This window comes from Agrobacterium sp. GW821-FHT02D03 (assembly GCF_059421725.1).
In genome coordinates, this window is sequence record NZ_JBWKVN010000001.1 from 1364943 (window position 1) to 1591636 (window position 226694).

Genomic DNA, 226694 nt, shown 5'->3' on the forward strand with positions numbered 1-226694 from the left:
TGCAAAGCGGAAGACGGGATCGATGCAGACTTCGAAGTCCGAGCTTTCTTTGAAGGTGGCGAAGATCCGGTGACCGGTAGCCTCAATGCTGGCCTTGCGCAGTGGCTGATCGGCGCTGGTGTGGCGCCTGATCGCTATATTGCCAGCCAAGGGACTGCTCTTGGTCGGGCAGGGCGCGTCAGCGTCGACAAGATCGGCGACGACATCTGGGTCGGCGGGCAGGTGACGACTTTGATCGAAGGAAAGGTCACGCTTTAACCGCGAATGTGACAGTCAAATCCTGTCTGTCACATACATGTTATGCAGGTGTGTTTTAGCGGTCCCAGCTTCAAACAGGGACCGCACTCATGAAAACGCTTCTTTCAGCCTTCACTGCCGTCGTGTCGCTCGGTCTTCTCATGGGCAGCGCAAATGCTGCCGATCTGGTACTCTACACCAGCCAGCCCAATGAGGATGCCCAGGCGACCGTAGATGGCTTCAAGGCCGCCAATCCCGGTATCGATGTCGAATGGGTGCGCGACGGAACGCCGAAGATCATGGCGAAGCTGATGGCCGAGATCGAGGCGGGCAATCCGGTTGCCGACGTTCTGCTGATCGCCGATACCGTGACGCTGGAACGCATGAAGCAGGCCGGCCAGTTGATGGCCTACAAGTCGCCGGAAGCGGCCCATTATGACGCCACGCTGTTCGACGCGGGTGGCTATTATTACTCCACCAAGCTCATCACCACCGGCATCATGTATAACACGCAGGCTGCGATGAAGCCGACGAGCTGGAAGGATCTTGAGAAGCCGGAAGCCAAGGGCCTCGTGACCATGCCGAGCCCGCTGACCTCCGGTGCGGCTCTGATCCATGCGCAGACGCTGGCGGCCGTGCCAGGCCTTGGCTGGGATTACTACAAGGCGCTGAAGGACAATGGCGCGATTGCTGCCGGTGGTAACGGCGCGGTTCTGAAATCCGTCGCTTCCGGCGAGAAGGCTTATGGCGTCGTTGTCGACTACATGCCGATCCGTGAAAAGGCCAAGGGCGCGCCGGTCGAGTTCGTGTTTCCGAGCGAAGGCGTGTCTGCCGTGACCGAGCCGGTTGGCATCCTTGCCCACACCAAGCATGCGGATGCGGCCAAGAAGTTCGTGGATTACGTGCTGTCGACCAAGGGACAGGAAGGCTTCGTCAAGCTGGGCTATATTCCTGCGCGCAACGATGTTGCCCTGCCAGCCGGCTTCCCCTCTCGCGACCAGATCAAGGTGCTGCCGCTGAACCCGGCAGAAGCGCTGAAGAATTCCGAAAAGGACCTCAAGACCTTCTCCGATATCTTCGGCGGCTCCAAGGGCTGATCCTTATCTATGCCAGCCTCTTCAACCCATGGAAGCAGCCAGCCACGCTGGCTGTTTCCTTTTGTCGTCACGGTCGTCTTTATGCTCAGCGCCTTGCCGCTGGGGCGACTGGCCTATACCGGCATCATCTCGTCACTCAAAGGTGACATGTGGCCGTTGCTGAGCGATCCGGCTTTGTGGCAAGCCGTTGTCAACACGCTCTCCACCTCGTTTTTTGGCATGCTGATCTCGCTTGCGATTGGCGGCGGTTTTGCGCTGGCGCTGACGCTTTGCAATATTCGCGGCAAGTCTCTGCTGAGCTTCCTCTTCATGCTGCCGATGATGATACCGCCGCAGGTGACGGCGCTGTCCTGGATCGGCATGACGGGACCTTCCAGCACGCTGTTGAAGGCAATCGGTCTTGCGCCGCCGCTCGGCTCTGCACAGCCGCTCTATTCGATCTTCGGCATTTCGCTGCTGCTCGGCGTCCAGCATGCGCCGCTCGTCTATCTCTCATTGCGGTCCGGGTTGCTGGCGTTGCCGCAGGATGGGATCGAGGCAGCGAAGCTCTCGGGTGCATCCTCCTGGCGGGTGCTCAAGGACATCATCCTGCCGCTCTCCATGCCGGGGCTGATCGCCGGTGCCGCAATCGCCTTTGTCTCCGGTGTCGGCAACTTCGGCATATCAGCCATTCTCGGCATACCGGCCTCCATCTTCACCCTGCCGACGCTGATCTACAGCCGCTTCTCCAGTTTCGGCAGCAGCACCTTTGGCGATATCGCCATGCTGTCCGGCATGATCGCGATCATCTCGGTTCTCGGCCTCGCCATCCAGGAACGGGCTATGAAAGGGCGCGATTATCGTGTCATAGGGCTTTCCGGCAAGGCGGCGACCTTCCAGCTTGGGACATGGCGTCTGGTCGTCGAGGCCCTTCTGTGGCTCTCCATACTCATCATCCTCGTCGCGCCTTTGACGGCGCTGGTCGCAAGTTCGCTCGCTCCGGCCTATGGTGTGCCGCTGACGCTGAAGACCGCGACGATCCATGCTTACGAGGAAATCCTGTTGCGGCAGGCCGTGACCCGCACGGCCTTCATCAATTCGCTGTTTCTGGCGACAGTCACCTCCTTGTGTCTCCTTCTGGTGACTGTGCTGACGGCCTATTTCCTTGTGCGGGGCAAAAGCCGTTTCATGTTCCTGCTGTCAGCGTTGGTGGATATTCCCTATGCGCTGCCCGGCGTGGTCATTTCCGTGTCCTACGTGCTGCTGTTCGCGGCCCCGATCCCGCTTGTCGGCATCACGCTTTACGGCACGCTGTGGATCATTCTGCTGGCCTATTTCTCCTCCTTCTTCGCCGTGAGCCTGAAGCCGATGGTCAGCGCTTTCACCCAGTTCGACCCGGTGCTGGAGGAGGCGGCGAGGCTTTCGGGGGCCGGTTTCTGGAGACGGATGAAGGATATCATCCTGCCGCTCGTCGGCCCCGCCGCTGGCGCCTCCGTCATTCTGGTCTTTCTGATTGCCTGCAACGAATTGACCGTCTCCGCGCTGCTCTGGTCGGCGGGAACGCAGACCCTTGGTGTGGTGATCTATAATCTCGACGATAGCGGCAGTTTCGATCTCGCCTCGGCACTCTCCGTGCTGGTGGTGGCGATGGTGATCGTGCTGATGCTGCTGCTCGAACTGCTCGGCCGCAAGCTGCCGAAGGGAGTTGTGCCTTGGCGAAACTGATCCTCAACCGCCTGTCGAAAAGCTTCGGCGGCGGCAAGCCTGCGGTCAATGATGTGTCGATGACGATCCGCGAAGGCGGCTTTCTGGCGCTGCTTGGTCCTTCCGGCTGTGGCAAGACGACGGTGCTGCGGATGATTGCAGGCTTCGAGCAGCCGAGCGACGGGGCGATCCTTCTGGGTGAGCGGGTGCTGGCGGATGCCGGCAGCATGGTGCCGCCGGAGCGGCGCAACATGGCGATGGTCTTTCAGTCCTACGCATTATGGCCGCATATGACGGTGGCGGAAAATACCGGCTATCCGCTGAAGGTGCGTGGCATTTCCGGTGAGCGTTACCGCCGCAAGGTGATGGATGCGCTGGCAACCGTGCGGCTCGATGCTTACGCCGAGCGTCGCCCATCGGAGCTTTCGGGCGGGCAGCGGCAGCGCGTCGCGCTTGCGCGCTGCCTTGTGACCGAGCCCGACGTCGTGCTTCTCGACGAGCCGCTTGCCAATCTCGACCGGCATCTTCGCCAGGAAATGGAAGAGACGTTTCGCGAGTTCCACGCCACCTCCGGCGCGACGATGGTCTATGTGACGCATGATCAGGCCGAAGCCATGGCGCTTGCGACAGATGTTGCAGTGATGTCGGAAGGCAGGCTGTTGCAGATGGCGCCTCCGGCAGAGCTCTATGCAAGACCTGAGGGACGGCTCGTCGGCTCGCTGGTGGGGCAGGGCGCCATTGTCTCGCTCAAGCTCCCGGAGGCTGCGCCGCGGGCGCTGGATTGGGAGATGCTGAAAACAGCCATGCAGGCTGAAAGGGGGGTATCTCCGACAAGTGACATTCTTGTCCGTCCCCAAGACGTGCTCCAAGACGCCGAGGGTATCGCCTGCCGGGTGAGCAGCATTCTATATGAGGGCGAGCGCTATGCGCTGCGCCTCACCTTGCCGGATGGGCAGGCACTGCGTGCCTATTCTCGGGAGCCCGCGGCACTCGGGGCGATCTATCCCGTCGCCATCCGCTCGGCCTGGCGATTATAACCTGGGTCACTTGGCTTCCAGTCAGAAGCGACTAAGTTGGGCATTCATTCGGGAATGATTCATGTCGCTGCGGCTTGCCACCTTCAATATCGAGAACCTGATGACCCGGTTCGATTTCACCGGGTTTCGCAACCAGACCCGTCGCGATCGCGCCATGCAGCTTTTCGATGTGCGCGACGAGGCGACGTATAATGCGCTGGAAAGTGCGAGGATGCTGGCTTCTACCGATGACACGCGCCAGCTTTCGGCGCTCGCCATTGCCGATGCCGACGCGGACATTCTTTGCCTGCAGGAAGTCGATAACATGGCGGCCTTGCAGGCCTTTGAATATGGCTATCTCTACCGCATGGTCGGCAATGGCTACCGCCACAAATATCTCGTGGAAGGCAATGACAGCCGCGGCATTGATGTGGCGGTGGTCATGCGTGACGAGACGCTGGATGGCGAGAAGATCGAGCTTGTCGATATTCGCAGCCATGCAGCACTCACCTATCGCAATCTCGACCTGTTCAACGAAGAACTGGCGCTGACCAATGCCATTGATGACAAGATCTTCAAGCGCGATTGCCTGGAGCTTGAGCTGAAGATCGGCGGCAAGCCTTTCTCTCTCTTCGTCACCCACCTGAAATCCATGAGCAATGCCCGCGAGTCCACCGATGCGCGGCTTGGCACCATGCCGATCCGCGAGGCGGAAGTGCGCGCGATCCGTCGCATCATCGAGAATCGCTTCGGTCTGGATCAGGTACGCCACAGCAATTTCGCCATCTGCGGCGACATGAACGATTATCAGGAGCGAGTCGTCATCGCCGGCAACCGCCGGACCGGCCACAGCTTCACGCCGGTGACGGAGGCGCGCAGCGCGCTCGATCTCCTGACCAGGGATGGCTTTGCCGTCAACCCCGTGCAGCGCCGCGACGTGATGGATCGCTGGACGTTGTATCATTCCAGAGGGCCGCAGGAGCAGCATCTTTGCCAGCTGGACTACATTTTACTGTCGCAAAGCCTTGCCGAGCGGAATGCGGCGCACGTGCCGGAAATCATTCGCGGCGGGCAGCCTTACCGCACCGTCTTCCCGCCAGGGCAGGAGGTGGAGCGCTATCCACGCACCGGCTGGGATCGGCCGAAGGCATCGGACCATTGCCCGGTGGTGATGACGCTGGATTTGGGGTGAGGCGATCCGCAGGCATTCGCCTTTGGATATTCAGCGATCGGTAAAAGCTCTAGTTGTCTGAAACACAATGGCCTCGGCCGAAGCCTAAGCGAGCCAATTTCTCGCGAAGCGCATCGTCCGTTGCCGTTTCAAGAGACAACAGCCCTGTATAGGGATCGCCGGATTGTTTCAGGGCCGACCAGAAAGCCGGCTCAGTCTTCATCCCCTGTTGTCGCAAAAGCTTGATCGCATCTTTGAAGCCCTGACCGCCGATGGCAAGAAGCCGCCTTTCGATCTCGAAGTGACGCCAGCCATTTTGGAGCGCAACCGGCTGAGGGCTTGCGAAGATCTCGAAGTCCCAGCCATGCGCATGAAAGGTTACGATGATTGGTCGGTCCTTGGATATCCACTGCCATATCCGCAGGTCGCTCATCGTGCCGTATGAGTTCTGAACATCCGTCAAAAACACGTTGGGGTCCGGCGCATGGCAGAGAATGTCGATATCGCTCTTCTCTGTCTCAACGCCAAGAGGCGGCGTCCCGGCGACCTTGGGGTCATAGGCTCTCAAGGCTTTCAGGACGCCAAGTTGCTGAACGGCGATTTCGAAATGAGGTCGCGTGATCTGCATCATCCCCGCAGCGAACATAACGGCTTTTGGATGTTCGGGCCAAACCCGATCATCGGGACGTCGAGGTTGCAGCCCGTGACGATCAAGCGTAAGGCGCTTTACACGCCTTCGAACTTCACCGTCACGCCGCGCTGGCGGAAATAGGCCTGCATCAACTTCCGCCCGGAGCGGTTGTTGTGCGAGAGCCTGGATGCGTCGAAGGTCGCTTCCTTCAAGCCCTCGTGCTTCAGCGCCGCCTTCAGGTTGGCGATGTGCAGATCGATATCGGCATTGTCTGCGCGCAGCGAGTCGTAAATGCGATCTGTCGCGTCCGCTACCGTCAATTCGCTCATCGTCATGCTCCTGTTCGTTCCGGCTGATGCTCAGCCTCAGTGCGGTTGTCAGAGCCACACTTTTTCCAGCAGCGCAAGCTTTTTGCCTGGCGAACCGATGGAAGCTCTTTTGGGTGAGAAGGTTGGTCTGGCCTCATCTATCAAACAGATCGCTTCCCTTTTTGGCCGGACGGACAAATTTCTTCTTTACATAGAGGGGGAATCTGATAATTCGGCGGCACTGGCTTGCCCTTGTAGCTCAGTTGGTAGAGCACCTGATTTGTAATCAGGGGGTCGCGGGTTCGAACCCTGCCGGGGGCACCAGTAAAATCAACGGCTTGGAGCCGTTTCCTCCCTAAAATATGTCGCATTGCGTTGCAAAGCTGTTCTCAACGTTTGCGGTGGACTGCCACATGCAACACGAAAATGGATCATCCTGCATTCATTTGCTGCCATTTTGCTGTCGTCCGCGCTCGGCATTAGGCACGCTGCAGAGCCACTATTACGGCACTGATAAGAGCAGCGCTTGCTTCGACACTTCGGCCTTCCTTATACCCATCGTCCCGGCGAGGGATCCTTTCATTGTCTCTTCGTATGCCCTATCGTCACTCATCTCATGAGGGCTGAGTGATGGGCGAATTTCTGGTTTTTCTTGCGGGTTTGCCAAGCATTGCATTGAGCGCAATTTTCGGCGCCCTCTTTGGACTGGTTGGTGGTCTGCTCGGTGTGATTCTGAAGCGATGGGGGTTTACGAATGCGTGGAGGTACGCGGCTGGGATTGCGGTTGCGGTTTCTGTCCCCGTGACCAGCAATCTGATCAAACCCGCGATTCAGGACGCCGCTTTAAACGATGGCCTGCCGCGAAAGCTTGATGATTTCACCATCCACGAGGCGACGAAAATCATACCCGGTGGTGTCGAGTACCGCTTCAGATTGGTGGGTGCCATCCCGCCCGACTTCAAAGTTTCCGCGGTGAAGCAAAAGAACCTGCAAGGGCTTTGCCAGATTTGGAAGCCGGATTTAGACGCGGGTCGAGCAACCAAGATTATATATTCTTACACATGGGATGGTGGCGCAGATGCCTATTCCGTTGTGCCAGGAGATTGCAAATAAGCGACAGAACCCGAGCCAGAAAGCCATATCCGGCTGACTCGGCATTTTCTCGCACGCCTCTGGCCGGATGTTTCAATCGCAGGCATAGAATAGGCCTCGCTGTCGTCGCCTGGAGGAAGAGAATGTTCGAAGCCGCTTTCGTGATCGTTTGGGGGCTGATTTACCTGGCCTGCTGGCTGCTGCCTTTTCAGCTGTCAAAGCGTATCGCGGTGCACCCCTATGCGGGATGGCTCCGTTTCCTCGTGATTCTCCTATGTTCCGTGCTGGCGATCGCCATCTGTTTTGTCAGCACCATCACCGTATTCGCCTACCATATTGCGCCCGCCGGGACCTTTATGGAAACGCTGTTCGTCGGGATCGGGCTTTCTATCTGGGCGACCATGCGAGGCAAAAAGCGCGTGCCTGTTGCTGTTTTCGAATGAGCGTCTGCAATTTGGTCCGTCAGACTTCATCTTTGCGTTGCCGTTCCCATTGCTCCTGATTTCTTTATTGCCGGGCTTTCCACAATTTTGTCCCTCCTTCGCCTATCATGGTCACGCGCCGGACAAATTTGCGGGTGATTGGCTTCGGCGCGCCGTTTCAGTTGCTGCGCGCTCTTCCGTGGTTTGGCGTTTTACGTTCAAAACCGCAGGCGAGGGGTGCCGTGGCTGGTGAAAATTGCGTATGATCCCGCCAGCCCTTGTGCGTGGTATCACCCGCAAAGGCGGATTTCGGTAATGCGAGTACAGGTGTTTCGGTGATCGATCCTTATGTTTTGCTGGGTGTTGAGCGCGAGGCCGATGAGGCTGCGATCAAGGCTGCCTATCGCAAGGCGGCGAAGAATGCCCATCCGGACAGCGGCGGGGATGCCGACCAGTTCGCCAAGCTGCAACTGGCCTATGATCTATTGAAGGACCCGGTGCGCCGCAAGGTGTTCGACGATACCGGCTATGATCCGCAACTGGCCGATCCGAAGGATCTGAAGGGTCTCTTGATGCTGGAAACGCTGGTCAACGAGTTCATTCTCGATGAGCGCGAGCCGGGCAGTTTCGATCCTGTTGCGGCCATGCGGCGCAAGCTGACCGACGATATTCTCAAGAGCCGCTTCCATATTCTCGAGCTTGAACGCCATCGCACCCGCGTGCGCAAGCATATGGACCGACTTGGCATGAAGCCGGAAACGGATGTGCTGGGCTCTATGCTGCGCGCGCGCAGCCAGTCACTTGCCGAAGCGATCCGCAATGCCGAGCATCAGATCGAGGTCATCGAACAGGCCTATACGATGCTGGAAGGCTATTCCTACGAGCTGGAACGGGCGATCTTGGCCGAGCCTGTGCTGAAAGGCGAGGCGGCGGAGTAACGTCGTTCGCCTAAGCGCAGTGGTGCCATGCCCGGCAATGTGGATGCCTGCGGTCTGCGATCCATGTTCAGATTTGAACCACGACCGGCCTCCGCCGGACGTTCCTCAGGGACCGTTGACCAGTGCGAGGATGAGCTGATGCACCGCACCGCCATTGGTGAGTTCGACCTTGTCGAAATCCCGCCCGCGCTGGCGCTGCTCGTCGGAAAGCTCCTTTAGCCGTTGCTGTAAGACGGCGCGCACCTTCTGGCATTTGGGATCGTCTTCCGCCCGCAGGCCGACGCTATAGGCTTCGATCTTTTTCACCATGTCGAGAATATGCTCGCCATGCACGCGTTCGTGCTTTTCCACGCCGGCAATGAAGCGCTGCCAGCTGGTGGCAACATCCGCTGGCAGTTTCGCCGGCGCCTTCGGCCATGTGTAGATGATCGTCAGGTTGGGTCGCGCGGTCGCCAGGATGCAGGCACCATCCGGCTGCGGGCGGTAATCGCGCCGCCACGTCAGCTTGAAGGTGGTGTGGGCAACGGCCTGGACACCGGCCTGTGGCCCACGCTCGCCGATGGATCGATAGAGCTCGATGCCGGAACTGCCGGATATGGCATAGGTCTTGATCTGTTCGGAGGGTTGCCAGTTCGCGGTTTGGGCTTGCGCCGCCATGGGTATCAGAGATGCCAGGAGGAAACACGCAAGGGCGGCGAGGGGGCGGGAACTGGGCAAGCGGAAAGTCCTGTTGATCATGCGGGGGACGATAAGCGAAGTGATGGTCAGCGGGCAAGCGGCTTGCGGATGCGGTTGATGCTAAAGCGCCGTGCGTCCTATTGGAGGCACAAAGAACGCGTTTCTTTTGCATCGACGCATCGTGTTTTCTGAAAATCGAGTCCGATTTTCGGGCCGATGCTGTACGTGGTTTGCCCGCGCACACCGCATGTGACTCTCGAGACGATCTCCCTCCACGGAAGCCCGAGACAACCGAGACGCGGCAATGACCGGGACGCGATCCTCGCTCAATACTCCAAGCCTCAAGCGCGCATGAAAAAGGCCCCTGCGCGTAGAGCGCAGGGGCCGTTGATCGATCGCCCGAGGGCGCGTGCGATCAATCAATCGTCGAGCTTGTCGTAGTCCAGCTTCGGCGCGTTCTGCAGCGCTTCCTTGGTGGTGTCGACGTGAGCCTTCCACGTGCCATTGTCGTTGTTAATGGCAACGGAGGTCGGGTCGAGAACGACATAGCTCTCATTGATGCCGAGGAAGCCGCCGACGCTGGCAACGATGCCGATGACAGCCTTGCCGTCGCCGATGACAACGTCTTCGATCTCGCCGATCTCTTCGTTCTGGGCATTGTAGATGTTCATGCCTTCGAGCTGATCAGCGGTCAGGTCGGTCTTCTGCACGTTGACAAACTTCAGCGGGCCGGCTGGCTTCGTGCCCATGGTAAAGCCTGGACCAGACATCATCGCATCAGCGCCTGCAGCGGCTGGTGCAGTTGCAGCCGGAGCGGCAGGTGCAGCAGTCTGGGCGAAAGCGACGGAGGAGGTCAGCGCTGCAACGGCAGCGAGTGCGAAAACCTTGTTTTTCATGGATGTTTCTTCCCTTTTGTATGCTGAACATTTTGTTCGGGGAAAGAACGGGCGGAGGTCGATTTGGTTCCGAAAAGATATGTAATGAGGCCTAATTAACAGATTTTCTCGACGTACGTCAGCTTGAAAACAACCTCGGATTTATTTACGTTTTGCTAAATATCTTGGGGGGAGATTCTGTGGTAATTACAACTACTGTGACAATTGCATCGTCGATGAATCAGTTCGGAAAAAGGGCAGGGGATACGGTGTATGACGCCTGTTCTGGAATTCTAAAAAAAGCGCTGAACTATACCAGGGTCGATATGCAGCTGGGGTTTGAATCTTATTTTGAGGTCAATAGATCTAAGTTTGGCAAGGTGAAGACTATCGTAAATAGGTTTCAGCCTGTTGAGCTTGTTGATATTTATGAAGACTCAGAATTCGAGATTGAGGAATCTTCGCAACGGGTAACTGAGAGCGAAATCTTCTATAGTGAAAAGTACGAAAAGACTATAATCACCGGAACCGCTGGATCCGGGAAGTCTTTCTTCATGAAGAGATCCTTTCTGCGCTTTTGTGAAGGCGAAGGAGAACGAATCCCTGTCTTCCTAGAGTTGAGAAAGATAAATAGCTCCGGTGAATCAATCTTTGAAAGTATTGTTGAACAGTTTACACCGCATATTTCTTTTTTCGATAGGGATTTTGTAAAAGAACTTTTTTCTCATGGCCGCGCGATAATTTTCTTAGATGGCTACGACGAGCTTTACGCAAACATGAAGCCTAAAGTATCAAAACAAATTGACGAACTAGCTTACAATTTTCCGAGGTTAAGGATCGTAGTTTCAGGTCGCCCGGACGAGCGGTTCGCTGCATGGAATGAATTCACTGAGCTGAATATTGCTCCCTTGAACAAAAAGCGTTGCTTGAGTCTGATCGCAAAATCTCAATTTCCGAATGATCTTCGTGACAGGTTTTATAAAAACGTTGAAGAAAGCATATATGAAAGTCATATATCGTATTTGCAAAACCCGCTTATGACTTACGTGATGTTGTTTACTTCTGATCAGTTCGTAGAATTCCCGAACGATATAGGGACATTCTACTATAAGGCGTTCGAGACTTTGTTTCGGGGTCACGACGTAATGAAGTCAGGCGAGTATCAACGTGAGGTGCTTTGTCCTATCAAGATGAAGGATCTAGAAGCTGTTGTCGGCTATTTCTGTGCGATATCGTTCTTGGAAGAGCGATATGACTACACTCCAGAGAAGGCAATTTTTTACTTAAAGAAAGCGATTAAACTTGCGGAGCTAAATGTATCTCCAGACGACTTATTGATCGACTTGGCAAAAAATTACTGCATGTTAGTTGTGGACGGCGGTAAATACAATTATATACATAGGACATTTCAGGAGTATTTTGCTGCTTCATGCCTTTCTTTGACGGAGATTATTGATTACTATGAATATAATGACTCAATTATCCAAAAAAATATCGATAGCGAACGGTATATAAAAATTCTTTCAGAAATAGGAGCGGAAAGGTTTTATAATAAATATTTAATTCCCAAGCTTAAGCAGTTCGTTGAAGAGTTCTATGTTATTCGTAATCGTAATCCCAAGAAACTGGTTACTTCGTTTGTGCAGGAATTCGGCGTAGACGAGCTTTATGAAGTTAGGATGATACGCGTTTCTGACGAAAGAAAATGGAGAAGGTTTGAATCTTCCGTATTAAATGTAGTGAACCGTGAAATGTTTCCATCGCTATTTGATATCAAGGAGGACCCTGATATTATAAACAATATCCCTCTGAAAAAATACCATGGTCTCACACTGCGTATAATGAGTTTTGAAAAGACTTCAGCTAGCCAGATAAGAAAAACTAAGATTTACGCTCACTACAAATCTTTGGTGGATTCTGCGAAGAAATATCTTGATTTCCTTACAAAACGTAATGCTAGGTTAAAAAGCATTGCTAATAAATGAAGAAATTTCCCTTAATATATATATTGGGGTAATGAATTCGGTTCACGATTAAGATACTAGATCATTATCAAGTTAAAACGATTACTGCTGGAGGCAACCCATTGGTATTCGTAAATCATAAGTTCTCTATACATAGTAGGAGGACGCGTTGTGCAATCGGAGGGAAACTACGTCGATTGCTCTATTTCACCTGTGATGCCGTCCTCCTAGCGATTACAAATTTTCGGACAAGTGCTAGTCACTCCCTCGACGCTGTATAGCCCCACTCCGCATCCACAAACTTTAACGCATCGACAATTGACACCTTCCACAACGACCAAACGTGATCGCCATCGGTAATGCGCAATTCCGATTTGCGGTTGTCGGCCTGTAGGGTTTCGTGCAGGGCGACTGCGCCGCGCCAGAGGTAGAAGCCGTCGTCGTCTCCGACGGTCAGGTAGGTGGCCGGGAGGTCCTGGGATCCGGCGATGTGCTGGGCGACGAGGGTAAAGACGTTTTTTTCGTTAAAGAGCCTTGCATCGAAGGGCGTGCCGAAGGCGCCGGAGAAGTGGTCGCCGGTGGAGGGCAGGACGATGCCGCTGGTGATGGTGGCGCGATCGACGCGATGGAAGAAGGCGCTGTCCTGGATGAGTTTCAATTCTGCCGGGGTCTTGTCGAGATCGGAGGCGGGGACGTTCTGCCAGATGGCGCCCGACAGGCTGGCGACGGCGGCGTAGAGATCTTCGTGCGCATAAGCCAGATGCAGCGCGCCGAAGCCGCCCATGGAGAGGCCTGCAATGGCGCGGCCTTGCCTGTCCTTACGGACCGGCTGTGTCTTTTCGACATGCACGCGCAGATCGCCGGTGATGGCGGTCTCGTAATCGCCCGGGCCATCGACGGCGGCGGAATTCACATACCAGCTGTTCTTCACGCCCGGCATGACGACGACCAGCGGGCGGATGGTGCCGGCGGCGATCATGCCGTCCAGCGTCTTTTCGATATTGCCGAGGTCGCGCCAGCTGTTTTGGTCGCCATCATGGCCGTGCAGCAGATAGAGCACCGGCCAGCCATTTTCCGGCGGTTCGCCATCCGGGCGATAGATGTTCACCGGGAGATCGGCGTTCAGCGCATTGCTGTGAAAGGTGGCGTCGGTCAGCGTGCCGGCGAAGGCAGGCGAGGCGAAGCAGGCGAGAGCCAGGGCCGAAAGAGCAAGGTGGTGCAGCCGCATGGCGCTTCTCCTTCCGTTTCATTGCGCGCAACGGGAATGAAGTCGCGCGCTTGAAAGTTCCCGCGTTCTGTCCGCGTGTGGACTATTGCCCCGGTCTGCCCGTCTTGCCCTTGGTGCGGCCCTTGCGCTTTTGTTCGCCGGGGTCTTCATAGGAGCCGACGCCGACCTTGCCGCGTTTGAGCGGGCGTGGATCGTCCTTGTCGCCGGTTGCGCGTTCCGGCTGACCTTCCAGAAGCGGCGAAAAGCGCTTGCCGGATTCGGTTGTCGGTTTTTCCGGCGTCGCGCCGCGGACGGGTTTTTCCGTGCGGCCGACGGTCATTTCATCCAGCGTGTTCTTGCGGAAGAGCGGCTTCACCATGTCTGTGCCAGGGCCCATGTCGTCCAGCGAGGGTTTGGCGAAGAGGGATTTTTCCGGCGTGCTCGGGCTGTCCTCACCTGTGCTGCCGGACATCTGCCCATCAACAGGGGAGATCGACCCGCGGCTGGCGCTCGATCCAGTTTTTCTGGACCTGCTTCCGCCCTCTTGTGATCGTGCCTCGTCTTTCGCAATGGGATCGTCCATGGCGGCGAGTTCGGCGGCTTTGAGGCGCTTGATTTCGTCGCGCAGGCGAGCGGCCTTCTCGAAGTCGAGATCGGCTGCAGCATCGCGCATCTGTTTTTCCATGGCGTTGAGATGCGCCTGGAGATTGTTGCCGACGAGATGGCCGCCATCGGCGAAGCCCTTGCCGGAAACGCCGGAAATATCGGCCCTTACGTGGTCGCGTTCATAAACTGAATCAAGAATATCGGAGATCTTCGCCTTGACCGATTCCGGCGTGATGCCGTGTTCTTCGTTATAGGCCATCTGCTTTTCACGGCGGCGGCTGGTTTCTTCCATCGCCCGCTTCATCGAACCGGTAATGTTGTCCGCATAGAGGATGACCTTACCATCGACGTTACGCGCGGCGCGACCGATCGTCTGGACGAGCGAGGTTTCGGACCGCAGGAAGCCTTCCTTGTCCGCATCCAGAATGGCAACGAAGGCGCATTCTGGAATGTCCAGACCTTCGCGCAGCAGGTTGATGCCGACCAGCACGTCGAAGGCGCCAAGACGCAGGTCGCGGATGATTTCGATGCGCTCGAGCGTGTCGATGTCGGAGTGCATGTAGCGCACACGCACGCCCTGTTCGTGCAGATATTCGGTCAGGTCTTCCGCCATGCGCTTGGTCAGCACGGTGCAGAGCGTGCGATAGCCCTTGGCGGCGGTCTCGCGGATTTCGCCGAGAACGTCGTCCACCTGTGTGCGGGCGGAGCGCACTTCCACCGGCGGATCGATAAGACCCGTCGGGCGGATGACCTGTTCGGCAAAGACGCCGCCGGATTGTTCCAGCTCCCAGCCGCCGGGCGTGGCGGATACGGAGACTGTCTGCGGGCGCATGGCGTCCCACTCCTCAAAGCGAAGCGGGCGGTTGTCCATGCAGGAGGGCAGGCGGAAACCGTATTCGGCCAGCGTCGCCTTGCGGCGGAAGTCGCCCCGATACATGCCGCCGATCTGCGGAATGGTGACGTGGGATTCGTCGATGAAGATCAGGGCATTGTCCGGAATATATTCAAACAGGGTCGGCGGCGGCTCGCCGGGGGTGCGGCCCGTCAGGTAGCGCGAATAGTTTTCGATGCCGTTGCAGGAGCCGGTGGCCTCCAGCATTTCGATATCGTAGCGGGTGCGCTGTTCCAGGCGCTGCGCTTCCAAAAGACGGCCCGCTTTTTCCAACTCGGCCAGGCGATGCTTCAGCTCTTCCTTGATCGACTTGATTGCGCCGTTCAGAGTCGGGCGCGGGGTCACATAGTGCGAGTTGGCGTAGATCTTCACCGATTGCAGATCGCCGGTCTTCTGGCCGGTCAGCGGATCGAATTCGGTGATGCTCTCGATCTCGTCTCCCCACATGGAAATGCGCCAGGCGGCATCTTCCAAGTGGGCAGGGAAAAGCTCGATCGTATCGCCGCGCACGCGGAAGGAGCCGCGCTGGAAATCCATGTCGCGCCGCTTGTATTGCTGTGCCACGAGGTCGGCCAGCAGCTGGCGCTGGTCCAGCTTGTCGCCCACCTGCATCTGGAAGGTCATGGCGGTGTAGGTTTCCACCGAGCCGATACCGTAAATGCAGGAGACGGAGGCAACGATGATGCAGTCGTCTCGCTCCAGAATCGCGCGGGTGGCGGCGTGGCGCATCCGGTCGATCTGTTCGTTGATCGAGGATTCCTTCTCGATATAGGTGTCCGAGCGCGGCACATAGGCTTCCGGTTGGTAGTAGTCGTAATAGGAGACGAAGTACTCGACCGCGTTGTTGGGGAAGAAGTTTTTGAACTCGGAATAGAGCTGGGCGGCCAGCGTCTTGTTGGGCGCCAGGATGACCGCCGGGCGCTGCGTCGCCTCGATGACCTTGGCCATGGTGAAGGTCTTGCCCGAGCCGGTGACGCCGAGCAGAACCTGCGAACGGTCGCCGGAATTGATGCCCTCCACCAGATCGGCGATCGCGGTGGGCTGGTCACCAGAGGGCTTGTACTCCGTGACCATTTCGATGGCGATGCCGCCTTCGGATTTCGGCGGGCGGACAGGACGGTGCGGCGTCCACAGCTTGCCATCCTTGAACAGGGGATTGCCGCTTTCGATCAACTTGGAGAGCGCATCCACCGTGGCCGTGACCGCACCGGGCGCCAGCGACTTGGCGTCTTCCAGAGAGACATCCATGCCGGCTACGGGGTTGAGGCCAGCGGCGGCGCGCGTTTTCGGATCGGATGAGCCACCGATGGAAACGCCGCGTGATGTCTTGGACGCCGTCGGCGTCTTGCTCGCCTTGGCGGCAGCCTTTTCCGCTTCCTTGCGCGCTTCGATTTCGATCTTCTTGCGATGCTTGCCTGCCTTGGAGGCGACTTCGCGCTGGGTCTCCACGGAGGTCGCTTCGGCTTCCGCTTCCAGCTGCTTCACCCAATCGGCAACAGAGCCGGAGAGGGGAGCGCCTTCGAAGGACGCCTGGGGCATCTCTTCAAAACCATTGGAGCGGGAGCTTTCGGAGGATTTTTTCGGTGATCTGGCCATGGGCAGAATATGGAGCGCTTAAACCCCAAAAGGAAGAGGTGCGCGTGAAAAAATGAGTACAAAAAGGCAACGATACCCTGTTGGAACAAGATGCTGGCTTCCGCGTTTTCTGCGGCTTTGAAGCACCTTTTTGAGGTGCGTCACATTTGTGTTCCGCTTTGTTCGAAGATGCACAAAGCAGACATATCAAATCGGAACAGGCGACCGCCACCAGGCAAGAAGGGTGGTACACCTTAAGAAAACCGCATTGGGACGTGTCGCCATCCGACTGCAAGCACCTCCCAATCCTGGCTTTTCCTTTTTCCTTTTACCAGCGCTTCATGCCATATGTCGGCTTGCGCACGAGCAATCCGTGCCTGCTCCGGCGGTCGTCCTCGGAACGCGCCCGCGCGCACAGGTCCATAAGCTTGCAGAAAAGAGGTAGTGCCATGATCACCCGTCCCGCAACGATAGATGATGCCGAGGGAATGGCGGCGGTGCAGAACGAGATTTTCGCGGCGGGGCTGCGCAAGACGCCGACGGATGTCGAGACTGTCGCGAACACCTATATTTCGGACCCCGACCGGATCGCCTGTACGGTCGCCGTCGATGAAGACGGGCGCATTCTTGGCTTCCAGTCGTTGAAGCTTACCACCGCTGCCGGCAATCCATACGGCGTGGCAGAAGGCTGGGGCATTATCGGCACGCATGTCAGCCCGTTCGCGGCGCGAAAGGGTGCGGGTAAGGCGCTGTTCAGGGCAACGCTCGAGGCTGCGGAGGCCTTCGGTCTGAAGGATATCGACGCCAGTATTGGCGCCGATAATGATATGGGGCAGGCCTATTACGAAGCCATCGGGTTTCGCACCTATCGCACGACGGACGATCGTGTCTGCAAGGCCTATAGACTCGGGTGACGCTTATCTCTCGTCACTCGAGCCAAGGATCGGTTCAGGATGTTGCGGCGGTCTTTCTTCGCTTTCCGAGCTTCTGCACCGCGAGATCCAGGAGAAGCATGACGATCAGGCTCGCACCGACCAGCGGAAAGATGATTCCGCCCACTGCGAGCATTGCGGCAAGCCCGTAAAGCGTGCCTTTGCTCTGCGGCATGGGTGGAACGCCGAGCGAGCCCTTGGGGCGGCGCTTCCACCACATGACGCCGCCGGACACGGCGAGCAGGATGATGGCGAGGCAGGCAAGCGCCAGCACGATCTGGTTCGCAAGGCCGAATTGCTGGCCCATATGCACGTTGATGCCCCATTCCAGCCCGCGACCGAGCGGACCGTAATCGGCGTAGCGCATGTCGATCAGTGGTTTGCCGGTATATTGATCCAGATGGATGACCCGCTGTTTGGAAAGGTCATCGGGGTAAACCGATCCGCTATAGACGCCTTCCGGCTTTGTCGGAAGCGCCACGGCATAACCGGCTGCGAGGCCGAGTTCATCGAAGCGCGCGACGGCCTTGTCGATGCCGATGGGGGCTAGCATCTGGTTGGCCTGATCGTGGTTCATGGCCGTGTGGTCCATGGGCATGGCGTTCGCGGGCTGCATGTGCTGACCATGGTCGTGACCTTCGGAGGTCGGTATCTTTGCCTGCTCCAGCGACCATGAGGTTTTCGACACATCGTTGAGCCTATTGCCCGACATCGGCACATCGACACGCACGCCTGCCGGATAACCGAAATTGTTGCCATTGGCCCATTCATTGACCTTCGCGCCCCAGACGCCGGACCACGGCATGCCGGTGACGGCAAGGAAGACGATGAAGGCGCCGACGAAGATGCCGGTAACGGCGTGCATATCCCGCCAGAAGACCCGCTTCTTCGGCGTGCCGCGAACCGACACCACGCCGCCGGTCTGGTTGCGCGGCCACCAGAGATAGATGCCGGTGGCCACCAGCAGGATCGACCAGCCTGCGGCGATCTCGATCAGATAGCGGGCATAGGTGCCGAAATATTTGAGGCTGTGGAGAGTGCGGATCGTCCACATGACGGTGCCGCGATCCGGCAGGGAGCCGAGGACTTCTCCCGTATAGCCATTCACATAAACGGCGCGCTTGCCCTCCGGCGTGCTGACGGTGACCTCTGTCGACGCACCGGGATCGGCGGGTTTGGTGAGTTTGACGGCGGTGCCGGGTACAGCCGCCACAGCGTTGGCAATGATCGTGGAGGGTAGGGCAGCGGTGGCGTTCTCCACCACGGTCACCCGCTTCAGGTTGGCATGGATGGCGTTATCCAACTCATCCTTGAAGAGGTAAAGCCCGCCGGTGACGGCGAGCGTGATCATGAATGGCAGGACGAAGAGACCGGCGTAAAAATGCCAGCGCCAGACGGCGCGATAAAGATTGAGCGATGAGGGCGCGCTCACGCGCTCACCCAAGGAGGTGCTGCTGATGGACATTCTTGGCTCCGCAAAACGGTGCAGGCAGTCGCATCTATCCTGTCGGCGACGTACCCGCTGGAGATTTCAACACAGAGGTCGGATCGCAAAAATCGCCGTGAGCATTTGAGGCAATTTCGGCACGATACGCCCGTGGCCAGCAAGGAGGCTGATTGTGCTCCGCGCCTTCCCTTGTTCGGGAAAAGCGCGCTGGATCATGCGTGAGACAAAGAGGGGGGGCCGCGTGGCTGCTGCTCGCGCGTTGGCGGCGCAGCGATCTTGTTTTCATTCCAGCGCCACAAGGTGACGTGAACATGCGGAACGATGCGCCCGGCAATCTCGGTCGGGCTTGCGAGCAGGGCGGTAAAAGATGTGGAGGCAAGGCGGCAGAGTGTGCCGCAGCAGCTATTGGCGAGCTTCTCCGCGGGCGATTGCTTCTGCGTCCCGGCATCCGGCATATGAGCGGCACAGATGATGTCATCGGCGGCAAGGACCGTGGCCGCCATGCTCCCATGGGCAACGCCATTCGCAAGGCCTTGCAGCAGAAAAAGCAGTAGGGCCAGCACTGCGACAGCGCCAGCCGAACCGCGATCCTGCATGATGCTGCGAATAAGCTTCATGGCGAATCCAGTGGCACAGTTTCGCCACGATGTCACTGCGACAAAGGCGGCGCAGGAAGACCTGCGCCACGATCGACGATCTAAACTTCACTGCTCATGCGGATGATCGGGAAGGGTAGACCCTCGTCATCCACAGAGTGGCGCGAGACGTCGTGAAAGCCGTGGTGATGATAGAAGCGGTGCGCGGCTTGATTATTGGCGTATACTGTCAAAGACAGGTTCCCCTTCAAGCCAAAGGCATGGGCGAGCAATGCTGCGCCGATACCCTTGCCCTGATAGGCCGTGGAGACGAAGAGCCCGCCAATGTAGTCATCGATCAGGCCGATGAAGCCGATGGGTGTGTCATCGACACAAGCTACCCATGTTTCTGCCTGGGGCAGGTAGGTGGCTTGGACGAGCGCTTGTTGTTGTGATAGCCGCTCTTCTCCGAGGAAGGCATGTGCCTGGACGGATGCCTCGTACCAGATTGACGAAAGCGGTGTGTTATCCGCAGGCCGGTAGCGGCGGATTTTGAATGGATCGTTTTTCATGATTGTTCCGTAGTGGATATACGCAGAGTCGAGCCGGCTCGCGATCGAACCAGCCATGAGACCGCCGGGGTGGTGCGGATTTAACCTCTGCGCATAAAACTCCTTCTACGTTTCGTTCGAGGGTAGGCCTCTGCATCGGCGAAGGCAAGCGTCCCGAGCGCGGATTACAAATTGTCCATGTCGGCAAAATGCCGCCGTTCTGCACGTTTTTTGCCGGAATTGACTGGGATTCTCCTGCTCTCGATAGTTGGCAGGAGTGGCAGGCATGGCTCCGTTTTCTCCAACGATGGCGGCGATCCGCTATGGTTACGGTCTTGCGCCGGACCAGATACTCAGCCGAAACACGGACGATCTGCTGGTGCAGCTCGTGGACGCGCCTTTGAAGGAAAGCTTCTTTCCCATTGGTGGTGCCTTCGATGCGCGGCAAAGGGCAGACGACCTCGCCAAGGGGTTCGAGGCGCTGAAGATCGCCAAGAAAGACAATGATGCCGAGACTGATCGCGCGGCGCGCCAGCAATTGCAGCGCAAGGCCGAGCAGAGCTTCCAGCGCGATAGTCTTGCCCGGGTGCTTCAGGCGGCCTTCTCACCCTATGGGTTTCACGAGCGGCTGGCCGCCTTCTGGTTCGACCATTTCTCCGTCAATGCGCACAAATCTTTCCCGATGCGAATGATCACGCCGCTCTATGAGGTCGAAGCCATTCGCCCGCATCTTGCGGGATCGTTTCGCGATCTGTTGCAGGCATCGGTTCTGCATCCGGCCATGCTGATTTATCTCGATCAGGCGCAATCGACTGGCCCGCAATCGGCAGCGGCGACAAATCGGAAGAAGGGCCTGAATGAAAATCTCGGTCGCGAGCTGATCGAGTTGCACACCATGGGTGCGGGCAGCGGTTATACGCAGACCGATGTGCGCTCCGCGGCGCTGGTGCTGACGGGCATGACCGTGGACGATCATTACGAGATGATGTTTCGCCCCCGCATGGCAGAACCGGGAGAGATCAAGGTGCTCGGCGTCAACTACGGTGGCGACCCCAGATCGGCGGATGACTGTCTCGTCATGCTGGACGATCTGGCAAGCCGACCGGAAACGGCGCAGCATATCTGCCGCAAACTCGTGGCCCACTTCATCGCCGACAATCCGCCGCCGGACGTGATTGCCGCGATGGTCGAAGAGTGGAAGGCGAGCGACGGCAATCTGGCGAAGGTCTATGCCGCCATGCTCAACCATCCGCGCGCCTGGCAGGAGCCCGGTGCCAAGATGAAGCTGCCTTTCGACTATGTCGTCTCCGGACTTCGCGCTTTCGGCATCACCAGGAAGAACTGGCGCGAGCGCATGTCTCCGGATGGTGATGATAGCTACACGCCCTTCGATACTCCGGTGGCGGCTGCAGCTCAGCAGGCATTGAAGAGCGCAAGCGATGACATGGCGCCCGCCATGCAAGGCGATGGCGCGCAGATGGCGATGGAGAAGCCGACTGCGGAAATGAAAACGGCGATGCCTTCCGATCCGGCGCAATTGCCAAAGCCGAAGGCAAGCCTTGCCCGGACGCTGACGGTGGCAGCCCTTCGCCGCATGGGCCAGCCGGTGTGGCAGCCCCCGAGCCCCGCGGGCTTCGAGGAGGGCGTTGCCTCGTGGCTTTCGCCCAGCCAGATGAGCGAGCGCATTCTGTGGGCGCGAAAGGCATCCGGCGCGCTCGGCAAGGATATGGAGCCGAAAAAGCTTCTTGAAGTGTCGTTGGCCGATCAGGCGCGCGACGACACGATCCGTGTGGTTGGGCAGGCGCCGAACAGGGTCAGCGGTTTGACGCTGGCGCTGTCTTCCCCCGAATTCAACAGGAGATAGGACATGGCCTTCTCTCAGGATATGATGTTGAGCCGCCGCGGCTTCTTGATGACCGCTTGCTGTGCGGCCGCCGTGCCCGCTTTCTCTCCGGTCAGCTTTGCCGCAATGCCGGGCGAAAACCGCTTCGTGACGATCGTTCTGCGTGGTGCGATGGACGGGCTCGATCTGGTGCAGCCCTATGGCGACCCCGCCTTTGCCCAATTTCGCCCGACATTGGCGCTGAAGCCCGATGACGGTCTGATCGATCTCGACGGGCATTTCGGCCTGAACCCTGCGGCAGAGGCGCTGATGCCGATGTGGCAGGCGAAGGAATTGGCCTTCGTCCATGCGGTGTCGACGCCCTATCGCGACCAGCGCAGCCATTTCGATGGGCAGGACATGCTCGAAAGCGGCGCGGAGGCGGTGCACGGCGAACGCACCGGATGGCTGAACCGGGCGCTGTCTGCCATCCCGCGATCCGAAGATCGCAAGGCAATCGATATCAACACATCGATGGAGCTCATTCTATCGGGGCCGAACGAGGCGGATGTCTGGGCCTCTAGCTCCAACATGACGATGGCGGCCGATGAAGTCGGTTTCTTCAAGCGGCTCTATGCCAATGACGCGGAGTTCAGCCGGGTGCTGGCCGAAGCGCTGCGCACCGATATGGCGGCCGAGCAATTGTTTCAGGATGAGAAGCGCGGGCAGGGCATTCGCGATATTGCCAAGCTTGCTGGCGGCATGCTGCGCGAGGACTATCGTATCGCCAGCTTTTCTGTTGATGGCTGGGACACGCATGCGGGGCAGAAGGCGCAGTTTGCGCGCACGGTGAAGGATCTGACCATTGCCTTGACGACGCTGAAAGATGCCCTTGGGCCCGATGTGTGGAAGAAGACTACGATCCTCGCAATGACGGAATTTGGCCGCACGGCGAGGGAGAACGGCACTGGTGGAACCGACCATGGCACGGGCGGCGTCGCCATTCTCGCAGGCGGCGGCATTCAGGGCGGTCGTGTTCTTGGCAAATGGCCGGGCCTCGGTGACGGCAAGTTGCTGGACGATCGCGACCTGATGCCGACCGGCGACGTGCGCGAAGTCGCTGCCGCCATGCTCTATCGTCAGTTCGATGTCGGTAGCGAAGCCCTGACCAATGGTATTTTTCCGGGACTGTCTTTCGACAGATCGTCGGCCTACCTCAAGATATGAGCGGCGTTCGATCGGATCGGGGGTCTCTACTCTTTTTCGAGAAAGCGTTGGAACGCCTTCAGCGTCTTTTCGCTGACATGGTGCTCAATTCCTTCGGCATCGGCCCGTGCCGTATCCGGATCGACGCCAAGACGGCATAGGAACGCTTCGACGATCTCGTGGCGCCGTCTCGTCTGCTCGGCCAATTGCTGGCCATCTTCGGTGAGGAAAATGCCGCGATAGCGCCGCTGCGTGATCAGTCCTTCTTCAGCGAGGCGCTTCAGCATCTTGGCGGCAGTTGGCTGCTTGACGCCGAGACGTTGCGCAATATCGATCTGACGTGCCTCACCGGAATGCTCGATCAGGTCAGCGATCAGCTCGACATAGTCTTCCATGAGTTCGCTGCGACGTGCCTCCCGGCTTTTCTGAAAAGCTTCGGCATGCGTTTCCACCTCGGTGGAAGACAGTCGGCTTTCATTGGGGATGGGCTGCTTCATCGGTCGAGACTCTTCACGCTTCCGTTCTTTGTTTTGTCGCGTGTCGTTATCGCAAAACCGGTGAGCACTTTTGCGCGACATGCTTTGAAGCGTGTCGCGATCCTTCAGATTCGCGCCTTACGCTTTCGTTCTTTGTTCTGTCGCATCTCGTCATCGCAAAACCGCTGCACACTTTTGCGCGAGATGCTTTATGATCATCTCATATAGCCTGTGAATTTCCAGAGTATTGATGAAATGCTCTCAGCCCAGGCCTGGGACCGGAACGCCGAAGGTCTGAAGCAGCAGCACCGCGTTGAGGCACAGGATGATGACGGTGCCTACGATCGCTGCGATGTCGAGCAACCGCTTGTTGGCGAAGCTGCCCATGATCGCGGGATTGCGGGTGAACATGACGAGCGCGATCATTGGAATCGGCAGGGCGAAGGACAGCACGACCTGGCTGTAGACCAGCGCATCGGTGGTGTTGACGCCCATCAGCACGACGACAAATGCCGGCAGCATGGTGACAAGGCGGCGCAGCCAGATCGGGATATGGAAACCGACGAAACCTTGCATGATCATCTGCCCCGCCATGGTGCCGACGGCGGAAGACGACATGCCCGAGGCCATCAGTGAAATGAGGAATACCATGGCCGCGGCGCCGCCCAGCAATGGCGTGAGCGTGTGATAGGCGGTTTCGATCTCGGCGACATCCGTATGGCCGGCATGGAAAGCCGCCGCCGCCATGATTACCATCGCCATGTTGACCATCCCTGCGACGGCAAGGGCGATGACGCATTCCCAGTTGGAAAAGCGCAGGAGTGTCTTTCGCTCGGCGTCGTTGCGGGCCGTGGCACGATGCTGTGTGAGGCCCGAATGGAGATAGAGCGCGTGGGGCATGACCGTCGCTCCGATAATGCCGACCGAGATCGTCAGCGCCGCCGCATCCGGCATGGAGGGTGTAATCACGCCGAGACCGGCTGCCGCCCAGTCAACCGGTGCGATGAACATCTCGATGACATAGCAAATGCCGATAACGGAGACCAAAGCCCCGATGATCAGCTCCATGGGGCGGAAACCGCGCCCATCGAAGAGAAGAATACCATAGGTGACGACGGCCGTGACCGCCATGCCGGCGAGCAGCGGCATGCCGAAGAGCAATGACAGACCGATCGCACCGCCAAGGAATTCTGCCAGATCGGTCGCCATGGCTGCGATTTCGCTGACAATCCACATGACGATTCTGACGGGTGTGGAGAACTGGTCGTGGCACATCTCCGCCAGATTGCGTCCGGTGACGATGCCGAGTTTGGCCGATAGAGCCTGGAACATCATGGCGATCAGATTCGCCATCAGCACGACCCATAGCAGCGAATAGCCATAGCCGGAGCCCGCTTGGATGTTGGTTGCGAAATTGCCAGGGTCCATATAGGCGATTGAGGCAACGACAGCCGGTCCAGCAAAGAGCAGCAGCGAGCCGACACCGCGTCGCTCTCCGGTCAGAACTTCTCGTATTTTTGCATCGGTTCGTTCCGACAGGGTCGGTCGCGTCACTGTGTCCGTCATCAGGCTCTCCACGTCGCTGCACTGCAACATAGCAAGGGCTAATTCTCTGTCAATGAGCTATGATTGGGAGATAAGGCAAAGTGAAAACATCGCCCCTTCGGACTCGATCGCGAGTCCGAAGGGGCGATGCTAGATCGGTAATGGACTGATGAGGCGTGCCGGGAAGCGAGATCAAGCTATCCCGTGGCTATCCCAACGTGGCCCGAGGGCGGCAGTGGGTCTCAGACCTCGATAGTTTCGACCGAATTCAGCGGCGGAAGCGGCGTTGGCGTACCGTTTTCATCCATGGCAACCATGATGAAGGTGCCAGCCGTGACCTTCTCCAGCTTGTCGTAGCGTGAGCGCTGCGCCCATGCCTCGACGCAAAGGGTGATCGAGGTGCGCCCGGTGCGGGTGATATCGGTATAGATGGACAGCGTGTCACCGATCTTGACGGGAAGCTCAAAGGCCATTTCCTTCACCGCCGCCGTCACCACGCGACAGCGCGCCCGTTCGGCAGCACGAATGCCGCTTGCCAAGTCCATCTGAGACATGACCCAGCCCCCAAAAATATCCCCTGCCGGGTTGGCATCGGCCGGCATGGCCAGCGTGCGAAGCGTCAGTTCACCGGTGGGCTTGGGGGCTTGGTTCATTGGGTTGTCTCTCCATGGCTGTTCGAAGTCGTGCGATTCTAAGGTCGAAGGAGCTTACAACATGTCGCGTGAAAAGGAGCACCGCTTTTGTTGTATCGATAACTGTGCATGGAAGGGAGCCAAGCTCTAAATCCAGACGTCGTTCTCTGCTGTTCTCTCATGCCTCTGCTCTCCGGTATTGAGGACGCCTCTGGGCTCGATCAGGAGTAGTTTGACTTCGTCCTCGGCGAAGGGCTTGTGCTCGACGCCCTTTTTCACCACGAACATCTCTCCGGCCTGCAGCGTGACCTCTCCGTCACGAAAATCAATGCGAAGTATGCCTTCCAGAACAATGAAGGTCTCGTCGGTGTCGGCGTGGTGATGCCATATGAAGTCGCCCTGCAGACGCGCGATCTTGAACTGGTAGTCGTTCATTTCCGCGACGACGCGGGGTTGCCAGCGTTCTGTCAACAGATCGAATTTTTCGGGGAAGCGAATGGGTGCGTAAGTCTTGGTCATGGTGGTCTTCCTTGTTGAAGGTCGACCCTAGCCACAGAGGCCCTGAACGTCTTGAACGATCTTGCAGCCCTACCGCGCCTCTCGTGTCAACGTGAGCCACCGTCCCGGCGATACGCCGAAGGCCTTTGAGAACTGGCGCGTCATATGGCTCTGGTCGGCAAAGCCCGCCGAAAACGCGGCATCCGCCAGGCCGGACCCGTCACGCAACAATGTCTTCACGGCACCCAGACGTCGCATCGTGAGGTAGCGATAGGGGCTCGTGCCGAAGAGAGCGCGAAAGTCGCGCGACAGGCTCCACCGGTCTTGACCACAGATGGTTTCAAGTTGTTCGAGCGTCACGGCCTCCGGTCTCTCGGCAAGGTATTGCCGGGCGATCTCTGCGGCGGCGTAGTTCACCAGCCTCCGCTGGCGGAGGGAGACCCGGTTGGCTGCAGCCTCAAGGGCGTTGGCAAGCTCGAAGAGAGCGTCTTCATATTCGAAGGGCTCGATCGGATCGTCTACGTCGCGCAGGATTCGGCTTGCCACTGAAAGCAGCCTGAGATCTGCCGATATGCCACCCTGGATGAAGGGAAGTGGACGCCCACCGAGCACGGCCTGGATCTCGGACGGTTCCACATAGGCGATGCGGTAATGAAATCCGTCATCCGTCCCCGCCTGCCCATCATGCGGCTCATCCGGGTGCAGTACGATCGTTCCGCCGGGAAGGCTGTTGCACACAGCGCCGCGATACCGAAAGCTCTGGACGCCGGACAGCGTACAGCCGATTGCATATGTGTCGTGACGATGCATGTCATAGCCGCGCCCGGCAAAGAAGGCCTCGATCCGTTCGGGACCAGCCGCGTCAGTGGCGCGGCTTATCCAACCTTGGCGATCGCGTATCCGGTGACGCAGCAGCGATCCATGCCCACCATCTTTGCTCGCTCCGCCGGGCAGTCTCTCACGCCTTCGTCAAAAACTGCCGCGTTGCATAAAGCGCGATGGCGGCCGCATTCGAGACGTTCAGCGACTTGATTTCACCGGGCATGTCGAGGCGCGCCAGATGCGTGACGGTTTCGCGCGTCTTCTGGCGCAGGCCTTTGCCTTCGGCACCGAGAACCAAGGCAATCTTGTCGCCGCTGAAGGTCTGCTCAATGGGGGCGGGGCCTTCGGAGTCGAGGCCGATGGAGGTGAAGCCGAGCTTGTGAAGTTCACCCAGCGCATCGGCGAGATTGGTGATCTGGATATAGGGGATCATTTCCAGCGCGCCGGAGGCGGATTTTGCCAGCACGCCGGATTCGGTCGGGCTGTGGCGCATTGTGGTGATCAGGGCACCGGCATTGAAGGCGACGGCCGAGCGCATGATGGCGCCGACATTGTGCGGATCGGTGACCTGATCGAGAACCAGGATCAGCGGGCTGTCCTTCAAGGCTGAAAGTTTGCGCACCGGCAGCGGCCGGGTTTCCAGCATCACGCCCTGGTGGATGGCGTCAGGGCCAAGAACCTTATCGATGTCCTGCGGTGCAACCATCTCGACCGGGAAGGGCTGGGCGGCGGCTTCGCCGATTTCCAGTCGTGCGAAAGCGTTTTGCGTCACGGACAGCTTGATGATCTGCCGTTCCTTATTGGCAAGGGCAGCGCGCACCGTGTGGAGGCCATAAAGATAGATCTGATCGGCGCCAAGCTGCGGCGGCTTCCAGTCATCTGCGCCCTTGTTGCGGCGCTTTTGCTGCGGCGGCGTGGGGATTTCTCCGCGCTCACGCTTACCGTCGCGCACCGCGCGTCGGAGGTTGGCATAGTGCGTGTCGCGGGTGGATTTGTCGTTGGGATCGTCTTTGCTCATGTCGCCTTATATCGCTGCCTGGTCATCCGCACCAGTCCCCACCGCATGAGCTGGCGCCATCCACAGGGCTTTGACACTGCTCGAATTTTTTCCTGAATTTTCGACACGCATCGTGTTGACAGAACGATGAAGGGCCGTCATATACGCGGCCACAGACGACGAACGGCGCAGCGCCGAACGGACATCTGGACTAAGCTTGGTCGCTTGATCCTCGCAGAATACTGGAGGGATGCCCGAGTGGTTAAAGGGGACGGACTGTAAATCCGTTGGCTCAGCCTACGTTGGTTCAAATCCAACTCCCTCCACCATTCTGCACGGATCGAAATCACCGCCGCGGGTATAGCTCAATGGTAGAGCAGCAGCCTTCCAAGCTGAATACGCGGGTTCGATTCCCGCTACCCGCTCCACACATGCATCCCATACATAGATTTTGTTCGATTGCAGATGACGTCGATGTTTTGCGCTGAGGCGTTCTGCGATTCGATTTTCAATCAGGAGACATTGTCTGCCTGATTCCCGCCGCAGCACTGAACGGATGATCTCAACCTTAGCAGCCTGTCGTCCATGTCTGACTTCGAAGAGGTCACGGTGGAGCGCCCCGAGTGGCGTCTATCCTCCTTGGAATTTCAGGTCTGAGGAAATGTGAGGAGAGTATGTGACTCGACGTCTCCCTACTACTTCGGCAGGTGTAGAGGCTTTGGGATTAGACGTGCTGTTCGGGTGCAGGAACTGCAGCACTGTCAGGATATAGAAGACTCTTTCGAGCGCTTGGACAAACGTACGTCTGGCTGGGATGGGCTGCGGTCTTGCCAAAGGCCGCAGCATTTTCTTCGGGGTTTAGCTCGCGGTGTAGTAGACGAACTGCGCAACCAACGCGGCCAACAGCATGAAGGTGAGTGCTGCGCCAATCTTTAACTGTCGAGAGCGCCGTGTACGGCCGCCGGACCAGTCATAGGCCATGGGTTCAGACATCCTTTTGGTTATTCGTTATGTCTAAAGTAGTGGTCTTCTATGCTTGCGTGAAGCTGACGGCAATCACCAGAAGGGACAGGCGAGTTCTTTGGCTTGTTTTAGAGCCGCTTTATGCGGCCGCGAAGAATCAATTTGGCGGATACAGTCCTGGTCTCCTTCGCTTTCGATGGAGATGAGAAGCCCGAGAGATTCGGTTTCGGGCTCCTTATTATTATTGAGAGAGCGGTCCTGCTCGGTTAGCTGAAGTAGGGCTGGACGTAAGGCCAGACTTCGACAGCGCCATGATAGAGCATGTTGAGCGCGACGTAGACGATGACGGCGAGGCCGACATAGGAAATCCAGCGATAGCGGTGGAGCAGCTTGGCAACGAAGTTTGCGGCAAGGCCCATCAGCGCGATCGACACGACGAGGCCGATGATGAGGACAGTCACGTGGTCCTGTGCGGCACCGGCAACGGCCAGAACATTGTCCAGCGACATGGAGACGTCGGCAATGACGATCTGGGTGGCGGCCTGGAAGAACGTCTTGTGACCCTTGGTCAGATCGGCTTCCGCATCGGTGACCGTGTCTCCTGCAGACGCGTTTTGTTCGCGAAGTTCGCTCCACATCTTCCAGCACACCCAGACGAGCAGGAGCCCGCCGAAAAGCTGGAGGCCGACGATTGCAAGCAACTGAACTGTGAGCGCCGCAAAGGCGATGCGCAGCACGGTTGCGGCGATGATGCCGACGAGGATCGCCTTGCGGCGCAGATGAGCAGGAAGGCCTGCGGCGGCCAGACCGATGACGATGGCGTTATCACCTGCGAGAACCAGGTCGATCGCGATCACCTGTAGAAAGGCGGTGAAGCCAGCTGCTGTAAAGATTTCCATTCTATATCCCGAAGCGTAGGCAAAGGGCCGCGCGAAAAGCGACGCCGAAGTGATGTGTGAAGAGCGCTAGAGCGTGTTTCAATCGCCGTTTCCCCCTGGCGATTTCGGCTGGCAATATGACAGGAATTGGATCGAGGTAAAGAGTAACGGACCTTCAGCCGCGTCACGGGCTCCTTAAAGTGGTTGATAACGCGGTGAAACATCCCCATATGCCGGCAATCGAGCTGCTTTTGGCTGCCGATTCCACGCGTCGACAATTAAGTCTTGCGCATTCGGTTACAAAGCCTTAAACGGCGACACCAAACCGGTTCGCCGGGAAAACTACTTCACGTTCACAGGAAGCAATTCACATGGCAAAGAGCAAGTTTGAGCGGAATAAGCCGCACGTCAACATCGGCACGATCGGTCACGTTGACCACGGCAAGACGTCTTTGACTGCCGCGATCACGAAGTACTTCGGCGAGTTCAAGGCGTACGACCAGATCGACGCGGCTCCTGAAGAGAAGGCTCGTGGTATCACGATTTCGACGGCACACGTTGAGTATGAGACGCCGAACCGTCACTACGCTCACGTTGACTGCCCCGGCCACGCCGACTACGTGAAGAACATGATCACCGGTGCTGCGCAGATGGACGGCGCGATCCTGGTTTGCTCTGCTGCTGACGGCCCGATGCCGCAGACGCGCGAGCACATTCTGCTTGCTCGCCAGGTTGGCGTTCCGGCGATCGTCGTGTTCCTCAACAAGGTCGACCAGGTTGACGACGCAGAACTTCTGGAGCTCGTCGAGCTTGAAGTTCGCGAACTTCTGTCGTCCTACGACTTCCCAGGCGACGACATTCCGATCGTCAAGGGTTCGGCACTTGCTGCTCTTGAAGATTCCGACAAGAAGATCGGCGAAGACGCCATCCGCGAGCTGATGGCTCAGGTTGACGCCTACATCCCGACGCCTGAGCGTCCGATCGACCAGCCGTTCCTGATGCCGATCGAAGACGTGTTCTCGATCTCTGGTCGTGGTACGGTTGTGACCGGCCGCGTTGAGCGTGGTATCGTCAAGGTTGGTGAAGAAGTCGAAATCGTCGGCATCCGTGCGACGTCGAAGACGACTGTTACCGGCGTTGAAATGTTCCGCAAGCTGCTCGATCAGGGCCAGGCTGGCGACAACATCGGTGCACTGGTTCGTGGCGTACAGCGCGATGGCGTTGAGCGTGGTCAGATCCTTTGCAAGCCAGGTTCGGTCAAGCCGCACAAGAAGTTCATGGCAGAAGCCTACATCCTGACGAAGGAAGAAGGCGGCCGTCATACGCCGTTCTTCACGAACTACCGTCCGCAGTTCTACTTCCGTACGACTGACGTAACCGGTATCGTTTCGCTTCCAGAAGGCACGGAAATGGTTATGCCTGGCGACAACGTCACGGTTGAAGTCGAGCTGATCGTTCCGATCGCGATGGAAGAAAAGCTGCGCTTCGCTATCCGCGAAGGCGGCCGTACCGTCGGCGCCGGCATCGTTGCCTCGATCATCGAGTAATTTTTTCCCGCAAGGGATTTGACAAAGCCCCGCTGGTGACAGCGGGGCTTTTGCTTTTTGGGGTACACGGGATCTTCTTATGTTCAAACGACAGATGACCAGATGCCGTATTCAGATCGTCGAAACAAAAACATCCGGTGAGCGACCCCACCGGATGTACTTTCAACGATCCATTCTTTCAGCACTGCCGATCCACTTCGTCGCGGACCGGCGTTGCTACTATCGTTTTCAGAACTCTTCCCACTGACCTGGAGCGGCAGCAACGGCTGTTCTTCCGCCAAACGCTTTGGTCAACCTGCCGCCCAGTGCGCGGGCGGGAGAAAGGACCGGCGTTGCATCGTGCGATGCGGCGCGCAGGGCAGGGGCCGTATCGTCCAGCTTGAAGCGGGTGATGAGGCGGGCGAGGTTGGATGCCTCATCGGCCAGACGATTGGAGGAGGCCGTCGACTCCTCCACCATGGCGGCATTCTGCTGCGTCATCTGGTCCATATGGTTGACGGCGGTGTTGACCTCGGACAGTCCAGTGGACTGCTCCCGAGCTGCGGTGGCGATCGAGTGGACGTGCTCGTTGATCTTGACCACATGGTTCTGGATCTGGCCGAGGGCTTCGCCCGTCGCCGTGACCAGCTTGACGCCAGACTGCACCTCATCGCCGGAGCGGGAGATCAGCGTCTTTATTTCCTTCGCAGCGTTGGCTGAGCGTTGCGCCAGCTCGCGGACCTCCTGGGCAACGACGGCAAAGCCCTTGCCGGCGTCCCCAGCGCGCGCTGCTTCGACGCCCGCGTTGAGCGCGAGCAGATTTGTCTGGAAGGCAATCTCATCGATTACGTTGATGATCTGGCCAATCTCACAAGACGCCTGTTCGATGCGGCCCATGGCGGAGACCGCATTCTGCACGACGGCGCTGGACTGTTCGGTCGAACGGCGTGCCTCGTCGACCATATGGCTGGCCTCGGTGGCGCGCTCGGTGGAGTTCTTCACCGCTGCGGTGATTTCTTCGAGCGCCGCAGAGGTCTCTTCGAGAGAGGCAGCCTGCTGCTCGGTGCGCTTGGACAACTCGCCGGACGCTGTGCGCATCTCGCCTGCGCCACCATTGATGGTTTCGATTGCGACGCGAACCTGGCCGAGCAGGTGACGAAGGTTTGCCATGGTGTGGTTGACGTTGTCTCGCAGTTCGGCAAAAGCACCCTGGAAGTCACCATGCATGCCAGCCGTCAGATCGCCGTCCGAAAGGGCGGAGATGACGCGGCGGGTTTCTGCAACACCGCGATCGACGGAGGCGACCAACTCGTTGACCTGAGCTGCGAACCGGTCGAGATCGACATTGTTGTAGTTCTTGGTAATGCGCTTGGTGAAGTCGCCGGCCACGGCTGCCGAGACCACCTCACCGATATTGGATTGCAGATCTGCGCTCTTTGCCTGCAGCGCTGCCTCCTGGGCGTTCATCTCGCGCACCTTGATGGCGTTTTGCTTGAAGACTTCGACAGCACGCGCCATCTCACCGAGTTCGTTCTTCAGTTCGGTGAAGGGGACATCCACGTCGAGATCGCCTTCGGCGAGCTTGCGCATAACAACCGTGGAGCTGCCAACGGGTTCGGCAATGCCCCGATAGAGAGCGAAGCCACCAAACAGAGCGAAACCCGTAAGGCCGATCAGACCGGCAAGGTTCACCCAGTCTGAATTGGTAACCGCCGCATCGCCCTCTGCGTTTCGTGTCGTCATCAGGGCTCGCTCAGTTTCCTGAATGGCCCCAATGGTGCTGCGGATATTGTCCATATAAGATTTGCCCGCACCTTGAGCCTCGAGCGCTCTTGCCTCCTCGGCGGTGGCCGCATTGCGCATAAGCGCAATCTCTTTCTCTGCAATGTTTGTGCGCCAAGCCCTGGCCTGGTCGTCAAGCGCAGCAAGTCTCTGCTGCTGGGCGGGGTTGTCCGCAGTCAATTCCTTTACCTTGGCTAGTCCAGCTTCGTAGTCCTTGATCCCGCCACGATAGGGATCGAGGAACTCGTCCTTGCCGGCGATGAGATAGCCGCGCAATCCCGTTTCCTGATTGACGATAGCAACGAGAATGCTGTTCGTCGCCCGGTAGACTTCATTGGTGTGTTGGATCCAGCCATTCGTCTTGTCGATGAAATGAATGCTGCGATAATTGAGAATGCTGACCGTTGCCGCGACAACGATGAGGATCGCGAAGGTGATCGTGATCTTGAGAGAGGTCTTCATATGTTGCAGTTGATTTATCATGTCTCTTAGCCGCAGATGAACGAGGAGCACTGATGCGACCGACCAGCATGACTGGACACCCGCACCGCCGGAAAGCGCGCGGGAAGCCATCATATCTTCCTGCAGCAGAATGAAGTCTGGAGCGCCGCTACAACTCATTCGAGCGGCGTTTGTCTCGCGGCCTGAAGACGGACGTAACAAGACGATGCCATAACGAGGCAATACTCGGTTTGGTTCACGCCGATATTCAAAAATTTCTATTTAAGCGCGTTTATATTTTGTAAATACTCTGTTAATATTTTAGTAAACCTAATTATACGCATGCGATAGCGTGTTTTCACACGTCTTCTTCCTGAGCCTGCCTGTGGATCGTGGGATCGAGGAAAAAAGCAAAAATACCCTTGCCAATCTTGGCGCATCGCCTTAAAGGAGGCGCACACCGCACGGGCGAGGCGTGAAGCTGAGTCTGGGCTGGTCTTAAAGGGGTATAGCTCAGTTGGTAGAGCGGCGGTCTCCAAAACCGCAGGTCGGGGGTTCGAGCCCCTCTGCCCCTGCCACTTCCTCACTCGCAAGCGCGCAACTTCGCTGCATGGCGGATGGGGTGCCGGTTATCCGGCGAATTCGCCGAATGTCGATTTCCTCTTGTTAAAATGGGAATCGGCGTTTATGTAGGGTCAAAACAGACACGCGGTGCGTGGGGCTGATTAGTATCGGCTTTACGCGCCGTAATTGCGTGGGCAGTCAATGGCATCCAAAACCAATCCGTTTACGTTTCTGCAGCAGGTGCGCGCCGAAGCGTCGAAGATCACATGGCCATCGCGCCGCGAGACCATGATTTCCACGGCAATGGTGCTGGTCATGGTCATTTTTGCGGCTCTGTTCTTCTTTGCGGCAGATCAGCTCATCGGCTGGTTGCTCAGCCTCGTGCTGAACGTCGGCCGCTAACGAATCGAACGGAGAACTATAATGGCAGCGCGTTGGTATATCGTTCAGGCCTACTCGAATTTCGAGAAGAAGGTTGCTGAATCGATCGAAGAAAAGGTTCGCCAGAAGGGTCTGGACCATTTGTTCGAGAGAATCCTCGTTCCGACTGAAAAGGTCGTCGAGGTGCGTCGCGGTCGCAAGGTCGATAGCGAGCGCAAGTTCTTTCCAGGTTACGTGCTCGTGCGCGCCAACCTGACGGATGAGGCTTATCACCTCATCAAGAATACGCCGAAAGTCACCGGCTTCCTCGGTTCCGACAACAAGCCGGTTCCGATCCCCGACTCCGAGGCCGACCGTATTCTCGGTCAGGTTCAGGAGGGCGTCGAGCGTCCGAAGTCTTCGGTCTCGTTCGAAATCGGCGAGCAGGTTCGCGTCTCCGACGGTCCGTTTGCATCGTTCAACGGTGTTGTTCAGGACGTCGATGAAGAGCGCTCGCGTCTTAAGGTCGAGGTCTCGATCTTCGGTCGCGCTACTCCGGTGGAGCTGGAGTACAATCAGGTCGAAAAGGTCTGATCAGGTTTCGAGGGGCTTTCGTGCCCTTCATCAAATACATCAGGATAGTCGAGCAAGTACTTGCTTTGAAAGCCTGATGGAATGCGGCCACGGTCGCAGAACGCGTGGAAGATCGTCTGGCTCTTAAGCCGGGGCAGGGGTCGAACCACGCAACCGCAGCCGCCGGATTTTCCGGCATATGGACCGGGCAACCGGTTCGATTTGAAAGGCAGAGAGAAATGGCTAAGAAAGTTGCAGGCCAGCTCAAGTTGCAGGTAAAGGCAGGATCGGCCAACCCGTCCCCGCCAATCGGACCTGCGCTTGGTCAGCGTGGCATTAACATCATGGAATTCTGCAAGGCGTTCAATGCCGCCACGCAGGAAATGGAAAAGGGTATGCCGATCCCGGTCGTCATCACCTATTACCAGGACAAGTCCTTCACCTTCGCAATGAAGCAGCCGCCGATGACCTATTGGCTGAAGAAGGAAGCTAAGATCACCTCCGGTTCCAAGACGCCTGGCAAGGGCGCCAAGGTCGGCTCCATCACCAAGGCTCAGGTCAAGACGATCGCAGAAGCCAAGATGAAGGATCTGAACGCAGCCGATATCGAAGGCGCAATGGCAATGGTTGAGGGCTCCGCCCGCGCCATGGGCCTGGAAGTGGTAGGTTGATCATGGCTAAGCTTGCAAAGCGCGTACAGAAGATCCGTGAAGGTGTTGACCCGAACAAGCTCTACGGCCTGACCGATGCCATTTCGATGGTTAAGGAACGGGCTGTCGCCAAGTTCGACGAGACCATCGAAGTTGCAATGAACCTCGGCGTTGACCCGCGTCACGCCGACCAGATGGTTCGTGGCGTTGTCAACCTGCCGAACGGCACAGGCCGCGACGTTCGCGTTGCTGTCTTTGCCCGTGGCGCCAAGGCTGACGAAGCCAAGGCTGCTGGTGCGGACATCGTTGGTGCCGAAGACCTGCTGGAAACGGTTCAGGGCGGCAAGATCGATTTCGACCGCGTTATCGCGACCCCTGACATGATGCCGCTCGTCGGTCGTCTCGGCAAGGTTCTCGGCCCGCGCGGCATGATGCCGAACCCGAAGGTCGGTACGGTTACGATGGATGTCGCTGGTGCCGTCAAGGCTTCCAAGGGCGGCGCTGTCGAATTCCGCGTCGAAAAGGCCGGTATCGTTCACGCTGGCGTTGGCAAGGCTTCGTTCGATGCCAAGGCGCTGGAAGAAAACATCAAGGCTTTTGCTGACGCCGTCATCAAGGCCAAGCCTACGGGTGCAAAGGGCAACTACGTCAAGCGCGTAGCCATCTCCTCCACCATGGGCCCGGGCTTCAAGATCGACCCTTCGTCGGTTACGGCCTAATCCATTCGCCGCGCTTCACATAAGGCGCGGCAACACAGATTTCCGGCTCGCAAGGGCCGGAAATTTCCGGGGCAACCCGGAATTCCTGTCCGAGATTGCAGGTGGTCGGTATCTCTCGGGATATTGGCCTTAATCATTCAACCTGCATGAGACGGGTAAGAGCCCGGATTTTCGCATCGAGACGATGCTAAATAATCCGGTTCGAACCTGATGTGCCTGTGCCTGAAGCCGTTTGCGGCGACAGAGCGGGGGACAGGATCCTCAAGCGTCGCTTGGGATTTCGGCAACGAAATTCCTTGAGGCAAAGGCAAACCCGATGGGTGCACATTCAATGTGTAGTCATCTACTGGAGACAGACAGTGGAAAGAGCGGAAAAACGCGAATTCGTCACGGAGCTGAACGAAGTCTTCAAGGCTTCCGGTTCAGTTGTCGTGGCCCACTATGCTGGTGTCACAGTTGCGCAGATGAACGATTTTCGTTCGAAAATGCGTGCTGCTGGCGGCACCGTCAAGGTCGCGAAGAACCGCCTGGCCAAGATCGCTCTTCAGGGTACGGAGTCGGAAGGGATGTCAGATCTCTTCAAGGGACAGACGCTGATTGCATACAGCACTGACCCTATGATTGCTCCGAAAGTCGTCATGGACTTCGCCAAGACCAACGACAAGGTCGTTGTACTGGGCGGCGCCATGGGCGCAACCACGCTGACAGCAGATGCAGTCAAGTCGCTTGCGACCCTGCCTTCGCTGGACGAGCTGCGTGCAAAGCTGCTGGGCCTTCTCAATGCCCCGGCAACGCGCATCGCAACGGTTGTGGCAGCACCGGCAAGCCAGCTTGCTCGTGTGTTCTCGGCTTACTCCAAGAAGGACGAAGCCGCTTAAGGCGGTTTTTCGCTGTAAATATTCAAACCGGTTCGAACCGAATTAAAGGAACTGAAAAATGGCTGATCTCGCAAAGATCGTAGAAGACCTCTCCTCGCTGACCGTTCTGGAAGCTGCTGAGCTTTCCAAGCTGCTCGAAGAGAAGTGGGGCGTTTCGGCTGCTGCTCCTGTAGCAGTTGCTGCTGCTGGCGGCGGTGCTGCTGCTGCTGCTCCTGAAGAAGAAAAGACCGAGTTCGACGTTATCCTGGTTGACGCTGGCGCCAACAAGATCAACGTCATCAAGGAAGTCCGCGCTATCACCGGCCTCGGCCTGAAGGAAGCTAAGGACCTCGTTGAAGGCGCTCCGAAGCCTGTCAAGGAAGCTGTTTCCAAGGCTGAAGCTGCTGACCTCAAGAAGAAGCTCGAAGACGCCGGCGCTAAGGTCGACGTTAAGTAATCTTGCGATTGCTGGCGGGAGAAGGAAAATCCTTCTCCCGTTGTCGCTCTGTTTGAAACCGATTACCCAAGAACCGCCTGAAAACGGTTCTTGGGTAATGGGTTCTTCAAGAGAATGGTTCCGAACCGGCTCATCAGGCAATCCGGCCTGATCGATCCGGGAAGTGGAACGAGATTGATTTTACCCATTATTCGACGGGGTCGACTGGCCATCGGTTCCCGTCCGTTGCAGGCCCGGATGCAATTTTAAAGGAGCGACGATGGCTCAGACCCTTTCGTTTAACGGTCGTAGGCGCGTACGCAAGTTTTTCGGCAGAATTCCAGAAGTAGCGGAAATGCCGAACCTCATCGAGGTTCAGAAGGCTTCGTATGACCAATTCCTCATGGTTGACGAGCCCAAGGGCGGACGTCCCGACGAGGGATTGAATGCCGTATTCAAATCCGTATTCCCGATCACCGACTTCTCCGGCGCGTCCATGCTGGAATTCGTATCTTACGAATTCGAGGCACCGAAGTTCGACGTCGAGGAATGCCGTCAGCGCGATCTGACCTACGCAGCGCCGCTCAAGGTGACGCTGCGCCTCATCGTGTTCGATATCGACGAGGATACAGGCGCGAAGTCCATCAAGGACATCAAGGAACAGTCCGTCTACATGGGCGACATGCCGCTCATGACCAATAACGGCACGTTCATCGTCAACGGTACCGAGCGCGTCATCGTGTCTCAGATGCACCGTTCGCCAGGCGTTTTCTTCGACCACGACAAGGGCAAGAGCCATTCTTCCGGCAAGTTGCTTTTTGCTGCGCGCGTCATCCCTTATCGCGGTTCCTGGCTCGATATCGAATTCGACGCCAAGGATGTCGTTTTCGCTCGTATCGACCGTCGCCGCAAGCTTCCCGTCACGTCGCTGCTCATGGCGCTTGGCATGGATGGCGAAGAAATCCTGTCGACGTTCTACACCAAGGCGACCTATACTCGCGAAGCTGACGGCTGGCGCATTCCTTTCCAGCCGGAGACGCTGAAGAACGCCAAGGTCATCACCGACATGATCGACGCCGATACCGGCGAAGTCGTTGTCGAAGGTGGCAAGAAGCTGACCCCGCGCCTGCTGCGTCAGCTGACGGACAAGGGCCTGAAGGCTCTCAAGGCCAGCGACGAAGACCTGTACGGCAACTTCCTTGCCGAAGACATCGTCAACTACGAGACGGGTGAAATCTATCTCGAAGCCGGCGACGAAATCGACGACAAGTCGCTGACCGTCATTCTCGGCCATGGCTTCGACGAGATCTCCGTCCTCAACATCGACCACGTCAATGTTGGCGCCTATATCCGCAACACGCTTGCTGCAGACAAGAACGAGAACCGTCAGGACGCTCTGTTCGACATCTACCGCGTCATGCGTCCAGGTGAACCGCCGACCATGGATTCTGCGGAAGCCATGTTCAACTCGCTGTTCTTCGACTCCGAGCGTTACGACCTTTCTGCCGTTGGTCGCGTCAAGATGAACATGCGTCTCGATCTCGACGTGGAAGACACCGTGCGCACGCTGCGCAAGGACGACATCCTGGCCGTGGTCAAGATGCTGGTCGAGCTGCGTGACGGCAAGGGCGAAATCGACGACATCGACAACCTCGGCAACCGCCGTGTTCGTTCCGTCGGTGAGTTGATGGAGAACCAGTATCGTCTGGGTCTTCTGCGCATGGAACGTGCGATCAAGGAACGTATGTCCTCGATCGAAATCGACACCGTGATGCCGCAGGATCTGATCAATGCGAAGCCGGCAGCTGCTGCCGTTCGTGAATTCTTCGGTTCCTCGCAGCTGTCGCAGTTCATGGACCAGGTGAACCCGCTTTCGGAAATCACCCACAAGCGCCGTCTTTCGGCTCTTGGACCGGGCGGTCTGACCCGCGAGCGCGCAGGCTTCGAAGTCCGCGACGTTCACCCGACCCACTACGGCCGTATTTGCCCGATCGAAACGCCGGAAGGCCCGAACATCGGTCTGATCAACAGCCTGGCGACCTTCGCCCGCGTCAACAAGTACGGCTTCATCGAAAGCCCGTACCGCAAGATCGTGGACGGCAAGGTCACCACCGACGTGATCTACCTCTCCGCTATGGAAGAGGCGAAGTATTACGTTGCGCAGGCCAATGCCGAGCTCGACGCTGAAGGCGCATTCACGGAAGAATTCGTGGTTTGCCGTCATGCGGGCGAAGTTATGCTGGCTCCGCGTGACAACATCAACCTGATGGACGTTTCGCCGAAGCAGCTGGTTTCGGTCGCCGCGGCTCTCATTCCGTTCCTGGAAAACGACGACGCCAACCGCGCTCTCATGGGCTCGAACATGCAGCGTCAGGCCGTTCCGCTCCTGCGTGCCGAGGCACCGTTCGTCGGTACTGGCATGGAGCCGATCGTTGCCCGTGACTCCGGCGCTGCTATTGCAGCCCGTCGTGGCGGCGTGGTCGACCAGGTGGATGCGACACGTATCGTTATCCGCGCAACGGAAGATCTCGATGCTGGCAAGTCCGGCGTTGATATCTACCGCCTGCAGAAGTTCCAGCGTTCCAACCAGAACACCTGCGTCAACCAGCGTCCGCTGGTTTCCGTCGGCGACGTTCTGAACAAGGGCGACATCATCGCGGACGGTCCTTCGACCGATCTCGGTGACCTGGCACTTGGCCGCAACGCGCTCGTCGCGTTCATGCCATGGAACGGCTACAACTACGAAGACTCGATCCTGATGTCCGAGCGCATCGTCTCCGACGACGTGTTCACCTCCATTCACATCGAAGAATTCGAAGTGATGGCCCGCGACACCAAGCTTGGTCCGGAAGAAATCACGCGCGACATTCCGAACGTTTCGGAAGAAGCGCTGAAGAACCTCGACGAAGCCGGTATCGTCTACATCGGTGCGGAAGTTCAGCCTGGCGATATCCTCGTCGGCAAGATCACGCCGAAGGGTGAAAGCCCGATGACGCCGGAAGAAAAGCTTCTGCGCGCCATCTTCGGTGAAAAGGCTTCCGACGTTCGCGACACCTCTATGCGCATGCCTCCAGGCACGTTCGGTACGGTCGTCGAAGTTCGCGTGTTCAACCGTCACGGCGTCGAAAAGGACGAGCGTGCGATGGCTATCGAGCGCGAGGAAATCGAGCGCCTGGCAAAGGACCGTGACGACGAACAGGCCATCCTGGACCGCAACGTCTATGGCCGTCTGGTCGACATGCTGCGCGGTCAGGTTTCGATTGCCGGTCCGAAGGGCTTCAAGAAGGGTGTTGAACTTTCCAACGCCGTCGTCTCCGAATATCCCCGCTCGCAGTGGTGGATGTTCGCGGTCGAGGATGAGAAGGTTCAGTCCGAGATCGAAGCTCTGCGTGGTCAGTACGACGAGTCCAAGTCGCGCCTTGAACAGCGCTTCATGGACAAGGTCGAGAAGGTCCAGCGCGGCGACGAAATGCCTCCGGGCGTCATGAAGATGGTCAAGGTCTTTGTTGCTGTGAAGCGCAAGATCCAGCCGGGTGACAAGATGGCCGGCCGTCACGGTAACAAGGGCGTTGTCTCGCGTATCGTGCCTGTCGAAGACATGCCGTTCCTGGAAGACGGTACGCATGTCGACATCTGCTTGAACCCGCTGGGCGTGCCTTCGCGCATGAACGTCGGTCAGATTCTCGAAACGCACCTCGCATGGGCTTGCGCCGGTATGGGCAAGAAGATCGGCGATCTGCTCGACGAGTATCGCAAGACGATGGACATCACCGACCTGAAGAAGGAACTGACGGAAGTCTACGCCTCCGAAGCGAAGGATGAAGTATCTTCCTTTGACGACGATGCGCTGCTGCGCCTGGCAGAACAGTCCCGCAAGGGCGTCTCCATCGCAACGCCCGTCTTCGACGGAGCGCATGAGCCTGACGTTGCTTCCATGCTGAAGCGCGCCGGTCTGAATGAGTCGGGTCAGTCGGTTCTCTATGACGGACGTACGGGTGAGGCTTTCGACCGCAAGGTGACCGTCGGCTACATGTACATGATCAAGCTGAACCACCTTGTCGACGACAAGATCCACGCTCGCTCGATCGGTCCTTACTCGCTCGTTACCCAGCAGCCACTGGGCGGCAAGGCGCAGTTCGGCGGTCAGCGCTTCGGGGAAATGGAAGTCTGGGCTCTGGAAGCTTACGGCGCCGCCTACACGCTGCAGGAAATGCTCACCGTCAAGTCGGACGACGTGGCGGGCCGCACCAAGGTTTACGAAGCGATCGTCCGTGGCGACGACACCTTCGAAGCCGGTATTCCGGAGAGCTTCAACGTTCTCGTCAAGGAAATGCGGTCTCTGGGTCTCTCCGTCGAGCTGGAAAACTCCAAGCTCGAAGAGCAGCAGGCTGCCGATCAGCTGCCTGACGCGGCGGAATAAGATCAGAAAAGGCAGGCGCTTCGAAATGAGCGCCTGCCAGCTTCGCTCACGGATGCGTGTTCGTGGGCGGACACTTTCGCCGCATTTTGCGGATAGATCCATGTTTGAAGCACTGGCCGGTCAGCCCGGGAAAGATCGCGCCAGATGCAAGCAAGGGGCTCCATCCCCTTAAGGAGACAAGGCATGAACCAAGAGGTCATGAATCTTTTCAACCCGCAGGTGCCCGCGCAGCATTTCGATTCCATCCGGATTTCGATCGCTTCGCCGGAGAAAATCCTGTCGTGGTCTTACGGCGAGATCAAGAAGCCGGAAACCATCAACTACCGTACGTTCAAGCCTGAGCGTGATGGCCTGTTCTGCGCGCGCATTTTCGGACCGATCAAGGACTATGAGTGCCTGTGCGGTAAGTACAAGCGCATGAAGTACAAGGGCATCATCTGCGAAAAGTGCGGCGTTGAAGTGACGCTGTCGCGCGTTCGTCGTGAGCGCATGGGCCATATCGAGCTTGCTGCTCCCGTTGCCCATATCTGGTTCCTTAAGTCGCTGCCTTCGCGTATCTCGACGTTGCTCGATATGACGCTGAAGGATGTAGAGCGCGTTCTCTACTTCGAAAACTACATCGTGACCGAGCCTGGCCTGACTTCGATGAAGCAGAACCAGCTTCTGTCCGAAGAAGAGTACATGATTGCCGTCGATGAATTCGGTGAAGACCAGTTCACCGCCATGATCGGTGCTGAAGCGATCTATGAAATGCTCGCCTCGATGAACCTCGAAAAGATCGCCGGCGATCTGCGTTCGGATCTTGCTGAGACCACCTCGGATCTCAAGCAGAAGAAGCTGATGAAGCGCCTGAAGATCGTCGAGAACTTCATGGAATCCGGCAACCGTCCGGAATGGATGATCATGAAGGTCGTTCCGGTGATCCCGCCGGACCTGCGTCCGCTGGTTCCGCTGGATGGCGGTCGCTTTGCGACGTCTGACCTCAACGATCTCTATCGTCGCGTCATCAACCGTAACAACCGTCTGAAGCGCCTGATCGAGCTTCGTGCACCGGGCATCATCATCCGCAACGAAAAGCGTATGTTGCAGGAATCCGTTGACGCGCTGTTCGACAACGGCCGTCGCGGCCGTGTCATCACGGGTGCCAACAAGCGTCCGCTGAAGTCGCTCTCCGACATGCTCAAGGGCAAGCAGGGCCGCTTCCGCCAGAACCTTCTCGGCAAGCGCGTCGACTATTCCGGCCGTTCGGTCATCGTGACCGGTCCGGAACTGAAGCTGCATCAGTGCGGCCTGCCGAAGAAGATGGCGCTCGAGCTGTTCAAGCCGTTCATCTATGCCCGCCTTGACGCCAAGGGTTACTCCTCCACCGTCAAGCAGGCCAAGAAGCTGGTTGAAAAGGAAAAGCCTGAAGTCTGGGATATCCTCGACGAGGTCATCCGCGAGCATCCGGTTCTTCTGAACCGCGCACCGACGCTGCACCGTCTGGGCATCCAGGCTTTCGAACCCACGCTGGTCGAAGGCAAGGCTATCCAGCTGCATCCGCTCGTCTGCACGGCGTTCAATGCCGACTTCGACGGTGACCAGATGGCCGTGCACGTTCCGCTGTCGCTTGAAGCGCAGCTGGAAGCACGCGTGCTGATGATGTCCACCAACAACATTCTGCACCCGGCAAACGGCGCACCGATCATCGTTCCTTCGCAGGACATGGTTCTCGGCCTTTACTACCTCTCGATCATGAACGAGCGCGAGCCCGGCGAAGGCATGGCCTTCTCCGACATGGGCGAACTGCATCATGCTCTGGAAAACAAGGTCGTGACGCTGCACGCGAAAATCCGTGGCCGCTTCAAGACGATGGATGCCGACGGCAAGTTGGTGTCCAAGATCTACGAAACGACGCCTGGACGCATGATCATCGGCGAACTTCTGCCGAAGAACGTGAACGTGCCTTTCGAGACCTGCAACCAGGAAATGACCAAGAAGAACATCTCCAAGATGATCGACACGGTCTATCGTCATTGCGGCCAGAAGGACACGGTCATTTTCTGTGACCGCATCATGCAGCTCGGCTTCACCCATGCTTGCCGCGCCGGCATTTCGTTCGGCAAGGACGACATGATCATTCCGGACACCAAGGCAAAGATCGTTGGCGACACCGAATCCCTGGTGAAGGAATACGAGCAGCAGTACAATGACGGCCTCATCACCCAGGGCGAAAAGTACAACAAGGTTGTCGACGCCTGGGGCAAGGCGACTGAAAAGGTCGCCGAAGAAATGATGGCCCGCATTAAGGCTGTTGAGTTCGACGAGGAAACCGGTCGTCAAAAGCCGATGAACTCCATCTACATGATGAGCCACTCGGGTGCGCGTGGTTCACCGAACCAGATGCGTCAGCTTGGTGGTATGCGCGGCCTCATGGCCAAGCCATCGGGCGAGATCATCGAAACGCCGATCATCTCGAACTTCAAAGAAGGCCTGACCGTTAACGAGTACTTCAACTCGACCCACGGTGCCCGTAAGGGTCTTGCAGACACCGCCTTGAAGACGGCGAACTCCGGTTACCTGACACGTCGTCTCGTCGACGTTGCGCAGGACTGCATCGTCAACTCTCGTGATTGCGGCACCGACAAGGGCCTCACCATGACTGCCATCGTCGATGCCGGTCAGGTCGTTGCTTCGCTCGGCGCCCGTATTCTCGGTCGTACATCGCTCGACGACATCGACAACCCGGTGACTGGCGAGAACATCGTCAAGGCCGGCACGCTGATCGATGAAGCCGACGTTGCCGTGATCGAAAAGGCTGGCATCCAGTCCGTTCGCATCCGTTCGGCTCTGACCTGCGAAATCCAGGTTGGCGTCTGCGGCGTCTGCTACGGTCGTGACCTTGCACGCGGTACGCCTGTCAACATGGGCGAAGCTGTGGGCGTTATCGCCGCTCAGTCGATCGGTGAGCCAGGCACGCAGTTGACCATGCGTACGTTCCACCTTGGTGGTACGGCCAACGTGGTTGACCAGTCGTTCCTGGAAGCGTCCTACGAAGGCACGATTCAGATCAAGAACCGCAACATCCTCCGCTCGTCGGAAGGTGTCCTCATCGCCATGGGCCGCAACATGTCGGTTACCATTCTCGATGAGCGTGGCGTCGAGCGTTCTTCGCAGCGCGTCGCCTACGGTTCGAAGCTGTTCGTGGATGATGGCGACAAGGTCAAGCGCGGTCAGCGTCTGGCAGAGTGGGACCCTTACACCCGTCCAATGATGACGGAAGTGGAAGGTACGGTTCACTTCGAAGATCTGGTCGATGGTCTCTCCGTTCTCGAAGCGACCGACGAATCCACCGGTATCACCAAGCGTCAGGTTATCGACTGGCGTTCGACACCACGTGGTTCGGATCTGAAGCCTTCGATCGTGATCAAGGATGCGTCTGGCGCAGTTGCCAAGCTGTCTCGTGGCGGCGAAGCCCGCTTCCAGCTCTCCGTGGATGCAATTCTGTCGGTCGAGCCTGGTCAGAAGGTCTTCCAGGGTGACGTGCTTGCACGTTCGCCGCTGGAAAGCGCCAAGACCAAGGACATCACCGGTGGTCTGCCGCGCGTTGCCGAACTCTTCGAAGCGCGTCGTCCGAAGGATCACGCTATCATCGCTGAAATCGATGGTACGATCCGTCTCGGCCGCGACTACAAGAACAAGCGCCGTGTTCAGATCGAGCCTGCGGAAGACGGCGTCGAGCCAGTCGAATACCTGATCCCGAAGGGCAAGCCCTTCCATCTTCAGGAAGGCGACTACATCGAGAAGGGCGAGTACATTCTCGACGGCAACCCGGCACCGCACGACATTCTGGCGATCAAGGGCGTGGAAGCACTCGCTTCCTACCTCGTGAACGAAATCCAGGAAGTCTATCGTCTGCAGGGCGTTGTCATCAACGACAAGCACATCGAAGTCATCGTTCGTCAGATGCTGCAGAAGGTTGAGATCACGGATGCCGGCGACAGCCAGTACATCGTGGGCGACAACGTCGACCGCATCGAGATGGAAGACAACAACGATCGTCTGATCGAAGAAGGCAAGAAGCCTGCTTATGGCGAACCGGTTCTTCTCGGTATCACCAAGGCATCGCTGCAGACGCCGTCCTTCATCTCGGCTGCTTCCTTCCAGGAAACCACAAAGGTTCTCACGGAAGCTGCAATTGCCGGCAAGACGGACACGCTGCAGGGCCTCAAGGAAAACGTCATCGTCGGCCGCCTCATCCCGGCTGGTACCGGCGGCACCATGACGCAGATCCGCCGCATCGCGACGACCCGCGACGACCTCATCATCGAGGAGCGCAAGAAGAGCACTGGCTCTGCTTCCGCAAACCAGATGCTGCAGGACATGACGGACAAGGCACCGGCTGCCGAGTAAGGCAGTCAGCGCAGGCACCTCGTGAGAGGTACTTGCTAATGTACATGGAAACGCCCGGAGCAATCCGGGCGTTTTTTGTTTTTGCACGGTGGCCGGAGATCGCCGGATTCCTCCTTGGACGGTGACGCAAATTGATGTGACTTGAACGATCGGGTTAACGGCCCTATCTTGAGGCCACTTCAATAGAGGAGACATGACGACGATGGATTTGACACTCGCAACCACTTTCCCTTTGGTTCTGCAGCGAGATGTTTTGTCCCATGGCTTCGTCGATTTCTCTTTCCGGTCTGTCCTGCATCAAGTCTGACGGCAAACCGCTTTTCACCAACATAGACTTCAGTTTTACCTGTGAGCGTATCGGGCTCGTCGGGCGCAACGGCGTGGGCAAAACAACGCTTTTGCACGTGATTGCCGGCGATATGATGCCCTATGCCGGTCGCGTCTCTGTGTCTGGCGCGGTTGCGCTGATGCGCCAGGACGGGATGACCCGGCCCGATGCGACGCTTGCGGATCTCTTCGGTTTGCGGGAGGCGCTGGCGCTGCTCGAACGTGCGGCCGCGGGGCAGGCGAGTGTCGACGAACTGGCCGAAGCGGACTGGACGGCTGGCGCCAGGATGGAAGCGGCGCTCGAGCATTATAGTCTTTGTGCGGCTCCAGATACGCCGCTTGCCACGCTTTCCGGCGGGCAGCGCGTGCGAGCTGCACTCGCGGCGATCACGATGGCCGAGCCGGATTTTCTTCTGCTTGACGAGCCAACCAATAATCTCGACCGGGCAGGGCGGGATATGGTGATCGAGCTTTTGCGTCACTGGCGGCGCGGCGCCATCGTCGTCAGCCATGATCGTGAATTGCTGGAAGAGATGGACGCCATTGCCGAACTGACAACGCTTGGCATGTCTCGTTATGGCGGGAATTACAGCGCGTATCGTGCGCTCAAGCAGTTGGAACTGGATGCGGCGACACATGACCTGTCGCATGCGGAAAGGGCAGGTCGTGAGGCGGCGCAACGCGCGCAGCAAGCGGCCGAGCGGAAGGCACGCAAGGACAGTGCCGGGGCAAAGAGCCGGAGCAGAGGCGATAAGCCGAAGATATTGATGGATGCGGCGAAGGGGCGGTCGGAAGCGTCTGGTGGAGCAGGCGCGCGCTTGCGCGACGCCCGACGTGAGGCGGCGGAGGCAGCGCTATCGTCCGCACGATCCCGAATAGAAGTGCTTCAGCCGATCCGGATGGACATCGCCTCAACCGGCCTGGTCGCGGGAAGGATTGTCTTGCGGCTCGACGGCGTCACAGGCGGATACAATCGATCGCGGCCTGTCATCCGCGATCTGTCCATGTCCATCACCGGGCCGGAACGCGTCGTGCTTACCGGACCAAACGGAAGCGGGAAGACCACACTGCTGAAGATGATTTCTGGCGAGATGGCACCATTCGAGGGCGTAGTGGACATGCGGGTGCCGTTCGCCGTTTTGGACCAGCATGTCCAGTGTGTTCGTGACGACCTGACCTTGCTCGAGAACTTCCGCCAGACCCATGCATCCGCGCTCGATGAAGAGGCTTATGCGGCTCTCGCCCGGTTCAAATTTCGCGCCGATGATGCGTTACGCAAGGCCGCCAGTTTGAGCGGCGGCGAACGCTTGCGGGTGGGGCTCGCCTGCACGCTTGGCGCCGTGACACCGCCCCAACTGCTGATCCTCGACGAGCCGACCAATCATCTCGATCTGGGCGGGATCGTAGCCCTTGAGGCGGCTCTGGCAGCCTATGACGGAGCCATCCTGGCCGTCAGTCACGACGAGGCGTTCGTGAGGGCGCTTTCGCCGGATAGGATCATCCAGTTGGATTGATAGAGCGCCGTGCGTCCTCTCGGATGCACAAGGATGTTTTATCTCCTAGACTCTACGCATCGTGCTTTGAGAAAATCGGCTCTGATTTTCCAGCCAGTGCTGTGGCGTCTTTGCGTTTCATGCGGACAGATGCTTGAACAGGTCTCGGACCAGCGGCGTCTGCTCTGCGTCCCTGGCGATGCAGACCACGAGATTGCGTCGCGCCCATGCGTCCGCTAACGGCGTGACGGACAAGGGGTAACTTCGTTTGCAGTGGTGAGCGATGGTGGATGGGACGATGGCGATGCCGAGGCCGGCGCTTGCGGCATGGCAGATGCTTTCGAAGGTGCGCAGGCTGATACGGTAGCGCAAACGCGCGCCGATCTTTTCCGCCTGGGCCTCGATATGGGCCTGCAAGGCTCCGTCCTTCAGCCCGATGAAATAGTCGTCGGTCAGGCTCTCAAAGCTCACCTGCTTTTCGTTTGCCAGCCTGTGAGACTTGGCGCTGACAATGGCGAGTTGACTGGTGGCGAAGGGTTTGAAAACAAGCGCCTCGTGTGCTGCCACGTCGGATAAGATGCCGACATCGGAAAAGCCTGCCGTGACACTGCGGGCAATCTCATGGCTTTGACGTTCGCGAAGATCGATATCGACCTGCGGATGGTCCGCTAGCCATGGTGTCATGCGCTGCGGCAGGGTGTCCACCATGGCCGCCGTGTTGACGGCCATACGGATTGTCGCCCGCAGGCCCCTGGCGAATTGCCCGAGATCGGCGCGCATCAGCGCAACGTGGCCGATGATCTGGCGGGCGTGATGGCAAAGCGTCTCACCAGCCTCTGTCAGGCGGATGCCGCGCCGACCTCTTTCCAGCAGCGAAACGCCGCCTGCAAGCTCCATCTCGCGCAGCCGGTCGCTTGCTGCAGCCAGAGAGAGTCCGACCTCCTGCGCGCCATGGGTGATGCTGCCAGCGTCGGCAACAGCAAGGAAAAGGCGAAGATCGTTGAGGTCAAAGCGCATAGAGAGAAGCTTACGGACAAACCAGCCTTCGGTCCAGCCGAAGGCTGGTTAAGGCAATGCCGCATTGTGGAACCTGGAGCCTGCGCTATGACGGAGCAATGAGCGACTACTCCCTTTCGATATTGTTTGTCATTGCAGCCACCTTCTTCTCTGCTGGTCTCGTCAAGGGCGTGACGGGGATGGGCCTGCCGACTGTTGCGATGGGAATCCTTGGCGGACTGCTGTCACCCCTGGTCGCTGCATCGCTGCTGATCGTTCCATCCTTGCTCACCAATGTGTGGCAGTTGATGGCCGGCATGAATGTGATGCCGATCTTGCGCCGTCTGTGGACGATGATGGCGGGGGTTCTGGTCGGCACGGTTGCCACGGCCTCGATGTTGACGGGTGAGGGCGCTGGATGGAGCACGCTTGCGCTCGGGGTGACGCTGACTTTCTATGGGATTTACACACTGCTGGCCACGCCCTATCGCGTCCAGCCTACGCTTGAGCGATGGCTTTCGCCTCTGGTGGGGATCCTGACGGGGCTGATTACCGGCGCGACGGGCGTGTTCGTCATTCCTGCCGTTCCGTATCTGCAATCGCTTGGCTTTGAGAAGGACGATCTGGTTCAGGCGCTCGGCCTGTCTTTCACGGTCTCCACGATTGCACTGACGATCGGGCTCATCTCGCACGGCGCATTTCAAGTGGGAGAGGCGGGGCTGTCGGCTCTGGCCGTCTTGCCGGCGCTGCTTGGCATGGTGGCTGGACAACGTCTCAGAAAGGCGTTTAACCCGGCAACCTTCAAGCGCTGCTTTCTGGTGATGCTGGTCTTGCTCGGTCTGGAGATGATAGTACGAAGCGTCGGTTGAGTGCAGGCTAAGAGAGGGCGCGCGAGATGTTGCACGCCCCGCTCAATTTTCAAGCAAAGCGGATAATGGAGACTTCGCCTTCCAGTGCGCCCTGATAGGCAGACGCATGCGGTTCTTCGTCCGGTACTTCGGTGATCATGCCGATCTGGTCTAGGTCGGCTTCGAGGAAGCCTTCTTCCGACAGCGCATTCAGAGCTTCGCGCACGGCGGTATCGTCGTCCGGCGCCTGGAGGATGACGTGAATGTCGATGCCGTCTTCGCCTTCGCGCTCATAGGCCTTGCCGATGATGACGAAGACCATAGCCTCGTCGCGTCCATTGTCGTTGTCGGGTTCGGTGATCATGACGCGATTCCTTTTGTCTTTGGTGGAGGAGGTGCCAGAGGCCAATCCATCTAACCTCCACGCCTGCCACATGTCGCAACCAGCAGGGCCCTGATCTTGGGACAGGCGGTGCTTCAGGGAATCAATAGACGGCTTTTGTGAAAAGCCAAAGGGCGGAAGGTGAAAAACAATGGTGAGGGCAGGGGCTTTGTGATAAAAGGCTTTCAATATCCCGTAATGCAAGGCGTTCACGCCTGCCGCGCGGGGACAAAATTCGGATTTACCCTTGACGACAGCGGGCTAAGACAGTAGTACGCCCGCCATCGGAGCCGATGTGAAGTCTGGCCATCTGGGACGACTCGTCCTGGAGATCACTTCAAACAGGGGTCCAAAACACGTACGAGACACGATTGTTGCACGCAAGACGTATGTCTTTACGTCCTCTGCTCTTGGTGGTCCATCCGTGGAAACCGGATCGGGCCACGTTTTGCGCATGACGATATGCGTGCTTCGTTGCCGGAAACGGCGTAGCCGCCACCCGAAAGGGTGGCTAAAGTAGTTTTTGCAAGGGATGGTTATATGCCTACCGTAAACCAGCTGATCCGTAAGCCGCGTCAGGCACAGGTAAAGCGCAATAAGGTTCCTGCTCTGCAGGAAAACCCACAGAAGCGTGGCGTTTGCACCCGCGTTTACACGACGACCCCAAAGAAGCCGAACTCGGCTCTTCGTAAGGTTGCCAAGATCCGCCTCACCAACGGCTTCGAAGTCATCGGTTACATTCCTGGTGAAGGTCACAACCTTCAGGAACACTCCGTTGTCATGATCCGTGGCGGCCGCGTCAAGGACTTGCCGGGCGTTCGTTACCACATCATCCGCGGTGTTCTCGATACCCAGGGCGTCAAGAACCGCAAGCAGCGCCGTTCGAAGTACGGTGCAAAGCGTCCGAAGTAATTCGGCAATAACAATTCGGCGCTGCGCGAGGTTCTCCGCGTGGTTTAGCGTCAATAACATATGAGAGACAAAGAGTATGTCCCGTCGCCATAGTGCAGAAAAGCGTGAGATCAATCCGGACCCGAAGTTCGGCGATCTGGTCGTCACCAAGTTCATGAATGCCATCATGCTTCACGGCAAGAAGTCTGTTGCCGAAAGCATCGTTTACGGCGCGTTCGACGCCGTGCAGGGCAAGACGAAGCAGGAGCCGCTCGGCGTGTTCCATTCCGCTCTCGACAACGTCGCCCCGCATGTTGAAGTCCGTTCTCGCCGCGTTGGTGGTGCGACATACCAGGTTCCGGTCGACGTTCGTCCGGAGCGCCGCCAGGCTCTCGCCATCCGTTGGCTGATCGCTGCTGCGCGCAAGCGCAACGAAACGACCATGGTCGATCGCCTCTCCGGCGAACTCATGGACGCTGCGAACAACCGCGGATCTGCTGTCAAGAAGCGTGAAGACACGCACAAGATGGCTGATGCTAACCGCGCATTCTCGCACTACCGCTGGTAATCTCAACGGTCGAAGATCGAAAGGCAGTCCATTATGGCTCGCGAATATAAAATCGAAGATTACCGTAACTTCGGTATCATGGCGCATATCGACGCCGGTAAGACGACCACCACCGAGCGTATTCTCTACTACACCGGTAAGTCGCATAAGATCGGTGAAGTTCACGATGGCGCAGCCACGATGGACTGGATGGAGCAGGAGCAGGAGCGTGGCATCACGATCACCTCTGCTGCTACCACGACCTTCTGGAAGGGTCGCGATGGCAAGATGCGTCGTTTCAACATCATCGACACCCCCGGCCACGTTGACTTCACCATCGAAGTCGAGCGTTCGCTGCGCGTTCTCGACGGCGCTATCGCGCTGCTCGACGCCAACGCCGGTGTTGAGCCGCAGACGGAAACCGTCTGGCGTCAGGCAGAGAAGTACAACGTTCCGCGTATGATCTTCTGCAACAAGATGGACAAGACGGGCGCTGACTTCTACCGCTCGGTAGAAATGATCAAGACCCGCCTCGGTGCCACTGCCGTCGTCATGCAGCTGCCGATCGGCGCTGAAACGGAATTCAAGGGCGTTATCGACCTGATCGAGATGAATGCTCTGATCTGGCGCGATGAATCGCTCGGCGCCCAGTGGGACGTCGTCGAAATTCCGGAAGACATGAAGGCCAAGGCTGAAGAATATCGCGAAAAGCTGATCGAGACTGTTGTCGAGATCGACGAAGAAGCGATGGAAGCCTACCTCGAAGGCAACTATCCGGACAACGAGAAGATCCGTTCGCTCGTTCGCCGCGGCACCATCGACGTGAAGTTCCACCCGATGTTCTGCGGTACCGCGTTCAAGAACAAGGGCGTTCAGCCGCTTCTCGACGCTGTTGTCGACTATCTGCCTTCTCCGCTGGACATTCCGGCGATCAAGGGCATCGACTTCAAGACGGAAGCCGAAATCGAGCGTCATGCTGACGATTCCGAGCCGCTTTCCATGCTCGCGTTCAAGATCATGAACGACCCCTTCGTCGGTTCGCTCACCTTCGCACGTATCTACTCGGGCAAGCTCGAGAAGGGCACATCTGTCATCAACACGGTTAAGGACAAGCGCGAGCGCGTCGGCCGTATGCTTCAGATGCACTCCAACAGCCGTGAAGACATCGAAGAAGCCTTTGCAGGCGACATCGTTGCTCTGGCTGGCCTCAAGGAAACCACGACGGGCGACACGCTTTGCGATCCGTTGAAGCCGGTTATCCTCGAGCGCATGGAATTCCCTGAGCCGGTCATCCAGATCGCGATCGAACCGAAGACCAAGGGCGACCAGGAAAAGATGGGCCTCGCGCTCAACCGCCTGGCTGCTGAAGATCCTTCGTTCCGCGTCAAGACAGACGAAGAATCCGGTCAGACGATCATTGCTGGCATGGGCGAACTTCACCTCGACATTCTCGTCGACCGTATGCGTCGCGAGTTCAAGGTTGAAGCCACCGTCGGTGCTCCGCAGGTTGCTTACCGCGAAACGATCACGAAGCTGCACGAAGAAGATTACACCCACAAGAAGCAGTCCGGTGGTACCGGTCAGTTCGCTCGTGTCAAGATCATCTTCGAACCGAACCCAGACGGCGAAGATTTCAAGTTCGAGTCCAAGATCGTTGGTGGTGCTGTTCCGAAGGAATACATCCCAGGCGTTCAGAAGGGTATCGAAAGCGTTCTGTCTTCCGGTCCTCTGGCTGGCTTCCCGATGCTGGGTGTCAAGGCAACTCTCATCGACGGTGCGTACCACGATGTTGACTCGTCTGTTCTGGCGTTCGAAATCGCATCGCGTGCCTGCTTCCGTGAAGCAGCAAAGAAGGCTGGCGCACAGCTTCTCGAGCCGATGATGAAGGTCGAAGTTGTGACACCTGAAGATTACGTCGGTGACGTGATCGGCGATCTGAACTCGCGTCGCGGTCAGATCCAGGGTCAGGAATCGCGTGGCATCACCATCGTGATCAGCGCTCACGTTCCGCTGGCCAACATGTTCAAGTACGTCGACAACCTTCGTTCGATGTCTCAGGGCCGTGCACAGTACTCGATGACCTTCGATCACTATGCGCCGGTTCCAAGCAACGTTGCTGCCGACATCCAGGCAAAGTACTCCGGTCAGAAGTGATCGGGGTACGCCCCAAACGAGATTTAGAGTTTATTCCCGCTTAGGGACAAGATGGAGAGCCACTAATGGCAAAGAGCAAGTTTGAGCGGAATAAGCCGCACGTCAACATCGGCACGATCGGTCACGTTGACCACGGCAAGACGTCTTTGACTGCCGCGATCACGAAGTACTTCGGCGAGTTCAAGGCGTATGACCAGATCGACGCGGCTCCTGAAGAGAAGGCTCGTGGTATCACGATTTCGACGGCGCACGTTGAGTATGAGACGCCGAACCGTCACTACGCTCACGTTGACTGCCCCGGCCACGCCGACTACGTGAAGAACATGATCACCGGTGCTGCGCAGATGGACGGCGCGATCCTGGTTTGCTCTGCTGCTGACGGCCCGATGCCGCAGACGCGCGAGCACATCCTGCTCGCTCGCCAGGTTGGCGTTCCGGCGATCGTCGTGTTCCTCAACAAGGTTGACCAGGTTGACGACGCAGAACTTCTGGAGCTCGTCGAGCTTGAAGTTCGCGAACTTCTGTCGTCCTACGACTTCCCAGGCGACGACATTCCGATCGTCAAGGGTTCGGCACTTGCTGCTCTTGAAGATTCCGACAAGAAGATCGGCGAAGACGCCATCCGCGAGCTGATGGCTCAGGTTGACGCCTACATCCCGACGCCTGAGCGTCCGATCGACCAGCCGTTCCTGATGCCGATCGAAGACGTGTTCTCGATCTCTGGTCGTGGTACGGTTGTGACCGGCCGCGTTGAGCGTGGTATCGTCAAGGTTGGTGAAGAAGTCGAAATCGTCGGCATCCGTGCGACGTCGAAGACGACTGTTACCGGCGTTGAAATGTTCCGCAAGCTGCTCGATCAGGGCCAGGCTGGCGACAACATCGGTGCACTGGTTCGTGGCGTACAGCGCGATGGCGTTGAGCGTGGTCAGATCCTTTGCAAGCCAGGTTCGGTCAAGCCGCACAAGAAGTTCATGGCAGAAGCCTACATCCTGACGAAGGAAGAAGGCGGCCGTCATACGCCGTTCTTCACGAACTACCGTCCGCAGTTCTACTTCCGTACGACTGACGTTACCGGTATTGTTTCGCTTCCAGAAGGCACGGAAATGGTTATGCCTGGCGACAACGTCACGGTTGAAGTCGAGCTGATCGTTCCGATCGCGATGGAAGAAAAGCTGCGCTTCGCTATCCGCGAAGGCGGCCGTACCGTGGGCGCCGGCATCGTCGCTTCGATCATCGAGTAATCTCGACGTTTGAAAGTTCTCTCTGACGGCGGTGCAAAACACCGCCGTCAGTTGTTTGATGAAAAAGCGTATCGGCGCTGCACTTTTAGTGCTTGAAAATTTCGGTGAAAGCGCGTAAACGCGCACTCACGTTCACCGCTGGATTCGCAATGCGTTGCGAAGCCGGGTGATTTCGCAATACAGACTACTGAAATGATTGGGTTGCGCCCTTCGCATTCCTCTCGATTTTTGAAAATCTGCGGCGCCACGATTAACTAGGTTCATGTATTTCCGCGTGCGGAAATCAATAATAAAGAACAAGGACAAGACGAATGAACGGCCAGAATATCCGTATCCGCCTCAAGGCGTTTGACCACCGGATCCTCGATGCCTCCACCCGTGAAATCGTGTCGACCGCCAAGCGCACCGGCGCCAGCGTTCGCGGCCCGGTTCCGCTGCCGACCCGCATTGAAAAATTTACTGTCAACCGCTCTCCCCACGTGGACAAGAAGAGCCGTGAGCAGTTCGAAATGCGGACGCACAAGCGTCTTCTCGACATCGTTGACCCCACCCCGCAGACTGTTGACGCGCTGATGAAGCTCGACCTCGCTGCTGGCGTTGACGTGGAAATCAAGCTCTAAGACCTCGGCCTGACCTTGCGAAAGTAAGGGCCGATATAACAAGGAAGGTACGTGGAGCAATCCAACGTCTTCCAATCCGGAGACCGGAAACATCGTGAGATGTCGAAGGGAACTCCCTAACAAAGGCCGAGCAAGGGTTTTCCCTTCAAGGCTCGCAAGAGGATTGAACCAATGCGTTCAGGTGTGATTGCACAGAAAGTGGGAATGACCCGCGTCTACAACGACGCTGGTGAGCATATTCCCGTAACGGTCCTGCGTATGGACAACGTACAAGTCGTTGCCCAGCGTACGGAAGACAAGAATGGCTATACCGCAGTTCAGCTCGGTGCAGGCCAGTCCAAGGTCAAGAACACGACAAAGGCGCTTCGCGGCCATTTTGCTGCTGCCAATGTCGAGCCGAAAGCAAAGCTCGTCGAATTCAAGGTCTCCAGCGAGAACCTGATCGACGTCGGTGCAACACTGACCGCAAATCATTTTCAAGCCGGCCAACTGGTCGACGTCACCGGAACAACGATCGGTAAGGGTTTTGCCGGTTCGATGAAGCGTCACAACTTCGGTGGTGGCCGCGCATCGCACGGTAACTCGATCTCTCACCGTGCGCACGGTTCGACAGGTTCCAACCAGGATCCTGGTCGCGTGTGGAAGGGTAAGCGCATGGCTGGTCATATGGGCCAGACCCGCGTCACCACCCAGAATCTGGAAGTGGTTTCGACCGATGAGGATCGCGGTTTGATCCTCGTGAAGGGCGCCGTTCCCGGTTCCAAGGGTTCCTGGATCATCGTCCGCGACGCCGTCAAGTCGGCTGCGAAGTAAGGGAGCCTTATCATGGAATTGAACGTCACAACCCTCGAGGGAAAAGACGCCGGCAAGGTAGCCCTGTCGGACGCAATCTTCGGCCTCGATCCACGCCAGGACATCCTGGCCCGCGTTGTGCGCTGGCAGCTTGCTAAGAAGCAGCAGGGCACGCACAAGACCAAGAACCGTTCGGAAGTTTCCCGCACGGGTGCAAAGATGTACAAGCAGAAGGGTACGGGCCGCGCTCGTCACCATTCGGCTCGCGCACCGCAGTTCCGCGGCGGCGGCAAGGCCCACGGCCCAGTCGTTCGCAGCCACGCTCACGACCTTCCCAAGAAGGTTCGCGCGCTCGGCCTGCGTCTCGCCCTGTCTGCAAAGGCAAAGGCTGAAGAACTGATCATCGTCGATCAGCTGATTGCATCGGACGCAAAGACAAAGGCTCTGCTGGGCAACTTCGCTTCGCTCGGCCTGACCAACGCTCTCGTTATCGGCGGCGCAGAACTTGATGGCAACTTCAAGCTCGCAGCTCAGAACATCCCGAATGTGGACGTTCTTCCGGTACAGGGCATCAATGTTTACGACATCCTGCGCCGTGGCAAGCTCGTGCTTTCCAAGGCTGCTGTAGAGGCTCTGGAGGAGCGGTTCAAATGACGGATCTTCGCCACTACGATGTGATCGTATCTCCCTCGATCACGGAAAAGTCGACGCTGGTATCCGAACAGAACCAGGTCGTATTCAACGTCGCCAAGGATGCTTCCAAGCCTGAAATCAAGGCTGCCGTGGAAGCTCTCTTCGGCGTCAAGGTCACGGGTGTGAACACGCTTATCCGCAAGGGTAAGACGCGCCGTTTCCGTGGATTCGCTGGCAAGCAGAAGGACGTCAAGAAGGCGATCGTGACACTTGCTGAAGGTCAATCCATCGACGTGTCCACCGGACTCTAAAGGTTAGGCCCAAGCGGGCAAAGACCCAAAAGGGAACAAATACAATGGCATTGAAAAGTTTCAATCCGACCACACCTAGCCAGCGTCAGCTGGTTATTGTGGACCGCGCTTCGCTCTACAAGGGCAAGCCGGTAAAGGCTCTTACACAGGGCCTCAGCTCGAAGGGTGGCCGTAACAACCAGGGCCGGATCACCGTTCGTTTCCAGGGCGGCGGTCACAAGCGGACCTACCGTCTGGTTGACTTCAAGCGTCGTAAGTTCGACGTTGAAGGTACGGTTGAACGTCTGGAATATGACCCTAACCGCACCGCATTCATCGCGCTCGTGACATACACGGACGGCGAACAGGCTTACATTCTCGCGCCACAGCGTCTCGCTGCTGGTGACAAGGTGATCGCCTCCGACAAGGCAGTGGACGTAAAGCCCGGCAACACCATGCCGCTGCAGTTCATTCCGGTCGGCTCGATCATCCACAACGTCGAGATGAAGCCGGGCAAGGGCGGTCAGATCGCTCGCTCCGCCGGTACCTATGCACAGCTCGTTGGCCGCGATGCCGGTATGGCGATCCTGCGTCTCAACTCCGGTGAACAGCGTTTGGTGCACGGCTCCTGCCTTGCATCGATCGGCGCTGTTTCCAACGCTGACCACGGCAACATCAACGACGGCAAGGCCGGTCGTTCGCGTTGGCGCGGCAAGCGTCCGCATGTTCGCGGCGTTGTCATGAACCCGGTCGACCACCCGCACGGTGGTGGTGAAGGTCGCACGTCCGGTGGTCGTCATCCTGTGACGCCATGGGGCAAGCCTACCAAGGGCAAGCGTACCCGCTCGAACAAGTCGACTGACAAGTTCATCATGCGTTCGCGCCATCAGCGCAAGAAGTAAGAGAGGAAGTCTCAAGTGGCTCGTTCAGTATGGAAAGGTCCGTTTGTTGACGGCTATCTTCTCGCTAAGGCTGAGAAGGTGCGCGCAGGCGGACGCAGTGAAGTAATCAAGATCTGGAGCCGTCGCTCCACGATCCTGCCGCAGTTCGTTGGTCTGACCTTCGGCGTTTACAACGGCAGCAAGCATGTGCCCGTCTCTGTCAACGAAGACATGGTCGGTCACAAGTTCGGTGAATTCTCTCCGACCCGGACCTATTACGGTCATGGCGCGGACAAGAAGGCAAAGAGGAAGTAATCATGGCGAAGGCTAAGACCGAACGCCGGCTGAAGGACAACGAGGCTCAGGCCGTTGCCCGTACGCTTCGCGTCAGCCCCCAGAAACTGAACCTGGTTGCCGCTCTTATCCGTGGCAAGAAGGTTGATCGCGCTCTCGCCGAGCTCGAGTTCTCGCGCAAGCGTATCGCTTCCACCGTCAAGAAGACGCTGGAATCGGCTATCGCGAACGCCGAAAACAACCATGACCTCGACGTCGACGCTCTCGTCGTCGCCGAGGCCTATGTTGGCAAGTCCATCACCATGAAGCGTTTCCACGCTCGTGGCCGTGGTCGTGCATCGCGCATCGAAAAGCCGTTCTCGCACCTCACGATCGTTGTTCGTGAAGCCGAGGAAAAAGGGGAGGCCGCATAATGGGTCAGAAAATCAATCCAATCGGCTTCCGCCTGGGCATCAACCGTACGTGGGACAGCCGTTGGTACGCTGACACTTCCGAGTACGGCAACCTCCTGCATGAAGACCTCGCTATCCGTGCCTACCTCGTGAAGGAACTGAAGCAGGCCGGTATTGCAAAGGTCGTTATCGAGCGCCCACACAAGAAGTGCCGCGTTACGATCCACTCCGCTCGTCCCGGCCTCATCATCGGCAAGAAGGGCGCTGACATCGAGAAGCTTCGCAAGAAGATCTCCGAGATGACCAGCTCCGAAACGCACCTCAACATCGTTGAAGTGCGCAAGCCGGAAGTCGACGCAACGCTCGTTGCACAGTCGATTGCCCAGCAGCTGGAACGCCGCGTGGCTTTCCGTCGCGCCATGAAGCGCGCCGTACAGTCCGCTCTGCGCCTTGGCGCAGAAGGCATCAAGATCACCTGCGCAGGCCGTCTCGGCGGCGCGGAAATCGCTCGTACCGAATGGTACCGCGAAGGCCGCGTTCCGCTTCACACGCTGCGTGCAGACATCGACTACGGTACGGCTGAAGCCGAAACCGCATTCGGCATCTGCGGCATCAAGGTCTGGATCTTCAAGGGCGAAATCCTTGAGCACGATCCTATGGCTTCCGAGCGTCGTGCGCTCGAAGGCGATGCTCAGGGTCCTGCAAGCCGTGAGCGTGGCGATCGCAACGATCGTCGTCGCGAAAACGCTTGATTGACGCTGGCGAAAGATAAGCTCGGAGAAGTAAGAAAATGTTGCAGCCAAAGCGTACAAAGTACCGCAAGCAGTTCAAGGGACGCATCAAGGGCGTTGCCAAGGGCGGCTTTGACCTGGCATTCGGTGAATTCGGCTTGAAGTCGCAGGAACCGAACCGCGTGAATGCACGCGAGATCGAAGCGGCCCGCCGCGCGATCACGCGTTACATGAAGCGCGCAGGTCGCGTTTGGATCCGTGTATTCCCCGATACTCCGGTTACGGCTAAGCCGACCGAAGTTCGTATGGGTAAGGGCAAGGGTTCGGTTGATTACTGGGCATGCAAGGTCAAGCCCGGTCGTATGATGTTCGAGATCGACGGTGTTTCCGAGGAGATCGCCCGCGAGGCGCTTCGTCTCGGCGCTGCCAAGCTCTCGGTCAAGACGCGCTTCGTACAGCGCATCGCAGAGTAAGGAGCAAGGCAAATGAAAGCCGAAGATATTCGCGGCCTCAGCGCCGACCAGCTCAAGGACAAGTTGGCTGACCTGAAGAAGGAACAGTTCAACCTGCGTTTCCAGAAGGCCACCGGCCAGCTGGAAAAGTCCTCGCGCATCAACGAAGTCCGTAAGGACATCGCCCGGATCAAAACCATTGCTGCCCAAAAGGCCGCAGAAGCCAAGGCCTAAGGAAGAATACTATGCCTAAACGCATTCTCCAGGGCGTCGTTGTATCCGACAAGAACGAGAAGACTGTCGTAGTCCGTGTTGAGCGCCGATTCGCTCACCCGTTGCTGCAGAAGACCGTTCGTCGTTCTAAGAAGTACAAGGCGCACGACGAAAACAACCAGTACAAGGTCGGCGATGTGGTTTCCATTGAGGAATGCGCACCGATCTCCAAGGATAAGCGCTGGACGGTTGTTGCCGCTCACGCTTAATTTCAACGGAATCGCGCCAGGTGTCTTGCACTTGGCGCGAAAATCTGTATGAAGCAGCGCAAGGACGCTCGTAACCCGAGCGTCTTTTGCTTTGATGCGCACGGAAGGTCCCTTTGGGAAACCACCCTGGCAAGATTTCTTCCGCGCAAAGACAGAGATTTCATAAGCTGGAACAGGGGGCAGCATCCATGATGTATGCCCAACCGGTCCGGTAACAACAAGAAGGCGACCTGACATGATTCAGATGCAAACAAACCTCGACGTGGCGGATAATTCCGGCGCACGTCGTGTCATGTGCATCAAGGTGCTGGGCGGCTCCAAGCGCAAGTACGCTTCCGTGGGCGACATTATCGTCGTTTCCATCAAGGAAGCTATTCCGCGCGGCCGCGTCAAGAAGGGCGACGTGATGAAGGCGGTTGTTGTGCGTACCGCCAAGGACATCCGCCGCGCCGACGGCAGCGTCATCCGTTTCGATAACAACGCAGCTGTTCTTATCGACAACAAGAAAGAGCCGATCGGCACCCGTATCTTCGGACCGGTTCCTCGCGAGCTTCGCGGCAAGAACCACATGAAGATCATCTCGCTGGCTCCAGAAGTACTGTAAGGAGCACGAGCGATGCAGAAGATTCGTAAAGGCGACAAGGTTGTCGTATTGACCGGTAAGGACAAGGGCCGTACCGGCGAAGTAATCCAGGTAATGCCGAAGGAAGACCGTGCTGTTGTGCGTGGCGTCAACATGGTGAAGCGTCACCAGCGCCAGACCCAGAGCCAGGAAGCCGGCATTATCAACAAGGAAGCATCCTTGCACATCTCCAACATTGCCATCGCCGATAAGGATGGCAAGCCGACTCGCGTTGGCTTCAAGGTTGTAGAAGGCAAGAAGGTCCGTGTGGCCAAGCGTTCGGGAGAAGTCATCGATGGCTGAGACCAAGTACGAACCGCGTCTCAAGACGGAATACGTAAACCGTATCCGCGGCGCCATGCAGGAGAAGTTCTCCTACGCTAACGTCATGATGATCCCGAAGCTGGACAAGATCGTGATCAACATGGGTGTGGGTGAGGCGACTGCCGACTCCAAGAAGCCCACGGTTGCTGCAGGCGATCTGGCTGCTATTGCAGGTCAGAAGCCGGTCGTAACCCGCGCCCGCAACTCGATTGCTGGCTTCAAGGTTCGCGAAGGCATGCCAATCGGTGCGAAGGTTACTCTTCGCGGCGCACGCATGTACGAATTCCTTGATCGTCTGGTCAACATCGCGCTTCCGCGCGTTCGCGACTTCCGGGGCCTGAACCCGAAGAGCTTTGACGGCCGTGGCAACTTCGCCATGGGCATCAAGGAGCACATTGTGTTCCCAGAAATCAACTACGACAAGGTTGATCAGATGTGGGGCATGGACATCATCGTTTGCACGACGGCGCCGACCGACGACGAAGCACGGGCTCTTTTGACAGAGTTCAACTTCCCGTTCCGTCAGTAACCGTAACGACGAGCGTAGAAAAGGAACTCCGATATGGCGAAAACAAGCGCAGTTGAAAAGAACAAGCGCCGCCGCAAGACAGTTGCCTCCCAGGCCGGCAAGCGTGCCGCCCTCAAGGCCATCGTCATGAACCAGTCCCTTCCGATTGAAGAGCGGTTCCAGGCAACTCTGAAGCTCGCTTCGCTGCCGCGTGACGGCTCGAAGACGCGTATCCGCAACCGCTGCGAAGTAACGGGCCGTCCGCGCGCGTTCTATCGCAAGCTCAAGATGTCGCGTATCGCGCTTCGTGAGCTGGGCAATTCCGGCAAGGTGCCGGGCATTGTCAAGTCGAGCTGGTAAGGAGACGGGCACATGACCATGACTGATCCTTTGGGTGATATGCTCACCCGCATCCGCAATGGTGCTTCCCGTCGCAAGTCTTCGGTTAGCACACCTGCTTCCAGCCTCCGCGCACGCGTTCTCGACGTGCTGCAGGCTGAAGGCTACATCCGCGGTTATTCCAAGGTCGATTTTGAAAACGGCAAGTCCGAATTCACCATCGAGCTGAAGTACTACGAAGGTGCGTCGGTGATCCGTGAGATCGGCCGCGTATCCAAGCCGGGCCGCCGAGTTTATGTCTCGGTTAAGTCCATTCCGCAGGTCGCGAACGGCCTCGGCATCACCATCCTTTCGACCCCGAAGGGTGTGATGGCCGATCACCAGGCTCGCGAACAGAACGTTGGTGGCGAGGTTCTCTGCTCGGTCTTCTAAGGCCGAGTAAGGATCTCCGTAACGGACAGACAGGATAGAAATATGTCTCGTATCGGTAAAAAGCCCGTTCAGGTTCCCGCAGGTGTGACGGCCAACGTTGAAGGCCAGAAGATTACTGCCAAGGGTCCGAAGGGCGAACTGTTCTTCGTCGCAAATGACGATATCCAGCTCAAGCTGGAAGACAACGGCGTTTCGGTACAGCCGTCCAACAACACCAAGGAAGCTCGTTCCAAGTGGGGCATGTCCCGCACGATGATCGAGAACATCTTCAAGGGTGTGAAGGATGGCTACGAGCGCAAGCTCGAAATCAACGGCGTCGGTTACCGTGCCGCCATGCAGGGCAAGAACCTGCAGCTGGCTCTCGGTTTCTCGCATGACGTTGTCTACGAGCCGCCGCAGGGTATCACCATCGCCGTGCCGAAGCCGACGGAAATCATCGTTTCCGGCATCAACAAGCAGCAGGTCGGTCAGGTTGCCGCGGAAATCCGCGAATACCGTGGTCCCGAGCCCTACAAGGGCAAAGGCGTTAAGTACGCTGAAGAACGGATCGTCCGCAAAGAAGGCAAGAAGAAGTAAGGAACTCGCGAAATGGCTAGCAGGAAAGAAGCACTTGCACGTCGTGCGAACCGTGTACGCCGCCAGCTCAAGGCGGTTGCTAACGGTCGCCCGCGCCTGTCGGTTCATCGCTCGTCGAAGAACATCTACGCTCAGATCATCGATGATGTTGCAGGCAAGACGCTCGCGTCTGCCTCCACGCTCGAAGCCGATCTGCGCTCGTCGCTGAAGACCGGCGCTGACGTTGCGGCTGCTGCCGTCGTTGGCAAGCTGGTTGCCGAGCGCGCTGGCAAGGCTGGCGTCAAGGATGTCGTATTCGACCGTGGCGCATTCATCTATCACGGCCGTGTAAAGGCCCTGGCAGATGCTGCCCGCGAAGGCGGTCTGAACTTCTAAGACTTTATCCACCCGGGCGCGTGTCGCACCGGGTGGATTTTCACCGGGCCAACCGGACTTCAGCAATGGAGCCGGAGGGCCTACTTTCGTTTGCCGTTCGATACCGGAAAAGAAAAAGGAAAAGGACAATGGCACAGGAAAAAAGAGGTTCTCGCGACGATCGCCAGAACCGCGAAGAGCGCGATAGCGAATTCGTCGACAAGCTGGTCGCGATCAACCGCGTTGCTAAGGTTGTTAAGGGTGGCCGTCGTTTTGGCTTCGCAGCTCTCGTCGTCGTCGGCGACCAGAAGGGCCGCGTTGGCTTTGGTCACGGCAAGGCTCGTGAAGTTCCAGAAGCAATCCGCAAGGCAACTGAAGCTGCCAAGCGCGATCTGATCTTCGTTCCGCTGCGCGATGGCCGCACGCTGCACCACGACGTTAACGGTCGCCATGGCGCCGGCAAGGTTCTGCTGCGCTCCGCCAAGGCTGGTACCGGTATCATCGCCGGTGGTCCGATGCGCGCTGTTTTCGAAACGCTCGGTGTTCACGACGTTGTTGCCAAGTCCACGGGCTCTTCGAACCCGTACAACATGGTCCGTGCAACGTTCGACGCTCTGAAGCATCAGGTTCATCCGAAGGACATCGCTGCTCAGCGCGGTCTCAAGTATGCAACCCTTCAGTCACGTCGCGTCGCATCCGGCGTCGCTTCTGAAGAGTAAGGATCTGGATCATGGCCAAGAACACTACTGAAGCCAAGAAGACTGTTACGGTCGAACAGATCGGCAGCCCAAATCGCCGCCCGGAGATCCAGCGTCAGACGCTGATCGGCCTGGGTCTTAACAAGATGCACCGTCAGCGCACGCTGGAAGATACGCCTTCTGTTCGTGGCATGATTCGTGCGGTCCAGCATCTCGTTCGCGTCGTAGACGAGAAGTGAGACGGAGGAACCTATCATGAAACTCAATGAAATCAGAGACAACGAAGGCGCCACCAAGGACCGTATCCGCGTAGGTCGCGGTATCGGCTCCGGCAAGGGCAAGACCGGTGGTCGCGGCGTCAAGGGTCAGAAGGCTCGTTCGGGCGTTGCCATCAACGGTTTCGAAGGCGGTCAGATGCCTATCTACCGTCGTCTGCCGAAGCGCGGTTTCACCAACATCTTCGCTTCCGAATACGTGACCGTTTCGCTCGGCCGCGTTCAGGCTGCTATCGATGCTGGCAAGCTCGACGCCAAGGCAACGGTTGATGCCGCTGCTCTCAAGGCTGCTGGCGTGATCCGTCGTCCGAAGGACGGCGTGCGCATCTTGGCCGACGGCGAGCTGACGGCAAAGGTGGCTTTCGAAGTCGCCGGCGCTTCCAAGCCTGCGCTTGAAAAAATCGAGAAGGCTGGTGGCTCCATCAAGCTTCTCGTTGTTGCGCCGGAAGCTTCCGAGTAATATATGATCTCTGAACGCCCGGGGTGTTTCGCCCCGGGCGTTTCTCTTTACGCTACGTAAGTCTTTGAAAATCTAATCGATTTGACGGAAATGCGCAGCGACTCATTGCGATCTCGCATGTCTCGCGCTCAAAATGCCGCAGCGTGCAGCGCAAGTGAGTGCCTCACAGTCCTTGAACTCCCTTTGACCTTGAACTCGGTAGGGGGAGGGGATAGGACATACGAAAACAAGGGTGAGGCATGATTGCGACGTTACAGTCGCTTTCCGTCCGAAGCCCGGTTTTTGAACCAGTATCTTTATGGACCCTGCCGGAGACGCCGTTCACCGTGCTGCTGGATAGGGTCATGCGGAGAATTTTATGGCTTCAGCAGCGGAACAACTGGCCTCAAACCTGAATTTTTCGACCTTCGCCAAGGCTGAAGATCTGAAAAAGCGCCTCTGGTTTACCCTTGCCGCACTTCTCGTCTATCGCCTCGGTACGCATATTCCGCTTCCCGGTCTGAACCCGGAAGCCTATGCCCAGGCATTTCGCGGTCAGGCGAACGGCATTCTCGGTCTCTTCAACATGTTTGCGGGCGGCGCTGTCGAGCGCATGGCGATCTTCGCGCTCGGCATCATGCCTTACATCTCCGCTTCGATCATCGTTCAGCTGATGACATCGGTCGTGCCGTCGCTGGAATCGTTGAAGAAGGAAGGCGAAGCAGGCCGCAAGATCATCAACCAGTACACCCGCTACGGCACGGTGCTGCTTGGTACGCTGCAGGCCTACGGTATTTCCGTTGGGCTCGAGAGCGGTGCTGGCCTCGTTGTCGATCCAGGCCTGTTCTTCCGCGTCTCCACCGTCCTGACGCTGCTTGGCGGCACGATGTTCCTGATGTGGCTTGGCGAGCAGATCACCTCGCGCGGTATCGGCAACGGTATTTCCCTGGTCATCTTTGCAGGTATCGCTGCTGGTCTGCCGAAGGCTCTGGCCGGTACGCTGGAGCTTGGTCGCACTGGCGCGCTGTCCACGACGCTGATTCTCACCGTCGTCATCGTCGCCATCCTGGTGATCGCGCTGATCGTCTTCGTCGAACGCGCCCAGCGCCGTCTTCTGATCCAGTATCCGAAGCGTCAGGTCGGCAACCGCATGTTCCAGGGCGACACCTCGCACCTGCCTCTGAAGCTGAATACGGCGGGTGTTATCCCTGCGATCTTCGCGTCCTCGCTGCTGCTCCTGCCGGCAACGGCTGCGGGCTTTACCAACAGCACCAACCTTCCTTCCTGGGCGACGACGATCATTGCGTCTCTCCAGCATGGCCAGCCGCTCTTCATGCTGTTCTACGGCCTGCTGATTGCGTTCTTTGCCTTCTTCTACACGGCGATCGTGTTCAATCCAAAGGACACGGCGGATAATCTGAAGAAGCATGGCGGCTTCATTCCCGGCATTCGCCCTGGCGAGCGCACCGCAGAGTACATCGACTATGTGTTGACACGCATCACGGTTGTCGGCGCCATTTATCTTGTCTTCGTCTGTATCCTTCCTGAGACACTTATTGCCCGTACAGGCATACCGTTAGCCCTTGGTGGTACTTCGCTTTTGATCGTAGTCAGTGTAACTCTGGATACTGTTGCGCAAATCCAGGGCCACCTGATTGCTCAGCAATATGAGGGGCTGATCAAGAAATCGAAACTGCGTGGAGGAAAGAGGGGACGATGAGACTGATATTTTTGGGACCGCCAGGTGCAGGCAAGGGAACACAGGCCAAGCGTCTGACGGACAAGTACGGCATTCCGCAGCTTTCCACCGGCGATATGCTGCGTGCGGCTGTGACTGCTGGAACGGACATCGGCAAGCGCGCCAAGGCGGTGATGGATGCCGGTGGTCTCGTGTCGGACGATATCGTCAACCAGATCGTGTCCGAAAGGATCGAGCAGGCTGACTGTGCGAACGGCTTCATTCTCGATGGCTACCCGCGGACCGTGCCGCAGGCCAAGGCTCTGAGTGAGAATCTTCAGCAGAAGAACATTCAGCTGGATGCGGTCATCGAGCTCAAGGTCGACGAAGAGGCGCTTGTGCGTCGAATCGAAAATCGTGTGGCTGAGACGATCGCTGCTGGCGGAACCGTTCGCTCGGACGACAATCCGGAAGCCTTCCGCAAGCGCCTCTCCGAGTATCGTGAGAAGACAGCGCCGCTTTCCGAATATTACCGTGAGCAGGGCGAGCTCGTCGTGCTGGACGGGATGGCCGATGTGGATGCGGTGACCGCCGCAATCGCTGGCGCCTTGGAAAAAGACAACAGCCCGGCGGCCTCTGCTGCGCGGATCTAAAGAATCTTGGCGGGGCCGGTTGCTTTTTTGAACCGATTCCGTTAAACACCGCGCCAACTCGCGACAACCCAAGCGACTGGCGCGGATTTTCCTTTAGGGAAGGAAAGTCCGGGTTCGGTCGTTTTGACTTGTGACGAACAGGAATTTGAACTGGCGGCAGCATCGTGCCGCTCAAATGGAAGCACCACTTGCCGGATGGCAACTGGAACGCAAGGAGAATAGACGTGGCACGTATCGCTGGCGTCAACATCCCGACGGCTAAGCGCGTTGTTATCGCTTTGACCTATATTCACGGGATCGGTCCGAAATTCGCGCAGGAAATCATGAACAAGGTTGGTCTCTCGGCCGACAAGCGCGTTCATCAGCTGACGGACGCTGAAGTCCTTCAGATCCGCGAAACCATCGACCGCGATTACCAGGTCGAAGGCGATCTTCGTCGCGAAACCGCGATGAACATCAAGCGCCTCATGGACCTTGGTTGCTACCGTGGCCTGCGCCACCGCCGTGGCCTTCCGGTTCGCGGTCAGCGCACGCACACCAACGCTCGTACCCGTAAGGGTCCAGCGAAGGCCATCGCGGGCAAGAAGAAGTAATTTTCCGTTTATGCGGAAGAGGAGGCTGGTGCGAACCGCGCCAGCCTTTCTGAGTTTGGCGCAATGCCCGCAAGCGGGTGGCGTGCCGGTGTAGCCGCTGGAGTTACGGCGGTGAAGAGATCAATGAAAGGACTATCATGGCCAAGGAAGCCGCACGCGTACGCCGTCGCGAACGCAAAAATATCACGTCGGGTGTAGCGCACGTCAACTCGACCTTCAACAACACGATGATCACCATCACCGACGCACAGGGCAACGCGATTGCCTGGTCGTCTGCTGGTGCCAAGGGCTTCAAGGGTTCGCGTAAGTCGACCCCGTTCGCTGCCCAGATCGCTGCTGAAGATTGCGCCAAGAAGGCTCAGGAACACGGCATGAAGTCGCTTGAGGTCGAGGTTTGCGGTCCGGGTTCGGGTCGTGAGTCCGCACTTCGCGCTCTGCAGGCTGCCGGTTTCCTCATCACTTCCATCCGCGACGTGACGCCGATCCCGCACAACGGTTGCCGCCCGCGCAAGAAGCGCCGCGTCTAACGCGTTCTGTCTGGAGGTTCCGCCTTTCCATCGGTCTGGCGGAATTTTCGCGTAATCGGCGTGTGGTTGCCGGCGTGGCCGGTGTGCTTACGCTTGAAACCCTCCGATGAACCTTTGCGGTTCCTCTCGGTGATCATGCTCGGTCCGCCACGATTGGATGGTGGCGGCGAACGGAAGGTTTAAAGATGATTCAAAAGAATTGGCAGGAACTGATCAAGCCGAACAAGGTCGAGTTCACGTCCTCCAGCCGCACCAAGGCAACGCTTGTTGCCGAGCCGCTGGAGCGTGGTTTCGGTCTGACGCTCGGCAACGCGCTACGTCGCGTGCTCCTGTCGTCTCTGCGTGGCGCCGCTGTGACTGCCGTGCAGATCGACGGCGTCCTGCACGAGTTCTCCTCCATCCCCGGCGTTCGGGAAGATGTGACGGATATCGTGCTCAACATCAAGGAAATCGCCATCAAGATGGACGGCGATGACTCCAAGCGCATGGTCGTGCGCAAGCAGGGCCCTGGTGCCGTTACCGCTGGCGATATTCAGACGGTTGGCGACATCGAGATCCTGAACCCCGACCATGTTATCTGCACGCTCGACGACGGCGCTGAAATCCGCATGGAATTCACCGTCAACAACGGCAAGGGCTATGTGCCTGCAGAGCGTAACCGCGCGGAAGATGCCCCGATCGGCCTCATCCCTGTGGACAGCCTTTATTCTCCGGTCAAGAAAGTGTCCTACAAGGTGGAAAACACCCGTGAAGGTCAGGTTCTCGACTATGACAAGCTGATCATGACGATCGAGACCAACGGTTCGGTTTCCGGCGAAGACGCCGTTGCCTTCGCCGCTCGTATTCTTCAGGACCAACTTGGCGTGTTCGTCAACTTCGACGAGCCGCAGAAGGAAGCAGAAGAAGAATCGGTTACGGAACTGGCGTTCAACCCGGCACTTCTCAAGAAGGTCGACGAGCTCGAGCTGTCCGTTCGTTCGGCAAACTGCCTGAAGAACGACAACATCGTCTATATCGGCGACCTGATCCAGAAGACCGAAGCCGAAATGCTTCGCACGCCGAACTTCGGTCGCAAGTCGCTCAACGAAATCAAGGAAGTTCTCGCTTCCATGGGTCTGCATCTCGGCATGGAAGTGCCCGCATGGCCACCAGAGAACATCGAAGATCTCGCTAAGCGTTACGAAGACCAGTACTAACAAAGAAAAGGCAGGCCCTCAAAGACTGCCTTTCCCCGTCAAACAGCAGACCAGTCGTCTGCATGTGCCAGGAAACGGCAGGACCGGATAGGGAACCTGCACTAAAGGAGAATAGCAATGCGCCACGGAAATTCAGGCCGCAAGCTCAATAGAACCGCCAGCCACCGCAAGGCAATGTTTGCCAACATGGCTGCTTCGCTCATCACCCATGAGCAGATCGTCACCACTCTGCCGAAGGCGAAGGAAATTCGCCCGATCGTAGAAAAGCTGGTCACGCTCGGCAAGCGCGGTGACCTGCACGCTCGTCGTCAGGCCATCTCGCAGATCAAGGACCAGGACGCTGTCCGTAAGCTCTTCGACGCGATTGCAGCTCGTTACGCAAACCGTAACGGCGGCTACATCCGCATCATGAAGGCTGGCTTCCGTCAGGGCGACAACGCGGCTATGGCTGTCGTTGAATTCGTCGAGCGCGACGTTGACGCCAAGGGCGCAGCCGACAAGGCTCGCGTTGCTGCTGAGACGGCTGCTGCCGAAGCTGCATAAGCTTCGCGCTTGAGCATCAAGACTTGAGAAGCCGGGTGAGCGATCACCCGGCTTTTTCCATTCGTAAGCGGTAGTTCTATTACTACACCTGGACGGGGTTGAGCTCACGGCGGGGCTTAGATCCGGGTTGGTGATACGCTCATCGCCTTCATGAGTTACATTGGCGCTGCATTGGCAGTCAGTAATTCCACATACGAATATAAATGATCGGCCGCATCTGGCGAACAAGCGCGATTCCTTCGTGTCCAATAAGTGGTTCACGCCATTTGCGGCATCGCCACAGTTGGTCTCCCGGCAGCATCTCAGCTAACAATGGAGCAAGTTGAGCCTCCGGATCATTCACGCCATCGATGACACTCTGAGGAAGGCCTTCAAGCCGCCCACCGAGCATTTGAATATTCCACTCGCGAAAGCTAGCCGGTGTCATCTCTGCGATAAGTTCTAAACCAATTGGATCGTAGACTAAGTCGTCCATTTACGTACTTAATAAGAAAGCTGCGGTGACTATTGATGGTGGAATGTACTCAGCCAATGACTTTGCGTCGATTTATGTGCCTAGCAATAGCTCACTGATGTAACCGCTATCCCTTGCACTTCGTCCCCGAGAGGAAACTGCTGAGGGAGCAAGTCGTCGACCCTGTTCTGCTGATGGCTACTAAAGATGGTCGTGAGCGTGGCTGTCAGATAAGCCTGGGATCGGCCGCACATGGTTTGCAAGTCTCAATCAATGCCGTGGTAGGGGCGCAGTTCTCTGCTCCCGCGTCGCACCTGTCGGAGAGGGCGGTCTTTTGGTTGAGGGCAATTGGCTGGATTGTCCCCTGACGCACCTTCGTGATGCGCCATTCACGCTACTGCGAGATTTTCCGGTATCCATCCATGTGAGACTTTGGTCGGCCTACTGCTTGTCTGGGAAACGAGCGTCGCAAAGCGTGACGAAGCGCTTCATGGAGTCGGGGTCTTTGGCAAAGATCGCGGACATCGTGTCGACGTGCTTCTGCAGGTAGGTCCGGGCTTCCGACTTCGACATTCTGTTCTCTTCGAAAGACGCTTCTGCCATCGCAGCAAGTTTGTTGAACCTGCTCTCGTAAGCCTGCGCTTGCGCTCTCGCCTTGGCGGATTTTGGACCATCCTGCAACGCGTGGGCGTTGATGATGAAGGTCGCTCCACACTGGAACATGTAATCCGTCTGGGAGGGGCCAGGCTTGGCGGTGGAGGCGGCTAAAGCCGGAGCGCTGGACAGGCTTGCCAGAAGAATGAAGATACCAATACGCAACGCCGGTTCCTTTCAAGAGAGGCAGAACGTTTCGTGGTCATCACGCAGATCTTCACGACGTCATGTCGGCGGCCGTTATCCGGCATAAGACTTGACGATAGGCCTCATCTGAAATTCTGTAAATTGTGGTTTCTCGTACGATTTTTGGGAGTGAAACCAAACCTTTAGGTGTGTTTATAGTCGGTCTCTACTCCGGGATGAAGATTCTGTGTTTGATATGCTTCAAATGGCAGACGATGGTGAAGGTCATGATGACGAGCAGCGACCATGAACTCCATTTGCCGAGGCTCACTGCGGACCATGCGCCGAGTTGGTTGGGGTAGCTCCAGATGGCAAAGAAGGTAGAGATGTTTTCTGCCAGCCAAACGAAGAAGCCGATGAGGATGAAGGAAAGAAGCAGTGGCATCTCCCGATCCCTGTCATAAGGGCGGTAGGTCACTGTGGTGCGGGCATAAAGGCCCAGCGCGCAGGCGGCGATGTACCAGCGATAGTCGCCAATATAGTGATGGGTGAAGAAGTTGGCGTAGATCGCAAGCGCGATCAGCGTTGCCATCCAGTAAGGCGGATGATGGCGAATTCTCAAATCGAATAGCCGCCACGCTTGAATGATGTAGCTGCCGACGGCCGCGTACATAAAGCCGGAAAACAGAGGCACACCAAAGACTTTGCTGTAAGCGAAGTCCTGGTAGGACCATGACTGGATGGTGCCGGATGTCTTGAACAATTCCAGCGCGAAGCCGACGATGTGAAACAGGAAGATCGCTTTCGCCTCATCGAGCGTCTCGAGCTTGCTCCAGATCATGAAAATCTGGATCGTCAACGCAATGACGAGGAGAACGTCGTAGCGCGGCAGGCCGAGGAGGCCGGCCCGCGGCACCAGAAAAATGGACAGGAAGAACAGCCCGGCAAATAGGCAGGCTCTGGCATTCTTGATACCGAAGTAGAGGAATTCAACGGCAAAGCGCCTGATGCCGCTCAAGCCTCCCCAGGGCTGCGCGTCGCAAAGATAATGATCAAGGAATGACAGACGGGTTGCCGGAAACATTGTATCGGATACCAAGATGTATGCTCCTGTTTACCGGCGTCGCGAAATGGGTGAGGAATCGACGTAAGGCAGGATGATGATGATCGATAGCGGCAAATTTTATGCGTCCCGATTGCTGATCCTGGCAGGCCTTATCCTCGTCATTCTGGCGGGACTGGCGCTGCGGCGTTACGGATACATGATCGGACTGTCATTCCTCATCGTCAAATATGGCGGTTCGGTGTTGTGGGGCGCGATGGTCTATCTCCTGGCGGCGCTGCTATTCGTGAACCGCAGGATGCAGCTTTTCATCATCGCCGTCACGTGCTGCTTCGCTATCGCTGTGGAGTTGTTGAGATTGGTGCATTTCCCGGCGCTGGATGCATTCCGCGACACAGCGACCGGCACCTTGCTGCTCGGCCGCGTGTTCTCGCCGTGGAATATCCTTTGCTATTTCGCCGGTATCGGAATGGCTGCCGCGATCATGCAGCAGTTCGCGAAGCGGTAGCGGCTCTGCGAGCTCTGCGCCGCGCCATGATGGTTGGCCGGATCAGGCGATAGCCGAGGAGCAGGATCGTGACGGTGATGTAGAAAGCCGGTTCCAGCGTCAGGCTTTTGCGCGCCAGAACGAAGTGAAGAACGGCGACGATGAGCACCGGATAGGCGAGCTTATGGAGCGTGTTCCATCGCGAGCCGAGCTTGCGGATCGACCAGGGGTTCGAGGTCAATGCCAGGGGCAGAAGCATCGCCAGTCCCGCCATGCCGAACATGATGTAGGGGCGTCTCAGAACATCGCCGATGATGGAGCTGAAGACCAAACCGCGATCGAGCGTCAAATAGACCGCAAAATGCGCCAGCACATAATAGAAGGCCAAGAGGCCGAGGGCACGTCGATAGGCAATCAGATTGATGTTGAACAGATCGCGCAGTGGGGTCACCAGCAGCCCGAGGCAGAGGAAGCGCAGAGCCCAGATGCCCAGCAGATGCTCGAAATCCTTGACGGGATTAAAGCCAAGCCCCCCTGTCGCGGCCAGGTAAAAATACCACAGGCCGGGACAGAGGCCGAGGATGTAGAGTGCCCAGATGGCGGCGGGCTGGTAGCGTTTGGGCAAAGAGGGCAGGGGCAGGGCGAATGCCATGTCAATAATTCGCCTTCAAGTCCAAGCCGGTATAGAGGCTCGCAACGTCTTCATAGCCGTTGAACATCAGCGTCGGCCGGTTCTTGACGCTGAAGAAGCCGCCTTCGCCGATGCGCTGCTCGGTTGCCTGGCTCCAGCGGGGATGATCGACGTTAGGATTCACGTTGGAATAGAAGCCGTATTCCCGCGCGTTGGAGTTTTTCCACGTGGTTTCGGGCTGTTTCTCGACCAGCGAAATGCGGACGATCGACTTGATGCCCTTGAAGCCGTATTTCCAGGGAACCACGAGGCGGATCGGCGCGCCGTTCTGGTTCGGCAACGTCTCGCCATAGAGGCCGACAGCCAGGATGGTCAGTGGATGACGGGCCTCGTCGAGGCGCAGGCCTTCGACATAGGGCCAGTTGAGCGGCTGGAAGAGCCCGCTCTGGCCCGGCATCTCATCGGGGCGAACGACGGTCTCGAAGGAAACGAATTTCGCACTGCCGAGCGGCTCTACCTTTTCAAGAAGGCTTGCCAGGGGGAAGCCGATCCACGGGATCGCCATCGACCAGCCCTCGACGCAGCGCATGCGGTAAGGACGTTCCTCGAGGTCGAACTTCATCAGCTCTTCCAGCCCGAACTCTTTTGGCTTGCCGACGAGGCCGTCGACCTTCACGGTCCAGGGCGTCGGTTTGAACTTGCCGGAGTTTTCTTTCGGGTCGGATTTGCCGACGCCGAATTCATAGAAGTTATTGTAGCTGGTGACGGCATCAAGCGGCGTCAGTTGTTCATCCAGCTTGTAGGCGCCCGGCTTCGCTGTCAGTGGCGCTGCGACCGCTTCGCGACCCGTCAGCCCGATGGCCGCGAGCCCCGCCGCCGTGCCGAGAAAGCGACGCCTGGAGAGATAAACATCGCGCGGCGTGATTTCGCTGGAGGCGATACGGGGAGGGCGATAGACGGGCATCGAAATCTCCTGAGAAACAGGTGCTGCACCGGACGTGCATGATGAGGCAGGTCCATATGATATGATCCTGGTTTACGGCAAACAACAGGCGTCGGTTCACTTAATCGCGCGAAAGTGAAAACGCGATGCGATATGTTCGTCTGCTATGACGAGCGAGCGCACTCCTTTGTAAAACAAGGTCTAGATTCTGGTCAGATAGGTGGACGAAGGATTGGTTCGCTGGGTACTGTAATGACCGAGATTTCGCCGATTTTTTTCCTCGGGCGTTGGACGAGATAGTGCATGACGCCGGGGGACTCGCCCTCGAAAAGATTGAAGGTTTCCTGGCCCCTAAAGGTGATACGCGCTTGACCTGTATGGAACGAGCAGGGCGACGCGCAGGCAACGGTCAGTGTGTTTGCGTCGATACCGTTTGCCTGACCTAACTCGATACCCACCGTAATGCCGAGCTTTGGTTCCGAAATGATGGCGCAGTTCCTGCCGCTTTCGCAGGCTGCTGTCGCGATGAGCGGCTCATTGGAGGCGTCAAGGAGAACTGCTACCTGAACCTGTTGGACTTTTACTTCGGCTGCCTGGGACATGCAGGTCAACGCCAACAACGATGCTGGTGCTATTCTGAGTGTCCGCAGCAGCATCACGATCATTGAAATCCCCAACCCTGGATCGTCCTCACAGACAGTCGCGTCAACTGGCGCCTGTGCGTGTGACGCAACGTATCACGCTGATTACAGGTGAGAAACAACTGAATTGGCGTACCGTACCGCACCGTACTGTTTTGCCGCAAGGTGACAGTGACAGGAGTTTGCGAATGGAGTAGAAGACGCGTCAGATTTTAAGCGGGCAGGGCGCGTTGATGTGCCTGGGAGATATGCCCGCGAGTTTGAGAGAACCGAGGAATAACGAGATGCCTGTCTATCGCTCCAGAACGACAACCCATGGCCGCAACATGGCGGGTGCGCGTGGCCTTTGGCGCGCCACCGGTATGAAGGATGGCGATTTCGGTAAGCCGATCATTGCGGTGGTGAACTCCTTCACGCAGTTCGTGCCCGGTCACGTTCACCTGAAGGATCTTGGTCAGCTCGTCGCACGCGAGATCGAGGCGGCTGGTGGTGTTGCCAAGGAATTCAATACGATCGCCGTGGATGATGGTATCGCCATGGGTCACGATGGCATGCTCTATTCGCTGCCGTCGCGCGAGATCATCGCGGACTCGGTCGAATATATGGTCAATGCGCATTGCGCCGATGCTATGGTTTGCATCTCCAACTGCGACAAGATCACGCCCGGCATGCTGAATGCCGCGATGCGTCTCAACATTCCTGCGGTGTTTGTTTCCGGCGGCCCGATGGAAGCCGGTAAGGTCGTTCTGCATGGCAAGACCGTCGCGCTCGATCTGGTCGATGCCATGGTCGCGGCTGCCGATGACAAGGTTTCCGATGAAGACGTGAAGATCATCGAGCGCTCCGCCTGTCCGACCTGCGGTTCGTGCTCGGGCATGTTCACGGCCAACTCGATGAACTGCTTGACGGAGGCGCTCGGCCTGTCTCTGCCCGGCAACGGCTCGACGCTCGCGACCCACTCCGATCGCAAGCGTCTCTTCGTTGAAGCCGGTCACCTGATCGTCGATCTGGCGCGTCGCTATTACGAGCAGGATGACGAGACTGTGCTGCCGCGCACCATCGCTTCCAAGGCTGCATTCGAGAACGCCATGTCGCTCGATATCGCCATGGGCGGCTCCACCAATACGGTTCTGCATATTCTAGCAGCGGCGCATGAAGGCGGCATCGAATTTACGATGGAAGACATCGACCGGCTTTCGCGCAAGGTTCCTTGCCTCTCCAAGGTCGCGCCTGCCAAGCAGGACGTGCACATGGAAGACGTGCACCGCGCCGGCGGCATCATGCGTATTCTGGGCGAACTCGACCGTGGCGGCCTCATCAATCGCGATTGCCATACTGTTCATGAGCCCACGCTGGGTGACGCCATCGACCGCTGGGATATCACCCGCACCAATTCCGAAACGGTGCGCGAGTTCTTCAAGGCGGCGCCTGGTGGCGTGCCGACCCAGGTTGCCTTCAGCCAGTCTTCGCGCTGGGATGATCTCGATACCGACAGCGAAAACGGCGTTATCCGCTCGGTGGAAAAGCCGTTCTCGAAGGACGGCGGTCTTGCCGTTCTTTACGGCAACATCGCGCTGGATGGCTGCATCGTAAAGACGGCGGGCGTGGACGAGAGCATCTTGAAGTTCAATGGCAGCGCTGTCGTCTATGAAAGCCAGGACGCTGCGGTGAAGGGCATTCTCTCCAACGAGGTCAAGGCTGGCGACGTCGTCGTCATCCGTTACGAAGGCCCGAAGGGCGGTCCTGGCATGCAGGAAATGCTCTATCCGACGAGCTATCTGAAATCCAAGGGTCTGGGCAAAGCCTGCGCCTTGATCACCGATGGTCGTTTCTCCGGCGGCACGTCGGGCCTTTCCATCGGTCACGCCTCTCCGGAAGCGGCCCAGGGCGGCGCCATCGGACTCGTACGTCAGGGCGATCTCATCGAGATCGACATTCCGAACCGCACGATTAACCTCAAGGTTTCGGACGCCGAACTTGCGGCCCGTCGCGCAGAGCAGGACCAGCTTGGCTGGAAGCCGGCCGAGTTCCGCAAGCGCAACGTCACCACCGCGCTGAAGGCCTATGCCGCCTTTGCATCCAGTGCGGATAAGGGTGCTGTTCGCATTCTGCCGGAGTGAGTTTTCTCCCGGTCTTCAGCATGATCTTGTTTAAATGGAAAACGCCCTGACACGGGCGTTTTTTATTTCCTTCAACGGATTGGGAGGTTTGGTTATGAAATTGAATCAGGTCCTGATCACCATGCGGATTCTGGATAAGGGCTGAGACTTCACCTTCATCTTCGGTCGCGGCTTTGAGCTTTTTCCCATGTCAGCCGCTCAAGCTTGTAACGGATAAGGGGCACGACCTTGCTACGCTGACAGCAAAAGGCTCTGGCGACGCCGTTCCTTTCAAACCCCAGCTTCTCCAGCAGATGACGAGATGCTTTGTTGTCCGCGATCGGGCTGGCATGAAGCGTGTCGATCTCAAGGCGCTCGAAAGCATGGTTGATGACAAGACGTGCTGCCTCAGAGGCAAAGCCTTTGCCCCAAGCGCTGCGGCCGAGCCAATAGCCGAATTCACCCGCAAGGCCGATCAGACCGACGAGTTGACCGGTGTCGATAGCCCAAACCGGGCTCTTCTTTCTTCGGGCTCGTAAGATCAGTTCTCTTGCATCGGCGGTGGTAAAAGGCATTGCGGTTTTAAGCAGATTGCGGGTGACGAGTGGATCGTTTGTCATCCGCGCGAGCCCTGCCGCGTCTGTAATGTTCAGCGGTCGCAGCAACAGCCGTCTCGACGTCAGCATGACAGGATAGGTGGCAACCTTGTTCATGGACCTCATCATGCGCGAGACGTTCGTCGACGCAACCCTTGTTTCAGCATCGGAACAACCCGGCGATCGGAAACGTTGCCGCATGAATTGCTAGGGAGAAAATCATGAAGCGGGCAGTTGTGACCGGCGGCGGTGGCTTGATCGGCACGGGAATTATCGAGGCTCTGTTGGACGACGGCTGGACCGTTGCGTGCTTCGACATCAAGGACACCAAGACAGCGGCGCGCAACATTCTGTGTGACGTAGGAAATGAGACCTCAGTGCTTGCCGCCTTCGATCAGCTTGGTTGGAAAGGGCTTGAACTGCTCGTCAACAACGCCGGTATTGCAAGCCCGGTGAATGGGCCGATCCATGAGCTGTCGCTTGCCGATTGGCGCAAGGTCACCGATAGCCATTTGACGGGAGCATTCCTGATGACAAGGTCCGCCGTGCCGCTGATGGGCGAGGGTGCGAGCATCGTCAATATGGTCTCGACGCGCGCTTTCATGTCCGAGCCGGAAACCGAGGCCTATGCCGCGTCCAAGGGTGGGCTTGTTGCCTTGACCCATGCGCTGGCTGTCAGTCTCGGGCCAAAGATACGCGTCAATGCGATCGCGCCGGGTTGGGTGACCGATGAAACCGATCTTCGCAAAAAGGACCATGCGCAGCATCCGGTAGGGCGCGTTGGCAGGCCAAAGGATATTGCCGACGGTGTGCTCTATCTGGCGGGTGCCGGCTTCATGACGGGTCAGGTTCTGGTGCTGGACGGTGGGATGACGCGGAAGATGATCTATGAGGAATAGCGTTCGTATTTCTTCAAAAAATGAATCAGGGGGTTGAGGTTTTGATTCAGGAAAGTGCTGAAACGCATTGTTTTGGGACTCCTTTTCGCGATCCAAGCCTTGCGAGTCACAAGGTGGTGATGCTGCTTCCTTTGATCGTGACAGCGCTTACCTAGGTAGACATGAAACGTCGCACAGCACTCGCACTCCTCGCCTCCTTGCCTTTTGCCACAGCGGTTCGCGCGCAATCGTCAGGCACAGGCGCCAAGTTCGATCCCATCCTGGAAGGGGCGGGTTCTCTTCAGACGCTGAAGGCGGTGATCGTCAGCCTCGATGGCGAGGAAGTCGCCTCGCGCGCCTATAATGGTTCATCGCTCAACGGATCGACCAATATCAAGTCCGCGTCCAAGTCGATCGTGTCGGCCCTCGTTGGTATGGCAATTGATCGCAAGATTTTAGAGGGTGCCGATCAGCCTATTGCCTCGGTGCTGAGAGCCGACTTTCCCGCGAACTCCGATCCGCGACTGGAACGCGTTACGATCGGCAATCTGCTTTCGATGCAGTCTGGTCTCGCACGCATGTCCGGTCCGAATTACGGGCGCTGGGTCGCGAGCCGCAACTGGGTGCGCACAGCCCTTGGCTCGGGCTTCGATGGCGAGCCGGGCGGTGGCATGCTCTATTCGACGGCCTCGACGCATCTCCTCTCGGCCATTTTGACGAAAGCCTCCGGCCGCCCGACGCTGGCGCTTGCCCGAGACTGGTTCAAGCCTCTCGATGGGTTTGCCATCGGTAGCTGGGAACGTGATCCCCAAGGCGTTTATCTGGGCGGTAACCAGATGGCGATGACGGCGCGTTCGCTCTTGGCTTTCGGAGAATTGTATCGGCGTGGTGGCGTTACCGCCGATGGTGAGCGCATCCTCTCGCAGTCATGGATCGACCAGTCCTGGACGCAGCGAACGAACTCGGTGTTCAATGGCGACGGTTATGGCTATTGCTGGTTCATCAAGGAGATGGCGAGAGAGAAGGTATTCTACGCCTGGGGCTATGGCGGGCAGATGCTCTATATCGTGCCGTCGAAAAAGCTCTCTGTGGTCATGACATCCCGGGAAGATGCGCCCTCGGCGCGCACCGGTTACCGGGATGCATTGCATGGCTTGATGACGAATATCATCGCGGCGAGTTAGAGTGGGCGGTTGATGCTCTGGAATGCTTCGCCAAGCTTGACCATGCGCTCGTCATAAGCCTTGGTCAGGCAGGCGACATCCGCTTCACAGGTCTGGCGACGCTTCAGCCATTCGCTCTGTTCGGTTTTCAGTGCATCACGAGACCCCATGGCCATGAGCTGCGTGAGAATGTCGAAGGTGGTGGCCATTTTCACGTCCTGATCATTCAGGGCGCGGTTCTCGCAGATGGTCTTCTCATCTGCCGCGAGATCAGTCTTGCTGCAATCGAAGCTCGCGGCTCCGACGGGCGATCCATGCGAATAGGAGGCGCAAACAATAAACAGGGCCAGAGCGTGTTTTCGAAACTGCATTTTTCTGTCTCATCTTTCATCATATCTTGGCGGTTCAATTCTCAGACATCGAAACCAGTTCCAAAGAAAGTAAAGCGCTCGCTTGTAAAGCCGTGCGTCATGATATTGCCGCCCTTTGATTTATAGGCTGAGACGCTATAACTGCATCCTATTGATGAAGATGAGGAATCACATGCAGCGCGTGTTGAAATTCATGGCCCACGGCTTTCTTGCGGCGTTGCTTCTTGCGCCCTTGGGTGCGCAGGCGCAGGACGCCAAAGCGGTGCCGGCCAGCCGCATGGAGATGCAGCTGTCCTTTGCTCCGCTGGTCAAGCGCACATCCGGTGCCGTGGTGAACGTCTATGCCGAGCGCATCGTCCAGCGCCGCGCCTCGCCCTTTGCCGGCGACCCGTTCTTTGAGCAGTTTTTCGGCCAGCAATTGCCGAACCGCACGGAAAAGCAATCTTCGCTGGGCTCCGGCGTTATCGTTTCGGCCAGTGGCCTGGTGGTGACGAACAACCACGTCATCGAAGGCGCCGACGACATCAAGGTCGCGCTGGCCGATGGCCGTGAGTTTTCCTCCAAGGTTCTCCTGAAGGACGACCGTGTCGATCTCGCCGTACTGCAGATCGATGCAAAGGAACAGTTCCCCGTGCTGCCGCTTGGCAATTCAGATGCCACGGAAGTCGGTGATCTGGTGCTTGCCATCGGTAACCCGTTCGGTGTGGGGCAGACCGTCACCAGCGGTATCGTTTCGGCCTTGGCGCGCAATCAGGTGACGCAAGGCGATTTTGGCTTCTTCATTCAGACGGATGCCTCCATCAACCCCGGCAACTCCGGTGGCGCGCTGATGAACATGAACGGCGAGCTGATCGGCATCAATACGGCGATCTTTTCGCGCGGCGGTGGCTCCAACGGTATCGGCTTTGCCATCCCTGCGAACCTGGTCAAGGTGTTCCTGGCCGCGGCTGAAAAGGGCGACAAGAGCTTTCAGCGGCCCTATGTCGGCGCAACATTCGATCCGGTTACCTCCGAAGTCGCGGAAGCTCTTGGGCTGAAGCGCGCGCGCGGCGCACTCGTCGTCAGCGTTGTGAAGGGTGGCCCTGCGGAGAAGGCGGGCGTCGAGCCTGGCCAGGTGGTCACTGCCGTAAACGGCATTGAGGTGGAGCATCCGGATGCGCTGGGTTATCGCCTGACGACGGCGGGTATCGGGAAATCCGCCAAGATCGCACTGATCGACAAGGGCAAGGAAAAGACCGTCACCATTGCGCTCGATACCGCGCCGGAAACGGCACCGCGTGACGAGCGCCTGCTGGAGGGTCGCAATCCATTTGCCGGCGCGACTGTCGCCAATCTTTCGCCCAAGCTTGCCGATGAGTTGCGTATGGTTGGAACACCGTCGGGTGTCGTGATCGTCGATGTCGCGCGCGGTTCGCCCGCTTCGCGCGTCGGCTTCCAGCCAAAGGATATCATCGTGTCGTTGAACGGCGCCGATATCACCTCCAGTTCCCAGATGGAGGAAGCGCTGCATGACGATCCCGGCTTCTGGCGCCTTGAGATCATTCGCGATGGTCAGCGCCTGCGGCAGTTCCTGCGATGAGCGGAGACCTCTTTGCACCTCAGATTCCAGCGGAGGTCGCCAACCGGCGGCCTCTGGCAGACAGGCTGCGGCCGACCACGATCGCACAGGTCACGGGTCAGCCGCATCTGACGGGCGAAGAGGGTGTTCTGCGCCGCATGATCGAAAGCGGCTCGCTGGGCTCGATGATCTTCTGGGGGCCGCCGGGCACGGGTAAAACGACCGTCGCGCGGCTGCTTTCGGGTGAAGCAGGTCTCGCCTTCGAGCAGATTTCTGCAATCTTCTCCGGCGTGGCCGACCTGAAGAAGGTGTTCGAGGCTGCGAGGACGCGGCGGATGAATGGGCGGCAAACGCTGCTCTTCGTCGACGAAATCCATCGCTTCAACCGGGCGCAGCAGGACAGCTTTTTGCCGGTGATGGAAGATGGGACCATCATCCTTGTCGGTGCAACGACCGAGAACCCTTCCTTCGAACTGAATGCCGCTTTGCTATCGCGTGCCCGCGTTCTGACCTTCAAGCCGCATGACGAAGAAAGTCTGATGGAGCTCCTGAAGCGTGCCGAGGAGGCGGAAGCCAAGCCGCTGCCACTCGACGAAGACGCGCGGCTCTCCCTGCTGCGCATGGCCGATGGTGACGGTCGCGCCGTGCTGACGCTCGCCGAGGAAGTCTGGCGTGCGGCGCGGGAAGGTGAGGTGTTCGATACGGAGGGGCTGACCCGCATCGTGCAGCGTCGGGCACCGGTCTACGACAAGGGCCAGGACGGGCACTACAATCTGATCTCTGCACTCCATAAGTCGGTGCGCGGCTCCGATCCCGATGCAGCGCTTTATTATCTGGCGCGGATGCTCGATGCGGGCGAAGATCCGCTTTATCTCGGCAGACGCCTGGTGCGTATGGCAGTCGAGGATATCGGGCTTGCCGACCCGCAGGCACTGGTCATCTGCAATGCGGCAAAAGATGCCTATGATTATCTCGGCTCGCCGGAAGGGGAACTGGCGCTGGCGCAGGCCTGCGTCTATCTGGCGACGGCGCCGAAATCCAATGCGGTCTACACGGCCTACAAGAGTGCGATGCGGGCCGCCAAGGAGAACGGATCGCTCCTGCCTCCCAAGCATATTCTCAATGCGCCGACCAAGCTGATGAAGGGCGAGGGCTATGGTGATGGCTATCGCTATGATCACGACGAGCCAGATGCCTTCTCAGGCCAGGATTACTTCCCGGAAAAGATGGGGCGCACCATCTTCTACGATCCGCCCGACCGGGGTTTTGAACGCGACATTCGCAAGCGCCTGGATTGGTGGTCGAAGCTGAGACGGGAACGCAACCCTCGCTGAAGCGCAAAACCAGCTTTCGGGCTGGCTGTCTGCGCTTCGCTTCTCATTCCTGCTGGATGGTTGATCAGGCGCTCTTGCGCTGGGCGGCTGCCGGGTTTGCCGGCAGCATCTTCACAGACGACTCCGCCAAGCCATTGTGACCTTCACCATCGACGATGACATGCCAATGGCCGGTTTCGGGGATCGCCAGACGCAGCGGTGATTTTCGAGCTACGCCGCCGACATATTTGAAATCCAGAAGCTCTGTGAATCTTTGGAAATTTCCGGCCGTCATCAATCGTACGTTGGCGACCGCGTTTAGAGATACTTCAATAATGGTACCAGTACGGATCTCCTTGAGATCGTAGTGGGTGTAGCGAAAATTAGGTTTTGGCATATCGATCTCGTCGTTTTATTCGGCGCAGAGATCATGATTCTGATTTCTTAATTCGAAATTACTTGACGTGTAGTCTGTGCGAACTTTTTTAGGTTCGTAGAAGACAAACTCCCAATGCTACTGCGAGCTACAAGCAGTAGGTTAATATCTCAGACGTGTTGTCTGAGCCGTTACCTTCCAAATTATATTTCCACCTACCACTGCGTGCACTTTATGTTTTTGTCAATTTTTTAAGATTACCAATAATTGATCACATTCGGGGGAATTTGACGTATGAAACATCTCACCATTTCCACGCGGCTTTATGCGCTGGTCGCATTGTTTCTGGCGATACTGGCGGCGGCGCTGACATCAAGCCTGTTCGGTGGCTATGGCGGAATGGAGAGAGAGCGCAAGGCTGGGCTGGAAGCGTTGACGCATTCGGCTGTCGGCATTCTCGATCAATATTATCGTCTGGAACAGAGCGGGACGCTGACTCGGGAGGTCGCTCAGCAACAGGCGAAGGCTTCGATTGCTGCGATGCGCTATGACAATGGCAATGGCTATTTCTGGATCAACGATATGGGTCCGAAAATGGTCATGCATCCGGTGAAGCCGGAGCTGAACGGTGCCGATCTGACAAAGAACAAGGATCCGAACGGCAAGTTCCTCTTTGTCGAATTCGTCAATACCGTGAAGGCGAGCGGGAAGGGCTTTGTCGATTATCAGTGGCCGAAGCCCGGCGCGCCTGATCCTGTGGGTAAGTTCTCTTATGTCGAAGGCTTTGCGCCCTGGGGCTGGATCGTCGGCACAGGTGTCTATGTTGACGATCTCAACGCCATGTTCTGGCGCGAGGCAACCCTCTATGTCGGCATTTGCCTGATCAGCGCTCTCGTCGTTCTTGCCGTCGCCACCGCGGTCGTGCGCAGCGTTTCAGGCCCGATCGGCAAGCTGAAGACGAGCATGTCCAGCATCGCGGATGGAAACGCCGAGGCCGAGGTGCCGTTCGTCGAACGTCGCAACGAGATCGGCGCCATGGCCAAGACGCTGCTCGTTCTTCGCAACTCCGTCAATGAACGCAGCCAGTTGCAGCTTCGCGAAGCCGAGCAACAGAAGGCGATCGAGAATACGCGCCGGGAAAGCGAGGATGTGCTTCGTTCCGCCTCCGAGCGCCAGGCCCAGGCCATGGATTCGCTCGGCCAGGCTATGGAAAACCTCGCGCGCGGCGATCTTACCGTTCAAGTGGGGCAGGTGGGTGCCGAATATGACAAGCTGCGCGCCGACTTCAACAGCGCTGTTGGTGTCCTTCGGGACGTGATCGCAACGATCTCGCGCAGCAGCGATGTCGTCAACGCCAGCGCCTCCGATATCAGCGAGGCGACGGGAAATCTTTCCCGCCGTACCGAACAGCAGGCTGCGGCGTTGGAAGAGACGGCAGCTGCACTCGACGAGATCACGGCAACGGTTCGCACAGCCTCCGAGCGCGCAAACGAGGCGCGGCAGATGGTGACGGAGACGAAGCAAAGTGCGGGTCGCTCCGGCGATATCGTTCGCAGCGCAGTGGAGGCCATGAACCGGATCGAGGAGTCCTCCCGCAAGATCGGTCAGATCATCGTCGTCATTGATGAGATCGCCTTCCAGACAAACCTGCTCGCCTTGAACGCTGGCGTCGAAGCCGCACGTGCCGGTGAGGCCGGTCGTGGCTTTGCCGTCGTGGCGCAGGAGGTTCGCGAACTTGCTCAACGCTCCGCCAATGCTGCAAAGGAAATCAAGACGCTGATCAACAGCTCGGCAGAGCAGGTGAGTGGCGGTGTAACGCTGGTTCGTTCCACCGGAGAGGCGCTGGAGGAGATCGTCTCGCTGGTCAACCGTGTCGACGGCCACGTGAACTCGATTGCCACGGCTGCGCGTGAGCAGGCGACGGGACTGCAGGAGATCAACACCTCCGTCAATCATATGGACCAGATGACCCAGCAGAATGCCGCTATGGTGGAGGAAACCACGGCGGCGAGCGAAACGCTGGCAGAAGAGAGCCGCAAGTTGCATTCGCTGCTGGCGCGGTTCCAGCTTGGAAGCTTTTCTGCTGGAGGCTCGATGTCGCGGGCGGCCTGACTTTCGCTTCCATACCGATAGAGGGGCGTCGCTTGCGGCGCCCTTTTCGTTTTCGCATATGGATGCAACGCTTCGGTCGCAGCTACGACGGTGCGGTTTTCGGGAGCCTGCTGTTTCGTTTCAGAACATACAAGCCTTCGTCGGTCAATTTCTTTGCGTCGACACAAAGGGTTCGTTTACCAGATTTCTTTAGAATTTGATCTGATCGCCGCGTGTTGCGGTCGCCGAAGGTACAGGTTCTGGTATGGCGTATGTTTCCCTTCCGCGTCGTCTTGCGGCGTTGATGACAATGTCGGCGGTGATCGTGTCGTGCTCAGCGGAGGGGCTAGTGCCCCCCGCTGAGGTCGATGGCGCGACACGGGTCAGTTCCATTCGCTCCTCCAGCCGGCAGAACTACAGTGCGCCGCCGGCCCCGATGAGCCAGGATCTTCCCTTCAACGACCAGTCGGCCCTGTCGCAGCCGCTGCCGGAGGCGCCGGTATCGCGTGATCCGCTGCTAAGCTCCGGCGGGCAGGGCTACTCGACGCTCGATGCGCAGGCGAGCCGCCTTGCGCCCGTTCAGCCGCAGTCAACCCACATGCCGTCGCAGATGGCGGAGGGTGACGAGGGCGTGAACATGGATGCAGGACTGGGCGTGGCGCCGGGACGGAGCCTTGCTGAGGAGCAGGATATGGAGGTGTCCTCTCCCGACAGTGCCGCTTCTCAGCCACCGCAAGCACCGCGTCGGCTTGCCAATCAATCCCGCCTTATTCCGCCGCCGCCAAGCGGTCAGCGTCAGGCGCAGCCCGTGGAAGAGGTGGCGATGCTGATGCCGGACAATCCGGCGCAGGAGCGGCGCATGTCGCAGCCGCCCGGCATGATGCCACCCTCCGAAGTGGCTTGTCGCACCGAGCTTCGCCGATTGGGTGTCGCCTTTCGCGATGTCGCGCGCATTGCCGATGGTCCGACCTGCGGTATCGATTATCCGATCGAGCTTAGCGGTCTCGATAGTGGCGTTGCGATCCGCCCAGCTGTGAAGCTGAACTGCCAGGTGACGCTTGCCTTCGCCAAATGGGTGAAGTTCGAACTCGTGCCGTCTTCTCGCTTCCGTTACTTCTCTGGTGTTGGCCGTATTACCCCGATGGGTGGTTACTCCTGCCGCAAGATGAATTCCAGGGCGAGCAACCCCTGGTCTGAGCATGCGCGCGGTAACGCCATCGACATTGGAACGATCACGCTGAAAAACGGCAAGGAGATCGACGTTCGCAAGAAGAGCTTCTTTGCCTTCCGTGAGAAGGGCTTGCTGAAGGCCGTTCGCTCCGACAGCTGCAAGTATTTCTCTACCGTGCTCGGACCGGGTAGCGACCCCAACCACTGGAACCACTTCCACTTCGATCTGCGCACACGCAAGTCCGGTTATCGCCACTGCGATTGATGGCCTTGCTCTTCGATCGGATGGTGGATGTCGACTGCCCAAAAACAGGGCCAAAAAAACAGGGCAGAGTGCGGGGGTAGCCTCTGCCCAAAATAATGTTTTTCAATATGACTGCCGTATGTCTCAAAATGTCGAGCGGTGCTGAAAACCGGACGGGCGCCCTGTGATGAACAGTCCGGTACCCGTCACGCCGGTTTCTACGACATCAGCATCACATCTTCATGACAGGGACGATAGGAAGATGACGCCGTTGGTGAAATTTGCGGAACTGCAACCGGCGTGTGGTGTTTCCGCTCTCTCCAGCTGACTTTTTGTCTTGATCCCTTTCCGGATGCAAAACGGACAACACTTTTGCTGGAAATGCTTTATATGAGCAGTTCAAGAACGTGCCGAAAGATCATTCATGACGCCTTCCCGCAAACCCATCGTTTCCATCCGCAATCTGACGAAATCTTACGCCAACGGCTTTCAGGCGCTGAAAGGCGTCACCCTTGATATCTACGAGGGCGAGATCCTCGCGCTGTTAGGCCCGAATGGTGCCGGCAAGACGACGTTGATTTCGATCATCTGTGGTCTCGTCAATCCGGGCGAGGGCAGCGTGCTCGTCGGCGGCAGTGATGTCGTCAAGGATTTTCGCAAGACACGCGCTTTGATCGGGCTCGTGCCACAGGAACTGACGACCGACCAGTTCGAGACGGTGTGGAACACGGTGTCGTTTTCCCGCGGATTGCATGGCTATCGTAAAGACCCTCAACTGATCGAGCGCGTTTTGAAGTCCCTGTCGCTGTGGGACAAGAAGGACAACATGCTGCGTGAGCTTTCCGGTGGCATGAAGCGCCGCGTGCTGATCGCCAAGGCGCTGGCGCATGAGCCGAAGGTTCTGTTTCTCGATGAGCCGACGGCCGGTGTCGATGTGGCGCTGCGGCGCGACATGTGGAAGGTTGTCGAGGAACTGCGGTCGGCTGGCGTCACCATCATTCTGACCACCCATTACATTGAAGAGGCAGAGGAAATCGCCGATCGCGTCGGGGTGATCAATGGCGGCGAACTTCTGTTGGTGGAGGAAAAGACTGCGCTGATGCGCAAGCTGGGCCGCAAGCAGCTTTCGCTGGAACTCACGACGCCGGTCACGACGCTTCCCGAAAGCCTGTCACCTTTCCATCTGCAACTCTCCGAAGAGGGTACCTGCCTGACCTATGAGTATGACGGCAATGGAGAGCAGGGGCGGATCGCCGAGCTTTTGTCAGCGCTTGCCGGTGAGGGCATTCATTTCAAGGATATCTCGACACGGCAGAGCTCGCTCGAGGATATTTTCGTCGCATTGGTAGGAGGACAGAAATGAATTTCGAAGCCATCAAGTCCATCTACCTCTTCGAAATGGCACGCACGCGCCGCACGCTTTTGCAAAGCGTGATCTCGCCGGTCATCTCGACATCGCTCTATTTCATCGTCTTCGGTACCGCGATCGGCTCGCGCATCCAGGAGGTCGAGGGCGTTTCCTATGGGGCCTTCATTACGCCTGGCCTCATCATGCTGACCCTGCTGACGCAGTGCGTCAGCAACGGCTCCTTCGGCATCTATTTCCCGAAATTCACCGGCACCGTTTATGAAATTCTCTCCGCCCCGATCTCGATGACGGAGATATTGGCAGGCTATGTCGGAGCAGCGGCGACCAAAGGTCTGATGATCGGTACCATCATCCTGATTACGGCGTCCTTCTTCGTCGATATCTCTATCGCCCATCCGTTCATGATGGTCCTGTTCTTCGTGCTGACGGCCGTCAGCTTCAGCCTGTTTGGCTTCATCATCGGTATGTGGGCGTCGAATTTCGAGCAGCTCAACCTCATTCCGATGCTGGTTGTTCCGCCCTTGACCTTCCTCGGTGGCAGCTTCTACTCGATCAACATGCTGCCGCCCTTCTGGCAGACGGTCAGCCATTTCAATCCGGTGCTTTATCTGATCAGTGGCTTTCGCTGGAGCTTTTACGAGATCGCCGACGTCAATCCGCTGATCAGCATCGTGATGATCATCGGGTTTTTGACCGTGTGCCTCGCCATCGTCAGCTGGATGTTCAGGACAGGCTACAAGCTGCGCAACTGACAGGTCTTACCGATCCCTGAGCGTCAGCTGGTCTGTCTGCATCTGCAGCGATCCGAGTGTCGAGAGGAAGGTCATGCCAAGCAGGCTTTGATCCAGCTGGCCCTTCTGCGCCACGAGGGCAGGCACATTGCGCCGAACAATCGGACCGACCGCGATCTCCGACAGACGCACGGGGGCTGCCGATGTCCGTCCATTGGCGGTCATCACCGAGACGGTATAATTAAGATTGTCCGGATTGATGCCGACTGCCTCGGCGTCGGCATTGGATAGCACGACGGAGCTTGCACCGGTATCCACCAGCATATGGACAGAGACGCCGTTGATCGTGGCATCGGCCTCGAAATGCCCACCCATGGATTTGCTGAGAATGACTTCCTGAATACCATCGGATGTCGTCGTCACCACGGCGCGACCGGGAATGAGGCCTGCCATCAGCCTGTCGCCGAAACGCTGCAGGTCTCCCCGGTAAAGATAGCCTGCGGCGAGCCCCAAGATGATGACGAGCCAGATGGCCAGTTGGCGAAGCACCGTGGGCAGGTTGCCGCGACTGCCCGCCAGAATGCCGGCCGCTAGCAGAACGGCAATCGGCGTCAGATAGAGCGCGCCGGCGAATCGATCATTGTCGACGCCGAAGGTCTGTCCGCTGCTGTTGTTGATCAAGAGAAGTGCAAGGCCGATGCCAAGGATGAGAAGAACCAAAGTCAGCCTGTTCATGCACTCTCCATTCCTGTCGCCTTCGCCGTCCTGCGTCTGGGTAACTCACTCATGATCCTGTGCCTTTCAGCGACGGTAAAGCCGCTCCAGCCGGTGATTTCAGCGATTGTCCGGTGGCAACCGGTGCAAAGCCCTTCAGGGCTGAGCTGGCAGACGTGAATGCAAGGTGTTTCCATCGTTTTCATATCTGTTCTTCAGGCGAGGAGAGCAAGAGCGACCAGCATCACGATCTCGGTGATTTGTTGTGTTGCGCCAATCGTATCGCCGGTGTGCCCCTCGATCTTGCGGAGGCACAGACGTTTGAAGAGGTGCGCGACCGCGAAAGAGGCGGCGACAGCGACGATTGCCGCAACTAAGGTGTAAGACAAAAACAGCACCACGCAGGCGATGCCGATGCCGTAGGCAAGAGCGTGGTTTCGATCGATTGGTCCTGGCTGCCCAATGGAGGCTGCGACGCCAGCTTGGCGGGCAGGTGGAAGACCATGCCAGTGCCACACCATCATGGCACGGCTGAAGCTTGCCACGGCGATCAGAGAGGCCGCACTTGCCAGCCCGGGGAGTTCGCGGATCAGGACGGCGATGGCCGTAACTCTGACCATGAAGGAAAGGATCAGCGCGATGGCTCCATAACTTCCGATGCGGCTGTCCTTCATGATGGTGAGGGACCGTTCCTTGTCCGCCCCGCCGCCAAAACCATCCGCGGCGTCTGCCAGCCCGTCCTCATGCAAGGCGCCTGTAAGAGCCGTGGCGACAGCCAAAGTCAATGCCGCTGTCAGCAACGGATCGGCGTGCGCGTGATGGAGAATGGCGACGAGAGTGGCCGATGGTAGGGCGATCAGCAGCCCGGCTATGGGGAAGACACCGGTAGCGGCCAGCATGTCTACCTTTCGACCTTGAAAGAAGCTGTCATGGACAGGGATGCGACTGAGAAAGCTGAGTGCGTGCATGACCCGCGTCAGAAAACCTTCCAGGATCAATCCGCTCTCCCGCATTTCGAAAGACCAATGTTGCGCTGTCGACGAGCGTCATAGTATCGCAAAACCGTGTCCTTGGTTTGCGCCACATGCTTTAGAGGTTGTCCCTCTGCCCGTCCCCGATTATGAGAGGCGCAACAAAGACCGATTTGCCGGAAAACACAAGTCTTCGGCATGAGAGAAAGATCGATACCATGAGCGTGAGCGGCCTGCCTTTCGACGATTTTCGTGTTCTTTTGCGTGATCTGCCGGGACCGGATACCTATGCGCTGGTTGCCGCCAAGGAGCGCAATGCGCAGCTGACCAAGCCCGCCGGTTCGCTGGGTCGTCTGGAAGAGATTGCCATGTGGCTTGCCGCCTGGTCGGGTCGCGCACCGGCCGTCAACCGTCCGCTCGTCGCGATCTTTGCCGGCAACCATGGTGTGACCCGCAACGGTGTGACGCCTTATCCGTCCTCCGTGACGCAGCAGATGGTGGAGAACTTCGCGGCAGGCGGTGCCGCGATCAACCAGATCTGCGTGACCCACGATCTCGGTCTCAAGATTTTCGACCTTGCCCTCGATTACCCGACCGGTGACATCACCTGCGAGGCAGCACTCTCCGAGCGGGACTGCGCAGCCACCATGGCCTTCGGTATGGAAGCGATCGCAGGCGGTACCGATCTTCTCTGCATCGGGGAGATGGGCATCGGTAACACGACGATTGCTGCCGCCATCAATCTGGCGCTTTATGGCGGTACGGCTGAAGAGTGGACCGGTCCAGGGACGGGCTCTCAAGGTGACGTCATGGAGCGGAAGATCGCCGCTGTGAAGGCGGCCGTGGAGTTCCACAAGGATCATCTATCCGACCCGCTGGAAATTATGCGCAGACTGGGCGGTCGCGAAATCGCCGCCATGGCCGGCGCGATCCTCGCAGCCCGTGTGGAAAAGATACCTGTCCTGATCGACGGCTATGTGGCAACCGCGGCTGCCGCTCTGCTGAAAGCCGCAAACCCTGCGGCCCTCGATCACTGCCTGATCGGCCATGTGTCCGGCGAACCAGGCCACATGGCGGCGGTGGAGCGGCTGGGCAAAACGCCACTTCTGGCGCTTGGCATGCGTCTTGGCGAGGGAACGGGTGCTGCACTTGCAGCCGGTATCGTCAAGGCTGCTGCTGCTTGCCACTCCGGCATGGCGACCTTTGCGCAGGCAGGCGTCGATACCGGTGCTGCTCACCATTGAGGCGATGATGGACAACCTTCCCAAGAGCCCAGTGTCAGAGCCAGTTTTCCGCAAGGAAACCGGCTTTCGCCATCTGCTTGCCGCCGCACGCTATTCGCTGCAAGGGCTTCAGCGCCTCTGGCAAGAGGCGGCGTTTCGTCATGAAGTGATTGCCTTGGGTGCAGGACTTGTTTTCCTGGCGGCCATCAACGCACCTCTGGTGCATGATCTGATCTTCATCCTGCTGATGCTGCTGCTTTTCTGTGTGGAAGCGCTGAATACGGCAATCGAGGAAATCGTCGATCGCGTTTCGCCGGAGTTTTCCAGCGCTGCCCGCAACGCCAAGGATCTTGGCTCCTTTGCGGTCTTCTGCCTTCTGCTCGCCAATGGCGGCTTTATTCTCTATTCGTTGATTTCAACGGTGTTCTTCAGCGTCAGCGCGATCTGATTCAGGCAAAAGACCGCTTGCGTGGCTGCACCGCCTGCACGTCTTCAACGGCGGGGACGGTTTGCAGGATGCGCTTGGCGGGCAGGATCGCGATTGTTTCGGTCCCCTCGCGCAGTTTCGATTTTAGCACGAACTGACCATCATGCTTGGAGAGGATGGCCTGGACGATCGGCAGGCCAAGACCTGTGCCTTGTTCTGCACTCTTGATGGCAATCGATCCCTGGCCGAAGGCAGAGAGCACCACTGGAATTTCTTCCTCCGGAATGCCGGGACCATTGTCCTTGATCGAGACATACTGGCCGCCACGTGCGGTCCAACCGGCCTTGATGGAAATCTCACCGCCCTGCGGGGTGAACTTCACGGCGTTGGACAAGAGATTGAGGATCACCTGGCGGAGCGCCTTTTCATCCGCCCAGACGCTCGGCAGGCTGCGCTCGAACTGCTGGACGATGCGAATATTCTTGCCGCGCGCGCGCAGCTGTATCATGCCGACGCAGTCTTCGGCGATCTCTAGGAGTGAGACGGCCTCTTCCTGCAACTCATAGCGGCCTGCCTCTATGCGGGAGAGATCGAGAATTTCGTTGATCAGGTCAAGCAGGTGCTGGCCGGAGCGGTGGATATCGCCCGAATATTCCTTGTAGAGCGGGTTGTTGAGCGGCCCGAGGATTTCCGATGCCATGACTTCGGAAAAACCGAGAATGGCGTTGAGCGGTGTGCGCAGCTCATGCGACATGGATGCCAGAAAGCGGGACTTTGCGAGATTGGCTTCCTCTGCCCGGCGCCTTGCCTCATCCGACATGGACTTTGCCACTTCCAGTTCGGCGATCAGGTCGTCCTTTTCCGACTGGAAAGACAGGAGCTTGATGCTGGAATTGTGCAGACGCCTGGTGATGTAATGGCAAAACAGCATGGCCATGAAGAACATCAGCGCCATGCCGATTGCCATCGGATCCTGCGAGGTGGCGGCATTAATGCCAAGCGCCATCAGCACTGGAAGAAAAGTCATCAAGATCGCCCGTCGCAACATGAAGTTGGACATGGCGGTGATGGAGAGCGCAATGAGCAGCGTGGCGCCTTTGTAGAACATCGGCAGGGCCGCGTCCTTGGCACCCATCGGGTAGCCGGCAAAAAGCGCCCAGATCAGGCCGATAATGATCTGCACGGCAAGAAACGTGCTGACCCAGCGGTTTACGTTTGCGGGCGTGATTGTCTGCTTTTGCGCCTTGCGGGCAAAGATCAGCGCAAGGGCGTGGCCGCTCAGCGCCAGAAGGGTCCAGCCAACAATCTCGATGTCGCGGGTGATATAGACGCCGATGCCGGTTGCCAGCAGGATGAAGAGCGGCATGATGGTTGCGCCGTACAACGTCTCTGCGATATGCATCTGCAGCATTTCGCATTCGAAGGCCACGGTGCCGACACCGCCATATTGCAGCCGCTCGCGCGTCGACTTCACGGCATCGAACACGGCTTTATTACGCCGCGTGCGAGACCGATCGACGATGTTCTTGTCGGCTATGTTGCTGGCGCTTTTACTCATCTACTGAACGAAACCGATGCGAGATGTTTGCACGTTACCGGTAAAGTCTTAAGAAGATGCTGCCGCGAAAGGATTTGTTTGCCATTTCTGCAAAGGGTTTGTTGGGATATGAGACGAAAGTCAGGCAGGAGATTTTCTCCGGTGAAGGACGGAATCATTCTGCTTTTGCTGATCGTTCTGGGTGCCTTGATCATGGCGAAGGTCGATGGTCTGAATGATCGGCAGTTCTCCGGTAGCTTCGTCGCGATTGACGGAGATACGCTTGCCCTCGGTGCTTCCCGTTATCGGTTGGTCGGGATCGATGCGCCTGAGCTTCGTCAGGATTGCGGAGCGGGTGATGGAACCTGGGCATGTGGACACGCGGCTAAGGATTTCGTCAGAGAGGTTCTGGAGACAGGCGAGGTCGAGTGTACCGGCGGTAGCAAAGATCGGTATTCGCGTTTTCTCGTCCGCTGTTCGATAAATGGTGCAGACTTGGGCAGCCTCATCGTCTCTGAAGGTCTGGCTGTGACCACGGAATATTTCCTCTACGCCAAGGAGGAGGATAATGCGCGACAAGAGAAGCTTGGCCTCTGGAGTGGAGCATTCGAAAACCCCAAGGACTGGCGACGGGAGCAGAAGACAATGGAAGCCGATGCGCCGCGGGCAGGGCCTTTGACGGTGCTGCGCCATGCCTTCGGCTGGTGACATGAGCGTGACTGTGGAGAAGCAGGGGGAGATCCAAGAGGCATTGATCGAGACACTGCGCGACAGTATTGCGCGATGTCGGATCTGTCGGGACACGCCGCTGAAGGGAGAAGGCGACCGGCTGCCGCATGAGCCGCGACCGGTCGCGGTCATCTCGGCCAAAGCTAAAATCTTGATTGCCGGGCAGGCACCTGGACTTCGTGTGCATGAAAGTGGTCTGCCGTTCAATGATGCCTCTGGCGACCGACTGCGCATGTGGCTGAATGTCGACCGGGACATGTTTTACGATGCCGATCGGTTCGCCATCGTGCCGATGGGCTTTTGCTTTCCCGGATATGACGAGCGTGGCAGCGACCTGCCGCCCCGGCGGGAATGCGCACCGCGCTGGCGCGATGAGGTGATGTCCGCCATGCCGCAGATCGAGCTTGTGCTCGCGATCGGTCAATATGCACAAGCCTATCATCTTGGCGGCCGCCGCAAGAAAAGCATGACGGAAACCGTGCAGAACTGGCGAAACTATCTGCAAACCAATACGGGCATTCCCGTGCTGCCTCTACCGCATCCGAGTTGGCGCAATACCTCCTGGTTGCGAAAGAACCCCTGGTTCGAGCAGGAGATACTGCCGACCCTCCGACAGCATGTGGAAATTCTCACGCGATGAAACAAATTTCTTTTTCTTCGTTTTTTTTAGTGTAAATAGAGGAAAATAATTCCGTAGGAGAGAAGATTGGACCGTCTCGACCGTAAAATTCTGCGTATTCTGCAAGAGGATTCCACACTGGCTGTTGCCGACCTTGCAAAGAAGGTCGGGCTTTCCACGACGCCCTGTTGGCGGCGTATCCAGAAGATGGAAGAGGATGGCGTCATCCGTCGTCGCGTGGCGATTTTGGATGCGGCGAAGGTCAATACCAAGGTCACGGTTTTCGTTTCCATCCGCACCGCGTCTCACTCCATCGAGTGGCTGAAGCGCTTTTCGGAGGTCGTTTCCGAGTTTCCGGAAGTGGTCGAATTCTACCGCATGAGCGGTGATGTGGATTATCTGTTGCGCGTCGTCGTACCGGACATCGCTGCTTATGATGCCTTCTACAAGCGGATGATCGCCAAGATCGAAATCCGCGATGTGTCATCGGTCTTCGCCATGGAGCAGATCAAGTACACGACCGAACTGCCGCTCGATTACATGATCCTGGACAATCCAAAGTCCGGCGAAGAGTGATCGGCCGTTTCAGCTGATAGCTCATTCCCGCGCTGATCGCGGCAATGAGTAAAGCCATGCTCAGCCCTTGAACTTCGCGATCACCAGATGGCCGGGTGTCGGCTCGCCATCCTGCATGCGCACGTTGATGTCGGTGACCTCCATCACATCAAAGCCCGTCGCGGCCAGACGCTCGCGCACATAGGTTTCCGCATGGGCAAAGCGCTGATGCGCGCCGACGATGTAGGGTCTGCCAGCCATGTTATCGTCGGGGAGGGTCTCCGACGAAAAGACGAAGATGCCGCCTTTCACCATGTTTTCTGCGGCACCGAAGAACAGCGGTTCCAGCGCGCCGAGATAGGGCAGCACGTCCGTCGCGGTGATCAGATCGAAAGCCTCGTCGTCATTGTCTTCGAGGAAATCCTCGACTTCGGCGACGTAGAGCGTCTCGTAGACATCCTTTTCATGGGCGATTTCAACCATGTTTTCGGAGATGTCTATGCCGGTGATATCGTCGGCCATGTCGCGAAGCGCTTCGCCCGTGAGACCGGTGCCGCAACCAAGATCCAGCATGCGCTTGAAGGGACCGAGTTCAAGCGTCTGCAATCGCTGACGCACCATCATCGGGACGGCATAGCCAAGCTGTTCGACGAGAATGTCTTCAAAGGCTTCCGCATGCTGATCGAAGAGCGTTTCGACATAGGCGTCCGGTGCCTTGGGCGGCGCTTCGCCTCTTCCCATCGATGCGATGCGCACGGCGGCACCGCCATGATCTTCGGGATCGATTGCAAGAACCTCTTCGTAAGCCTTCACCGCGGCGTCGATATCGCCGGCCTTTTCGAGCGCAAGCGCGCGGTTATAGGCTTCTGCAAGAGCCTCTTCATCGATCTTGGCGTTCTTGGTCATGGCGTTCATCAGGCTCCGCTTCGTTGGAAGCCTGATTAAGCCGCAACGCTTTTGCGCGCAATGCTTTGTTTCACGGTCCTGTTCGACGCCGAAGGCACATCCGTGCGGACATTTATGTCAGTGCAGGATGAATTCGCCCTTCAACGAGCGCCATTCCTGGGCCGATATCAGCTTGCGGTGGACGTAGCGCACCGAGTGCAGCGGGCCATCCAGCTTTTCCTGCCAGAATTTCAGGAAGCCGTGCATTTCCGGAAAGTCGGGTGCGAGATCATAGTTCTGCCAGAGATAGCTCTGAAGGACGGAAGGGTGATCCGGCATACGATAAAGGATTTCGGCTGTGGTGAGACCATAGCCTTTCAGCATCATTTCCATGTCTTGGTTCATGTGGCTGCTCCCATTCTATTGATCGCCGACACACCGAGGTGTCATCGACAATGGGAACATGACATGGTTAATCAAAGCTTGCCAAGAAACCGAGATGTCACAAATTATTTATATTTCTCAGTGTGTTAGCATCCTGCCTCTGTGAGTGCTGCCAATCTCTCATCGCTTCAGGTGGCGTGTCAACCGCGCTTCCACGCCTGCCCAGACATGGCGCAGGATTTCCACCATCGAAAGGTAGAAGATCGCTGCCCAGAGATAGGCCTGGAAGTCGAATGTGCGTGAATAGGCGTATCGGGTCTGACCCATCAGGTCGAAGACGGTGACGATGGAAACGACCGCCGAGCCTTTGATCATCAGAATGATTTCGTTGCCGTAGGGGCGAAGCGCCACGATCAATGCCTGCGGCAGAACGACCTTCCAGAATGTCACCGGCTTGGAAATGCCAAGCGATGCGGCGCCCTCGTGCTGGCCTCGTGGAACGCTTTGGACTGCGCCGCGGAGGATCTCGGCCTGATAGGCGGCGGTGTTCAGCGTCAGCGAAAGAAGCCCGCAATACCACGCGTCGCGGAAGAACCACCACAGGCCGACGGCCTCAAGCTCGGTACGAAAGCCACCGAGGCCGTAATAGATGAGGAAAAGCTGCGCCAGAAGTGGCGTGCTACGAAAGAGATAGACATAGGCGAACGCAATGGCGCTTACGATCCTATTCTTCGACATGCGGGCAAAAGCAATCGGAGCAGACAGGACAGCGCCAAGGATCAAAGCAAGGCCGACGAGGCTGACCGTCGTCCACAATCCATCGATATAGCGCCAGCCATAGCGCGCGATCTTATCCGGGTCCCAGTCCAGGATTAGCGAAAGCACCAGACCGACGAACAGCATGGCCCAGAGAGTGACGATGACATAGCCGGCGATCCGCGCAAATGAGAACCGCCGCGCAGGAGCGGGTGGTGCGGGTCTTGCCTCAATCAAATGGTCGATATGGCTCATCTCTGCACCTCCGAGCGGCGCGCCCAGCGGTCGATATAGCCAATACCGATCGAAGAAATGAGAGCGAGAATGAGGTAGAGCAGGCAGGCAATGCCGTAAAACAGAAACGCATCCTTGGTCACCCGCGCGGCGATACCGGTCTGGCGCACGATATCCGCCAACCCAATGATCGAGACGTAGGACGTGTCCTTCAACAGAATGACCCAGAGATTGGTCATGCCGGGAAGGGCAATACGCACGAGCTGCGGGATGATGATAAGAACCATGGTGCGGCTGCGCGACAGGCCAAGCGCATCACCGGCTTCATATTGCCCCTTGGGAATGGCGCGAAACGCAGACAGCAGCACTTCGGACGAGTAGGACGAGAAGACGACTGAAAGCGCAATCATGCCCGCAACGAAGGCGTTGATCTCGATGGGGCCGGTGAAGCCGAGATAACCGCCGATCGTCTGGAGCAAGATTTGCATGCCGTAATAGACGATGAAGAGGGTCAGCAGTTCCGGTAGACCACGGAAGATCGTGGTGTAGATGCCGACGGCGAGGCGGAGGGATTTCTCCTGCGATTGCGCGGCTAGCGCGATCAGGAAACCCAGGAACAGCCCGACGGGAAGCGTGGCGAGGGCCACGGAAATCGTCACTTTCACGCCGAAGGCAATTTCGTCGCCCCAGCCATCGCCGCAGGCGAGAAGGGTGCCGTTACCAAAGAGTGAGAAGATACCGACCGGACCACAGAACGGGTCGAACAGATATGTGAGATAGGTCCAGAACGAACCTATGGCGGAAAACACTCCGCTCATGCCAACTTCCCCCGCGGTCTGCGCCGCTTTCATATTTGTTTTATGAAGGTGTTCTCAAACAAAAATGGCGGAAGGGCAACCCTCCCGCCACGATATTTCAACATGAGAAACAGGCTTACTGGCCGTAGACGTCGAAATCGAAGTACTTGTCGTTGATCTCTTTGTACTTGCCATTGGCGCGGATGGCCTTGATCGCCGCGCTGAACTTGTCGGCGAGAGCCTTGTCGCCCTTGCGAACGGCAATGCCTGCGCCCTTGCCGTTGATCTGTTCATCGACAGGCATAGCCGTCAGGATCTTGCAGCATGCGCCAGCGTCCGACTTCACCCACTGCGACAGAACCACGATGTCGTCGATGACGCCATCGATGCGGCCATTGGTGATGTCGAGCTTGTACTCGTCAGCCGTTGGATAGAGCTTCAGCTCGGAATCAGCCAGGTGCTTTTCAGCATAGTTGGCGTGCGTGGTGGAGCCCTGCGCGCCGATTGTCTTGCCCTTCAGGTCCTCAACGGACTTGATCGGCGAGTCCTTCGGTACGGCGATCGCCGGAGGCGTGTTGTAGTACTTCTCGGAGAAGTCCACCTTTTCAAGGCGCTCAGGCGTGATCGACATGGAGGCAACAATGGCGTCGAATTTCTTCGCCTGAAGGGCTGGAATGATACCGTCCCAGTCATTGGTGACGAAGGTGCATTCGGCCTTCATCTGTTCGCAGAGCGCCTTGGCGATATCGATATCGAAGCCGGTCAGCTTTCCGTCAGCCTCCAGAACGTTGAATGGCGGGTAGGCGCCTTCCGTGCCGATGACGATCTTGTCCTGCGCCATGGCGGAGCCAGCAAACAGCGACAAGGCTGCAATGGAAGCTGCAGCAAACAGACGGGTGGGGTTCAGCATTTAGATCCTCTCTTTCGGCGATACGACGCACGCCTCATTTATGTTCTGCGTGCATGAAGATTTTGGCACTCCGCGCGCGATAGAGGCCGGTTGCGGATGCTTGCCGGGATACTCATCCCGTTGCAAAAAAAATGCAACATCATTGTTTTGCGCTGCGACAGCCTCCTCAATAAATCGATTTGAATCGCTGCCACCTGCTTAAAATTCAGGGAACAAAATATGGCGCTTATCCGTAGTAAGGAAGCCTTATAATTTCAGGCGACAATTCATTTTTTTCAGACGACGGTTCCCGATTGTCGGCCTCCGCCTCCACCTCCAGGAGGAATTTTCATGGGTATCACACACAGCATTCAGGCGCTGACACCTGCGCAGCGCAACACTGTTATCGCCAGCTTCCTCGGCTGGACTCTTGACGCCTTCGATTTCTTCATCCTTGTTTTTGTCATCAAGGATATCGCGAAGGAGTTCAATACAAGCATCCCGGCGGTCTCGATCGCAATTTTCCTGACGCTTGCCATGCGGCCGATCGGTGCGCTGATCTTTGGCCTTGCATCCGACCGTTACGGTCGCCGGATCACGCTCATGGTCGACGTCCTTCTTTATTCGGCCCTTGAGCTTCTCTCCGGCTTCTCGACCGGGCTTACGATGTTCATCGTCCTGCGTCTGCTCTATGGCATCGCGATGGGTGGCGAATGGGGTGTCGGCGCGTCACTGACCATGGAAACGGTGCCGCCGCAAGCGCGTGGCTTCGTCTCCGGCCTGCTTCAGGCGGGCTACCCGGCCGGCTATTTGCTGGCCTCGATCGTCTTCTTTCTGCTCTATCCGATCATCGGCTGGAGAGGCATGTTCTTCGTCGGCGCTCTGCCTGCGCTGATCGTTCTATACATCCGGCGCAGCGTCGAGGAATCCCCCGCATTCCTCCAACGCAAGAGTAGACCTCAGCAACCTTTCCTGACTGTCTTGAAGAAGAATATTCCACTCTTCATCTGGACTGTTATCCTGATGACGGCGTTCAATTTCCTCAGCCACGGCACGCAGGATATCTACCCAACCTTTCTGGAAACGCAGCGGGGTTATGACAGCCACACGACAGGCGCCATTGCGATCGTTTACAACATCGGGGCGATTTGCGGTGGTCTGTTCTTCGGCGCTCTTTCGCAACGAATTGGCCGCAGGAAGGCAATTGTGATTGCCTCGCTTCTGGCCATTCCGGCCGCCTGGTTCTGGGTTTATGCTCCCGGCGCCGTCCTGCTTGCCATCGGTGCTTTCGTTCTGCAGTTCTTCGTCCAGGGTGCGTGGGGCGTTATCCCCGTTCACCTGAACGAACTCTCACCGGACGAAGTGCGTGGCACATTCCCAGGCTTTGCCTACCAACTCGGCAATCTCTTGGCCTCAGGCAACGCAACCCTGCAAACGACATTGGCCGCCCACTGGCAGGGGGATTACGCGCTCGCGCTGTTCAGCGTTGCCGTTGTCGTCGCCTGCGCGGTCGCCCTGCTGGCGGGGCTCGGATATGAAAAGCGCAACGTGCAGTTTGGCGTTTCAGATGACCAACCGGTTGAATCGGCGCCGTCAGCGCGGGGAAGAACGGCTTGAAATTTGCGCTGGGACGACGGCGGGCTCATCCCCGCCGTCGTTGCGATGTGATGGGCATGGCGGCGGCTGCCATAAGCCAGTTCTTTCAATCATGGCAGTCCTCCCAGAAAATGCCTTTATTCGTTCATTCCCGGTACAGGCCGGCATCTTCATCATTGGAACAAGACCGCATGCCGGGCGTTGTTTAGCGCCACGATGTGCAGACTGTGCCCCAATGCCGCAGGGCAGACGCAAATGAAGACGGCAGATGAGGAAGCGCCATGCTGAATAAGAATAAATTGATGACCGGGGTCGTTTTTCCCCTGATGTCGATTGCCATTGCAGTCGAGCCGGCTCTTGTGGCCACCGTTGCGCATGCAGCGCCGATGGCGCAGGTTGAGCAACAGGGAACCCTTTCCAACGGCAACGGAGCCATCATTCTTGCGCAGGCCGAAGCGCCACCGAACCCAGAAGAAGAATTGTTGAAGCGCCGCCAGCGCGAGCAGCAGGGCGAGCCCCAGGCTGAGCCGAAGCGCGAGCCTGAGCAGAAGCGTGAGGAAGCCCCGCAGCGTCCGAAGCGCGAAGCAGCACCTGAACCGCAGGCCGAGCAGCCACAGGAGCGTCCACGCCGCGAAGCAGCGCCAGAAGGTGAAGCACGCCCAGAGCGCCCACGCCGTGAAGCCGCCCCAGAGGCAGCGCCGCAGGCCGAGCCTGAGCAGCAGCAGGAACGCCCGCGCCGCAAGCCGGCCGCAGAGGCTCAGCCTGAAGCCGAAGGCCAGCCACGTCCAGAGCGTCCGCGCCGCGACGCTGCTCCCGAAGCCGCGCCACAGGCCGAGCCTGAGCAGCAGCAGGAACGCCCGCGCCGCAAGCCCGCTGCCGAAGCGCAGCCTGAAGCCGAAGGCAAGCAGCCGCCGAAGCCGGAAGCGCCGGCAGCAAAGTCCGAAGCCCCGGCTGCCAAGCCTGCGAATGAACCCGCAGCCAATGAAGCTGCGCCGGAAAAGCCTGCCAAGCCCGCAAAGCGTCCGGCAGCTCCAGAACCTGCCGAGGGCGCCGCACCGGTGCCTGCAGAACCGCCGACACCTGGTCGCGCTCCTGCACCGACAGAGCAGCCGAACCCGGCCCCAGGCCAGCAGCCATCCGAGCAGCCACGTCCGCCGCGCGCGCAAAACGGCGAACCTGCACCGGCCCCTGTTCCGGGTGCGCCCGCAGCGCCACTTGACGGCGCCGCGACTGGCCAGGCACCAGCCGGTGAGCCGGTTCCAGCCCAGGTCGCAGCGCCTCAGACAGAAGCGCCTACGACGACCAAGGAACAGCTGGACAAGGCCCGCGCGATAGCCAAGGACCCGTCCAAGTCGGCTGATACCGTCGTGCTGCCCGTGGACAAGGGAGCTGCCGTTCTCGACAGCGACAAGGAAGTCTATCGCAGCGGCAACGAGCAGCTTCGCGAACAGCGTCGTCGTGAACGCGAGCAGGGCCAGGACTTCAAGGTCCCGACCTCGGATGCCGAAGCCCAGGCGGGTGGACGCCGTGACGGACAGCCCGCGCCGCAGATCAATATTCAGAACATCACTAATATCCAGGGTGAGCGTATCGACCGCCGTCCGCAGTTCGACCGTCCCGACGGTGTTCGCGAATGGCGTCCCCGCGACATGCCGCGCGACCGCGACATGGGCGACCGCGTGTTCCTGCAGTTCGGTGACCGCGTCGTGGTGCGTGGCAGTGATGACGACCGCTTCGTCAGCGAAGGCGCGAAGCCCTACTATGAGCGCCTTCCTGACGATCGCTACCGCGAAACGATCGAGCGATCCGACGGAACGCAGGTGGTGACGATCCGCAATCGCTATGGTGACGTCATTCAGCGTTCCCGTATCGACGCCCGCGGTCGCGAATATGTGCTGTTTTACGCACCGGAACTGGCGGATGAACCTGACCGCGAATACGTCTATCGCGATCCTGGTCTCGACCTGCCGCCCCTGCGTCTACGCATCCCCGTCAACGAGTATATCATCGATACGTCGTCTGACGATGACCGCGACTACTATCGCTTCCTGGAACAGCCTCCGGTAGAGCCCGTCCAGCGCGTTTACTCCATGGATGAGGTCCGCTACTCGGCTCGTGTGCGTGACATGGTGCGTCGTATCGACCTTGACACCATCACCTTTGCGACCGGCAGTGCCGAAATTCCCATGAGCCAGGCACGCTCGCTGCGCAAGGTTGCCGATGCGATGAACAAGGTGCTTGAAAAGAACCCGGCTGAAACCTTCCTGATCGAAGGCCATACCGATGCCGTCGGTTCGGATGAAAGCAACCTTGTTCTTTCTGACGAACGCGCAGAGTCTGTCGCCAAGGTCTTGACCGAAGTGTACGGCATCCCGCCGGAAAACCTGACGACGCAGGGCTATGGCGAGCGCTACCTGAAGGTCCAGACGCTTGGTCCGAACCAGGAGAACCGTCGCGTTACCATCCGCCGCATCACGCCGCTGGTGCGCCCGGTCGCGCAGAACTAAAATTCGTACCGATCAACAAGAAGGCCCGGAAGCCATCAGCTTCCGGGCCTTTTCTTGTCTCTTCGCAGTTTTTCAGACGAGTGCGACGGCGATCTCGGCTGCGAGGCGGGCATTGTTGCGCACCAGCGAGATATTGGTGTCGAGGCTGCGGCCTTCGGTGATCTCGAAAATCTTTGCCAGCAGATAGGGCGTGACCGCCTTGCCAGTGATGTTGTCTTCCTCGGCTGCGGAAAGCGCGCGCTCGATATAGATCTCCATCTCGTCGCGGCCGATTTCGTCTTCCTCCGGTACCGGGTTGGCGATCAGCATGCCGCCTTCGAGGCCGAACTGTTCGCGGGTCGTCTGGAAGTTGGCGATCGCTGCCGGGCTGTTGAGCGTCAGCGGGCTCTTGAGGCCCGACGCGCGCGACCAGAAGGCCGGGAATTCTTCCGAGCCATAGGTAACGACCGGAACGCCGTTGGTTTCCAGAACCTCAAGCGTCTTCGGCACATCGAGGATCGCCTTTGCGCCAGCGCAGACGACGATGACGCCGGTGCGTGAAAGCTCGGTCAGGTCGGCCGAGATGTCGAAGCTTTCTTCCGCTCCGCGATGTACGCCCCCGATCCCGCCGGTCGCGAAGACCTTGATACCGGCATGGTCAGCCGCAATCATGGTGGCGGCAACCGTGGTTGCACCTGTCCGACGCTCGGCAATCGCGAAAGCGATGTCGGCGCGTGAGACCTTCATCGCATCCTTGGTCTGTGCCAGCGCTTCCAACTGATCCTTCTCGAGACCGATATGCAGCGTGCCGTGAATGACGGCAATGGTGGCCGGAACCGCGCCATTGTCACGGATCAGTTTCTCCACGCCTTCAGCCATGCGGATATTGCCCGGATAAGGCATGCCGTGGGTGATGATCGTGGATTCAAGCGCAACGATCGGCGCGCCGCGCTGCTTGGCGGCGGCAACTTCTTCCGAATAGACGATCGGCAGGAGCGGGGAGGTGGTCTTGGTCATGGTCTCTTCCAGTTTAATTAAGCGATCTCTTCACACCATTTCAGCCTGCGGCACAAGCACCAGTGCGGCGGCAAGTGTCTCCGCATTCAATTCACTGGCCGTTGCAAAAGAAGACTGGACGGTAATGGCAGCTGCGGCGGCACCATGGCGCAAGGCTTCGGTGATGGGTTTGCCGCGGGCAATGGCCGACAGGTAGCCAGATGCCATGGCGTCGCCCGCACCGGTCACATCTTTCACATCCTCGATCAGCGGTGGCGTCAGCACGGCGGTCCCGTTCTGGTCGAAGGCGACGACGCGTTTGGCGCCACTGGTGATGACGCCGCCGCGTAGGCCAGCCTCTCTCAGCAAAGTCGGCCATTGTCTCACCTCGGTGACATTCTGACCCGTCAGCGCGCGCGCTTCTGCCTCGTTCATGAACAGCATGTCGATCTCGGCCAATGCGGGTCTCATACGCACGACTTTAGCTGGCGAAATGGCAATGGCCGCGAGACGCTTTTCGCAGGCGCGCGCTACCATGCCGATTGCGCTTAGAGTATCTTCAGGCAGGTTGGCATCGCAGAGAATGATATCGGTGGTCTTGATCGCGTCGCGTACGGCGCGCACTTTGAGACGACGCGGCGTGAAGAGCTTGTAGAGATCCATATCGGCAATGGCGATGACCAGATTGCCGTCGCGCTCCAGAATTGCCGTGTAACTCGGGGTGCTGCGGTCCAGGAAGGTGAAAGGGGTATCCTCGACCCCTGCATCCCGCGCTGCTGCGGCAACCGTCACACCATTGCCGTCACCGCCACGCGGCGCGATGAGCCTCACCTCGAATCCCAGCCGGGAAAGGTTGCGGGCCGCATTGAAACCGCCGCCGCCGGCTTCCTCCATCCAGGAACCGGGATTGCTTGCGCCTTGCACCGTTTCCGTCTCGATCATGCCGCGCCGGTCGATATGCGCGCCGCCCAGAACGAGTATTTTCTTCACGCTGGCCAATCCTTCTTCACGCGACAAACTGCCAAATCCGATTCGGTGTTTTTCGGCTCTTTCCAACTGACCCCTTGGCAGTGGAAAATCCTTCAACAAAGAAAAACAAAAGCAGAACGAACGGCTTATCGTTATTTGTTTTCAACGGGCTGATGCGCTGTTGTGGAGTGAGAACAAAAAGAGTACATACGGTTTACACACTGCTTCGTTGCCTGTGCGGCTTCAATAACCTAAAGGTGGTTCAGATGGCACAAAATTCTTTGCGTCTTGTAGAGGACAATTCGGTGGATAAAAGCAAGGCACTGGAAGCGGCGCTCTCCCAGATCGAACGTTCGTTCGGCAAGGGATCGATCATGAAGCTCGGTTCCAATGAAAACGTCATCGAGGTCGAGACCGTTTCAACGGGATCTCTCAGCCTTGATATTGCGCTCGGCATCGGCGGCCTGCCGAAGGGGCGTATCGTTGAAATTTACGGGCCGGAAAGCTCCGGTAAAACGACCCTGGCACTGCAGACCATTGCAGAAGCCCAGAAGAAGGGCGGCATCTGCGCCTTCGTGGACGCCGAGCACGCGCTCGATCCGGTCTATGCCCGCAAGCTTGGCGTCGATCTTCACAACCTTCTTATTTCGCAGCCCGACACGGGCGAGCAGGCGCTTGAAATTACCGATACGCTGGTGCGCTCCGGTGCCGTGGACGTACTGGTGGTCGACTCCGTTGCTGCTCTGACGCCACGTGCTGAAATCGAAGGTGAAATGGGCGACAGCCTGCCGGGTCTGCAGGCCCGTCTGATGAGCCAGGCGCTGCGCAAGCTGACCGCATCGATTTCCAAGTCGAAGACCATGGTGATCTTCATCAACCAGATCCGCATGAAGATCGGTGTGATGTTCGGTTCGCCGGAAACGACGACGGGCGGCAACGCGCTGAAGTTCTACGCCTCGGTTCGTCTCGACATCCGCCGTATCGGCTCGGTCAAGGAGCGTGAAGAGGTTGTTGGTAACCAGACGCGCGTCAAGGTCGTCAAGAACAAGATGGCCCCTCCCTTCAAGCAGGTCGAGTTCGACATCATGTATGGCGAAGGCGTTTCCAAGACGGGCGAACTTGTGGATCTCGGCGTAAAAGCCGGCATCGTCGAGAAGTCTGGTGCCTGGTTCTCCTATAACAGCCAGAGGCTGGGGCAGGGGCGTGAGAACGCCAAATCTTTCCTGCGCGACAATCCCGCTGTCGCCAACGAAATCGAAATGGCGCTTCGTCAGAATGCCGGCCTGATCGCCGACCGGTTCCTTGAGAACGGCGGACCCGAAGCCGATGCGGATGGTGTAGAGCCGGACGCGTGATGATCTGCTGCCGGGCTTTCTCCGGCATCGTTGCCCATCGTTGATTGATCCAAGGCCGTGCGATCCTTTTGCGCGGCCTTTGTCATTTTGCTGCCTCATTCTGGCAGAGCCCGGCGCTCTTTGGCTGGACAGGCCGGGTGGCGGACGATAAAAGCCTGTGACTTTTTTATTATCGCTGCGTGAGCGTGGCAATGAAGGACTTCGTATGAGCGGTGTGAATGAAATCCGGTCGACTTTCCTCGACTACTTCAAGAAGAACGGCCATGAAATTGTGCCATCCAGCCCGCTGGTGCCGCGCAACGACCCGACCCTGATGTTCACCAATGCGGGTATGGTCCAGTTCAAGAACGTCTTCACCGGTCTTGAGAGCCGTCCTTATTCCAAGGCCGCTTCGTCGCAAAAGTGCGTTCGCGCTGGTGGCAAGCATAACGACCTCGACAATGTCGGTTACACCGCGCGCCACCACACCTTCTTCGAAATGCTCGGCAACTTTTCTTTTGGTGACTATTTCAAGGAAGAGGCGATCACGCACGCCTGGAACCTGATCACCAAGGAATTCGGCATCGACAAAAACCGTCTTCTGGTGACGGTCTATCATACCGATGACGAAGCCTTCGACCTCTGGAAGAAGATTGCCGGTTTTTCCGATGATCGCATCATCCGCATTCCGACGAGCGATAACTTCTGGGCGATGGGCGATACCGGTCCTTGCGGTCCTTGCTCGGAAATCTTCTACGACCACGGCGATCATATCTGGGGCGGACCTCCTGGCTCCGCCGATGAGGATGGCGACCGGTTCATCGAAATCTGGAACCTCGTCTTCATGCAGTATGAGCAGGTGACGAAGGAAGAGCGCATCAACCTGCCGCGTCCATCCATCGATACCGGCATGGGCCTTGAGCGTATCTCCGCGCTGCTGCAGGGCAAGCATGACAATTACGATACCGACCTTTTCCGCGCGCTGATCTCGGCCTCCGTCGAAGCGACCGGCGTTCCTGCTGAAGGCGAGAAGCGCGCAAGCCACCGCGTGATTGCCGATCACCTGCGTTCTTCGGCATTCCTGATTGCCGATGGCGTTCTGCCGTCGAATGAAGGCCGTGGTTACGTTCTGCGCCGCATCATGCGCCGCGCCATGCGTCATGCCGAGCTTCTGGGTTCCAAGGAGCCGCTGATCTGGAAGCTTCTGCCGACGCTTGTTCAGCAGATGGGCCGCGCCTATCCGGAACTCGTGCGCGCCGAGGCGTTGATCTCCGAGACGCTGAAGCTTGAAGAAACCCGCTTCCGCAAGACACTGGAGCGTGGTCTTTCGCTTCTGTCCGAGGCGACGTCCGACCTTTCCAAGGGCGGCATGCTGGATGGCGAAACCGCCTTCAAGCTTTACGATACCTATGGCTTCCCGCTCGATCTGACGCAGGACGCACTGCGCGCCCGCGAAATCGGCGTGGACATTGCCGGCTTTACCGATGCCATGGAGCGCCAGAAGGCAGAAGCCCGCTCGCACTGGGCCGGTTCCGGCGACAAGGCAACCGAGACCGTCTGGTTCGAGCTCAAGGAAAAGTTCGGTGCGACCGAGTTCCTTGGTTACGACACCGAGACCGCCGAGGGTGTGGTTCAGGCAATCGTCAAGGATGGCAAGTCGGTCGACGCTGCGGCTGAAGGCGATACCGTCCAGATCGTGGTCAACCAGACGCCTTTCTACGGCGAGTCCGGCGGCCAGATGGGCGACACCGGTGTCATCTCCTCCGACAATGGCAGCGTCACGGTCACCGATACTCAGAAGAAGGGCGAGGGTCTCTTCGTCCATATCGGCAAGGTCGCCAACGGCGGTGTGAAGCTCGGCGATGCGGTTCAGTTGACCGTCGATCATGATCGTCGTTCGCGCCTTCGCGCCAACCACTCGGCAACCCATCTGCTGCATGAAGCGCTTCGCGAGGTTCTCGGAACCCATGTGGCGCAGAAGGGCTCGCTTGTGGCACCGGAACGTCTGCGCTTCGACGTGTCGCATCCAAAGCCGATGACGGCGGAAGAGCTCAAGGTCGTCGAGGAGATGGCGAACGAGATCATTCTCCAGAACTCGCCGGTCGTCACGCGCTTGATGAGCGTGGACGATGCGATTGCAGAAGGCGCGATGGCGCTGTTCGGTGAAAAATATGGCGATGAAGTGCGCGTTGTCTCCATGGGCACCGGTATCCACGGCGCCAAGGCCAACCGGCCTTACTCCGTCGAACTTTGTGGCGGCACGCATGTCTCCGCTACGGGACAGATCGGCCTCGTGCGTATTCTTGGCGAAAGTGCCGTTGGTGCGGGCGTGCGCCGCGTCGAAGCGGTCACGGGACCGGGTGCGCTTGCCTATCTTGCAGAGCAGGATGACCGCGTGAAAACACTTGCCTCGTCGCTTCGCGTGCAGCCAGGCGATGTTATCTCGCGCGTCGAGGGTCTGCTGGATGAGCGCAAGAAGCTCGAGCGCGAACTGGCCGATGCTCGCCGCAAGCTCGCCATGGGCGGCGGTTCGGCGGAAGGCTCGGCCGGCGATACCAGAGAGGTCGGTGGCGTGAAGTTCATGGCAAAGGCCATGTCCGGCATCGACGCCAAGGATCTGAAGGGTCTCGCAGACGATGCCAAGACCAATCTGGGCTCTGGCGTGGTGCTGCTGATTGCCGTATCCGAGGACGGAAAGGCCAGTGCCGTTGCAGCGGTCACCGAAGACCTGACATCGCGTTTCAGCGCCGTCGATCTGGTGCGTACGGCGTCGGCTGCTCTCGGCGGCAAGGGTGGCGGTGGACGTGCGGACATGGCGCAGGCTGGTGGCCCCGATGGATCGAAGGCTGATGAAGCCATCGAGGCAGTTGCAGCGTCGCTCGCGAGCTGATCTCGTTCAAGGTCGTGGGAAAGCAGCTGAGCTGCCCTGCGTTTGATTGCTGACATTCAAGGGCCGGAACTTCGAAGATGAGGTTCCGGCCCTTTCTATTCCAGTCATGGGTTCACGACCGGATCATGACAGCGTGATGGCGTACCGGTAGCCTTCCAGTGATTACGCGTCGTGCGTGGGGTGCAGGATGGTAGTCCACAGTTGCTTGTTTCGCTCTCACGGGCCGCTCCAGAGCGTCGAACCGATCCAACCGCATCCGCGTTGCAATCCGATGATCGCGCGCTGGGTGACGAAGCAGGGGAACTGGGTGTATCGATGACGGTTCGATGGCTTGGCAGCTGACAGGCTACCCGCATGATGCTGTCTTCTCCAACCTGACCCTCCCTCGCGGGAGGGTTTCTTTTTGGCTTGGAGCACCGTGCGTCCTATTGGAGGCACAAATGACGCTCTGTCTTCTTTGATCTAGGCATCGTGCTTTAGGAACCGGTGCGATGCCATCCGCATTGTGTTCATAACAAAGGAGACAACCATGGAAAATTATGCAGAACTTCGCGAGCAGATCGCGCAGGATCTCGATACGCTCAGCCGCATCGAAAGCCCGAAATCCATCTTTGAAATTGCCGATGATTATCTGCTGGGAAATCCGTCGCTGAAGCGCGAACTGGTCGAAGACATCATCAAGGAAGAGGCGGATAAAAGAAACATCCCTATCCATTGAACGGATCGCCGATCGTTCACACAGAGCTTCAGGGATTTCGCTTAGATAACTGAAGACAAAGAAAAACCCGCCGAAGCGGGTTTTTCTTTTGGTGCGGTCGAGAAGACTCGAACTTCCACGGGTTACCCCACAGCGACCTCAACGCTGCGCGTCTACCAATTCCGCCACGACCGCATCGTGGTAGGGTCGACTTGCGCCGACGGGGGTGCATGTAGCAAAAGGATTTTGGGTGCACAAGAGCGCCGTGACAGTTTTTTGAAATTAAAAACAGGCCTTTGCCTTCCTATATGGAAGAAGCCCGCAAACGCTGGGCTTGCAGCCTCAATTTCATTCTGCCAGAAGGCTGTGGAAAGGACATTTTCATGCTCACACGCACCGATCTCACCTCCACGATGTACCCAAGTGCCGGTTCTCCTGCCGTACGCTGGCGAATCTCTGACGGGCTGGTGCCCTACGAGCAGGCGATCGAGGAGATGGAGCGTGAGGTCGCAGCCATCGCTGCCGGCGAAGCGGACGAGCTTGTATGGCTCCTGGAGCATCCGCCGCTTTACACGGCCGGTACGAGTGCCGATTCGTCGGACCTGATCGAGCCGGACCGCTTTCCCGTCTTCGCAACCGGACGGGGCGGGGAGTACACCTATCACGGCCCAGGCCAGCGGGTGGTCTATGTGATGCTTGATCTCAAGCGCAGACGCCAGGATGTCCGCGCCTATGTGGCGGCACTGGAGGAGGTCATCATCCGCACGCTCGACAAGATGAACGTCAAAGGCGAGCGGCGTGAGGATCGGGTCGGCGTCTGGGTTCGCCGGCCGGAAAAGCCACTTCTGCCGGATGGCTCCATGTCGGAGGACAAGATTGCGGCGCTCGGTATTCGCTTGCGCAAGTGGGTGAGCTTTCATGGCCTGTCGATCAATGTCGATCCCGACCTGAGCCACTTCGGCGGCATCGTTCCCTGCGGTATTAGCCAATACGGCGTCACCAGCCTCGTTGATCTAGGCCTCTTGGTGATGATCAACGATGTGGATGTCTTCCTACGGGAGGCCTTCGAGGAGGTCTTTGGCGATACCGCGAATGAGGGCGCAGGGGCGGCGTCCTAATTCGGTTTTGCTACACCAATTGTGTTTCCGAGAACCAGCTCCTTATCATGTCGGATAACAGACAATCGTCCAGTCTTCGCCGGGTTTCAGCTGTCTGTCCCTGTCCTTCCAATAGTGACGTCAGGTAGGTCGAAAGGATCATGAATGGCCGTTCTTGGCAAAGGGAGAGGTCGTTCGATGATGCGCAAGCGGCCCGTCGCAAGGATTTGATCAAGTGACGCCGGCCGGCCGAGCAAGTAGCCCTGTGCTTCCCCGCATCCTTCCGATTCCAGGAGGGAAAGCTGTTCTCTTGTTTCCACCCCTTCCGCCAAAACCGGAATTTTAAGGCCCTTGCCGAGAGCCAATACGGTGCGGATGATGGTTAGCGCTTCCTGACTGCTGTGGCTTTCGTCGATGAAGGAGCGGTCGAGCTTGATCTTGCTGAAGGGGAAAGACCGCAGCGTATCTATCGAAGAATAGCCAATGCCGAAGTCGTCCAGCGCAATGGACACTCCATAGGATTTGATTTGGCGAAGCATGTGAAAGGCACGCTCGCGATCCTTCAGGATGGCGGTCTCGGTAAGTTCAAGCTCCAGTCGATGCGGGGGAAGACCCGTTTCGAGAAGAATGCTCATGACGAGCTTGGGCAGATCGCCTGCTGCAAACTGCACGGCAGAGAGGTTGACGGCAACCTTGCAGGCTGGCTCCCAGGAGGCCGCGGCTGCGCATGCGGTGCGTAGCACCCACTCCCCAAGTTGCAGAATAAGCCCGTTTTCCTCCGCCAGCGGAATGAAATCTGAGGGCGGGATGAAACCGCGTTCCGGATGGTGCCACCGCAGCAGTGCTTCGTAGCCCGTGATCTCGCCAGTCGAAACAGAGGTCTGTACCTGGTAGTGGATCGAGAGTTCATCGCGGGAGAGTGCTTTGCGCAAATCAGCCGCCATGCAACGCCTTGCTTTAACGGCCTTGTCCATGCCCGCCTCATAGAAGCAGACACGCTTTTCGGTGAGTTGCGACTTGGCGCGGTACATGGCGAGGTCCGCATTACTGACAAGCGTTTCCTTGGTGGTTGCGTCGTCAGGATAGAGTGCGACACCGAAGCTCGCGCCAGCGACAATTTGGGCTTCGTCGATATTGATCGGCGTGAACATCACCGTTTCAAGACGTTTCAGAAACCGGTTTATGCCGACCATTTCATCGTCCTGAATACGGAAAAGAGCGGCGAACTCGTCTCCGCCAACGCGGGCAACGAACTCGCCCTTGTCTTCCCGAACCAAATGCTTGAGCCGCAGACCAAGGTCGGTCAATACGTCGTCGCCGACATGGTGGCCACGGGTGTCGTTGATCTCCTTAAACCGGTTGAGATCGATGCCGATCATGGCTAGCCGGCTCTTTTGCGCATCGGCGAGCGCGAGCTCTTCCTCCAGCCTCTCGCTGAAGTTGGCGCGATTGGGAAGGCCGGTTAACGCGTCGTACAACGCCATGTGACGAAGATGCGCTATGGTCTCGGCGCGTGTGCCATTGTCTATGAGGTAGCTTACCAGACCGCAGGCAACGATGACGAAAGCCATGCCGGAAATGGCGATGGCCAGCGTCCAGAGAGAATCCGGATTGGAGAAGGATCCGTCGACATACATCGGTTCGACCTGGAACGCCGTCATCCCCGTGAAGTGCAAGACGGCGATTGCAAGCGTTAGGACCACGGCCATGACGTTGCTGCCTTTACGCATGCCAAAATGCAGTGCAGCCGACGAAAGACCCACGGAAAGAACGATCGAAGCGATAAGGTAAGTCCTGTCCCAGGATACGATCCCCTGAACGCGGTAGGCCATCATACCGGTATAGTGCATTGTGGAAATGGCGAGACCGACGATCGCGCCGCCCAAGGCGGGCATGATGGGATGACGGTTGCTGACTGCCACGGCAAAACCGATCGCATTGCCGAACAGGACGACCAAAAGCGAAGCAACCGTCAACGACAAATCGAAGCCGATGGGTACGCCTGCGTCATAGCCAAGCATGGCGACGAAATGCGTGCACCAGATCGCCACGCCAGCGGACAGCGCCGTCATCGCCTGCCAGCCGATGCGCTGCTTCCCGGTCGCGGTCGTCGTTTTACTGAAAAGCCGGGATGTCACCCACGAACCGGTGCCGCAGAGTAGCACTGCCACAAGCACGAGCCAGATGTTGTGTTCGTAGACGATGCATCCCAGCACAGTCATCATTACAGTCGCCCCTTGTAGGAAGGCACCGCGTTAGAGCAAACGCAGCAGCCGTTTACTGCGTTCGCAGGCCGGGTGAATGGCAATGTGATGGTTTACTACACAACGAGTTAATAATTTATATGGCCTACAACAAAATTCTACAACATTCACAATGGCTTAGATCAATCCTAGGTAGGTTTTGAGGGTTATCTGACGCATCTTTTGATAGAATGAGATGGGCCAAACACCGTGCGACGTCAGGCTGTCTGCATTTTCTTTATGATGGAATCGTCGATCTCCTGAGCGCGCAGGAAAGCCGGGCGCTGACCGAGGCGACCGAGATAATCGGCAAAGGCCTGACGCTTCTCGATCGAACCGAATTGCAGACCCCATCCAATATGCGAGCCCACATAGACGTCGGCGGCGGTGAAGCTGTCGCCAGCAATGAAAGCGTTCTGCGTTACGGCGTATTCGAGGGTGTCCATCAGGTCTTCGAAGCGTCCGCATCCGGCCATGCGATACTTGTCTTCCGGAATCACAAGACCCATTGCGCGGTTGCTGACGCCCATTTCCAGGGGGCCGGCCGCAAAGAAGAGCCAGCGATAGTAGAGGCCACGATGGTTGGTCGGAGGGGCAAGACCCTTTTCCGGGAAGGCGTCTGCCAGATAGGCGCAGATGGCCGCGCATTCCGTCACGACGACGTCGCCGTGTTTGATCGCGGGCACCTTGCCCATGGGATTGATGGCCTTGTACTCGCCAGCCTTCATGTCGCTGTCGAAGCCGATGATTCTGGTGTCGTAAGGTGCGCCCACTTCCTCTAGCATCCAGCGGATGATGCGTCCGCGTGACATGGGGTGGGTGTAGAATGTCAGATCGCTCATGTCTCTCTCCCTTGTTGAGCAGAGTTTGCTCCTGCAGCATGACCTAATCAAGACATCGATTGGGGGCAAAAGAAAACCCGGCGCGAAGGCCGGGTTTTCGAAGATCTCTAAAGGGTTGGATGCCGATCAGGCAGCCATGGCCTTCTTGAGGTTTTCGTCGATCTTGTCGAGGAAGGCGGTGGTGGAGAGCCAAGGCTGATCCGGACCGATGAGGAGCGCGAGGTCCTTGGTCATGTAGCCGGCTTCGACGGTGTCGACGCAGACGGTTTCCAGCGTCGTGGCAAACTTTGCCAGTTCCGCGTTGTCGTCCAGCTTGGCGCGGTGGGCGAGGCCACGGGTCCATGCGAAGATCGATGCGATGGAGTTGGTCGAGGTTTCCTGACCCTTCTGGTGCTGGCGGTAGTGGCGCGTCACTGTGCCGTGCGCCGCTTCTGCTTCGACCGTGCGGCCATCCGGAGACAGGAGAACCGAGGTCATCAGGCCGAGCGAGCCAAAGCCCTGTGCCACGGTATCCGACTGAACGTCGCCGTCATAGTTCTTGCAGGCCCAGATGTAGCCGCCGGACCACTTGAGCGCGGAAGCGACCATGTCGTCGATGAGGCGGTGCTCGTAGGTGATGCCGGCTTCGTCGAACTGCGCCTTGAATTCGCTCTGGTAGACTTCTTCGAAGATGTCCTTGAAGCGACCGTCATAGGCCTTCAGGATGGTGTTCTTCGTGGAGAGGTAAACCGGCCACTTGCGCATCAGGCCGTAGTTCATGGATGCACGGGCGAATTCGCGGATGGAATCGTCGAGGTTGTACATCGCAAGAGCCACGCCGGCGCTCGGAGCGTCGAACACGTCCTTCTCGATGACCTGGCCATCTTCGCCGACGAACTTGATCGTCAGCTTGCCCTTGCCGGGGAACTTGAAATCGGTTGCCTTGTACTGGTCGCCGAAAGCGTGACGGCCGACAACGATCGGCTGGGTCCAGCCTGGAACCAGGCGCGGAACGTTCTTGCAGATGATCGGCTCGCGGAAGATGACGCCGCCCAGAATGTTGCGGATCGTGCCGTTCGGGCTCTTCCACATCTGCTTGAGGTTGAATTCTTCCACGCGGGCTTCGTCCGGCGTGATGGTCGCGCACTTGATGCCGACGCCATGCTTCTTGATGGCGTGTGCCGCATCAACGGTTACCTGGTCGTTGGTAGCGTCGCGGTTTTCGACGGAAAGATCGTAATATTCGATATCGAGATCGAGGTATGGCAGGATCAGCTTGTCCTTGATGAGCTGCCAGATGATACGGGTCATTTCGTCGCCGTCGAGATCGACGACCGGATTGGCTACCTTGATCTTTGTCATGAATTCCTCACCTTCGAGAACGGTTGCGCCCAATCGAGCGCCATAAGGGTCAATATCCCGTGGCGCTATAGCATTGCGAGCGGCAGAGGCAAAGCCATCGGTCAGCTTTTTTGGCCTTTCTAAAAGCCTTGTTACCGGATTGCCAAAACACATTCGCGGATTAGATTCAGGCGAATCGCTTACGTTGGGTAAGCTGAAGTTTCAGGACGTCATCATGCAGAAAGTTCTGCTCGCCATTGCCGCACTATTCCTTTCCTCCAGCGCCTTCGCCGCCGATCCCACCGAGCCGGTGAAGAAGGTCATGGATATTACGGTGAAGAACTGGTCCGGCGAGGCCGATGACTGGAAGTATATTTTCGACGAAGATCTGCTGGCGACGCTCTTCAGCAAGGCGTTCATCGCCCAATATCGCGAAGCCTCGAAGAAGCCCGCTTATGAGGCAGAGGCAGGAGAGAAAGGCGATCCCTTCGGTTATGACGTGGTCACCAATTCGCAGGATGGCTGCCCGCTGCAGGACGTTAACATCTCGGCAGCGCCGCCCAAGGATGGCGTGAGCGACGTCACCGTCAAGTTCAAGCTCTGGGCCTGCATGGATGAGGCCGAAATGAAGGCGACCGTCGATCAGGTCAATTTCGATGTGATCGAAGAAGACGGCAAGCCGGTCATCAATGACATTCATCGTGTTGGCGATGAGGGCCGCGATTCCGTGCAGCAAGAGATGGCAAACATCATCAAGGGCGAATAAGCCGCGCGCAACACACGCCTTGCCTTTGATTTGCGCGGAAAACTGTGCCAGTGAAGCCTAAAAATTGGAAGGCGACTATGGCAGGTACAAACAGCGATCTCGAACTCATTGCCGAAGGCCCGGCGATCATTCTGGTCGAGCCTCAGCTTGGCGAAAATATCGGTATGGTGGCACGCGCCATGGCGAATTTCGGGCTGGCCGAGCTGCGTCTGGTCAATCCGCGCGATGGCTGGCCGAGCGAGAAAGCACGCGCGGCCGCCTCCAAGGCCGATCATGTCATCGATGCCACCAAGGTCTACGAAACGCTGGAGGATGCGGTTCGCGATCTGAACTTCGTCTATGCGACGACGGCACGCGAGCGTTACGGCTTCAAGCCGGTGCGCGCGCCTGTCACTGCGACCGAAACCCTGCGCGCCAAGTTCAAGGCAGGCGAAAGGACTGGCATCATGTTCGGTCGCGAGCGCTGGGGCCTGACGAATGAGGAAGTGGCGCTGGCCGACGAGATCGTGACGTTCCCCGTCAACCCGGCCTTCGCATCGCTCAACATCGCACAGGCTGTGCTGTTGATGTCTTATGAGTGGATGAAATCCGGCATGGAGGACCTTGCCGAGACCGCATTCCAGCCGGTGCAGCAACGGCCTTCCACCAAGGAACAGGTTTTCGGCCTGTTCGACCAGATCGAAGAGGCGCTGGATGCGCGTGGATATTTCCACCCGGCTGAAAAAAAGCCCAAAATGGTCGACAATCTGCGCGCTGTTCTGTCACGACGGGGATTTACGGAGCAGGAGATCAGCGTGTTTCGCGGCGTGATCAAGTCGCTGGACGCGTTTCCGCGCCGCTGGCCGAAACGGACAGAGAAAAGCGCCGAAGGCGAGGGGACACCAACGAATGGCTCTGGCGACAACGACTGATCTTCCCGTCTCAAAGCCGGTTCTCGTCTTCGATTCCGGCATCGGCGGGTTGACGGTTTTGCGCGAGGCGCGGGTTTTGATGCCCGAGCGTGGCTTCATCTATGTCGCAGACGATGCGGGTTTCCCTTATGGCGGATGGGAAGAGGACGGGTTGCGCCAGCGCATACTGTCGCTGTTTGCCCAATTGCTCGACACCTATCAGCCGGAAATCTGCATCATTGCCTGCAATACTGCTTTCACGCTTGCCGGTGCAGACCTGCGGGCCGCTTTTCCCGACATGACCTTTGTCGGAACGGTGCCCGCCATCAAGCCCGCGGCGGAACGCACGCGTTCCGGCCTTGTGTCTGTGCTGGCGACGCCCGGTACGGTGAAGCGCGCCTATACGCGAGACCTCATCCAGTCTTTCGCCTCGCAATGTCACGTGCGTCTGGTCGGTTCGGAAAATCTGGCACGCATGGCGGAAAGCTGGATCAGAGGAGAGAGCGTCTCGGATGATGCCGTGCTGGCCGAAATTTCGCCGTGCTTCATTGAGGATCAGGGCCGGCGCACCGACATCGTGGTGCTTGCCTGTACGCATTATCCGTTCATGGCGAATGTGTTCCGCAGAGTTGCGCCCTGGCCGGTAGACTGGCTGGATCCGGCAGAAGCGATTGCCCGGCAGGCACGCCGCAAGGTCGAGGTGTTACAGGGTGCCGAGCATCCTGAGGGTTTTGATTTCGCCATCTTTACGTCAGGTCAGCCGGATTTCACCACGAGAAGACTGATGCAGGGCTTTGGTTTGAAGATCGAGAAACACTGAGCGCCAAGCGCTTGTCAGGAAGTAGGACGCGTCGATCAAAGAAGATAACGCGTCCTTTGTGCGCCCGGTTAAACGCACGGCGTTCTAAGTTCATTGTGACATTTTTGCACTGATGAAAGCTCATTGATGCAATTCGAGATTGAACCTCTTGCAGGCGAATCGAAGATGTGTCAAAAAAATCGGGCCCGCAACTCAAGAAACAGGAGGCGTTAGATGACTACATTTAAGCATTTTTGCCTCTCTGGTATGGTTATGTCCGTAGCTCCGGCGACGTCCGGAATGATGCTTCGCGCATACCGACGTGGAATGGCTATCTAAGCTTTTCCCTGCCTTTCCAGGCGTTTTCACTATACATCACGGTGTGTCGATAGTCTTTTGACCTCGCAGTCTGTTGCTGCGCAGAACGTTTCCGCACGCCTTTTTTCCATCACAAGAGGACCTGGTTGCTATCTTGCGCCGGGACGGATGACCTATGTCTAAACAACAATCTTTGAGTGTAAGTGATCTTTCCAGGACCGTTGACGAGTTGGTTCGCCGCTTTGGTGCCTGGGCCACGCTGAAGGCGGCAGTTCTGGGTGCAATGAAGCATCGGCAGACGAGAAACCTTGCCACGCATCTTAGCGATCGGCTTCGGCGTGATGCCGGCCTTCCGGTGCGCGAACCGATGCCTGGCCAGCCGCTGGTGCCGCCCTGGTTCCCTCGGTTCTAAGTCATGGTCCACGCAAGCGGTTTTGCGATAACGACGTGCGAGAAAACAAAGAGCGAAAGCGTAATAAGCGAATCCTAAAGATTGCGACACGCTCTCGAGACCAAGCGTATCCACCGCTGCGCCATGCCTCATCGGTTTGCCGCAGCGGTTTTATTCCTGTTGAGGCTGTGCCCCTTTCAAGGCAGGATTTTTCAGGTCGATGCGGCTTGTCTCTTCCGGCAGAAACTGCGGGCCGACGATGCGCACCTTGCTGTCCTTCGGATCATATTCCCTTTCTTGGACGGGGGATGCCTTGGCCTCGAACTGCGGTGCGGGTTCGGGCGACGCCGGTGTGGGGCTTTCCGTCTTCGGGGCAGGGATCCGGGTGATGCCGGAATAGGACTGATCAGGAGAGGATTGTGGCGCGCTCGCTTGCTCTTCCTGCTTCCTCATCTCCTGATGATAGGCCGCCATGTTGCAGGAACATGATGGAGAGCGCGTCGAGGGTGAGCCGTTGCGATAGGCAAAAGCCGTTGGCATCGTCTTGTAAGGTTGACCGGTCTTGGCCGAGACCATATCGGAACTCTCTTGCCCCACCATGGAATGGTAGAAGAGTTCCGTCTCGGTGCCAGGGCACATCCGCTCGCACTGGGCAGCCTGAGCACTAAAATCCATCGGCGTCGCGTTGGAGGATATGGGGAAGAAGGCTCCGTCGCAGGTGCGCACGCAAAGCGTTCTCAAGCCGCCCTCGGTCGGCATGTCTGGCGTCGGGCCGTAGTTGCCAATGTCCCTTTGATCGTCGTTGAAGGGGTCAGTATAGCCGCGGGGTTGGGCATCCAGGCCTGGGTCCGTCGATGCGTAATCGGGTGGCCGACGATCAAGGCAGCCCTCAGCATCGAGCGCTGCCATGATCCGATCCCAACGATCGGCGGCTTCGGTGCGACGGCTTGCAAGCATACGATTGCGGTCTTGCGCGATCATGTCCCGTTCGGCTTCCGCTTGCGCCAGTGCATCCGCAATATCACCGCAGATTTGCGCATTTGGGTTTCCATAGACAATCACGCTACCGGATGAGCAGCCATAGCTCCGTAGATCATTCTTGATACGGCGGATCACGAGGTTCTGCTGTGCCAGCGCATTTGCAAATTGCCGGACCTGCGCTGTGGTACCGATAACTTGCGTGGACTCTGCCGGTTGTCTCAGCTGTGCTTCGAGCGTTTCGCAGATGTCCTGCGCCTGCACGGCAACGGGTGCGACGACGAGGGTGGCCAACAGGGTACCGATGAGACGGTTGCGGCGCGGCGCCGGGCGCCCATTCGTTTTCTGCAGGCCCGTCAGCATTCAGTCGGCATCCCTTTCAACATCAATCACCAACGCTCGCGGCAGGATTAAGTTCAGGATAGCATAGGGCTGTGCCGCAATGCGGCAACAGCAGTTTCAAAATTGCGTTAATTCGAAGTGACGCAATAACGTCAGGCCTGAAGCGTGTCGCGATCGTTCAGATTCGCTCCTTACGCTTTAGGTCCTTGTTTCGCCGCGTGGTGTCATCGCAAAACCGCTGCACAATTCTGCTTGAACCATGCTTTAAACCCAGGCCATCACATCGAAGGATGCGATGCCTGGACGGCGGCAAGCGCTGCCATGTTGACCACGCCGCGCGAGGTGACGGTGGGCGAGAGGATATGTGCGGGCAGGGCCGTGCCAAGCAGGATCGGCCCGACATGCAGACCTTCCGTCATGGTGCGCACGACGCCAAGCGAAATATTGGCCGAGTCCAGGTTCGGGAAGACCAGGAGGTTCGCCTCACCGGACAAGGCGCTGTTGGGCATCGCGCGCTTGCGCAACATTTCCGACAGTGCCGAGCCACCCTGCATTTCGCCATCGATTTCCAAATGAGGCGCCCTGTCGCGAACGAGTTGAAGGGCTGCGCGCATCTTTCGGGCGCTGACAGAATCGCGCGAACCGAAGTTCGAATGGCTGGCAAGCGCAATCTTCGGGGTGATGCCGAAACGCTTGATTTCCTTGGCCGCCAGGATCGCCATTTCTGCGACGTCTTCAGAGCTCGGGTCGTAATTGACGAAGGTATCGGTCATGAAGAGCGCGCCACGCTGGGTGATCAGCAGGCTGAGGCCGCCAAAAGACTGAACGCCTTCGCGCTTGCCGATGATCTGATTGACATCGCGCAGGTGACGGTCAAACCGGCCTTCCAGACCGCAGATCAGGGCATCGGCCTCGCCGCGCTTGACGGAGAGAGCGCCAATGACGGTGGTGTTGGTACGAACGATCGTGCGTGCGGCTTCCGGGTTGATGCCGGCACGGCCGACCAGCGCGAAATAGTCATCGACATAGTCGCGGTAGCGTGGATCGTCTTCCGGGTTGACCACGGCGAAATCGGTATTCGGGCGGATGCGCAGGCCAAAGCGCTTCAGGCGCGTTTCGATGATCTGCGGACGACCGATCAGGATCGGGATGCCCGTACCTTCTTCCAAAAGTACCTGAGCGGCGCGCAGCACGCGCTCGTCTTCGCCTTCGGCAAAGATGATACGCTTCTTTTCCGCGCTCTTGGCACTGTTGAAGATCGGCTTCATGATAAAGCCGGAACGCCAGACGAAGCGGTTCAACTGATCGAGATAGGCATCGAAATCGGTGATGGGTCGCGATGCGACGCCACTTGCGGCGGCAGCGCGCGCGACGGCGGGGGCGATGCGCAGGATGAGGCGTGGGTCGAAAGGCGAGGGGATCAGGTAGTTCGGGCCAAACACCGGCGTCTCTTCGCTATAGGCCTTGGCAGCGACTTCGGAGACTTCCTCGCGGGCCAGTTCGGCAATCGCACGAACCGCCGCCATCTTCATCTCTTCATTGATGCTGGTTGCGCCGCAATCGAGCGCGCCGCGGAAGATGTAAGGGAAGCAGAGAACGTTGTTGACCTGGTTCGGGAAGTCCGAACGACCGGTGCAGATCATTGCATCCGGGCGTGCGGCGCGCGCTTCTTCCGGCATGATTTCAGGCTTTGGGTTCGCCAATGCCAGGATCAATGGCTTTTCAGCCATCTTCGCCAGAAGCTCGGGCTTCAGAACGCCTGCGGCCGAGAGACCGAGGAACACGTCTGCGCCCTCGATGGATTCGGCGAGCACGCGCTTGTCGGTCTTCTGCGCGTAGATTTCCTTCCATTCGTCCATCAACGTGTTGCGGCCGTCATAGACGAGGCCTTCAATGTCGTGGACCCAGATATTTTCGCGCTTGGCGCCCATCTCCACCAGCAGGTTGAGGCAGGCGAGAGCCGCTGCACCGGCACCGGATGCGACGATCTTGACGTCCGACAAGGCCTTGCCGGCGAGTTCCAGCGCATTGGTGACGGCTGCGGCAACGATGATTGCTGTTCCGTGCTGATCGTCGTGGAAGACCGGGATGTTCATCTTGGCGCGCAGCTGGCGCTCGACTTCGAAACATTCAGGCGCCTTGATGTCTTCGAGATTGATGCCGCCGAAGGTGGGCTCGAGTGCCGAAATGGTGGAGACCATATCGTTGATGCCGGGCGCGTCGATTTCGATATCGAAGACGTCGATATTGGCAAATTTCTTGAAGAGGACGGCCTTGCCTTCCATGACCGGCTTCGACGCCAACGGGCCGATATTGCCGAGACCGAGAACGGCGGTGCCGTTGGAAATCACAGCCACAAGGTTGGCGCGTGCAGTATATTGCGCCGCCGTTTCCGGATTTTCATGAATGGCAAGGCAGGGGGCAGCGACGCCCGGTGAATAGGCGAGCGCCAGGTCGCGCTGGTTGCCGAGCGGCTTGGACGCCTGGATCTCAAGTTTACCAGGGCGAGGATAGCGATGGTAGAAGAGCGCCTGCTCATCCAGATCCGCATTGCTGCTCTTGTTTTGCGTCGTGCCCTTGTCCTGAGAACTCATCTTTTTCACCGCTTTATTTCAATTGTCACGAAGGTCTTTGCATACAGCAAACAGTTCGACCGTACAGCCGTTTATTTGGCGGGTGGCATGCAAAAGCGAGAAAGGCGATATTCGCAAAAAGACCAGCGTCGGACCATGGAAGCGCCGCTTTGTCATCTTGCTGAAACACGAGTCTGGTTTTCCCAAGAGTGAAAGATTTCCAAACGCCTTTCATGAGACGAGGGGACGAGACCATGGCCACGCAGACCGAAACCAGACACTTCAGGACGCTTTTCATTTCCGACGTGCATCTTGGCTCGAAAGCGGCCAAGACGGATTTTCTGCTGGACTTTCTGAAGTATCACGAGGCGGACACGATCGTGCTCGTTGGTGATATCATCGATGGTTGGCGCCTTCGCCGAAGCTGGTACTGGCCGCAGGGCTGCAACGACGTGGTGCAGAAGCTTTTGCGCAAGGCGCGCAAGGGCGCGCGCATCGTCTACATCCCCGGAAATCACGACGAATTCTTACGCGAATTCCCCGGCACCCATTTCGGCGGCATCGAAGTGGCCGAGCGCATGATCCATGAGGCAGCGGACGGCAAGAAATATCTTGTGCTGCATGGCGACGAGTTCGATGTCGTCGTGCGCAATGCACGCCTTCTCGCCTACCTTGGTGACTGGGCCTACGATGCGGCGATTGCCGTCAACGTCGCGATTGCGGCGGTTCGCCGCCGTATCGGCCTTCCTTACTGGTCTTTCTCCGCCTGGGCGAAACTCCAGGTGAAGCATGCCGTCAACTTCATCGGCGAGTTCCAGCGTGTGGTGGCCGATGAGGCCCGGCGCAACAAGGTGGATGGGGTCATCTGCGGCCATATTCACCATGCGGTGATGGAGGATATCGACGGTATCCGCTACATCAATACCGGCGACTGGGTGGAAAGCTGCACGGCCATTGTCGAGAACCTTGACGGCTCGTTCGAGCTGATCACCTGGATGCAGACCAGCGACAGCGCGGAAGAGCCAACGGTGCGCCAGCTGGAGCCGGTGATGTTTCCCAAGCTCGTTGATACAAAAGCGGCCTGAGGATGTCTTTATCCCCACAGCTCCGGCTGTGGCGGATGAACGAGAGAACCATCATAGACAAGACCAGGCTCTCTATCGCGCGCCAAAAGCAGAGGGCCGTCAAGATCGGCAAAGGCCACGTCTTGCGCCAGTAGCACAGCGGGTGCCATGGCAAGCGACGTTCCCAGCATGCAGCCCACCATGATCTGATAGCCGAGACGCTCGGCCTCCTGCTTCATCACCAGAGCTTCAGTAAGACCGCCTGTCTTGTCGAGCTTGATGTTGATCGCATCGTAACGATCGCGAAGGGATGCGAGGTCTCTCGTCAGGTGGACGCTCTCATCCGCGCAGATTGCCACGGGTCGCTTTATCGTCGCCAGAAACGCATCGTTGCCGGCTGGGAGAGGTTGCTCGATCAAGGAAATCCCGAGCTCCGCGGCAACGGCCATGTGGTGCTCTATATTGTCTTCACGCCATCCCTCGTTGGCATCGACGATGATTGCGGCATCTGGTGCTGCCGCACGAACGGCGCGTAGGCGCTCTTCGTCGTCCTCTGTTCCCGTCTTTATCTTCAAGAGCGGACGATGGGCGTTTTCTTTTGTCTTCGCCGCCATCGTCTGCGCGTCGGCGAGCGAAATCGTATAGGCCGTCATCAAGGGTTTGGGAGCAGACGGCAGAAAATGAGCAAAGGCGGGTCTCCCTGAGAGCTTCGCTTCCAGATCCCACAAAGCGCAGTCGACGGCGTTGCGCGCAGCACCCGGCTTCATGGCCTGCTGAAGATGCTCCCGGTCGAGCCCCGAAGCGATTGCCTTCGCGGCTGCGTCAATATCTGCCAGGACGCCTTCGATCGTTTCGCCATAGCGCGCGTAGGGGACGCACTCTCCCTGACCTTGGACGCCGTTGTCGGAAATGGTGCAGGTGACCACATGGATTTCCGTGCGGCTTCCCCGCGAAATGGTGAAGCTTCCTGCAACCGGGAAGATTTGCGCTGTGGCTTCGAGGTAACGGCTCATCAAAATTGCCTTATAGTTGGGGGTAAAACCATGGAACCTGCAAAATATGTATCCATTTACGGTGCACCGCTGTGGCTTGCTGGTCCGGCAAAAGATATGAATCGTTAAGAGAATCTTTCAGTAAGCTGCATTCACGCGGAGAAATATGCAAGAACAGGAACCAGGCAAGCGGGTGGAACAGGCTGCAATCTCGGCGGATGAGAACGCGGGGCGCGGCGGCGCGCGCTACGTGCTCTCCGGTTCCTGGCGCAACGCGAACATCTCTCCCGTTCTGCCCGAACTCGACAAGATCGAAAAATCAGGTGCATCCGGGCCCATCACGATCGACCTGTCGGGTATCGACCATATCGATACGACCGGTGCATGGATCCTCCATAGCCTGCGGAGCCGTCTGGAGAAGTCCGGCTCGAATGTCAGCTTCGAGGGCAATGAGAAGGTCGAGGAGATCATCACCTCGCTTCCCGATGAAGCGCCGCTGCCGCCGAAGGATACGCAAAAGCAGGGTATTTTAAGCCGCATCTTCGAGCCCGTGGGACGCAATGTCGTCCAGGCAGGGTCCGACTTTATGGCCGGCATGTTTATTCTGGGCTCAGCCGTTCGTGGCGCGCAGATGAAGCTCGGTCGAGGGCGCGGCGTGTCGCCTGCTGCCATCGTCAACCAGGTCGATCACATGGGCGTGCGTGCGGTGCCCATCATAACGCTGATGTCGTTCCTGATCGGTGCGATCATCGCCCAGCAGGGCGCGTTCCAGCTCAGATATTTCGGCGCGGAAGTTTTTGTGGTCGACCTCGTCGGCATTCTCCAATTGCGTGAGATCGGCGTTCTTCTTACCGCTATCATGATCGCCGGCCGGTCCGGCAGCGCGATTACCGCTGAAATCGGTTCGATGAAGATGCGCGAGGAGATCGACGCGCTGAAGGTCATCGGCCTCAACCCCGTCGGCGTCCTGGTCTTCCCGCGTCTGGTGGCGCTCACGATCGCCTTGCCGCTTCTCACCATCATCGCCAATTTCTCGGCATTGTTCGGCGCTGCAATCGTCTCGCTTATTTATTCGGGTATCACGTTTGAAGTGTTTCTTTCGCGTCTTCATAGCGCCGTTGAGGGTTCGACGATCGCGTCCGGCATGATCAAGGCGCCATTCATGGCCCTGATCATCGGCATTGTGGCATCCGTGGAAGGAATGAAGGTTGGCGGGAGCGCGGAATCGCTCGGTCAACACGTCACGGCCTCGGTGGTCAAATCGATCTTTGTCGTGATCCTCGTCGATGCGCTTTTCGCCATCTTCTATTCAGCCATCGATTTTTAAGGAGAGGGCTGTGGATCAAGGACAAGCAGTCGAGGACAGGAAAGACAGCAAGACCGATCGCGAAGTCGTGCTTTCGGTGGAGGGCGTGACCGTCGGCTTTGGCGACAAGCTCGTGCTCGACAATCTCGACCTCGATGTCTATCGCGGTGAAATTCTGGGCTTTATCGGTCCGTCCGGTGCCGGTAAATCGGTGCTGATGCGCACGGTGCTGCGGCTCTTGCCGCGCCAGGGCGGTTCGATCAAGATCCTTGGGACTGACTATGACAAGGCCTCGGACGAAGAACGCATGGCGCTCGACACGCGTCTTGGTGTCCTCTTCCAGCAGGGCGCGCTCTTCTCCGGTCTGACTGTGAAAGAGAATATTCAGCTGCCGATGCGCGAATATCTCGATCTGCCGCAAAAGCTGATGGATGAGCTTGCGGCCCTGAAAATCGAAATGGTGGGTTTGAAGCCGGATGCCGGCGACAAGTTCCCATCCGAACTTTCAGGCGGCATGATCAAGCGCGCAGCATTGGCGCGCGCTCTGGCGCTCGATCCGGACCTCGTCTTCCTGGACGAGCCGACATCGGGTCTCGATCCGATCGGGGCTGCAGAGTTTGATATGCTGATTGCGCGCTTGCGCGATTCGATGGGTCTGACGGTTTACATGGTGACCCACGATCTCGACAGCCTGTTTTCAGTCTGCGACCGCATTGCCGTTCTCGGCAACAAGAAAGTGGCAGTCGAAGGTACACTCGAGGATATGTTCAATAACGACGATCCCTGGGTCCAATCATATTTCCGCGGAAAGCGGGCTCGCGCCGTCGTCCTTCCGGATGGCACGCAACAGATTCCGGGGAGTAACGGATAGGCATGGAAACCAAGGCGAATTACACCATTGTCGGTATTTTTACGCTCATCGTGGTCGCGGCGGCATTCGGCTTCGTTTACTGGATGGCCGAATTCGGACGCGGCGGGCCAGTGGCGCAGCTGACGATCCGTATTCCGGGATCGGCCAATGGTCTGTCCGTCGGTTCGCCGGTGCGGTTCAACGGCATACCTGTCGGTACGGTTCGTGGTCTTTCGATCGACCAGCAGGATCCTGCTTACTCGATTGCCTATACGGAAGTGCAGGCGGATGCGCCGGTCTTTCCGTCCACTCGCGCGGTTCTGGAAATCCAGGGCCTGACGGGCGCTGCCTATGTCGAGCTTTCGGGTGGGCGCAGCAATGAGGAACGCATTCTCCAGAAGTCCTTCGAAACCGGCGTGCCAGCAGAGCTGACGGCTGATCTGTCCAGTGTGACGAACCTGCTTGCGACCGCCGACAAGATTCTGAAGCGTGCGGATGGTGCGATCGGAGAGCTTCAGGGCTTCGTGCAGGATGCGCGCGGACCGCTGACGGAAACCGTTCGCAATGCCGAGAAATTCTCTGCAGCGCTTGCCTCCAACTCCGATGGCATCGAAAACTTCCTAGAGAGCCTGAGCTCATTGTCGACGACCGTTCAGTCGGTCTCGGTTCGTCTCGATGGAACGCTGACGGCCGTTGAAGATCTGGTCAAGGCGGTGGATTCACAGAAGATCGACTCGATTCTCACCAATGTTGACAAGGTCACGTCCGACGTGGCGGCCTCTTCCAGCGGCATTCAAGCGGTTATGGAGAACGTACAACGCACTTCACGTAACTTCGAACAGGCAAGTTCGGACGCTCAGAACGTGTTGAAGCGCGCCGATGAGCTTCTGGCTTCGGTCGATACCGCGAAGGTGAGCAATACGGTTGAGGATGTGTCGGCTGCGACCGCCGACGCTCGCCAGGCGATCTCCACCTTCCGCCAGATCGCCGATGACGTTGGAACGCGCCGTCAGGATATCGATCAAGCAATTGCCGACTTCACCGACATGTCTCGCAAGCTGAACATGGCATCGAGCCGCGTCGACGGCATTCTCGCGAAAGTGGACGGCATGCTGGGAACCGATGACGCGGATTCGCTTTTTGCCAAGGCACGTGAGACTCTTAACTCCTTCAAGGCGGTTGCTGACAATCTCAACGGACGTATTGGCCCGATTGCCGACAACCTCACTCGCTTCTCGAATTCGGGCCTGAGGGATCTTCAGGCGCTGATCAGCAGCACCCGTGATACGGTCAACAATCTCAACAATACGATCACCAATTTCGATCGCGATCCGCAGCGCCTGATCTTCGGCGGCGAAAATGTAAAACAATATGATGGCCGGACACGGCGTTGATGGAGGTTCCTGGTTTCATGATTTTGCAGATACCACGGCGGAAAATATCCGCGGTCTCCACGAAGTTTGCTGTGATAATGCCCTTGCTTGGTGCGATCCTGGCAGGCTGCGGCGGTGGCGCTAAGAACGATACGTTCGATCTTTCCGTCTCACCCGCGCCGGTGACGCAGGCGCGATCCCTCAAGGGACGCCAGCTTCTGGTGGCTGAGCCAACCGCGCTTAAGGCGCTCGATAGCGAGAACATCGTGGTACGGCTTTCCAACTCGGAAGTGCAGTATCTTGCGAACTCGCAGTGGAGCGACCGCCTGCCACGCATGGTGCAGTCGAAGCTGGTCGAAGCCTTCCAGGATACGGGCCGCCTCGGCGGTGTTGGACGTCCGGGGCAGGGTCTGGCGATCGACTATCAGGTCGTCACCGATATTCGCGCCTTCGAGGTCGACACCAAGAACAATGTCGCCAACATCGAGATTTCGGTACAGTTGCTGAACGATCGCAACGGCACCGTTCGGGCACAGGACGTGTTCCGTGCAAGCGCGCGCGTCAGCGGTACGGGCAACGCGAACTTTGTCAAGGCGCTCGACTCGGCGTTTGCCGCTGCCTCTCGCGAGATTGTGGCCTGGACGTTGAAGGCGCTCTGATCGCCATCCACGATGTAAAATTAAGCGCCGCGACATCATTCGATGCGCGGCGTTTTTCTTTGCGATTACCTGTGGGTTTAATCTGGTAGCCTTACTCGGCTGCTGCTTCCTTCTGCCATTCCGGCAGCGGGAAGATCGCGTCATAGGCCCAATTGAAGACGAAGGCGTAGACGACGTAGAAGAGCGCGAACGAGATATCCATGATCAGTGCGTGGATCAGGCCGATGCCGAGATACCAGGCAATGAACGGCATCAGGACGATCAGAAGTCCAAGCTCGAACAGAACCGCGTGCGCCACACGGATCGCCGGTGTCTTGAGCGTGGTGCCCCGCAGACGCTGCAGGGTGTGGTCGAAGCCAAGATTGTAGAGATAATTCCACGCCGTCGCGACGGTGGCGCTGACGACGCCGACAATGCCGATGTCGCTCATCGGCATGGCGAAGACGACGGTGCCGAGTGGAATGACCAAAGCGAGGCCAATAATTTCAAAGCTGAGAGCGTGGCGGATACGATCGCCTATGCTGCGCATGGAAAACTCCCGAGATAACCAAATCGGGCCGTCCCGAATGCTGTCGCCGCCATGGCCGAGGTCGTCCTCGCAAGGACGATATAAGCGGAAGCGGCTTTTGCTTCAAGTCTTCGGGTATCGCGAGGATGGATCGCCGAAAAAACTGCGCAAAAAAAGCGCCTCGAAAGAGACGCTTTTTTGTCTGGATGTCTCGACCGCGGATTAGCGCTTGGAAACTGGAACGTAGTCGCGCTTTGCGGCGCCGGTGTAGAGCTGGCGCGGACGACCGATACGCTGCTGCGGATCTTCGATCATTTCGTTCCACTGGGCGATCCAGCCGACGGTGCGGGCAAGAGCGAAGAGAACGGTGAACATGGTCGTGGGGAAGCCAAGCGCCTTCAGCGTGATGCCGGAGTAGAAGTCGACATTCGGGTAGAGCTTCTTCTCGACGAAGTAAGGGTCCGAAAGAGCGATCTTTTCCAGTTCGAGCGCAACCTGCATGATCGGATCGTCGGAATTGCCGGTCGCTTCCAGCACTTCGTACATCGTCTTCTGCATGATCTTGGCGCGCGGGTCGTAGTTCTTGTAGACGCGGTGGCCAAAGCCCATCAGGCGGAACGGATCGTTCTTGTCCTTGGCGCGTGCGATGTATTCAGGAATACGATCGACCGTTCCGATCTCGTTCAGCATGTTGAGCGCTGCTTCGTTGGCGCCGCCGTGAGCGGGGCCCCACAGGCAGGCGATGCCGGCTGCGATACATGCGAACGGGTTTGCGCCCGAGGAACCGGCCAGACGAACGGTCGACGTGGACGCGTTCTGCTCATGGTCGGCGTGGAGAATGAAGATGCGATCCATGGCGCGGGCCAGAACCGGGTCCACCTTGTACTCTTCGCACGGAACGGCAAAGCACATGTGCAGGAAGTTCGATGCGTAATCGAGATCGTTCTTCGGATAAACGAAGGGCTGGCCGATATGGTACTTGTAGGCCATGGCCGCGATGGTCGGCATCTTGGCGATCATGCGCAGAGACGCGACCATGCGCTGGTGCGGATCGGTGATGTCGGTCGAGTCGTGGTAGAAGGCGGAGAGGGCGCCGACCGTACCGCACATGACAGCCATTGGGTGGGCGTCGCGACGATAGCCGGTGAAGAAGCGGCTCATCTGTTCATGCACCATGGTGTGACGCGTCACACGGGTGTCGAAGTCCTTCTTCTGCGCGGTCGTCGGCAGTTCGCCGTAAAGCAGCAGGTAGCACGTCTCGAGGAAGTCGCCCTGTTCGGCAAGCTGCTCGATCGGATAACCGCGGTGCAGCAGAACGCCTTCGTCACCATCGATATAGGTGATCTTGGATTCGCACGAAGCGGTCGAGGTGAAACCGGGGTCGTAGGTGAAGGAGCCGGTGTGTTTGTACAGGGTGCCGATATCGACGACGCGCGGGCCAATCGTACCTTCTCGTACAGGAAGATCGACCGTCTTGTCGCCGAGGGTCACTGTAGCGCTTTTTTCCGTCATACCATACCTCCGAATATGCAGGCGATGCGGGTTGACGCATCGGCCAATTAAGCGTCACGGATTTAGCTATATGATCCGCGCGACGATGCCAAGCTATCCAAAAGGCAAATTGTGCATCGCAGAATTGGAATAAGCCGTTCTGATCGGTTTTGCCACTTTACTGTTTCGTTTTAAGTCAATGCTTCCTTAATCTGCACACTGGATTGCAATCCGAATCGCAAGGCTGCAAATTGGTCCTAAGGGACCGAGGGGCGGCGCTTGAACGACTACGGGGAACGGCAGCAGTTCCGCTTGCTGGAGACGGGCACGCCTGTGAAGGTGGAGCTCGACGGCATCAATGCGCCCGCTGCTCTTGCGAATACGGATATCGTACTCTTTGCTCCGCCGCGTCCTGCGCCTCAAGGCTTTGCGCAGCGATTGCAATCGACCTTATCGCGTTGCGTCACCGAGGAGCTTCAGTACCGGCAGGACTTCCTTTTCATCCCCGTGCTGGTCGGCGCGGGCGCGGCGCTGTGGTTTTCGCTCTCCTCTCCGCCATCCGATGTCGTTCTGCTTGTGAGTGGCCTTTGCGTCATCCCGATCGCCATCATCATGCGGCACCGGCAGACCGCACTGTCCTTTGTGCTGGCAACGCTTGCACTTCTGCTGCTCGGCATGCTTCTGGCGAACTGGGAGACGCGCCGCGTTGGGACCACAGTCCTTGACACTGCCGTGACGACGACAATCACCGGCAAAGTGGAGCGGCGGGAGGTAGATGCCAGGGGCTACTGGCGCTACACGATCGCCCTGACTTCGACGAGTGGACCTTCTCTGACGCGCCTGCCAAACCGGATATCCGTTCTCTCGCGCAGTCGCGAAAAACCGATCGCTGTCGGTGCAGGCATCACCGGCAAGGCGCGCCTTTCACCACCATCCGGGCCGGCATTGCCGGGCCTCAACGACTTTGCCTTTTCCGCGTACTTCGATGGGATCGGTGCGACAGGCTTTTTCTATAGCGCGCCAAAGGCTCTACCGACGCAGGCCGAAACGACAGACGGCGTGGGCTGGCTGCAAACAGCGGGTTCGGGGCTCTACGCGCTGCGTTCCGCTATTGCCGAACGAATCCGCAGCGTCATCGGCGGCGATGCAGGTGCTTTTGCGGCTTCGATCATCACGGATGAACGGCGCGCGATCTCCAGCGAGACGATGGAAGCTTTGCGCGTGTCGGGGCTCGCCCATATCGTTGCCATTTCCGGGCTCAACATGGCACTGGCATCAGGCATCTTCTTCGTCGGTATGCGTATGGTGTTCAGCCTGTGTCCAGGGTTTTCGCAGCGCTATCCCGTCAAGAAGATCTCCGCCTTTGCCGCGCTGTTGATGACATTCGCCTATTATCTGATTTCAGGCTTTGCCGTCTCTGCCGAGCGGGCATGGTTGATGATGTCGATCATGCTGGCAGCGGTTCTCGTCAACCGGCCGTCGATCAGTCTGCGCAATGTCGCCCTTGCCGCAATCGTCATCATCGCGGTTTCGCCACATGAAATCATGGGTCCGAGTTTCCAGATGTCCTTTGCCGCAACGCTGGCACTGGTTGCTGCCTATTCCTTCTGGAGCAGATGGCAGGGCAGTCGCGAGCGCCTCTTTATCGCGCGCCCGCCTTTGTGGATGGTGGCCTCGTCGAAAGCGAGTGCCGTGATCGGCGGTGTCGTCATCACCTCGTTGATTGGGGGTGTCTCGACTGCGATCTACTCCATCGAGCATTTCCACCGTATCACCACCTACGGACTGGCCGCCAATCTTGCCGCCATGCCGGTCATGTCGATCATCGTCATGCCGTCTGCACTGATTGCCATGCTGCTCATGCCTTTCGGCCTGGATGCACCCTTCCTGAAGCTGATGGGTTACGGCATGGCCATGGTGATCGACATTGCCAACACCGTCTCCAGTTGGGGCGGAGATGCCACGATCGGGCGGCAACATCCCTGGTTTCTGGCCGTCTCGACGGTCGGATTTCTTCTTCTGACCTTGCTGCGGACCCACCTCGCGCTCTTGGGGCTTCCCCTGATGCTGGCCGGTCTCGTTCTGGTGCCGCTTGAGCAGAACAAGGCAAAGCCGGATTTATTGATCTACGAGGATGGTGTTCTGGTCGCGTTTCGCGTGGATCAATTCGTTGCGACGACCAAGCGCCAGGCGAAGGGGTTCGTCTTTGATCAGTGGGCGAGGGCGGTGCCGCTTCCGGATAAACATGTGGCCCCTGTCATGGTGGACGACAACAAGGCGGGTGAACGAGAGGAAACGGCAGAGCCAACGCCACGCCGGCCGGCTGTTCTCACCGATCAGCTGAAGCAAGAGGTTCGCGACAAGATGATTCTGGCTTTCGAGCGGACGAATGGCTTCTCGTGTCAGAAAAACGCCTGGTGTGCTGGACGTCATGAGAGCGGCGTCACAGTCGTGGTCATTTCGAACACGGCGTTGACCGGAACAGCCTGTGATGTGGCGGACATCGTCGTGACGTCGCGTTTCGTGCCGTTTTCAAATTGTCGCTCGGGCGCGCTGTTGATCAGCGCCACAACATTGCGGAAGACGGGCTCGCTGGAACTCTGGCTGAATGAGGCCGGAGCGCCCGTCGCAACTGCGCGCGCGGCGATGCAAGACGTTGCCAGACCCTGGTCGATCCACCGCGCCTATGACTGGCGCAGCAAGACCTCTGACGGCGCGGTGCCGCCGCATATCGAGGCGATGCTGGCGGCCGGGCAGTAAGTCTCTTGCTTCAACCCGCTGCGGAGCGGCGGTCTTCGATGATCTCGCCGGACGCCCGCGCTTCTTCTTCGTGCTCGGCGTCACGCCAGGGTTCCCGGATCGCTGCCTCCTCCCACTCCTTCATCGCCGGCGAGTTCAAGAGGCGGGTCTTGTAAGCCTCTGCCGCTGGCGAGAGTGCTGTGCCGTAGGTCTGGAAGCGAAAGGCCACGGGGCAGAAGAAGGCGTCGACGGCGGTGAAATTCGTACCGGCCAGAAACGGCCCTCCGAAGCTGTCGAGGCCCTGTTGCCATAGCGCATCTATACGCGCGATATCCCTACGGAGCGCCTCGGTTGCAGGAACTGGCCGGATTCGCAAGCCTACGCTCATCGGGTGCAGATTGCGGAGCGATTGGAAGCCGGAATGCATCTCCGCGGATGCCGAGCGCGACCAAGCCCGCGCTTTGGCATCCTCAGCCCAAACACCATCATGCCGTTCCGCCAGATATTCGATGATCGCAAGCGAGTCCCAGATGGTGACATCGCCATCCACAAGGCAAGGCACCTTGCCGGTGGGGGAGAAGTGATTGAAGCCATTCTTGGGATCGGGATCATTGAAGGGGACGAGATGCTCGTTGAAGGAAATCTCCAATGTGCGCATCAGAACCCACGGCCGGAGAGACCAGGAGGAGTAGTTCTTGTTGGCGATGTAGAGATCGTACATGTTGTCTCCTTCTGGTGATACGCCGCTTGAATCGCATGCAATCAGCAAAAGCGTCCATGCGTGTAGGTGCGTATGTTTCTCTGTCCATCCTCCTAACGCATGACCGAGAGGACATACAGGCCGAGTCTGTCATGTCAGATATCATATGAATTGATGCGTTCGCCGTTCTCACGTGTCCGGAAACAGAAGCAGAATGAACTTCACCGGTTCGTCGCGGTTTGATGGGAAGGCGTCAAGCAAATGGAGCGATCGAGATGAACATGAAATCTGGCGGTTGTGCCTGCGGCAGCGTGAGGCTTTCGATGGTCGGCGCGCCCTACCGTATCGGGATTTGTCACTGCATGGACTGTCGCAAACACCACGGCGCGCTCTTCCACGCATCCGCCATCTTCCCGCAGGATGCCGTTACCATCGAGGGAGAAACACGCAGCTATAATGGCCGTTTCTTCTGTCCCAACTGCGGATCGCCGGTCTTCGGAAAAAGCGACGACGAAATCGAGGTCAATCTCGGTTCCCTGGATTCACCAGATCAGTTCGAGCCGACCTACGAGCTTTGGACGGTCCGCCGTGAGGCGTGGCTGCCGGATTTCCCGGCATTGCGCCAATATGAGCGGGACCGGGAATCGACAGGCAGAACGGAAAAGGGGCGGTGAGACTGTCCACCTTGTCGGATGGTAGCTGCAACATGGATTAGCTGCGTCTGTGAGTCCTGCACTTAGAAGCGACGGGCGAGGGCGCTTGTCGGTGGCACTGAAAGATTGCCGCCGTTCGAAGGCCATGATCGGCATGCACCCGACCATCCGCCAATCTTTTCCTCACCCTCGGATCGAGAATGAGGATAACGAGAAAGACAAAGGCGAAGAGAACCAGCGTCGAAACCTCGGTGCGATCAGAGGCAGCCCAACATCGCCGCATCTGCCAACTATGTCAGCGCGTCTTGCCTCTGCAAGAGCACGGGCAGCCAGTCTGAGCCGACTGTCGTCCGCTCAGTGATAGCGACGAATGAGGCCGACCAGCTTGCCCTGAATCTTGACCCGATCCGGTCCGAAGATACGGGTTTCATAGGCTGGGTTCGCGGCCTCCAGGGCGATGGAAGCACCCTTGCGGCGGAAGCGCTTCAAGGTGGCTTCTTCATCATCTACCAGTGCGACGATGATATCGCCGGGGTTGGCGGTGCTGCCGTTGCGAATGATGACGGTATCGCCATCGAAGATGCCAGCCTCGATCATCGAGTCACCCTTGACCTCCAGCGCGTAATGCTCGCCCGTGCCCAACATATCGACGGGTACGGCAACATCGTGGGTGTTGTTCTGAATAGCGGAGATCGGCACACCGGCGGCGATGCGCCCCATTACAGGAACGGTGACAGCGGAGGAGATCTGATCGTTTGCTGGCTTCGGGGCAGGAGCCGACTCAGGCGGTTTGGCTTTTCCGAGGCTGCCCTCGATCACGCTTGGCGAGAAGCCGCGCGGCGGCTTCTGTGCGGGTGCGGAATAGGCTTCCGGAAGCTTGATGACTTCCAGGGCTCTTGCCCTGTTCGGCAAGCGGCGGATGAAGCCACGTTCTTCCAGAGCGGTAATCAGCCGATGGATGCCGGATTTCGAGGCAAGGTCGAGGGCATCTTTCATCTCATCGAAAGATGGCGGCACGCCGGACTCTTTCATTCGCTCATGAATGAAAAGAAGCAGTTCCTGCTGTTTGCGCGTGAGCATGAAGAAAACCCTTGGAATACGTGGCGAAGATTCGCGAAACAAATACAGAACGAACACTATATGTTCCATATGTGTTCTGCAATCCCTTAAAATTCCGCAAACGTCTCCGCCTCATCAATTCGCAGTCCTGTTATCCGCGCAATGGTAGAAGTTTATAGCTTCTTTACGGTGTTGCGCGTCTTTTTCCTCTCCAGGTTGATGATTTCATTTTTGCGGGTATCTACAAGCTGCTTCGAGGATCACATGATCCGGTCATCCTGTGGGATGAAGGCCAAGCCATTCGAAGCATTATCAACAAAGTTATCATAGCTCTACGGCGCTGCCTTGCAGCGTCTTCTCGGGGCAGGGACATTTTTATGAAGCTCGTTAGATTTACCCTTATCGGAATGCTGGTTGCGCTGGCCGGTTGCCAGACCCTCGATCCCAATTCACCGGAAGCTTTAAAGCGCAAGGAGTACGACCGGCTGCTGCTGAACACGACGATGGCCAATTGCAAGCTCATCGTTCAGCTCAATCAGAAGCGCGTTTCGCAGAACAAGGAGCCGACGCGCGACAATAACTGTGCACGGATCCTGAAGAACCACGCGCTTGGCGGCGTTCATCCGGCGAGCTTCATCCCCGATCTTGCGGTGAACGGTATTCCCATTCCGATCGGCGGACTGATCAAGCTTGCCATCGTCGTCGATCGAAACCAGCGCGAGAAGAAGGCCTGGGAGACATCGCTACCGACTTGGGTTTCCGCCGGTGGTGAGAACAGCGAGAACGTCTATCGCATGTTACTGACTCAAGGCTTCAAGCCTGAAGAACTGGAAGGGCTGAAGGGAAGTGCTGGATTTTCCGACGCCGTGCGCGCAGTCGGGCCGTTCGTGCAATTTTCCGAGGCCAATCCCGATGTCGTGCGGAAGGCGAATGCCGGCTAAAGGGCAAGCGGTCGGTGCTCCGGCCGCAGCATCCCTCATCTCGTGACACATGGCGCGCTTGCTGCTAATGCCTGTGCAACATCGCAAGTTAAGCGGTTGCCGGCGATGTCCGGCGCATGTGTCGTGAGGAATGAGATGACTGTGAAGAACAATTTGAAAGTGGTCGCTGGCGAAGGCAAAGGCGCTGTCGCCTTCTCCAACACGGAGCGGTTTTCGCTGATTGCCGGTCCGTGCCAGATGGAAAGCCGCGACCACGCTTTCATGATTGCCGGCACGCTTCATGAGCTTTGCGGCAAGCTCGGCATCGGGCTTGTCTATAAGTCATCCTTCGACAAGGCCAATCGCACATCGCTTTCCGGCCAGCGCGGCATCGGTCTCGACAAGGCCATGGAGATCTTTGCCGATCTCAAGAAGGAATATGGCTTCCCGGTCCTGACCGATATCCATACCGAAGAGCAGTGCGCCATTGTCGCCGAAACCGTTGATGTTCTGCAGATCCCGGCCTTTCTCAGTCGCCAGACCGATCTTCTGATCGCCGCCGCGAAGACCGGCCGCGTGATCAATGTGAAGAAGGGACAGTTCCTGGCGCCCTGGGACATGAAGAACGTGCTGGCGAAGTTGAATGAGAGCGGCAATCCGAATGTTCTCCTCTGCGAACGCGGCGCATCGTTCGGCTATAACACGCTTGTCTCCGACATGCGCTCGTTGCCGATCATGGCCTCGCTCGGTGCGCCGGTGGTCTTCGATGCGACGCATTCCGTGCAGCAGCCAGGCGGGCAGGGTGGGTCGACCGGTGGTCAGCGCGAATTCGTCGAGACATTGTCGCGTGCGGCGGTGGCTGTCGGCATTGCCGGCCTGTTTGTCGAAACCCATGAGGATCCGGACAATGCCCCATCCGACGGTCCGAACATGGTTCACCTGAAGGATATGCCGAAGCTTCTGGAGAAGCTTCTGGCGTTTGACGCTATCGCCAAGGCTGCCTGATTTTGGCCTAATCGATTTTTATAGGTTGGGCGACGCCTGATGCTGGGCGTCGTCATTGTAATTTCTCACGCTTCGTCTACAGCGAAGTTGCAATGACCTTTCACACTTTTCAGAATCGCTTATCCGCCGTCCGGCTCGAAAACGGCTTCACAGTTTTGCCGATGCGCTCTAAGACAAGCGACTTAAATTCATCTGTTCCAGTCCCAAGGGAGAGACCATGACAGCCATTACCGACATCATCGCACGCGAAATCCTCGATAGCCGTGGCAACCCCACGGTCGAGGTCGACGTGTACCTCGAAGACGGCTCCTTCGGTCGCGCTGCCGTTCCATCGGGCGCATCCACCGGCGCTCACGAGGCAGTCGAGCTGCGCGATGGCGGACAGCGCTATGGCGGCAAGGGTGTTGAAAAGGCCGTTGAGGCCGTCAACACCGAGATCTTTGATGCGCTTGGCGGCTTCGATGCCGAAAGCCAGATCCACATCGACCAGACGCTGATTGCGCTCGATGGTACGCCGAACAAGTCTCGCCTCGGCGCAAACGCCATCCTCGGCGTGTCGCTCGCCGTTGCCAAGGCCGCTGCCGAAACGACCGGCCTGCCACTCTATCGCTATGTCGGTGGCCCGAACGCCCACCTGCTGCCCGTTCCGATGATGAACATCATCAATGGTGGCGCACATGCCGACAACCCGATCGACTTCCAGGAATTCATGATCATGCCGGTCGGCGCGGAAAGCATCCGTGACGCGGTGCGCATCGGCGCGGAAATCTTCCATGTTCTGAAGAAGGAATTGGCAGCGCAGGGTCACAACACCAATGTCGGCGACGAAGGCGGTTTTGCCCCTGGCCTGAAGAGCGCGCCGGAAGCGCTGGACTTCATCATGAAGTCGGTTGAAAAGGCAGGCTACAAGCCGGGCGACGACGTCGCTCTTGCTCTCGACTGCGCCTCGACCGAGTTCTTCAAGAACGGCAAATACGAGATGGAAGGCGAAGGCCGCACGCTCGAGCCGGAAGCCATGGCTGATTATCTCGCAGAACTCGCGGGCAAGTACCCGATCATTTCCATCGAAGACGGCATGGCCGAAGACGATTGGGAAGGCTGGAAGTACCTGACCGACAAGATCGGCTCTAAGGTACAGCTGGTCGGCGACGACCTCTTCGTTACCAACTCCGCGCGCCTGCGCGACGGCATCAAGATGGGCGTTGCCAACTCCATCCTCGTCAAGGTCAACCAGATCGGTTCTCTGACCGAGACGCTCGACGCTGTCGAAACGGCGCACAAGGCACGCTACACGGCGGTCATGTCTCACCGTTCGGGTGAAACGGAAGACTCCACGATTGCCGATCTCGCGGTTGCCACCAACTGCGGTCAGATCAAGACCGGCTCGCTGTCGCGCTCCGACCGTTTGGCGAAGTACAACCAGCTGATCCGTATCGAAGAGATGCTGGGTCCGCAGGCTGCTTACGCTGGCCGCTCCATTCTTCGCAGCTGATTTGAGCTCTGATAATTTGAGGGCTTTCCATAGGCCCCGATAATAGAAAACCCGCCGATGGCCTCGGCGGGTTTTTGTGTCAGCGATGCGGTGTTTGTTCTCGACGGTCCACGGCCGGGAGCGCGCCTTACAGCGCCTGTTTGATCTTCTCTGCGTGGGCCTTCAGCATCTCCACATCCGCCATCGCGCCGCTATGGGGCTTCAAAGGCTCTCCGTCCTTGCGCGGTACGATGTGGAAGTGCAGGTGGAAGACCGTCTGGCCAGCGGCGGGCTCGTTGAACTGCGCTACATAGATGCCATCAGCATCGAAGGCTTCCTTGGCGGCGACGGCGAGCTTCTGTACGATGGGGATTGTCTTTGTCAGCACGTCAGGATCGGCATCGAGAATATTGCGCGAGCCGGTCTTCGGGATCACCAGCAGGTGACCCGGGGCCTGGGGCATCACGTCCATGAAGGCCAGTGTATGGTCGTCTTCGTAGACCTTGACGCACGGGATTTCACCCCGGAGGATTTTTGCGAAGATGTTGTTGTCATCGTAGGCTGTCACGGGCTGCTCCCTCAAAACTCTTTAGTCGTCGTCTTCCTGCCGTTCGCCTTTGCGAAACGGGCTGTGGTCTTCAAGATAGTCGTTGATCTGTTCGACTTCGCTGCGTTCCCGCTCCAGATAATCGGCGATGGCGTGGCGAAGGCCGGGATGGGCAATGTAGTGGGCGGAATGGGTGGTCACCGGCGTGTAGCCGCGTGCCAGCTTATGCTCGCCCTGAGCGCCGGCTTCCACACGCTTCAAGCCCTTGGAAAGCGCAAAATCGATCGCCTGATGGTAGCAGACTTCGAAATGCAGGAAAGGATGATCCTCGATGCAGCCCCAGTGGCGGCCGTAGAGTGCGTCGCCGCCGATGAAGTTGATGGCGCCAGCAATATATGTACCCTCACGCTTGGCCATTACCAGCAGGATATCGTCTGCCATGCGCTCGCCGATCAGGGAGTAGAAGGAGCGGGTGAGGTAAGGTTTGCCCCATTTGCGGCTGCCGGTATCCATGTAGAAGGTGAAGAACTGATCCCAGATATCTTCGGTCAGATCGCTGCCGGTGAGCCAGTCGATTTCGATGCCGTTTTCCAGCGCCGAGCGCCGCTCTTTCTTCAGGGTCTTGCGCTTGCGTGATGACAGGGCGTCGAGGAAATCGCTGTGATCACGATAGCCCTCATTGATGAAATGAAACTGCTGATCGGTACGATGCAGAAAACCCTCATCCTCCAGGGCTTCAATCTCGTCTTCATTTGCAAAGGTCACGTGTGCTGAAGAGATGCCGAGCTTCTCAGTCACCTGCTGGAGACCTGAGGCGAGGACCTGCTGGAAGGCCGCAGCGTCCAGTCCCGTCGTCAACAGGCGTGGACCGGTTGCAGGCGTGAATGGGACCGAGCATTGGAGCTTGGGATAATAGCGACCACCTGCACGTTCGAACGCGTCCGCCCATCCCTGGTCGAAGACATATTCGCCGCGGCTGTGGTTCTTGAGGTAGCCAGGAACTGCCCCCATCAATCTCCCGTCGCTGCGCTCCAGCAAGAGATGCTGGCCAAGCCAGCCGGTCTTTGCCGTGGCCGATCCGGATTCTTCCAGCGCGGACAGAAAGGCGTGCGAAGTGAAGGGATTGTACGGCGTGGCCGACGGTAGTCTGGATGCTCCGGAAAGGCTGTTCCAGCTTTCCGGAGCGATGTCCTTGAAGGACTGTGCAACGCGAATGGTGTATTCGTCGCTCATGCGGTGGCTGACTGGTCCTTGCTGTTGGGGACAAACCCCTCGAACGTTATCTGGTCAGCATATGTATAGGACTTCTCCAAGGCATTTTCATCCCGCACGGTCCAGGTAATCACCGGGACGCTGAGTTTTCTCTGCGCATCGATGAAGCTGTTGGGCAGGTGACCCCAGAAGTAGGAGATGAAATCGAGCCCGATCTGCATCGCTTCATCGTGCTTGAAGAAATCTTCCGGATTGGCACCTTCAGCGGTCAGACCCAACGGCCAGGGAGAGCGTGCCGCCTTCAAATCCTTTAGGAGATGATGATCGAAGCTCATCAGTGCCACATGGCCCTGATAGCCCTCCAGCTCTTCCAGAACCGCTTCGGCAAAGCCGTCATCGACGCCTTCGCCCTCACGGCCCTTCAGTTCAATGACGAGCGGCACCTTGCCGGCGCAGAGCTTCAACAGTTGCTTTAATGTGGGAACGCGATCCTTGGTCTGCCCGATGGACAGCATCCCAAGTTCGGCAGATGTGCGCTCGCGCACATCGCCTTTGATGCCGGTGAGGCGTGTCATTTCGTCGTCGTGAAAGACCACGGGAACGCTATCGGCCGCCAGCTGCACATCGCATTCGATAGCGTAGCCGGCTTCGATGGCGCGGGTAAAAGCCGAGAGCGTGTTTTCCCAAACCGCCTTATTGAGATCGTGATAGCCACGATGGGCGACGGGTTGGGCCGTCAGCCAGGATAGTTTCAATGTCATGCGTCGATTTCCACAATAGCATCGATTTCGACGGCGGCATTGAACGGCAGCGACGCCATGCCGACGGCGGCACGTGCATGCTTTCCGGCATCACCCAGGACATTGGCAATGAGGTTCGATGCACCGTTGATGACGAGGTGCTGCTCGGTGAATTCCGGGACGGAGGCGACGAAGCCATTGAGCTTCAACACGCGGCGCACCTTGGAGAGATCGCCGTTCAAGGCTGCCTTGACCTGCGCCAGAATGTTGACGGCGCAAAGCTCGGCCGCCTTTTGCGCGGTTGCGACATCGACATCGCGACCGACATGGCCCGTCACCGCAATCTTGCCGGATTCCATCGGCAGTTGTCCGGAAATATAAAGCAGATTGCCGCTGATCGTGAAGGGAACATAGTTGGCAGCAGGGGCTGCTGCGGCGGGAAGAGTGTATCCGAGTTCCTTGAGGCGAGCTTCGATGGCGTCTGACATTTTTCCGTTTCCGCTTTGGTTGTAAATCTTTCAAAAATCCGGCATTCAGGTCATGATGTCGAAAAGCCGGACGGTTGCTTGTACAGTATGAGCGATGAGTCCAACAGGAGTTATTGAATGATCGTCAGGAACCTCGCTCTCGTTCTTGCCGCTGGCGTGGGCCTCATGCCGTGCATCGCAAGTGCCGTGCCTGCCAGCGTTCCCAATCTGATCTCTCACCGCGCGGTCTACGATCTCGAACTCAAGGATGCGTCGGATCGCTCCGGCATCGAGGGCATGACCGGACGCATGGTCTATGAATTCACCGGCTCGTCCTGCAAGGGTTACAAGACCGACTTTCGCTTCGTCACGCAGATCAATACCGGCGACGCGGTGCGGATGACCGATCAACAGACCACGACATTCGAAGATGCCGTGTCGAAGAAATTCACCTTCGAGACCAAATCCTTCACCGACGACAAGCTCGACAAGGAAGTCATCGGCTCGGCCGCAGACGTCGATGGCAAGATGACGGTGGATTTGACGAAGCCCGATCCGCGGGAAATCGATCTCGTTCCTGGCGAATTTCCGACCGAGCACATGTATCAGGTCATCGAAAACGCCAAGCTCGGCAAGCGCATCTTTGAGTCGCGCGTGTTCGATGGCTCGGATGACGGCGATGAGAGCCTGATCACATCGACGCTGGTTGGCAAGCAGCAGGCACCGAAGGATGGCGATGCCGAAGCGAGTGTTGCCGGCGATTTCGCCAAGGCACCATTCTGGCCGGTGACCATTGCCTACTACAACGACAAGACCGGAACGGATTCGCTGCCGATCTATCGCATGTCGTTCAAGCTTTACGAGAATGGAATCACGCGTGATCTGACGATGGATTACGGCGACTTCGTTCTGACAGGCAAGCTGGCCAAGCTCGATGTTCTCAAGCCTGAGACGTGTGAAGCGCCGCCTGTACGCTGAAATGTGACGATACTGGCGTTTTTTGACGCCGCGTGCTTGCAATTTGGCGAAGGCCGCTGTATGCGGCACACCATTCCACACGCGAAGCTTGGGGTGTTCCGGGAGAAATCCGGTTCATTCCGCCCGGTGGTACCGGTCAAACGGTGCTGTTCGCTTCGCGGGGGTTCAACCGGAAAAGGAGTAACAAGGCATGGCATTGCCCGATTTTTCTATGCGCCAGCTTCTGGAAGCTGGTGTTCACTTCGGCCACCAGACACATCGCTGGAACCCGAAGATGAAGCCGTACATTTTCGGCGATCGTAACAACATCCACATCATCGACCTGGCTCAGACCGTTCCGATGCTGTCGCGCGCGCTTCAGGTCGTTTCCGACACCGTTGCTCGTGGTGGCCGCGTTCTGTTCGTTGGTACGAAGCGTCAGGCTTCCGAAATCATCGCAGACAGCGCAAAGCGCTCCGCTCAGTACTACGTCAACTCGCGTTGGCTCGGCGGCATGATGACCAACTGGAAGACGATTTCGAACTCGATCCAGCGTCTTCGCAAGGTCGACGAAATCCTGAACTCGGATGCTTCCGGCTACTCCAAGAAGGAGCGTCTGAACCTTGAGCGCGAACGCGAAAAGCTTGAAAAGGCTCTCGGCGGTATCCGCGATATGGGTGGCGTTCCGGACCTGATGTTCATCATCGACACCAACAAGGAAAAGATCGCGATCGAAGAAGCCAAGCGTCTTGGCATTCCGGTTGTCGCCATCATCGACTCCAACTGCGATCCGGACCACATCGATTTCCCGATCCCGGGTAACGACGACGCTTCGCGCGCCATTTCGCTTTACTGCGATCTGATTGCCCGCGCTGCCATCGACGGTATCGCACGTCAGCAGGGCGCTTCCGGCCGTGACCTCGGCGCTTCCGAAGAAGCTCCGGTCGAGCCTGCTCTCGAAGACGAAGCCAACGCCTGATATTGGCCTTTCGGCGGCGCGATCGCGCCGCCTTTTCCATCAGGATAAGACAAGGCCGTTCTGGACTGCACGTTCGACGGCCTTGTTCGTTTCAAGCCGCAGCACCCCGTTGATCGAGCAGCGATCGGCGCCAAAGGGAACAGCGGCTGGTTTCTCAAGTTTCGTGGCGGCTGTTTCATCAGCCTGTCACAGTTCCGGGTACATTCGTTCCCACAATCCGATTTCGGCCTGGCAAGACTGCCGTGACCGACCGAACCGACAAGAGGCACACAATGAGCGAAATCACCGCCGCAATGGTAAAGGAACTGCGCGAAAAGTCTGGCGCAGGCATGATGGATTGCAAAAAGGCGCTGGCTGAAACCAATGGCGACATGGAAGCGGCAATCGACTGGCTGCGCGCCAAGGGTATCGCCAAGGCTGACAAGAAGTCGGGCCGTACCGCTGCTGAAGGTCTCATCGGTATCGCGTCTGCCGGCCACAAGGCTGTCGTCGTCGAAATCAACTCCGAAACCGACTTCGTTGCCCGTAACGACGCCTTCCAGGACATCGTCCGTGGCGTTGCTTCCGTTGCGCTGACGACCAATGGTTCTGTCGACGCGATCGCTGCTGCCACCTATCCGGCAACCGGCAAGTCCGTTGCCGACACCATCAAGGACGCGATCGCCACGATCGGTGAAAACATGGCTCTGCGTCGCGCCGCTCTGCTCGAAGTCGAGCACGGCGTTGTTGCGACCTACGTCCACAACGCAGCTGGCGATGGCATCGGCAAGCTCGGTGTTCTGGTTGCCCTGAAGTCTGTAGGCGACAAGGCCGTTCTGACCTCGATCGGCCGCCAGGTTGCCATGCACGTTGCTGCGACCAACCCGCTTGCTATCCGCGCGGAAGAAGTCGACGCTGCTGTTGCAGAACGCGAACGCAACGTCTTCATCGAACAGGCTCGCGAATCCGGCAAGCCGGAAGCCATCATCGAAAAGATGGTTGATGGCCGCATGCGCAAGTTCTTCGAAGAAGTTGCTCTTCTGTCCCAGGCTTTCGTTATCAACCCCGACCTGACGGTTGAGGCTGCTATCAAGGAAGCTGAAAAGGAAGCCGGCGCCAAGATCGAAGTTGTCGGCATGGCTCGCCTGCTTCTCGGCGAAGGCATCGAGAAGGAAGAAAGCGATTTCGCTGCAGAAGTTGCAGCTGTCGCAAAGGGCTGATCCCTTTACCCAAATATTGGAAAACTCCGGGGCATCGCGTGACAACGCGGTGCCCTTCGTGTATCCGCGTTCCGGTTACAATTCGCATTGCCCGGAAAAAGTTTGCAGATGTTCTTGCAGCTCCGGACTTTTTATGTTTCGCCTGCCATTGCTGCAAAGCCGATCCCGGATCTTTGCGCGACCTGCTTAAAGGAGTCATGATGTCTTCCAAGCCGCTCTATAAACGTGTTCTGCTCAAGGCGTCCGGCGAAGCCCTCATGGGCGATCAGGGGTTCGGCATTGATGTCGCCGTCGCTGACCGTATCGCCTCCGATATTGCCGAAGCGCGGGCCATGGGCGTCGAAGTTGGTGTCGTTGTCGGCGGCGGGAATATCTTCCGCGGCGTGGCCGTTGCTTCCAAGGGTGGTGACCGCGTGACCGGCGACCACATGGGCATGCTGGCGACCGTCATCAATGCGCTGGCGCTCGCAACCTCTCTGCGCAAGCTGCAGATCGATACGGTTGTTCTCTCTGCGATCGCCATGCCGGAAATCTGTGAGAGCTTCTCGCAGCGCGCTGCCATCCATCATCTGTCGCAGGGCAGGGTAGTGATCTTCGCTGGTGGTACTGGCAACCCGTTCTTCACCACCGATTCCGCAGCAGCCCTTCGCGCCGCCGAAATGGGTGCGGAAGCCATCTTCAAGGGAACGCAGGTCGATGGCATCTATTCGGCTGATCCGAAGAAGGATCCGACCGCAACCCGCTTCGACGAATTGACCCATTCCGAAGTGCTGGCCAAGGGGCTTGCCGTGATGGACGTGGCAGCGGTTGCGCTTGCGCGCGAAAACCACATCCCGATCATCGTGTTCTCGATCCATGAGAAGGGCGGATTCGCCCAAATATTGACGGGCGGGGGTCTCAAGACCATCGTGCACGACGCATAATCACCGGCGGCTAGAAAAGCGCCGGTCAAGATAATGGGCCGCCAAGGCCAGAACGAAATGGAGTATCAAGATGAGTGGTGTTGACCTCAATGACATCAAGCGCCGCATGGACGGTGCCATCAACGCGTTCAAGAGCGACATTGCATCGCTGCGGACCGGACGTGCCTCTGCCAACATTCTCGATCCCGTTACGGTCGACGCCTACGGTTCTCGTGTGCCGCTTTCGCAGGTTGCCAACATCACCGTTCCCGAGCCGCGCATGCTTGGTGTGAACATCTGGGACAAATCCATGGTGGGCGCCGTGGACCGCGCTATTCGCGAGTCCAATCTCGGCCTCAACCCGATCGTGGATGGCCAAAACCTGCGTATTCCACTGCCTGAGCTCAACGAGGAGCGCCGAAAGTCGCTCGTCAAGGTTGCTCACGATTACGCCGAAAAGTCCAAGGTTGCCATTCGCCATGTTCGTCGTGACGGCATGGAAGGTCTAAAAAAGGCCGAAAAGGACGGTGACATCGGTCAGGACGAAAGCCGTGGCAAGTCTGACAAAGTTCAGAAGATGACGGACGACACGATTTCTGAAATTGATCGCTTGCTCGCTGAGAAAGAAAAGGAAATCATGCAGGTATAATTGGCGTATCGCCAAGCCTCGCATTGATTTAGCTTGTTGAACTCCGCACTGCCTGAATGGATTGAGATGTCGGAAACCGCACCTTCCCTGTTGCCTGAACATGTCGCCATCATCATGGATGGTAACGGTCGCTGGGCCAAGCAGCGCGGCTTGCCGCGCATCATGGGCCATCGGCGGGGCGTGGAGGCCGTGCGTGAGACCGTTCGGACTGCGGGCGAATGCGGGTTGAAATATCTCACGCTCTTTGCGTTTTCTTCGGAAAACTGGCGCCGGCCACAATCGGAGGTTTCGGATCTTCTCGGTCTCCTCAAGGCATTCATTCGCCGGGACCTGGCCGAGCTTCACAAGGAGAATGTGCGCGTTCGCGTGATCGGCGACAGGGTCGGGCTCAAGGATGATATCCGCGCTCTGCTGGAAGAGGCAGAGCAGACCACGCGCGACAACACTGCGCTCACACTCATCATCGCGTTCAACTACGGGGCGCGGGATGAAATTGCGCGCGCGGCCGCGTCGCTGGCCCGCGATGTTGCCGAGGGTCGGATCGATGCGTCTGCGATCACGCCAGAAGCGATTTCCGCGCGTCTGGACACGGCAGGCATTCCTGATCCTGACCTGATTATCCGCACAAGCGGTGAGGAGCGTCTGTCAAACTTCCTGTTGTGGCAGGCGGCCTATTCCGAATTCCTGTTCATTCCCGACTACTGGCCTGATTTCAATCGCCAGACGCTCGTGGCTGCGATCGATCAGTATATGACGAGAGATCGTCGCTTTGGTGGCCTGTCCACTCAAGTTGCGATGGCAGGCGCCTGATGAGCCGCGAATTAAAGCTGCGGATCATTTCGGGCATCGTGATGGCCGCAGTCATTCTGACTGCGACCTGGTATGGCGGGATCATGTTCCGCGCCATCGCCGGCCTTCTGTCGCTCCTCATTTATTATGAGTGGAGCACGATCACCAAGCTCTCTGACAACAATCCGACGGGTTATGCCTGGGGCTGGTTCTCAGTTGCCGTGATGAGCGGCAACACGATCTTTGGTGAGAGCTCGCTCGATCTCCCGCTGCTTTCCGGTTTTGCCATCACCGCAGCGCTGTTTCCGATTCTTCGCGGTCCAAACTGGTGGCTCGTTGGCGGGATCGTCTATTCGGCGCTGAGCGGCATTTCGCTTGCGGCCATTCGCGGCGAAGAATCAACCGGCCTTGTGGCCATGCTCTTTGTCTTCGCGATCGTCTGGGCAACGGATATTCTGGCTTATTTCGTCGGCCGCGCGATCGGTGGTCCAAAGCTTGCGCCTTCGATCTCGCCGGGCAAGACCTGGTCCGGCGCTGCCGGGGGTACGTTTTTCGGCCTGGTTGCGGGTGGCGCCGTCACGCTTGCCTATCATGGAAGCATCTCGCTGACTGTATTGTTGCTGGCGCTGGCGCTCTCCATTTTCAGCCAGATCGGCGACCTGTTCGAATCCTTCATCAAGCGCAGGTTCGGAGTGAAGGATTCCAGTAATCTCATCCCAGGCCATGGCGGGTTCATGGACCGGGTTGACGGTCTTGTTTTCGCCTGCTTTACCGTATTCCTGATTGCAGTGGTTCACGCGGCAGTAACCGGTGATGTGCCAGGATCGGGCGATGGTATCTTGCTCGGCTTCTGATCTGAGCAGATAGATAACGAGAGACGCGACATAGGGAATCGGGAATAATATGGACACTGTGATGGCTGCGGTTAATTTTCTGACCGGTTATATGGTGCCATTTATCCTCGTGATCTCGCTCCTGGTCTTCGTCCATGAGATGGGGCACTACCTCGTTGGGCGCTGGTGTGGCATTCGCTCCACTGCATTTTCCGTCGGCTTCGGCCCGGAATTGATCGGTTTTACCGACAAACGTGGGACGCGCTGGAAGATCTCGGCCGTGCCACTTGGCGGCTATGTCAAATTCTTCGGCGATGAGGATGTCTCCAGCAAGCCTGACAGCGATGGCCTTTCCGGGCTGACGCTGGAAGAGAGGTCGCACACGCTCGCTGGTGCCAAGCTCTGGAAACGGGCGGCGACCGTCGCTGCAGGCCCCATAGCCAACTTCATCCTGGCGATCCTGATCTTCACGGTGCTCTTCACGATCTATGGCCGGATGATTTCCGATCCTGTCGTGTCTGAGGTGCGCCCTGATAGCGCGGCCCAGACGGCAGGTATTTTGCCGGGCGACCGGCTGATCGCGATCGACGGCGAAAAGGTGCAGACGTTTGAAGACGTCCGTCGCTATGTCTCCATCCGCCCAGGCACACAAATCAATGTTACCGTGGAGAGAGATGGCCGCGATCTGTCGCTGCCCATGGTGCCGACACGCACGGAAACGACGGACCAGTTCGGCAACAAGATCGAGCTTGGAATCATCGGCATCACCACCGACCAGACGCGCGGCAATTTTCGCCATGTGAGCTACACGCCGGTGGAAGCGCTGGTCGAGGGTGTGCGGGAAACCGGCCATGTCATTACGGGCACGTTCAACTATATCGGCAACCTCGTCACGGGACGGATGAATGCCGATCAGCTTGGCGGACCGGTGCGTGTGGCGCAGGCATCGGGGCAGGTGGCGACACTTGGCGTCGGCGCGCTGATCCAGCTTGCCGCCGTTCTTTCAATTTCCATTGGACTACTGAACCTCATGCCCGTTCCCATTCTGGACGGCGGCCATCTGGTGTTTTATGCGATAGAGGCGGTGCGCGGCAGGCCGGTCGGGTCGGGTGCGCAGGAGGTTGCATTCCGCATCGGTCTGGCGATGATTTTCAGTCTGATGGTTTTTGCGACTTGGAACGATATCAGCAGCTTGATCGGCTAAAGGGGCGTTTTGAGCTGTTTTTTTAAGAGGGTGTTTACCTTGTTTTGAAGCCAAAGTGGCGATTGGGCCACGGTGGCTTGCGAAGTAAACAGAAATTAACGGTCGGGCTTGCTTGTAGAGGAAAAGCAGGTAAAACGACGCAGATGGCCGGAGTCGGGTTCCGCCCGCTGAGGGACAACGGGAAAAGGTAAGATTTGAAATGAAGGCTGGTTCAAAGTTTTTGAACGCGGTATCGGCGGTTGCGCTGTCTGCTGGTGTTTCTTCGATTGCAGCTTTGGGGGTGCTTGCTTCTGCCGGTGTTGCCAATGCAGCTGTCGTCAGCAGAATCGATGTTCGCGGTGCTGAACGCTCCGGTGCGGATGCTGTTCGTTCCAACATTACGATCGCTCCCGGTCGCAATTTTTCCAATTCCGATATCGATGAATCGGTAAAGCGTCTTTACGCAACGGGCTATTTCTCCAACGTCAGCATGCGCGTGGCAGGCAATGCCCTCGTGGTGACGGTGAGCGAGAACAACCTCGTCAACCAGGTGGTCTTCAACGGCAACCGCAAGATCAAGGACGACAAACTTCAGGCGGTCGTCCAGACGCAGTCTCTCGGTCCATATGATCAGACGATCGTGACGGCTGATATCGCCCGCATCAAGGAAGCCTACGCAAATATCGGCCGCAGCGACGTGCAGGTTACGACCCAGGTCGTGCCGGTTGGTCAGGGTCGCGTCAACCTTGCTTTCCAGATCAATGAAGGTGAGCGTACCAAGATCGCGCGCATCGACTTCGTTGGCAATAATGCCTATAGCGATGGGCGTCTGGCTGCCGTCATCAACACCAAGAAGTCCAACATGCTGTCGTTCCTGACACGCAAGGACGTCTACAATGAAGACAAGCTGCGCGCTGACGAAGAGTCGCTGCGCCAGTTCTACTACAACCGTGGCTACGCCGATTTCCGCGTCGTGTCCTCTAATGCTGTCCTCGACGAGGCGACCAACGAGTACACCGTCACCATTACGGTGGACGAAGGCCAGCGTTACGACTTCGGCAATGTGGCCGTTGAATCCACGGTGCCTGGCATTGATGGTTCGCAGCTTCAGGGCCTTGTCTACACGAAGTCCGGCTCTTACTATAGCGCCAAGGAAGTGCAGCAGAGCATGGAAGCGATTTCCAAGCGCGTTGCGGCGGAAGGCTATCCTTTTGCCCGTGTGACGCCGCGCGGTGACCGCGACCTGGCTGGCAACACGATTGGCTTGACCTACATCGTCGATCAGGGCGAGCGCGCTTACGTCGAACGTATCGAAATCCGTGGCAACACGCGCACACGTGACTACGTCATTCGTCGCGAGTTCGACATCAGCGAAGGCGACGCGTTCAACCAGACGGTGATTAGCGCTGCTAAGCGTCGTCTCGAAGCGCTTGGTTACTTCTCCAAGGTCAACATCAGCACCTCGCAGGGCAGCGCTCCTGACCGCGTCGTGATCGTTGTGGATGTCGAAGACCAGCCGACAGGCTCCTTCGGTATCGGCGCGGGTTACTCGCAGAACGACGGCGCGCTGCTGGAAGCCTCGATCGAAGAAAAGAACTTCCTCGGTCGTGGTCAGTACATTCGCGTTGCTGCTGGTGCCGGTCAGGATGATGCGCGCAGCTACACGCTGTCCTTCACCGAGCCATACTTCCTCGGCTATCGTCTTGCGGCTGGTTTTGACATCTTCAAGAGCCAGAGCAGCAAGGAAGAGTTCTACAATTACGACGAACAAGGTTTCTCGCTCCGCGTAACCGCGCCAATTACGGAAAACCTCGGTACAACGTTCAAATACACCTATAAGCAGTTCAGCTATGACGGTAAGGGCGCCTGGGATACCCCGGGTAACCTCGCGGCTCCTTATCGTGACCTGATTGCAGGTGGTGATTGGAGTCAGTCGATTATTTCGAACACGCTGAACTACAACACGCTGGACGACCGCAACATGCCACGCGAAGGCTGGCAGGCTGCATTGACCAACGAGTTTGCAGGTCTTGGCGGCGATTCCGAATACTACAAGATCTACGGTAAGGTCCGTTACTACCATTCGCTGTCGGATGAATATGACATCATTGGCTCGCTGACAGGCCAGGCCGGTTACGTCGTTCCAACGGGTGACAATCTCTACGTCTTCGATCAGTTCAAGATCGGTGGCCGTGTGATCCGTGGCTTCAAGAACGATGGCATCGGTCCGCGCATCGGCTCCGACGCGATCGGCGGCACAACTTACTTTGCGGCTTCGGCTGAAGTCACCGCACCTATGCCGCTCGTTCCGGAAGATGTCGGCCTGCGTCTTGCTGGCTTCGTCGATGCCGGCACGCTTTATGGCAATAAGGTTGCGAATTCGGCTGGCGTTCAGGACGATAGCTCGATCCGTGCATCTGCCGGTATCGGCATCATGTGGGCGTCTCCGTTCGGTCCGCTGCGTGTCGACTACGCTGTTCCGATTGCCAAGGAAAGCTACGACGAGGAACAGCGTTTCCGGTTTGGCATGTCCAACACTTTCTGATATCGGCAGTCCAGAACTGCGAGTTTGAATGTTCTGGAGTATCCGTTTGATGGACTACAATGCTTTTTTTCCGCCCCACGAAGGCCTGCGATTGAAAGAGATCGCGGTCCGTCTTGGGGCGGAACTGTCTGGTGAGGCCTTTGGCGATCGATTGGTGAGGTCGATTGCGCCCGTGTCGCGCGCCAAGCAGGACCAGCTCTGCTATATCCTGTCTCGCAAGAATCGGGATGAGTTGCTGACATGCGATGCGGCTGCCGTCATCTGTGACGAGTCGCTGAAAAGTATCGTGCCGGATCATATTCCTGCTCTCATCTGCAAGAACCCACACACGATCTTTGCGCAGGCCGGTGAGCTTCTGCACCCCTCAGCCATGCGGCCTTCCGCCGTCACGCCTGAAGAGACGGGCATATCGACTTCGGCGCATGTTGATCCCTCCGCAAAGCTCGAATCCGGCGTCATCGTCGAGCCATTCGCCGTTATAGGAGCGAACGTTCACGTCGGTTCCGGCACGCGGATCGGACCCGGAGCTATCATTGGTGCTGAGGTTCAGATCGGGCGTGACTGTACGATTGCCGGCGGCGCGAGCGTTCTCTCGGCTCTTATCGGAAATGGCGTCATTATCCACAACGGTGTGCGTATCGGCCAGGATGGTTTCGGTTATGCACCTGGACCGCGCGGCATGATCAAGATCGTCCAGATCGGCCGTGTGATCATTCAAGATCATGTCGAGATCGGCGCGAATACCACGGTCGATCGCGGGACGATGGATGATACCGTGATCGGTGAAGGCACGAAGATCGATAATCAGGTCCAGATCGGCCATAATGTTCGCATCGGTCGTCATTGCGGTATCGTCAGCAAGGTCGGCATCGCCGGAAGCACGCGCATTGGCGACGGCGTGATGATTGGCGGCGCGGCTGGGATCAACGGCCATATCACCATTGGTGACGGTGCACAGATCGCGGCCATGAGCGGTGTGGTGTCAGACGTGCCGGCAGGCGCAAAGGTCGGTGGAACGCCGGCGCGCCCGATAAAACATTTCCTGCGTGATATGGCCGATATTCTCGCCCGCGCAGAAGAACGCGATAGGAAAACAGGAGACAAGAATGTCTGAAGAGACGAAAACGACGCTTGGCGCGGCTGACATCCTTGAGGTGATGAAGCTGCTGCCGCATCGTTATCCCTTTTTGCTGATCGACAAGATCATCGACATTGACGGCGATAATTCTGCGATCGGCATCAAGAATGTGACGGTCAACGAGCCACATTTCACCGGTCATTTTCCTGACCGTCCGATCATGCCTGGCGTTCTGATCGTAGAGGCGATGGCGCAGACGGCAGGTGCGATCTGCGCTCGCAACAAGGATGGCGGTGGGTATCTTGTCTATTTCATGACGATCGACAATGCGCGCTTCCGCAAGCCTGTCGTGCCGGGCGACCGACTGGAAATCCATGTCGTCAAGCAGCGTCAGCGCGGCAATGTCTGGAAGTTCCACTGTGAGGCCAAGGTCGATGGCGCTCTCGTTGCCGAGGCGGATGTCGGCGCGATGATGATCCCAGAGGATCAGCAATGAGCGCGGTTGCGGCCTCAGCCAAGATCCATCCCATGGCCGTCGTGGAGGATGGCGCGATTATCGGCGAGAATGTCGAGATCGGCGCGTTCGCTCATGTCGGCGCGAAGGTGAGTTTGCGCGATGGCGTCAAGCTGTTGAACCATGCAGTGGTGACCGGTCGTACGGTGGTGGGTGAGGCGACCGTCATCCACCCCATGGCGGTTATCGGCGGTCAGCCGCAGGCGATCCGTCACGACGGTTCCGAAACGACACTCGATATCGGCGCGCGTTGCACGATCCGTGAAGGCGTGACGATCAATACGGGTAGCTCGGATGGCGGCGGCAGAACGGTTGTTGGCGATGACAACCTCTTTCTCGCCAATTCGCATGTGGCGCATGATTGCATTCTTGGCAGCGAGATCATCCTGTCGAACAATGTGATGCTTGCCGGCCATGTGCGTATCGAGGACAAGGCTATTCTCGGCGGTGGCTGCGCGGTTCACCAGTTCACCCGCATCGGTCGCCAGGCCTTCATTGGCGGCCTTTCGGCTGTCAGCTACGATGTCATCCCCTATGGAATGCTGAATGGCAATCCCGGCATCTTGAGTGGGCTTAACGTAGTCGGCATGACGCGTGCGGGCATCGAGCGGGCCGATATCCACACCGTCCGCCGGGCCTACAAGCAGATCTTCGAGAGCGAAGGCAATGTGCGCGCCAATGCGGCTGCCATTCGCGAAGACTATCTGGAATGCCCACAAGCGCTCGAGATCATCGATTTCATTGCGGCGGCCAATGACCGGGCGATCTCTTCGCCGAACCGCGGCAAGTAACGCGGTGGCGATGAGCGACCAGCGTCTGGCGATCATCGCCGGCAGTGGTTCTCTTCCCCTTTATGTGGCGCTTGCCGCACGATCGGCGGGAGAGGACCCGCTGATCATCCGCTTGAAGAACGAAGCCGATCTCGATTGGTCAGAGTTCGAAAATGCCTCTATCAGTGTTGGCGATGTCAAAGGCCTGGGCCTGCTTCTCAGTGCGCATGGCATCGACCGCGTGGTTCTTTCCGGGGGCGTGGCACGCCGCCCCGAATGGAGGGAAATCCGTCCGAACCTGAAGATGATCGCCAAAATGCCGTCGATCATCCGCACGCTTTTGTCTGGCGGGGACGACACCGTACTGCAAATGGTGATTGGCCTGATCGAAGCGCAGGGCGCTCGCGTCATCGGCGCCCATGAGATTGCGCCTGGACTTCTTGCAACCACCGGCCCGCTCGGCAAGATCAAGCCGAGTGACGAGGATCGTAGAGACATCGCAAAAGCGGCTCAAGCGGCGTTGGCGCTTGGCGTGCTGGATGTCGGGCAGGGGGCAGTTTCCGTTGGTGGACGCATAGTCGCCCTGGAAGGCGTTGAGGGGACTGATGGCATGCTGGAGCGGGTTGCTTCCCTTCGTGCTGCCGGACGCATCTCGGAGCGCCGCAGGGGCGTTCTCGTCAAGCTCTGCAAACCGCAACAGGATATTCGCGCCGATCTTCCCACCATAGGCCCTTCCACCGTCGAGAACGCGGCGAAGGCCGGTCTTGCCGGAATAGCCATTGAGGCGGGCAGGGCGTTTATTCTCGATCGTGAGGCGATGTTGAAAGCCGCCGATGCGGCGGGCCTGTTTGTTTGCGGAATCGACACCGCGCTTGAGGGAGACATGATGTGACGGAAGGCGTGCTGAAACTTGCTGTCGTGGCCGGTGAAGTCTCCGGCGATCTGTTGGGCGCTGACCTTGTTCGTGCGCTCAAGACACAATATCCGGGGCAGGTGGAGCTCTTTGGTGTTGGCGGTGAACAGCTGACGGCTGAGGGCCTGAACTCTCTGTTCGACTACTCTGAATTGTCGATCATGGGCTTCACCCAGGTTCTGAAGAAACTGCCGCAACTGATTTCCCGCATCAAGGAAACGGCGAATGCGATCATCGCCTACAAGCCGGATGCACTGCTGATCATCGACAGTCCCGACTTCACCCACCGTGTTGCAAAGCGCGTGCGAAAGGCGCTGCCAGACCTGCCGGTGGTGAACTACGTTTGCCCCAGCGTCTGGGCGTGGAAAGAGTACCGCGCGACGGCGATGCTTTCCTATGTCGATCATGTGCTGGCGCTGTTGCCTTTCGAACCGGAGGCAATGCAGCGCCTTGGCGGTCCGGCAACAACATTTGTCGGACACCGCCTCAGTGTCGATCCGGACGTTCTGGCGGTGCGCGCGCAACGTGCTTTGCGTCCCGTGCCAGCTGCCAGTGACACACGGACAATCCTTCTTCTGCCGGGCTCGCGCTCGACAGAAACGACCCGCCTGATGGAGCCGTTCCAGCAGGCTGCAAGCGCATTCGTGGAGCGGAACGGGCCGACGCGGTTCGTACTGCCGACAGTGCCGCGACAGGAGCAGCGAATCAGGGAACTTGCCGCCGCCTGGCCTGAGGCGATCCGACCGGAGATTGGGACCGACACGGCGTTCAAGTTGCGTTGTTTTGCCGAGGCGGATGCGGCGATCGCGGCTTCCGGTACCGTGATCCTGGAACTTGCGCTTTGCCATGTCCCGGTCGTGTCTGTGTACAAAACGGACTGGATTTTCACGATGCTGAGCAAGCGGGTGAAGACTTGGACCGGCGCCTTACCCAATCTGATCGCCGATTACGCCGTGGTGCCGGAATACTTCAATGAAGTCGTCCGTTCAGGCTCCATGCTACGATGGGCAGAGAGATTGTCTTTCGATACCATTCAGCGCCGCGCCATGCTGGAGGGGTTTGAGCTGGTGCAGAAAAGGCTACAGACGGAAATCCCGCCAGGGGAGCAGGGTGCTGCGATCTTGCTGCAAACGATCAGGATGAAGACGGGCAAACTATAGGCCGGGTGCTTTGCCACAGCTTCGCGCGGTTTCCATCGTCCAACTTCTTGGTGATCATCGAACTTTTCCATGTTCGGACAGAAAATCCAAGACGACCCTGATGCGCGTAGGGAGCGGGCCTCCTTCCCCAATATAGACGGCGTAAAAGACCTCTGTGTCTCCCGTGTTGCAGTGAGACAGGACCGGCGCAAGTCGTCCGGCAGCGACGTCGTCGCGGACGGTGAAGTCAGCCAGCATAGCCAGGCCTGCACCTGCGACAGCGAGCCTTCGAACGCCTTCTCCATCGCTGATCTGGACACGTCCGGCGACGGGCACCACGACGGAGTGATTATCTTCGCTGAGCGTCCAGCCCGGCTCTGACCGGACATAGCTGAAACCCAGCAAGTTGTGGCTTTTCAGGTCCGCCACATGACGTGGTTGGCCATATTGTTCGAGATAAGATGGCGCGGCCACGATAGTCCGAGCCGTTTCTCCGAGCTTGCGAGCAATCAGGCTGGATGTTTTCAAAGGCCCTGTTCGAATGGCTACGTCGGTGCGCTCCGCCAATAGATCAACCAATGCATCGGTAAGCGAGATGTCCAGAGTGACAGCAGGATAGAAAGCCATAAATTGTGGCACGATGGGTGCCAGCACGTGATGGAAGTATGAAGCACTGGTGCTGATGCGAACACGCCCTGCCGGTCTCTCACCCTGACTAGCTCTCTGTTCCGCTTCGCTCAGGTCCGCGAGTATGCGCTTTGCCGCCTCGTAGAATGTGCATCCTTCAGGCGTCAGCTGAAATTGTCGGGTGGAGCGATTGAATAGTCTGGTTTCCAGCCTCGCCTCAAGGCGTGCGATCAATTTGCTAATGGCGGACGGCGTTAAACGCACCTGCCTCGCTGCAGCGGAAAAACCGCCCGTCTCAATGACGGTTACGAAAACTTCCATCTCCGTAAAGCGATTGATCTCGTGTCGGGCCATGATGAATTCACGTCACAAGTGAGGTTCCTTTTGGTGATCTATTTCATTTTATCAGGACTGTCTATGAATTGCGTAGTTCTCAAAGAGGAAGACCAATATGGACTATCGATCACTTGGAAGGTCCGGGCTCAAAGTGCCTGCGTTGAGCTTTGGCGCAGGCACGTTTGGTGGATCTGGGCCGCTGTTCAGCAATTGGGGCAACTCGGATGCAATCGAGGCTCGACGTCTTGTCGATATCTGTCTTGATGCAGGCGTCAATCTTTTCGATACGGCTGATGTTTACTCCAACGGCGCATCGGAGGAGGTCCTCGGTGAGGCGATCAAGGGACGCAGGGACGAGGTTCTTATCTCGACCAAAACCAGCCTTCCAATGGGAGATGGCCCAAACGACGCCGGATCGTCCCGATTCAGATTGTTGCGCTCGGTCGACGATGCGCTGAAACGGCTTCAAACCGATCACATCGACTTGCTTCAACTTCATGCCTTCGATGCTGCGACGCCGATAGAGGAGGTCCTGTCAACGCTGGACATGCTGGTCCGCTCGGGAAAGGTTCGATACGTCGGTGTCTCGAATTTTTCTGGCTGGCAAATCATGAAGTCGCTTGCAGTGGCCGACCGTTACGGATGGCCGAGATACGTCGCCAATCAGGTCTATTACTCGCTCATCGGTCGGGATTACGAGTGGGATCTCATGCCGCTCGGACAAGATCAGGGCCTGGGCGCAATTGTCTGGAGTCCACTCGGATGGGGTCGATTGACCGGGAAAATAAGGCGGGGCGTGCCGTTGCCTGAAACAAGTCGTTTGCATGCCACGGCGAGTTTCGGTCCACCGGTTGAGGACAACTATATGTACCGTGTTATTGATGTGCTTGAAACGATCGCGAACGAGACGGCGAAGACAGTGCCGCAAGTCGCACTCAATTGGCTGCTCAGTCGCCCAACCGTATCGTCTGTGATCATTGGTGCTAGAAACGAAGCTCAACTCAAGGACAATCTCGGCGCGGTCGGTTGGAGCCTGACACGTGAGCAGATTGCAGCCCTTGACCAAGCCAGTGCCGTGTCCGCTCCCTATCCCCACTTTCCCTATCGGCAACAGGCAGGCTTTGCGCGGCTTGATCCACCTCTTGTCGGCTAAAGGATCAAGGTGTGCCGGCCTTGAGTCTTTTCGAAAACAGAGGACAGAGTTTTCAAGCGTTCGGTAGAATTCCAAAGGCCCGGGATTTTACCGCTACGATGATAGTGCCTCAGATCTGGCGGATCACCGCTCCGATCGTGTTGACGAGAATGCGGGACGCTGTGAGGGCCGATTGGCCGTCAATGTCGGCGGGCGGATAAAACTCGACGAGGTTAAACCCGGCGATTTTCGCCTTGCCGGCAACACCAGAAATCAGATCGATAATCTGGGTGTAGGTGAGACCGCCCGGCGTTCTTGCGGCGACGCCCGGCATGATACTCGGATCGAGGCTGTCGCAGTCAAGCGTGATGACGACTTGAGCATCCTCCGGAATAGCACGAAGAGTTGCAGCCACGCCGTCAGCGTGAATTTCTCTCGCCGTCACAAAGTGACTGCCGTAGGCTTGTGCCGCATCGACATCGGCTTTTCTCGCGCTCCCGACACTTCGAAGTCCGACCTGCACCATGCCGACCACATGCGCCATCTCGCTCGCTCGGCGCATGGAGCTTGAATATCCGTAGCGTTCTCCCTGAACCTCGTCACGCCAGTCGATATGCGCGTCGATCTGCAAGACCCAGACAGGTCTCAAGGTCTCGAACGCAGCAAGAAACGGATAGGTCACGGAGCAGTCGCCGCCGATGAGGATGGGAACAGCACTGGAGGCCAGGATCTCGCGCGTCTTAACTTCTATGCGCTGTCGATTGCCTTCATTGTCACGCACCACGGTTTTGATGTTGCCAACATCGATGCAGTTTATCGGACCGCCGTTGAAGAGTAGGCCACCGAGATCGAAATCCCAGTGGGCGATCAACGGAGCATCTTCCTGGCTTGCCGCTCTGATCTGATCGGCCGCCATTTCATGGCCACCGCTGTCTTGATCCGGATAGGCGCTGCCATGTGCCACGCCGAAGATCACAATGCGTGCGGGATTGCCGTCGGCGAGTTTTGAAGGGAGCCCAAGAAACGAATTTGCAGCGCTCATTGTGTGACCAATCCTGCTCAAGTTGTCGCCAATTCGGCGATGATGTCTCGCGACGAATACGGTGTCAAACCGTGGGAGCCAATCTGGATGATCGCGACACGCGCCCACCATTATCTTCGAACAGAAAACGAAAACCCCGAGACTGGACATCCAATCTCGGGGTCTTGATTCTCACAGCTGTGGTTCAGGGCTTAGAAGAAACCCTTGCGCTGCCACCAGCCGCCCTTGCGGGGCTTTGGCTCTTCGCCATCGGGGCTGTCGTTCTTGCCGGAGGAGGTAACGACCGGTTCGGACGATGAGACGTTATCGCCGCGGTTGGCGCGGGTCGGCTTTGCAGCATCGTCCGCTTCCTCTTGCGTCGTCTCAATAGCAGCTTCAGCAGCCTGCGGAGCGGGTGCTGGCGCAGCAGGCGCTACGTCAGCGGTCGCTTCTTCCTGCGGAGCAGGGGCGGCGTCCGCAACTGGTGCCGCGGCGGCCGGTGCTTCTGCTTCAACCGTTGCCTCGACAACCGTTTCAGCCTTCTCCTTGGCCTTGCGGGTGCGACGAGGCTTCTTCGGCTTTTCGGCCTCTTCAACCTGCGGCGTTTCAGCCTCGACAGCATCGACAGCATCGACAGCGGCCGTCGGCTCTACGCCTTCGGCTGCATCCGCTACGTCGCCATCGTCAACGCCGTCATCGGCATCGCCCTGATCGCCATCGCCATTCTCGGCGTCCAGCAGGTTGCCATTCTCATCACGGTTGCGACGGCCGCCACGCTTGCCACGACGACGGCGTTTGCGCTTGCCTTCGTCCTGACCGGCATTGTCGCCTTCGGCGCGTGGCTCTGTGGCGTCAGCCTGATCGTCGGTGGCGTCGTCGCCATCTTCGTCATCGCCTTCACCGGATGCGTCGTCGTTGGCATCTGCCTGAACGTCGCCGTTCTGGCCGTTGCCCTTGCCACGACGGCGACGACGACGCTTGCGCTTGCGCTTGCCGTCTTCACCGGTTTCAGCCTGGGGCTGGCGTGGCTCGCTGCTTTGCGCCTTCGCTACGACTTCTTCTTCGTCTTCTTCCTCCTCCTCGGCTTCGATGACGATATCGTCTTCGTCTTCCTCGAAGGTTGGGAGAGCTTGCAGAAGGTTTTCGATCTTCACCGGATTTTCGACGGCTTCACCACGGTCGATGGCGAAGTGCTGAGCACCGACGCTGGCATCTGCAGCGATGATGATCGAAACGCCGAAGCGTTCTTCGTAATCAACGATGGTGCCACGCTTGTGGTTGAGCAGGTAGAGCGCCGTTTCAGGCGTCGTGCGCACCGTGATGTTGTGCGTCGTGTTGCGCAGCAGGTATTCTTCGACACCACGCAGAACGTGCAGCGCGATGGAGGATTCCGAGCGCACATGGCCTGTGCCACCGCAATGCGAGCAGATCTGAGTGGTGGATTCGAGAACCGAAGCGCGGATACGCTGGCGCGACATTTCCAGAAGGCCGAAATGCGAGATGCGGCCCACCTGGATGCGAGCGCGGTCGTTCTTGAGGCAATCCTTCAGCTTCTTTTCGACAGAGCGGTTGTTCCGCTTTTCTTCCATGTCGATGAAGTCGATGACGACCAGACCGGCAAGGTCACGCAGGCGAAGCTGACGGGCAACTTCTTCCGCAGCCTCGAGATTGGTTGCGAGCGCCGTCTCTTCGATCGAATGTTCGCGGGTCGAGCGACCGGAGTTCACGTCGATCGAAACCAGGGCTTCAGTCTGATTGATGATCAGATAGCCACCGGATTTCAGCGTGACCTGCGGCTGAAGCATGCGGTCGAGCTGCGCTTCGATGCCGGAGCGCGAGAAGATCGGATGAATATCGCGGTATGGCTGAACCACCTTGGCGTGGCTCGGCATCAGCATCTTCATGAAGTCTTTCGCTTCACGATAGCCTTCTTCACCGGACACGATGATCTCGCTGATGTCCTTGTTGTAGAGATCGCGGATCGAACGCTTGATCAGCGAGCCTTCCTCATAGACGAGGCAAGGTGCTGTGGAGTTCAGCGTCAGCGTGCGAACGTTCTCCCACAGACGCATCAGATATTCGAAGTCGCGCTTGATTTCGACGCGGGTGCGGTTGGCACCGGCGGTGCGCAGAATAACGCCCATGCCGTTCGGCACTTCGAGATCGCGGGCAATCTCCTTCAGGCGCTTGCGGTCTGCAGGCTGGGTAATTTTACGGGAAATACCGCCGCCACGTGCCGTGTTCGGCATCAGAACGGAGTAACGTCCGGCGAGCGACAGATAGGTCGTCAGGGCCGCGCCCTTGTTGCCACGTTCTTCCTTGGCAACCTGAACCAGCAGGATCTGGCGACGCTTGATGACTTCCTGGATGCGGTACTGCTTGCGCGGCTTGCGCATGGCCCGGTCTGGAACTTCTTCCATCGCGTCTTCGGCGCCGACCGACTCGATGACTTCCTTCTCGTGATGATCGTCGTCGTCATCATCATCGTCATCGCCGACACGCTCGACGTCTTCGGAAATAGAGTCGGTGTCGACCATGGCTGCCATTTCGCCGCCCTTGGAGCCATCCTCATCGGCGGCTTCATCGGCAGACGCTTCGGCCGTAGCCTCTTCAGCCTCGGTCTTCTTCTTTGCGCGGGGACGGCGCGTGCGCTTCTTCGGCTTTTCTTCTTCCGCAGGCTGCTCTTCGGCAACCGCTTCGTCCGCAATGACGACGGCTTCCTCGGAGGCTACGGCTTCATTGGAAGCTGCTGTTTCTTCAGCCTTTTCCTCAGATGTCGGAACTATGCCGATATCCGGCTGGTCGGCCTTGGAAAGATCGACTGTGGGTTCGTTAGGGGCGTCAGCCGGTTCGAAGTCATCGCCACGGCGATGCTCTTCGGCTTCCGCCTTTAGAAGCGCCTGCCTGTCGGCCAGCGGAATCTGGTAATAGTCGGGGTGAATTTCGGCAAAGGCCAAAAATCCATGGCGGTTGCCGCCGTAATCCACGAAGGCTGCCTGAAGCGACGGTTCGACGCGCGTCACCTTTGCCAGATAGATATTGCCGCGTATCTGTTTTTTATGTTCGGACTCGAAATCGAATTCTTCAATGCGATTTCCACGAACAACGACTACGCGCGTCTCCTCTTCGTGGGAGGCGTCGATAAGCATTTTGTCTGCCATGTAAGCTGTGCTCCTCGGCGCAGCCTTGTCATATACGAGAATAGGCCTGCCGCAGGGACAGGCCTTTCATCTTTTTCCAAGGGTGTGCCGGAAATGAAGTGTTCCGCCCGACGCATGTAAACTGGCAGCATCCGGACAACGTGCAAGGCAACTTGCCTGCTCCCTGTATCCGGTTCGTATGAAAGCTGCTGCAACGACATCATTGGCCAAGCGAGAACGACTATAATAAATAGACTCCTGAGAGTCCGATGAAAATGCTCTCCTCAGAGCGAGCGGTGGCATGCCACCGGGTATGTCTCCGGCCACAGCCGGATTGATCCAGTTTCAGGATAAAAATGAAGCGACGGCAGATGATTGCCCGAAATTCAGCGCCAGAGTCATTCTCGATTGGCAGCCGGCGGGAATCTATCCCGTCAACATTTTTAACCCTCAATCGTGTTGTATGGTTTCTCCGTCATAATAGCAATAGGCAGGCTAAATATGTCATATCATTGATGGAATTTCGCGGTTAAGAAATGCTTCATCAAGGCTTGCGATTGTTGCAGCCAAGCGCGAATAAGGCCATCTTCATCAGGGGAAGACGGCAATTTTGGCTGAGAAGCCGATGATTTTCGCATAGAACGACATAAAACCTAAAAGATATTGGCGACGATGAAAACTCAGGCGCGGGCGGCAGGGACATCAACTAGGCGAGCTTTGTTTTCGCGAATCACTCGTTATGCGCGAGTCGCTTTCCCTGTCCTGTTCCTTGCTTTTGTCGCAGGCGAACAGGTTCATGCGGCGCCTCAGCTCGTTGCGAACGCCGCTCGTATCATCGGCGACGAGGCGCGCACACGTGTCGTGCTCGATTTCAACGCAGAGCCTGAATTTGAGGTGCACTATCTCGATTCGCCAGCGCGGATCGTGGTGGACTTGCCCGCTGTCAGCTTTGCCTTTCCCACAAACGATCTGAAGGCGACCGGGCTTTTCAGCGACATCCGCTTCGGTAGCATGGGCGAGGGGAGCGCGCGTCTGGTGTTGACCGCAAAGAAGCCTGTTCAGGTGGCCATCGCCAAGGTTGAGCCTGAGGAGGGCGGCAAAGTCTTCCGCTTCGTTCTCGACACCGAAATCGCGTCCAAACAGAAATTCGCCGATCTGTTGAAGAACCAGGATTGGCAGGCGCTCGCACCGGCGACCACCGCATCCGTTACACCCGATATCATCCAGACATCGCCGCGCCAGTCCGATTTCGTCATTGCCGTGGATGCCGGCCATGGCGGTATCGATGCGGGCGCAAAGGGCGGCGTCAGCGGCACGGATGAAAAGGTCATCACGCTTTCTTTCGCCAAACAGCTCACAGATCGTCTCAACCGTCTGCCTGGAATCAAGGCCTTTCTCACGCGCGATGACGACACGTTCCTGGCGCTTTCCGAGCGCGTAACGATTGCGCGCCAGCACAGCGCCAATCTTTTCATTTCCGTTCATGCGGACACGCTGAGCCAGAAAGGCATCCGGGGCGCGACGGTCTATACGATCTCAGACCGCGCATCGGACCGCATGGCACAGAACCTTGCGGAGCGTGAAAACCTCTCCGACCAGATCGCCGGTGTGACGGTCTCCAATGCGCAGCCGGAAGTCGCCGATATCCTGCTCGATTTGACGCGACGGGAGACGCAGGCTTTCTCCGTGACGCTTGCGGAAAACATCGTTTCTTCCTTCGAAGGGCAGGTGGGGCTGATCAACAATCCGCACCGTTATGCCGGTTTCCAGGTGCTGCGCGCCCATGATGTGCCGTCGGTGCTCTTGGAACTCGGTTTTCTCTCCAATCCGGAGGACGAAAAGCTGCTTCTCGATGAAAGCTGGCGCGACAAGGTGGCTGAACGTCTGGCCGAGGCGGTGACGAAGTATCGTGCCCAGGCTCTTGCCAATGGCGGCTGAGCTATAGGTGCTGTGATGCTTTTGCGACGGTCATGAAAAAGCGGAGCAACTTGATCGCTTCGCATTCGCATTTGATGGGCAAAGCCCTATTTTACTCACATTCAACGCGTTACTCGGCATCAGGATTCGGCAGCAGAGCGGGACTCGCTTGCGATTGCGCGAACACTATCTCTCGATAACATGAGCGGGAATGCTTAATCCCCGACTTGTCATCGGTTAAGCGGTGTGCAAAACGGCACGCTACATGTAAAATTGCGCGCCTACGGGCAGGCGCAAAGTGCGATTCGAAGTATCGGTAGCCTCATATGATCAGACTGATTGGATATTTCTTCGGCTTGGCGAGCACGCTTTTTCTCGTGGTCGCGGCTGGCGTTGCCCTTTACCTGGTAACGATCACGAAGGATCTGCCCGATTATGCAGTTCTGAACAGCTACGAGCCGCCGGTGACGACCCGCGTTCACGCCGGCAATGGCGCGCTGATGACGGAATACGCCGAACAGCGCCGCCTGTTCCTGCCGATCCAGGCTATCCCGGATCGCGTCAAGGCCGCATTCCTTTCGGCGGAAGACAAGAACTTCTATCAGCATCCCGGCATCGACGTGACCGGCTTTGCGCGTGCGGCCCTTGCTTATGTGACGGGCGGCCCGACGCAGGGCGGCTCGACCATCACCCAGCAGGTGGCAAAGAACTTCCTGCTGACGAATGAGCAGACGATGGAGCGCAAGGCGAAGGAAGCCATTCTTTCATTCCGCATCGAGCAGGCATACAGCAAGGACAAGATCCTTGAGCTTTATCTCAACGAAATCTTCTTCGGGCTGAATTCCTACGGTATTGCCAGCGCCTCGCTCACCTATTTCAACAAGTCCGTTACCGAACTGACCATTGCCGAGACGGCCTATCTCGCAGCGCTGCCGAAGGGTCCGGCGAACTACCATCCGTTCCGTCGCGAGAAGGCCGCTGTCGAACGCCGCAACTGGGTGATCGATCGCATGGCCGAGAACGGCTACATCACCAAGGCGGATGCTGAAGAGGCCAAGCAACAGCCACTGGGTGTGAACGTTCGCCGCGGTGGTCCGCAGCTTGCAGGTTCGGATTATTTCGCCGAAGAAGTGCGCCGCCAGATCGTCGATCAGTTTGGCGCAGACAAGCTGCTCAAGGGCGGTCTTTCGGTGCGCACGTCGTTCGATCCGGAAATCCAGATGGAAGCGCGCAAGGCGCTACAGGATGGTCTCATCGATTATGATGAGCGCCGCGGTTTCCATGGCCCAATCGATCAGATCGACATCAATGGCGACTGGGCAGCGGCGCTTTCCAAGCTGAAGCCTTTGCGTGATGTGCCCGAATGGCGCATGGCCGTGGTGCTGGCCGCGACGGCAGATGGCGTCGATGTCGGTCTTCGTCCGGACGCGGATAGCGATGCTGCCGATAAAAATGCGCGCGGCCGGATCAAGCCGGACGATATGAAGTGGGCTTATCGCGACTCCAAGGGGCAGCGCAGCACGGCCAAGTCTCCGGCTGGCGTGCTGAAGGCCGGCGATGTCGTCTATGTCGAGCAAATCTCTGGCCAGGGCAATTCCTACCGTCTTCGCCAGCCGCCGAAAGTGCAGGGCGGCATGGTGGTGATGGATCCGCATACCGGTCGTGTTCTCGCGATCGTCGGCGGCTTCTCCTACGCGCAGTCGGAATTCAACCGCGCGACACAGGCAATGCGTCAGCCCGGTTCGTCCTTCAAGCCGTTCATCTACGCAGCAGCACTCGACAATGGCTATACGCCGGCTTCGGTCGTCATGGATGCACCGCTTGAAGTTGTTTCCGGTGGTGAAGTCTGGCGGCCGCAGAACTACGGTGGCGAGGTCGCAGGTCCGTCCACGCTTCGTCTCGGCATCGAAAAATCCCGTAACCTGATGACGGTGCGTCTGGCACAGGACATGGGTATGAACCTGGTGGCGGAATATGCCGACAGCTTCGGTATCTACGACAAGATGCCGCCGCTGCTTGCCATGTCGCTCGGTTCGGGCGAAACCACCGTCATGCGCATGGTCTCGGCCTATTCCGTGATCGCCAATGGCGGCAAGCAGATCAAGCCGACCGTGATCGACCGTATTCAGGACCGCTACGGCAAGACGATTTTCCGTCACGAGGACCGCGCCTGCGAAGGCTGTAATGCGACGGTGTGGCAAAACCAGAACGAGCCGACCATCGTCGACAAGCGCGAGCAGGTTCTCGACCCGATGACCGCCTATCAGGTGACCTCCATGATGGAAGGCGTCGTTCAGCGCGGTACGGCTGCCGGCAAGATCAAGGTTGATCTGCCTGTTGCGGGCAAGACCGGTACCACCAATGATGAAAAGGATGCCTGGTTCGTCGGTTACACGCCGGATCTCGTGGCAGGGCTTTACATCGGTTTCGATAGCCCGGCACCCCTCGGCCGTGGCGGCACCGGCGGTTCGCTCGCAGCACCGATCTTCGGCGAGTTCATTTCCCAGGCAGCAAAGCATTTGCCGCACAGCAAGTTCATCGTACCGAACGGCATGAATTTCGTTGCCGTCAACCGCAAGACGGGCATGGCGGCGATGGAGGGCGAGCCTGACACGATCATGGAAGCCTTCAAGCCCGGTACCGGTCCTGCATCGAGCTTCAATGTCATCGGCATGGATGGCAACATGTCCCAGGAAGACATTTTGCGGGAGTCCCCGCAGGCGCAGCAGGCCATCACTGGCGGCGGCGGCGGCCTCTACTAAATCAAATCAACACAAGGCGAGGGGCGCGGGTCTTTACATCCGCGCCCCTCGCATTTATTCACCCAAGCAGTTTTTCAAGAAGGCGAAGAATCTGCGAAATGCGCAATGAAATCGTAAACGTAGTCGACGAAATCAAGCAGGCCATAAGCCTGCTGAGGAGGCATCTTTGACTGGGACCAGGCGATAAGACGACTGGACTGGTTGAACAACAAGGCAGAGGATCCGAACCTCTGGAACGATGCCGGCGAAGCGCAGAAGCTGATGCGCGAACGCCAGCAGCTGGATGAATCCATCAATGGTGTCCGATCGCTCGAGCAGCAGGTCAACGACAATATCGAATTGATCGAGATGGGTGAGGCCGAGGGCGACGAGGACATCGTGCGCGAGGCTGAAGAGGCGCTGAAGGCGCTGCGCAGCGAAGCAAACCGCCGTCAGGTGGAAGCGATGCTTTCGGGCGAAGCCGATTCCAACGACACCTATGTCGAAGTGCATTCAGGCGCCGGCGGTACGGAAAGCCAGGACTGGGCGAGCATGCTTTTGCGCATGTATACCCGCTGGGCCGAGCGTCAGGGCTTCAAGGTGGAAGTGCTGGAAGTGCATGATGGCGAAGAGGCCGGCATCAAGTCTGCGACCATTCTGGTAAAGGGTCACAATGCCTTCGGCTGGATGAAGACCGAATCCGGTGTTCACCGCCTGGTGCGCATCTCGCCCTATGACAGCAATGCGCGTCGTCATACGTCGTTCTCGTCCATCTGGGTTTATCCCGTCGTGGACGACTCGATCCAGATCGACATCAACGAAAGCGATTGCCGCATCGATACCTATCGCTCGTCCGGTGCGGGTGGTCAGCACGTCAACACGACCGACTCCGCGGTGCGTATCACGCACATTCCGACCGGTATTGCGGTTGCCTGCCAGCAGGAGCGCTCTCAGCACAAGAACCGCGCCAAGGCGTGGGAAATGCTGCGCTCGCGCCTCTATGAGCTGGAGTTGCAGAAGCGGGAAGAGGCTGCAAACGCGCAGGCCGCATCGAAGACGGATATCGGATGGGGTCATCAGATCCGCTCTTACGTTCTGCAGCCCTATCAGCTGGTCAAGGACCTGCGCACTGGCGTGGAAAGCACCTCGCCAAGCAGCGTCCTGGATGGCGATCTGAACGAATTTATGGAGGCAGCCCTTGCTCACCGCATTAGCGGCGGGGCCGGCGTGGAAGTCTCCGACATCGATTGATGGCGGCTGCGCCAATTTCGATAACAGAACCTCCCGTGGCGCTTGCTGCGGGAGGTTTTTCATTTACAGCATCGGCCCGAAAATCGGACTCGATTTTCGGAAAGCACGATGTGTCGATTCAAAAAGCTTTAGTGCCATTCGAGGCTTGAGGAGATTGTGGTGAAACAGGCTCTCTATATTGTCGATGTGCAACCGAGCTTCAATCCGCCGTCACGCCTTGTCGAGGAGATCGCAACACTCGCCCTCAGGATGCCGAGCATAGCGAGCGTCGAGCGGCATGATGAGAGCATCACGCCTTTCGAACGGCAACTGGGCTGGACGCCCGGCAAGAATGACGAGTCGCTTGTGGCCGCGGACCGCGTCTTCATCAAATATGGCTATGCACCGCCTAGAGAAGCTGTCGATTATCTTCTGTCGCTGCAGCTCGATCGGGTCCTCGTTTGTGGGATACAGGCGGATACCTGTGTCCTCGCCGCCGGCTTTACCTTCTTCGATGCGGGGCTCTCTCCCACGCTGCTGCCTTGGCTGACGGTGGGATCCAGTCTCGACCGAACGGGCGCGCTCGGTGCTCGTCTCTGGAAGCATCACTTTGGCGCGGTGCTGAACGGGCCAGACGAGATTTGAGGCACGCCGGAGAGGGTGGGGGGCGAGAATAGCTACCGTGCTGTGCTGATGCTCTTGCCAGCCTGTTTAAGGAAGACAGGCACGCCGCCTTAGGTCAGTTCGACGCTTTCTCGATTTTCATGTCGCCCAACTCATCGATGAGAATGGTCCACGCGTCCGGCTCCTTTTGAGCGGGATCGGTCTTCAGATGAACGGTGACGAACAGACCGGGAAGACTGGACGCGCCGGCCGAGCTTTCAGGGCGGATGTCGGTTACATAGGCCTTCATCTGCGTGAATTCTTCCAGCTCGAGGGTCTCGACGAGGGAAGGGCCATCTGCGGTGTAGGCAATCTGCTGGAGATAGATTTTCGCTGTGCCATCTGGCTGGCGCATGGCGACGACCTTGTAGTAGCCGCGTGTGGGCTCTGGACGCGTCGACGCGCCCGTATCCGTCGTCTGTGAGGACTTTGCTGTGTCATCCACGGCCTCGCGTTCCCACATGCCGTTGCTGGTAACAAAGATGGTCGACACGGGCAGCGCATCAATGCCCGGCATCTGCGAGAAGGCCTGACTGACGCTACCAAGCAATAGGGCTGCGGCAAGGAGGGCTTTCATGGTCATGTCCTTCATCAGTTGGTGAACTGTTCGGCGAGAATCCGGTCCGACCAGGAGCGATCCGGATCAGAGAGAATTCTGGCCGTCCGATCCTGCGAAAGCGCGATCTTGACGCTGCGCACGGATTTCACCTCGCGGTGATCGGCAACGGCGTTTACCGGGCGCTTTTCGCCTTCTTGAACGTGGATGTCGACGGTCACCTTATTGGGCAGGAGTGCGCCGCGCCAGCGCCGCGGGCGGAAGGGGCTGACAGGTGTCAGAGCAAGAAGAGGAGATTCCAGTGGCAGGATCGGGCCATGGGCTGAAAAGTTGTAAGCCGTGGAGCCGGCGGGGGTTGCCACCATCACTCCGTCGCAGATCAATTCCTCCAGCCGCGTCTTGCCGTCGATGTCGACACGAAGCTTTGCTGCCTGGTGAGACTGGCGGAAGAGGCTGACCTCGTTCATCGCCAGGGCGGAGACTTCGTTGCCGTCCTCGTCCACCGTCGTCATTCTGAGCGGATGGAAATCATTGCCGGTGGCCACCGCAATGCGTTCGTGCAGCCGTCCCAGCCTGTAATCGTTCATCAGGAAGCCGACGGAGCCGCGGTTCATGCCGTAGACACGCTTCCCGAGATTCATCGTCTCATTCAAGACCTGGAGCATGAAACCATCGCCACCGAGCGCAACGATCACATCCGCTTCGTCGAACGAGGCATTGCCATATTCGCGGATCAGTTCTTCTCTCGCGGCCTGCGCGTGGTCTGCGGACGAAGCGACGAAGGAAATTTTATGCACTGAACGCGACATGCGGCCATCCCGATTGATGATCTCTGGTACATGAAGAGACACCTGATGGACAAGCTCTTTCGAGGCGCAAGCGGTTACCTGCCGCTTTCCGAGGTGCCCTTCGCGCTACGGCCCAGGCCACCACAGGAAGCCCGATTCGCATTCGCGCCATAATTATTAACAACCGACCCGCGAAGGCCGGAACAAAAGCAAACTCTCCCCGTTCTTTCAGCACAATGGAGATTGTAACATGACCTCGCAAGGTACTTCTGGTCGCCGAAGAATTCTTGAGGCCGCGAACAAGGCCTCCATTACTACATACAAACCCATTATCGTCCCTCTTACAGGTACCTATGTGGCAATGATCTTCCGCAGAGGCCTTAAGAGTGCGTCTAAACTGGCAAAGACTTAGTCGAAACCTGGCGTGACTTGACGCTGCCGATGACCGGTAGCCGGAACGCCACAGAGATAGCGAAGGGGAATGACATGAAGAAAGTTCTCATCATCGCCGCTGCCATGGTCGTTTCCGCAGGCGCAGCGTTCGCAGAATGTGCAAAGGGCATCGAAACAACGGCCGCCTCCCCGGGCGTCGACCGGGAGTTCAAGACGGCAAGCATCGCGCCGCCAACGGAGCCCGCTCAGAAACCCGTTCTGGTTTTGAGAAAAATGGACAGGCTGCCAGGCAATGTAGAAACCGCCGTTGTTGCCTCCCCTGAGAGCGCATTGGCGCGGATGCAGTGATACGCCTGATGAGAGCGCCGTGCGTCCTGCAGGACGCCCAAAGGACGCTCTGTCTTCTTTGATCTACGCATCGTGCTTCACAGATCCCGCGTCCGAAAATATCCAGCGCGGGATTTTTATGCGCAGGGTTATTAATTGGCTACAGCTCTCGGCGCACAGCACATCAAACTGCGATCGCTTGCGTCTCTCTCAAGACAAGATATCGCTGCCTATCCGACGCACAACCTTTCACGACCCACGCGTCTCCGAGCGTCTCCTAGGAGTCGAGCTTCAGAGAAAGCTGCCGACCGCCATTCTTTTTCAGAATGTACAGAGGCTTGGCGATCATCTCCGTCTTGCGGCGCAAATCGCGGCGACGCGCTTCAGCGCGTTCTCTCAAATCTCTGGATTGAGCAACAAGAGCGAGTGCCTGCTCAATGGATCTCTCTGACGTCGTCATCGTGAACTCCTGTTTGTTCTCTTTATGTTCTCATTTCGAGCCAGGATTGTCAAGGGATTCCGATTCGTGGACGCGTATGCCCAAATTGAGGTCGGGATCAATGTGAGAATCAGGATATCGTTTGCGAAGCGGCGACCACAAGTAAAGGTCGCGACTTCGAAACGGACGGTTCGAGGTGAAAAAGAAAAAGGCCCGGCGTGGCCGGACCTTTCACCTCTCACACTGCAACTTTCCATTTCAGGAGAGGGCGCGGTCTTCCAAGAAACTGTCTTCGGACAGGCGACCGCTTGCTAGTGCAACAATAGCAAGAGCTGCGTGTTGACGATCCCAGCCCGCACTTTCGGCGACCTCAAGCAGTCCATTGATGGAAGGCTCGAGAGCGAACTGGCATTCAGCCTGGTAATCCATAGTGTCGATCTTGAGCGACGGTGGATTGATCAAAGCGCGCATTCAGCACTCCATTCTGGCGCATATCCCACTCCCCGATGTAGGGACATGCGTGAAATTCACAAGCTTTTGAAGCTCAACGTCGTAACGACGTCAAGCGATATCAAGCCACGAATCCCCCAGCGCGAGGGAGAGTCTTTTATATTAGAGATTCTGTCAACCTCGGGCAGCAGGTTATGCGTCGCCCCTGCTTTGTCGAAAGGGGCGCTTTCGCCAAATGAGAAGGGCCATCACATAGAGCGCGAAGGTGACGAACCAGACGAGCGGAAAAGCAAGAAATACAGCGGCATATCCACATCCGCCATCAAAGCAGGTGCCGAAGGTGGCGGTCTGCACGACGGTCCTTGCCACAAAGAAGGAGACGAAGCCGGTTCCCGCAACGCCCGCAAGCAACAACACGATATTGGTAAACAGTCTCATGTTGGCGGAGTATGGATAAGAATAAGACGTCTTTGCGAACATCAGACAAGAAGCTGGTGTGGCTCGAATATTTTCTTGCTGAGTGTGTCTTATTTCTCGGCGCAGTGGCGGACGCCAGCCTACGTAACGCGCTGACGGTGCGAGTGGCAGCCTCACTGGCTGAAGAATAGCTGCTAGTTATCGGTCGGTCGGCGACTGCGGTCTTTTGACCTGTACGGACAGCAATTTTGGGAGAGCCGGGAAACGTGTCCAGTCGTGGTAACCTTAAATCCTGTTATTCGAATATTCGCTGTCAGCTTAGGCTATAGGTGGGTCGTTAAGTCAATTTCCAGAAGAAGTTTATGGAGCAACCGTCTTGGTCACGCCAGCAAGCGGTTTCTCAGGGGGCAATTTTGAAGAGATATATTCGATTTCTGATCTATGTTGTCAGAAACTTTGTTATTGCGAACAGGAGATTTGTTCGCCTATCACCTTTTGAACGGGGAAAGATTCCGTTCTACGATAAGCATACCAAACGGTTCTTGCACGTGTCGGTTCGAGATCACATCGACTCGATCACCGCGGACCAGGTTTTCACCGACAGTGACTACGAATTGCGCTTTCTGAGCCGCTACGACGAATTGGTGGGGTTCTATGAGCGAACCCTCTCCCAGAACAAAACCCCTTTGATCATCGACTGCGGCGCCAATATCGGTTGCTCCGCCTTATTTTTTGCTCGAGAGTTTTCAGCCGCAAAGCTCGTGGCTGTGGAGCCCGAGCGTAATAATGTCGAGATGATTAGAAAAAACTGCGCGTCGCTGAACAACGTCATCGCGGTTAACAAGGCGGTTGGCTCGGCCGATGGCCTGGTGACGATTGCTGATCCGAACTGCGATAACAATGCATTCAGAATGACTCGCGAGCCGGATGGCACAGGTGACATCCCCGTTACATCGATAGAGAGCCTCCTATCCGATTACGATCAGTATGTGCCCTTCATCATCAAAATCGACATTGAAGGTTTCGAAGATGACCTGTTTTCGGCAAATACCGGCTGGCTCGAAAAATTTCCCTTGATGATCATCGAAACGCATGACTGGTTGCTCCCGCGCCAGGCAAATTCCAGCAACTTTCTCAAAGTCATCAGCGCAACGGGACGGGATTTCGTGCACAGAAGTGCCAATGTCTTTTCCATCTCCAACGCGATTTGAGATGTGAAGCCTGTCGCGACCTTTCAGATTCGCTCCTTGCGGTTCATATCCATGTTATCGCAAGCGCGACTTGCGTTGAGTCACGGCGGTTCTTCGCTGATGTTCAAGGCGCAGCACCTTCCACGGCTCTGACTTTATCACGGCGCATCGAAAGCCGCTCGCAGTGCGACATTGGGTCGTTGGGTCATCATATCGAACCGAACGCTGCCTGCCTTCGAGCAAGTTCTGACTTACTCTATCGTATGATCACGATAGTGGCGGGAGGAAGAGTGCAAGAACGAACAGCGCGAACAGAAGCTGTCTGCAACGCGCCTGAAACTTCGTCTTATTTATCGAAAGGTTTTGCAAAATTGTCTGAAACGTCAGACACTTGCGAAGAGAAAATGGTGGGTGATGTAGGGCTCGAACCTACGACCCGCTGATTAAGAGTCAGCTGCTCTACCAACTGAGCTAATCACCCGACCGGCACCGTGTGGCGGTGTGAGGGGGCGTATAAAGGGGTTCATTTCCCTTGTCTAGCGCCAATGATGAAATATTCCGATTTTTCTTTCGAGTGGTATATCATTTTCAGAAAAAAGCCCGGAAATCCGGGCTTCTTCCGTTAGAGATTTTTTTGGCGACCTAGCGTCTTATTGCTCGCGCCACGGCGATCAGGATGCAAGCGCCGATGAAGCCGGCGATCAAATATCCAATCCAGCCGCCCAAAACGATTCCGAACACCGACAGGATGGCGTTGGCGATCACTGCGCCCACGATCCCGAGAATGATGTTCATCAAAACACCCATATTGCTCTTCATGAACTGCTCTGCGAGCCAACCGGCGATGCCACCGATAATGATTGCTGCGAGCCAACCGATACCTGCTGATTCCATGATTACCCTCCATCTATGGACACTATTTGCTTGTGCGCACTTTAATGGTTGAGACGAAAAGAAGTTCCACGGGTTGAGTATGATGCTGCTGTTGAATTGCCTTATACGGCGATTATGTAGGCCAGAAGATTCGGCAGAAGCAAAAGGGTAGGTTTAATGACGTTTTCTATGAGTGAGAACAAATGGCTGCGTTCTCTGCTTCTGCTTCCGCTAATCTGCATGCTGCTGTCCTCCTTCGCTTTTGCGCAGCAGGACCCTGCCCAGGCGCCGGCTGCTGCAACCATGCCGGTTGTGGAGCGGTCGACGAAGGAACTTGATAAGTACAAGGCCGCGCTTTCCGATATCACCCGTCAATTGGAGGATGGAGGCAGAGACGATACAAGGCTCGTCGATCTCAAGGGTAAGGCGGATGATCTATCGACATCCGTCAACAGCGTCGTGTCTACTCTGCGTGGACGGCTGGATGAGATCAACGGTCGCATCACCTCCCTCGGCGAGCCGCCCAAGGAAGGTGCGCCGCCGGAAGCCAGCGTGGTGACTGACGAGCGCAACAGGCTGAATTCGGAAAAGTCGCAGATCAACGCCGTGCTGGGCGATGCCGAGGCCGTTGCCGGGCGCGCCACATCCCTGTCGAACAACATCACCTCCATTCGCCGCGCACTGTTTGCCGCCACGCTGTTCAAACGCACGGAGATTTCTCTGCCCGTGCTCGCCGAAGCGGGCCGGGAGTTTATCGACGAGGTCTCGACGCTCAGCAGCTCGCTGACTGGCTGGTCGGTCTTTGTCTGGAATTACAAGCGGCTTTCCATGTTCGGTGCCGTTTCGCTTTCGGTTCTGGCTGCCCTTCTGTTCTTGGTCGGCGGATATCGCCTCCTTGGACACCGCATGGAGCGGCGCGCCTTTTCAGGTGAGCCATCCTATCTGCGTCGCTTGTCCGTCGCCTTCTGGTCGACGACGGTGCAATCCATGTCGGTCTTCCTGTTCATGGTCACCTCGGGCTTCTTTCTGGATAATTTCGGCGTGTTGCGGCCGGATATTGCGCCGATCGTCTATGTCGCGATGTCGGTCATCGCGTTTGTCTATTTCGTCTCGCGCCTGACCTACGCGATCTTTGCGCCGACGCAGCCGGAGTGGCGCCTCCTGCATGTCTCCAATAGCGGCGCGCATACCATCTCGTCCGCCATGTTGATCATGGCGATCGTCAACGGTCTGGATTACCTGTTCAGCACCATCAGCGAGACGCTGAATTCCCCTCTGATCTTGACCGTGGCAAAGAGCTTTGTGGCCTCGATTATCATCGGCGTCATCTTACTTGCCCTGTCGTTCCTCAAGCCGGTCATAGGCGAGGGCGAAGACGCCGAGAGCGGCCACAAGCGCATGCCGCGCTGGCTTGCCATTCTGCTGCGTGTTGGTGGCCTGTTGCTCATCGGTGCTTGCCTCACGGGCTATGTGGGGCTTGCGCGCTTCCTCGCGACACAGGTCATTGCAACGGGCGCTGTGGTGGCCACAGTCTATATCGGTATTCTGTCCGGCAAAGCGATCTCGCGTCAGGGCGCTTTCGGCGAAACGCTGGCCGGTCGTTATCTCGGACGGCGCTTTGGGCTTGGACCGGTGGCGCTCGATCAGGCCGGTCTTGCCGCTGGTCTCGGCATCTACGCCATCGCGCTTGCCTTTGGCATACCGCTGGTTCTCTTCTCCTGGGGCTTTCAGCCAGGCGACATCGAGAATTGGGCATACAGCCTGCTGACGGGTTTCAAGGTCGGCAATACGTCGATTTCGCTCATCAGCATCTTTAGCGGCATCCTGGTCTTCATCGTCGGTTATGCGGTGACGCGCTGGTTTCAGAAGTGGCTCGATCGCAACGTTATGGCGCGCGGTCAGGTGGATGCGGGCGTTCGAAACTCGGTCGGTACAGGTATCGGCTATCTCGGCATCGTCGTTGCTGCGATCTTCGGTATCTCCTCGGCCGGTCTTGATCTTTCCAGCCTGGCACTCGTGGCTTCGGCCCTGTCGGTCGGTATCGGTTTTGGCTTGCAGAACATCGTCTCGAACTTTGTGTCCGGCCTGATCCTGCTCGTTGAGCGCCCATTCAAGGTCGGTGACTGGGTGGTGACTGGCGCAGTCGAGGGTACCGTCAAACGGCTTTCGGTGCGCGCGACCGAGATCGAGACCTTCCGCGGGCAATCGATCATCGTGCCGAATTCGGAATTCATCAACTCGTCCGTCGGCAACTGGACGCACCGAAACCGCATCCAGCGTGCCGAAATTCCGGTGTCGGTCGCCTATGAAACCGATCCGCAGAAGGTGATGGATATCCTGCTGGAACTGGTGAAGAAGCAGACGCCGGTGTTGAGGAACCCTGAGCCGCATGTGGAATTCCTGCGCTTCGGTGATTTCTCGCTCGATTTCGAACTCCGCTTCCACCTTGCCGATCTCTCCCATGGGCTGACCGTCAAGAACAATCTGCGGATGGAGATTTTGAAGCGTTTCCGTGAAGAAGGCATCAGCATCCCGATGCCGCAGCGCAATCTGAACATTCACATGGAAGGCGAGACGAACCCGCAAATCCTTGCGGCGCTTCTTTCGGAGGAGGGCGACAAGGCCGTCGTCTCGCATACCGGCGCCGCGGCTACGCCAAAACACGATGCGGCGAAGTCCGAGGTTTCCAAGCCGCAAGGCGAGGAAGAAAAACTCTCAGAAGTAAAGGCGGAGGGGCCGAAAGCACCAGCCGCAAAGCAACGAAGATGAGCATTCGCGCTGCTTGAAAATCGTCAAAAGGCTTGCCGTCGCGGCGAGCCTTTTGCATGTCGTAATCAGGCGTTTGGGCGACGATGCGACATTGCATAGTCTGCGCCATAGGTTCGGAAAAAGCCGCGTTCATGCGGATGACATGCCTCAAGGGGAACTATGACTATGAAGACACATGCGCGGGCAGTGGTTATCGGTGGCGGCGTTGTCGGCGTTTCGACGCTCTACCATCTCGCCAAGAAGGGCTGGACCGATTCTGTTCTGATCGAGCGCAAGGAGCTGACATCCGGCTCTACGTGGCACGCCGCTGGCCTGCTTCCGCTGTTCAACATGAGCTATTCGGTTGGTCAGATCCATAAATACTCGGTCAAGTTCTACGAAGAGCTGCAGCAGGAAACCGGCATGAATGTCGGCTTCTCCAAGGTTTCCAATATTCGTCTCGCCCGCACCAAGGATCGCTGGGACGAATATATGTATTACACCGGTATTGCCGAAACCATCGGCGTCAACGTCAAGCTTCTAACGCCGGAAGAGGTGAAGGAAGTCTGGCCGCTTTGCGAGACCGACGGTCTGCTGGGCGCAATCCAGCATCCAGACGATGGCTATATCCAGCCGGCGGATCTGACCCAGGCGCTGGCAAAGGGTGCGCGCGACAAGGGTGCGACGATCTACAGAAACACCACCGTCACCGCGATCGAGCAGACGGAAGACGGTCACTGGAAGGTGACGACCGACAAGGGCGAAATCATCGCCGAGCACGTCATTTCCTGTACGGGTTCGTTTGCGCGCAAGACGGGCGAAATGGTCGGCATCAATATTCCGGTCATTCCTGTCGAGCACCAGTATATCGTGACCGAGCCGCATCCGGACATTCTGGAGCGTCGCAAGCAGGGTCTGCCTGAAATGGGCGTTCTGCGCGAGTCGGACAGCGCATGGTATATGCGCGAGGAGGCCGGTGGTCTGATCCTCGGCCCCTATGAGGTCGGCGCGCCTGTCTGTTATGTCGACGGTCCTTCGGCCGACAGCGAATATGAACTCTTCCAGGAAGAGCTCGACCGTCTGATGCCACATATCGAAAGCGCCATCGCGCGCGTGCCGGCCTTCGGCGAAGTCGGCATCAAGAAGGTCTATAACGGCGCGATCGCCTACACGCCGGATGGCAACCCGATCGTTGGACCGGCTCCAGGCCTCAGGAATTTCTGGCTGAACGAAGGTCACTCCTTCGGCATCACCGCGGCCGGCGGTGCCGGCTGGCAGCTGGCGGAATGGATTGTCGATGGCGAGCCGACGCTCGATCTCACCGGCGTCGATCCGCGCCGCTTCGGCCCTTACGCGACCGAAGGCTATCTGATCGCCAAAAACGAAGAGGCCTATGCCAACGTCTTCACCATGCACTACCCGGATGAGGAGCGCTCCGCTGCCCGTCCGCTGAAGACGACGCCGATCTACGATCGCTTGAAGAAGCTCGGCGGTGTCTTCGGCTCCGTCTATGGCTGGGAGCGTGCCAACTGGTATGCGCCGGAAGGCTATGCGCTGAAGGAGGAAGAGCTGGGCGTTGGTGCCGACGTCATCACCAACCACAATCATGCGCCAGCGCTAGAAGACGGCCGCATTGTTGAAAAGTGGTCGTTCCGCCGCTCCAACTATTTCGAGCATGTCGGCAACGAGGTGAAGAACGTCAACCAGAATGTCGGCGTTCTCGATATGTCGGCCTTCGCAAAGATGGAAGTCTCCGGCCCTGGCGCGCGCGCCTGGCTCGAATCCATCCTTGCCAATGCCATTCCGAAGAAGCGTGGCCGTATTGCGCTGACGCACCTTCTGACGCCGAATGGCGGCGTGAAGGCGGAGTTCACCGTTTATGAATGGGCACCGGGCCGATTCTACTTGGTGTCTGCCGGTGGCCTGGAATCTGTCGATCACGACACGCTTCGCCGCCTTGCGCCAACGGATGGCTCCGTCACTCTCCAGCCGATCACGCAGAAATACGGCGTTCTGGCTCTTGCCGGTCCGAAGTCGCGTGACGTGCTGAAGAAGCTGACGCGCACCAGCCTCGAAAACAAGGACTTCCCATGGCTGACCGCCAAGGAAATCTCGGTCGGCGTGGCGACCGCGCATGCGCTGCGCGTCAACTTCGTCGGCGAACTGGGATGGGAACTGCATCACCCGATCGAAATGCAGAACTACATCTTTGATCGTCTGATGGAAGCCGGTGCCGAATTCGGGATCAAGCCATTCGGCATTCGCGCCATGGTGTCCATGTCTCTTGAGAAATCCTACCGCAACATGGGCCGTGAACTCTCCGTTGAGTACAACGCCTATTCGTCGGGTCTCGATCGCTTCATCAAACCAGAGAAGCAGTTCATAGGCCGCGATGCGGTTGTGGCTGGCAAGGAGAAGGGTCTGCCCTGGATCTTCTCGACGCTGATCGTCAGCGGTAACACCACCGTCGACGCACGTGGTTCGGAAGCTATTCTGAACGACGCAGGTGAAGTCGCTGGCCGCGCAACGAGCGGCGGCTTCGGCTGGCGTATCGGCAAGTCCGTAGCACTTGCGATGCTTGCGCCTAACTACGCGACGATCGGCACCAAGCTGAAGATCAAGATCCTTGGCGATCTCTATGATGCGGAAGTCGTCGGCGAAAGCCCGTTCGACCCTGACAATGCGGTGCTGCGCGCCTAAGGCGTGGTGCTGACGTGAGATAACACGAGGGGCTCTGTTCGCGCGGAGCCCTTCGACGTTTAGGCTATATCGACTTTTCCTACTGGACCCGGAGTTCAGCCAGGCATCCACAATGTCTTATGAATGGGGTCCTTGGCTCAAGTCGACGTCGACGTCGGAGAGATTTGAGGACACCTCGTCGAGAGCGACGCGGAGCGCTCACGCTTTTGGTAAAGCCGGTGGTCAGTCTCTCAGTCGGATGGCCTTGCACTCTGCGCCAGCGGGCAGTTCAGGCGCATGGGGCGGGCGGATGATGAGGCAGTCGGATTTTGCCATGATCTTCATCATCGACGAGTCCTGCTTCGTGAAGGCCTCCACAATCGGCTTCCCATCTTCCGCACCGACAAAGCGGGCGCGGAGATAATCCTGGCGCACGTCATTGGCTTTGAGGGCTGTGGCCGTCCTGACGGTGATCTCGCGGGCACGCGGCGCTTGGTGGCCAAGCTTGTGGATCAGTGGTTCCAGGAACAGCAGGCTGCAGACAAGGCTCGCGACCGGGTTTCCAGGCAGACCCAGCACTTGCATTAGACCGATATTCCCCACCATGAGCGGCTTGCCGGGTCTCATGGCGATGCGCCAGAAGTCCAGCGCCATGCCTTCTGCCTTCAGCGCCGCCTGGACGAGGTCGTGATCGCCAACCGATGCGCCTCCGAGCGTCACGAGAACATCGGCTTCGGCAGCGATGGCCTTGCCGATTGCCCCACGGATCAGTCTATCGTCATCCTGAACGATGCCGAGATCCAGAATATCCGCACCAGCCAGGCGAGCGAGGGCGGCGACACCGAACGTGTTCGACGCGATGATTTGCGCGACCTGCGGTTCTCCGCCGGGTGGGACGAGTTCATCGCCGGTGGCCAGGATCGCGACCAGCGGCTTGCGATAGACCGCAAGCTCGGCATGATTCATCGCGGCCGCGACGGTCAGATCGGCGAAACTCAAGCGTGTACCGGCATCGAGCACGGTTTCATCGCGCATGAAATCTTGCCCGCGCGGTCGAATGTGTCGCCCCTGAGTGACATTGAAGGCGGTGCGGATGCGGTTGTCCTCTAAAACCTCTGCGTCTTCCTGGATGAGCAAGCTATCCGCGCCTTCCGGCACGGGCGCCCCGGTGAAGATGCGGACTGCCTCACGCGCTCCGACCTCGCCCTCAAAGGCATGTCCGGCAGAGGCTGTGCCGATCACCGTCAATTCAGAGCCGATTGCTGGCGCGTCAGCGGCGCGCAGCGCGTAGCCGTCCATGGCCGAGGCATTGAACGGCGGCTGTGTGATCTGCGCCGTAAGGTCGGAGGCGAGGACCCTGTCAGCTGCGGCAGCGAGGCCAATGCGTTCGACCGTGGAAACCGGCTGCGCGGCATCCAGCAAGCGTTGAAGGGCGTCGACGACGGGGAGAAGGGGTTTCATGTTCGTCCTCTTCGGTGACTCGGATAAAGACCTTGCTGCTTATCCATGACGATCACGGAGAACGCCGCCTACAGTCTCACGCCTTGTAGTCGCCAGATTTGCCGCCGCTTTTTTCCAGGAGCCTGATCGAGCCGATCTCCATGCCCTTGTCGGCGGCCTTCGCCATGTCGTAGATCGTCAGGCAAGCGATGGAGACGGCAGTCAGCGCTTCCATCTCAACGCCGGTCTTGCCGGAAAGCTTTACGGTTGCCTGAACTCTCAAGCCGGGCAGTGCGACGTCCTCGGAGATATCGACCGACACTTTGGTCAGCATCAGCGGGTGGCAAAGCGGGATGAGGTTGGACGTCTGCTTGGCGGCCATGATGCCTGCGAGACGCGCGGTGCCGATCACGTCACCCTTCTTGGCGTTGCCCTCGCGGATCAATGCCAGCGTCTCCGGCTTCATTCTCACGAAGCCTTCGGCAATCGCGGTTCTGATCGTGTCGACTTTGTCCCCGACATCGACCATGTGGGCTTCGCCGGAGGCACCGATATGAGTGAGTTTCTGCGTGCTCATTCCGCAGCCAGAACGCCGCTCTGGCCTGTGAGAAGCGCGCGCGTCGCAGCCGTGACGTCGTCTTTGCGCATCAGGCTTTCGCCCACCAGGAAGGTGCCGATGTTGCATGTCTTTAGCCGCAGGCAATCCTCATGGGTGAAGATGCCGCTTTCGCCGACCAAAAGCTTGTCGGATGGGACGAGCTTTGCCAGGCGCTCACTGTTTTCGAGGCTGACCTCGAAGGTGCGCAGGTTGCGGTTGTTCACGCCGAGCATGGGTGAGGCGAGCTTCAGCGCACGCTCTGTTTCCTCTTCGTCATGCACTTCGACCAGAACGTCCATACCAAGCGCAAAGGCCTCGTCCTCAAGACGTTTTGCCTCGTCGTCGGAAAGGGATGCCATGATCAGCAGGATGCAGTCTGCGCCCCAGGCGCGCGCTTCATGCACCTGATAGGTTTCAAACATGAAATCCTTGCGCAGAGCGGGCAGGGCGCAGGCATTGCGGGCGGCGGTCAGGAATTCGGGCGCGCCCTGGAAGCTCGGCGTATCTGTCAGGACAGATAGGCAGGCCGCACCGCCGGCTTCATAGGCTTTCGCCAGCGCCGGTGGATCGAAATCAGGACGGATAAGACCCTTGGAGGGGCTTGCCTTCTTGATCTCGGCGATCAGGCCAAAGACGCCTTCGGATTGCTTGCGCTTCAGCGCGTTATAGAAGCCGCGAGGGGCGGTCTGATCTGCCGCCATGGCCTTCAGATCGGCAAGAGAAACCTTTGCCTTTGCGGCTGCGATTTCCTCACGCTTATAGGCTTCGATCTTTCTGAGAATATCGCTCATCTTCGCCTTACTCTTCGTTGGAGACTGCAACCAGCCTGTCGAGCGCTGCCGCAGCCTTGCCTTCATCCAGCGAGGCGCTGGCAATCTTCATGCCCTCGCTCAGCGTTTCAGCTTTGCCGGCAACGACGAGTGCTGCTGCCGCATTGCAAAGAGAGACATCGCGATAGGCATTTTTATGACCGGAGAGAACACCGCGAAGCGCCTTGGCATTGAAGATGCCGTCTCCGCCCTTCAAGTCGTCAATGGTCGCGGAAGAAACTCCAAAATCCTTTGGCGTCAGGTCGAATGTGCGGATCTTGCCATTTTCGAGCGCCGCGACATGGGTGACACCCGTCGTGGTGATCTCATCCATGCCGTCGCCGTGGACGACCCAGATCGATTCCGAGCCGAGATCGCGCAGTACTTCGGCAATCGGCTGCAGCCACCGCGGTGAAAAGACGCCGAGCAACTGACGTTTCGCGCCTGCGGGGTTCGAGAGAGGGCCAAGCAGGTTGAAAATCGTCCGGGTGCCGAGTTCGACCCGGGTCGGGCCGACATGGCGCATGGCGGAGTGGTGCAGTTGCGCGAACATGAAGCCAAGCCCAGCTTCATTGATGCAGCGACTGATTAGTTCGGGCCCGATGTCGAGTTTCACGCCAAGGGCTGAAAGGGCGTCCGCGGTACCGGATTTCGAGCTGAGCGCCTTGTTGCCATGCTTTGCCACTGGAAGGCCTGTGCCTGCAACGATGATCGCGGCGAGAGTCGAAATGTTATAGGTGCCAAGACCATCGCCGCCTGTTCCGACGATATCCACAGCATGCTCAGGAGCGGATACGGGTAGCATGCGCGCGCGCATCGAAGAAACCGCGCCGACGATTTCATCGACGGTTTCGCCGCGCACGCGCAGCGCCATGAGAAAACCGCCAATCTGGGACGGCGTGGCCTCGCCGGACATCAGAATGTCGAAGGCCTGGCGGGCCTCCTCCCGGTTCAGACTTTCGCCATCCGCCACCTTGGCAATCAGCGGCTTCAGTTCGGCCATGTCCCGTCCCCTAGTCTATCAGTATGCAGTCATCGCCTGATCTGCGAGAGCCTGATTGATGCTGACACCGTAATCATTCTGAAGACGAGTGACCATCTGATCGAGCATGTCGTCGCCAGCGGCCTTTGCCATGGCGGTGATCTGACGATCGTCATTGTTCAGCGCATCGGCAGGCGCATTGGTGTTGACTTCGGTCACCTTGAACAGGATGCGGGCCGAGCCATCGGCGTTGACGGCCGTGCCGACAAGGCCCTCAGCTCCAGCAAACACTGCCGAAACCGCCTGTTGGCCAAAGAGAGCGTCATCGCTGTTGCGGCGAAGTCCCATCTTGGTTTCTACGGCAAGACCCATTTCACCGGCGATCGTTTGCAGAGGTTCGCCCTTTTCGACGCGGTTCTTCAGCTCTTCGGCCTTGGCGGTCAAAGCATTGCGCTGTTGTTCCGCAGTCCAGTCGGCAACAACGCGGTCGCGAACTTCATCCAGCGTGCGATCACGCGGAGGGATGATCTGATCGACGTCGAACCATACATAGCCTTCACGACCGATATTGACGGCGGGTGCTTCAGTGCCGGGCTCCGTCTTGAAAACTTCCGTCAACAGAGCAGGCGTGGGCAGACTCTCGATCGGGTTGCCCTTCTCATCTTCACCATTGGCATCGATGGCGTTGATCGTCACTGGTTTCAGGTTCAGCTGGGTTGCGGCATCGGCAAGCGAGGACCCACCTCCACGCAGATCTTCATAGCGGTCGTGCACGCTGTTCAATTGTTCCGCAGCATTGGCTGTGGCGAGTTCCGTACGAATCTCTTCCTTGGCCTCATCCAGCGTCTTCAGGCTGTCGCCCTTGATGCCGGTGACGCGCAGGATGACGGGGCCGAAGGCGCCGTCGATCACTGGTGAAATACCACCGTCTTTCTGAACGGCAAACACGGCATCAGCGATGGATGGATCGGGCATGGTTTCCTTGGTGAACTCACCGAGAAGCACGTCGGCTGGCTGCTTGCCCTGGTCCTTGACGACCTGATCGTAAGTGGTGGTACCGGCGCGAATCTGCGTTGCGGCGGCTTCGGCCATTTCCTTGTTTGGGAAGACCAGTTGCTCGACGGTGCGACGGCCGGCAGTGCGGAATTTGTCCTTGTTCTTCTCGTAGTAGTCAGCAACCTGGGCGTCGGTTATGGCGTTCTGATTGGCGATATCGGAAGGCTCGAGCTTCACATAGGTGAACTTGCGATACTCGGGAGCGCGATACTGCGCCTTATGGCTTTCGAACCAGGCGGCCAGTACGTCGTCGGCGGGTGCCTTGACCGGATCGATATTGGCGTTGGACAGCAGCAGATAGTCGATTGAGCGCTGCTCGTTGCGATACTGCTTCAACGCATCGACCAGAACCTGGGGCGGCGTGAAGCCGTCAGAGATGGCGTCGACGATCTGGCTGCGGACAGCGACCTTGCTGCGTTCCTTGACATAATCGTCTTCGTTGAAGCCGGCGCCGCGCAGACGCTGGCTGAAGAGCTGGCGGTCAAACTGGCCCCCAGGAGACTTGAAAGAGGGATCTTCGGCAATGAGATTGACGAGGCGATCCTCGGAAAGGCCGAGTTTCATGTTTTCAGCCAGTTGATCGAGAGAGGCTCCGGCTGCAAGCTGACTGAAGACCTGACGATCGATCCCGAAGGCTCTCGCCTGTTCCGTGGTCAGGCGTGTGCCGAACTGCTGGCCGATCTCTGCCATTTGACGCTGATAGGCGAAGCGAAACTGGTTGGGCGTCACCGTCTGATCGCCCACGGTCATCACGGCGTGGGAATTGCTCGAGACGAGTGATGCCGACACACCCCAGATGCCGAACGAAACGACAAGAAGAAGAAGGAGCAGCTTTGCCGCCAGGGTTCTGGAAGCGTTTCTCAGGGAATCGAGCATCGTTATGCAAACCTCACACTATGCGCCCGTTATGCCGGGTCTATCGGGGTTCCTTAGAGCGTTTTATTGGTAAATGGAAGCAATTCTGTTGGTGCGGACGAGTCAACTGATTGTGCGAATTGAACGATGCCACCCAAAGGCTTCAGCCTGACTGCCTCTTGACTAGGACGGGGCGCTTTCGCCGTTAACAAGTGGGCCAACCAAGAGTGCGCAGTGGTTTTGCGATAACGACATGCGACAAAACAAGGACCCAAAGCGTATGGGCGAATCTGAGATCGCGACGTGGTTTGGGCCGCAGACAGGCGCTTATAGTCACGCTGTCACGACCGATTCGGTCACGGTGCGCTTGCGTGCAGACATTAAAAAAGCCGCCTCGTATGAGACGGCTTTCCATGACAGTTACAAGTGATTGGTCGCCGATCAGAACGCCTTGCTGCGTTCCACCACTTCCTTGAACTCCTCGTCCTCTTTCCGAAGTTCGGAGACAACCGAGACCACCGATGCGACGAACATGACGCTTATCAAAGCGGATAGGACTGTCAAAACGGTGATCATCATTTCTTACTCCGGTCTGTTCGAGCTTCCTCGATGGATCAATAGTAGTTCGTATACTGGTAGCGAGATGTCAGCTGAGGGAAGCTTGCTTCCTGCTGCTGTGGCTTCTGCGCATAGAGGCTGAACGTTGTTGCAACCATCGCGATGAGAAGCATTGTCCAGGCAGTGCTGATGACGCCGATCTTCGCTGAGGTAGACCGATTTTCTTTTGCAAACATGTGATTGTTCCTTTGCCTGCGAACTGAACGCCTGACATCGAGTCGGGTTCCGAAATAGTGTTAAAAATCGATTAGCATTGCGCCTCTGAAGCTTCCTTGAATGTCGCGTTCATCTGGCGTTCAGAAAATCGGCAGTCCACGTCAATCCATAAAGAGCTGCTCGACCACAAAGGACGTGGCGACTGTTAGGATCACCATGAATGCCAGCATTTCCATCTCCACTTGGGCCTCAGGCCCGGTGCGCTATCGATGCTTGACGTTATAGAGCATCGCTTTGAAGCTGCGCTGAATGCTGTATTCATCCGCTATTCACCTGACGTTTGACTGCATCAGTCTTGCAGATGCGATGCTGACGTGACAAAAGGCCCACAAAGACGGAAGTATCGAGAGCGGTATGACGATTGCCTTTTATCCCGGATCTTTCGATCCGATGACCAACGGACATCTGGATGTTCTCATCCAGTCATTGAATGTTGCGTCTGACGTGATCGTTGCCATCGGTGTTCACCCGGGCAAGGTGCCGATGTTCAGCTTTGATGAACGGGCCGATCTGATCCGCCAATCCCTGAACGATGTGCTGCCTGCAGCGAAAGACCGGCTGAAGGTTGTGTCCTTCAGCAATCTCGTTGTTGATGCGGCCAGGGAGCATGGCGCGACACTTCTCGTTCGAGGCCTGAGAGACGGAACCGATCTGGATTACGAAATGCAGATGGCAGGCATGAACCGGCAAATGGCGTCGGATATCCAGACGGTGTTCTTACCCGCGGGAACCGCATCCCGGCCCATTACCGCCACATTGGTCCGTCAGATCGCAGCCATGGGCGGCAATGTCGAGGCCTTCGTGCCCAAAGCCGTGCTTGAAGCCCTTAACACAAAGCTGAAACGCTAGTTTCGGCACATAGGTGGAGCCAGTCCGAATGAAATTGCTGAAGTTTGCCTTTGCAGGCGCCATGTTCGTCAGCGCGATTGCCGCAAGCACGATCGCGTCTGCTGCCGATCTTCTGACCATCCAGCTGAAAGACGGCCCGGTCGTCATCCAGCTTATGCCGGACGTCGCGCCGAAGCATGTGGCGCAGATCGAGGCTCTCGCCAAGAAGGGCGCCTATGATGGCGTTGCTTTCCACCGTGTCATCGATGGCTTCATGGCGCAGACCGGTGACGTGCAGTATGGCAACATGAACAAGGGCTTCGATGCGCGCCGCGCAGGCACCGGCGGTTCCGACCTGCCGGATATCCCAGCCGAATTTTCGAAGGTTCCCTTCGAGCGTGGCACGGTCGGCATGGCCCGTTCGCAAAATCCCAACTCCGCAAATTCGCAGTTCTTCATCATGTTCGACCAGGGACCCTTCCTCAACGGCCAGTATACAGTGGTCGGCAAGGTCGTTTCGGGCATGGAATTCGTCGACAAGATCAAGCGTGGCGCCGGTGGAAATGGTGAAGTCTCCGAGCCTGACCGTATGGTCAAGGTGACGGTGACGAAGAAGTAACGTCGGGAAGATCACGTCAAACGGGCGTTCTGCCCCCTCAAGCCTACCCTAGCAAGGAGAGATAACATGGCCGAGATCAAGGATCCGGAAAACACCCTCATCATGGAAACGACGACCGGTAAGGTTGTCATCCAGCTTCTGCCGGACGTCGCTCCTGGCCACGTGGCTCGCATCAAGGAACTGGTGTCCGAGCAGGCTTATGACGGCGTTGTTTTTCACCGCGTGATCGCCGACTTCATGGCGCAGACCGGTGACGTGAAGTTCGGCAAGAAGAGTTCTGCCGATTTCAACCCAGCGCGTGCCGGCATGGGCGGCTCCGAGAAGCCAGACCTGAAGGCTGAATTCTCAGCCATTCCGCATGTCCGCGGCACCTGCTCCATGGCGCGCTCGCAGAGCCCGAATTCCGCCAACTCGCAGTTCTTCATCTGCTTTACGGATTCTCCGTGGCTCAACAAGCAGTACACCGTTTGGGGCCAGGTGATCGAGGGCATGGACGCCATCGACAAGATCAAGAAGGGCGAGCCCGTCAAGGATCCCGATTCGATCGTCTCGATCCGTCTGGCATCTGCCGCCTGATCAAAGTGAAGTCTCCCGCCTTGCTGACTGGCAGGGCGGGATGACGTTTGCCGAGTGCAGCACGGCTATCTTTTGCCAACCATGACCCGCCGGCAGTCTCTGCGAGGCGGGTTTTGATATTCTGCTCGTTTCGCTGCCGATATGGCAGGGCAATGCGAGCCGATCGAGACACTTGATAAGAGCCTTCAAATGCGCGTTGACCTGTTCGATTTCGATCTCCCCGAGGAGAATATTGCGCTGCGCCCAGCCAATCCGCGCGATAGCGCACGCCTGCTTGTCGTGGATCCCAATACGGATCGTATGACCGATCATCAGGTTTTCGATCTTCCGAGCTTCCTGAAGCCCGGCGATGCCTTGGTCTTCAACGATACGCGGGTCATTCCTGCCCAACTCGAAGGTGTGCGGTTGCGCGATGGCGCGCAGGAGACCCCGGTTTCGGCAACGCTTCACATGCGTGCCGACGCCAGCCGATGGAAGGCCTTTGCGCGGCCGGGCAAGCGCATCAAGGCAGGCGATCGCATCCGCTTCGGTTATGAGCGCGACAATGGCTGCGGTCTCGCTTTCCTGGAAGCGACGGTCGAGGAAAAGGGCGACGAGGGCGAAATCACACTGCTCTTCGACGTCTCCGGACCGGTGCTGGATGAGGCCATTGCTTCTGTCGGCCATATCCCGCTGCCGCCTTACATCGCCGCGAAACGCGCCGAAGATGCGCAGGACCAGACGGACTACCAGACCATCTATGCCCGCGAAAAAGGCGCCGTTGCCGCACCGACTGCGGGTTTGCATTTCACCCCGGCACTCTTTGACGCGCTGGATAAGGCTGGGGTCGAGCGCCATTTCGTCACGCTGCATGTCGGGGCGGGGACGTTCTTGCCGGTCAAGGCAGACGATACCAATGATCACAAGATGCATCTCGAGATCGGTTACGTCTCGGATGAGACAGCGCAGAAGCTGAACGCGGTGAAGGCAAGGGGCGGGCGCATCGTCTGTGTTGGCACGACATCGCTGCGGCTGATCGAAAGTGCGGCTGGTGATGACGGGCAGATACGTCCATGGTCCGGCGCCACCGGTATCTTCATCACGCCCGGCTACCGCTTCAAAGCGGTCGATATTCTGATGACCAATTTTCACCTGCCGAAGTCCACGCTCTTCATGCTGGTTTCGGCCTTCTGCGGGCTGGGGACGATGAGGGCTGCCTATGCTCATGCCATCGAAACCGGCTACCGCTTCTATTCCTATGGCGATTCCAGCCTGCTGTTCCGGAAAGTCTGATGCACGAGAACTTCACCTTCACCCTTAGAGCAACCAGCGGCGGCGCGCGTCTCGGCGAAGTGGCGATGCCGCGCGGCGTCATCCGCACGCCCGCCTTCATGCCGGTTGGCACCGTCGGTACCGTCAAGGCGATGTACCTCGATCAGGTCCGGGAGCTTGGCGCCGATATCATTCTCGGCAACACCTATCACCTGATGCTGCGCCCCGGCCCGGAGCGTGTGGCGCGTCTGGGTGGTCTGCATGAGCTGATTCGCTGGCCGCATCCGATCCTGACAGACAGTGGCGGCTTCCAGGTGATGTCGCTGTCTGGCCTGCGCAAGCTGGATGAGAAGGGCGTGACCTTCAAGAGCCATGTCGATGGCTCGCTTCATCACATGTCGCCGGAACGCTCCATCGAGATCCAGGGGTTGCTCGATTCGGACATCCAGATGCAGCTCGATGAATGCGTGGCACTTCCTGCCGAGCGCAAGGAAATCGAACGCGCGATGGAAATGTCCTTGCGCTGGGCGGAACGCTGCCGGGTTGCATTCGGCGAGCAGCCGGGTAAGGCGATGTTCGGCATCGTCCAAGGTGGCGACCAGCCTGACCTGCGTATTCGCTCCGCCGAAGGGCTGAAACAACTCGATCTCAAGGGCTATGCCGTGGGCGGTCTTGCGGTGGGCGAGCCGCAGGACGTGATGCTTGCCATGCTCGATACGACGCTGCCGGTTCTGCCGACCGAAAAGCCACGCTACCTGATGGGCGTCGGCACGCCGGACGATATCTTGAAATCCGTGGCACGCGGCATCGACATGTTCGATTGCGTGATGCCGACCCGCTCCGGTCGTCATGGCCTTGCCTTTACCCGCCGAGGCAGGGTGAATATCCGCAACGCCCGCCACGCGGAAGACATGCGTCCGTTGGATGAGCAGTCCAACTGCCCGGCATCGCGCGATTATTCGCGGGCTTACCTCCATCACCTGGTACGTTCCAATGAAGCGCTCGGTGGCATGCTTCTGTCTTGGCACAATCTCGCCTATTATCAGGAGTTGATGCAGGGGATTCGCAAATCGATCGAAGAAGGTCGCTTTCCGGATTTCTACGCGGAGACCATTGAAATGTGGGCGAAAGGCGATATCGATCCGGTGTGACAACCATCATCGGATAGCTGAATGCTAGATGCGCCTTACGTTCTTTTTCGTGACGATACGACCGGCACCGTGACGCTGTTTACGGAGCCGGAGGAGATTATCGTTGCGCATGAGGCCAGCGACGTGTTTCCTGCGCTTGAAAAAATGCAGGCCGCCAGAACCAGCGGAAAATATTTAGCCGGCTATATGTCCTATGAGGCAGGATACCTTTTCGAGCCCAAGCTGAGGCCTCTGGCAGAGCAAGATCGGGCTTGCCCGCTATTGTGCTTTGGTGTGTTTTCGTCACCATCCGGTGATACACATGCGGCATCCAAGCCATTGAAACTTATGGTGCCTGACGATTTTTTGAGCGATCTCACGGCGTCATGGACCTTTGCTGATTACGAGAAACAGTTCAATCGACTGCATCAGCATCTCCGCCAAGGAGATTGTTACCAGGCTAACCTTACCATGCCTGTCACTGGTCGGTGGCATGGCGATCCGCTTCTCGCCTTCTGGTCTCTGGTCGAGCGACAGCCAGTCAAATATGGTGCGCTGGTTCATCTGGACGGCCCCATCATCCTGTCACGCTCGCCGGAACTCTTCTTCTCCATTAATGCGGATGGCTGGATCGAGACCCATCCGATGAAGGGTACGGTCAAGCGCGGAGCGTCGGCTGATGAGGACGCGGCGATCATTTCCGCTATGGGCAAGGACGAGAAGACGCTCGCCGAAAACCGCATGATCGTCGATCTTCTGCGCAACGACATTTCGCGGATCACAGAAGTCGGTACTCTGGATGTGCCAAAGCTCTTCGAGATCGAGACCTATCCGACCGTGCACCAGATGGTCAGCCATGTGCGCGCAGAGCTCCTGCCGGACATGACGATCGCCGATATTTTTGCAGCACTGTTTCCGTGCGGCTCGGTAACGGGAGCACCGAAGATGCGGGCGATGGAGATATTGCATGACCTGGAGGTCGGACCGCGCGACGTCTATTGCGGCGCGATCGGCATGATTTCACCAAAGGGTGACATGCGGTTCTCGGTCGCGATCCGCACCATCACCCTTTTCGACGATGGGCGCGCGACCTTCAATGTCGGTGGCGGGATTGTCTTCGATTCCACCGCGCAGTCCGAATATGACGAATGCCTTCTCAAGGCAAAGTTTGCGGCCGGCGACCGAAAGCTCGTCTAAGCCTGCCAACGGCATAAATCTCAGCCGTCATGCAAGTGTCATGGATCGATCTTAGAGACGGATGCCAGGGAGCAGGCTTCTTCACGAACCGGAACATGGTGCGCCCGCGCTACATGCTGTGTCGAAGACTTCGTCTTTCTTTGTTTTCTCAAGGATACCGTTCCATGACATCACTCCGTTTCTCTGCCTCTCGCCGGCTTGCTGCCGCCCTGGCGGCATCGATCTTCATGTTTCCTGCTGCCGTGATGGCTGAAACCACCGCCGCTGCAAACGGCGTCAGATACGCGAGCAAGGGCTTGGTCGCCGTTGGTCGTATTCCCGCCAGCCAGCGCGACAAGTTCGGCGAAACCTTTGGCTCCGGCTCGGGTATGGCGATCGATGGCACCAGCTGGAAGAGGGAAGGCGATGGCTATCGCGGTTCCCTATGGTTGCTGCCGGACCGTGGCTACAATGTCGAAGGAACGACGGATTACAATGCCCGAATCAACAAGATCGACGTGACGCTGATGCCCGCAACGGGCGGCGACGTGGCTGCGGACAAGCAGCAGACGGGTGTTCAGGCGACGCTTGCCGATACGCTGCTTTTGACCGATGAGCAGGGCAAGAACATGACAGGCCTCGACCCTGAGGCCGGTACCCGTCCGGCGAGTGGCACGACGCCAGTGCTGCCTTTTGCGTCTACAGGCAAAGTCTCTCTCGATGCCGAGGCGGTGGTGCGTCTGGCGGACGGCTCGTTCCTCATCAGCGACGAGTACGGCCCCTATATCTATCACTTCTCTACCGACGGTAAGATGATCTCGGCCACGCAGCCGCCAAAGGCGCTGCTGCCGATGCGCAAGGGTGAGATCAACTTCTCGTCCAACAATGTGGGCGAAGGTGGCAAGAAGCCCGATCCGAAGGACCCCGAAACCGGGCGCCAGAACAATCAGGGTCTGGAAGGCATGTCGCTGACCCCGGATGGCAAATATCTTATCGCCGTTCTGCAATCGGCAACCCGTCAGGATGGCGGCGATTCCTCGTCGACCCGCGATCACACCCGCGCACTGGTCTATGATGCGACCGATGTCGATCACCTGAAGCTCGTGCATGAATATGTCGTGCCGCTGCCGAAGTTCGAGGGCAAGGACAAGAAGCTCGTCGCAGCACAGAGCGAGATCCTGGCTTTGTCGGACAAGGCATTCCTGATGCTGGCGCGCGACAGCAACAATGGTCAGGGTATGAAGGGCGATACGTCGGTCTACCGCAGAATAGAACTTGTAGATCTCTCCGGCGCGACGGACATCGCCGGTGGCGAATTCGACGATGTGAAGCCGGTTGCGCCCAAGGGTGTCCTGGATAGCGCCATCAAGCCAGCCGCTTTGCATGACTTCATCGATCTGAACGACAGCAAGGAGCTTGCCCGCGTCGGCCTGCACAATGGCGCCCCGAACGACAAGAACAACCTGTCGGAGAAGTGGGAGGCTATGTCGATTGCAAGCGTCCTCGATGCTTCCGCACCGGATGATTATTTCCTCTTCGTCGCCAATGACAACGACTTCCTGACGCAGGACGGTTTCCAGGTTGGGAAGTCGTACAAGGCGGAAGGTGATGCGGATGTGGACACCATGTTCCAGGTGTTCCGCGTGACACTGCCGGGCGTTGCCAAGCGCTAAAAACAGAGCGCTTCGTGAGAGCCGCGCCGAAAACATTCGGCGCGGCTTTTTTACGCATATCAATCGTCGTCGATCCCTTCGATTTCCTGCGTGCCGGACGTGGTGGAATGAAACACCGGCACGAAGAGGCGCATATATACGAGCCTGACGCTCCAGCCCTGTTCCAGAGCGTCTGCCCAGGCCTGCTTGCGACCGGGCTTTTTGAAGCCTTTTGCGATCGCCTTCTTCTCGCTCTTGGCGAAGGTCTTCGGTTGAAGAATGTTTTCAGGCGAACACAGGGCAAAGCCCTTCTGGAAGGCCGGTGGCGGGTTGGGTGTGATTGTCATGAGTGTATCAGCCTGCGTGGAGGAAGCGGATGGCTTCGTCCCTGCGATGGAGATAAAGCAGGGTTCTGAGGTTCTTGCCGCGCTCGCTCACAAGCTCGGCGTCTTTTTCTATCATATAGGCTGCATCCTTGCGGGCGATCTCCAGCAAATCGGCATGCGCCTCGAGGCTCGCTATGCGAAAGCCAGGCGTGCCGGATTGGCGGGTGCCGAGGAGTTCTCCTTCGCCGCGTAGCTTCAGATCCTCTTCGGCAATCAGGAAGCCGTCTTCGCTATCGCGCAGGATGGAGAGACGGGCCTTGCCGTTCTCACTCAACGGACCCTTGTACAGCAATATGCAGGTGGAGGCCTCGTCGCCACGTCCGACACGACCGCGCAGCTGATGAAGCTGGGCAAGGCCGAAGCGTTCGGCGTGCTCGATGACCATGATCGTGGCATCCGGCACATCCACGCCCACTTCGACGACAGTGGTTGCCACAAGCAAGCGTGTTTCGCCGCTTTTGAAGGCGAGCATCGCCGCATCCTTTTCAGGCCCGCTCATCCGCCCGTGGATGAGGCCGATATTGGCGCCCAAGGATTGTGACAGCACCGCATGCCGTTCCTCTGCCGACATGAGATCCGATTCCTCTGATTCTTCAACCAGAGGGCAAATCCAGTAGGCCTTCTTGCCCTCCGCCAAAGCGCTGCGCAGCCGGTCGACGATGTCACCGATCCGCTCATTGGGAATGGTCACCGTCTGGATAGGCTTTCGGCCTGCGGGCTTTTCCGTCAGCTTGGAGACATCCATATCGCCGAAGGCGGCGAGAACCAGCGTGCGGGGAATGGGTGTTGCCGTCATGACCAGCATATGCGGCGTGATGCCCTTGGCGGTGAGACGGAGGCGTTGATGCACGCCGAAGCGATGCTGTTCATCCACGACGGCGAGGACGAGGTTCTTATAGGACACGCTGTCCTGAAACAGGGCGTGCGTGCCAATAACGATCTGTGCTTCGCCGGATGCGATGCGCTCCTCGATTTCGCGGCGCTCCTTGCCTTTGGTTCTGCCCGTCAGAACCTCGCAGGAGATGCCAGCGGCTGCAGCGTACTTCGTAATCGTCGCAAAATGCTGGCGCGCCAGAATTTCCGTCGGCGCCATCAGCACGGCCTGTCCACCGGCCTCCACGGCCGTTGCCATCGCCATCAGCGCAACCAGCGTCTTGCCCGCGCCGACATCGCCCTGTAGCAGGCGGAGCATGCGGTCTTCGCCCGCCATGTCGGTCAGAATATCCTTCACCGCAGCGCTCTGGCTTGCAGTCAGCGAGAAGGGCAGGCCCGCGAGAATGCGCGCTGCATAATCTCCCTTGGCGCGGATCGGCTGACCAGCGACCTTGCGCAGTCTCTGGCGAACCAGCGCCAGCGAAAGCTGCCCGGCCAGGAACTCGTCATAGGCAAGCCTGCGGCGGGCAGGGGCCTGCGGATCGATATCGACAGTGTCGCGTGGATCGTGCAACTCGCGGAAGGCATCGGCCACATGCGGGAAGCTCTGGCGTGAGGCAAGCGTCTCGTCGATCCATTCGGGAAAGACCGGCAGGCGTTGCAACGCGGTATCGATGGACCGCTTCAATATCTTGGGCGAAAGACCGGCCGTCATCGGATAGACGGCTTCGACCAGCGGCAGATTGTCGGCCTCCGAGACCTTCACCATGAAATCCGGATGAACCATGGAGGCGCGACCGTTGAACCAGTCGATCTTGCCGCTGACCATCACCTCTTCATCGACAGGAAGCGCCTTTGATAGCCAGTCGCCGCGTGCGCGGAAGAAGGTCAGCGCCAGTTCGCCTGTCTCGTCGTGCAGGAAGACGCGATAGGGCGCGGAGCGATTGCCGAGCGGCGCAGGCTGGTGCCGGTCGATACGTCCCTGAATGGTGACAATGGCGCCCTGCGGTGCAAGCGCGATGCCCGGGCGGTTACGCCGGTCGATGATATTGGACGGCGCATGAAACAGCAGATCTATGACGCGTGTGTCTTCGGCATTTTCGCGGCCCAGAAGTTTCGCCAACAGATCGGCAAGCTTCGGCCCGACGCCGGCAAGCGAAGAGACTGTGGCAAAGAGGGGATCGAGTATGGCGGGACGCATGGGCTGCAAAATCGGGGAAGGCTGTCCCCATTGCAATAGCGCGACACCGATAAAGCGCGTTTATCACCGGCAGTTTTTATGCCCTGTGCCGTATATTTGCACAAATAGCGGTTCCCAAGCGTTCCTGTCCTGTTCTATAGGAGAACGAAAATCAACAATTTGTTGAATTTCCAACAAACAGGTGACTGCGATGACTGGACTGGTGCGCACGAGTGCAGACCTCGAACCGAGACGCCGGCGGATTCTCTATCGCTGTTGGCACCGCGGCATTCGCGAAATGGATCTGGTTCTGGGCCAGTTCGCCGAAGACAATATCGGCGATCTGTCAGATGCAGAACTCGACGAGCTGGAAGTGATCATGGCTGAGGAGGATAACGACCTCGTCAAGATGGTCACGGGCGCTCTGCCGATCCCTGAAAAATTCCAGACGCTTCTCTTCATGAAAATCGCCTCTTATCGCCCGGACTTCGATCCGGTCACATCCGAGACAACGAAAGCCTGATTTATGATCGCCGGGATTGATGTGAAGCTGGTGGCATCGGCCGATACGCCGCTGACCATTGGAAATGTGCCGTCCGGAGTGGAGGCGCTTCTCCTGGCGGATATGGCGCGCGGCGGAACATCCGTTGCCTATGTCGTGTCGGACGGACACCGTGTTGCGGATCTCGAGCAGATCCTTGGGTTTGTGGCCCCGGACATTCCGGTTCTGACGCTGCCCGCGTGGGACTGCCTTCCCTACGACCGTGTGTCCCCGAGTGCGGACACTTCCGCGCGCCGGCTGGCAGCGCTTTCCGGTCTCATCCAGCATCAAAAGAAGCCGCATCCGGCCATCGTGCTCGTCACCGTCAATGCGATGCTGCAGAAGATGGCGCCGCGCGATGTCATCGAGAGTCTGGCTTTTTCCGCCAAGCCGGGCAACCAGATCCGCATGGAAGAGATCGCCGCGCGTCTGGAGCGTAACGGTTTCGACCGTGTTGCGACGGTTCGCGAGGTCGGCGAATTTGCCGTGCGCGGCGGTATTCTCGATGTCTTCGTTCCCGGCACGGAAGAGCCGGTGCGTCTCGATTTCTTCGGCGATACGCTGGAGAGCATCCGTACCTTCGATCCCGCCAGCCAGCGCACCATTGGCCAGGCCCGCTCTCTCGATCTGAGCCCCATGAGCGAAGTGACGCTGACACCGGATACGATCAGCCGCTTTCGCAAGAATTACCTTTCACTCTTCGGCGCTGCCACCAGGGACGATTCACTTTATCAGGCTGTCTCGGAAGGCCGACGTTATGCCGGCATGGAGCACTGGCTGCCGCTCTTCTACGAGAAGCTGGAAACCGCATTCGACTATCTGCAAGGCTTCCGCATCGTCACCGATCACAACGCGCGCGAAGCCGCAGTCGAGCGCTCCAAACTCGTGCATGATTACTTCGAGGCGCGGCGCAATTCCGGCCAGACAAAAGGTGCCACGCAGGGCGCGCCATACAAGCCTGTTTCACCCAGCCAGCTCTATCTCGGCGGCAAGAGCTTCGATGAGGCGCTGAACGCCGTCAATGCCGTGCGCCTGACGCCCTTCAATGAACAGGACTCTAACGACAGGCCAGTGGCCACCCTCGATGCGCATGTGGGCCCCCGCTGGGCAAAGCCTCCGGCGGAAGGCGGCAGCGAAGACCGCGTCAATGTCTTTGATCTGGCAGTCAAGCACATTGCCGAGCGTCGGTCCAAGGGCTGGAAGGTTCTGATCACCGGTTGGTCGGAAGGGTCGCTGGACCGTCTGCTGCAGGTTTTGAACGAGCACGGGCTTGAGAAAATCAAGCCGATCTCGTCATTGAAAGAGATCGAGAAACTCGCAAAGGGCGAGGCGGCATCGGCGGTTCTCAGCCTCGAAGCCGGTTTTGAGACGACCCTCGGTACGAGCAATCTCGCCATTATCGGCGAACAGGACATCCTCGGCGACCGTATGGTGCGTCGATCCAAGCGCCGCAAGCGCGGTGCCGACTTCATCTCCGAAGTCGCGGGACTCGATGAAGGGTCACTCGTCGTTCATGCCGAGCATGGTATCGGTCGCTTCGTCGGGCTCCGCACGATCGAGGCAGCTGGCGCACCGCGTGACTGCCTGGAACTGCATTACGCCGATGACGCCAAGCTGTTCCTACCTGTCGAGAACATCGATCTTCTGTCCCGCTATGGCTCGGATGCGGCGGAAGCCCAGCTTGACAAGCTTGGCGGCGGCGCATGGCAGATGCGCAAGGCGAAGCTCAAGAAGCGCCTGTTGGATATGGCGGGCGATCTTATCCGGATTGCTGCTGCCCGCCTTGTGCGCCACGCGCCGGTGTTGACGGCACCCGATGGCCTCTACGACGAATTTGCTGCGCGTTTCCCCTATGAGGAAACCGAAGACCAGATGAATGCCATCGACTCGATCCGCGACGATCTTGGCGCCGGCCGTCCGATGGACCGCCTGATCTGCGGTGATGTGGGCTTCGGCAAGACGGAAGTGGCGCTGCGCGCGGCCTTCCTTGCGGCCATGAATGGTGTTCAGGTCGCCGTCGTCGTGCCGACAACGCTTCTGGCACGTCAGCATTTCCGCACCTTCTCAGAGCGTTTCCGTGGGCTTCCGATCCGCGTGCAGCAGGCGTCGCGTTTGGTCGGCGCCAAGGAGCTCAATCTCGCCAAGAAGGAAGTGGCGGAAGGCAAGACCGATATCGTTGTCGGCACGCATGCGCTTCTGGGGCAGGGGATCACCTTTGCCAATCTCGGCCTTTTGATCATCGATGAAGAGCAGCATTTTGGCGTCAAGCATAAGGAGCGGCTGAAGGAGCTAAAGAGCGACGTTCACGTTCTGACACTGTCCGCAACGCCGATCCCCCGCACCTTGCAATTGGCGATGACGGGTGTGCGCGAACTGTCGCTGATCACCACGCCGCCGGTCGACCGCATGGCGGTGCGCACCTTTATTTCGCCTTTCGATCCGCTTGTCATCCGCGAAACATTGATGCGCGAGCATTATCGCGGCGGGCAGAGCTTCTATGTCTGCCCGCGTCTGGCCGATCTTGCGGACATCCACGCCTTCCTGCAGTCCGACGTGCCGGAGTTGAAGGTTGCGGTTGCCCATGGGCAGATGCCGGCGAGCGAATTGGAAGACATCATGAATGCTTTCTATGACGGCAAATATGATGTTCTCCTCTCAACCACCATCGTCGAATCCGGCCTTGATGTACCGACTGCCAACACGCTGATCGTCCACCGCGCGGATATGTTCGGTCTTGCACAGCTCTATCAGCTACGTGGTCGTGTCGGGCGTTCCAAGGTTCGCGCCTTTGCGCTCTTCACGCTGCCGGTCAACAAGGTACTGACAACGATGGCCGAGCGGCGGTTGAAGGTGCTGCAGTCACTGGACACGCTCGGTGCCGGCTTCCAGCTTGCCAGCCACGATCTCGATATTCGCGGTGCGGGCAATCTGCTTGGCGAAGAGCAATCCGGCCATATCAAGGAAGTCGGTTTCGAGCTTTACCAGCAAATGCTGGAAGAAGCGGTTGCCGAGGTGAAGGGCGAGGACGACGTTATCGACACCGGCTGGTCGCCACAAATCTCCGTCGGTACCTCCGTGATGATTCCGGAAAGCTATGTGCCTGATCTCCACCTGCGCATGGGTCTCTACCGTCGCCTGGGCGAATTGACGGACCTCAACGAGATCGACGGCTTCGGGGCGGAAATGATCGATCGTTTCGGACCGCTGCCGAAGGAAGTGCAGCATCTGTTGAAGATCGTTTACGTCAAGTCGCTCTGCCGTACCGCCAATGTCGAGAAGCTGGATGCCGGCCCGAAGGGTGTCGTCGTGCAGTTCCGCAACAAGGAGTTTCCGAACCCGGCGGCACTCGTTGGCTACATCGCCAAGCAGGGCTCGATGGCGAAGATCAGGCCCGACCACAGCGTGTTCCTCACCCGCGATCTTCCGACGCCCGAAAAGCGCTTGGCCGGCGCGGCGATGATCATGAACCAGCTTGCGGAACTGGCGAAATCCTGACGCGAGTAAGAAAAATCGCGTCCTTGAGATTCCTTACAAGGAATTAATCAAACGGACATGTATCGGTAGTCTTCCGGGGCGTAGTCTCATCCTCATCAGCACAGGACGATGTGCTGACAGATTTTAAGGAGCAGGACTATGTGGACATTGAAGAACAGATTTGTCACCGCTGGTCTGGTTGCTTTGACAATTGCGGGCACCACAATTGCCACCACCAGCCAAGCTGAAGCACGCAACAATTTCGGCCGCGGCCTTGCCGCCGGTATTGCTGGTACACTCGTAGGCGGCGCATTGCTGTCTGCTGCACATGACAGGCCGGTTTACGGCACGCCTGTTTATGCCGAACCCACCTATTACGGCCCGCCCCCTGTCGTCTACGAGCCCGTTTACCCCCGCTGCCATGTTGCATGGCGTCAGGACGGATTTGGCGACATGTATCGCGTCCGTGTCTGCGATTGATGTGAAATGATATTGCTATTGATGTGAGCTGATATTGTAAGACGAAAACAAATAAAATTTTTCAATGACGTGTTTTTAAACGGGGCGGGCCGACTATCGGCCCGCCTCCGTTTTTTCATCCGGCAACATAACGGCCGTCACATTTTGATCCGATGCTGCGACAGAGTTTGGCAGTGGCACGTTCCGCTGCTTTTCGCGCATCAGCGTCAGTAGGCCAGAGCCCACGATCAGTGCGATGCCGACGAGCATCCAGCCGTCTATCCTGTCGCCGAAGATCAGGTATCCGAAGAGGATGGCCCAGAGCATTTGGCTGTACTGCGTCGGGCCGATCACCGCTGCGGGCGCATATTGCGCGGCATACATGATGAGGACATTGGCAAGCGCCGCCAACAGGCCGTAGCCAGCCAGCATCAGCCACTGTTCGGCGCTCGGAAGCGTGAAGGAAGGAATCATCAACACGCCGCAGACCGCAAGACAGCCAAGCAGGCCCGCGCCATAAAGCGAGATGTTCTTTTCCCGTGGTCCGATCGCGCGGAAGATGACGATGGAGATCGCCCCGCCCATGCCGCCAATAATAGCGCCAAGGTGACCGATGGAAAGTTCGCGGAAGCCCGGTCTCAGGATGATGAGAACGCCGGCGAAGCCGATGATGACCGCTGACCATCGCTTGATACCGACCTGCTCCTTCAGAAAGATGACCGACATGATGGTGACGAAGGAGGGCAGGAGGAAGATCAGGGCAAAGGCTTCCGCCATGGCAAGGTGCGTGAACGCGACGACGCTGCCGATGGTGCTGGCACCGGTGGCAAAGAACCGCAAAAGCCACAGAGACCGGTTCGTCGTGCGGACGATATCTGTCCAGGCATCGTTACGCTTGCGGATGAAGGGGAGCGCGAGCAGCCCGAAGAACGCTCCGAAGAAGCCCGATTCGACGGGTGGAAGTTGCCCGTCGATAAGTTTTACGCTTGCATCGCTGAAAGCATAGGCCGCGAAGGCGGCAAAGGCGAGCAATATGCCCTTCAACCTGCTGTCTGGCACGAAATCACCGCTGAATTACTGGGTCGAAAACCGCAGCGGCGACGAGGCGCTACTCACGCCATTTCGGGCGCTGCGATCAGTTCATTGCCCTATGCTCTTCCGCTTTCATTTTGGCAATATCCCGCAGTGCATTAATAAGCACGTCCGGCGTTTGTGCGCCGCTGACGGCGTATTTCTGATCCAGGATAAAGAACGGGACCCCAGAAACGCCCATTTGCTGCGCCGCATCAATCTCGGCCTTGATCGTATCCTTATCGGCGTCTGATGCCAGCAGGCGGGATACGAGTTCGCGGTCCATACCGCATTCACCGGCAACGTCAATCAGCACGGCGTGATCGCCGATATTGCGACCTTCCTCGAAGTTGGCCTTGAACAATGCCGTGACGATTCTGTCCTGAAGCGCACGGTCCTCGGCATGCGCCCAGAGCGAAAGCCGGTGCGCATCAAGCGTGTTCGGACCGATTTTGATCGCGTCGAAGTCATAGGCAATACCCACTTCACGACCGAGTTCGGTGAGCATCTTGTGGGCCTGTTCGACGCGATCCTTGCCGCCGAGTTTCTTTTCCAACTCGACCTTCTGATCGACGCCTTCCGGCGGATAATCCGGGTTCAGCTGGTATGGACGCCAGTTGATGTCGACGCTGACCTCGTCCTGAACTTCAGCCAGGGCCAGATCGAGACGCGCCTTTCCGAGATAGCACCAGGGACACACCATGTCCGAGACGATGTCGATGACAATGCGTTGCATGGTGCTGTTCCTTCCTGTGTTTGAATAACGCCTCATCTAGATAGTCTGTGCTTGCGGCACAAGGCGTTACCAAAAGGGAACTAACTGTCACGGGTGGGGCAGCGCAAGCCTTCTACTGCGCGCGCGCGTCCCACCATGTCTGCTTCTGGTTTCCGGTGAGCGGGGTTTTCTCCGGGCGGTCAATGTATTTCCAGCGGGCAACCCATTGTGCGCCGATATAGTAGAGCGGAATCACATAGTGGCCGGCCGTCAGAAGGCGATCGTAGGCGCGCACGGCAACCTCGAAATCTTCCGTCTCACGGGCCTGCAGCAAGGCCTCGATCATCCGGTCGACATCCGGGTCCGCAACTCCTGCATAATTGAAACTGCCATTGGCATTTTTCGAGACCGAGCCCCAGCGATTGATCTGTTCTGCACCCGGTGACAAGGATGACGGGAAGGACCGGATGATCATGTCATAATCGAAGCTGTTGGAGCGGGATTGATACTGCCCGTCATCCACGGAGCGTATCGCCATATCGACGCCTATCAGCTTCAGCGAACGCTGATAGGCGAGCGCAATACGCTCCTGCGCCGGGTTTTGCGTCATGAGCTCGAAGCTCAGCGGCTTGCCGTCCTTATCCACCATCTTGCCGTTCTTGATAGTCAAGCCAGCCTCGCCGAGCTTGGAGACGGCTTTCTTCAGGACGGCGCGATCTGCGCCCGTTCCGTCGGTCGTTGGCATTTCGTAGGTGCCTGCCAGGATCTCCGGCGGCAGACGCTTTGCAGCGTCGCCGAGCAGCGCCAATTCCTTTTCGTTGGCCGGGTTTCCATAGGCACCTAGCTTGGAGTTCTGCCAGTAGCTTTGGGTTCGCTTGAAGGCGCCACCGAGAATGTTTCGGTTCATCCACTCGAAATCGAGCACGTAGGACAGTCCCTCACGCACCTTCTCGTCGGCAAACATCGGTCGACGGGTGTTGAAGACCAGACCGAACATGCCAGACGGTAGGCCCGGTTCGAAAACATCTTTCGAGATGTCGCCGCGCTGAACAGCCGGGAAGTTATAAGCCTGGCCCCAGTGGGAGGTGTCGGAGGTGCCGTTGATCGCATCGCCTTCCGGATAGATATCGATATCGCCCTTTTTGAAGGCTTCGAACATGGTCGTCACCTGCAGGAAGTAGGTGACGCTGATCTCGTCGTAATTGTCGAAACCGATCTTGGAGGGAATGTCCTTGCCCCAATAATTCTTGTCCCGTTCCCAGACGATCTGTTCGCCAGGTCGCAAGGTTTTGATTCGATAGGGACCGGAGCCGATCACCGGCCCGAGGCCTGCCTGCTCGAAGGTTTTGGCATCGATGGCGTGGGCGGGCAGGATCGGCGTGGAGGACGCCAGGATGAGAGGTGTCTCGCGATTGGCTTTTTCATTGAAGGTAAAGCGGACGCTGCGCTCGCCCACTTTTTCCATCTTGGCGACACCATTCAGGCGGCTGTCGAAAGGCGGGCGACCTTTTTCCTTCAAAAGATTGAAGCTGAAGATCACATCTTCCGGCGTGACAGGCTTGCCATCCTGCCAGTGGGCTTTCGGATTGAGGTTGAACTGGATGTAGGTTCGCTCATCGTCCCATTCGGCGCTTTCCGCCAGCAGGCCATATAGGGTGAAGGGCTCGTCATGGGAGCGCTGCATCAGCGGTTCATAGAGGAGATTGCCGAATTCCGGGTCCCAAACTCCGCGCGCGGTGGTGCGCATACCCTTCAAAACGAAGGGATTGAGCGCATCGAATGTGCCGACGACGCCATAGGAGACGCGTCCGCCCTTCTTGACGTCCGGATTGACATAAGGAAGGTTCTTGAAGTCCGCCGGCAGGGCGGGTTTGCCATGCATCGAAATGCCGTGAAGCGGTTCAGCCATCGCCATGCCGGAGATAAGAAGGGCTGGAATGAGCGCCAAAAGGCTTCGCATGTCACTATCCTGTCGCATTCGGGCGATTGATTCCAAGGTCGTGGGACCTGAACTCAAATCGCCTGTCTTGTTTGATTCCCGCGCAAATCTATCACAGCGGACAGGGGCATCCGATCACGGAAATCTTGTCGGATACAAGGAAAAAGTAAAAGAAATGCTGGATATCAGGTCGATCGGGATGTAACAGGAGTCCCGAAACACTCGGGTCACGCATTTGCCTCATTTAAACGACAGTGGAACGGGCAGACGGATACCGGCGATGTTGAGCGGTGCTCACATGAAGCGCTGCTTCGCATAAATTCAGGAGACGGAACTCTTATGATGCAAACTGCAAACACATTCACCCGGGCGGCCCTGTCTGCTCTCGTTCTTTCTCTGGGCGCCGTGTCTGCACCGGCTGTTTCTCAGGCTCAGCAGGCTGCCACTCCGGCCGGCGCTCCGCCTTTGGGCTGGTTCAAGACTTGCAGCAAGCAGGAAGACAATGATGTTTGCGTCGTGCAGAATATCGTTCTTGCCCAGAACGGCCAGATGATCACCGCCGTTGGCCTGATCAGCGTCGAAGGCAAGGTCAACCGTAAGATCCTTCAGGTGTCCGTCCCGACAGCACGTCTTCTGCCTCCGGGCGTCGTCATGCAGATCGATGGCGGCAAGGGCCAGAAGCTCGATTACGCCGTCTGCCTTCCAGACAAGTGCACCGCTGAAGTGCAGCTGACGGATGCGATGATTGCGAGCCTGAAGAAGGGCAACGAAGTCGTCTTCACCTCGATCAACTTCCGTCGCGCGCCGAACCCGATCAAGATTGCGCTGAACGGCTTCACCGGTGCTTATGACGGCCAGCCGATCAGCCAGTCTCAGCTTGCCGAAAGCCAGCGTTCGCTGCAGGAAGGCATGCAGAAGAAGGCTGAAGAAGCCCGCAAGAAGCTGGAAGCAGCACAGGACGCTGCCAAGGCCAAGCCTGCAAACTAATCTGATCTGCAGAGATCAAAAAAAGAACCGGCTTCGTTTGAGGCCGGTTTTTTCGTGTCTGGGTTTTGGGGCTTGCTGGCTCAATGCGTCATGGCCGACTTTGGCCTGAGTTCACCATTGGGAGTGGTGTCGAATATCCGGGTGATATTCGGATTGCGCAAAGGCTGCTCGCTCTCGTCATGCACAAGGTTCTGCTCAGAGACATAGGCGACATATTCTGTCTCGTCGTTTTCCGCCAGCAGGTGGTAGAAGGGCTGGTCACGGTCGGGGCGTATCTCAGCCGGGATCGCGTTCCACCATTCCTCGGTATTTGCGTATTCGGGGTCAACGTCGAATATCACACCGCGGAACGGAAACACCTTGTGGCGAACGACCTCGCCGATGGTAAATTTTGCGTTTCGTTGTTTCATGGCATGTCATCCTTTCCCCGTATAATTTGGGGTATGATGCAGAAATATCAAGATGTAGCGGTCTCAAGCGCCTATCAGCGGATTTTTCCCAAAGGTGCCGTTGCGAGAACCACGCCTCCTGTCACAAGTATAATGCCTACCGCATGATATGGTTCGAATGTCTCGCCAAGAAACAACACGGCCATGACGATGGATACTGGCGGCATCATGTAAAGCGTAATGCCCGCTGTGACCGGTCCGAAGACGCGGACCGTGTGCGTGAAGCAGTAGAAGGCCGCGATTGAAGCAAAGAGAATGATGCCACCAATCTTTGCCCAGGCCGTCGGCGTCGAGGGTAAAAGGCCGCCGTTGAAGAGTTCCATGCCAGCGAGTGGCGCAAGAACAAGAGCGCCGGAAAAGGCGATCGTTCCGAAGAGGCTCAGCGATGCGAGATCGCGCGCGGCGGGATCACGCAGCAGCAGGGAGTAGATTGCGAAGGCGATGGCGCCGCTCAAGATTGCGAGATCGCCAATGTTGAAATTCAATTCCCATAGTTGCGAAACATCTCCCTTTAGAACGATCTCCGCCACGCCGGCAAAGGCAATGAGCATACCAATGAGTTCAAGCCGTCTGATAGGTCGTGCCTGGAAGATGCGCTGAAAGATGATGATGAAGAGCGAGGATGTGGTGTAAATCAGCGTGCCGTTGGCGGCCGAGGTTTTTGTCAGCCCCCAATAGACCACGCCACCACACACCGCCATGCCAAGCGCGCCGAGCACAAACCAGAGCATTGTCTTCTTGCGGATGAAGGTGACGCAGGCGCGCCGGTCGCCCAGAATGAAGGGCAGCACAAAGAGGGTCGATAGCGACCAACGCAGAAAGGCGGTGGTGAAGGGTGAGACTTCGCCGCTGATGCCGCGCCCGAATATTACGTTGCTGGAGAAGAAGAAGGGAACGGCCAGAAAGATCAGCCAGTCACGCAGGCGAGGGGACGGGGCGGGGCTCATGGGCATTTCCAGTTTTCGCATGTGAGCAGACTACTCATCGGCGACCTGTTCGTTGGAAAGAGAAAGGCGCCCCGCAGGGCGCCTAAAGTCGTTCGATGGGCATATATCCCGCCAGGATGGCATAAGGTCTGAGAAAGGCGCTCCCAAGAGCGCCTCACGCGAACCTTTAAGCCGAGTAGTACATGTCGAATTCGACCGGGTGCGGGGTCATTTCGAAACGCATGACTTCCTGCATCTTCAGTTCGATGAAGGCATCGATCTGGTCGTCGTCGAACACGCCACCAGCGGTCAGGAACTTGCGGTCCCTGTCGAGGCTTTCGAGCGCTTCGCGCAGGCTGCCGCAGACCGTAGGGATCTTCTTCAGTTCCTTTGGCGGCAGGTCGTAAAGATCCTTGTCCATCGGCTTGCCGGGATGGATCTTGTTCTTGATGCCGTCGAGACCTGCCATCAGCATGGCAGCGAAGCCGAGATAGGGGTTCTGGGTCGGGTCCGGGAAGCGGACTTCGACGCGCTTTGCCTTCGGGTTGGAGCCGAACGGAATGCGGCACGATGCCGAGCGGTTGCGTGCCGAATAAGCGAGCAGAACCGGTGCCTCATAGCCCGGGACCAGACGCTTGTAGGAGTTGGTCGTCGGGTTGGTGAAGGCGTTGATCGCCTTGGCGTGCTTAATAATGCCGCCGATGTAATAGAGGCAGGTCTCGGAGAGGCCGGCATATTCATCGCCTGCGAAGGTTGGCTTGCCGCCCTTCCAGATGGACTGGTGAACATGCATGCCCGAACCATTGTCGCCATAGATCGGCTTCGGCATGAAGGTTGCCGTCTTGCCGTAGGCGTTTGCGACCTGGTGGACCACATACTTGTAGATCTGCATCTTGTCTGCGCTGGAGACCAGCGTGTCGAACTTGACGCCGAGTTCGTGCTGCGCAGAGGCGACTTCGTGGTGGTGCTTTTCAACGACCACGCCCATTTCGCCAAGAACCGTCAGCATCTCGGAACGCATGTCCTGGAGGCTGTCGACCGGCGGTACTGGGAAGTAGCCACCCTTGACGCGCGGACGGTGACCGAGGTTGCCGGTCTCGTAATCCGTATCGTCGTTGGACGGCAGTTCGGACGAGTCGAGCTTGAAGCCGGTATTGTAGGGATCGGCCTTGTACTTCACGTCGTCGAAGACGAAGAATTCAGGCTCGGGACCAACGAAAACCGTGTCACCGATACCCGACGCCTTGAGGTAGGCTTCAGCCTTCTTGGCCGTGCCGCGCGGGTCGCGGTTGTAGGATTCGCCGGAGATCGGATCGAGAATATCGCAGATGATGACCATGGTGGACTGCGCGAAGAACGGGTCCATATGAACGGTGGCCGGATCCGGCATCAGCACCATGTCGGACTCGTTGATGGCTTTCCATCCTCCGATGGAGGAGCCGTCGAACATGACGCCGTCGGCAAACATGTCCTCGTCCACACAGGCCACGTCCATGGTGACGTGCTGCAGCTTGCCCTTTGGGTCTGTAAAGCGCAGGTCGACGAATTTTACATCGTTGTCCTTGATCTGCTTCAAGATATCATTGGCGGTGGTCATAGCAATTTTCCTTGAGTGGTAATGTTCAACCCGGTGAAGCATGAGCCTTTTTCGGCTCGTCTTTTTTTAAATGGCGTCAACACCCGTTTCACCCGTACGAATACGGATAACTTCTTCCACATTCGAGACGAAAATCTTTCCGTCGCCGATGCGCCCTGTCTGAGCAGCATTGCGAATCGCTTCGATCACAGCGTCCGCATTTTCATCTGCAAGCACCACCTCGACCTTCACCTTCGGCAGAAAGTCGACGACATATTCTGCGCCGCGATAAAGTTCAGTATGGCCTTTTTGACGACCAAAGCCCTTGGCTTCCGTAACCGTTATTCCCTGGAGTCCGACTTCCTGAAGGGCTTCCTTCACTTCATCGAGCTTGAAAGGCTTAATGATCGCTTCGATCTTTTTCATGAGAAAATATCTCTCCGCTTCTCCCGTTAAAGCGGTCTGTCCGCTCAGCCACAAGAATGCACGTATCGTGCCAGATCGGAAGCCGCTTTGGATAAAAAATCTTCCAAATCTGACCTTGAAGGGAACAATTCCGCGCGGTCTGAGCATCTTGAGTCCACATCATGCTCACCAACCGCGCCAAATATGGCAAAGTTCCTCGGAAGCGGCCACAATTACAACTCGTTAGCCTACACGCCCCAACGTCGTGTGTTTGCTAAAAAAATGATCATTTGACTTATTTTTAGTCTTTTTTGCTTGCCTTAAAAAGCGCCGGTTGCGTTTCGCCGCATTTTCCGATGAGGTGCGAATTATGACTCAGTCCGTTCAATATCGTCTCGTCGATCCGGTTGCTATGAGCCGCATTGATGCCGCCGCTGAAGCCAGCGGGCTTTCCATCATCTCGTTGATGGAGCGCGCGGGGCAAGCGGTCGCCGCTTGCGCATTGCGGCACTATCCTGACGCGCGCCGATACGCTGTGCTTTGTGGAGCAGGCAACAATGGCGGCGACGGTTTTGTTGCCGCCCGCGCTCTTCGTGAGGCGGGAGCGGACGTCGCGGTGTTCGTGTTCGGCGATGTGGTCAAGCTCAAAGGTGCTGCCAGGCAGGCTCATGAGGCGTGGATCGAAGTTTCGGGAGATATCGGAAATCAATCGCTCGCCGCATTCACCCCGCGTGATGGCGACGTGGTCATCGACGGGATTTTCGGGGCAGGGCTTTCGCGCGATGTTCCGCCGGAAGTTGCTGAGGTTATTCGCGCTGTCGAGCAGGCAGGAACACCGGTCGTTGCGATCGATCTTCCCTCTGGGCTCTGCGGCCGCCGGGGTGTTGCCCTCGGCTCTGCATTCAAGGCTGCCCGGACAGTAACCTTCGTGGCAAAGAAGCCGGGCCATGTGCTGATACCGGGACGAGAGTTTTGCGGTGCGCTGGAGGTGTTCGATATCGGCATTCCTCGACGCATCGTCGAAGCGAATGTTGGAGCTCTATGGGAAAACTCCCCCGACCTTTGGAAGAGTTATCTTGTCCATGATGATGTGGAGACGCATAAGTTCAAACGCGGCCATCTGACGGTTTTCGCAGGTCCGTCCCATTCGACCGGTGCTGCTCGAATGACGGCGATGTCCGGCTTGCGGGCGGGCGCCGGGATCGTGACGATCGCGGCTCCACAAGAGGCGATCCCCGTTCTTTCGGCGACACTCACGGCGGTGATGGTGACACCGATCGACGATGGAGACGCTCTCGGGGAATGGGCTGAAGACGCACGTCATGGTGCATATGTTCTCGGGCCTGGTTTTGGCGATCTGGAAAAAGCAAGAGAGTTCGTAGCGCTCCTCAAGGATCGCGCGCTCGTGCTTGATGCCGATGGGATTACGGCCTTCAAGGATGATACTCTCAAGCTCTTCTCGCTCTTCGCCGAAGACGCACCGAGGATCATGACGCCGCATGAGGGCGAGTTTGCACGACTGTTCCCGGATATTCATGCGGATGACACACTGAGCAAAATCGAGAAGGCGCAAGCCGCTGCCAAATGCAGCAATGCCGTCATCATCTACAAGGGCGCCGATACGGTGATTGCAGCTCCCGACGGTCGGGCAAGCGTCAACACCAACGCACCCTCGTCGCTGGCAACCGCAGGATCTGGCGATGTGCTGGCCGGTATCTGCGGCGCACTTTTGGCGCAGCAGGTGCCGGCATTCGAAGCCGCCGCTGCGGCCGTTTGGTTGCATGGGGAGATGGGGCAGAGGCTTGGGCCGGGCTTGATAGCCGAAGATCTGGCATCCGCGGTACGGCCATTCGAGGCGAGGGCCAGGACGGGCTGACGAGCGTGTTACAGCTTGGGCGTATGGCTGGACCAGACGGGCTTGCTGATCGTCTGAAGTTCCGAGGTCGGCCTGCCTTCGATGCGTGCCAGGACGGCACGGGCAAGTTCGCGACCCGCCAGCTTGATATCCTCGTTCATCGTGTGGATTTCCGGTCGGAGCCAGTTGAGGAAGTCGGCGGACTGTTTCGACACGATATCCACATCCGTTCCGATCTTCTTGCCACTCGCTTCGATCCCGGCCACGATCGCAATCGTCGAACTGCCACTGATCGACACGATGCCATCCGGCACATCGCTGCCGCTCATCAACCGTGCCGTTTCCTGCTTCAGCTCTTCCAAGGGGGTATCGTTGTTGATGTTGGGCAGGGCGAACTCAGTGATCCCAAAGTCTTTCAATCCACGCTCAAATCCGCGACGGGCAAAGTCGTGGTAGGAGAACTGGCTTTGCGGCAGCAGCACGGCCACGCGTTTCCTGCCGCAATGGGCTAAGCGCTTCATCGCCTCGTAGACATAGGCTTCGTTATCGAAGTCATGAAAGGGGTGGTCGATGCCCATGCTGCTTCTGCCATGGGTGGCAAAGGGCATGTTGCGCTCGGTCATCAGGCGCACGCGCGGATCTTCCGGGCGGACCTTGGAAATGATAACGCCGTCTGCCGATCCCGTCTCCAGAATGTAGCGGATCGGGGTCATCGTGTCCTTGGCATGGGTGTGGGGTGTCACCACCAGATGGTAGGGTGTGTTGGTCAAAACCTCGGTGATGCCGAAGACCATCTGCGAGGTAAAACCCATCAACTCTTCGTCGACGCTCAGAACCAGCGCAATGACATTGGTCTTGCCCGTGCGAAGGCGAACGCCAGCACGGTTTGGCTGATAGCCGATCTGACGGGCGACACGCCGCACGCGCTCCTTGGTATCCGCCCCGATATCGGGTGCGTCTTTCAAGGCGCGGGAGACTGTGGTGATACCGAGACCCGTCATATAGGCAATGGTCTTCAGCGTCGGGCGTTCATTGGACGAAAGCGCTTGGCCGCCTGCTTCTATGTTCGTGCTATCGTTCATTTGCCGCCGCCTCCCATAACCGGACGGGCATCGTAGTGCGGTTTTATTCCATTGCAAAGCTCAAGGTGGCGTTACTGGTACGGCTTGTAACTTGGAGTGTCTGAAACGATGCAGGTTGGATGACGCGAGAGAGGTTGAAACGTGGGTATAGGGAAGCGCGATAGTTAGACATATGGACGCCAGCGCCGGCTTGATTGGTTCCTGAAATACCTTAAAAAATGCTTATAATTATATGATATGTATAACATATGTTGATCTCTCCTGTATGATGTCGGCAGACGTCAATCCGGATGTGTGTTGATCGAACTTTTCGGGCGTGACGGTCATAGTTTTTTACGATAACGTTTCTGCCCGGAGGAATTCTCGATCTGATTTTTCATGGCTGCGGAAAGAGCGACGACTCGTTTTTACCGCATTGCTGACAGTGGATGGAGTCGCAACGCCATGGCCGTTGCGTAATAAGCAGGGCAGTGAAAATGGCATCAACTTACGCAAGCGATCTCGTTATCGATCTTTCGGGCCAATGGCGTCTGGCATCGGCCGAGGGTGATCATGCAACTACCATGACGATCCCAGGCGACGTCCATACGGCGCTCCATGAGTCATCGATCATTCCCGATCCCTACTTTGGCCGCAACGAGAACGACGTGCAGTGGGTGGCGCATCGCGACTGGATCATCGAGCGCCGTTTTACGGTCGATGAGGTCGATGCCGACTGGTATCTCGATATCGACAATCTCGACACGGTGGCCGTCGTCTTCGTCAATGATGTGCCGGTGCTTGCAGCCGACAATTGTTTCCGTCGCTACCGACCGGACGTGTCCTCGGCTCTCCAGCCGGGTGAAAACGTCATCCGCATCCATTTCCATTCCAGCATCAAGGCAGGCGCCGACCGCCAGACGGCTCAGCCTTTTTATGTACCGTATCACCCGGGCAACTCACCCATCCCCAATGGCAATCTTCTGCGTAAACCGCAGTGCCATTTCGGCTGGGATTGGAACATCGCGATCGCGCCACTCGGCCTTTATGGAAACATCATGCTGCGCCGGCTTGAGACTGCGCGCATTGAGCATGTCACGACCACACAGCATCACAAGGATGGCGGTGTTGAACTGCATGTCGAGGTCACACTTCATGCTGCTCAGCCTGCCAGCCTGCCTGTGCATCTGTCGCTCGGCGATGAAAGGCTGCGGTTGGATTGCGGTATCACTGCCGGTGAAACGGTCATCCGCCACGTGTTCTTCGTCGAGAATCCTAAGCTCTGGTGGCCGGCAGGCAGCGGCGAGCAGGCGCTCTATACGCTGAGTGTCGAATTGCCCGACGAGACGATGACCCGCCAGATCGGCTTGCGCACAGTTGAGCTTCTGACCGACAAGGATGAGGCCGGCAGCCGTTTTGCACTTCGCGTCAATGGCCGCGAGATCTTCTGCCGTGGCGCGAACTGGATCCCGTCGGACGCGCTTTTTTCGCTCTCAAGTGCAGAGAAGACCGAAGACCTGCTTCTGTCCGCTGTTGAAGCCAATATGAACATGATCCGCGTCTGGGGCGGTGGCTTCTACGAGCCGGATTGGTTCTATGATCTTTGTGACCGGTTGGGCCTGATGGTCTGGCAGGATTTCATGTTTGCCTGCAATCTTTACCCTTGCACCGAAGACTTCCTCGACAACGTCGAGCTCGAGGTCGATTACCAGGTAAAGCGGTTGGCCTCGCATCCATCGATCGCGCTCTGGTGCGGCGACAATGAACTCGTGGGCGCGCTGAACTGGTTCGAAGAATCGCGCAACAATCGCGACCGTTATCTTGTCGCCTATGATCGCCTCAACCGTACCATCGAGCGTGCCCTGAAGAAGGCGGCACCGTCGTCTATCTGGTGGCCGTCAAGCCCGGCCTCCGGTTATCTGGACTATGGCGATGCGTGGCATGCCGACGGTTCGGGCGACATGCATTACTGGTCCGTCTGGCACGAGAACAAATCCTTCGATGATTACCGGACGGTGCGTCCGCGGTTCTGCTCGGAGTTCGGTTTCCAGTCCTATACGTCCATGCCGATTATCCGCACCTATGCGGACAACAAGGACATGAACATCGCGTCGCCTGTGATCGAGCTCCATCAGAAGAATGCGGGCGGCAATGAGCGCATTGCCGGTACGATGTTCCGCTATTTCCGCTTCCCGAGGGACTTCGAGAACTTTGTCTATGTCAGCCAGGTGCAACAGGCGCTCGCGATCAAGACGGCCGTCGAATATTGGCGTTCGCTCAAACCTCATTGCATGGGCACGCTCTATTGGCAGCTCAACGACACCTGGCCGGTCGCCTCGTGGTCGAGCCTCGACTATGGCGGTAGCTGGAAAGCACTGCATTATGCGGCAAGGCGCTTCTTCCAGCCGGTCGCCGTGTCAGCCGTTCCGTCTGAAGACGGTAAGTCCGTTCGCTTCTCCATGGTCAACGATACGTTGGACGACGTCGAAATCGACATGAACATCTTCGCGCTGGCGCTCGATGGCGTTCGGATTCCGCTGAAATCCGCCAATGGCACCTGCGGACCGGATGCCGCATCGGTTCTGACCGAGATCGACCTGGATCAAATTCCAACCGGCGCGCTGCTCTCCTGGAATTTTATCGCCTCCAACGGCATGTTGGGCGAGGGGCATCACGTGCGAGATACCTACAAGGCGCTTGATCTGCGGCCATCGGGTCTCAGCCATCAGGTGACGGCGCTGGACAATGGGGCCTTCGAGCTGGAGGTTCAGGCGCAAGGCCTTGCGCTCTTCGTCATGGTGGAAGCCGATATCGCCGGGCGCTATTCTGACAACCTCTTCGATCTGGCTGCCGGAGAAAGCCGTCGCATCGTCTTTTCGCCAAGCGACAAATCAAGGACGGGCAAGCCGTCGTTTAAGCTGTTCGATCTTTACACATCGCAGTCGCAGGCTTGAAAGCCGACTTTGATCTTCTAATCTAACTGCACCACGATCCGCCGCCTCCGCGGCGGATCGGCAATTCCATACAAGGGAGGAAAACCATGGCCTGGCAACCGGCTGAAAACCGCTACGCATCCATGAAGTACAATCATTGCGGCCGCACCGGCCTCAAGCTTCCGGCCATATCGCTCGGCCTCTGGCACAATTTCGGCAACGATTTCTCCCACAAGACGAAGCAGGAGATTTGCCGCAAAGCCTTCGATCTCGGCATCACCCATTTCGATCTTGCGAACAATTACGGACCGCCTCCAGGCAGCGCCGAGAGCGCCTTTGGCGAAATCCTCAAAACCGATTTTGCCGGTTATCGCGATGAGCTTATCATCTCCTCCAAGGCGGGCTACAATATGTGGCCCGGCCCTTATGGCGAATGGGGTAGCCGCAAATATCTGATCTCGTCCTGCGACCAGAGCCTGAAGCGCATGGGTCTCGACTATGTCGATATCTTCTATTCCCACCGCTTCGATCCGGACACGCCACTGGAAGAGACCTGCGGTGCGCTCGATCACATCGTGCGGTCGGGCAGGGCGCTCTATGTCGGCATCTCGTCGTATAATTCGCAGCGCACCCGTGAGGCTGCGGCGATCCTGAAAGATCTCGGCACGCCCTGCATCATCCATCAGCCGAGCTATTCGATGATCAACCGCTGGATCGAGGAGGACGGCCTTGTCGATACGCTGGAAGAACTCGGCATCGGCTCCATCGTCTTTTCTCCGCTGGCACAGGGCATGCTGACGACGAAGTATCTGAACGGCGTGCCGGATGCGAGCCGCGCCAGCCAGAACAAGTCGCTCAACCCTGCCTTCCTCAATGATCGCAACATCGAGAATATACGCGGGTTGAATGCCATCGCCGAACGGCGTGGACAGACGCTGGCGCAGATGGCGATTGCGTGGGTGCTACGCGGCGGTCACATCACCTCTGCACTGATCGGCGCAAGCCGGCCTGAACAGGTGGAAGATTGCGTGAAGGCTCTTGAGAAGCCGGACTTCACCGCGGACGAACTGGCCGAAATCGATCGCTATGCACGCGATGCGGACATCAACCTCTGGGCCAAATCTGCCGAACTGAAAAAGTAAGGCAAGAGCACCGCTCGGGCATTCTAGTCCGAGCGGCCACCGTCGACTTGCTCGTCACATTAGAGATCGTGAACTTTAATTTCTTCCTCTAAGTTATAGTCAACATTACGATATTGTAATTTCATGCTTCAGTTTCCATTCATCCTCGGCGCGGTAGGGTCATCCCATCAGAACAGGAAAGGAAACACCCATGAAAAAGCTCGTCACCGTTTTTCTGGCTGCGACAATTCTCGCAGCGCCGATGGCCCAGGCGCAGGGTCGCCATGACTACGGGCATGACCGCCGTGGGGTTCACGAACGGACTGTCACGACCAAGAAGGTGATCATCAAGAAGCACCGCTGGGACCGCGGTCAGCGTTTGACGCCTGCCGAGCGACGTCACTTCGTCGACCGTCGTGAATATCGCCGCTATCACCTCAGAGAACCGCGCCGCAATGAGCGCTGGGTGCGCGTCGACAACCAGTTCCTGTTGATCAATGCCGTCAGCGGCCTGATCATCGGCCTCGCCGCAGCGCGGTAAGCAATGAACAAGAAAGCGGGCGCAGCGAGCGCCCGCTTTCTTTTGCAGTGTCAGGCTGCCTGTCTGTTCCAATCGGGGAATGGATCGTTCAGGGTCTGCCAGGCATCCGGCGTAAAGCTTTTGGTGTCTACAAGGCAGGCATCGAGTTCATGGCGAAGTGCTGCCTCGCTCATGGGGTCTGCGCCGATGAAGACGATCTCTTGTCGCCTGTCTCCCCAGATAGTGTCCATGTAAGGTGCCAGCATTTTCTCGAAGCTCGGATCATCCGGCCAACGTGTTTTTGGCACGGAGGACCACCAGAGCCCCATCTTGCCGGTTTTCACCAAGGCGCCCGCCTGGCTGATTTCGCCGACATGGTTGGGTCGCGTGGCCAGCCAGAAGAAGCCCTTGGCGCGGATGACACCCGGCCAGTCGCGGTTGATGAAGGCATGGAAGCGAGCGGGGTCGAAGGGCCGCTTTGCCCGATAAACGAAGGAGCGGATACCGTATTCTTCCGTTTCCGGTATATGGCCCTTGAAGCCATGCAACTCCTTGAACCAGAGCGGATGCGTTTCGGCCTTGGCAAAATCGAAAAGGCCAGTGCCGAGTATCACCGCTGAATCGACTTGTCCGAAATCGGCCTCAACAAGACGGGCGTCGGGATTGAGACCGACGACGATCTTGCGGGCAGCATCAAGCTCTGCGGGGCTCGCGGCCGAGACCTTGTTCAGCACCACGACATTGGCAAATTCGATTTGCTCGACCAGAAGATCGACGAGCGTGCGGTTGTCACCTTCTCCCGCCGTTTCGCCGCGATCCGCCAGAAAATCCGCCGAGCCGTAGTCCTTCAGCAGATTGGCGCAATCGACAACTGTGACCATGGTATCAAGCTGCGCGACGTCCGACAGGCTGTCACCCTTGTCGTCGCGGAAGTCGAATGTGGCCGCAACCGGCAGCGGTTCGGCAATGCCGGTGGACTCGATCAGCAGGTAATCGAAACGATCCTGCTCTGCCAATTGCCTGACCTCGTTCAACAGGTCGTCTCTCAGCGTGCAACAGATGCAGCCATTGGTCATCTCGACCAGCTGCTCCTGTGTTCGCGACAGGTTCGCGCCGCCATCGCGAATAAGAGCCGCATCGATGTTGACCTCGCTCATATCGTTGACGATCACCGCAACCCGCAGTCCCTCGCGATTACCGAGAATATGATTGAGAAGGGTGGTTTTTCCAGCTCCGAGAAAGCCGGAAAGAACTGTGACAGGCAACTTCTTTTTCATATCATAACCTCATTTGTTATAACATTACATTGGTGGTCCGAAAGAAGGGCGGTCCGTGCCGCCCTTTGTTCTCCCGTCAGATCAGGACAGGCAGTTCTTCAGCGAATTGGCGATGCCGCGCATCAGCTTGAAATAGAGATCGGGTCCCGCTTCCAGCGTGCCGGCCTCCGGGTCCAGCGTACCAGATTTGGCGTTGGTGCCTTCGATCACGACGTTGACCAGCTTCGGCTCGAATTGCGGTTCGGCAAATACGCAGGTTGCGTTGAGTTCCTTGACCTTGGCCTGGATCTGCTTGATGCGGTCGGCACCCGGCATGTTTTCAGGGCTGACGGTGATGGAGCCTGCCGTCTTCACACCGTAACGGTGTTCGAAATACTGGTAGGCATCATGGAAAACGATGAAGGGCTTGTCCTTGATCGGCGCGACGGTTGCCGCAAGCTCCTTGTCGAGCGCGTCGAGATTATCGACCAGCTTCTTGGTGTTTTCCTGGTAGGTCTTGGCATTGGCGGGATCGGCGGTCATCAGCGTCTTTTCGATTTCCGTCGCCATGGCCCTTGCATTGGCAGGATCCAGCCAAAGATGCATGTCGTATTCGCCGTGGTCGTGTCCGTCCTCATGGGCATGGGCGTGCTCACCTTCATGCGCGTGGTCGTGACCCTTTTCGCCTTCATGCGCATGGTCATGACCCTCATGATCATGCCCTGCATGGTCGTGCTTATCGTCGCCCTCATGGGCATGGTTGTGGCCTTCGGCCTCCGCATGGTCATGACCTTCATGGTCGCCATGGTCATGGGCTTCGAAAGGGCCACCTTCGCGGAAACTCAGCTTTTCGATGCCGGGCGCATCGTCCAGTTCGACGACTGTCGCCTTTCCGGCCAGCGATTCCAGCGGCTTTTCGAGAAACTTCTCCAGTCCGTCACCGACCCAAAACACAACATCTGCATTTTCGAGCGCCTTGGCATTGGACGGCTTGAGGCTGTAGGTGTGGGGTGATGCACCGCCATCGACGATGACCTGCGGCACTGCGACACCCTCCATGATGGCTGCCACCAGCGAGTGGATCGGCTTGATCGACACGACGACATTCGGCGCGGCCATGGCATTGGAGGCGCCGATCATGGCGGCAGAGGCGAGGAGAAGGGCGGCGAGTGACTTCATAGGGTATGCTCCACTTGTATCGAAGTGTAATGTTATTACATAAGTTGCGTAACGCTATAACGTATGCCATAGCCATGTGCAACAGCCGCAATCGGAAAATCCCATGCTTCATTCTCCGGCCAAAAACGACGGAAACCTCGTCTCCCTGTCCAGTGCAGGTGTGAGACGCAGCGGGCGTTGGTTGGTGCGCGGCGTCGACTTTTCCGTCCGTCGCGGCGAGATCGTGACGCTGATTGGACCGAATGGATCGGGCAAGTCCACGAGTGCCAAGATGGCGATTGGCGTGATGAAGCCGGATGAAGGAAAGGTCGAGCGTTTGGCTGGCCTCAAGGTCGGCTATGTGCCGCAGAAGCTTTCCGTAGACTGGACGATGCCTTTGACCGTCTGGCGGCTGATGACGCTGACCGGAGCCCTGCCGCCACGGGAAATCGACGCGGCCTTGAATGCCACCGGCATTGCGCATCTCGCCAAGGCCGAGGTCCAGCATCTGTCGGGTGGAGAGTTCCAGCGTGCGCTTCTGGCGCGTGCGATTGCCCGCAAGCCCGATCTGCTCGTTCTGGATGAGCCGGTGCAGGGTGTGGATTTTTCCGGCGAGATTGCGCTTTACGATCTTATCAAGACCATTCGAAATTCCACGGGCTGCGGCATTCTCCTGATCTCGCACGATCTGCACGTGGTGATGGCGGAGACCGATACGGTCATTTGCCTGAATGGCCATGTCTGCTGCCGCGGCACGCCGCAGGCCGTGAGCCAGAGCCCGGAATATATGCGCCTCTTTGGCGGGGCGGCTGCCAAGGGACTGGCAGTCTATAGCCACCACCATGATCATACCCATCTGCCGGATGGACGCGTCATGCATTCCGACGGCTCGGTGACGGACCATTGCCATCCCGATGACGGGCACCATCACGAGCATGATCACGCCGATGATCATGTCCACGCTCATGATCATACTCATGACCAACATGAGGATGCCTGCGGCTGCGGTCATCATCATGATCATCGCTCCGATGACACCACCCATGCGCCCGGAGTGAAACATGTTTGACGACTTCTTCATCCGCGCCATCTTTGCAGGCGTCGGCGTCGCGCTGACCGCCGGGCCGCTTGGCTGCTTCGTGGTCTGGCGGCGCATGGCCTATTTCGGCGATACTATGGCCCATTCCGCGCTGCTCGGTGTGGCTCTCTCGCTGCTGTTTCAGTTGAACCTGATCGTCAGCGTCTTTCTCGTTGCCGCCGCGGTGTCTCTGCTGTTGCTTTTGCTGCAACGGCGTCAGGCTCTGTCAGCAGATGCGCTGCTGGGTATCCTGTCGCATTCTGCACTTGCCTTCGGTCTCGTCATCGTTGCCTTCATGACATGGGTGCGGATCGATCTCGTCGCCTTTTTGTTCGGCGATATCCTCGCGGTATCGGTCACCGATATTCAGATGGTTTGGGGCGGGGGCATTCTTGTGCTCCTGGCGATCGTCTATCTTTGGAAGCCGCTTCTGGCCTCGACGGTCAATGCCGAGCTGGCTGAGGCGGAAGGGCTGCGGCCCGAACGTTCGAAGCTTCTCTTCATGCTGCTGATGGCGCTCGTCATTGCCATCGCCATGAAGATCGTCGGCATCATGCTGATCACATCGCTGCTGATCATTCCAGCAGCAACGGCCAGACGCTTCTCGTCGACACCGGAAATCATGGCGGTGCTGGCGTCGCTCATCGGTGCCGTCGCCGTCATCGGCGGACTGATGGGATCGCTGCAATATGACACGCCGTCCGGCCCGTCGATTGTCGTTGCCGCCGTCTTGCTTTTCGTCTTGAGTCTTTTGCCTGTGCCGGGACGGTCGCGCAGTGCCGAGCAGGGAGTGAACTGATGAACATGAATACGAATGCGAAGAGCCTCACCCGCAACCAGTCGCTGGTCTACGACGCGCTGTCCCGCTCGCAGGCGCCGCTCAGTGCCTATGTGATCCTCGACAAACTGAGGGACAGCGGCTTCCGCGCGCCCTTGCAGGTTTATCGCGCGCTGGAAAAGCTGATAGAGTTCGGGCTCGTCCACCGGTTGGAGAGCCTGAACGCGTTCGTAGCCTGCTCCCATACGAGCGCGGATTGCTGCACCCATCATCATGGCACGGTGGCCTTCACCATCTGCAACGCCTGCGGCCAGGTGACGGAGTTTCACGATCACGAGATCGATCACCGCCTTGGCGACTGGGTCAAGGGACAGAAGTTCAAGGCCGAAAAGACGACGATCGAGATCCGTGGTTTATGCGAGGCCTGCGCGGCCTAGGCTCAAAAGCACGAGGCTGGAAGGTATGCGGGCAGACTAGACAGGCTTCAGTTCTTCGGCAAAGCGCTTCCAGTTGGCCACATATTTTTCTGCCGATTTTTTGATGCCCTCGGCGGCCTTTTCATCCAGTGTGCGGACGACGCGGGCAGGTGATCCGACGATCAGGGAATTGTCGGGGAACTCCTTGCCCTCGGTGACGAGCGCATTGGCGCCGACGAGGCAGTTTTTGCCGATCTTCGCACCGTTCAGGATGGTTGCGCCCATGCCGATCAGGGTGTTGTCGCCGATCGTGCAGCCGTGGATGATGGCGTGGTGGCCGATGGTGCAGTCCTCGCCGATCATTGCGGGAAAACCCGGATCGCTGTGCACCATGACGCCTTCCTGAATGTTCGTGCCGCGGCCAACCGTCATCGGCTCGTTATCGCCGCGCAACGTCGCGCCGAACCAGATGCCGACATCGTCACCCAGTGTGACGGAGCCGATGACATTGGCATCCGGCGCGATCCAGTATCGATCCGCTGCTGGCAGGTTGGGCACTCTCGTTCCGAGGCGATAGACTGGCATGGCGAATCTCCGATTTCTGTTCGGGTGTCAGACGACCTTGACCGTCAAAGTGCCGACGCCATCCACGCCGCACTCCATGATGTCGCCCTTGACGACTGGGCCGACGCCAGCCGGCGTGCCAGTCATGATCACATCGCCAGCGGCCAGTGTGAAAACCTTCGACAGTTCGGCGATGATTTCCGCTGTCTTCCAGATCATCTGGTCGAGATCGCCGGATTGCTTGCGCGCGCCGTTCACATCGAGCCACACCGCACCCTTGTCCGGATGTCCGATCGTCGAGGCTGGAACGAGTGGCGAGATGGGTGCGGAGAATTCAAAGGCTTTGGCGCCTTCCCAGGAGCGGCCCATCTTCTTTAATCCGTCCTGCATGTCGCGCCGGGTCATGTCGATACCGACACCATAGCCCCAGACGTGATCGAGCGCGTTCTCCACCGAGATGTTCGAGCCGCCGCTTTTCAGTGCGACAACACATTCGACTTCGTAATGAACGTTGGAAGAGAGGGGCGGGTAGGGAAAGTCTTGGCCGGCGGGCAGCAGGTTGTCCGGGTTCTTCTGGAAGAAGAAGGGAGGCTCGCGGGATGGATCATGGCCCATCTCGATGGCGTGGTCCGCGTAGTTACGCCCAACGCAATAAACCCGCCGCACGGGGAAGGTTTCGTTCGTGCCTTCGACGGGCAGGAGAACGGGTTGGGGGGCGGGGATTACTGTTGCGGACATAATGGCACTCCTTCTTGGGAGTGGTGTTGTCCCGCAATTTTAAGGTGATTTCCAGTCCAAACTTTTTGGGTTGTTCGTCTTCAGGACAGGAGCCACACGACACAGCCCCCTACGAGAATGAGGGCGACGATGACCGCGAGCAACCTGCCAACACCCGCATTGGTGTTGCTGTCGGCGCCAACGATGCTCCAGTAGAGAGACTTCTCGTCGCTCTTCTCACTCATCATGATCTCCCCAGAATGTAGTGACACCGTGTTTCACACACCCTCTCGATCATTGAGGGTTCCGCTTCGTGCATCGCGGATTTGAAAAGACGCGGGTAGATCGCTCAGCCATTCCGCCTTATATGAACCCGAAACGCCGTTCGTCTGAGCCTTCGATACGTCGATGTCACGCGAAGGAGACGAGGCGGCAATCAAGGATTGGCCGACGATTATGACGATGACTTCTCAACGCAAGGATGGCGCGTCGCATTACGCGCGTGGAAAGGTCTTCGCCGTCGCGCCGATGATCGACTGGACCGATACGCGTTGCCGCTTCCTACATCGCCAGCTTTCGCAGCATGCGCTTCTCTATACGGAGATGATCGTGGCCGATGCCATCATCCATGGCAAGCGTGACAAGCTGCTTGAGTATCACCCTCAAGAACATCCCGTGGCGCTGCAACTTGGCGGCTCCGATCCTGGAAAGCTCGCCGAGGCCGTCAAAATTGCCTCGGACTATGGATATGACGAGATCAATCTCAATGTCGGCTGTCCCTCCGACCGCGTTCAGTCCGGCACTTTCGGCGCGTGCCTGATGCGCGAGCCTGAGACCGTTGCGGCTTGCGTCGAGGCGATGAAGGCCGTGGCGCGTGTGCCTGTCACCGTGAAGTGCCGCATCGGCGTGGATGACCAGGAACCGGACGCTGTTCTTCCAGACTTCATCGCACGTATGGTTGCCGCAGGGGCGGATGCCGTCTGGATCCACGCCCGCAAGGCATGGCTTCAGGGATTGTCACCCAAGGAAAACCGCGAAGTGCCGCCGCTGGACTATCAGTTGGCTTATCGCATGAAGCAAGAGTTTCCCGATCTCTTCATCGGCATCAATGGTGGGATCACCGATCTGGATCAGGCGGACGAGCATTTGAAGCATATGGATGGGGTCATGCTGGGGCGTGCTGCCTATCATAACAGCTCGATCCTTGCGGAGGTGGATCACCGCATCTATGGCGCGCCGTCTCGCGATCTCGATCCAGGCGCCTTGCGCGACGCGATGATGGCCTATGCGGAAGATTACATTGCCAAGGGCGGACGCTTGAACCACGTCACCCGACATATGGTCGGTCTTTTTCAGGGATTGCCCGGCGCACGGCGCTTCCGGCAAATCCTTTCCAGCGATGCGACAAAGCCCGGCGCCGGATGCGAAGTCATTGCCGCCGCCTTCGACGCCATCGACTTCGAACGGGTACCGACAGCAATCGACGCATAATCAGGGCAGGTTCAGACGAGGGTCTGCAGCAGCTGCGCTCCGTTCGGCGCATTGACCTTGCCGCCGGTGATGAAGAAGGCGAAAACATCGCGCGGCGTCTTCTCGGCTTTTCGGTCGGGCGCGATCATTGTAAGATCGTCTGGCGCGCCGCCAGCTGCATAGGTCTTCAGGCGCTCGCTCCACGCCTTCACATCCTTCTCAGGATAGCAGGTCTCGATATCGTCCTCGCCCTTTTGCAGACGGCAATAGACGAAATCCGCCGTCACATCCGGCAGCATCGGATAGTCGTGATGATCGGCGCAGACCACAGCGACATTGTGCTTGGCCAATAGCTCGATGAATTCCGGTACCTGGAAGCTGTCGTTGCGCACTTCGACGACATGCTGCAATTTCAACCCGTCCTGCTTTTCCGGCAACAAGGCCAGGAAGGCGGCAAAGTCGTCCGGCTCGAATTTCTTCGTCGGCGCGAACTGCCAGAGGATCGGGCCGAGATGCTCGCCAAGCTCGGTCAGCCCCTGCGTCAGGAACTTCGTCATCGATTCCTCTGCTTCGGCCAGAACCTTGCGGTTGGTGACGAAACGGCTGGCCTTCAGCGAGAAAATGAAACCATCCGGCACTTCGGACGCCCACTTGGCGAAGGTCGCAGGTTTCTGGCTGCCATAATAGGTGCCGTTCACCTCGATCGCCTTCAGCTTGGAGCTTGCATATTCCAGCTGGCGCTTTTTGGTGAGCTTCTCAGGATAAAACGTGCCTTCCCAAGGCTCGAAGGTCCAGCCGCCGATACCGGCGCGGATCATTCCCGATTTGCTCATCCGTCTCTCCCATCAACGCGAAATTGCCATGTGAAGGGGGCGGATCACTCCGCCGCCTGAATATTCTTTTCCGGATGGCGCTCCAGCAGTTCCTTCAGGAACTGGCCGGTGTAGGAGCGCTTCTCCTTGACGATCTGCTCCGGCGTTCCGGCAGCCACGACCTCACCACCGCCGGTGCCGCCTTCGGGACCGATATCGATGATGTAGTCGGCCGTCTTGATGACCTCGAGATTGTGCTCGATGACGACGACAGAGTTGCCCTGATTGACCAGTTCATGCAGCATTTCCAGAAGCTTCTTCACATCGTGGAAATGCAGGCCGGTCGTCGGTTCATCGAGGATATAGAGTGTCCGGCCGGTCGAGCGTTTGGACAGCTCCTTGGCAAGCTTGACGCGCTGCGCTTCGCCGCC

General features: G+C 57.9%; 216 protein-coding genes, 6 tRNA genes and 1 pseudogene (2 of these 223 cut by a window edge). 135 read left to right on the forward strand and 88 right to left on the reverse strand.

The genetic code is table 11. From position 1 onward, the window contains the following. The 5 genes from AC07U5_RS06320 to AC07U5_RS06340 form a co-directional block, all read left to right on the forward strand. Positions 1-258: the final stretch of a PhzF family phenazine biosynthesis protein gene (locus AC07U5_RS06320; protein WP_494722569.1), read on the forward strand. The gene continues 576 nt to the left of window position 1, outside the view; only the last 258 of its 834 coding nucleotides appear in the window; its start codon lies beyond the left edge, outside the window; its stop codon occupies positions 256-258. 89 nt (positions 259-347) lie between these two features. Continuing rightward, positions 348-1334: an ABC transporter substrate-binding protein gene (locus tag AC07U5_RS06325; protein WP_494722570.1), complete on the forward strand. Its 987-nt coding sequence runs from the start codon at positions 348-350 to the stop codon at positions 1332-1334. A gap of 9 nt (positions 1335-1343) precedes the next feature. Next, positions 1344-3038, forward strand: coding sequence for an ABC transporter permease (locus AC07U5_RS06330; RefSeq protein WP_494722571.1), 1695 nt, complete (start codon positions 1344-1346; stop codon positions 3036-3038). Beyond that, positions 3026-4054, forward strand: a complete 1029-nt coding sequence (locus AC07U5_RS06335; protein WP_494722572.1) for an ABC transporter ATP-binding protein — start codon at positions 3026-3028, stop codon at positions 4052-4054. Before AC07U5_RS06330 ends, AC07U5_RS06335 begins: the two co-directional genes overlap by 13 nt. A 61-nt stretch (positions 4055-4115) precedes the next feature. Next, a complete protein-coding gene (locus tag AC07U5_RS06340; RefSeq protein ID WP_494722573.1) occupies positions 4116-5225 on the forward strand; it encodes an endonuclease/exonuclease/phosphatase family protein in 1110 nt (369 codons plus the stop codon). A gap of 49 nt (positions 5226-5274) precedes the next feature. On the opposite strand, the gene AC07U5_RS06345 is transcribed toward AC07U5_RS06340, so the two are convergent. Both AC07U5_RS06345 and AC07U5_RS06350 read right to left on the reverse strand, forming a co-directional pair. Beyond that, positions 5275-5832 (reverse strand): DUF4269 domain-containing protein, encoded by a 558-nt coding sequence (locus tag AC07U5_RS06345; protein WP_494722574.1) that lies wholly within the window; start codon positions 5830-5832, stop codon positions 5275-5277. Between the two features lie 98 nt (positions 5833-5930). Next, positions 5931-6164, reverse strand: coding sequence for a hypothetical protein (locus tag AC07U5_RS06350; RefSeq protein WP_494722575.1), 234 nt, complete (start codon positions 6162-6164; stop codon positions 5931-5933). Between the two features lie 227 nt (positions 6165-6391). Here AC07U5_RS06350 and AC07U5_RS06355 point away from each other — a divergent pair. The 4 genes from AC07U5_RS06355 to AC07U5_RS06370 all read left to right on the forward strand — a co-directional run bounded on the left by AC07U5_RS06355 (position 6392) and on the right by AC07U5_RS06370 (position 8595). Next, positions 6392-6467: transfer RNA gene (locus AC07U5_RS06355), tRNA-Thr, on the forward strand. Positions 6468-6773: 306 nt separating this feature from the next. Beyond that, positions 6774-7256, forward strand: coding sequence for a hypothetical protein (locus AC07U5_RS06360; protein WP_494722576.1), 483 nt, complete (start codon positions 6774-6776; stop codon positions 7254-7256). 122 nt (positions 7257-7378) lie between these two features. After that, positions 7379-7678, forward strand: a complete 300-nt coding sequence (locus tag AC07U5_RS06365; RefSeq protein ID WP_494722577.1) for a hypothetical protein — start codon at positions 7379-7381, stop codon at positions 7676-7678. Between the two features lie 314 nt (positions 7679-7992). Beyond that, on the forward strand, positions 7993-8595 hold the full coding sequence (locus tag AC07U5_RS06370; protein WP_062426650.1) for a J domain-containing protein: 603 nt from the start codon (positions 7993-7995) through the stop codon (positions 8593-8595). Between the two features lie 105 nt (positions 8596-8700). Here the strand turns inward: AC07U5_RS06370 and AC07U5_RS06375 are convergent, their stop codons facing one another. Both AC07U5_RS06375 and AC07U5_RS06380 read right to left on the reverse strand, forming a co-directional pair. Next, on the reverse strand, positions 8701-9252 hold the full coding sequence (locus AC07U5_RS06375; protein ID WP_494723265.1) for a DUF922 domain-containing Zn-dependent protease: 552 nt from the start codon (positions 9250-9252) through the stop codon (positions 8701-8703). A 440-nt stretch (positions 9253-9692) separates the two neighbouring features. After that, positions 9693-10169 carry a PRC-barrel domain-containing protein gene (locus AC07U5_RS06380; protein ID WP_062440716.1) on the reverse strand — a complete coding sequence of 159 codons (477 nt, stop codon included), beginning with the start codon at positions 10167-10169 and terminating at the stop codon, positions 9693-9695. Between the two features lie 179 nt (positions 10170-10348). Between AC07U5_RS06380 and AC07U5_RS06385 the strand changes: the two genes are divergently transcribed. Further along, complete coding sequence (locus AC07U5_RS06385) at positions 10349-12133, forward strand: NACHT domain-containing protein (RefSeq protein ID WP_156356430.1); 1785 nt, start codon at positions 10349-10351, stop codon at positions 12131-12133. Between the two features lie 238 nt (positions 12134-12371). Here AC07U5_RS06385 and AC07U5_RS06390 read toward each other — a convergent pair whose 3' ends face one another. Further along, a complete protein-coding gene (locus tag AC07U5_RS06390; protein ID WP_494722578.1) occupies positions 12372-13340 on the reverse strand; it encodes an alpha/beta hydrolase in 969 nt (322 codons plus the stop codon). A gap of 82 nt (positions 13341-13422) precedes the next feature. Next, complete coding sequence (gene uvrB, locus AC07U5_RS06395) at positions 13423-16413, reverse strand: excinuclease ABC subunit UvrB (RefSeq protein ID WP_494722579.1); 2991 nt, start codon at positions 16411-16413, stop codon at positions 13423-13425. Positions 16414-16841: 428 nt separating this feature from the next. Between uvrB and AC07U5_RS06400 the strand changes: the two genes are divergently transcribed. Beyond that, positions 16842-17306 (forward strand): GNAT family N-acetyltransferase, encoded by a 465-nt coding sequence (locus AC07U5_RS06400; RefSeq protein ID WP_494722580.1) that lies wholly within the window; start codon positions 16842-16844, stop codon positions 17304-17306. A 34-nt stretch (positions 17307-17340) separates the two neighbouring features. On the opposite strand, the gene AC07U5_RS06405 is transcribed toward AC07U5_RS06400, so the two are convergent. From AC07U5_RS06405 to AC07U5_RS06415, 3 genes are all read right to left on the reverse strand, one after another. Then, a complete protein-coding gene (locus tag AC07U5_RS06405; RefSeq protein WP_494722581.1) occupies positions 17341-18789 on the reverse strand; it encodes a PepSY-associated TM helix domain-containing protein in 1449 nt (482 codons plus the stop codon). 194 nt (positions 18790-18983) lie between these two features. Continuing rightward, entirely contained in the window at positions 18984-19388 is a 405-nt protein-coding gene (locus AC07U5_RS06410) for a DUF2946 family protein (RefSeq protein WP_494722582.1), read from the reverse strand. 80 nt (positions 19389-19468) lie between these two features. After that, positions 19469-19918: a GNAT family N-acetyltransferase gene (locus AC07U5_RS06415; RefSeq protein ID WP_494722583.1), complete on the reverse strand. Its 450-nt coding sequence runs from the start codon at positions 19916-19918 to the stop codon at positions 19469-19471. Between the two features lie 265 nt (positions 19919-20183). Here AC07U5_RS06415 and AC07U5_RS06420 point away from each other — a divergent pair, with 265 nt between their 5' ends. Then, a complete protein-coding gene (locus AC07U5_RS06420; RefSeq protein WP_494722584.1) occupies positions 20184-21761 on the forward strand; it encodes a DUF1800 domain-containing protein in 1578 nt (525 codons plus the stop codon). Between the two features lie 3 nt (positions 21762-21764). Beyond that, positions 21765-22946, forward strand: coding sequence for a DUF1501 domain-containing protein (locus tag AC07U5_RS06425; protein ID WP_130979456.1), 1182 nt, complete (start codon positions 21765-21767; stop codon positions 22944-22946). Between the two features lie 26 nt (positions 22947-22972). Here AC07U5_RS06425 and mntR read toward each other — a convergent pair whose 3' ends face one another. The 6 genes from mntR to AC07U5_RS06455 form a co-directional block, all read right to left on the reverse strand. Next, positions 22973-23422, reverse strand: coding sequence for a manganese-binding transcriptional regulator MntR (mntR, locus tag AC07U5_RS06430; RefSeq protein WP_494722585.1), 450 nt, complete (start codon positions 23420-23422; stop codon positions 22973-22975). A gap of 240 nt (positions 23423-23662) precedes the next feature. Next, the gene (locus tag AC07U5_RS06435) at positions 23663-24967 is read right to left on the reverse strand and encodes an Nramp family divalent metal transporter (RefSeq protein ID WP_333631829.1); all 1305 of its coding nucleotides are present in this window, start codon (positions 24965-24967) and stop codon (positions 23663-23665) included. A gap of 221 nt (positions 24968-25188) precedes the next feature. Beyond that, positions 25189-25599, reverse strand: coding sequence for an acyl-CoA thioesterase (locus tag AC07U5_RS06440; RefSeq protein WP_062598528.1), 411 nt, complete (start codon positions 25597-25599; stop codon positions 25189-25191). 126 nt (positions 25600-25725) lie between these two features. Continuing rightward, the gene (locus AC07U5_RS06445; protein WP_111847010.1) at positions 25726-26097 is read right to left on the reverse strand and encodes a cupin domain-containing protein; all 372 of its coding nucleotides are present in this window, start codon (positions 26095-26097) and stop codon (positions 25726-25728) included. A 69-nt stretch (positions 26098-26166) separates the two neighbouring features. Beyond that, on the reverse strand, positions 26167-27030 hold the full coding sequence (locus AC07U5_RS06450) for a helix-turn-helix domain-containing protein (protein ID WP_494723266.1): 864 nt from the start codon (positions 27028-27030) through the stop codon (positions 26167-26169). Between the two features lie 4 nt (positions 27031-27034). Continuing rightward, on the reverse strand, positions 27035-27916 hold the full coding sequence (locus AC07U5_RS06455; RefSeq protein WP_494722586.1) for a TrmH family RNA methyltransferase: 882 nt from the start codon (positions 27914-27916) through the stop codon (positions 27035-27037). A gap of 223 nt (positions 27917-28139) precedes the next feature. Here AC07U5_RS06455 and AC07U5_RS06460 point away from each other — a divergent pair. Further along, a tRNA-Tyr gene (locus tag AC07U5_RS06460) sits at positions 28140-28224 on the forward strand. A gap of 25 nt (positions 28225-28249) precedes the next feature. Then, positions 28250-28323, forward strand: a tRNA-Gly gene (locus AC07U5_RS06465). A 430-nt stretch (positions 28324-28753) separates the two neighbouring features. Here AC07U5_RS06465 and AC07U5_RS06470 read toward each other — a convergent pair. After that, positions 28754-28888, reverse strand: a complete 135-nt coding sequence (locus AC07U5_RS06470; RefSeq protein WP_272865792.1) for a hypothetical protein — start codon at positions 28886-28888, stop codon at positions 28754-28756. 236 nt (positions 28889-29124) lie between these two features. Beyond that, entirely contained in the window at positions 29125-29757 is a 633-nt protein-coding gene (locus tag AC07U5_RS06475; protein WP_062426609.1) for a TerC family protein, read from the reverse strand. Between the two features lie 350 nt (positions 29758-30107). On the opposite strand from AC07U5_RS06475, the gene tuf (AC07U5_RS06480) reads away from it, so the two are divergent. After that, positions 30108-31283: an elongation factor Tu gene (gene tuf, locus AC07U5_RS06480; RefSeq protein ID WP_111851116.1), complete on the forward strand. Its 1176-nt coding sequence runs from the start codon at positions 30108-30110 to the stop codon at positions 31281-31283. 228 nt (positions 31284-31511) lie between these two features. Here tuf (AC07U5_RS06480) and AC07U5_RS06485 read toward each other — a convergent pair whose 3' ends face one another. Next, positions 31512-33617, reverse strand: coding sequence for a methyl-accepting chemotaxis protein (locus AC07U5_RS06485; protein WP_494722587.1), 2106 nt, complete (start codon positions 33615-33617; stop codon positions 31512-31514). 370 nt (positions 33618-33987) lie between these two features. Between AC07U5_RS06485 and AC07U5_RS06490 the strand changes: the two genes are divergently transcribed. The 10 genes from AC07U5_RS06490 to AC07U5_RS06535 all read left to right on the forward strand — a co-directional run bounded on the left by AC07U5_RS06490 (position 33988) and on the right by AC07U5_RS06535 (position 48297). Continuing rightward, positions 33988-34063 (forward strand) — tRNA-Trp (locus AC07U5_RS06490). A gap of 187 nt (positions 34064-34250) precedes the next feature. Further along, a complete protein-coding gene (gene secE / locus AC07U5_RS06495; RefSeq protein ID WP_003523719.1) occupies positions 34251-34451 on the forward strand; it encodes a preprotein translocase subunit SecE in 201 nt (66 codons plus the stop codon). A gap of 21 nt (positions 34452-34472) precedes the next feature. Continuing rightward, positions 34473-35003: a transcription termination/antitermination protein NusG gene (gene nusG / locus AC07U5_RS06500; protein WP_062425174.1), complete on the forward strand. Its 531-nt coding sequence runs from the start codon at positions 34473-34475 to the stop codon at positions 35001-35003. A 218-nt stretch (positions 35004-35221) separates the two neighbouring features. After that, positions 35222-35653, forward strand: coding sequence for a 50S ribosomal protein L11 (rplK, locus tag AC07U5_RS06505; RefSeq protein WP_006316435.1), 432 nt, complete (start codon positions 35222-35224; stop codon positions 35651-35653). Positions 35654-35655: 2 nt separating this feature from the next. Continuing rightward, complete coding sequence (rplA, locus tag AC07U5_RS06510; RefSeq protein ID WP_062425173.1) at positions 35656-36351, forward strand: 50S ribosomal protein L1; 696 nt, start codon at positions 35656-35658, stop codon at positions 36349-36351. 359 nt (positions 36352-36710) lie between these two features. Next, on the forward strand, positions 36711-37229 hold the full coding sequence (gene rplJ / locus AC07U5_RS06515) for a 50S ribosomal protein L10 (RefSeq protein WP_062425172.1): 519 nt from the start codon (positions 36711-36713) through the stop codon (positions 37227-37229). 58 nt (positions 37230-37287) lie between these two features. Continuing rightward, positions 37288-37665, forward strand: a complete 378-nt coding sequence (gene rplL, locus AC07U5_RS06520) for a 50S ribosomal protein L7/L12 (protein ID WP_062425171.1) — start codon at positions 37288-37290, stop codon at positions 37663-37665. A gap of 259 nt (positions 37666-37924) precedes the next feature. After that, positions 37925-42064 carry a DNA-directed RNA polymerase subunit beta gene (rpoB, locus tag AC07U5_RS06525; RefSeq protein WP_062439234.1) on the forward strand — a complete coding sequence of 1380 codons (4140 nt, stop codon included), beginning with the start codon at positions 37925-37927 and terminating at the stop codon, positions 42062-42064. A 183-nt stretch (positions 42065-42247) separates the two neighbouring features. Continuing rightward, entirely contained in the window at positions 42248-46456 is a 4209-nt protein-coding gene (gene rpoC, locus AC07U5_RS06530) for a DNA-directed RNA polymerase subunit beta' (protein ID WP_062439232.1), read from the forward strand. A gap of 260 nt (positions 46457-46716) precedes the next feature. Further along, on the forward strand, positions 46717-48297 hold the full coding sequence (locus AC07U5_RS06535) for an ABC-F family ATP-binding cassette domain-containing protein (RefSeq protein ID WP_494722588.1): 1581 nt from the start codon (positions 46717-46719) through the stop codon (positions 48295-48297). A 117-nt stretch (positions 48298-48414) separates the two neighbouring features. On the opposite strand, the gene AC07U5_RS06540 is transcribed toward AC07U5_RS06535, so the two are convergent. Then, entirely contained in the window at positions 48415-49293 is an 879-nt protein-coding gene (locus AC07U5_RS06540; RefSeq protein ID WP_494722589.1) for a LysR family transcriptional regulator, read from the reverse strand. Between the two features lie 98 nt (positions 49294-49391). Between AC07U5_RS06540 and AC07U5_RS06545 the strand changes: the two genes are divergently transcribed. Continuing rightward, the gene (locus AC07U5_RS06545; protein WP_494722590.1) at positions 49392-50141 is read left to right on the forward strand and encodes a sulfite exporter TauE/SafE family protein; all 750 of its coding nucleotides are present in this window, start codon (positions 49392-49394) and stop codon (positions 50139-50141) included. Positions 50142-50190: 49 nt separating this feature from the next. Here AC07U5_RS06545 and AC07U5_RS06550 read toward each other — a convergent pair whose 3' ends face one another. Continuing rightward, positions 50191-50484, reverse strand: coding sequence for a hypothetical protein (locus tag AC07U5_RS06550; RefSeq protein WP_062425175.1), 294 nt, complete (start codon positions 50482-50484; stop codon positions 50191-50193). A gap of 558 nt (positions 50485-51042) precedes the next feature. On the opposite strand from AC07U5_RS06550, the gene rpsL reads away from it, so the two are divergent. From rpsL to rplQ, 31 genes are all read left to right on the forward strand, one after another. Continuing rightward, on the forward strand, positions 51043-51414 hold the full coding sequence (gene rpsL, locus AC07U5_RS06555) for a 30S ribosomal protein S12 (protein WP_003507760.1): 372 nt from the start codon (positions 51043-51045) through the stop codon (positions 51412-51414). Between the two features lie 76 nt (positions 51415-51490). Then, entirely contained in the window at positions 51491-51961 is a 471-nt protein-coding gene (gene rpsG / locus AC07U5_RS06560; protein WP_062425165.1) for a 30S ribosomal protein S7, read from the forward strand. Between the two features lie 33 nt (positions 51962-51994). Further along, positions 51995-54094: an elongation factor G gene (gene fusA, locus AC07U5_RS06565; protein WP_062425164.1), complete on the forward strand. Its 2100-nt coding sequence runs from the start codon at positions 51995-51997 to the stop codon at positions 54092-54094. Between the two features lie 65 nt (positions 54095-54159). Further along, positions 54160-55335: an elongation factor Tu gene (tuf, locus tag AC07U5_RS06570; RefSeq protein WP_111851116.1), complete on the forward strand. Its 1176-nt coding sequence runs from the start codon at positions 54160-54162 to the stop codon at positions 55333-55335. Positions 55336-55646: 311 nt separating this feature from the next. Further along, positions 55647-55955: a 30S ribosomal protein S10 gene (gene rpsJ, locus AC07U5_RS06575; RefSeq protein ID WP_003507767.1), complete on the forward strand. Its 309-nt coding sequence runs from the start codon at positions 55647-55649 to the stop codon at positions 55953-55955. 171 nt (positions 55956-56126) lie between these two features. After that, entirely contained in the window at positions 56127-56768 is a 642-nt protein-coding gene (gene rplC, locus AC07U5_RS06580) for a 50S ribosomal protein L3 (protein ID WP_062427536.1), read from the forward strand. A 12-nt stretch (positions 56769-56780) separates the two neighbouring features. After that, positions 56781-57401 (forward strand): 50S ribosomal protein L4, encoded by a 621-nt coding sequence (gene rplD, locus AC07U5_RS06585; protein ID WP_062427535.1) that lies wholly within the window; start codon positions 56781-56783, stop codon positions 57399-57401. Then, positions 57398-57691 (forward strand): 50S ribosomal protein L23, encoded by a 294-nt coding sequence (locus AC07U5_RS06590; RefSeq protein WP_027677427.1) that lies wholly within the window; start codon positions 57398-57400, stop codon positions 57689-57691. Before rplD ends, AC07U5_RS06590 begins: the two co-directional genes overlap by 4 nt. Before the next feature lie 44 nt (positions 57692-57735). Further along, positions 57736-58572, forward strand: a complete 837-nt coding sequence (gene rplB / locus AC07U5_RS06595; RefSeq protein ID WP_062427534.1) for a 50S ribosomal protein L2 — start codon at positions 57736-57738, stop codon at positions 58570-58572. Between the two features lie 15 nt (positions 58573-58587). Then, a complete protein-coding gene (gene rpsS / locus AC07U5_RS06600) occupies positions 58588-58866 on the forward strand; it encodes a 30S ribosomal protein S19 (RefSeq protein ID WP_027677425.1) in 279 nt (92 codons plus the stop codon). Positions 58867-58868: 2 nt separating this feature from the next. Next, entirely contained in the window at positions 58869-59258 is a 390-nt protein-coding gene (gene rplV, locus AC07U5_RS06605) for a 50S ribosomal protein L22 (protein WP_062427533.1), read from the forward strand. Beyond that, complete coding sequence (gene rpsC / locus AC07U5_RS06610; protein ID WP_062427532.1) at positions 59258-59989, forward strand: 30S ribosomal protein S3; 732 nt, start codon at positions 59258-59260, stop codon at positions 59987-59989. The genes rplV and rpsC overlap by 1 nt, the downstream gene beginning before the upstream one ends. A gap of 38 nt (positions 59990-60027) precedes the next feature. Further along, positions 60028-60441, forward strand: a complete 414-nt coding sequence (gene rplP, locus AC07U5_RS06615) for a 50S ribosomal protein L16 (RefSeq protein ID WP_027677422.1) — start codon at positions 60028-60030, stop codon at positions 60439-60441. A gap of 12 nt (positions 60442-60453) precedes the next feature. Beyond that, entirely contained in the window at positions 60454-60654 is a 201-nt protein-coding gene (gene rpmC / locus AC07U5_RS06620) for a 50S ribosomal protein L29 (RefSeq protein WP_027677421.1), read from the forward strand. 11 nt (positions 60655-60665) lie between these two features. Further along, the gene (gene rpsQ / locus AC07U5_RS06625) at positions 60666-60902 is read left to right on the forward strand and encodes a 30S ribosomal protein S17 (RefSeq protein WP_027677420.1); all 237 of its coding nucleotides are present in this window, start codon (positions 60666-60668) and stop codon (positions 60900-60902) included. Positions 60903-61137: 235 nt separating this feature from the next. Beyond that, positions 61138-61506 carry a 50S ribosomal protein L14 gene (gene rplN, locus AC07U5_RS06630; RefSeq protein ID WP_027677419.1) on the forward strand — a complete coding sequence of 123 codons (369 nt, stop codon included), beginning with the start codon at positions 61138-61140 and terminating at the stop codon, positions 61504-61506. A 12-nt stretch (positions 61507-61518) separates the two neighbouring features. Next, complete coding sequence (gene rplX, locus AC07U5_RS06635; protein ID WP_062427531.1) at positions 61519-61827, forward strand: 50S ribosomal protein L24; 309 nt, start codon at positions 61519-61521, stop codon at positions 61825-61827. Beyond that, the gene (rplE, locus tag AC07U5_RS06640; RefSeq protein ID WP_062427530.1) at positions 61820-62377 is read left to right on the forward strand and encodes a 50S ribosomal protein L5; all 558 of its coding nucleotides are present in this window, start codon (positions 61820-61822) and stop codon (positions 62375-62377) included. Before rplX ends, rplE begins: the two co-directional genes overlap by 8 nt. 33 nt (positions 62378-62410) lie before the next feature. Then, the gene (gene rpsN, locus AC07U5_RS06645; protein WP_062427529.1) at positions 62411-62716 is read left to right on the forward strand and encodes a 30S ribosomal protein S14; all 306 of its coding nucleotides are present in this window, start codon (positions 62411-62413) and stop codon (positions 62714-62716) included. A gap of 12 nt (positions 62717-62728) precedes the next feature. Then, entirely contained in the window at positions 62729-63127 is a 399-nt protein-coding gene (gene rpsH, locus AC07U5_RS06650) for a 30S ribosomal protein S8 (protein ID WP_062427528.1), read from the forward strand. A 42-nt stretch (positions 63128-63169) separates the two neighbouring features. After that, complete coding sequence (gene rplF / locus AC07U5_RS06655) at positions 63170-63703, forward strand: 50S ribosomal protein L6 (protein WP_062427527.1); 534 nt, start codon at positions 63170-63172, stop codon at positions 63701-63703. A gap of 12 nt (positions 63704-63715) precedes the next feature. Beyond that, on the forward strand, positions 63716-64078 hold the full coding sequence (gene rplR, locus AC07U5_RS06660) for a 50S ribosomal protein L18 (protein WP_062427526.1): 363 nt from the start codon (positions 63716-63718) through the stop codon (positions 64076-64078). 128 nt (positions 64079-64206) lie between these two features. Further along, positions 64207-64776, forward strand: coding sequence for a 30S ribosomal protein S5 (gene rpsE, locus AC07U5_RS06665; RefSeq protein WP_062427525.1), 570 nt, complete (start codon positions 64207-64209; stop codon positions 64774-64776). 11 nt (positions 64777-64787) lie between these two features. Continuing rightward, on the forward strand, positions 64788-64994 hold the full coding sequence (gene rpmD, locus AC07U5_RS06670; protein ID WP_062440744.1) for a 50S ribosomal protein L30: 207 nt from the start codon (positions 64788-64790) through the stop codon (positions 64992-64994). 16 nt (positions 64995-65010) lie between these two features. Next, positions 65011-65490 carry a 50S ribosomal protein L15 gene (gene rplO, locus AC07U5_RS06675; RefSeq protein WP_062427523.1) on the forward strand — a complete coding sequence of 160 codons (480 nt, stop codon included), beginning with the start codon at positions 65011-65013 and terminating at the stop codon, positions 65488-65490. Positions 65491-65848: 358 nt separating this feature from the next. Then, on the forward strand, positions 65849-67189 hold the full coding sequence (gene secY, locus AC07U5_RS06680; RefSeq protein ID WP_494722591.1) for a preprotein translocase subunit SecY: 1341 nt from the start codon (positions 65849-65851) through the stop codon (positions 67187-67189). Continuing rightward, positions 67186-67800 (forward strand): adenylate kinase, encoded by a 615-nt coding sequence (locus tag AC07U5_RS06685; RefSeq protein ID WP_062427521.1) that lies wholly within the window; start codon positions 67186-67188, stop codon positions 67798-67800. The genes secY and AC07U5_RS06685 overlap by 4 nt, the downstream gene beginning before the upstream one ends. A 224-nt stretch (positions 67801-68024) precedes the next feature. After that, complete coding sequence (gene rpsM, locus AC07U5_RS06690) at positions 68025-68393, forward strand: 30S ribosomal protein S13 (protein ID WP_062427520.1); 369 nt, start codon at positions 68025-68027, stop codon at positions 68391-68393. A gap of 137 nt (positions 68394-68530) precedes the next feature. Beyond that, a complete protein-coding gene (gene rpsK / locus AC07U5_RS06695; RefSeq protein WP_062427519.1) occupies positions 68531-68920 on the forward strand; it encodes a 30S ribosomal protein S11 in 390 nt (129 codons plus the stop codon). A gap of 185 nt (positions 68921-69105) precedes the next feature. Beyond that, on the forward strand, positions 69106-70116 hold the full coding sequence (locus AC07U5_RS06700) for a DNA-directed RNA polymerase subunit alpha (RefSeq protein WP_003495228.1): 1011 nt from the start codon (positions 69106-69108) through the stop codon (positions 70114-70116). 117 nt (positions 70117-70233) lie between these two features. Further along, a complete protein-coding gene (gene rplQ, locus AC07U5_RS06705; RefSeq protein WP_062427518.1) occupies positions 70234-70659 on the forward strand; it encodes a 50S ribosomal protein L17 in 426 nt (141 codons plus the stop codon). A gap of 178 nt (positions 70660-70837) precedes the next feature. Here rplQ and AC07U5_RS06710 read toward each other — a convergent pair whose 3' ends face one another. From AC07U5_RS06710 to AC07U5_RS06720, 3 genes are all read right to left on the reverse strand, one after another. Continuing rightward, positions 70838-71134, reverse strand: coding sequence for a hypothetical protein (locus tag AC07U5_RS06710; RefSeq protein WP_494722592.1), 297 nt, complete (start codon positions 71132-71134; stop codon positions 70838-70840). A 420-nt stretch (positions 71135-71554) separates the two neighbouring features. After that, positions 71555-71932, reverse strand: a complete 378-nt coding sequence (locus AC07U5_RS06715) for a hypothetical protein (RefSeq protein WP_313060710.1) — start codon at positions 71930-71932, stop codon at positions 71555-71557. Positions 71933-72119: 187 nt separating this feature from the next. Continuing rightward, positions 72120-72977 (reverse strand): DUF817 domain-containing protein, encoded by an 858-nt coding sequence (locus AC07U5_RS06720; protein WP_494723267.1) that lies wholly within the window; start codon positions 72975-72977, stop codon positions 72120-72122. 76 nt (positions 72978-73053) lie between these two features. Here AC07U5_RS06720 and AC07U5_RS06725 point away from each other — a divergent pair, with 76 nt between their 5' ends. Further along, positions 73054-73464, forward strand: coding sequence for a ribosomal maturation YjgA family protein (locus AC07U5_RS06725; protein ID WP_494722593.1), 411 nt, complete (start codon positions 73054-73056; stop codon positions 73462-73464). Here AC07U5_RS06725 and msrQ read toward each other — a convergent pair. The 3 genes from msrQ to AC07U5_RS06740 form a co-directional block, all read right to left on the reverse strand. Continuing rightward, complete coding sequence (gene msrQ / locus AC07U5_RS06730; RefSeq protein WP_494722594.1) at positions 73439-74095, reverse strand: protein-methionine-sulfoxide reductase heme-binding subunit MsrQ; 657 nt, start codon at positions 74093-74095, stop codon at positions 73439-73441. The genes AC07U5_RS06725 and msrQ overlap by 26 nt on opposite strands. 1 nt (position 74096) lies before the next feature. Next, on the reverse strand, positions 74097-75038 hold the full coding sequence (gene msrP / locus AC07U5_RS06735) for a protein-methionine-sulfoxide reductase catalytic subunit MsrP (RefSeq protein ID WP_112358242.1): 942 nt from the start codon (positions 75036-75038) through the stop codon (positions 74097-74099). 191 nt (positions 75039-75229) lie between these two features. Then, positions 75230-75682 carry a hypothetical protein gene (locus tag AC07U5_RS06740; RefSeq protein WP_494722595.1) on the reverse strand — a complete coding sequence of 151 codons (453 nt, stop codon included), beginning with the start codon at positions 75680-75682 and terminating at the stop codon, positions 75230-75232. A gap of 260 nt (positions 75683-75942) precedes the next feature. Here AC07U5_RS06740 and ilvD point away from each other — a divergent pair, with 260 nt between their 5' ends. Beyond that, on the forward strand, positions 75943-77778 hold the full coding sequence (gene ilvD / locus AC07U5_RS06745) for a dihydroxy-acid dehydratase (protein ID WP_062427511.1): 1836 nt from the start codon (positions 75943-75945) through the stop codon (positions 77776-77778). 155 nt (positions 77779-77933) lie between these two features. Here ilvD and AC07U5_RS06750 read toward each other — a convergent pair whose 3' ends face one another. Beyond that, complete coding sequence (locus AC07U5_RS06750) at positions 77934-78470, reverse strand: GNAT family N-acetyltransferase (protein ID WP_494722596.1); 537 nt, start codon at positions 78468-78470, stop codon at positions 77934-77936. A 104-nt stretch (positions 78471-78574) separates the two neighbouring features. Here AC07U5_RS06750 and AC07U5_RS06755 point away from each other — a divergent pair, with 104 nt between their 5' ends. Together AC07U5_RS06755 and AC07U5_RS06760 are read left to right on the forward strand one after the other, a co-directional pair. After that, positions 78575-79252, forward strand: a complete 678-nt coding sequence (locus AC07U5_RS06755) for an SDR family oxidoreductase (RefSeq protein ID WP_062427509.1) — start codon at positions 78575-78577, stop codon at positions 79250-79252. Between the two features lie 161 nt (positions 79253-79413). Further along, positions 79414-80415: a serine hydrolase domain-containing protein gene (locus tag AC07U5_RS06760; protein WP_494722597.1), complete on the forward strand. Its 1002-nt coding sequence runs from the start codon at positions 79414-79416 to the stop codon at positions 80413-80415. Here AC07U5_RS06760 and AC07U5_RS06765 read toward each other — a convergent pair. Further along, a complete protein-coding gene (locus tag AC07U5_RS06765; protein WP_062440774.1) occupies positions 80412-80765 on the reverse strand; it encodes a lysozyme inhibitor LprI family protein in 354 nt (117 codons plus the stop codon). The genes AC07U5_RS06760 and AC07U5_RS06765 overlap by 4 nt on opposite strands. 172 nt (positions 80766-80937) lie before the next feature. Between AC07U5_RS06765 and AC07U5_RS06770 the strand changes: the two genes are divergently transcribed. Together AC07U5_RS06770 and AC07U5_RS06775 are read left to right on the forward strand one after the other, a co-directional pair. Next, complete coding sequence (locus AC07U5_RS06770) at positions 80938-82344, forward strand: DegQ family serine endoprotease (protein WP_494722598.1); 1407 nt, start codon at positions 80938-80940, stop codon at positions 82342-82344. Beyond that, entirely contained in the window at positions 82341-83657 is a 1317-nt protein-coding gene (locus AC07U5_RS06775; protein ID WP_494722599.1) for a replication-associated recombination protein A, read from the forward strand. The genes AC07U5_RS06770 and AC07U5_RS06775 overlap by 4 nt, the downstream gene beginning before the upstream one ends. 64 nt (positions 83658-83721) lie before the next feature. Here AC07U5_RS06775 and AC07U5_RS06780 read toward each other — a convergent pair whose 3' ends face one another. Then, complete coding sequence (locus AC07U5_RS06780) at positions 83722-84033, reverse strand: DUF1883 domain-containing protein (protein WP_062427504.1); 312 nt, start codon at positions 84031-84033, stop codon at positions 83722-83724. 273 nt (positions 84034-84306) lie between these two features. On the opposite strand from AC07U5_RS06780, the gene AC07U5_RS06785 reads away from it, so the two are divergent. From AC07U5_RS06785 to AC07U5_RS06800, 4 genes are all read left to right on the forward strand, one after another. Next, on the forward strand, positions 84307-86124 hold the full coding sequence (locus AC07U5_RS06785; protein ID WP_116493832.1) for a methyl-accepting chemotaxis protein: 1818 nt from the start codon (positions 84307-84309) through the stop codon (positions 86122-86124). A 244-nt stretch (positions 86125-86368) separates the two neighbouring features. After that, positions 86369-87538 (forward strand): extensin-like domain-containing protein, encoded by a 1170-nt coding sequence (locus AC07U5_RS06790; RefSeq protein ID WP_494722600.1) that lies wholly within the window; start codon positions 86369-86371, stop codon positions 87536-87538. Positions 87539-87941: 403 nt separating this feature from the next. Next, the gene (locus AC07U5_RS06795) at positions 87942-88880 is read left to right on the forward strand and encodes an ATP-binding cassette domain-containing protein (protein WP_112358250.1); all 939 of its coding nucleotides are present in this window, start codon (positions 87942-87944) and stop codon (positions 88878-88880) included. Further along, positions 88877-89638 (forward strand): ABC transporter permease, encoded by a 762-nt coding sequence (locus AC07U5_RS06800; RefSeq protein WP_062427500.1) that lies wholly within the window; start codon positions 88877-88879, stop codon positions 89636-89638. Before AC07U5_RS06795 ends, AC07U5_RS06800 begins: the two co-directional genes overlap by 4 nt. 6 nt (positions 89639-89644) lie before the next feature. On the opposite strand, the gene AC07U5_RS06805 is transcribed toward AC07U5_RS06800, so the two are convergent. From AC07U5_RS06805 to cobS, 3 genes are read right to left on the reverse strand one after another with little or no spacing between them, the layout of a single operon-like run. Beyond that, positions 89645-90352 carry a retropepsin-like aspartic protease family protein gene (locus AC07U5_RS06805; protein WP_494722601.1) on the reverse strand — a complete coding sequence of 236 codons (708 nt, stop codon included), beginning with the start codon at positions 90350-90352 and terminating at the stop codon, positions 89645-89647. Continuing rightward, positions 90349-90537, reverse strand: a complete 189-nt coding sequence (locus AC07U5_RS06810; RefSeq protein WP_207774007.1) for a DUF1289 domain-containing protein — start codon at positions 90535-90537, stop codon at positions 90349-90351. The genes AC07U5_RS06805 and AC07U5_RS06810 overlap by 4 nt, the downstream gene beginning before the upstream one ends. Positions 90538-90546: 9 nt before the next feature. Further along, a complete protein-coding gene (gene cobS / locus AC07U5_RS06815) occupies positions 90547-91329 on the reverse strand; it encodes an adenosylcobinamide-GDP ribazoletransferase (protein ID WP_494722602.1) in 783 nt (260 codons plus the stop codon). 191 nt (positions 91330-91520) lie between these two features. On the opposite strand from cobS, the gene cobT reads away from it, so the two are divergent. Continuing rightward, entirely contained in the window at positions 91521-92546 is a 1026-nt protein-coding gene (gene cobT / locus AC07U5_RS06820; RefSeq protein ID WP_113226294.1) for a nicotinate-nucleotide--dimethylbenzimidazole phosphoribosyltransferase, read from the forward strand. 7 nt (positions 92547-92553) lie between these two features. Continuing rightward, positions 92554-92973: a diacylglycerol kinase gene (locus AC07U5_RS06825; RefSeq protein ID WP_062599003.1), complete on the forward strand. Its 420-nt coding sequence runs from the start codon at positions 92554-92556 to the stop codon at positions 92971-92973. Position 92974: 1 nt separating this feature from the next. On the opposite strand, the gene AC07U5_RS06830 is transcribed toward AC07U5_RS06825, so the two are convergent. Then, entirely contained in the window at positions 92975-94510 is a 1536-nt protein-coding gene (locus AC07U5_RS06830; protein ID WP_062427496.1) for a sensor histidine kinase, read from the reverse strand. 141 nt (positions 94511-94651) lie between these two features. On the opposite strand from AC07U5_RS06830, the gene AC07U5_RS06835 reads away from it, so the two are divergent. The 3 genes from AC07U5_RS06835 (at position 94652) to AC07U5_RS06845 (ending at position 96413) form a co-directional block, all read left to right on the forward strand. Next, positions 94652-95197: a thermonuclease family protein gene (locus tag AC07U5_RS06835; RefSeq protein ID WP_494722603.1), complete on the forward strand. Its 546-nt coding sequence runs from the start codon at positions 94652-94654 to the stop codon at positions 95195-95197. Position 95198: 1 nt separating this feature from the next. After that, the gene (locus AC07U5_RS06840) at positions 95199-95858 is read left to right on the forward strand and encodes a uracil-DNA glycosylase family protein (RefSeq protein ID WP_494722604.1); all 660 of its coding nucleotides are present in this window, start codon (positions 95199-95201) and stop codon (positions 95856-95858) included. Positions 95859-95924: 66 nt separating this feature from the next. Then, positions 95925-96413, forward strand: a complete 489-nt coding sequence (locus AC07U5_RS06845; RefSeq protein WP_062427493.1) for an Lrp/AsnC family transcriptional regulator — start codon at positions 95925-95927, stop codon at positions 96411-96413. Between the two features lie 60 nt (positions 96414-96473). Here AC07U5_RS06845 and AC07U5_RS06850 read toward each other — a convergent pair whose 3' ends face one another. The 5 genes from AC07U5_RS06850 to AC07U5_RS06870 form a co-directional block, all read right to left on the reverse strand. Beyond that, a complete protein-coding gene (locus tag AC07U5_RS06850) occupies positions 96474-97298 on the reverse strand; it encodes a class I SAM-dependent methyltransferase (protein WP_494723268.1) in 825 nt (274 codons plus the stop codon). A gap of 117 nt (positions 97299-97415) precedes the next feature. Beyond that, entirely contained in the window at positions 97416-97682 is a 267-nt protein-coding gene (locus AC07U5_RS06855; RefSeq protein ID WP_062440802.1) for an usg protein, read from the reverse strand. Positions 97683-97841: 159 nt separating this feature from the next. Beyond that, a complete protein-coding gene (locus AC07U5_RS06860) occupies positions 97842-98672 on the reverse strand; it encodes an ABC transporter permease (RefSeq protein ID WP_112955053.1) in 831 nt (276 codons plus the stop codon). Continuing rightward, positions 98669-99469, reverse strand: a complete 801-nt coding sequence (locus AC07U5_RS06865) for an ABC transporter permease (protein ID WP_113226304.1) — start codon at positions 99467-99469, stop codon at positions 98669-98671. Before AC07U5_RS06865 ends, AC07U5_RS06860 begins: the two co-directional genes overlap by 4 nt. Positions 99470-99584: 115 nt before the next feature. Then, complete coding sequence (locus tag AC07U5_RS06870; RefSeq protein ID WP_062427490.1) at positions 99585-100358, reverse strand: ABC transporter substrate-binding protein; 774 nt, start codon at positions 100356-100358, stop codon at positions 99585-99587. A gap of 330 nt (positions 100359-100688) precedes the next feature. On the opposite strand from AC07U5_RS06870, the gene AC07U5_RS06875 reads away from it, so the two are divergent. Both AC07U5_RS06875 and AC07U5_RS06880 read left to right on the forward strand, forming a co-directional pair. Beyond that, entirely contained in the window at positions 100689-101954 is a 1266-nt protein-coding gene (locus AC07U5_RS06875) for an MFS transporter (protein WP_494722605.1), read from the forward strand. 260 nt (positions 101955-102214) lie between these two features. Further along, on the forward strand, positions 102215-104440 hold the full coding sequence (locus tag AC07U5_RS06880; RefSeq protein WP_494722606.1) for an OmpA family protein: 2226 nt from the start codon (positions 102215-102217) through the stop codon (positions 104438-104440). A gap of 72 nt (positions 104441-104512) precedes the next feature. Here AC07U5_RS06880 and AC07U5_RS06885 read toward each other — a convergent pair whose 3' ends face one another. Together AC07U5_RS06885 and AC07U5_RS06890 are read right to left on the reverse strand one after the other, a co-directional pair. Beyond that, a complete protein-coding gene (locus AC07U5_RS06885) occupies positions 104513-105436 on the reverse strand; it encodes a pseudouridine-5'-phosphate glycosidase (protein ID WP_113179745.1) in 924 nt (307 codons plus the stop codon). 30 nt (positions 105437-105466) lie between these two features. Beyond that, positions 105467-106405 (reverse strand): carbohydrate kinase family protein, encoded by a 939-nt coding sequence (locus AC07U5_RS06890; RefSeq protein ID WP_494722607.1) that lies wholly within the window; start codon positions 106403-106405, stop codon positions 105467-105469. A 245-nt stretch (positions 106406-106650) separates the two neighbouring features. Here AC07U5_RS06890 and recA point away from each other — a divergent pair, with 245 nt between their 5' ends. The 3 genes from recA (at position 106651) to AC07U5_RS06905 (ending at position 111326) form a co-directional block, all read left to right on the forward strand. Continuing rightward, complete coding sequence (gene recA / locus AC07U5_RS06895) at positions 106651-107739, forward strand: recombinase RecA (protein ID WP_062427486.1); 1089 nt, start codon at positions 106651-106653, stop codon at positions 107737-107739. 205 nt (positions 107740-107944) lie between these two features. Beyond that, the gene (gene alaS / locus AC07U5_RS06900; RefSeq protein ID WP_494722608.1) at positions 107945-110608 is read left to right on the forward strand and encodes an alanine--tRNA ligase; all 2664 of its coding nucleotides are present in this window, start codon (positions 107945-107947) and stop codon (positions 110606-110608) included. A 529-nt stretch (positions 110609-111137) separates the two neighbouring features. Continuing rightward, the gene (locus AC07U5_RS06905; protein WP_494722609.1) at positions 111138-111326 is read left to right on the forward strand and encodes a hypothetical protein; all 189 of its coding nucleotides are present in this window, start codon (positions 111138-111140) and stop codon (positions 111324-111326) included. Between the two features lie 89 nt (positions 111327-111415). Here AC07U5_RS06905 and AC07U5_RS06910 read toward each other — a convergent pair. Then, positions 111416-111500, reverse strand: a tRNA-Leu gene (locus AC07U5_RS06910). A 188-nt stretch (positions 111501-111688) separates the two neighbouring features. Here AC07U5_RS06910 and lipB point away from each other — a divergent pair. Then, positions 111689-112423 (forward strand): lipoyl(octanoyl) transferase LipB, encoded by a 735-nt coding sequence (gene lipB / locus AC07U5_RS06915; protein ID WP_494722610.1) that lies wholly within the window; start codon positions 111689-111691, stop codon positions 112421-112423. 86 nt (positions 112424-112509) lie between these two features. Here the strand turns inward: lipB and AC07U5_RS06920 are convergent, their stop codons facing one another. From AC07U5_RS06920 to AC07U5_RS06930, 3 genes are all read right to left on the reverse strand, one after another. After that, positions 112510-114627, reverse strand: a complete 2118-nt coding sequence (locus tag AC07U5_RS06920; protein WP_494722611.1) for a putative bifunctional diguanylate cyclase/phosphodiesterase — start codon at positions 114625-114627, stop codon at positions 112510-112512. Positions 114628-114863: 236 nt separating this feature from the next. Beyond that, positions 114864-115487, reverse strand: coding sequence for a glutathione S-transferase family protein (locus tag AC07U5_RS06925; RefSeq protein WP_312807024.1), 624 nt, complete (start codon positions 115485-115487; stop codon positions 114864-114866). A 126-nt stretch (positions 115488-115613) separates the two neighbouring features. Further along, complete coding sequence (locus AC07U5_RS06930) at positions 115614-116828, reverse strand: NADP-dependent isocitrate dehydrogenase (protein WP_062427554.1); 1215 nt, start codon at positions 116826-116828, stop codon at positions 115614-115616. Positions 116829-117042: 214 nt separating this feature from the next. Between AC07U5_RS06930 and AC07U5_RS06935 the strand changes: the two genes are divergently transcribed. The 3 genes from AC07U5_RS06935 to murI all read left to right on the forward strand — a co-directional run bounded on the left by AC07U5_RS06935 (position 117043) and on the right by murI (position 119283). Further along, positions 117043-117573 (forward strand): hypothetical protein, encoded by a 531-nt coding sequence (locus AC07U5_RS06935; RefSeq protein ID WP_313061742.1) that lies wholly within the window; start codon positions 117043-117045, stop codon positions 117571-117573. Between the two features lie 77 nt (positions 117574-117650). Further along, positions 117651-118484, forward strand: a complete 834-nt coding sequence (locus tag AC07U5_RS06940; RefSeq protein WP_494722612.1) for an RNA methyltransferase — start codon at positions 117651-117653, stop codon at positions 118482-118484. After that, complete coding sequence (gene murI, locus AC07U5_RS06945) at positions 118462-119283, forward strand: glutamate racemase (protein ID WP_494722613.1); 822 nt, start codon at positions 118462-118464, stop codon at positions 119281-119283. The genes AC07U5_RS06940 and murI overlap by 23 nt, the downstream gene beginning before the upstream one ends. A gap of 859 nt (positions 119284-120142) precedes the next feature. Here murI and AC07U5_RS06950 read toward each other — a convergent pair. Continuing rightward, the gene (locus tag AC07U5_RS06950; RefSeq protein WP_494722614.1) at positions 120143-121312 is read right to left on the reverse strand and encodes a DUF2865 domain-containing protein; all 1170 of its coding nucleotides are present in this window, start codon (positions 121310-121312) and stop codon (positions 120143-120145) included. Between the two features lie 257 nt (positions 121313-121569). Continuing rightward, positions 121570-123885: an NADP-dependent malic enzyme gene (locus tag AC07U5_RS06955; protein WP_062427468.1), complete on the reverse strand. Its 2316-nt coding sequence runs from the start codon at positions 123883-123885 to the stop codon at positions 121570-121572. Between the two features lie 233 nt (positions 123886-124118). Here AC07U5_RS06955 and AC07U5_RS06960 point away from each other — a divergent pair, with 233 nt between their 5' ends. Further along, a complete protein-coding gene (locus tag AC07U5_RS06960; protein ID WP_062427467.1) occupies positions 124119-124949 on the forward strand; it encodes a UDP-2,3-diacylglucosamine diphosphatase in 831 nt (276 codons plus the stop codon). Positions 124950-124957: 8 nt separating this feature from the next. On the opposite strand, the gene dgcA is transcribed toward AC07U5_RS06960, so the two are convergent. Next, positions 124958-125941 carry an N-acetyl-D-Glu racemase DgcA gene (dgcA, locus tag AC07U5_RS06965; RefSeq protein WP_274102515.1) on the reverse strand — a complete coding sequence of 328 codons (984 nt, stop codon included), beginning with the start codon at positions 125939-125941 and terminating at the stop codon, positions 124958-124960. A 145-nt stretch (positions 125942-126086) separates the two neighbouring features. Between dgcA and AC07U5_RS06970 the strand changes: the two genes are divergently transcribed. The 4 genes from AC07U5_RS06970 to AC07U5_RS06985 all read left to right on the forward strand — a co-directional run bounded on the left by AC07U5_RS06970 (position 126087) and on the right by AC07U5_RS06985 (position 130108). After that, positions 126087-127247, forward strand: a complete 1161-nt coding sequence (locus AC07U5_RS06970) for an ABC transporter permease (protein ID WP_274102514.1) — start codon at positions 126087-126089, stop codon at positions 127245-127247. Positions 127248-127257: 10 nt separating this feature from the next. Further along, positions 127258-128097, forward strand: coding sequence for an ABC transporter ATP-binding protein (locus AC07U5_RS06975; RefSeq protein ID WP_236760330.1), 840 nt, complete (start codon positions 127258-127260; stop codon positions 128095-128097). Between the two features lie 2 nt (positions 128098-128099). Beyond that, positions 128100-129470, forward strand: coding sequence for an MlaD family protein (locus tag AC07U5_RS06980; protein WP_062427463.1), 1371 nt, complete (start codon positions 128100-128102; stop codon positions 129468-129470). Between the two features lie 77 nt (positions 129471-129547). Further along, positions 129548-130108, forward strand: coding sequence for an ABC-type transport auxiliary lipoprotein family protein (locus AC07U5_RS06985; protein ID WP_246666347.1), 561 nt, complete (start codon positions 129548-129550; stop codon positions 130106-130108). Positions 130109-130199: 91 nt separating this feature from the next. Here AC07U5_RS06985 and AC07U5_RS06990 read toward each other — a convergent pair whose 3' ends face one another. Both AC07U5_RS06990 and gltA read right to left on the reverse strand, forming a co-directional pair. Beyond that, entirely contained in the window at positions 130200-130637 is a 438-nt protein-coding gene (locus AC07U5_RS06990; protein WP_062440844.1) for a PACE efflux transporter, read from the reverse strand. Positions 130638-130838: 201 nt separating this feature from the next. Beyond that, entirely contained in the window at positions 130839-132128 is a 1290-nt protein-coding gene (gene gltA, locus AC07U5_RS06995; RefSeq protein WP_062440847.1) for a citrate synthase, read from the reverse strand. A 258-nt stretch (positions 132129-132386) separates the two neighbouring features. Here gltA and AC07U5_RS07000 point away from each other — a divergent pair, with 258 nt between their 5' ends. Further along, the gene (locus AC07U5_RS07000) at positions 132387-134867 is read left to right on the forward strand and encodes a ComEC/Rec2 family competence protein (protein ID WP_494722615.1); all 2481 of its coding nucleotides are present in this window, start codon (positions 132387-132389) and stop codon (positions 134865-134867) included. A 10-nt stretch (positions 134868-134877) separates the two neighbouring features. On the opposite strand, the gene AC07U5_RS07005 is transcribed toward AC07U5_RS07000, so the two are convergent. Continuing rightward, a complete protein-coding gene (locus tag AC07U5_RS07005; protein WP_494722616.1) occupies positions 134878-135567 on the reverse strand; it encodes a glutathione S-transferase family protein in 690 nt (229 codons plus the stop codon). A gap of 254 nt (positions 135568-135821) precedes the next feature. Here AC07U5_RS07005 and AC07U5_RS07010 point away from each other — a divergent pair, with 254 nt between their 5' ends. Further along, on the forward strand, positions 135822-136220 hold the full coding sequence (locus tag AC07U5_RS07010; protein WP_113227272.1) for a GFA family protein: 399 nt from the start codon (positions 135822-135824) through the stop codon (positions 136218-136220). Between the two features lie 333 nt (positions 136221-136553). Here AC07U5_RS07010 and lexA read toward each other — a convergent pair whose 3' ends face one another. Then, positions 136554-137279, reverse strand: coding sequence for a transcriptional repressor LexA (gene lexA, locus AC07U5_RS07015; protein ID WP_113227271.1), 726 nt, complete (start codon positions 137277-137279; stop codon positions 136554-136556). Positions 137280-137635: 356 nt separating this feature from the next. Between lexA and AC07U5_RS07020 the strand changes: the two genes are divergently transcribed. The 3 genes from AC07U5_RS07020 to eno all read left to right on the forward strand — a co-directional run bounded on the left by AC07U5_RS07020 (position 137636) and on the right by eno (position 140675). Then, positions 137636-138199, forward strand: a complete 564-nt coding sequence (locus tag AC07U5_RS07020; protein WP_443264457.1) for a hypothetical protein — start codon at positions 137636-137638, stop codon at positions 138197-138199. A 135-nt stretch (positions 138200-138334) separates the two neighbouring features. Further along, positions 138335-139183 (forward strand): 3-deoxy-8-phosphooctulonate synthase, encoded by an 849-nt coding sequence (gene kdsA, locus AC07U5_RS07025; protein WP_062440855.1) that lies wholly within the window; start codon positions 138335-138337, stop codon positions 139181-139183. A gap of 217 nt (positions 139184-139400) precedes the next feature. Next, positions 139401-140675, forward strand: a complete 1275-nt coding sequence (eno, locus tag AC07U5_RS07030; RefSeq protein ID WP_062427456.1) for a phosphopyruvate hydratase — start codon at positions 139401-139403, stop codon at positions 140673-140675. A gap of 127 nt (positions 140676-140802) precedes the next feature. On the opposite strand, the gene AC07U5_RS07035 is transcribed toward eno, so the two are convergent. The 4 genes from AC07U5_RS07035 to AC07U5_RS07050 are packed head-to-tail and all read right to left on the reverse strand — an operon-like array spanning position 140803 to position 143641. After that, positions 140803-141222, reverse strand: a complete 420-nt coding sequence (locus AC07U5_RS07035; RefSeq protein WP_112519195.1) for an HIT family protein — start codon at positions 141220-141222, stop codon at positions 140803-140805. 21 nt (positions 141223-141243) lie between these two features. Further along, positions 141244-142434 (reverse strand): GNAT family N-acetyltransferase, encoded by a 1191-nt coding sequence (locus tag AC07U5_RS07040; RefSeq protein WP_494722617.1) that lies wholly within the window; start codon positions 142432-142434, stop codon positions 141244-141246. Beyond that, positions 142431-143174 carry a glycerophosphodiester phosphodiesterase gene (locus AC07U5_RS07045; protein WP_162686380.1) on the reverse strand — a complete coding sequence of 248 codons (744 nt, stop codon included), beginning with the start codon at positions 143172-143174 and terminating at the stop codon, positions 142431-142433. Before AC07U5_RS07045 ends, AC07U5_RS07040 begins: the two co-directional genes overlap by 4 nt. Further along, the gene (locus tag AC07U5_RS07050) at positions 143171-143641 is read right to left on the reverse strand and encodes a RidA family protein (RefSeq protein WP_062440866.1); all 471 of its coding nucleotides are present in this window, start codon (positions 143639-143641) and stop codon (positions 143171-143173) included. Before AC07U5_RS07050 ends, AC07U5_RS07045 begins: the two co-directional genes overlap by 4 nt. Positions 143642-143758: 117 nt before the next feature. Here AC07U5_RS07050 and AC07U5_RS07055 point away from each other — a divergent pair, with 117 nt between their 5' ends. The 14 genes from AC07U5_RS07055 (at position 143759) to lpxB (ending at position 158091) form a co-directional block, all read left to right on the forward strand. After that, entirely contained in the window at positions 143759-144598 is an 840-nt protein-coding gene (locus AC07U5_RS07055; RefSeq protein WP_494722618.1) for a cell envelope integrity EipB family protein, read from the forward strand. A 190-nt stretch (positions 144599-144788) separates the two neighbouring features. Next, positions 144789-145556 carry a 30S ribosomal protein S2 gene (gene rpsB / locus AC07U5_RS07060; RefSeq protein ID WP_062427450.1) on the forward strand — a complete coding sequence of 256 codons (768 nt, stop codon included), beginning with the start codon at positions 144789-144791 and terminating at the stop codon, positions 145554-145556. 272 nt (positions 145557-145828) lie between these two features. Continuing rightward, a complete protein-coding gene (gene tsf / locus AC07U5_RS07065) occupies positions 145829-146755 on the forward strand; it encodes a translation elongation factor Ts (protein WP_062440869.1) in 927 nt (308 codons plus the stop codon). 200 nt (positions 146756-146955) lie between these two features. Then, entirely contained in the window at positions 146956-147678 is a 723-nt protein-coding gene (gene pyrH / locus AC07U5_RS07070; protein ID WP_062427549.1) for a UMP kinase, read from the forward strand. A 70-nt stretch (positions 147679-147748) separates the two neighbouring features. After that, the gene (gene frr, locus AC07U5_RS07075; protein ID WP_062427448.1) at positions 147749-148306 is read left to right on the forward strand and encodes a ribosome recycling factor; all 558 of its coding nucleotides are present in this window, start codon (positions 147749-147751) and stop codon (positions 148304-148306) included. A gap of 66 nt (positions 148307-148372) precedes the next feature. Further along, positions 148373-149116: an isoprenyl transferase gene (locus AC07U5_RS07080; RefSeq protein WP_062440871.1), complete on the forward strand. Its 744-nt coding sequence runs from the start codon at positions 148373-148375 to the stop codon at positions 149114-149116. After that, positions 149116-149949: a phosphatidate cytidylyltransferase gene (locus AC07U5_RS07085; RefSeq protein ID WP_494722619.1), complete on the forward strand. Its 834-nt coding sequence runs from the start codon at positions 149116-149118 to the stop codon at positions 149947-149949. Before AC07U5_RS07080 ends, AC07U5_RS07085 begins: the two co-directional genes overlap by 1 nt. 61 nt (positions 149950-150010) lie before the next feature. Next, on the forward strand, positions 150011-151132 hold the full coding sequence (gene rseP / locus AC07U5_RS07090) for an RIP metalloprotease RseP (protein ID WP_162236286.1): 1122 nt from the start codon (positions 150011-150013) through the stop codon (positions 151130-151132). Positions 151133-151331: 199 nt separating this feature from the next. Next, positions 151332-153656: an outer membrane protein assembly factor BamA gene (gene bamA / locus AC07U5_RS07095; protein ID WP_494722620.1), complete on the forward strand. Its 2325-nt coding sequence runs from the start codon at positions 151332-151334 to the stop codon at positions 153654-153656. A 49-nt stretch (positions 153657-153705) separates the two neighbouring features. Continuing rightward, complete coding sequence (gene lpxD / locus AC07U5_RS07100) at positions 153706-154770, forward strand: UDP-3-O-(3-hydroxymyristoyl)glucosamine N-acyltransferase (protein WP_494722621.1); 1065 nt, start codon at positions 153706-153708, stop codon at positions 154768-154770. Then, the gene (fabZ, locus tag AC07U5_RS07105; RefSeq protein ID WP_062598479.1) at positions 154763-155230 is read left to right on the forward strand and encodes a 3-hydroxyacyl-ACP dehydratase FabZ; all 468 of its coding nucleotides are present in this window, start codon (positions 154763-154765) and stop codon (positions 155228-155230) included. The genes lpxD and fabZ overlap by 8 nt, the downstream gene beginning before the upstream one ends. Next, complete coding sequence (gene lpxA, locus AC07U5_RS07110) at positions 155227-156039, forward strand: acyl-ACP--UDP-N-acetylglucosamine O-acyltransferase (protein WP_113179727.1); 813 nt, start codon at positions 155227-155229, stop codon at positions 156037-156039. The genes fabZ and lpxA overlap by 4 nt, the downstream gene beginning before the upstream one ends. Before the next feature lie 10 nt (positions 156040-156049). Then, positions 156050-156910 carry an LpxI family protein gene (locus AC07U5_RS07115; RefSeq protein ID WP_494722622.1) on the forward strand — a complete coding sequence of 287 codons (861 nt, stop codon included), beginning with the start codon at positions 156050-156052 and terminating at the stop codon, positions 156908-156910. Then, positions 156907-158091, forward strand: coding sequence for a lipid-A-disaccharide synthase (lpxB, locus tag AC07U5_RS07120; RefSeq protein WP_494722623.1), 1185 nt, complete (start codon positions 156907-156909; stop codon positions 158089-158091). Before AC07U5_RS07115 ends, lpxB begins: the two co-directional genes overlap by 4 nt. 54 nt (positions 158092-158145) lie before the next feature. On the opposite strand, the gene AC07U5_RS07125 is transcribed toward lpxB, so the two are convergent. Then, positions 158146-159051, reverse strand: a complete 906-nt coding sequence (locus tag AC07U5_RS07125) for a LysR family transcriptional regulator (RefSeq protein WP_494722624.1) — start codon at positions 159049-159051, stop codon at positions 158146-158148. A 97-nt stretch (positions 159052-159148) separates the two neighbouring features. Here AC07U5_RS07125 and AC07U5_RS07130 point away from each other — a divergent pair, with 97 nt between their 5' ends. After that, positions 159149-160186 carry an aldo/keto reductase gene (locus AC07U5_RS07130; protein WP_494722625.1) on the forward strand — a complete coding sequence of 346 codons (1038 nt, stop codon included), beginning with the start codon at positions 159149-159151 and terminating at the stop codon, positions 160184-160186. Between the two features lie 109 nt (positions 160187-160295). On the opposite strand, the gene AC07U5_RS07135 is transcribed toward AC07U5_RS07130, so the two are convergent. Next, positions 160296-161207, reverse strand: coding sequence for an agmatinase (locus AC07U5_RS07135; RefSeq protein WP_494722626.1), 912 nt, complete (start codon positions 161205-161207; stop codon positions 160296-160298). 191 nt (positions 161208-161398) lie between these two features. Next, positions 161399-164347, reverse strand: a complete 2949-nt coding sequence (locus tag AC07U5_RS07140; RefSeq protein ID WP_494722627.1) for an Rne/Rng family ribonuclease — start codon at positions 164345-164347, stop codon at positions 161399-161401. A gap of 651 nt (positions 164348-164998) precedes the next feature. Here AC07U5_RS07140 and AC07U5_RS07145 point away from each other — a divergent pair. From AC07U5_RS07145 to AC07U5_RS07160, 4 genes are all read left to right on the forward strand, one after another. Continuing rightward, the gene (locus tag AC07U5_RS07145) at positions 164999-166264 is read left to right on the forward strand and encodes an N-acetylmuramoyl-L-alanine amidase (protein WP_494722628.1); all 1266 of its coding nucleotides are present in this window, start codon (positions 164999-165001) and stop codon (positions 166262-166264) included. 305 nt (positions 166265-166569) lie between these two features. After that, on the forward strand, positions 166570-169005 hold the full coding sequence (locus tag AC07U5_RS07150) for a penicillin-binding protein 1A (protein ID WP_062440904.1): 2436 nt from the start codon (positions 166570-166572) through the stop codon (positions 169003-169005). Between the two features lie 98 nt (positions 169006-169103). After that, positions 169104-170235 (forward strand): peptide chain release factor 2 gene (prfB, locus tag AC07U5_RS07155; RefSeq protein ID WP_162686383.1). Its coding sequence is split into 2 segments (ribosomal slippage): positions 169104-169172 and positions 169174-170235, totalling 1131 coding nucleotides; the frame shifts between segments, so codons are not numbered across the junction. Between the two features lie 159 nt (positions 170236-170394). Then, the gene (locus AC07U5_RS07160; RefSeq protein ID WP_494722629.1) at positions 170395-170859 is read left to right on the forward strand and encodes a cysteine hydrolase family protein; all 465 of its coding nucleotides are present in this window, start codon (positions 170395-170397) and stop codon (positions 170857-170859) included. Between the two features lie 94 nt (positions 170860-170953). On the opposite strand, the gene AC07U5_RS07165 is transcribed toward AC07U5_RS07160, so the two are convergent. After that, the gene (locus AC07U5_RS07165; protein WP_494722630.1) at positions 170954-171454 is read right to left on the reverse strand and encodes a hypothetical protein; all 501 of its coding nucleotides are present in this window, start codon (positions 171452-171454) and stop codon (positions 170954-170956) included. A 14-nt stretch (positions 171455-171468) separates the two neighbouring features. Further along, positions 171469-172287: pseudogene (locus tag AC07U5_RS07170) on the reverse strand (NAD kinase); the annotation flags it as partial. A gap of 420 nt (positions 172288-172707) precedes the next feature. Here AC07U5_RS07170 and AC07U5_RS07175 point away from each other — a divergent pair. Further along, complete coding sequence (locus AC07U5_RS07175) at positions 172708-172962, forward strand: hypothetical protein (protein WP_494722631.1); 255 nt, start codon at positions 172708-172710, stop codon at positions 172960-172962. Between the two features lie 256 nt (positions 172963-173218). On the opposite strand, the gene AC07U5_RS07180 is transcribed toward AC07U5_RS07175, so the two are convergent. Next, on the reverse strand, positions 173219-173401 hold the full coding sequence (locus AC07U5_RS07180) for a hypothetical protein (protein ID WP_062427428.1): 183 nt from the start codon (positions 173399-173401) through the stop codon (positions 173219-173221). Positions 173402-173638: 237 nt separating this feature from the next. Continuing rightward, a complete protein-coding gene (locus AC07U5_RS07185; protein ID WP_062427426.1) occupies positions 173639-173851 on the reverse strand; it encodes a hypothetical protein in 213 nt (70 codons plus the stop codon). 45 nt (positions 173852-173896) lie between these two features. Between AC07U5_RS07185 and AC07U5_RS07190 the strand changes: the two genes are divergently transcribed. Together AC07U5_RS07190 and AC07U5_RS07195 are read left to right on the forward strand one after the other, a co-directional pair. Beyond that, a complete protein-coding gene (locus tag AC07U5_RS07190; RefSeq protein WP_494722632.1) occupies positions 173897-174403 on the forward strand; it encodes a hypothetical protein in 507 nt (168 codons plus the stop codon). A 206-nt stretch (positions 174404-174609) separates the two neighbouring features. Then, positions 174610-175458: an FkbM family methyltransferase gene (locus AC07U5_RS07195; protein ID WP_494722633.1), complete on the forward strand. Its 849-nt coding sequence runs from the start codon at positions 174610-174612 to the stop codon at positions 175456-175458. Positions 175459-175842: 384 nt separating this feature from the next. On the opposite strand, the gene AC07U5_RS07200 is transcribed toward AC07U5_RS07195, so the two are convergent. Both AC07U5_RS07200 and AC07U5_RS07205 read right to left on the reverse strand, forming a co-directional pair. Further along, positions 175843-175918: transfer RNA gene (locus tag AC07U5_RS07200), tRNA-Lys, on the reverse strand. Positions 175919-176079: 161 nt separating this feature from the next. Continuing rightward, positions 176080-176331, reverse strand: coding sequence for a GlsB/YeaQ/YmgE family stress response membrane protein (locus tag AC07U5_RS07205; protein WP_062427424.1), 252 nt, complete (start codon positions 176329-176331; stop codon positions 176080-176082). 168 nt (positions 176332-176499) lie between these two features. Between AC07U5_RS07205 and AC07U5_RS07210 the strand changes: the two genes are divergently transcribed. Together AC07U5_RS07210 and AC07U5_RS07215 are read left to right on the forward strand one after the other, a co-directional pair. Further along, positions 176500-179079, forward strand: a complete 2580-nt coding sequence (locus AC07U5_RS07210; RefSeq protein ID WP_494722634.1) for a mechanosensitive ion channel family protein — start codon at positions 176500-176502, stop codon at positions 179077-179079. 165 nt (positions 179080-179244) lie between these two features. Continuing rightward, positions 179245-181758 carry a GcvT family protein gene (locus tag AC07U5_RS07215; protein ID WP_494723269.1) on the forward strand — a complete coding sequence of 838 codons (2514 nt, stop codon included), beginning with the start codon at positions 179245-179247 and terminating at the stop codon, positions 181756-181758. Positions 181759-181980: 222 nt separating this feature from the next. Here AC07U5_RS07215 and AC07U5_RS07220 read toward each other — a convergent pair whose 3' ends face one another. The 7 genes from AC07U5_RS07220 to AC07U5_RS07250 form a co-directional block, all read right to left on the reverse strand. After that, on the reverse strand, positions 181981-183198 hold the full coding sequence (locus AC07U5_RS07220; protein ID WP_494722635.1) for a molybdopterin molybdotransferase MoeA: 1218 nt from the start codon (positions 183196-183198) through the stop codon (positions 181981-181983). A 76-nt stretch (positions 183199-183274) separates the two neighbouring features. After that, positions 183275-183754, reverse strand: a complete 480-nt coding sequence (gene moaC, locus AC07U5_RS07225) for a cyclic pyranopterin monophosphate synthase MoaC (protein WP_343107405.1) — start codon at positions 183752-183754, stop codon at positions 183275-183277. Beyond that, the gene (gene trpC / locus AC07U5_RS07230) at positions 183751-184566 is read right to left on the reverse strand and encodes an indole-3-glycerol phosphate synthase TrpC (RefSeq protein WP_343107406.1); all 816 of its coding nucleotides are present in this window, start codon (positions 184564-184566) and stop codon (positions 183751-183753) included. The genes moaC and trpC overlap by 4 nt, the downstream gene beginning before the upstream one ends. A 7-nt stretch (positions 184567-184573) precedes the next feature. After that, positions 184574-185587, reverse strand: coding sequence for an anthranilate phosphoribosyltransferase (trpD, locus tag AC07U5_RS07235; protein ID WP_343107407.1), 1014 nt, complete (start codon positions 185585-185587; stop codon positions 184574-184576). A gap of 18 nt (positions 185588-185605) precedes the next feature. Further along, the gene (locus AC07U5_RS07240) at positions 185606-187498 is read right to left on the reverse strand and encodes a peptidylprolyl isomerase (RefSeq protein WP_494722636.1); all 1893 of its coding nucleotides are present in this window, start codon (positions 187496-187498) and stop codon (positions 185606-185608) included. 420 nt (positions 187499-187918) lie between these two features. Then, the gene (locus AC07U5_RS07245; protein ID WP_343107570.1) at positions 187919-188056 is read right to left on the reverse strand and encodes a hypothetical protein; all 138 of its coding nucleotides are present in this window, start codon (positions 188054-188056) and stop codon (positions 187919-187921) included. Between the two features lie 35 nt (positions 188057-188091). Beyond that, positions 188092-188271, reverse strand: a complete 180-nt coding sequence (locus AC07U5_RS07250) for a hypothetical protein (protein WP_062427417.1) — start codon at positions 188269-188271, stop codon at positions 188092-188094. 394 nt (positions 188272-188665) lie between these two features. On the opposite strand from AC07U5_RS07250, the gene coaD reads away from it, so the two are divergent. The 7 genes from coaD to AC07U5_RS07285 all read left to right on the forward strand — a co-directional run bounded on the left by coaD (position 188666) and on the right by AC07U5_RS07285 (position 195564). Beyond that, positions 188666-189160 carry a pantetheine-phosphate adenylyltransferase gene (gene coaD / locus AC07U5_RS07255; RefSeq protein ID WP_062437350.1) on the forward strand — a complete coding sequence of 165 codons (495 nt, stop codon included), beginning with the start codon at positions 188666-188668 and terminating at the stop codon, positions 189158-189160. Positions 189161-189188: 28 nt separating this feature from the next. Beyond that, positions 189189-189758: a peptidylprolyl isomerase gene (locus AC07U5_RS07260; RefSeq protein ID WP_062437351.1), complete on the forward strand. Its 570-nt coding sequence runs from the start codon at positions 189189-189191 to the stop codon at positions 189756-189758. 66 nt (positions 189759-189824) lie between these two features. Continuing rightward, positions 189825-190334 (forward strand): peptidylprolyl isomerase, encoded by a 510-nt coding sequence (locus AC07U5_RS07265; RefSeq protein ID WP_062427414.1) that lies wholly within the window; start codon positions 189825-189827, stop codon positions 190332-190334. 189 nt (positions 190335-190523) lie between these two features. Continuing rightward, positions 190524-191606 carry a tRNA preQ1(34) S-adenosylmethionine ribosyltransferase-isomerase QueA gene (queA, locus tag AC07U5_RS07270; RefSeq protein WP_494722637.1) on the forward strand — a complete coding sequence of 361 codons (1083 nt, stop codon included), beginning with the start codon at positions 190524-190526 and terminating at the stop codon, positions 191604-191606. Next, a complete protein-coding gene (gene tgt, locus AC07U5_RS07275) occupies positions 191606-192736 on the forward strand; it encodes a tRNA guanosine(34) transglycosylase Tgt (RefSeq protein ID WP_494722638.1) in 1131 nt (376 codons plus the stop codon). Before queA ends, tgt begins: the two co-directional genes overlap by 1 nt. Positions 192737-192757: 21 nt before the next feature. Further along, positions 192758-193912: an aminodeoxychorismate synthase component I gene (locus tag AC07U5_RS07280; RefSeq protein WP_494722639.1), complete on the forward strand. Its 1155-nt coding sequence runs from the start codon at positions 192758-192760 to the stop codon at positions 193910-193912. Positions 193913-194076: 164 nt separating this feature from the next. Beyond that, complete coding sequence (locus AC07U5_RS07285; protein ID WP_494722640.1) at positions 194077-195564, forward strand: esterase-like activity of phytase family protein; 1488 nt, start codon at positions 194077-194079, stop codon at positions 195562-195564. Positions 195565-195623: 59 nt separating this feature from the next. Here the strand turns inward: AC07U5_RS07285 and AC07U5_RS07290 are convergent, their stop codons facing one another. Together AC07U5_RS07290 and recG are read right to left on the reverse strand one after the other, a co-directional pair. Next, positions 195624-195890, reverse strand: a complete 267-nt coding sequence (locus tag AC07U5_RS07290) for a hypothetical protein (protein ID WP_494722641.1) — start codon at positions 195888-195890, stop codon at positions 195624-195626. A gap of 7 nt (positions 195891-195897) precedes the next feature. Continuing rightward, entirely contained in the window at positions 195898-198003 is a 2106-nt protein-coding gene (gene recG, locus AC07U5_RS07295; protein ID WP_494722642.1) for an ATP-dependent DNA helicase RecG, read from the reverse strand. A 190-nt stretch (positions 198004-198193) separates the two neighbouring features. On the opposite strand from recG, the gene AC07U5_RS07300 reads away from it, so the two are divergent. The 3 genes from AC07U5_RS07300 to AC07U5_RS07310 all read left to right on the forward strand — a co-directional run bounded on the left by AC07U5_RS07300 (position 198194) and on the right by AC07U5_RS07310 (position 202477). Then, the gene (locus AC07U5_RS07300; protein ID WP_494722643.1) at positions 198194-198505 is read left to right on the forward strand and encodes a succinate dehydrogenase assembly factor 2; all 312 of its coding nucleotides are present in this window, start codon (positions 198194-198196) and stop codon (positions 198503-198505) included. Positions 198506-198508: 3 nt separating this feature from the next. Beyond that, a complete protein-coding gene (gene mfd / locus AC07U5_RS07305; RefSeq protein WP_494722644.1) occupies positions 198509-202018 on the forward strand; it encodes a transcription-repair coupling factor in 3510 nt (1169 codons plus the stop codon). A gap of 138 nt (positions 202019-202156) precedes the next feature. Further along, the gene (locus tag AC07U5_RS07310; protein WP_062427406.1) at positions 202157-202477 is read left to right on the forward strand and encodes a hypothetical protein; all 321 of its coding nucleotides are present in this window, start codon (positions 202157-202159) and stop codon (positions 202475-202477) included. Positions 202478-202570: 93 nt separating this feature from the next. On the opposite strand, the gene AC07U5_RS07315 is transcribed toward AC07U5_RS07310, so the two are convergent. From AC07U5_RS07315 to AC07U5_RS07325, 3 genes are all read right to left on the reverse strand, one after another. Further along, a complete protein-coding gene (locus AC07U5_RS07315) occupies positions 202571-203515 on the reverse strand; it encodes a DMT family transporter (RefSeq protein ID WP_494722645.1) in 945 nt (314 codons plus the stop codon). A 76-nt stretch (positions 203516-203591) separates the two neighbouring features. After that, positions 203592-204263, reverse strand: a complete 672-nt coding sequence (locus tag AC07U5_RS07320) for a DsbA family oxidoreductase (RefSeq protein WP_062598452.1) — start codon at positions 204261-204263, stop codon at positions 203592-203594. 112 nt (positions 204264-204375) lie between these two features. Beyond that, a complete protein-coding gene (locus AC07U5_RS07325; protein ID WP_343107415.1) occupies positions 204376-206202 on the reverse strand; it encodes an extracellular solute-binding protein in 1827 nt (608 codons plus the stop codon). 318 nt (positions 206203-206520) lie between these two features. Here AC07U5_RS07325 and AC07U5_RS07330 point away from each other — a divergent pair, with 318 nt between their 5' ends. Beyond that, positions 206521-207168: an invasion associated locus B family protein gene (locus AC07U5_RS07330; protein WP_343107416.1), complete on the forward strand. Its 648-nt coding sequence runs from the start codon at positions 206521-206523 to the stop codon at positions 207166-207168. 80 nt (positions 207169-207248) lie between these two features. On the opposite strand, the gene hspQ is transcribed toward AC07U5_RS07330, so the two are convergent. The 4 genes from hspQ to AC07U5_RS07350 all read right to left on the reverse strand — a co-directional run bounded on the left by hspQ (position 207249) and on the right by AC07U5_RS07350 (position 210545). Continuing rightward, the gene (gene hspQ / locus AC07U5_RS07335; protein ID WP_062437371.1) at positions 207249-207578 is read right to left on the reverse strand and encodes a heat shock protein HspQ; all 330 of its coding nucleotides are present in this window, start codon (positions 207576-207578) and stop codon (positions 207249-207251) included. Between the two features lie 74 nt (positions 207579-207652). After that, a complete protein-coding gene (locus AC07U5_RS07340; protein ID WP_343107417.1) occupies positions 207653-208570 on the reverse strand; it encodes a DMT family transporter in 918 nt (305 codons plus the stop codon). A 160-nt stretch (positions 208571-208730) separates the two neighbouring features. Next, on the reverse strand, positions 208731-210140 hold the full coding sequence (gene glnA / locus AC07U5_RS07345) for a type I glutamate--ammonia ligase (protein ID WP_062437373.1): 1410 nt from the start codon (positions 210138-210140) through the stop codon (positions 208731-208733). A 66-nt stretch (positions 210141-210206) separates the two neighbouring features. Then, entirely contained in the window at positions 210207-210545 is a 339-nt protein-coding gene (locus AC07U5_RS07350; protein WP_007753933.1) for a P-II family nitrogen regulator, read from the reverse strand. A gap of 349 nt (positions 210546-210894) precedes the next feature. Here AC07U5_RS07350 and AC07U5_RS07355 point away from each other — a divergent pair, with 349 nt between their 5' ends. Next, entirely contained in the window at positions 210895-212400 is a 1506-nt protein-coding gene (locus AC07U5_RS07355; protein ID WP_343107418.1) for an NAD(P)H-hydrate dehydratase, read from the forward strand. Between the two features lie 8 nt (positions 212401-212408). On the opposite strand, the gene AC07U5_RS07360 is transcribed toward AC07U5_RS07355, so the two are convergent. After that, positions 212409-213461, reverse strand: a complete 1053-nt coding sequence (locus AC07U5_RS07360; RefSeq protein ID WP_343107419.1) for a LacI family transcriptional regulator — start codon at positions 213459-213461, stop codon at positions 212409-212411. A 476-nt stretch (positions 213462-213937) separates the two neighbouring features. On the opposite strand from AC07U5_RS07360, the gene AC07U5_RS07365 reads away from it, so the two are divergent. The 3 genes from AC07U5_RS07365 (at position 213938) to AC07U5_RS07375 (ending at position 218035) form a co-directional block, all read left to right on the forward strand. Further along, positions 213938-216394, forward strand: coding sequence for a beta-mannosidase (locus AC07U5_RS07365; RefSeq protein ID WP_494722646.1), 2457 nt, complete (start codon positions 213938-213940; stop codon positions 216392-216394). An 86-nt stretch (positions 216395-216480) separates the two neighbouring features. Beyond that, complete coding sequence (mgrA, locus tag AC07U5_RS07370; protein ID WP_112358300.1) at positions 216481-217515, forward strand: L-glyceraldehyde 3-phosphate reductase; 1035 nt, start codon at positions 216481-216483, stop codon at positions 217513-217515. Between the two features lie 190 nt (positions 217516-217705). Continuing rightward, positions 217706-218035 (forward strand): RcnB family protein, encoded by a 330-nt coding sequence (locus tag AC07U5_RS07375; protein ID WP_062427394.1) that lies wholly within the window; start codon positions 217706-217708, stop codon positions 218033-218035. Between the two features lie 50 nt (positions 218036-218085). On the opposite strand, the gene AC07U5_RS07380 is transcribed toward AC07U5_RS07375, so the two are convergent. Continuing rightward, positions 218086-219291: a GTP-binding protein gene (locus AC07U5_RS07380; RefSeq protein ID WP_494722647.1), complete on the reverse strand. Its 1206-nt coding sequence runs from the start codon at positions 219289-219291 to the stop codon at positions 218086-218088. An 81-nt stretch (positions 219292-219372) separates the two neighbouring features. Continuing rightward, entirely contained in the window at positions 219373-220449 is a 1077-nt protein-coding gene (locus AC07U5_RS07385) for a metal ABC transporter solute-binding protein, Zn/Mn family (RefSeq protein ID WP_313555732.1), read from the reverse strand. 103 nt (positions 220450-220552) lie between these two features. On the opposite strand from AC07U5_RS07385, the gene AC07U5_RS07390 reads away from it, so the two are divergent. From AC07U5_RS07390 to AC07U5_RS07400, 3 genes are read left to right on the forward strand one after another with little or no spacing between them, the layout of a single operon-like run. Beyond that, positions 220553-221497, forward strand: coding sequence for an ATP-binding cassette domain-containing protein (locus AC07U5_RS07390; RefSeq protein ID WP_494722648.1), 945 nt, complete (start codon positions 220553-220555; stop codon positions 221495-221497). Beyond that, the gene (gene znuB / locus AC07U5_RS07395) at positions 221490-222305 is read left to right on the forward strand and encodes a zinc ABC transporter permease subunit ZnuB (RefSeq protein WP_062427390.1); all 816 of its coding nucleotides are present in this window, start codon (positions 221490-221492) and stop codon (positions 222303-222305) included. Before AC07U5_RS07390 ends, znuB begins: the two co-directional genes overlap by 8 nt. Positions 222306-222310: 5 nt before the next feature. Next, a complete protein-coding gene (locus AC07U5_RS07400; RefSeq protein WP_494723270.1) occupies positions 222311-222721 on the forward strand; it encodes a Fur family transcriptional regulator in 411 nt (136 codons plus the stop codon). A gap of 36 nt (positions 222722-222757) precedes the next feature. Here the strand turns inward: AC07U5_RS07400 and AC07U5_RS07405 are convergent, their stop codons facing one another. The 3 genes from AC07U5_RS07405 to AC07U5_RS07415 form a co-directional block, all read right to left on the reverse strand. Further along, complete coding sequence (locus tag AC07U5_RS07405) at positions 222758-223285, reverse strand: gamma carbonic anhydrase family protein (RefSeq protein WP_494722649.1); 528 nt, start codon at positions 223283-223285, stop codon at positions 222758-222760. Between the two features lie 27 nt (positions 223286-223312). Next, positions 223313-224002 carry a fumarylacetoacetate hydrolase family protein gene (locus tag AC07U5_RS07410; RefSeq protein WP_494722650.1) on the reverse strand — a complete coding sequence of 230 codons (690 nt, stop codon included), beginning with the start codon at positions 224000-224002 and terminating at the stop codon, positions 223313-223315. Between the two features lie 80 nt (positions 224003-224082). After that, the gene (locus AC07U5_RS07415; RefSeq protein WP_494722651.1) at positions 224083-224226 is read right to left on the reverse strand and encodes a hypothetical protein; all 144 of its coding nucleotides are present in this window, start codon (positions 224224-224226) and stop codon (positions 224083-224085) included. A gap of 217 nt (positions 224227-224443) precedes the next feature. Here AC07U5_RS07415 and dusA point away from each other — a divergent pair, with 217 nt between their 5' ends. Next, complete coding sequence (gene dusA, locus AC07U5_RS07420) at positions 224444-225472, forward strand: tRNA dihydrouridine(20/20a) synthase DusA (protein ID WP_494723271.1); 1029 nt, start codon at positions 224444-224446, stop codon at positions 225470-225472. Between the two features lie 11 nt (positions 225473-225483). Here the strand turns inward: dusA and AC07U5_RS07425 are convergent, their stop codons facing one another. Then, positions 225484-226284 (reverse strand): DUF72 domain-containing protein, encoded by an 801-nt coding sequence (locus tag AC07U5_RS07425; protein ID WP_494722652.1) that lies wholly within the window; start codon positions 226282-226284, stop codon positions 225484-225486. A gap of 44 nt (positions 226285-226328) precedes the next feature. Continuing rightward, positions 226329-226694, reverse strand: partial view of an excinuclease ABC subunit UvrA gene (uvrA, locus tag AC07U5_RS07430; protein WP_494722653.1) — the end only. The gene runs 2556 nt beyond the window's last position; only the last 366 of its 2922 coding nucleotides appear in the window; its start codon lies beyond the right edge, outside the window; its stop codon occupies positions 226329-226331.

Bases quoted from the DNA above. Each gene is read 5' to 3' on its own strand.
- AC07U5_RS06325 (WP_494722570.1), top strand. From the start codon at position 348: ATGAAAACGCTTCTTTCAGCCTTCACTGCCGTCGTGTCGCTCGGTCTT.
- AC07U5_RS06330 (WP_494722571.1), top strand. From the start codon at position 1,344: ATGCCAGCCTCTTCAACCCATGGAAGCAGCCAGCCACGCTGGCTGTTT.
- AC07U5_RS06340 (WP_494722573.1), top strand. From the start codon at position 4,116: ATGTCGCTGCGGCTTGCCACCTTCAATATCGAGAACCTGATGACCCGG.
- AC07U5_RS06345 (WP_494722574.1), bottom strand. From the start codon at position 5,832: ATGCAGATCACGCGACCTCATTTCGAAATCGCCGTTCAGCAACTTGGC.
- AC07U5_RS06350 (WP_494722575.1), bottom strand. From the start codon at position 6,164: ATGAGCGAATTGACGGTAGCGGACGCGACAGATCGCATTTACGACTCG.
- AC07U5_RS06360 (WP_494722576.1), top strand. From the start codon at position 6,774: ATGGGCGAATTTCTGGTTTTTCTTGCGGGTTTGCCAAGCATTGCATTG.
- AC07U5_RS06365 (WP_494722577.1), top strand. From the start codon at position 7,379: ATGTTCGAAGCCGCTTTCGTGATCGTTTGGGGGCTGATTTACCTGGCC.
- AC07U5_RS06375 (WP_494723265.1), bottom strand. From the start codon at position 9,252: ATGGCGGCGCAAGCCCAAACCGCGAACTGGCAACCCTCCGAACAGATC.
- AC07U5_RS06380 (WP_062440716.1), bottom strand. From the start codon at position 10,169: ATGAAAAACAAGGTTTTCGCACTCGCTGCCGTTGCAGCGCTGACCTCC.
- AC07U5_RS06390 (WP_494722578.1), bottom strand. From the start codon at position 13,340: ATGCGGCTGCACCACCTTGCTCTTTCGGCCCTGGCTCTCGCCTGCTTC.
- uvrB (WP_494722579.1), bottom strand. From the start codon at position 16,413: ATGGCCAGATCACCGAAAAAATCCTCCGAAAGCTCCCGCTCCAATGGT.
- AC07U5_RS06400 (WP_494722580.1), top strand. From the start codon at position 16,842: ATGATCACCCGTCCCGCAACGATAGATGATGCCGAGGGAATGGCGGCG.
- AC07U5_RS06405 (WP_494722581.1), bottom strand. From the start codon at position 18,789: ATGTCCATCAGCAGCACCTCCTTGGGTGAGCGCGTGAGCGCGCCCTCA.
- AC07U5_RS06410 (WP_494722582.1), bottom strand. From the start codon at position 19,388: ATGAAGCTTATTCGCAGCATCATGCAGGATCGCGGTTCGGCTGGCGCT.
- AC07U5_RS06415 (WP_494722583.1), bottom strand. From the start codon at position 19,918: ATGAAAAACGATCCATTCAAAATCCGCCGCTACCGGCCTGCGGATAAC.
- AC07U5_RS06420 (WP_494722584.1), top strand. From the start codon at position 20,184: ATGGCTCCGTTTTCTCCAACGATGGCGGCGATCCGCTATGGTTACGGT.
- AC07U5_RS06425 (WP_130979456.1), top strand. From the start codon at position 21,765: ATGGCCTTCTCTCAGGATATGATGTTGAGCCGCCGCGGCTTCTTGATG.
- mntR (WP_494722585.1), bottom strand. From the start codon at position 23,422: ATGAAGCAGCCCATCCCCAATGAAAGCCGACTGTCTTCCACCGAGGTG.
- AC07U5_RS06435 (WP_333631829.1), bottom strand. From the start codon at position 24,967: ATGACGGACACAGTGACGCGACCGACCCTGTCGGAACGAACCGATGCA.
- AC07U5_RS06440 (WP_062598528.1), bottom strand. From the start codon at position 25,599: ATGAACCAAGCCCCCAAGCCCACCGGTGAACTGACGCTTCGCACGCTG.
- AC07U5_RS06445 (WP_111847010.1), bottom strand. From the start codon at position 26,097: ATGACCAAGACTTACGCACCCATTCGCTTCCCCGAAAAATTCGATCTG.
- AC07U5_RS06455 (WP_494722586.1), bottom strand. From the start codon at position 27,916: ATGAGCAAAGACGATCCCAACGACAAATCCACCCGCGACACGCACTAT.
- AC07U5_RS06470 (WP_272865792.1), bottom strand. From the start codon at position 28,888: ATGTCTGAACCCATGGCCTATGACTGGTCCGGCGGCCGTACACGGCGC.
- AC07U5_RS06475 (WP_062426609.1), bottom strand. From the start codon at position 29,757: ATGGAAATCTTTACAGCAGCTGGCTTCACCGCCTTTCTACAGGTGATC.
- tuf (WP_111851116.1), top strand. From the start codon at position 30,108: ATGGCAAAGAGCAAGTTTGAGCGGAATAAGCCGCACGTCAACATCGGC.
- AC07U5_RS06485 (WP_494722587.1), bottom strand. From the start codon at position 33,617: ATGGCTTCCCGCGCGCTTTCCGGCGGTGCGGGTGTCCAGTCATGCTGG.
- secE (WP_003523719.1), top strand. From the start codon at position 34,251: ATGGCATCCAAAACCAATCCGTTTACGTTTCTGCAGCAGGTGCGCGCC.
- nusG (WP_062425174.1), top strand. From the start codon at position 34,473: ATGGCAGCGCGTTGGTATATCGTTCAGGCCTACTCGAATTTCGAGAAG.
- rplK (WP_006316435.1), top strand. From the start codon at position 35,222: ATGGCTAAGAAAGTTGCAGGCCAGCTCAAGTTGCAGGTAAAGGCAGGA.
- rplA (WP_062425173.1), top strand. From the start codon at position 35,656: ATGGCTAAGCTTGCAAAGCGCGTACAGAAGATCCGTGAAGGTGTTGAC.
- rplL (WP_062425171.1), top strand. From the start codon at position 37,288: ATGGCTGATCTCGCAAAGATCGTAGAAGACCTCTCCTCGCTGACCGTT.
- rpoB (WP_062439234.1), top strand. From the start codon at position 37,925: ATGGCTCAGACCCTTTCGTTTAACGGTCGTAGGCGCGTACGCAAGTTT.
- rpoC (WP_062439232.1), top strand. From the start codon at position 42,248: ATGAACCAAGAGGTCATGAATCTTTTCAACCCGCAGGTGCCCGCGCAG.
- AC07U5_RS06535 (WP_494722588.1), top strand. From the start codon at position 46,717: ATGGCTTCGTCGATTTCTCTTTCCGGTCTGTCCTGCATCAAGTCTGAC.
- AC07U5_RS06540 (WP_494722589.1), bottom strand. From the start codon at position 49,293: ATGCGCTTTGACCTCAACGATCTTCGCCTTTTCCTTGCTGTTGCCGAC.
- AC07U5_RS06545 (WP_494722590.1), top strand. From the start codon at position 49,392: ATGAGCGACTACTCCCTTTCGATATTGTTTGTCATTGCAGCCACCTTC.
- AC07U5_RS06550 (WP_062425175.1), bottom strand. From the start codon at position 50,484: ATGATCACCGAACCCGACAACGACAATGGACGCGACGAGGCTATGGTC.
- rpsL (WP_003507760.1), top strand. From the start codon at position 51,043: ATGCCTACCGTAAACCAGCTGATCCGTAAGCCGCGTCAGGCACAGGTA.
- rpsG (WP_062425165.1), top strand. From the start codon at position 51,491: ATGTCCCGTCGCCATAGTGCAGAAAAGCGTGAGATCAATCCGGACCCG.
- fusA (WP_062425164.1), top strand. From the start codon at position 51,995: ATGGCTCGCGAATATAAAATCGAAGATTACCGTAACTTCGGTATCATG.
- tuf (WP_111851116.1), top strand. From the start codon at position 54,160: ATGGCAAAGAGCAAGTTTGAGCGGAATAAGCCGCACGTCAACATCGGC.
- rpsJ (WP_003507767.1), top strand. From the start codon at position 55,647: ATGAACGGCCAGAATATCCGTATCCGCCTCAAGGCGTTTGACCACCGG.
- rplC (WP_062427536.1), top strand. From the start codon at position 56,127: ATGCGTTCAGGTGTGATTGCACAGAAAGTGGGAATGACCCGCGTCTAC.
- rplD (WP_062427535.1), top strand. From the start codon at position 56,781: ATGGAATTGAACGTCACAACCCTCGAGGGAAAAGACGCCGGCAAGGTA.
- AC07U5_RS06590 (WP_027677427.1), top strand. From the start codon at position 57,398: ATGACGGATCTTCGCCACTACGATGTGATCGTATCTCCCTCGATCACG.
- rplB (WP_062427534.1), top strand. From the start codon at position 57,736: ATGGCATTGAAAAGTTTCAATCCGACCACACCTAGCCAGCGTCAGCTG.
- rplV (WP_062427533.1), top strand. From the start codon at position 58,869: ATGGCGAAGGCTAAGACCGAACGCCGGCTGAAGGACAACGAGGCTCAG.
- rpsC (WP_062427532.1), top strand. From the start codon at position 59,258: ATGGGTCAGAAAATCAATCCAATCGGCTTCCGCCTGGGCATCAACCGT.
- rplP (WP_027677422.1), top strand. From the start codon at position 60,028: ATGTTGCAGCCAAAGCGTACAAAGTACCGCAAGCAGTTCAAGGGACGC.
- rpmC (WP_027677421.1), top strand. From the start codon at position 60,454: ATGAAAGCCGAAGATATTCGCGGCCTCAGCGCCGACCAGCTCAAGGAC.
- rpsQ (WP_027677420.1), top strand. From the start codon at position 60,666: ATGCCTAAACGCATTCTCCAGGGCGTCGTTGTATCCGACAAGAACGAG.
- rplN (WP_027677419.1), top strand. From the start codon at position 61,138: ATGATTCAGATGCAAACAAACCTCGACGTGGCGGATAATTCCGGCGCA.
- rplX (WP_062427531.1), top strand. From the start codon at position 61,519: ATGCAGAAGATTCGTAAAGGCGACAAGGTTGTCGTATTGACCGGTAAG.
- rplE (WP_062427530.1), top strand. From the start codon at position 61,820: ATGGCTGAGACCAAGTACGAACCGCGTCTCAAGACGGAATACGTAAAC.
- rpsN (WP_062427529.1), top strand. From the start codon at position 62,411: ATGGCGAAAACAAGCGCAGTTGAAAAGAACAAGCGCCGCCGCAAGACA.
- rpsH (WP_062427528.1), top strand. From the start codon at position 62,729: ATGACCATGACTGATCCTTTGGGTGATATGCTCACCCGCATCCGCAAT.
- rplF (WP_062427527.1), top strand. From the start codon at position 63,170: ATGTCTCGTATCGGTAAAAAGCCCGTTCAGGTTCCCGCAGGTGTGACG.
- rplR (WP_062427526.1), top strand. From the start codon at position 63,716: ATGGCTAGCAGGAAAGAAGCACTTGCACGTCGTGCGAACCGTGTACGC.
- rpsE (WP_062427525.1), top strand. From the start codon at position 64,207: ATGGCACAGGAAAAAAGAGGTTCTCGCGACGATCGCCAGAACCGCGAA.
- rpmD (WP_062440744.1), top strand. From the start codon at position 64,788: ATGGCCAAGAACACTACTGAAGCCAAGAAGACTGTTACGGTCGAACAG.
- rplO (WP_062427523.1), top strand. From the start codon at position 65,011: ATGAAACTCAATGAAATCAGAGACAACGAAGGCGCCACCAAGGACCGT.
- secY (WP_494722591.1), top strand. From the start codon at position 65,849: ATGGCTTCAGCAGCGGAACAACTGGCCTCAAACCTGAATTTTTCGACC.
- AC07U5_RS06685 (WP_062427521.1), top strand. From the start codon at position 67,186: ATGAGACTGATATTTTTGGGACCGCCAGGTGCAGGCAAGGGAACACAG.
- rpsK (WP_062427519.1), top strand. From the start codon at position 68,531: ATGGCCAAGGAAGCCGCACGCGTACGCCGTCGCGAACGCAAAAATATC.
- AC07U5_RS06700 (WP_003495228.1), top strand. From the start codon at position 69,106: ATGATTCAAAAGAATTGGCAGGAACTGATCAAGCCGAACAAGGTCGAG.
- rplQ (WP_062427518.1), top strand. From the start codon at position 70,234: ATGCGCCACGGAAATTCAGGCCGCAAGCTCAATAGAACCGCCAGCCAC.
- AC07U5_RS06710 (WP_494722592.1), bottom strand. From the start codon at position 71,134: ATGGACGACTTAGTCTACGATCCAATTGGTTTAGAACTTATCGCAGAG.
- AC07U5_RS06720 (WP_494723267.1), bottom strand. From the start codon at position 72,977: ATGTTTCCGGCAACCCGTCTGTCATTCCTTGATCATTATCTTTGCGAC.
- AC07U5_RS06725 (WP_494722593.1), top strand. From the start codon at position 73,054: ATGATGATCGATAGCGGCAAATTTTATGCGTCCCGATTGCTGATCCTG.
- msrQ (WP_494722594.1), bottom strand. From the start codon at position 74,095: ATGGCATTCGCCCTGCCCCTGCCCTCTTTGCCCAAACGCTACCAGCCC.
- msrP (WP_112358242.1), bottom strand. From the start codon at position 75,038: ATGCCCGTCTATCGCCCTCCCCGTATCGCCTCCAGCGAAATCACGCCG.
- AC07U5_RS06740 (WP_494722595.1), bottom strand. From the start codon at position 75,682: ATGATCGTGATGCTGCTGCGGACACTCAGAATAGCACCAGCATCGTTG.
- ilvD (WP_062427511.1), top strand. From the start codon at position 75,943: ATGCCTGTCTATCGCTCCAGAACGACAACCCATGGCCGCAACATGGCG.
- AC07U5_RS06750 (WP_494722596.1), bottom strand. From the start codon at position 78,470: ATGAACAAGGTTGCCACCTATCCTGTCATGCTGACGTCGAGACGGCTG.
- AC07U5_RS06755 (WP_062427509.1), top strand. From the start codon at position 78,575: ATGAAGCGGGCAGTTGTGACCGGCGGCGGTGGCTTGATCGGCACGGGA.
- AC07U5_RS06760 (WP_494722597.1), top strand. From the start codon at position 79,414: ATGAAACGTCGCACAGCACTCGCACTCCTCGCCTCCTTGCCTTTTGCC.
- AC07U5_RS06765 (WP_062440774.1), bottom strand. From the start codon at position 80,765: ATGCAGTTTCGAAAACACGCTCTGGCCCTGTTTATTGTTTGCGCCTCC.
- AC07U5_RS06770 (WP_494722598.1), top strand. From the start codon at position 80,938: ATGCAGCGCGTGTTGAAATTCATGGCCCACGGCTTTCTTGCGGCGTTG.
- AC07U5_RS06775 (WP_494722599.1), top strand. From the start codon at position 82,341: ATGAGCGGAGACCTCTTTGCACCTCAGATTCCAGCGGAGGTCGCCAAC.
- AC07U5_RS06780 (WP_062427504.1), bottom strand. From the start codon at position 84,033: ATGCCAAAACCTAATTTTCGCTACACCCACTACGATCTCAAGGAGATC.
- AC07U5_RS06785 (WP_116493832.1), top strand. From the start codon at position 84,307: ATGAAACATCTCACCATTTCCACGCGGCTTTATGCGCTGGTCGCATTG.
- AC07U5_RS06790 (WP_494722600.1), top strand. From the start codon at position 86,369: ATGGCGTATGTTTCCCTTCCGCGTCGTCTTGCGGCGTTGATGACAATG.
- AC07U5_RS06795 (WP_112358250.1), top strand. From the start codon at position 87,942: ATGACGCCTTCCCGCAAACCCATCGTTTCCATCCGCAATCTGACGAAA.
- AC07U5_RS06800 (WP_062427500.1), top strand. From the start codon at position 88,877: ATGAATTTCGAAGCCATCAAGTCCATCTACCTCTTCGAAATGGCACGC.
- AC07U5_RS06805 (WP_494722601.1), bottom strand. From the start codon at position 90,352: ATGAACAGGCTGACTTTGGTTCTTCTCATCCTTGGCATCGGCCTTGCA.
- AC07U5_RS06810 (WP_207774007.1), bottom strand. From the start codon at position 90,537: ATGAAAACGATGGAAACACCTTGCATTCACGTCTGCCAGCTCAGCCCT.
- cobT (WP_113226294.1), top strand. From the start codon at position 91,521: ATGAGCGTGAGCGGCCTGCCTTTCGACGATTTTCGTGTTCTTTTGCGT.
- AC07U5_RS06825 (WP_062599003.1), top strand. From the start codon at position 92,554: ATGGACAACCTTCCCAAGAGCCCAGTGTCAGAGCCAGTTTTCCGCAAG.
- AC07U5_RS06830 (WP_062427496.1), bottom strand. From the start codon at position 94,510: ATGAGTAAAAGCGCCAGCAACATAGCCGACAAGAACATCGTCGATCGG.
- AC07U5_RS06840 (WP_494722604.1), top strand. From the start codon at position 95,199: ATGAGCGTGACTGTGGAGAAGCAGGGGGAGATCCAAGAGGCATTGATC.
- AC07U5_RS06850 (WP_494723268.1), bottom strand. From the start codon at position 97,298: ATGACCAAGAACGCCAAGATCGATGAAGAGGCTCTTGCAGAAGCCTAT.
- AC07U5_RS06855 (WP_062440802.1), bottom strand. From the start codon at position 97,682: ATGAACCAAGACATGGAAATGATGCTGAAAGGCTATGGTCTCACCACA.
- AC07U5_RS06860 (WP_112955053.1), bottom strand. From the start codon at position 98,672: ATGAGCCATATCGACCATTTGATTGAGGCAAGACCCGCACCACCCGCT.
- AC07U5_RS06865 (WP_113226304.1), bottom strand. From the start codon at position 99,469: ATGAGCGGAGTGTTTTCCGCCATAGGTTCGTTCTGGACCTATCTCACA.
- AC07U5_RS06870 (WP_062427490.1), bottom strand. From the start codon at position 100,358: ATGCTGAACCCCACCCGTCTGTTTGCTGCAGCTTCCATTGCAGCCTTG.
- AC07U5_RS06875 (WP_494722605.1), top strand. From the start codon at position 100,689: ATGGGTATCACACACAGCATTCAGGCGCTGACACCTGCGCAGCGCAAC.
- AC07U5_RS06880 (WP_494722606.1), top strand. From the start codon at position 102,215: ATGCTGAATAAGAATAAATTGATGACCGGGGTCGTTTTTCCCCTGATG.
- AC07U5_RS06885 (WP_113179745.1), bottom strand. From the start codon at position 105,436: ATGACCAAGACCACCTCCCCGCTCCTGCCGATCGTCTATTCGGAAGAA.
- recA (WP_062427486.1), top strand. From the start codon at position 106,651: ATGGCACAAAATTCTTTGCGTCTTGTAGAGGACAATTCGGTGGATAAA.
- alaS (WP_494722608.1), top strand. From the start codon at position 107,945: ATGAGCGGTGTGAATGAAATCCGGTCGACTTTCCTCGACTACTTCAAG.
- AC07U5_RS06905 (WP_494722609.1), top strand. From the start codon at position 111,138: ATGGAAAATTATGCAGAACTTCGCGAGCAGATCGCGCAGGATCTCGAT.
- lipB (WP_494722610.1), top strand. From the start codon at position 111,689: ATGCTCACACGCACCGATCTCACCTCCACGATGTACCCAAGTGCCGGT.
- AC07U5_RS06920 (WP_494722611.1), bottom strand. From the start codon at position 114,627: ATGATGACTGTGCTGGGATGCATCGTCTACGAACACAACATCTGGCTC.
- AC07U5_RS06925 (WP_312807024.1), bottom strand. From the start codon at position 115,487: ATGAGCGATCTGACATTCTACACCCACCCCATGTCACGCGGACGCATC.
- AC07U5_RS06930 (WP_062427554.1), bottom strand. From the start codon at position 116,828: ATGACAAAGATCAAGGTAGCCAATCCGGTCGTCGATCTCGACGGCGAC.
- AC07U5_RS06935 (WP_313061742.1), top strand. From the start codon at position 117,043: ATGCAGAAAGTTCTGCTCGCCATTGCCGCACTATTCCTTTCCTCCAGC.
- AC07U5_RS06940 (WP_494722612.1), top strand. From the start codon at position 117,651: ATGGCAGGTACAAACAGCGATCTCGAACTCATTGCCGAAGGCCCGGCG.
- murI (WP_494722613.1), top strand. From the start codon at position 118,462: ATGGCTCTGGCGACAACGACTGATCTTCCCGTCTCAAAGCCGGTTCTC.
- AC07U5_RS06950 (WP_494722614.1), bottom strand. From the start codon at position 121,312: ATGCTGACGGGCCTGCAGAAAACGAATGGGCGCCCGGCGCCGCGCCGC.
- AC07U5_RS06955 (WP_062427468.1), bottom strand. From the start codon at position 123,885: ATGAGTTCTCAGGACAAGGGCACGACGCAAAACAAGAGCAGCAATGCG.
- AC07U5_RS06960 (WP_062427467.1), top strand. From the start codon at position 124,119: ATGGCCACGCAGACCGAAACCAGACACTTCAGGACGCTTTTCATTTCC.
- dgcA (WP_274102515.1), bottom strand. From the start codon at position 125,941: ATGAGCCGTTACCTCGAAGCCACAGCGCAAATCTTCCCGGTTGCAGGA.
- AC07U5_RS06970 (WP_274102514.1), top strand. From the start codon at position 126,087: ATGCAAGAACAGGAACCAGGCAAGCGGGTGGAACAGGCTGCAATCTCG.
- AC07U5_RS06980 (WP_062427463.1), top strand. From the start codon at position 128,100: ATGGAAACCAAGGCGAATTACACCATTGTCGGTATTTTTACGCTCATC.
- AC07U5_RS06985 (WP_246666347.1), top strand. From the start codon at position 129,548: ATGCCCTTGCTTGGTGCGATCCTGGCAGGCTGCGGCGGTGGCGCTAAG.
- AC07U5_RS06990 (WP_062440844.1), bottom strand. From the start codon at position 130,637: ATGCGCAGCATAGGCGATCGTATCCGCCACGCTCTCAGCTTTGAAATT.
- gltA (WP_062440847.1), bottom strand. From the start codon at position 132,128: ATGACGGAAAAAAGCGCTACAGTGACCCTCGGCGACAAGACGGTCGAT.
- AC07U5_RS07005 (WP_494722616.1), bottom strand. From the start codon at position 135,567: ATGTACGATCTCTACATCGCCAACAAGAACTACTCCTCCTGGTCTCTC.
- AC07U5_RS07010 (WP_113227272.1), top strand. From the start codon at position 135,822: ATGAACATGAAATCTGGCGGTTGTGCCTGCGGCAGCGTGAGGCTTTCG.
- lexA (WP_113227271.1), bottom strand. From the start codon at position 137,279: ATGCTCACGCGCAAACAGCAGGAACTGCTTCTTTTCATTCATGAGCGA.
- AC07U5_RS07020 (WP_443264457.1), top strand. From the start codon at position 137,636: ATGAAGCTCGTTAGATTTACCCTTATCGGAATGCTGGTTGCGCTGGCC.
- kdsA (WP_062440855.1), top strand. From the start codon at position 138,335: ATGACTGTGAAGAACAATTTGAAAGTGGTCGCTGGCGAAGGCAAAGGC.
- eno (WP_062427456.1), top strand. From the start codon at position 139,401: ATGACAGCCATTACCGACATCATCGCACGCGAAATCCTCGATAGCCGT.
- AC07U5_RS07040 (WP_494722617.1), bottom strand. From the start codon at position 142,434: ATGAGCGACGAATACACCATTCGCGTTGCACAGTCCTTCAAGGACATC.
- AC07U5_RS07045 (WP_162686380.1), bottom strand. From the start codon at position 143,174: ATGACATTGAAACTATCCTGGCTGACGGCCCAACCCGTCGCCCATCGT.
- AC07U5_RS07050 (WP_062440866.1), bottom strand. From the start codon at position 143,641: ATGTCAGACGCCATCGAAGCTCGCCTCAAGGAACTCGGATACACTCTT.
- AC07U5_RS07055 (WP_494722618.1), top strand. From the start codon at position 143,759: ATGATCGTCAGGAACCTCGCTCTCGTTCTTGCCGCTGGCGTGGGCCTC.
- rpsB (WP_062427450.1), top strand. From the start codon at position 144,789: ATGGCATTGCCCGATTTTTCTATGCGCCAGCTTCTGGAAGCTGGTGTT.
- tsf (WP_062440869.1), top strand. From the start codon at position 145,829: ATGAGCGAAATCACCGCCGCAATGGTAAAGGAACTGCGCGAAAAGTCT.
- pyrH (WP_062427549.1), top strand. From the start codon at position 146,956: ATGTCTTCCAAGCCGCTCTATAAACGTGTTCTGCTCAAGGCGTCCGGC.
- frr (WP_062427448.1), top strand. From the start codon at position 147,749: ATGAGTGGTGTTGACCTCAATGACATCAAGCGCCGCATGGACGGTGCC.
- AC07U5_RS07080 (WP_062440871.1), top strand. From the start codon at position 148,373: ATGTCGGAAACCGCACCTTCCCTGTTGCCTGAACATGTCGCCATCATC.
- AC07U5_RS07085 (WP_494722619.1), top strand. From the start codon at position 149,116: ATGAGCCGCGAATTAAAGCTGCGGATCATTTCGGGCATCGTGATGGCC.
- rseP (WP_162236286.1), top strand. From the start codon at position 150,011: ATGGCTGCGGTTAATTTTCTGACCGGTTATATGGTGCCATTTATCCTC.
- bamA (WP_494722620.1), top strand. From the start codon at position 151,332: ATGAAGGCTGGTTCAAAGTTTTTGAACGCGGTATCGGCGGTTGCGCTG.
- lpxD (WP_494722621.1), top strand. From the start codon at position 153,706: ATGGACTACAATGCTTTTTTTCCGCCCCACGAAGGCCTGCGATTGAAA.
- fabZ (WP_062598479.1), top strand. From the start codon at position 154,763: ATGTCTGAAGAGACGAAAACGACGCTTGGCGCGGCTGACATCCTTGAG.
- lpxA (WP_113179727.1), top strand. From the start codon at position 155,227: ATGAGCGCGGTTGCGGCCTCAGCCAAGATCCATCCCATGGCCGTCGTG.
- AC07U5_RS07115 (WP_494722622.1), top strand. From the start codon at position 156,050: ATGAGCGACCAGCGTCTGGCGATCATCGCCGGCAGTGGTTCTCTTCCC.
- AC07U5_RS07125 (WP_494722624.1), bottom strand. From the start codon at position 159,051: ATGGCCCGACACGAGATCAATCGCTTTACGGAGATGGAAGTTTTCGTA.
- AC07U5_RS07130 (WP_494722625.1), top strand. From the start codon at position 159,149: ATGGACTATCGATCACTTGGAAGGTCCGGGCTCAAAGTGCCTGCGTTG.
- AC07U5_RS07135 (WP_494722626.1), bottom strand. From the start codon at position 161,207: ATGAGCGCTGCAAATTCGTTTCTTGGGCTCCCTTCAAAACTCGCCGAC.
- AC07U5_RS07140 (WP_494722627.1), bottom strand. From the start codon at position 164,347: ATGGCAGACAAAATGCTTATCGACGCCTCCCACGAAGAGGAGACGCGC.
- AC07U5_RS07145 (WP_494722628.1), top strand. From the start codon at position 164,999: ATGAAAACTCAGGCGCGGGCGGCAGGGACATCAACTAGGCGAGCTTTG.
- AC07U5_RS07150 (WP_062440904.1), top strand. From the start codon at position 166,570: ATGATCAGACTGATTGGATATTTCTTCGGCTTGGCGAGCACGCTTTTT.
- AC07U5_RS07165 (WP_494722630.1), bottom strand. From the start codon at position 171,454: ATGAAAGCCCTCCTTGCCGCAGCCCTATTGCTTGGTAGCGTCAGTCAG.
- AC07U5_RS07175 (WP_494722631.1), top strand. From the start codon at position 172,708: ATGAAGAAAGTTCTCATCATCGCCGCTGCCATGGTCGTTTCCGCAGGC.
- AC07U5_RS07180 (WP_062427428.1), bottom strand. From the start codon at position 173,401: ATGACGACGTCAGAGAGATCCATTGAGCAGGCACTCGCTCTTGTTGCT.
- AC07U5_RS07185 (WP_062427426.1), bottom strand. From the start codon at position 173,851: ATGCGCGCTTTGATCAATCCACCGTCGCTCAAGATCGACACTATGGAT.
- AC07U5_RS07190 (WP_494722632.1), top strand. From the start codon at position 173,897: ATGCGTGAAATTCACAAGCTTTTGAAGCTCAACGTCGTAACGACGTCA.
- AC07U5_RS07195 (WP_494722633.1), top strand. From the start codon at position 174,610: ATGGAGCAACCGTCTTGGTCACGCCAGCAAGCGGTTTCTCAGGGGGCA.
- AC07U5_RS07205 (WP_062427424.1), bottom strand. From the start codon at position 176,331: ATGGAATCAGCAGGTATCGGTTGGCTCGCAGCAATCATTATCGGTGGC.
- AC07U5_RS07210 (WP_494722634.1), top strand. From the start codon at position 176,500: ATGAGTGAGAACAAATGGCTGCGTTCTCTGCTTCTGCTTCCGCTAATC.
- AC07U5_RS07215 (WP_494723269.1), top strand. From the start codon at position 179,245: ATGAAGACACATGCGCGGGCAGTGGTTATCGGTGGCGGCGTTGTCGGC.
- AC07U5_RS07220 (WP_494722635.1), bottom strand. From the start codon at position 183,198: ATGAAACCCCTTCTCCCCGTCGTCGACGCCCTTCAACGCTTGCTGGAT.
- moaC (WP_343107405.1), bottom strand. From the start codon at position 183,754: ATGAGCACGCAGAAACTCACTCATATCGGTGCCTCCGGCGAAGCCCAC.
- trpC (WP_343107406.1), bottom strand. From the start codon at position 184,566: ATGAGCGATATTCTCAGAAAGATCGAAGCCTATAAGCGTGAGGAAATC.
- trpD (WP_343107407.1), bottom strand. From the start codon at position 185,587: ATGGCCGAACTGAAGCCGCTGATTGCCAAGGTGGCGGATGGCGAAAGT.
- AC07U5_RS07240 (WP_494722636.1), bottom strand. From the start codon at position 187,498: ATGCTCGATTCCCTGAGAAACGCTTCCAGAACCCTGGCGGCAAAGCTG.
- AC07U5_RS07245 (WP_343107570.1), bottom strand. From the start codon at position 188,056: ATGATGATCACCGTTTTGACAGTCCTATCCGCTTTGATAAGCGTCATG.
- AC07U5_RS07250 (WP_062427417.1), bottom strand. From the start codon at position 188,271: ATGTTTGCAAAAGAAAATCGGTCTACCTCAGCGAAGATCGGCGTCATC.
- coaD (WP_062437350.1), top strand. From the start codon at position 188,666: ATGACGATTGCCTTTTATCCCGGATCTTTCGATCCGATGACCAACGGA.
- AC07U5_RS07260 (WP_062437351.1), top strand. From the start codon at position 189,189: ATGAAATTGCTGAAGTTTGCCTTTGCAGGCGCCATGTTCGTCAGCGCG.
- AC07U5_RS07265 (WP_062427414.1), top strand. From the start codon at position 189,825: ATGGCCGAGATCAAGGATCCGGAAAACACCCTCATCATGGAAACGACG.
- queA (WP_494722637.1), top strand. From the start codon at position 190,524: ATGCGCGTTGACCTGTTCGATTTCGATCTCCCCGAGGAGAATATTGCG.
- tgt (WP_494722638.1), top strand. From the start codon at position 191,606: ATGCACGAGAACTTCACCTTCACCCTTAGAGCAACCAGCGGCGGCGCG.
- AC07U5_RS07280 (WP_494722639.1), top strand. From the start codon at position 192,758: ATGCTAGATGCGCCTTACGTTCTTTTTCGTGACGATACGACCGGCACC.
- AC07U5_RS07285 (WP_494722640.1), top strand. From the start codon at position 194,077: ATGACATCACTCCGTTTCTCTGCCTCTCGCCGGCTTGCTGCCGCCCTG.
- AC07U5_RS07290 (WP_494722641.1), bottom strand. From the start codon at position 195,890: ATGACAATCACACCCAACCCGCCACCGGCCTTCCAGAAGGGCTTTGCC.
- recG (WP_494722642.1), bottom strand. From the start codon at position 198,003: ATGCGTCCCGCCATACTCGATCCCCTCTTTGCCACAGTCTCTTCGCTT.
- AC07U5_RS07300 (WP_494722643.1), top strand. From the start codon at position 198,194: ATGACTGGACTGGTGCGCACGAGTGCAGACCTCGAACCGAGACGCCGG.
- mfd (WP_494722644.1), top strand. From the start codon at position 198,509: ATGATCGCCGGGATTGATGTGAAGCTGGTGGCATCGGCCGATACGCCG.
- AC07U5_RS07310 (WP_062427406.1), top strand. From the start codon at position 202,157: ATGTGGACATTGAAGAACAGATTTGTCACCGCTGGTCTGGTTGCTTTG.
- AC07U5_RS07320 (WP_062598452.1), bottom strand. From the start codon at position 204,263: ATGCAACGCATTGTCATCGACATCGTCTCGGACATGGTGTGTCCCTGG.
- AC07U5_RS07325 (WP_343107415.1), bottom strand. From the start codon at position 206,202: ATGCGAAGCCTTTTGGCGCTCATTCCAGCCCTTCTTATCTCCGGCATG.
- AC07U5_RS07330 (WP_343107416.1), top strand. From the start codon at position 206,521: ATGATGCAAACTGCAAACACATTCACCCGGGCGGCCCTGTCTGCTCTC.
- hspQ (WP_062437371.1), bottom strand. From the start codon at position 207,578: ATGAAACAACGAAACGCAAAATTTACCATCGGCGAGGTCGTTCGCCAC.
- AC07U5_RS07340 (WP_343107417.1), bottom strand. From the start codon at position 208,570: ATGCCCATGAGCCCCGCCCCGTCCCCTCGCCTGCGTGACTGGCTGATC.
- glnA (WP_062437373.1), bottom strand. From the start codon at position 210,140: ATGACCACCGCCAATGATATCTTGAAGCAGATCAAGGACAACGATGTA.
- AC07U5_RS07350 (WP_007753933.1), bottom strand. From the start codon at position 210,545: ATGAAAAAGATCGAAGCGATCATTAAGCCTTTCAAGCTCGATGAAGTG.
- AC07U5_RS07355 (WP_343107418.1), top strand. From the start codon at position 210,895: ATGACTCAGTCCGTTCAATATCGTCTCGTCGATCCGGTTGCTATGAGC.
- AC07U5_RS07360 (WP_343107419.1), bottom strand. From the start codon at position 213,461: ATGAACGATAGCACGAACATAGAAGCAGGCGGCCAAGCGCTTTCGTCC.
- AC07U5_RS07365 (WP_494722646.1), top strand. From the start codon at position 213,938: ATGGCATCAACTTACGCAAGCGATCTCGTTATCGATCTTTCGGGCCAA.
- mgrA (WP_112358300.1), top strand. From the start codon at position 216,481: ATGGCCTGGCAACCGGCTGAAAACCGCTACGCATCCATGAAGTACAAT.
- AC07U5_RS07375 (WP_062427394.1), top strand. From the start codon at position 217,706: ATGAAAAAGCTCGTCACCGTTTTTCTGGCTGCGACAATTCTCGCAGCG.
- AC07U5_RS07380 (WP_494722647.1), bottom strand. From the start codon at position 219,291: ATGAAAAAGAAGTTGCCTGTCACAGTTCTTTCCGGCTTTCTCGGAGCT.
- AC07U5_RS07385 (WP_313555732.1), bottom strand. From the start codon at position 220,449: ATGAAGTCACTCGCCGCCCTTCTCCTCGCCTCTGCCGCCATGATCGGC.
- AC07U5_RS07390 (WP_494722648.1), top strand. From the start codon at position 220,553: ATGCTTCATTCTCCGGCCAAAAACGACGGAAACCTCGTCTCCCTGTCC.
- znuB (WP_062427390.1), top strand. From the start codon at position 221,490: ATGTTTGACGACTTCTTCATCCGCGCCATCTTTGCAGGCGTCGGCGTC.
- AC07U5_RS07400 (WP_494723270.1), top strand. From the start codon at position 222,311: ATGAATACGAATGCGAAGAGCCTCACCCGCAACCAGTCGCTGGTCTAC.
- AC07U5_RS07405 (WP_494722649.1), bottom strand. From the start codon at position 223,285: ATGCCAGTCTATCGCCTCGGAACGAGAGTGCCCAACCTGCCAGCAGCG.
- AC07U5_RS07410 (WP_494722650.1), bottom strand. From the start codon at position 224,002: ATGTCCGCAACAGTAATCCCCGCCCCCCAACCCGTTCTCCTGCCCGTC.
- AC07U5_RS07415 (WP_494722651.1), bottom strand. From the start codon at position 224,226: ATGAGTGAGAAGAGCGACGAGAAGTCTCTCTACTGGAGCATCGTTGGC.
- dusA (WP_494723271.1), top strand. From the start codon at position 224,444: ATGACTTCTCAACGCAAGGATGGCGCGTCGCATTACGCGCGTGGAAAG.
- AC07U5_RS07425 (WP_494722652.1), bottom strand. From the start codon at position 226,284: ATGAGCAAATCGGGAATGATCCGCGCCGGTATCGGCGGCTGGACCTTC.